The organism is Knoellia koreensis (assembly GCF_013041615.1).
GTDB classification, from domain to species: domain Bacteria; phylum Actinomycetota; class Actinomycetes; order Actinomycetales; family Dermatophilaceae; genus Pedococcus; species Pedococcus koreensis.
Map to the genome: position 1 here is coordinate 56,685 of NZ_JABEPQ010000002.1, position 226,913 is coordinate 283,597.

The 226,913-nt window shown below is 70.9% G+C and carries 212 protein-coding genes, 6 tRNA genes, 1 other RNA gene and 3 pseudogenes (2 of these 222 cut by a window edge); 89 read left to right on the plus strand and 133 right to left on the minus strand.

Annotation, left to right across the window (positions count from 1 at the left end; genetic code table 11):
• A protein-coding gene (locus tag HJG52_RS08615; protein WP_171243223.1) for a lysophospholipid acyltransferase family protein crosses the window boundary here: on the minus strand, positions 1-511 show its 5' portion. 257 nt of this gene lie to the left of the window's left edge; the window shows 511 of its 768 coding nt (coding positions 1-511); its start codon is at positions 509-511; the stop codon falls past the left edge of the window.
• 97 nt (positions 512-608) lie between these two features.
• Between HJG52_RS08615 and valS the strand changes: the two genes are divergently transcribed.
• Positions 609-3,260: a valine--tRNA ligase gene (gene valS, locus HJG52_RS08620; RefSeq protein ID WP_171243224.1), complete on the plus strand. Its 2,652-nt coding sequence runs from the start codon at positions 609-611 to the stop codon at positions 3,258-3,260.
• On the opposite strand, the gene HJG52_RS08625 is transcribed toward valS, so the two are convergent.
• From HJG52_RS08625 to HJG52_RS08635, 3 genes are all read right to left on the minus strand, one after another.
• Positions 3,191-3,892 carry a hypothetical protein gene (locus HJG52_RS08625; RefSeq protein WP_171243225.1) on the minus strand — a complete coding sequence of 234 codons (702 nt, stop codon included), beginning with the start codon at positions 3,890-3,892 and terminating at the stop codon, positions 3,191-3,193. The genes valS and HJG52_RS08625 overlap by 70 nt on opposite strands.
• A gap of 115 nt (positions 3,893-4,007) precedes the next feature.
• Positions 4,008-4,580, minus strand: coding sequence for a TIGR03086 family metal-binding protein (locus HJG52_RS08630; protein ID WP_171243226.1), 573 nt, complete (start codon positions 4,578-4,580; stop codon positions 4,008-4,010).
• Positions 4,581-4,594: 14 nt separating this feature from the next.
• Positions 4,595-5,644, minus strand: coding sequence for a sigma-70 family RNA polymerase sigma factor (locus tag HJG52_RS08635; RefSeq protein WP_171243227.1), 1,050 nt, complete (start codon positions 5,642-5,644; stop codon positions 4,595-4,597).
• A gap of 184 nt (positions 5,645-5,828) precedes the next feature.
• Here HJG52_RS08635 and HJG52_RS08640 point away from each other — a divergent pair, with 184 nt between their 5' ends.
• The 5 genes from HJG52_RS08640 to HJG52_RS08660 are packed head-to-tail and all read left to right on the plus strand — an operon-like array spanning position 5,829 to position 10,162.
• Complete coding sequence (locus tag HJG52_RS08640; RefSeq protein WP_171243228.1) at positions 5,829-6,572, plus strand: DUF4129 domain-containing protein; 744 nt, start codon at positions 5,829-5,831, stop codon at positions 6,570-6,572.
• Positions 6,569-7,078, plus strand: coding sequence for a hypothetical protein (locus HJG52_RS08645; protein ID WP_171243229.1), 510 nt, complete (start codon positions 6,569-6,571; stop codon positions 7,076-7,078). The genes HJG52_RS08640 and HJG52_RS08645 overlap by 4 nt, the downstream gene beginning before the upstream one ends.
• Entirely contained in the window at positions 7,078-8,073 is a 996-nt protein-coding gene (locus tag HJG52_RS08650) for an AAA family ATPase (protein ID WP_171243230.1), read from the plus strand. Before HJG52_RS08645 ends, HJG52_RS08650 begins: the two co-directional genes overlap by 1 nt.
• Entirely contained in the window at positions 8,070-9,638 is a 1,569-nt protein-coding gene (locus HJG52_RS21575) for a DUF58 domain-containing protein (protein ID WP_171243231.1), read from the plus strand. Before HJG52_RS08650 ends, HJG52_RS21575 begins: the two co-directional genes overlap by 4 nt.
• Positions 9,638-10,162 carry a hypothetical protein gene (locus HJG52_RS08660; RefSeq protein ID WP_171243232.1) on the plus strand — a complete coding sequence of 175 codons (525 nt, stop codon included), beginning with the start codon at positions 9,638-9,640 and terminating at the stop codon, positions 10,160-10,162. Before HJG52_RS21575 ends, HJG52_RS08660 begins: the two co-directional genes overlap by 1 nt.
• Before the next feature lie 154 nt (positions 10,163-10,316).
• Here HJG52_RS08660 and clpX read toward each other — a convergent pair whose 3' ends face one another.
• Positions 10,317-11,597, minus strand: coding sequence for an ATP-dependent Clp protease ATP-binding subunit ClpX (clpX, locus tag HJG52_RS08665; protein ID WP_346767642.1), 1,281 nt, complete (start codon positions 11,595-11,597; stop codon positions 10,317-10,319).
• 348 nt (positions 11,598-11,945) lie between these two features.
• Here clpX and HJG52_RS08670 point away from each other — a divergent pair, with 348 nt between their 5' ends.
• Complete coding sequence (locus HJG52_RS08670; RefSeq protein ID WP_171243233.1) at positions 11,946-12,998, plus strand: TerC/Alx family metal homeostasis membrane protein; 1,053 nt, start codon at positions 11,946-11,948, stop codon at positions 12,996-12,998.
• A 163-nt stretch (positions 12,999-13,161) separates the two neighbouring features.
• On the opposite strand, the gene HJG52_RS08675 is transcribed toward HJG52_RS08670, so the two are convergent.
• The 5 genes from HJG52_RS08675 to HJG52_RS08695 form a co-directional block, all read right to left on the minus strand.
• A complete protein-coding gene (locus tag HJG52_RS08675) occupies positions 13,162-13,740 on the minus strand; it encodes a hypothetical protein (RefSeq protein WP_171243234.1) in 579 nt (192 codons plus the stop codon).
• A 23-nt stretch (positions 13,741-13,763) separates the two neighbouring features.
• The gene (locus HJG52_RS08680; protein WP_171243235.1) at positions 13,764-14,387 is read right to left on the minus strand and encodes a hypothetical protein; all 624 of its coding nucleotides are present in this window, start codon (positions 14,385-14,387) and stop codon (positions 13,764-13,766) included.
• Between the two features lie 285 nt (positions 14,388-14,672).
• The gene (locus tag HJG52_RS08685) at positions 14,673-15,338 is read right to left on the minus strand and encodes an ATP-dependent Clp protease proteolytic subunit (RefSeq protein ID WP_277352120.1); all 666 of its coding nucleotides are present in this window, start codon (positions 15,336-15,338) and stop codon (positions 14,673-14,675) included.
• Between the two features lie 12 nt (positions 15,339-15,350).
• Positions 15,351-15,989, minus strand: a complete 639-nt coding sequence (locus tag HJG52_RS08690) for an ATP-dependent Clp protease proteolytic subunit (protein ID WP_346767643.1) — start codon at positions 15,987-15,989, stop codon at positions 15,351-15,353.
• 181 nt (positions 15,990-16,170) lie between these two features.
• Complete coding sequence (locus HJG52_RS08695) at positions 16,171-17,448, minus strand: MFS transporter (protein ID WP_346767644.1); 1,278 nt, start codon at positions 17,446-17,448, stop codon at positions 16,171-16,173.
• A gap of 130 nt (positions 17,449-17,578) precedes the next feature.
• Here HJG52_RS08695 and HJG52_RS08700 point away from each other — a divergent pair, with 130 nt between their 5' ends.
• Positions 17,579-18,664: a LacI family DNA-binding transcriptional regulator gene (locus tag HJG52_RS08700; RefSeq protein ID WP_171243238.1), complete on the plus strand. Its 1,086-nt coding sequence runs from the start codon at positions 17,579-17,581 to the stop codon at positions 18,662-18,664.
• On the opposite strand, the gene HJG52_RS08705 is transcribed toward HJG52_RS08700, so the two are convergent.
• On the minus strand, positions 18,657-19,133 hold the full coding sequence (locus HJG52_RS08705; protein WP_171243239.1) for a hypothetical protein: 477 nt from the start codon (positions 19,131-19,133) through the stop codon (positions 18,657-18,659). The two genes, HJG52_RS08700 and HJG52_RS08705, sit on opposite strands and share 8 nt — an antisense overlap.
• Before the next feature lie 105 nt (positions 19,134-19,238).
• Positions 19,239-20,609, minus strand: a complete 1,371-nt coding sequence (tig, locus tag HJG52_RS08710; RefSeq protein ID WP_171243240.1) for a trigger factor — start codon at positions 20,607-20,609, stop codon at positions 19,239-19,241.
• A gap of 167 nt (positions 20,610-20,776) precedes the next feature.
• Here tig and HJG52_RS08715 point away from each other — a divergent pair, with 167 nt between their 5' ends.
• The 4 genes from HJG52_RS08715 to HJG52_RS08730 all read left to right on the plus strand — a co-directional run bounded on the left by HJG52_RS08715 (position 20,777) and on the right by HJG52_RS08730 (position 24,454).
• The gene (locus HJG52_RS08715; RefSeq protein ID WP_171243241.1) at positions 20,777-21,307 is read left to right on the plus strand and encodes a hypothetical protein; all 531 of its coding nucleotides are present in this window, start codon (positions 20,777-20,779) and stop codon (positions 21,305-21,307) included.
• Positions 21,304-22,728 carry a dihydrolipoyl dehydrogenase family protein gene (locus tag HJG52_RS08720; protein WP_171243242.1) on the plus strand — a complete coding sequence of 475 codons (1,425 nt, stop codon included), beginning with the start codon at positions 21,304-21,306 and terminating at the stop codon, positions 22,726-22,728. Before HJG52_RS08715 ends, HJG52_RS08720 begins: the two co-directional genes overlap by 4 nt.
• Positions 22,729-22,809: 81 nt before the next feature.
• Positions 22,810-23,778, plus strand: a complete 969-nt coding sequence (locus tag HJG52_RS08725) for a zinc metalloprotease (protein WP_171243243.1) — start codon at positions 22,810-22,812, stop codon at positions 23,776-23,778.
• Between the two features lie 106 nt (positions 23,779-23,884).
• The gene (locus HJG52_RS08730; RefSeq protein WP_171243244.1) at positions 23,885-24,454 is read left to right on the plus strand and encodes a GNAT family N-acetyltransferase; all 570 of its coding nucleotides are present in this window, start codon (positions 23,885-23,887) and stop codon (positions 24,452-24,454) included.
• A 116-nt stretch (positions 24,455-24,570) separates the two neighbouring features.
• Here the strand turns inward: HJG52_RS08730 and HJG52_RS08735 are convergent.
• Positions 24,571-24,641: transfer RNA gene (locus tag HJG52_RS08735), tRNA-Gly, on the minus strand.
• A gap of 81 nt (positions 24,642-24,722) precedes the next feature.
• Between HJG52_RS08735 and HJG52_RS08740 the strand changes: the two genes are divergently transcribed.
• Positions 24,723-24,799: transfer RNA gene (locus HJG52_RS08740), tRNA-Pro, on the plus strand.
• A gap of 306 nt (positions 24,800-25,105) precedes the next feature.
• On the opposite strand, the gene HJG52_RS08745 is transcribed toward HJG52_RS08740, so the two are convergent.
• Entirely contained in the window at positions 25,106-25,309 is a 204-nt protein-coding gene (locus tag HJG52_RS08745) for a hypothetical protein (protein WP_171243245.1), read from the minus strand.
• A gap of 347 nt (positions 25,310-25,656) precedes the next feature.
• On the opposite strand from HJG52_RS08745, the gene HJG52_RS08750 reads away from it, so the two are divergent.
• The 4 genes from HJG52_RS08750 to nikE are packed head-to-tail and all read left to right on the plus strand — an operon-like array spanning position 25,657 to position 31,080.
• On the plus strand, positions 25,657-27,480 hold the full coding sequence (locus HJG52_RS08750; RefSeq protein WP_171243246.1) for an ABC transporter substrate-binding protein: 1,824 nt from the start codon (positions 25,657-25,659) through the stop codon (positions 27,478-27,480).
• Entirely contained in the window at positions 27,477-28,514 is a 1,038-nt protein-coding gene (locus HJG52_RS08755; RefSeq protein ID WP_346767645.1) for an ABC transporter permease, read from the plus strand. Before HJG52_RS08750 ends, HJG52_RS08755 begins: the two co-directional genes overlap by 4 nt.
• Positions 28,511-29,422 carry an ABC transporter permease gene (locus tag HJG52_RS08760; RefSeq protein ID WP_171243247.1) on the plus strand — a complete coding sequence of 304 codons (912 nt, stop codon included), beginning with the start codon at positions 28,511-28,513 and terminating at the stop codon, positions 29,420-29,422. Before HJG52_RS08755 ends, HJG52_RS08760 begins: the two co-directional genes overlap by 4 nt.
• The gene (nikE, locus tag HJG52_RS08765; protein WP_171243248.1) at positions 29,422-31,080 is read left to right on the plus strand and encodes a nickel ABC transporter ATP-binding protein NikE; all 1,659 of its coding nucleotides are present in this window, start codon (positions 29,422-29,424) and stop codon (positions 31,078-31,080) included. The genes HJG52_RS08760 and nikE overlap by 1 nt, the downstream gene beginning before the upstream one ends.
• A gap of 116 nt (positions 31,081-31,196) precedes the next feature.
• On the opposite strand, the gene trmB is transcribed toward nikE, so the two are convergent.
• The gene (trmB, locus tag HJG52_RS08770) at positions 31,197-31,871 is read right to left on the minus strand and encodes a tRNA (guanosine(46)-N7)-methyltransferase TrmB (protein WP_346767646.1); all 675 of its coding nucleotides are present in this window, start codon (positions 31,869-31,871) and stop codon (positions 31,197-31,199) included.
• 178 nt (positions 31,872-32,049) lie between these two features.
• On the opposite strand from trmB, the gene HJG52_RS08775 reads away from it, so the two are divergent.
• Both HJG52_RS08775 and HJG52_RS08780 read left to right on the plus strand, forming a co-directional pair.
• On the plus strand, positions 32,050-32,253 hold the full coding sequence (locus HJG52_RS08775) for an antitoxin (RefSeq protein ID WP_171243250.1): 204 nt from the start codon (positions 32,050-32,052) through the stop codon (positions 32,251-32,253).
• Between the two features lie 62 nt (positions 32,254-32,315).
• The gene (locus HJG52_RS08780; protein WP_171243251.1) at positions 32,316-32,819 is read left to right on the plus strand and encodes a DUF4395 domain-containing protein; all 504 of its coding nucleotides are present in this window, start codon (positions 32,316-32,318) and stop codon (positions 32,817-32,819) included.
• Between the two features lie 56 nt (positions 32,820-32,875).
• On the opposite strand, the gene fgd is transcribed toward HJG52_RS08780, so the two are convergent.
• The 4 genes from fgd to HJG52_RS08800 all read right to left on the minus strand — a co-directional run bounded on the left by fgd (position 32,876) and on the right by HJG52_RS08800 (position 36,336).
• A complete protein-coding gene (fgd, locus tag HJG52_RS08785) occupies positions 32,876-33,904 on the minus strand; it encodes a glucose-6-phosphate dehydrogenase (coenzyme-F420) (RefSeq protein WP_171243252.1) in 1,029 nt (342 codons plus the stop codon).
• Positions 33,905-34,041: 137 nt separating this feature from the next.
• Entirely contained in the window at positions 34,042-35,145 is a 1,104-nt protein-coding gene (locus HJG52_RS08790) for a SpoIIE family protein phosphatase (RefSeq protein WP_171243253.1), read from the minus strand.
• A gap of 128 nt (positions 35,146-35,273) precedes the next feature.
• Positions 35,274-35,741: a ribose-5-phosphate isomerase gene (locus HJG52_RS08795; RefSeq protein WP_171243254.1), complete on the minus strand. Its 468-nt coding sequence runs from the start codon at positions 35,739-35,741 to the stop codon at positions 35,274-35,276.
• A 1-nt stretch (position 35,742) separates the two neighbouring features.
• Entirely contained in the window at positions 35,743-36,336 is a 594-nt protein-coding gene (locus HJG52_RS08800; RefSeq protein ID WP_171244064.1) for a mycothiol-dependent nitroreductase Rv2466c family protein, read from the minus strand.
• A gap of 116 nt (positions 36,337-36,452) precedes the next feature.
• Between HJG52_RS08800 and pepN the strand changes: the two genes are divergently transcribed.
• Genes pepN through HJG52_RS08815 form a run of 3 tightly spaced genes read left to right on the plus strand, consistent with a single transcriptional unit; the run spans position 36,453 to position 40,379 of the window.
• Positions 36,453-39,014 carry an aminopeptidase N gene (gene pepN / locus HJG52_RS08805; protein WP_171243255.1) on the plus strand — a complete coding sequence of 854 codons (2,562 nt, stop codon included), beginning with the start codon at positions 36,453-36,455 and terminating at the stop codon, positions 39,012-39,014.
• The gene (locus HJG52_RS08810) at positions 39,007-39,984 is read left to right on the plus strand and encodes a mechanosensitive ion channel family protein (RefSeq protein WP_171243256.1); all 978 of its coding nucleotides are present in this window, start codon (positions 39,007-39,009) and stop codon (positions 39,982-39,984) included. The genes pepN and HJG52_RS08810 overlap by 8 nt, the downstream gene beginning before the upstream one ends.
• Positions 39,985-39,986: 2 nt before the next feature.
• Positions 39,987-40,379: a globin gene (locus tag HJG52_RS08815; protein WP_171244065.1), complete on the plus strand. Its 393-nt coding sequence runs from the start codon at positions 39,987-39,989 to the stop codon at positions 40,377-40,379.
• Positions 40,380-40,526: 147 nt separating this feature from the next.
• On the opposite strand, the gene HJG52_RS08820 is transcribed toward HJG52_RS08815, so the two are convergent.
• Positions 40,527-41,078, minus strand: a complete 552-nt coding sequence (locus HJG52_RS08820; protein WP_171243257.1) for an acyl-CoA thioesterase — start codon at positions 41,076-41,078, stop codon at positions 40,527-40,529.
• A gap of 60 nt (positions 41,079-41,138) precedes the next feature.
• Between HJG52_RS08820 and HJG52_RS08825 the strand changes: the two genes are divergently transcribed.
• The 4 genes from HJG52_RS08825 to HJG52_RS08840 all read left to right on the plus strand — a co-directional run bounded on the left by HJG52_RS08825 (position 41,139) and on the right by HJG52_RS08840 (position 45,860).
• The gene (locus HJG52_RS08825) at positions 41,139-41,768 is read left to right on the plus strand and encodes a TetR/AcrR family transcriptional regulator (protein WP_171243258.1); all 630 of its coding nucleotides are present in this window, start codon (positions 41,139-41,141) and stop codon (positions 41,766-41,768) included.
• Positions 41,769-41,814: 46 nt separating this feature from the next.
• Complete coding sequence (locus tag HJG52_RS08830; protein ID WP_346767647.1) at positions 41,815-43,518, plus strand: glycoside hydrolase family 13 protein; 1,704 nt, start codon at positions 41,815-41,817, stop codon at positions 43,516-43,518.
• Positions 43,519-43,637: 119 nt separating this feature from the next.
• Complete coding sequence (locus HJG52_RS08835) at positions 43,638-44,444, plus strand: glycerophosphodiester phosphodiesterase family protein (protein WP_346767648.1); 807 nt, start codon at positions 43,638-43,640, stop codon at positions 44,442-44,444.
• A gap of 9 nt (positions 44,445-44,453) precedes the next feature.
• Entirely contained in the window at positions 44,454-45,860 is a 1,407-nt protein-coding gene (locus tag HJG52_RS08840; RefSeq protein WP_171243260.1) for an MFS transporter, read from the plus strand.
• Here the strand turns inward: HJG52_RS08840 and HJG52_RS08845 are convergent.
• Both HJG52_RS08845 and HJG52_RS08850 read right to left on the minus strand, forming a co-directional pair.
• Positions 45,842-46,465, minus strand: a complete 624-nt coding sequence (locus HJG52_RS08845; RefSeq protein WP_171243261.1) for a DUF8185 domain-containing protein — start codon at positions 46,463-46,465, stop codon at positions 45,842-45,844. The genes HJG52_RS08840 and HJG52_RS08845 overlap by 19 nt on opposite strands.
• The gene (locus HJG52_RS08850) at positions 46,465-46,935 is read right to left on the minus strand and encodes an acyl-CoA thioesterase (protein WP_171243262.1); all 471 of its coding nucleotides are present in this window, start codon (positions 46,933-46,935) and stop codon (positions 46,465-46,467) included. The genes HJG52_RS08845 and HJG52_RS08850 overlap by 1 nt, the downstream gene beginning before the upstream one ends.
• A gap of 48 nt (positions 46,936-46,983) precedes the next feature.
• Here HJG52_RS08850 and HJG52_RS08855 point away from each other — a divergent pair, with 48 nt between their 5' ends.
• Complete coding sequence (locus HJG52_RS08855) at positions 46,984-49,101, plus strand: RecQ family ATP-dependent DNA helicase (protein ID WP_171243263.1); 2,118 nt, start codon at positions 46,984-46,986, stop codon at positions 49,099-49,101.
• Between the two features lies 1 nt (position 49,102).
• On the opposite strand, the gene HJG52_RS08860 is transcribed toward HJG52_RS08855, so the two are convergent.
• On the minus strand, positions 49,103-49,657 hold the full coding sequence (locus HJG52_RS08860; RefSeq protein ID WP_171243264.1) for an NAD(P)H-dependent oxidoreductase: 555 nt from the start codon (positions 49,655-49,657) through the stop codon (positions 49,103-49,105).
• A gap of 86 nt (positions 49,658-49,743) precedes the next feature.
• Between HJG52_RS08860 and HJG52_RS08865 the strand changes: the two genes are divergently transcribed.
• A complete protein-coding gene (locus HJG52_RS08865; protein WP_171243265.1) occupies positions 49,744-50,373 on the plus strand; it encodes a TetR family transcriptional regulator in 630 nt (209 codons plus the stop codon).
• A gap of 268 nt (positions 50,374-50,641) precedes the next feature.
• A complete protein-coding gene (locus HJG52_RS08870; protein WP_346767735.1) occupies positions 50,642-51,712 on the plus strand; it encodes a magnesium and cobalt transport protein CorA in 1,071 nt (356 codons plus the stop codon).
• Here HJG52_RS08870 and yczE read toward each other — a convergent pair.
• Positions 51,690-52,394, minus strand: a complete 705-nt coding sequence (gene yczE, locus HJG52_RS08875; RefSeq protein ID WP_171243267.1) for a membrane protein YczE — start codon at positions 52,392-52,394, stop codon at positions 51,690-51,692. The genes HJG52_RS08870 and yczE overlap by 23 nt on opposite strands.
• 62 nt (positions 52,395-52,456) lie before the next feature.
• Here yczE and yczR point away from each other — a divergent pair, with 62 nt between their 5' ends.
• Together yczR and HJG52_RS08885 are read left to right on the plus strand one after the other, a co-directional pair.
• A complete protein-coding gene (yczR, locus tag HJG52_RS08880; RefSeq protein WP_171243268.1) occupies positions 52,457-53,917 on the plus strand; it encodes a MocR-like transcription factor YczR in 1,461 nt (486 codons plus the stop codon).
• Between the two features lie 10 nt (positions 53,918-53,927).
• Positions 53,928-54,866, plus strand: coding sequence for an acyl-CoA thioesterase domain-containing protein (locus HJG52_RS08885; RefSeq protein ID WP_171243269.1), 939 nt, complete (start codon positions 53,928-53,930; stop codon positions 54,864-54,866).
• Positions 54,867-54,913: 47 nt separating this feature from the next.
• Here HJG52_RS08885 and treZ read toward each other — a convergent pair whose 3' ends face one another.
• From treZ to glgX (HJG52_RS08900), 3 genes are read right to left on the minus strand one after another with little or no spacing between them, the layout of a single operon-like run.
• Positions 54,914-56,833, minus strand: coding sequence for a malto-oligosyltrehalose trehalohydrolase (gene treZ, locus HJG52_RS08890; protein WP_171243270.1), 1,920 nt, complete (start codon positions 56,831-56,833; stop codon positions 54,914-54,916).
• The gene (gene treY, locus HJG52_RS08895; RefSeq protein WP_171243271.1) at positions 56,820-59,330 is read right to left on the minus strand and encodes a malto-oligosyltrehalose synthase; all 2,511 of its coding nucleotides are present in this window, start codon (positions 59,328-59,330) and stop codon (positions 56,820-56,822) included. The genes treZ and treY overlap by 14 nt, the downstream gene beginning before the upstream one ends.
• Complete coding sequence (glgX, locus tag HJG52_RS08900; RefSeq protein WP_171243272.1) at positions 59,327-61,465, minus strand: glycogen debranching protein GlgX; 2,139 nt, start codon at positions 61,463-61,465, stop codon at positions 59,327-59,329. Before glgX (HJG52_RS08900) ends, treY begins: the two co-directional genes overlap by 4 nt.
• A 207-nt stretch (positions 61,466-61,672) precedes the next feature.
• On the opposite strand from glgX (HJG52_RS08900), the gene fabG reads away from it, so the two are divergent.
• Positions 61,673-62,428: a 3-oxoacyl-ACP reductase FabG gene (fabG, locus tag HJG52_RS08905; RefSeq protein ID WP_171243273.1), complete on the plus strand. Its 756-nt coding sequence runs from the start codon at positions 61,673-61,675 to the stop codon at positions 62,426-62,428.
• Here the strand turns inward: fabG and HJG52_RS08910 are convergent.
• Genes HJG52_RS08910 through HJG52_RS08925 form a run of 4 tightly spaced genes read right to left on the minus strand, consistent with a single transcriptional unit; the run spans position 62,401 to position 65,646 of the window.
• On the minus strand, positions 62,401-62,916 hold the full coding sequence (locus HJG52_RS08910; protein WP_206070475.1) for a nitroreductase family deazaflavin-dependent oxidoreductase: 516 nt from the start codon (positions 62,914-62,916) through the stop codon (positions 62,401-62,403). The genes fabG and HJG52_RS08910 overlap by 28 nt on opposite strands.
• 27 nt (positions 62,917-62,943) lie before the next feature.
• Positions 62,944-63,729 (minus strand): SDR family NAD(P)-dependent oxidoreductase, encoded by a 786-nt coding sequence (locus HJG52_RS08915; RefSeq protein ID WP_171243274.1) that lies wholly within the window; start codon positions 63,727-63,729, stop codon positions 62,944-62,946.
• A gap of 2 nt (positions 63,730-63,731) precedes the next feature.
• Complete coding sequence (locus HJG52_RS08920) at positions 63,732-64,490, minus strand: glucose 1-dehydrogenase (protein ID WP_171243275.1); 759 nt, start codon at positions 64,488-64,490, stop codon at positions 63,732-63,734.
• 1 nt (position 64,491) lies between these two features.
• Complete coding sequence (locus tag HJG52_RS08925; RefSeq protein WP_171243276.1) at positions 64,492-65,646, minus strand: acyl-CoA dehydrogenase family protein; 1,155 nt, start codon at positions 65,644-65,646, stop codon at positions 64,492-64,494.
• 118 nt (positions 65,647-65,764) lie between these two features.
• On the opposite strand from HJG52_RS08925, the gene HJG52_RS08930 reads away from it, so the two are divergent.
• Positions 65,765-66,406 carry a TetR/AcrR family transcriptional regulator gene (locus tag HJG52_RS08930; protein WP_171243277.1) on the plus strand — a complete coding sequence of 214 codons (642 nt, stop codon included), beginning with the start codon at positions 65,765-65,767 and terminating at the stop codon, positions 66,404-66,406.
• 41 nt (positions 66,407-66,447) lie between these two features.
• On the opposite strand, the gene HJG52_RS08935 is transcribed toward HJG52_RS08930, so the two are convergent.
• The 7 genes from HJG52_RS08935 to HJG52_RS08965 all read right to left on the minus strand — a co-directional run bounded on the left by HJG52_RS08935 (position 66,448) and on the right by HJG52_RS08965 (position 74,864).
• Positions 66,448-67,371, minus strand: coding sequence for an LLM class F420-dependent oxidoreductase (locus HJG52_RS08935; protein ID WP_171243278.1), 924 nt, complete (start codon positions 67,369-67,371; stop codon positions 66,448-66,450).
• Between the two features lie 30 nt (positions 67,372-67,401).
• Entirely contained in the window at positions 67,402-68,004 is a 603-nt protein-coding gene (locus tag HJG52_RS08940; RefSeq protein ID WP_171243279.1) for a GNAT family N-acetyltransferase, read from the minus strand.
• Between the two features lie 4 nt (positions 68,005-68,008).
• A complete protein-coding gene (gene ettA, locus HJG52_RS08945; protein WP_171243280.1) occupies positions 68,009-69,691 on the minus strand; it encodes an energy-dependent translational throttle protein EttA in 1,683 nt (560 codons plus the stop codon).
• Between the two features lie 74 nt (positions 69,692-69,765).
• Positions 69,766-70,365, minus strand: coding sequence for a single-stranded DNA-binding protein (gene ssb, locus HJG52_RS08950; protein ID WP_171243281.1), 600 nt, complete (start codon positions 70,363-70,365; stop codon positions 69,766-69,768).
• A gap of 128 nt (positions 70,366-70,493) precedes the next feature.
• Positions 70,494-72,185 carry a YfjP family GTPase gene (locus HJG52_RS08955; RefSeq protein WP_240977764.1) on the minus strand — a complete coding sequence of 564 codons (1,692 nt, stop codon included), beginning with the start codon at positions 72,183-72,185 and terminating at the stop codon, positions 70,494-70,496.
• Positions 72,182-73,897 (minus strand): dynamin family protein, encoded by a 1,716-nt coding sequence (locus HJG52_RS08960; RefSeq protein WP_346767649.1) that lies wholly within the window; start codon positions 73,895-73,897, stop codon positions 72,182-72,184. Before HJG52_RS08960 ends, HJG52_RS08955 begins: the two co-directional genes overlap by 4 nt.
• A 142-nt stretch (positions 73,898-74,039) precedes the next feature.
• On the minus strand, positions 74,040-74,864 hold the full coding sequence (locus tag HJG52_RS08965; protein WP_171243282.1) for a hypothetical protein: 825 nt from the start codon (positions 74,862-74,864) through the stop codon (positions 74,040-74,042).
• 77 nt (positions 74,865-74,941) lie between these two features.
• Here HJG52_RS08965 and thpR point away from each other — a divergent pair, with 77 nt between their 5' ends.
• Complete coding sequence (thpR, locus tag HJG52_RS08970; RefSeq protein ID WP_171243283.1) at positions 74,942-75,517, plus strand: RNA 2',3'-cyclic phosphodiesterase; 576 nt, start codon at positions 74,942-74,944, stop codon at positions 75,515-75,517.
• A 62-nt stretch (positions 75,518-75,579) separates the two neighbouring features.
• Here thpR and HJG52_RS08975 read toward each other — a convergent pair.
• The 3 genes from HJG52_RS08975 to HJG52_RS08985 form a co-directional block, all read right to left on the minus strand.
• Positions 75,580-75,655 (minus strand) — tRNA-Arg (locus tag HJG52_RS08975).
• Between the two features lie 14 nt (positions 75,656-75,669).
• Positions 75,670-76,893, minus strand: coding sequence for an amidohydrolase (locus HJG52_RS08980; protein WP_171243284.1), 1,224 nt, complete (start codon positions 76,891-76,893; stop codon positions 75,670-75,672).
• A gap of 10 nt (positions 76,894-76,903) precedes the next feature.
• Positions 76,904-78,094 (minus strand): PrsW family intramembrane metalloprotease, encoded by a 1,191-nt coding sequence (locus tag HJG52_RS08985; RefSeq protein ID WP_171243285.1) that lies wholly within the window; start codon positions 78,092-78,094, stop codon positions 76,904-76,906.
• A gap of 64 nt (positions 78,095-78,158) precedes the next feature.
• Here HJG52_RS08985 and orn point away from each other — a divergent pair, with 64 nt between their 5' ends.
• From orn to HJG52_RS09005, 4 genes are all read left to right on the plus strand, one after another.
• Positions 78,159-78,788 (plus strand): oligoribonuclease, encoded by a 630-nt coding sequence (gene orn, locus HJG52_RS08990; protein WP_171243286.1) that lies wholly within the window; start codon positions 78,159-78,161, stop codon positions 78,786-78,788.
• 79 nt (positions 78,789-78,867) lie between these two features.
• Positions 78,868-78,943: transfer RNA gene (locus HJG52_RS08995), tRNA-His, on the plus strand.
• A 187-nt stretch (positions 78,944-79,130) separates the two neighbouring features.
• The gene (locus HJG52_RS09000; RefSeq protein ID WP_171243287.1) at positions 79,131-79,757 is read left to right on the plus strand and encodes a copper resistance protein CopC; all 627 of its coding nucleotides are present in this window, start codon (positions 79,131-79,133) and stop codon (positions 79,755-79,757) included.
• Between the two features lie 58 nt (positions 79,758-79,815).
• Positions 79,816-79,891: transfer RNA gene (locus HJG52_RS09005), tRNA-Lys, on the plus strand.
• A gap of 81 nt (positions 79,892-79,972) precedes the next feature.
• On the opposite strand, the gene HJG52_RS09010 is transcribed toward HJG52_RS09005, so the two are convergent.
• On the minus strand, positions 79,973-80,374 hold the full coding sequence (locus HJG52_RS09010; protein ID WP_171243288.1) for a nuclear transport factor 2 family protein: 402 nt from the start codon (positions 80,372-80,374) through the stop codon (positions 79,973-79,975).
• 86 nt (positions 80,375-80,460) lie between these two features.
• Positions 80,461-85,611, minus strand: coding sequence for a GH92 family glycosyl hydrolase (locus HJG52_RS09015; protein WP_346767650.1), 5,151 nt, complete (start codon positions 85,609-85,611; stop codon positions 80,461-80,463).
• 165 nt (positions 85,612-85,776) lie between these two features.
• On the opposite strand from HJG52_RS09015, the gene HJG52_RS09020 reads away from it, so the two are divergent.
• Positions 85,777-86,814 (plus strand): LacI family DNA-binding transcriptional regulator, encoded by a 1,038-nt coding sequence (locus HJG52_RS09020; protein WP_240977848.1) that lies wholly within the window; start codon positions 85,777-85,779, stop codon positions 86,812-86,814.
• On the opposite strand, the gene HJG52_RS09025 is transcribed toward HJG52_RS09020, so the two are convergent.
• Both HJG52_RS09025 and HJG52_RS09030 read right to left on the minus strand, forming a co-directional pair.
• Positions 86,750-87,490, minus strand: coding sequence for a copper homeostasis protein CutC (locus tag HJG52_RS09025; RefSeq protein WP_171243289.1), 741 nt, complete (start codon positions 87,488-87,490; stop codon positions 86,750-86,752). The genes HJG52_RS09020 and HJG52_RS09025 overlap by 65 nt on opposite strands.
• Positions 87,487-89,016 (minus strand): M81 family metallopeptidase, encoded by a 1,530-nt coding sequence (locus HJG52_RS09030; protein WP_346767651.1) that lies wholly within the window; start codon positions 89,014-89,016, stop codon positions 87,487-87,489. The genes HJG52_RS09025 and HJG52_RS09030 overlap by 4 nt, the downstream gene beginning before the upstream one ends.
• Positions 89,017-89,399: 383 nt before the next feature.
• Here HJG52_RS09030 and HJG52_RS09035 point away from each other — a divergent pair, with 383 nt between their 5' ends.
• Positions 89,400-89,882: a cysteine dioxygenase gene (locus HJG52_RS09035; RefSeq protein WP_171243291.1), complete on the plus strand. Its 483-nt coding sequence runs from the start codon at positions 89,400-89,402 to the stop codon at positions 89,880-89,882.
• The gene (locus HJG52_RS09040; protein ID WP_430413339.1) at positions 89,879-90,349 is read left to right on the plus strand and encodes a rhodanese-like domain-containing protein; all 471 of its coding nucleotides are present in this window, start codon (positions 89,879-89,881) and stop codon (positions 90,347-90,349) included. Before HJG52_RS09035 ends, HJG52_RS09040 begins: the two co-directional genes overlap by 4 nt.
• A gap of 24 nt (positions 90,350-90,373) precedes the next feature.
• On the opposite strand, the gene HJG52_RS09045 is transcribed toward HJG52_RS09040, so the two are convergent.
• Genes HJG52_RS09045 through bcp form a run of 3 tightly spaced genes read right to left on the minus strand, consistent with a single transcriptional unit; the run spans position 90,374 to position 91,483 of the window.
• Positions 90,374-90,667 carry a GroES family chaperonin gene (locus HJG52_RS09045; protein ID WP_171244073.1) on the minus strand — a complete coding sequence of 98 codons (294 nt, stop codon included), beginning with the start codon at positions 90,665-90,667 and terminating at the stop codon, positions 90,374-90,376.
• 19 nt (positions 90,668-90,686) lie between these two features.
• Positions 90,687-91,001, minus strand: a complete 315-nt coding sequence (locus HJG52_RS09050; protein WP_171243292.1) for a DUF3618 domain-containing protein — start codon at positions 90,999-91,001, stop codon at positions 90,687-90,689.
• Positions 91,002-91,003: 2 nt separating this feature from the next.
• Positions 91,004-91,483 (minus strand): thioredoxin-dependent thiol peroxidase, encoded by a 480-nt coding sequence (gene bcp, locus HJG52_RS09055; RefSeq protein WP_171243293.1) that lies wholly within the window; start codon positions 91,481-91,483, stop codon positions 91,004-91,006.
• Positions 91,484-91,603: 120 nt separating this feature from the next.
• On the opposite strand from bcp, the gene HJG52_RS09060 reads away from it, so the two are divergent.
• The 4 genes from HJG52_RS09060 to HJG52_RS09075 are packed head-to-tail and all read left to right on the plus strand — an operon-like array spanning position 91,604 to position 94,158.
• The gene (locus HJG52_RS09060; RefSeq protein WP_171243294.1) at positions 91,604-92,293 is read left to right on the plus strand and encodes an energy-coupling factor ABC transporter permease; all 690 of its coding nucleotides are present in this window, start codon (positions 91,604-91,606) and stop codon (positions 92,291-92,293) included.
• A complete protein-coding gene (locus HJG52_RS09065; RefSeq protein WP_171243295.1) occupies positions 92,290-92,649 on the plus strand; it encodes a PDGLE domain-containing protein in 360 nt (119 codons plus the stop codon). Before HJG52_RS09060 ends, HJG52_RS09065 begins: the two co-directional genes overlap by 4 nt.
• A gap of 1 nt (position 92,650) precedes the next feature.
• Positions 92,651-93,412 carry a cobalt ECF transporter T component CbiQ gene (cbiQ, locus tag HJG52_RS09070; protein ID WP_171243296.1) on the plus strand — a complete coding sequence of 254 codons (762 nt, stop codon included), beginning with the start codon at positions 92,651-92,653 and terminating at the stop codon, positions 93,410-93,412.
• The gene (locus tag HJG52_RS09075) at positions 93,409-94,158 is read left to right on the plus strand and encodes an ATP-binding cassette domain-containing protein (protein WP_171243297.1); all 750 of its coding nucleotides are present in this window, start codon (positions 93,409-93,411) and stop codon (positions 94,156-94,158) included. The genes cbiQ and HJG52_RS09075 overlap by 4 nt, the downstream gene beginning before the upstream one ends.
• 33 nt (positions 94,159-94,191) lie before the next feature.
• On the opposite strand, the gene HJG52_RS09080 is transcribed toward HJG52_RS09075, so the two are convergent.
• From HJG52_RS09080 to rph, 6 genes are all read right to left on the minus strand, one after another.
• The gene (locus HJG52_RS09080; protein WP_171243298.1) at positions 94,192-95,529 is read right to left on the minus strand and encodes a CoA transferase; all 1,338 of its coding nucleotides are present in this window, start codon (positions 95,527-95,529) and stop codon (positions 94,192-94,194) included.
• Complete coding sequence (locus tag HJG52_RS09085) at positions 95,526-96,143, minus strand: DUF1684 domain-containing protein (RefSeq protein ID WP_346767652.1); 618 nt, start codon at positions 96,141-96,143, stop codon at positions 95,526-95,528. Before HJG52_RS09085 ends, HJG52_RS09080 begins: the two co-directional genes overlap by 4 nt.
• A 10-nt stretch (positions 96,144-96,153) precedes the next feature.
• Positions 96,154-96,705: a GNAT family N-acetyltransferase gene (locus tag HJG52_RS20710; RefSeq protein ID WP_240977766.1), complete on the minus strand. Its 552-nt coding sequence runs from the start codon at positions 96,703-96,705 to the stop codon at positions 96,154-96,156.
• A gap of 17 nt (positions 96,706-96,722) precedes the next feature.
• Positions 96,723-96,807: transfer RNA gene (locus HJG52_RS09090), tRNA-Leu, on the minus strand.
• Positions 96,808-96,845: 38 nt separating this feature from the next.
• Positions 96,846-97,463 carry an RdgB/HAM1 family non-canonical purine NTP pyrophosphatase gene (gene rdgB / locus HJG52_RS09095; RefSeq protein WP_171243300.1) on the minus strand — a complete coding sequence of 206 codons (618 nt, stop codon included), beginning with the start codon at positions 97,461-97,463 and terminating at the stop codon, positions 96,846-96,848.
• Positions 97,460-98,239 carry a ribonuclease PH gene (gene rph / locus HJG52_RS09100; RefSeq protein WP_171243301.1) on the minus strand — a complete coding sequence of 260 codons (780 nt, stop codon included), beginning with the start codon at positions 98,237-98,239 and terminating at the stop codon, positions 97,460-97,462. Before rph ends, rdgB begins: the two co-directional genes overlap by 4 nt.
• Before the next feature lie 74 nt (positions 98,240-98,313).
• Here rph and HJG52_RS09105 point away from each other — a divergent pair, with 74 nt between their 5' ends.
• Positions 98,314-99,126, plus strand: a complete 813-nt coding sequence (locus HJG52_RS09105) for a deoxyribonuclease IV (RefSeq protein ID WP_171243302.1) — start codon at positions 98,314-98,316, stop codon at positions 99,124-99,126.
• Between the two features lie 5 nt (positions 99,127-99,131).
• Here HJG52_RS09105 and HJG52_RS21580 read toward each other — a convergent pair whose 3' ends face one another.
• The 4 genes and pseudogenes from HJG52_RS21580 to HJG52_RS09120 form a co-directional block, all read right to left on the minus strand.
• Positions 99,132-99,560, minus strand: a complete 429-nt coding sequence (locus tag HJG52_RS21580) for a S66 peptidase family protein (RefSeq protein WP_346767653.1) — start codon at positions 99,558-99,560, stop codon at positions 99,132-99,134.
• 244 nt (positions 99,561-99,804) lie between these two features.
• Positions 99,805-100,155, minus strand: a pseudogene (locus tag HJG52_RS20720) (LD-carboxypeptidase); the annotation flags it as partial.
• 12 nt (positions 100,156-100,167) lie between these two features.
• Complete coding sequence (locus tag HJG52_RS09115) at positions 100,168-100,881, minus strand: MBL fold metallo-hydrolase (RefSeq protein ID WP_171243303.1); 714 nt, start codon at positions 100,879-100,881, stop codon at positions 100,168-100,170.
• A 95-nt stretch (positions 100,882-100,976) separates the two neighbouring features.
• Positions 100,977-101,375 (minus strand): VOC family protein, encoded by a 399-nt coding sequence (locus tag HJG52_RS09120; protein ID WP_171243304.1) that lies wholly within the window; start codon positions 101,373-101,375, stop codon positions 100,977-100,979.
• A gap of 87 nt (positions 101,376-101,462) precedes the next feature.
• Between HJG52_RS09120 and HJG52_RS09125 the strand changes: the two genes are divergently transcribed.
• On the plus strand, positions 101,463-102,269 hold the full coding sequence (locus HJG52_RS09125; RefSeq protein ID WP_171243305.1) for a TetR/AcrR family transcriptional regulator: 807 nt from the start codon (positions 101,463-101,465) through the stop codon (positions 102,267-102,269).
• On the opposite strand, the gene HJG52_RS09130 is transcribed toward HJG52_RS09125, so the two are convergent.
• The 4 genes from HJG52_RS09130 to clpS form a co-directional block, all read right to left on the minus strand.
• A complete protein-coding gene (locus tag HJG52_RS09130; RefSeq protein ID WP_171243306.1) occupies positions 102,257-103,024 on the minus strand; it encodes an MBL fold metallo-hydrolase in 768 nt (255 codons plus the stop codon). The two genes, HJG52_RS09125 and HJG52_RS09130, sit on opposite strands and share 13 nt — an antisense overlap.
• Positions 103,021-103,869, minus strand: coding sequence for a glutamate racemase (gene murI / locus HJG52_RS09135; protein WP_346767654.1), 849 nt, complete (start codon positions 103,867-103,869; stop codon positions 103,021-103,023). The genes HJG52_RS09130 and murI overlap by 4 nt, the downstream gene beginning before the upstream one ends.
• Before the next feature lie 195 nt (positions 103,870-104,064).
• Positions 104,065-104,703, minus strand: coding sequence for a DUF2017 family protein (locus tag HJG52_RS09140; RefSeq protein WP_171243307.1), 639 nt, complete (start codon positions 104,701-104,703; stop codon positions 104,065-104,067).
• Positions 104,704-104,994, minus strand: coding sequence for an ATP-dependent Clp protease adapter ClpS (gene clpS / locus HJG52_RS09145; protein ID WP_171243308.1), 291 nt, complete (start codon positions 104,992-104,994; stop codon positions 104,704-104,706).
• Between the two features lie 22 nt (positions 104,995-105,016).
• Here clpS and HJG52_RS09150 point away from each other — a divergent pair, with 22 nt between their 5' ends.
• Genes HJG52_RS09150 through HJG52_RS09160 form a run of 3 tightly spaced genes read left to right on the plus strand, consistent with a single transcriptional unit; the run spans position 105,017 to position 108,258 of the window.
• Positions 105,017-106,327 (plus strand): nicotinate phosphoribosyltransferase, encoded by a 1,311-nt coding sequence (locus tag HJG52_RS09150; protein ID WP_346767655.1) that lies wholly within the window; start codon positions 105,017-105,019, stop codon positions 106,325-106,327.
• Positions 106,328-106,385: 58 nt separating this feature from the next.
• Entirely contained in the window at positions 106,386-107,627 is a 1,242-nt protein-coding gene (locus HJG52_RS09155) for a kynureninase (RefSeq protein WP_171243309.1), read from the plus strand.
• A 19-nt stretch (positions 107,628-107,646) separates the two neighbouring features.
• A complete protein-coding gene (locus tag HJG52_RS09160; RefSeq protein WP_171243310.1) occupies positions 107,647-108,258 on the plus strand; it encodes an isochorismatase family protein in 612 nt (203 codons plus the stop codon).
• A 21-nt stretch (positions 108,259-108,279) separates the two neighbouring features.
• On the opposite strand, the gene HJG52_RS09165 is transcribed toward HJG52_RS09160, so the two are convergent.
• Both HJG52_RS09165 and HJG52_RS09170 read right to left on the minus strand, forming a co-directional pair.
• The gene (locus HJG52_RS09165) at positions 108,280-110,187 is read right to left on the minus strand and encodes a bifunctional metallophosphatase/5'-nucleotidase (protein WP_171243311.1); all 1,908 of its coding nucleotides are present in this window, start codon (positions 110,185-110,187) and stop codon (positions 108,280-108,282) included.
• Positions 110,188-110,332: 145 nt separating this feature from the next.
• Positions 110,333-111,601, minus strand: a complete 1,269-nt coding sequence (locus HJG52_RS09170; RefSeq protein WP_171243312.1) for a homogentisate 1,2-dioxygenase — start codon at positions 111,599-111,601, stop codon at positions 110,333-110,335.
• 73 nt (positions 111,602-111,674) lie between these two features.
• Between HJG52_RS09170 and HJG52_RS09175 the strand changes: the two genes are divergently transcribed.
• Positions 111,675-112,535: a hypothetical protein gene (locus HJG52_RS09175; RefSeq protein WP_171243313.1), complete on the plus strand. Its 861-nt coding sequence runs from the start codon at positions 111,675-111,677 to the stop codon at positions 112,533-112,535.
• Positions 112,532-113,791, plus strand: coding sequence for a fumarylacetoacetase (fahA, locus tag HJG52_RS09180; RefSeq protein ID WP_171243314.1), 1,260 nt, complete (start codon positions 112,532-112,534; stop codon positions 113,789-113,791). The genes HJG52_RS09175 and fahA overlap by 4 nt, the downstream gene beginning before the upstream one ends.
• Before the next feature lie 9 nt (positions 113,792-113,800).
• Here the strand turns inward: fahA and HJG52_RS09185 are convergent, their stop codons facing one another.
• Positions 113,801-114,700, minus strand: a complete 900-nt coding sequence (locus HJG52_RS09185) for an RDD family protein (protein ID WP_171244076.1) — start codon at positions 114,698-114,700, stop codon at positions 113,801-113,803.
• A 67-nt stretch (positions 114,701-114,767) separates the two neighbouring features.
• Here HJG52_RS09185 and HJG52_RS09190 point away from each other — a divergent pair, with 67 nt between their 5' ends.
• Positions 114,768-116,237: an amino acid permease gene (locus HJG52_RS09190; protein WP_171243315.1), complete on the plus strand. Its 1,470-nt coding sequence runs from the start codon at positions 114,768-114,770 to the stop codon at positions 116,235-116,237.
• Positions 116,238-116,350: 113 nt separating this feature from the next.
• Here the strand turns inward: HJG52_RS09190 and hppD are convergent, their stop codons facing one another.
• The gene (gene hppD / locus HJG52_RS09195) at positions 116,351-117,568 is read right to left on the minus strand and encodes a 4-hydroxyphenylpyruvate dioxygenase (protein ID WP_171243316.1); all 1,218 of its coding nucleotides are present in this window, start codon (positions 117,566-117,568) and stop codon (positions 116,351-116,353) included.
• Between the two features lie 109 nt (positions 117,569-117,677).
• On the opposite strand from hppD, the gene HJG52_RS09200 reads away from it, so the two are divergent.
• Positions 117,678-118,151, plus strand: coding sequence for an Lrp/AsnC family transcriptional regulator (locus HJG52_RS09200; RefSeq protein WP_171243317.1), 474 nt, complete (start codon positions 117,678-117,680; stop codon positions 118,149-118,151).
• A gap of 39 nt (positions 118,152-118,190) precedes the next feature.
• Here the strand turns inward: HJG52_RS09200 and HJG52_RS09205 are convergent, their stop codons facing one another.
• From HJG52_RS09205 to HJG52_RS09250, 10 genes are all read right to left on the minus strand, one after another.
• Entirely contained in the window at positions 118,191-119,942 is a 1,752-nt protein-coding gene (locus tag HJG52_RS09205) for a DEAD/DEAH box helicase (protein WP_171243318.1), read from the minus strand.
• Between the two features lie 152 nt (positions 119,943-120,094).
• Complete coding sequence (locus tag HJG52_RS09210) at positions 120,095-121,069, minus strand: zinc metalloprotease (RefSeq protein ID WP_171243319.1); 975 nt, start codon at positions 121,067-121,069, stop codon at positions 120,095-120,097.
• A 162-nt stretch (positions 121,070-121,231) separates the two neighbouring features.
• Positions 121,232-121,540 carry a DUF3039 domain-containing protein gene (locus HJG52_RS09215; protein ID WP_171243320.1) on the minus strand — a complete coding sequence of 103 codons (309 nt, stop codon included), beginning with the start codon at positions 121,538-121,540 and terminating at the stop codon, positions 121,232-121,234.
• A 139-nt stretch (positions 121,541-121,679) separates the two neighbouring features.
• Positions 121,680-123,320, minus strand: coding sequence for a hypothetical protein (locus HJG52_RS09220; RefSeq protein WP_171243321.1), 1,641 nt, complete (start codon positions 123,318-123,320; stop codon positions 121,680-121,682).
• Positions 123,321-123,339: 19 nt separating this feature from the next.
• Positions 123,340-123,888, minus strand: a complete 549-nt coding sequence (locus HJG52_RS09225; protein WP_171244077.1) for a YqgE/AlgH family protein — start codon at positions 123,886-123,888, stop codon at positions 123,340-123,342.
• A 79-nt stretch (positions 123,889-123,967) separates the two neighbouring features.
• Positions 123,968-126,082, minus strand: a complete 2,115-nt coding sequence (locus HJG52_RS09230; RefSeq protein WP_171243322.1) for a DEAD/DEAH box helicase — start codon at positions 126,080-126,082, stop codon at positions 123,968-123,970.
• Positions 126,083-126,293: 211 nt separating this feature from the next.
• A complete protein-coding gene (locus HJG52_RS09235; RefSeq protein ID WP_240977768.1) occupies positions 126,294-126,683 on the minus strand; it encodes a VanZ family protein in 390 nt (129 codons plus the stop codon).
• A complete protein-coding gene (locus HJG52_RS09240; RefSeq protein ID WP_171243323.1) occupies positions 126,676-128,136 on the minus strand; it encodes an NAD-dependent malic enzyme in 1,461 nt (486 codons plus the stop codon). The genes HJG52_RS09235 and HJG52_RS09240 overlap by 8 nt, the downstream gene beginning before the upstream one ends.
• 16 nt (positions 128,137-128,152) lie before the next feature.
• The gene (locus HJG52_RS09245; protein WP_171243324.1) at positions 128,153-128,596 is read right to left on the minus strand and encodes a hypothetical protein; all 444 of its coding nucleotides are present in this window, start codon (positions 128,594-128,596) and stop codon (positions 128,153-128,155) included.
• Positions 128,597-128,625: 29 nt separating this feature from the next.
• A complete protein-coding gene (locus tag HJG52_RS09250; protein WP_171243325.1) occupies positions 128,626-129,261 on the minus strand; it encodes a class I SAM-dependent methyltransferase in 636 nt (211 codons plus the stop codon).
• Positions 129,262-129,284: 23 nt separating this feature from the next.
• On the opposite strand from HJG52_RS09250, the gene HJG52_RS09255 reads away from it, so the two are divergent.
• Together HJG52_RS09255 and trxA are read left to right on the plus strand one after the other, a co-directional pair.
• Positions 129,285-129,902, plus strand: a complete 618-nt coding sequence (locus tag HJG52_RS09255; protein WP_171243326.1) for an SIMPL domain-containing protein — start codon at positions 129,285-129,287, stop codon at positions 129,900-129,902.
• Position 129,903: 1 nt separating this feature from the next.
• Entirely contained in the window at positions 129,904-130,296 is a 393-nt protein-coding gene (gene trxA, locus HJG52_RS09260) for a thioredoxin (RefSeq protein WP_171243327.1), read from the plus strand.
• Positions 130,297-130,406: 110 nt separating this feature from the next.
• Here trxA and HJG52_RS09265 read toward each other — a convergent pair whose 3' ends face one another.
• The gene (locus HJG52_RS09265; protein WP_346767656.1) at positions 130,407-131,012 is read right to left on the minus strand and encodes a GNAT family N-acetyltransferase; all 606 of its coding nucleotides are present in this window, start codon (positions 131,010-131,012) and stop codon (positions 130,407-130,409) included.
• Positions 131,013-131,070: 58 nt separating this feature from the next.
• On the opposite strand from HJG52_RS09265, the gene HJG52_RS09270 reads away from it, so the two are divergent.
• Entirely contained in the window at positions 131,071-131,709 is a 639-nt protein-coding gene (locus tag HJG52_RS09270; protein WP_240977770.1) for a hypothetical protein, read from the plus strand.
• Here the strand turns inward: HJG52_RS09270 and HJG52_RS09275 are convergent.
• The 3 genes from HJG52_RS09275 to HJG52_RS09285 all read right to left on the minus strand — a co-directional run bounded on the left by HJG52_RS09275 (position 131,673) and on the right by HJG52_RS09285 (position 133,523).
• Complete coding sequence (locus HJG52_RS09275; RefSeq protein ID WP_171243330.1) at positions 131,673-132,506, minus strand: phosphatase PAP2 family protein; 834 nt, start codon at positions 132,504-132,506, stop codon at positions 131,673-131,675. The genes HJG52_RS09270 and HJG52_RS09275 overlap by 37 nt on opposite strands.
• 120 nt (positions 132,507-132,626) lie before the next feature.
• Positions 132,627-132,994, minus strand: a transfer-messenger RNA (tmRNA) gene (gene ssrA, locus HJG52_RS09280).
• 124 nt (positions 132,995-133,118) lie between these two features.
• Complete coding sequence (locus tag HJG52_RS09285) at positions 133,119-133,523, minus strand: winged helix-turn-helix transcriptional regulator (RefSeq protein WP_171243331.1); 405 nt, start codon at positions 133,521-133,523, stop codon at positions 133,119-133,121.
• A gap of 97 nt (positions 133,524-133,620) precedes the next feature.
• Here HJG52_RS09285 and HJG52_RS09290 point away from each other — a divergent pair, with 97 nt between their 5' ends.
• The 3 genes from HJG52_RS09290 to HJG52_RS09300 all read left to right on the plus strand — a co-directional run bounded on the left by HJG52_RS09290 (position 133,621) and on the right by HJG52_RS09300 (position 138,146).
• A complete protein-coding gene (locus HJG52_RS09290) occupies positions 133,621-134,232 on the plus strand; it encodes an NAD(P)-dependent oxidoreductase (protein WP_171243332.1) in 612 nt (203 codons plus the stop codon).
• A 213-nt stretch (positions 134,233-134,445) separates the two neighbouring features.
• A complete protein-coding gene (locus HJG52_RS09295) occupies positions 134,446-137,838 on the plus strand; it encodes a pyruvate carboxylase (protein ID WP_171243333.1) in 3,393 nt (1,130 codons plus the stop codon).
• Positions 137,839-137,972: 134 nt separating this feature from the next.
• Positions 137,973-138,146 (plus strand): CsbD family protein, encoded by a 174-nt coding sequence (locus HJG52_RS09300; protein WP_171243334.1) that lies wholly within the window; start codon positions 137,973-137,975, stop codon positions 138,144-138,146.
• Between the two features lie 93 nt (positions 138,147-138,239).
• On the opposite strand, the gene HJG52_RS09305 is transcribed toward HJG52_RS09300, so the two are convergent.
• From HJG52_RS09305 to ftsE, 5 genes are all read right to left on the minus strand, one after another.
• Positions 138,240-140,159: a DUF2207 domain-containing protein gene (locus HJG52_RS09305; protein WP_206070479.1), complete on the minus strand. Its 1,920-nt coding sequence runs from the start codon at positions 140,157-140,159 to the stop codon at positions 138,240-138,242.
• A gap of 4 nt (positions 140,160-140,163) precedes the next feature.
• Positions 140,164-140,655, minus strand: coding sequence for an SsrA-binding protein SmpB (gene smpB, locus HJG52_RS09310; RefSeq protein ID WP_171243336.1), 492 nt, complete (start codon positions 140,653-140,655; stop codon positions 140,164-140,166).
• Positions 140,656-140,749: 94 nt separating this feature from the next.
• Positions 140,750-142,132, minus strand: a complete 1,383-nt coding sequence (locus HJG52_RS09315) for a M23 family metallopeptidase (RefSeq protein ID WP_171243337.1) — start codon at positions 142,130-142,132, stop codon at positions 140,750-140,752.
• A gap of 125 nt (positions 142,133-142,257) precedes the next feature.
• Complete coding sequence (gene ftsX / locus HJG52_RS09320) at positions 142,258-143,163, minus strand: permease-like cell division protein FtsX (RefSeq protein ID WP_171243338.1); 906 nt, start codon at positions 143,161-143,163, stop codon at positions 142,258-142,260.
• Positions 143,163-143,852 carry a cell division ATP-binding protein FtsE gene (gene ftsE, locus HJG52_RS09325; RefSeq protein WP_171243339.1) on the minus strand — a complete coding sequence of 230 codons (690 nt, stop codon included), beginning with the start codon at positions 143,850-143,852 and terminating at the stop codon, positions 143,163-143,165. The genes ftsX and ftsE overlap by 1 nt, the downstream gene beginning before the upstream one ends.
• Before the next feature lie 412 nt (positions 143,853-144,264).
• On the opposite strand from ftsE, the gene HJG52_RS09330 reads away from it, so the two are divergent.
• Entirely contained in the window at positions 144,265-144,411 is a 147-nt protein-coding gene (locus HJG52_RS09330) for a hypothetical protein (protein ID WP_171243340.1), read from the plus strand.
• Positions 144,412-144,431: 20 nt separating this feature from the next.
• Here the strand turns inward: HJG52_RS09330 and prfB are convergent, their stop codons facing one another.
• From prfB to HJG52_RS09345, 3 genes are all read right to left on the minus strand, one after another.
• The gene (gene prfB / locus HJG52_RS09335) at positions 144,432-145,547 is read right to left on the minus strand and encodes a peptide chain release factor 2 (protein ID WP_171243341.1); all 1,116 of its coding nucleotides are present in this window, start codon (positions 145,545-145,547) and stop codon (positions 144,432-144,434) included.
• A gap of 120 nt (positions 145,548-145,667) precedes the next feature.
• Positions 145,668-147,077, minus strand: coding sequence for a GntP family permease (locus HJG52_RS09340; protein WP_430413340.1), 1,410 nt, complete (start codon positions 147,075-147,077; stop codon positions 145,668-145,670).
• Positions 147,074-147,604 carry a gluconokinase gene (locus HJG52_RS09345; protein ID WP_206070483.1) on the minus strand — a complete coding sequence of 177 codons (531 nt, stop codon included), beginning with the start codon at positions 147,602-147,604 and terminating at the stop codon, positions 147,074-147,076. Before HJG52_RS09345 ends, HJG52_RS09340 begins: the two co-directional genes overlap by 4 nt.
• A 158-nt stretch (positions 147,605-147,762) precedes the next feature.
• Between HJG52_RS09345 and HJG52_RS09350 the strand changes: the two genes are divergently transcribed.
• Positions 147,763-148,518: a FadR/GntR family transcriptional regulator gene (locus HJG52_RS09350; protein ID WP_346767657.1), complete on the plus strand. Its 756-nt coding sequence runs from the start codon at positions 147,763-147,765 to the stop codon at positions 148,516-148,518.
• On the opposite strand, the gene HJG52_RS09355 is transcribed toward HJG52_RS09350, so the two are convergent.
• The 3 genes from HJG52_RS09355 to ligA form a co-directional block, all read right to left on the minus strand.
• Positions 148,515-149,909, minus strand: a complete 1,395-nt coding sequence (locus HJG52_RS09355; protein ID WP_171243342.1) for an alpha/beta hydrolase family protein — start codon at positions 149,907-149,909, stop codon at positions 148,515-148,517. The two genes, HJG52_RS09350 and HJG52_RS09355, sit on opposite strands and share 4 nt — an antisense overlap.
• An 84-nt stretch (positions 149,910-149,993) precedes the next feature.
• Positions 149,994-150,455 (minus strand): mycothiol transferase, encoded by a 462-nt coding sequence (locus HJG52_RS09360; protein ID WP_171243343.1) that lies wholly within the window; start codon positions 150,453-150,455, stop codon positions 149,994-149,996.
• 40 nt (positions 150,456-150,495) lie between these two features.
• A complete protein-coding gene (gene ligA, locus HJG52_RS09365) occupies positions 150,496-152,643 on the minus strand; it encodes an NAD-dependent DNA ligase LigA (protein ID WP_346767658.1) in 2,148 nt (715 codons plus the stop codon).
• A 213-nt stretch (positions 152,644-152,856) separates the two neighbouring features.
• Between ligA and HJG52_RS09370 the strand changes: the two genes are divergently transcribed.
• Positions 152,857-154,350 carry a long-chain-fatty-acid--CoA ligase gene (locus HJG52_RS09370; RefSeq protein WP_171243344.1) on the plus strand — a complete coding sequence of 498 codons (1,494 nt, stop codon included), beginning with the start codon at positions 152,857-152,859 and terminating at the stop codon, positions 154,348-154,350.
• A gap of 39 nt (positions 154,351-154,389) precedes the next feature.
• Here HJG52_RS09370 and HJG52_RS09375 read toward each other — a convergent pair whose 3' ends face one another.
• The 9 genes from HJG52_RS09375 to HJG52_RS09415 form a co-directional block, all read right to left on the minus strand.
• Positions 154,390-155,370 (minus strand): DMT family transporter, encoded by a 981-nt coding sequence (locus tag HJG52_RS09375; RefSeq protein ID WP_206070485.1) that lies wholly within the window; start codon positions 155,368-155,370, stop codon positions 154,390-154,392.
• 7 nt (positions 155,371-155,377) lie between these two features.
• Entirely contained in the window at positions 155,378-156,364 is a 987-nt protein-coding gene (locus HJG52_RS09380; RefSeq protein ID WP_171243345.1) for a uroporphyrinogen decarboxylase/cobalamine-independent methonine synthase family protein, read from the minus strand.
• Positions 156,365-156,514: 150 nt separating this feature from the next.
• Positions 156,515-156,910, minus strand: a complete 396-nt coding sequence (locus HJG52_RS09385) for an MmcQ/YjbR family DNA-binding protein (protein ID WP_171243346.1) — start codon at positions 156,908-156,910, stop codon at positions 156,515-156,517.
• 41 nt (positions 156,911-156,951) lie between these two features.
• Complete coding sequence (locus HJG52_RS09390; protein ID WP_171243347.1) at positions 156,952-157,509, minus strand: hypothetical protein; 558 nt, start codon at positions 157,507-157,509, stop codon at positions 156,952-156,954.
• Positions 157,506-158,135: a DUF6286 domain-containing protein gene (locus HJG52_RS09395; protein ID WP_171243348.1), complete on the minus strand. Its 630-nt coding sequence runs from the start codon at positions 158,133-158,135 to the stop codon at positions 157,506-157,508. The genes HJG52_RS09390 and HJG52_RS09395 overlap by 4 nt, the downstream gene beginning before the upstream one ends.
• The gene (locus HJG52_RS09400; RefSeq protein WP_171243349.1) at positions 158,132-158,488 is read right to left on the minus strand and encodes an Asp23/Gls24 family envelope stress response protein; all 357 of its coding nucleotides are present in this window, start codon (positions 158,486-158,488) and stop codon (positions 158,132-158,134) included. Before HJG52_RS09400 ends, HJG52_RS09395 begins: the two co-directional genes overlap by 4 nt.
• A complete protein-coding gene (locus HJG52_RS09405; RefSeq protein ID WP_206070487.1) occupies positions 158,481-158,666 on the minus strand; it encodes a hypothetical protein in 186 nt (61 codons plus the stop codon). Before HJG52_RS09405 ends, HJG52_RS09400 begins: the two co-directional genes overlap by 8 nt.
• Positions 158,663-158,977 (minus strand): Asp23/Gls24 family envelope stress response protein, encoded by a 315-nt coding sequence (locus HJG52_RS09410; RefSeq protein ID WP_346767659.1) that lies wholly within the window; start codon positions 158,975-158,977, stop codon positions 158,663-158,665. The genes HJG52_RS09405 and HJG52_RS09410 overlap by 4 nt, the downstream gene beginning before the upstream one ends.
• A gap of 104 nt (positions 158,978-159,081) precedes the next feature.
• Positions 159,082-159,606 carry an Asp23/Gls24 family envelope stress response protein gene (locus HJG52_RS09415; RefSeq protein ID WP_171243350.1) on the minus strand — a complete coding sequence of 175 codons (525 nt, stop codon included), beginning with the start codon at positions 159,604-159,606 and terminating at the stop codon, positions 159,082-159,084.
• A gap of 346 nt (positions 159,607-159,952) precedes the next feature.
• Here HJG52_RS09415 and HJG52_RS09420 point away from each other — a divergent pair, with 346 nt between their 5' ends.
• Together HJG52_RS09420 and HJG52_RS09425 are read left to right on the plus strand one after the other, a co-directional pair.
• Complete coding sequence (locus HJG52_RS09420) at positions 159,953-160,540, plus strand: RNA polymerase sigma factor (protein ID WP_171243351.1); 588 nt, start codon at positions 159,953-159,955, stop codon at positions 160,538-160,540.
• Positions 160,541-160,545: 5 nt separating this feature from the next.
• Positions 160,546-161,061 (plus strand): hypothetical protein, encoded by a 516-nt coding sequence (locus tag HJG52_RS09425; protein WP_171243352.1) that lies wholly within the window; start codon positions 160,546-160,548, stop codon positions 161,059-161,061.
• Between the two features lie 55 nt (positions 161,062-161,116).
• Here HJG52_RS09425 and mnmA read toward each other — a convergent pair whose 3' ends face one another.
• Positions 161,117-162,202: a tRNA 2-thiouridine(34) synthase MnmA gene (mnmA, locus tag HJG52_RS09430; RefSeq protein ID WP_171243353.1), complete on the minus strand. Its 1,086-nt coding sequence runs from the start codon at positions 162,200-162,202 to the stop codon at positions 161,117-161,119.
• Positions 162,202-163,389 carry an aminotransferase class V-fold PLP-dependent enzyme gene (locus HJG52_RS09435; protein ID WP_171243354.1) on the minus strand — a complete coding sequence of 396 codons (1,188 nt, stop codon included), beginning with the start codon at positions 163,387-163,389 and terminating at the stop codon, positions 162,202-162,204. Before HJG52_RS09435 ends, mnmA begins: the two co-directional genes overlap by 1 nt.
• A gap of 311 nt (positions 163,390-163,700) precedes the next feature.
• Between HJG52_RS09435 and HJG52_RS09440 the strand changes: the two genes are divergently transcribed.
• Positions 163,701-165,164: a S8 family serine peptidase gene (locus tag HJG52_RS09440; RefSeq protein ID WP_171243355.1), complete on the plus strand. Its 1,464-nt coding sequence runs from the start codon at positions 163,701-163,703 to the stop codon at positions 165,162-165,164.
• Positions 165,165-165,405: 241 nt separating this feature from the next.
• Here the strand turns inward: HJG52_RS09440 and HJG52_RS09445 are convergent, their stop codons facing one another.
• Together HJG52_RS09445 and HJG52_RS09450 are read right to left on the minus strand one after the other, a co-directional pair.
• Positions 165,406-166,365 carry an electron transfer flavoprotein subunit alpha/FixB family protein gene (locus HJG52_RS09445; protein WP_171243356.1) on the minus strand — a complete coding sequence of 320 codons (960 nt, stop codon included), beginning with the start codon at positions 166,363-166,365 and terminating at the stop codon, positions 165,406-165,408.
• A 37-nt stretch (positions 166,366-166,402) separates the two neighbouring features.
• Complete coding sequence (locus tag HJG52_RS09450) at positions 166,403-167,191, minus strand: electron transfer flavoprotein subunit beta/FixA family protein (RefSeq protein ID WP_171243357.1); 789 nt, start codon at positions 167,189-167,191, stop codon at positions 166,403-166,405.
• A gap of 142 nt (positions 167,192-167,333) precedes the next feature.
• Here HJG52_RS09450 and HJG52_RS09455 point away from each other — a divergent pair, with 142 nt between their 5' ends.
• Positions 167,334-168,125, plus strand: coding sequence for a methyltransferase domain-containing protein (locus HJG52_RS09455; RefSeq protein WP_206070491.1), 792 nt, complete (start codon positions 167,334-167,336; stop codon positions 168,123-168,125).
• 454 nt (positions 168,126-168,579) lie between these two features.
• On the opposite strand, the gene HJG52_RS09460 is transcribed toward HJG52_RS09455, so the two are convergent.
• Positions 168,580-169,209: a TetR family transcriptional regulator gene (locus tag HJG52_RS09460; RefSeq protein ID WP_171243359.1), complete on the minus strand. Its 630-nt coding sequence runs from the start codon at positions 169,207-169,209 to the stop codon at positions 168,580-168,582.
• Positions 169,210-169,305: 96 nt separating this feature from the next.
• Between HJG52_RS09460 and HJG52_RS09465 the strand changes: the two genes are divergently transcribed.
• Positions 169,306-170,118, plus strand: coding sequence for an oxidoreductase (locus HJG52_RS09465; RefSeq protein WP_171243360.1), 813 nt, complete (start codon positions 169,306-169,308; stop codon positions 170,116-170,118).
• Between the two features lie 45 nt (positions 170,119-170,163).
• Here HJG52_RS09465 and HJG52_RS09470 read toward each other — a convergent pair whose 3' ends face one another.
• Positions 170,164-170,556: a helix-turn-helix domain-containing protein gene (locus HJG52_RS09470; RefSeq protein WP_346767660.1), complete on the minus strand. Its 393-nt coding sequence runs from the start codon at positions 170,554-170,556 to the stop codon at positions 170,164-170,166.
• A gap of 140 nt (positions 170,557-170,696) precedes the next feature.
• Between HJG52_RS09470 and HJG52_RS09475 the strand changes: the two genes are divergently transcribed.
• The 3 genes from HJG52_RS09475 to HJG52_RS09485 all read left to right on the plus strand — a co-directional run bounded on the left by HJG52_RS09475 (position 170,697) and on the right by HJG52_RS09485 (position 173,167).
• Positions 170,697-171,113 carry a VOC family protein gene (locus HJG52_RS09475; RefSeq protein ID WP_171243362.1) on the plus strand — a complete coding sequence of 139 codons (417 nt, stop codon included), beginning with the start codon at positions 170,697-170,699 and terminating at the stop codon, positions 171,111-171,113.
• A gap of 79 nt (positions 171,114-171,192) precedes the next feature.
• Positions 171,193-171,615 (plus strand): MmcQ/YjbR family DNA-binding protein, encoded by a 423-nt coding sequence (locus tag HJG52_RS09480; protein WP_171243363.1) that lies wholly within the window; start codon positions 171,193-171,195, stop codon positions 171,613-171,615.
• Between the two features lie 31 nt (positions 171,616-171,646).
• On the plus strand, positions 171,647-173,167 hold the full coding sequence (locus HJG52_RS09485; protein ID WP_171243364.1) for a 1,4-alpha-glucan branching protein domain-containing protein: 1,521 nt from the start codon (positions 171,647-171,649) through the stop codon (positions 173,165-173,167).
• Positions 173,168-173,267: 100 nt separating this feature from the next.
• Here HJG52_RS09485 and HJG52_RS09490 read toward each other — a convergent pair whose 3' ends face one another.
• Positions 173,268-175,130 (minus strand): glycoside hydrolase family 3 protein, encoded by a 1,863-nt coding sequence (locus tag HJG52_RS09490; protein ID WP_171243365.1) that lies wholly within the window; start codon positions 175,128-175,130, stop codon positions 173,268-173,270.
• A 118-nt stretch (positions 175,131-175,248) separates the two neighbouring features.
• Here HJG52_RS09490 and HJG52_RS21855 point away from each other — a divergent pair.
• Both HJG52_RS21855 and arr read left to right on the plus strand, forming a co-directional pair.
• A pseudogene (locus HJG52_RS21855) lies at positions 175,249-175,599 on the plus strand (putative immunity protein); the annotation flags it as partial.
• 135 nt (positions 175,600-175,734) lie between these two features.
• Positions 175,735-176,169 (plus strand): NAD(+)--rifampin ADP-ribosyltransferase, encoded by a 435-nt coding sequence (gene arr, locus HJG52_RS21860; protein ID WP_430413347.1) that lies wholly within the window; start codon positions 175,735-175,737, stop codon positions 176,167-176,169.
• A 9-nt stretch (positions 176,170-176,178) separates the two neighbouring features.
• Here arr and HJG52_RS09500 read toward each other — a convergent pair whose 3' ends face one another.
• Positions 176,179-176,790, minus strand: coding sequence for a TetR family transcriptional regulator (locus HJG52_RS09500; protein ID WP_206070493.1), 612 nt, complete (start codon positions 176,788-176,790; stop codon positions 176,179-176,181).
• A 113-nt stretch (positions 176,791-176,903) separates the two neighbouring features.
• On the opposite strand from HJG52_RS09500, the gene HJG52_RS09505 reads away from it, so the two are divergent.
• Both HJG52_RS09505 and HJG52_RS09510 read left to right on the plus strand, forming a co-directional pair.
• Entirely contained in the window at positions 176,904-177,392 is a 489-nt protein-coding gene (locus HJG52_RS09505) for a cupin domain-containing protein (RefSeq protein ID WP_171243367.1), read from the plus strand.
• A gap of 80 nt (positions 177,393-177,472) precedes the next feature.
• Positions 177,473-178,057, plus strand: a complete 585-nt coding sequence (locus HJG52_RS09510; protein WP_346767737.1) for an LOG family protein — start codon at positions 177,473-177,475, stop codon at positions 178,055-178,057.
• 497 nt (positions 178,058-178,554) lie between these two features.
• On the opposite strand, the pseudogene HJG52_RS20725 reads toward HJG52_RS09510, so the two are convergent.
• From HJG52_RS20725 to HJG52_RS09535, 5 genes and pseudogenes are all read right to left on the minus strand, one after another.
• Positions 178,555-179,178 (minus strand): annotated as a pseudogene (locus tag HJG52_RS20725) (aminotransferase class V-fold PLP-dependent enzyme); the annotation flags it as partial.
• 28 nt (positions 179,179-179,206) lie between these two features.
• On the minus strand, positions 179,207-179,863 hold the full coding sequence (locus tag HJG52_RS09520) for an acyltransferase (RefSeq protein WP_240977772.1): 657 nt from the start codon (positions 179,861-179,863) through the stop codon (positions 179,207-179,209).
• Positions 179,864-179,902: 39 nt separating this feature from the next.
• On the minus strand, positions 179,903-180,901 hold the full coding sequence (locus HJG52_RS09525) for a methyltransferase domain-containing protein (RefSeq protein ID WP_171243368.1): 999 nt from the start codon (positions 180,899-180,901) through the stop codon (positions 179,903-179,905).
• Positions 180,902-181,681 carry an enoyl-CoA hydratase/isomerase family protein gene (locus tag HJG52_RS09530; RefSeq protein ID WP_171243369.1) on the minus strand — a complete coding sequence of 260 codons (780 nt, stop codon included), beginning with the start codon at positions 181,679-181,681 and terminating at the stop codon, positions 180,902-180,904. It abuts the gene before it with no gap.
• A 58-nt stretch (positions 181,682-181,739) separates the two neighbouring features.
• Positions 181,740-182,231: a hypothetical protein gene (locus HJG52_RS09535; protein WP_171243370.1), complete on the minus strand. Its 492-nt coding sequence runs from the start codon at positions 182,229-182,231 to the stop codon at positions 181,740-181,742.
• A gap of 35 nt (positions 182,232-182,266) precedes the next feature.
• On the opposite strand from HJG52_RS09535, the gene glgX (HJG52_RS09540) reads away from it, so the two are divergent.
• Both glgX (HJG52_RS09540) and HJG52_RS09545 read left to right on the plus strand, forming a co-directional pair.
• Positions 182,267-184,432 carry a glycogen debranching protein GlgX gene (gene glgX, locus HJG52_RS09540; RefSeq protein ID WP_171243371.1) on the plus strand — a complete coding sequence of 722 codons (2,166 nt, stop codon included), beginning with the start codon at positions 182,267-182,269 and terminating at the stop codon, positions 184,430-184,432.
• Between the two features lie 72 nt (positions 184,433-184,504).
• The gene (locus tag HJG52_RS09545; protein WP_171243372.1) at positions 184,505-184,723 is read left to right on the plus strand and encodes a hypothetical protein; all 219 of its coding nucleotides are present in this window, start codon (positions 184,505-184,507) and stop codon (positions 184,721-184,723) included.
• A 75-nt stretch (positions 184,724-184,798) separates the two neighbouring features.
• Here the strand turns inward: HJG52_RS09545 and HJG52_RS09550 are convergent, their stop codons facing one another.
• A complete protein-coding gene (locus tag HJG52_RS09550) occupies positions 184,799-186,283 on the minus strand; it encodes an HNH endonuclease signature motif containing protein (protein ID WP_171243373.1) in 1,485 nt (494 codons plus the stop codon).
• A gap of 224 nt (positions 186,284-186,507) precedes the next feature.
• On the opposite strand from HJG52_RS09550, the gene HJG52_RS09555 reads away from it, so the two are divergent.
• The 3 genes from HJG52_RS09555 (at position 186,508) to HJG52_RS09565 (ending at position 190,711) form a co-directional block, all read left to right on the plus strand.
• Positions 186,508-188,640 (plus strand): TRAP transporter permease, encoded by a 2,133-nt coding sequence (locus HJG52_RS09555; protein WP_171243374.1) that lies wholly within the window; start codon positions 186,508-186,510, stop codon positions 188,638-188,640.
• A gap of 92 nt (positions 188,641-188,732) precedes the next feature.
• Positions 188,733-189,728 carry a TAXI family TRAP transporter solute-binding subunit gene (locus HJG52_RS09560; RefSeq protein WP_171243375.1) on the plus strand — a complete coding sequence of 332 codons (996 nt, stop codon included), beginning with the start codon at positions 188,733-188,735 and terminating at the stop codon, positions 189,726-189,728.
• Positions 189,729-189,898: 170 nt separating this feature from the next.
• Complete coding sequence (locus HJG52_RS09565; protein ID WP_171243376.1) at positions 189,899-190,711, plus strand: LLM class flavin-dependent oxidoreductase; 813 nt, start codon at positions 189,899-189,901, stop codon at positions 190,709-190,711.
• Positions 190,712-190,796: 85 nt separating this feature from the next.
• Here the strand turns inward: HJG52_RS09565 and glgP are convergent, their stop codons facing one another.
• On the minus strand, positions 190,797-193,391 hold the full coding sequence (gene glgP / locus HJG52_RS09570) for an alpha-glucan family phosphorylase (RefSeq protein ID WP_171243377.1): 2,595 nt from the start codon (positions 193,389-193,391) through the stop codon (positions 190,797-190,799).
• A gap of 315 nt (positions 193,392-193,706) precedes the next feature.
• Here glgP and HJG52_RS09575 point away from each other — a divergent pair, with 315 nt between their 5' ends.
• The 6 genes from HJG52_RS09575 to HJG52_RS09600 all read left to right on the plus strand — a co-directional run bounded on the left by HJG52_RS09575 (position 193,707) and on the right by HJG52_RS09600 (position 203,205).
• Positions 193,707-195,692, plus strand: coding sequence for an alpha-1,4-glucan--maltose-1-phosphate maltosyltransferase (locus HJG52_RS09575; RefSeq protein ID WP_430413348.1), 1,986 nt, complete (start codon positions 193,707-193,709; stop codon positions 195,690-195,692).
• Positions 195,692-197,404 (plus strand): maltose alpha-D-glucosyltransferase, encoded by a 1,713-nt coding sequence (treS, locus tag HJG52_RS09580; RefSeq protein WP_171243379.1) that lies wholly within the window; start codon positions 195,692-195,694, stop codon positions 197,402-197,404. The genes HJG52_RS09575 and treS overlap by 1 nt, the downstream gene beginning before the upstream one ends.
• Positions 197,397-198,836 carry a maltokinase N-terminal cap-like domain-containing protein gene (locus HJG52_RS09585; protein ID WP_171243380.1) on the plus strand — a complete coding sequence of 480 codons (1,440 nt, stop codon included), beginning with the start codon at positions 197,397-197,399 and terminating at the stop codon, positions 198,834-198,836. Before treS ends, HJG52_RS09585 begins: the two co-directional genes overlap by 8 nt.
• A gap of 152 nt (positions 198,837-198,988) precedes the next feature.
• A complete protein-coding gene (gene glgB, locus HJG52_RS09590) occupies positions 198,989-201,211 on the plus strand; it encodes a 1,4-alpha-glucan branching protein GlgB (RefSeq protein WP_346767662.1) in 2,223 nt (740 codons plus the stop codon).
• Entirely contained in the window at positions 201,208-202,851 is a 1,644-nt protein-coding gene (gene pgm / locus HJG52_RS09595) for a phosphoglucomutase (alpha-D-glucose-1,6-bisphosphate-dependent) (RefSeq protein ID WP_171243382.1), read from the plus strand. Before glgB ends, pgm begins: the two co-directional genes overlap by 4 nt.
• Positions 202,852-203,052: 201 nt before the next feature.
• Positions 203,053-203,205, plus strand: a complete 153-nt coding sequence (locus tag HJG52_RS09600) for a hypothetical protein (RefSeq protein WP_171243383.1) — start codon at positions 203,053-203,055, stop codon at positions 203,203-203,205.
• A gap of 21 nt (positions 203,206-203,226) precedes the next feature.
• On the opposite strand, the gene HJG52_RS09605 is transcribed toward HJG52_RS09600, so the two are convergent.
• A complete protein-coding gene (locus HJG52_RS09605) occupies positions 203,227-204,519 on the minus strand; it encodes an AI-2E family transporter (RefSeq protein ID WP_206070495.1) in 1,293 nt (430 codons plus the stop codon).
• Between the two features lie 19 nt (positions 204,520-204,538).
• Positions 204,539-205,798: an ATP-grasp domain-containing protein gene (locus HJG52_RS09610; RefSeq protein WP_171243384.1), complete on the minus strand. Its 1,260-nt coding sequence runs from the start codon at positions 205,796-205,798 to the stop codon at positions 204,539-204,541.
• 152 nt (positions 205,799-205,950) lie between these two features.
• On the opposite strand from HJG52_RS09610, the gene HJG52_RS09615 reads away from it, so the two are divergent.
• Entirely contained in the window at positions 205,951-207,024 is a 1,074-nt protein-coding gene (locus HJG52_RS09615) for a family 43 glycosylhydrolase (protein WP_171243385.1), read from the plus strand.
• A gap of 121 nt (positions 207,025-207,145) precedes the next feature.
• On the opposite strand, the gene HJG52_RS09620 is transcribed toward HJG52_RS09615, so the two are convergent.
• From HJG52_RS09620 to HJG52_RS09630, 3 genes are read right to left on the minus strand one after another with little or no spacing between them, the layout of a single operon-like run.
• Positions 207,146-208,126, minus strand: a complete 981-nt coding sequence (locus HJG52_RS09620) for a tetratricopeptide repeat protein (protein WP_171243386.1) — start codon at positions 208,124-208,126, stop codon at positions 207,146-207,148.
• A gap of 34 nt (positions 208,127-208,160) precedes the next feature.
• A complete protein-coding gene (locus HJG52_RS09625) occupies positions 208,161-209,156 on the minus strand; it encodes a DUF8094 domain-containing protein (RefSeq protein ID WP_171243387.1) in 996 nt (331 codons plus the stop codon).
• Positions 209,153-209,839 (minus strand): hypothetical protein, encoded by a 687-nt coding sequence (locus HJG52_RS09630; protein ID WP_171243388.1) that lies wholly within the window; start codon positions 209,837-209,839, stop codon positions 209,153-209,155. The genes HJG52_RS09625 and HJG52_RS09630 overlap by 4 nt, the downstream gene beginning before the upstream one ends.
• A gap of 150 nt (positions 209,840-209,989) precedes the next feature.
• Here HJG52_RS09630 and HJG52_RS09635 point away from each other — a divergent pair, with 150 nt between their 5' ends.
• Positions 209,990-210,628, plus strand: coding sequence for a TetR/AcrR family transcriptional regulator (locus HJG52_RS09635; RefSeq protein ID WP_171243389.1), 639 nt, complete (start codon positions 209,990-209,992; stop codon positions 210,626-210,628).
• An 83-nt stretch (positions 210,629-210,711) separates the two neighbouring features.
• Here HJG52_RS09635 and icmA read toward each other — a convergent pair whose 3' ends face one another.
• The 10 genes from icmA to HJG52_RS09685 form a co-directional block, all read right to left on the minus strand.
• Complete coding sequence (gene icmA, locus HJG52_RS09640) at positions 210,712-212,493, minus strand: coenzyme B12-dependent isobutyryl-CoA mutase large subunit (protein WP_171243390.1); 1,782 nt, start codon at positions 212,491-212,493, stop codon at positions 210,712-210,714.
• A 193-nt stretch (positions 212,494-212,686) separates the two neighbouring features.
• Positions 212,687-213,202 carry a MarR family transcriptional regulator gene (locus HJG52_RS09645; RefSeq protein ID WP_171243391.1) on the minus strand — a complete coding sequence of 172 codons (516 nt, stop codon included), beginning with the start codon at positions 213,200-213,202 and terminating at the stop codon, positions 212,687-212,689.
• Between the two features lie 287 nt (positions 213,203-213,489).
• Positions 213,490-214,923: an HNH endonuclease signature motif containing protein gene (locus HJG52_RS09650; RefSeq protein WP_171243392.1), complete on the minus strand. Its 1,434-nt coding sequence runs from the start codon at positions 214,921-214,923 to the stop codon at positions 213,490-213,492.
• Positions 214,924-215,098: 175 nt separating this feature from the next.
• Entirely contained in the window at positions 215,099-215,797 is a 699-nt protein-coding gene (locus tag HJG52_RS09655; protein WP_346767663.1) for an ABC transporter ATP-binding protein, read from the minus strand.
• Positions 215,794-216,657: an ABC transporter ATP-binding protein gene (locus HJG52_RS09660; protein WP_346767664.1), complete on the minus strand. Its 864-nt coding sequence runs from the start codon at positions 216,655-216,657 to the stop codon at positions 215,794-215,796. Before HJG52_RS09660 ends, HJG52_RS09655 begins: the two co-directional genes overlap by 4 nt.
• Positions 216,654-219,782 (minus strand): FtsX-like permease family protein, encoded by a 3,129-nt coding sequence (locus HJG52_RS09665; protein ID WP_171243393.1) that lies wholly within the window; start codon positions 219,780-219,782, stop codon positions 216,654-216,656. The genes HJG52_RS09660 and HJG52_RS09665 overlap by 4 nt, the downstream gene beginning before the upstream one ends.
• A gap of 128 nt (positions 219,783-219,910) precedes the next feature.
• The gene (locus HJG52_RS09670) at positions 219,911-220,216 is read right to left on the minus strand and encodes a thiamine-binding protein (RefSeq protein WP_171243394.1); all 306 of its coding nucleotides are present in this window, start codon (positions 220,214-220,216) and stop codon (positions 219,911-219,913) included.
• A gap of 101 nt (positions 220,217-220,317) precedes the next feature.
• The gene (locus tag HJG52_RS09675; RefSeq protein WP_171243395.1) at positions 220,318-221,343 is read right to left on the minus strand and encodes a GNAT family N-acetyltransferase; all 1,026 of its coding nucleotides are present in this window, start codon (positions 221,341-221,343) and stop codon (positions 220,318-220,320) included.
• Positions 221,344-221,391: 48 nt separating this feature from the next.
• Positions 221,392-221,937: a GNAT family N-acetyltransferase gene (locus HJG52_RS09680; protein WP_346767665.1), complete on the minus strand. Its 546-nt coding sequence runs from the start codon at positions 221,935-221,937 to the stop codon at positions 221,392-221,394.
• Positions 221,938-222,073: 136 nt separating this feature from the next.
• On the minus strand, positions 222,074-223,354 hold the full coding sequence (locus HJG52_RS09685) for an MFS transporter (protein WP_171243396.1): 1,281 nt from the start codon (positions 223,352-223,354) through the stop codon (positions 222,074-222,076).
• 105 nt (positions 223,355-223,459) lie between these two features.
• Here HJG52_RS09685 and HJG52_RS09690 point away from each other — a divergent pair, with 105 nt between their 5' ends.
• Positions 223,460-224,338 (plus strand): winged helix-turn-helix transcriptional regulator, encoded by an 879-nt coding sequence (locus HJG52_RS09690; protein WP_171243397.1) that lies wholly within the window; start codon positions 223,460-223,462, stop codon positions 224,336-224,338.
• A 90-nt stretch (positions 224,339-224,428) separates the two neighbouring features.
• Here the strand turns inward: HJG52_RS09690 and HJG52_RS09695 are convergent, their stop codons facing one another.
• The 3 genes from HJG52_RS09695 to meaB form a co-directional block, all read right to left on the minus strand.
• A complete protein-coding gene (locus HJG52_RS09695) occupies positions 224,429-225,985 on the minus strand; it encodes a protein kinase domain-containing protein (protein WP_171243398.1) in 1,557 nt (518 codons plus the stop codon).
• A gap of 137 nt (positions 225,986-226,122) precedes the next feature.
• Complete coding sequence (locus tag HJG52_RS09700; RefSeq protein WP_171243399.1) at positions 226,123-226,686, minus strand: hypothetical protein; 564 nt, start codon at positions 226,684-226,686, stop codon at positions 226,123-226,125.
• Positions 226,687-226,760: 74 nt separating this feature from the next.
• Positions 226,761-226,913 carry the 3' portion of a methylmalonyl Co-A mutase-associated GTPase MeaB gene (meaB, locus tag HJG52_RS09705; protein ID WP_171243400.1) on the minus strand. It continues 810 nt past the right edge of the window, so the window shows 153 of its 963 coding nt (coding positions 811-963); its start codon lies off the right edge, out of view — the gene reads right to left on this strand; its stop codon occupies positions 226,761-226,763.

Here is a 226,913-nt window from a genome sequence, read left to right on the forward strand (position 1 = left end):
ACAGCGGTATGCCGTGCCGGCCCATCCTGCGCGGGTGCCCCTTGGTCCACACTCGCTGCGAGCCCCAGATGGTGACCGGCAGCACCGGCACCCCGGCCTGCTGGGCGAGCCGAACCGCGCCGCTCTTGAACTCCTTGAGCTCGAACGACCGGCTGATCGTCGCCTCCGGGAAGACACCCACGATCTCGCCGTCCTTGAGGGCCCGCAGTGCCCGCTCGAACGACTCCTGACCGGCCTCGCGGTCGACCGGGATGTGGTGCATGCCGTTCATCAGCGGCCCGGCCACCGGGTTCGCCCAGATCGACTTCTTTGCCATGAACCGCACGAGGCGACCGACCTCGACGCCGGCCAACCCGGCATACGTGAAGTCGAAGTAGCCCGTGTGGTTGATGCACATCACCGCGCCACCGGTGCGGGGCACGTGGTCGAGCCCGCGGAGGCGGATCTTCAACCCCTGGAAGGCGAACAGCGTGCGCGCGACGCCGATGACGCCCTGGTAGACCGGCTCCATGGCCACACCCTAGGCGCTCCGGCTGTGACCCGCCCTCGTGTCTGCCACCGGCATACCGATTGGAGTCGCCGCGGCCGCCAATGGGAAGATTCCCCCCATGACCGACGCTCCGTCCACGCCTGCTGCCACTCGCATCCCCGACCGCCCGAGCATCGACGGGCTCGAGGACAAGTGGGCGCAGGTATGGCGTGAGCAGGGCACGTACACCTTCGACCGCGAGGCGGCGGCCGCGGCCGGGCGCGACAAGGTCTTCTCGATCGACACCCCGCCGCCGACCGCGAGCGGCAGCCTGCACATGGGTCACGTGTTCAGCTACACGCACACCGACTGCATGGCGCGCTACAAGCGGATGACCGGCCACCACGTCTTCTACCCCATCGGCTGGGACGACAACGGCCTGCCGACCGAGAAGCGGGTGCAGAACTACTACGGCGTGCGTGGTGACGCGTCGCTGCCGTTCGACCCCGGGTTCGAGCCGCCGCACCGCGGGGATGCCAAGAGCCTCAAGGCTGCCGACGCGACGCCGATCTCGCGGCAGAACTTCATCGACCTGTGCGACGAGCTGACGGTCGAGGACGAGAAGGCGTTCGAGAGCCTGTTCCGCCGCATGGGGTTCAGCCTCGACTGGGACATCAGCTACCGCACCATCGACGACCACTCGCGCGCGACGGCGCAGCAGGCGTTCCTGCGCAACCTCGCCCGCGGCGAGGCCTACCAGGCGGAGGCGCCGGGGCTGTGGGACGTCACCTTCCAGACCGCGGTCGCCCAGGCCGAGCTCGAGGCCAAGGACTACCCGGGCGCGTTCCACCGGGTCGCGTTCCACCGCCCCGACGGGGAGCCGGTCTACATCGAGACGACGCGCCCCGAGCTGATCCCCGCGTGCGTCGCGCTCGTGGCCAACCCCGACGACGAGCGGTATGCCGCGTTGTTCGGCACCACGGTCACCTCACCGTTGTTCGGGGTCGAGGTGCCGGTGCTGCCGCACCGGCTGGTCGAGCAGGACAAGGGTGCGGGCATCGCGATGTGCTGCACCTTCGGTGACCTCACCGACGTCATCTGGTGGCGCGAGCTCCAGCTGCCGACGCGGTCGGTCATCACCCGCTCCGGTCGCATCCAGGCCGAGACGCCGGAGTGGATTGCGGGCGGTCCGGGTGCTGGCCTCTTCGCCGACGGTCTCGCGGGCAAGACGACGTTCTCGGCGCGCGAGGCGGTCGTGGCCGCGCTGCGCGAGTCCGGCGACCTCGACGGCGAGCCGGTGCCGACCCAGCGCAAGGCCAACTTCTACGAGCGCGGCGAGAAGCCGCTCGAGATCGTCACGTCGCGCCAGTGGTACATCCGCAACGGTGGCCGCGACGCCGAGCTCAACGAGCAGCTGCGCGCCCGCGGTCGCGAGATCGACTTCCACCCGGCGTTCATGCGCAGCCGCTACGAGAACTGGGTGGCCGGCCTCAACGGCGACTGGCTCATCTCGCGGCAGCGGTTCTTCGGCGTGCCGATCCCGGTCTGGTACCCCGTCGACGACTCCGGCGACCCCGTGTGGGACAAGCCGCTGGTGCCCACCGAGGACCAGCTGCCGATCGACCCGCGCGCGCAGGCGCCCGACGGCTACGACGAGTCGCAGCGCGACCAGCCGGGCGGGTTCACCGGCGACCCCGACATCATGGACACGTGGGCGACGTCGTCGCTCACCCCCCAGATCGCCGGGCGCTGGCGCGACGACAAGGCGCTGTTCGACCTCGTCTTCCCGATGGACGTCCGCCCGCAGGGTCACGACATCATCCGCACCTGGCTGTTCGCCACGGTCGTCCGCTCGCACTTCGAGTTCGATTCGGTGCCGTGGACGAACGCCGCCATCAGCGGCTGGATCCTCGACCCCGACCGCAAGAAGATGAGCAAGTCCAAGGGCAACGTCGTCACCCCAGAGGACGTCGTCAAGGAGCACTCCACCGATGCCGTGCGCTACTGGGCGGCCAGCGGTCGCCTGGGCGCCGACGCGGCATACGACACCGGTCAGATGAAGGTCGGGCGACGGCTCGCGATCAAGATCCTCAACGCGAGCAAGTTCGCTCTTTCCTTTGGCGGAGCCGAAGCCAATCAGCTCAGCGGTGAGGTCGACGGCGACCTGTCGGCCGCGGTGACCGACCCGCTCGACAAGGCCATGCTCGCCCGCCTGGGCGAGGTCGTCGACGCCGCCACCGCGGGCTTCGAGGCGTGGGACTACACCCGCTCGCTCGAGCTGACCGAGACCTTCTTCTGGGCGTTCTGCGACGACTACCTCGAGCTCGTCAAGGACCGCGCGTACGGCAGCCGGGGTGAGGAGGGCGCGGCGTCCGCGCGGGCCGCGCTGCGGATCGCGCTCGACGTGCTACTGCGGCTGTTCGCGCCGATCCTGCCCTACGCCACCGAGGAGGTCTGGTCGTGGTCGCACGACGGCTCGGTGCACCACGCGACCTGGCCCACGCGCGCCGAGGTGGCGGCCGGTGAGGGCGGCGACCCGGCGCTCCTGGGCGCGGTCGGCGAGGCTCTCGCGGGGGTCCGCAAGACCAAGTCCGAGGCCAAGGTGGGCATGCGCGCCGAGGTCGCCAAGGTGACGCTGGCCGGTCCCGCCGGTTGGGCCGACCTCGTGCGCGTCGGTGAGGACGACCTGCGCGCGGCGGGCCGCATCACCGGCTCGATCGACTACGCCGAGGCCGAGACCCCGGTCGCGCGTGACGCCGAGCTGATCCCGGTGGAGAAGCCGAAGGCCTGAACGGTGCGGGCTCCCGTGGGTTGCACCGCGACCCACGGGACGTCCCAGCCCGCGATGCCGAGTTTCCGTGCGGCAAAACAGTTTTCGTCGAGCAACGTGACCTGCCCGGTGGCCGGGTCGTAGACGTCGAGGATGCGGTCGCCGTCGCCCGGCAGGACGAGCGTGACGTGGCGCGGCAGGAGGCCGTTGCCGATGTAGAGCAGCGCCGGCTCGCCCTCGGCGACGACGTCGACGAGCCGTGAGTGCGCGGCGCGGAGCCGACCGCGGTCGAGGGGGCGCAGCCACCGCTGGTGGTACTGCGTGCCACGCCTCGAGGCGCCGAACTCCAGCTCCTTGCCCGCTCCCCACGGCGGGGTGCCGAGGGCGTGCGGCCACGGCACGTTGAGTCGCCTCCCTGCTCCCAGCAGCCCGTTCGTGCGGCGCATGACGACGCGTTCGTATGCCGCGAACCGCGCCTGCTCGTCACGGCCGGGGGGCGCGTCGGCGCGCGGCCCCTCCCCCGTGGTGATCCAGCGCGCGAACTCGGGGTTCACCAGCATGCGGGCGACGGTGAGGCAGGCCGAGCCACACGTGACCGGGCTCTGCTGCACCGGTCCGATGTCGCCCTGCCGCAACCGGTAACCCGAGGTCATGCCCACATCCTCACCCGCCGCGCCGTCACTTGCGAGTCTTCGGAAGAATTCCGACGTTCCAGCGTGGAAATTGTTCCGAAGACTCGCAAGTGCCGGGGCGCGTGAGGCGCAAGGGTCAGCGGCGGCCGGTGTGGGCGAGCAGGCGGGTCTGGGGGGATGCCGTGTCGGGGACGTCGACCTCTGCGCCGAACCGCGCGGGTCGGTCGAGGTCGGTGACGTGGTCGCGCGCCACCGGCCACAGGTCCATCGCGAGGGCCGGAGGGATGGGTCGCCGCGAGCCGGTGGCCTGCGCGACGTCCCACCCGTGCAGCGTGATCTCCAGCGCCCCGACGGCCCCGAGCAGCTCACGCGGCAGTGCGAGGTCGCCGAGCCCGACCGAGCCGACGGGCTCCGGGTGCCAGTGGCCGAGCAGGGTGCAGGCGCGCCACCGGATCCGGTCGACCACGGCCATTCCCTCCAGGCCCGACGGGGAGGGCGCGAGCGACAGGGCGGGCGCCGACGCGGCCGCCGCGAACGCGTCGAGGGAGTCGTCCATGTGCCGCAGCAGCGCGAGCAGGTCCCACTGTGCGCACGGTGTCGCGCGGTCGAGGTGCTCGGCGCGCACCTCGGCCAGGACCCCGCCGGTGTAGGCGATGGAGCGTTCCAACAGCTCGACGGCTCCCGGTGGTCGCGCCGGACCGGTCGCCATGGACATCACGGCGCTCACCCGAAGCTGACGGGGTGGTCCGCCGGCAGCCGCGCCGGCAGACCGAACTTCTCGAAGAGCTTCTCGTCGAAGAAGGCCGCCACGTGGCTGACCTTGCCGCCCTCGATCGTCAGCACCTGCAGGTGGAACGGCGTGAACGTGCCGTCGTCCTGGCGCATGTAGAGGCCGAACGCCGGCTGCCCGTTCGCGGTCGTCGCGACCATCGGCATGTCGTGCACGCCGCCGGGGCACTGGGAGTCGATGAGGCGCCCGATCGCGTCGGCGCCGGAGTACCAGCCGGTGAACGGCGGCATCTCCCAGATGGCGTCGGCCTTGAGCATGCTCACGATGGCGTTGATGTCCTTGTCCCAGAACGCCTGGACGTAGCGGTCGAGCAGCTCGCGCCGGTCCTCGGCCAGGTCGTCCTCGACGGTGTCGGCCGTGACGTGGGCCTTGGCGATCTGGGCGTGCGCCCGCTGGAGCGCGGAGTTGACCGCCGCCTCGGTCGTGTCGAGCGCCTCGGCCACCTCGGCGGCGCGCCACCGCAGCACGTCGCGCAGGATCAGCACCGCGCGCTGACGGGCCGGCAGGTGCTGGAGGGCCGCCACGAACGCCAGCCGGATCGTGTCACGCTGCGCGACGATCGCCGCCGGGTCGGACTCGTCGGTGCCGACCAACGGGTCGGGCGCGGGCTCGAGCCACGAGATCTCGTTCGACGCCACGACCTGCTCCCCCGGCTCGCTCGCCGGCGCACCCAGCCCGGTCGGCAACGGCCGCCGGTCCTTGCCCTCGAGGGAGGTGAGGCACACGTTCGTGGCGATCCGGTAGAGCCAGGTGCGCACCGACGATCGCCCCTCGAACGCGGCATACGCCCGCCACGCCCGGATGTAGGTCTCCTGGACGAGGTCCTCGGCGTCGTGGATCGACCCGGTCATGCGGTAGCAGTGCGCGGTGAGCTCGCGACGGTAGGTGTCGGTGAGCGACGGGAAGTCCTCGGTGCGCCGTTCGCGCGTCTCCGGCTCTCGCAACTCCGTGTCGCGCAGCTCCGTCTCGCGTACCTCGGTCATGGGTCTCCTCGCGTGGTCCCGGCGTGTCCGTGCGAACTCAGGTCAGCCTCGCACACCCCTACCGACCGGCGCCGCCACGAAAACTCATCGCTCGCGGCACGACTTCCGTGAATTGGTAACGAACCGGACGCAGCGGCCGCAAGGGACTACCGCCGACCTGCGCAGATGCCTAGGGTCGAGGACCGTGACGAGGCGCGGGTGGACCCTGGGGGTGGCGACGGCGGCGACGCTGCTGCTGTCCGCGTGGGTGGCCGCGGCCGGGCCGGTCGGCATCTTCGCCGCGCAGAGCATCTCCGGCAAGGAGTCCAGCGCGCCCGGCGAGGAGTACGCCAGCGGCGCCATCCGGAGCGGAGCGGCGGTCAAGACCCGGGCCGGCACGACGCACACCGACAGCCTGATGACCGCGATCGTGTCGTGGGTGCTCACCATCGTGCTCGTGGCTGTGGTGGTGTTCGTCCTCGTCGCGGTCGTGCGCTCCATCCGCGACACGCTCGCCCGGCACCGGGTCGACCCGACCGAGGAAGGCGCGGGCAGCGAGCTCACCCCCGAGCGCCTGCGCGCCGCCGCGCAGGAGAGCGAGGAGCTGCTCGCCCGCGGCACCCCGAGCAACGGCGTCATCGCCGCCTGGGTCTCGCTCGAGGACGCCATCACCTCCGCGGGCATCCACCAGAACGAGGCACGCACGCCCGCCGAGATCGTGACCGCCGTCATGCGTTCGTATGCCGTGGACGCGGGTGCGCTCGACCGGCTCGCCTCCCTCTACCGCGAGGCCCGTTTCTCGCGGCACGAGGTGGGCGAGGACATGCGCGACCAGGCGCGCACGGCCCTGCGGCAGGTCACGGCCGACCTCGCTCGGGCCGAGGCGCCCAAGGCTGCCCGGCCTGCGCGCGCCGGCGCGGGCGGACCCTCGGCGGGAGGCGTCCGGTGATCGCCCGGATCAGGGGCCTGGCACCCACGAGCCAGCTCGTCCTGGCCCTCGGCGTCGCCGTCGTCATCGGCGCCGTCGTGACGCTCGCACCCGGGACCCTCAACGTCGCCACGCTGCTGGCCTGCCTGGCCGTGCTCGCGGCCGTCGCCGTCCTCACCCAGTGGCTGTGGCAGAACCACCGCGGCACCGACTGGTCCAACGCCTTCACCGACCCCCATCCGCCGCGGGGCACCGACCCCCGCGTGAACCGCCTGGCCGCCCGCGTCGACGCCGCCGTCGCCGGTGATGCCGTCGCCCAGACCGAGCTGCACGACCAGCTCCGCACGCTCGCCGAGGACCGCCTGCGCAGCCGCCACGGCATCGTCCTCGACGGCGGCCCCGACCACACCGAGCGCGCCAGGGCCGCCCTGGGCGCCGACCTCACGGCATACCTCACCAATCCCCCGACCACCCGGCTCGACCACGCCCGCGTCGCCGGGTACCTCACCACCCTGGAGGAGCTCTAGTGAACGACACCCTCGCCCTGAGCGGCGTCTCCGAACGCGCCAACGCGATCCTCACCGAGGTCGAGCGCGCGGTCGTCGGCAAGCGCCGCAGCCTCGAGCTCGTGCTGTCGGGCATCCTCGCCGGTGGGCACGTGCTGATGGAGGACTTCCCGGGGCTCGGGAAGACGCTCGCGGCGCGGTCCTTCGCGCAGGCGCTCGGGCTCGACTTCGCGCGGGCGCAGTTCACGCCCGACCTGCTGCCGAGCGACCTGACCGGGTCCTTCCTCTACGACCAGCGCACCCACGAGTTCACGTTCCGCAAGGGGCCACTGTTCACCGGTCTGCTGCTCGCCGACGAGATCAACCGCACGCCCCCGAAGACGCAGTCCGCGCTGCTCGAGGCGATGCAGGAGGGACAGGCCACCGTCGAGGGCGAGACCTTCCCGCTGCCCAAGCCGTTCCACGTGCTCGCCACGGCGAATCCCGTTGAGTACGAAGGGACTTACCCGCTCCCGGAGGCTCAGCTCGACCGCTTCCTGCTGCGCGTCTCGTTCGGCTACCCCACCGCGAACGAGGAGTGGGAGGTGCTCCAGCGGCGCATGGACCGCCGACAGGAGGAGCAGTCCGTCGCGCAGGTCACGGACGCCGAAGGCCTCATGGCGATGCAGGCCGCGGTCGAGCAGGTCACCGTCGACGAGGGCGTCGGTCAGTACTGCGTCAAGCTCGTCGCCGCGACGCGCAACCACCAGAGCCTGCTCATGGGCTCCTCGCCGCGTGGCTCGCTCGCGCTGCTGCTCACCGCCCGGGCGTATGCCGTCGTGCGCGGTCGCGACTACGTCACCCCCGAGGACGTCAAGGCCGTCGCCCACGCCGCGCTCGACCACCGCGTCACCGCGCGGCCCGAGCTGTGGATGAACGACGTCTCGGCCGCCAGCGTCATCGACTCGCTGCTGACCTCGGTGCCGACGCCGGCCGCCACGGACGGGGGCCAGCGGACCGGTTTCGAGCGGCCGTGAGCCAGAGCCCCACGGCCGCTGGCACCTCGCCGGGCGAGGCGGCCGCTGCCGGTACCGGTGCGGGTACGGCCATCGGCGCCGAGACTGCCGGCGGCGAGGCTCCCGGCGGTGACAAGGCTGTTGGCGGTGACATGGCTGCGGGCGGCACGGAGGCCGTGACCGCGAACCCGCCCCCTGCGGGTTCGCGGCTGACCGCGACCTGGCGCGCCACGCCGGCACAGGTGCGGGCGACGCTGGTCGGGCTGCTGCTGCTCGTCATCGGACTGCTGCTGCGCCGGCCGGACGCGATTGCGTTTGCCGCGCCCCTGCTGGTGATCGCTGCCTGGGCCCTGGCCACCCGACCCGAGCGCGCACCCGTCGTGCATGCCTGGGTGCGCCATACCGTGCTGCGCGAGGGGCAGACCACCGCCTGGACCACGACCGTCGAACGGGGACCAGGCGTCGAAGAACTCGGGGTCAGCCTGTTGCGCACTCCCTTCGTGCGGACCACGCCGACGAGCCGTGCGGTCGCGGCGGCGCTCTCGCCGACGGGCACGACGGCCCGGCTCGACGTCCTCGCCCAGAGCACCCGGTGGGGTCACCGCACCCTCGGACCTGCGAGCACCGCCGTCTCGGGACCGTTCGGCGCCTTCATGTGGCAGCCCGAGCCGGTCCGCTCCGCACCCGTGACCACGGTGCCGCTGCCCGACCACTTCTCCGCCCGCACAGCCGTGCCCCACCCCGACGGTCTCGTCGGCCGCAGCCGGTCCGCCCACCTGGGCGATGGCGGCGAGCTGGCCGACATCCGCCCGTTCCGGTTCGGTGACCGGTTGCGCCGGGTGCACTGGCCGGTGTCGGTCCGCACCGGCACGCTGCACGTCACCGCCACGCACGCCGACCAGGACAGCGAGATCCTCCTGCTCGTCGACGCCATGCACGACCTGGGTGCCGACACCGGTCTCACCGATGCCGGCCTCGCCGACGAGGAGCGCCGCACGGGCACCAGCCTCGACAACTCGGTCCGCGCGGCCGGTGCCATCGCCGAGCACTACCTGCGCACCGGTGACCGCGTCGGCCTCATCGTGCTCGGCACCAAGGACCTCCCGCCGCTCGCCGCCCGGGCCGGCAACAACCACCTGCGCCGGGTCCTCGACGTGCTCGCCCGGGTGCGCCCCGGTGACAACACCGTGAGCGATGAGAAGCGACTCCGCTCCCAGCTGCGACACCGCGTCGGCGCGGGCACCCTCGTCGTGCTGCTGACGCCCGCCGTGTCGACCGACGTCATCGCCCACGCGGTCTCGCTGTCGCGGCGCGGCCTGTCCGTCGTCGTGGTCGACACGCTGCCCGCCGAGTTCGCGACCCCTGACCTGCCGCCCGAACGGCTCGCCGAGCTCACCGCCGTCGACGAGCACGCCAAGGGCGCGCCCCTGGCCTGGCGGCTGCGGCTCATGGAACGCGAACGTGAGCTCACCCGCGCCCGCGAGTCCGGCGTACCGATCGTTCCGTGGATCGGCCCCGGCACCCTCGACCTCGTCCTGCGCGACCTCGGCCGCCGCGCCCGCGCCCCGAGGGTGGTGAGCCGCTGATGCTGTCGCGCTCCCAGGCCGTCCTGCGTGCTCTGGTCGTCGTGGCGACCGTGGGCGCCTGCGCCGTCACCCTGGCCGCGTCCCTGTCACCGCTGTGGATCGCGGCTGCGCTCCTCGTGGGGCTGTCGGTGTGGGTGGCCCTGAACCCCTCGTCCCGGCTGGCGTTCGTGCTGGTCCTCGGGCTCGCGGTCCACTGGCTGGTCACGGTGCCGGTCCCCCACACCACCAGCGCGTGGCTGCTGACGCTCGTCACCGCCGTGCTGCTGCTGGCCGTCCACCTGTGTACGTCACTGGCCGCTGCGCTGCCGCCGCAGGCGCCCCTGCCGGGCCTGACCATCCGGCGCTGGACCCGGCGCGCCGCGCTCGTCGTGCTTGCCTGCTGCCCCGTGTGGGCGGTGTCGGTGGCCGTGTCACGCACCGGTGAGCCCGGCCGAGGCACCTTCACGTATGCCGCGTTGGCCGGCACGGCGCTCCTCGCCCTGGCGCTCTGGCTGGCGTCGCGCGAGCAGCCCCACCCCAGCTGACCCCGCCCGCCCCAGCTTTTCCGCGTCATGCGCGAACCTCGGGTTCGCTCGCCATTGTGAGCCGAGCGAACCTCAAGCTTCCCGAGCGAAGTGGCCGGTATGCCGCGGCGGCGACCACGCGGCATACCCGCGGGTGGTGCAGGCGACCGGACGCTCAGGCGGAGCGCTTGCGGGGCCGCTTGGGCTCCTCGTCGCGACGCACGATCGTCGGCAGGACGTTCTCGAGCACGACCTCGCGGGTGACCACGACCTTGGCGATGCCCTCGTCGCTCGGCACGTCGAACATGACCGGGAGGAGCACCTCCTCCATGATCGCGCGCAGACCGCGGGCGCCGGTGCCGCGCGTGAGCGCCTGGTCGGCGATGGCCTCGAGGGCGTCGTCGCTGAACTCGAGCTCGACGCCGTCGATCTCGAACATCTTCTGGTACTGCTTCACCAGCGCGTTGCGCGGCTCGGTGAGGATCGTGACGAGCGCGCTGCGGTCGAGCGGGCTGACCGTGGTGATGACGGGCAGGCGGCCGATGAACTCGGGGATGAGCCCGAACTTCATGAGGTCCTCGGGCATCACGTCACCGATCGACTCGGCGAGGTCCTTCGGCGTGTGCAGCTCGGAGCCGAAGCCGAGGCCCTTCTTGCCGCTGCGCGACTCGATGAGCTTCTCCAGCCCGGCGAACGCGCCGCCCACGATGAACAGGACGTTCGTCGTGTCGATCTGGATGAACTCCTGGTGCGGGTGCTTGCGGCCACCCTGCGGCGGGACGCTGGCGGTCGTGCCCTCGAGGATCTTCAGCAGCGCCTGCTGCACGCCCTCGCCGGACACGTCCCGAGTGATCGAGGGGTTCTCGGACTTGCGGGCGATCTTGTCGACCTCGTCGATGTAGATGATGCCCGTCTCGGCCTTCTTGACGTCGTAGTCGGCGGCCTGGATCAGCTTGAGCAGGATGTTCTCGACGTCCTCACCGACGTAGCCGGCCTCGGTCAGCGCGGTCGCGTCGGCGATGGCGAACGGGACGTTGAGCATCTTGGCGAGGGTCTGCGCGAGGTAGGTCTTTCCGCAGCCGGTCGGTCCGATGAGCAGGATGTTGGACTTGGCAATGTCGACCGACTCGACGTCCTTCTTGGCCGTGCCGGCCGCCTCGCCCGCCTGGATCCGCTTGTAGTGGTTGTAGACCGCGACGGCGAGCGCCTTCTTGGCGACGTCCTGGCCGACGACGTAGTTCTGGAGGAAGTCGAAGATCTCGCGCGGCTTGGGCAGCTCGTCCAGGCCCAGCTCGGAGGACTCGGCGAGCTCCTCCTCGATGATCTCGTTGCACAGGTCGATGCACTCGTCACAGATGTAGACGCCGGGGCCGGCGATGAGCTTCTTGACCTGCTTCTGGCTCTTCCCACAGAACGAGCACTTGAGCAGGTCGCCGCTCTCTCCCATGCGTGCCACGCGACGATCCTCTCCACCGGGGTGCAACTGGCTTGCTCCGACGCTACCCGCCGGACTACTCCATTTTCACCATTGAATCGCCGTTGGTGCGCCCGGGTCAGCCCTTGTCCGCTCAGGGCGGAAGCCGTCGCCACCGACGCAACCATCCAGTGCGCGCACAGACGTCGCGTATGCCGCGTGGCCGCCGCGGGTTTGCATGTCGCCGCAGGCGTTTCGTAGAATTGGCAACGAGGGGAGTACTTCCCAAGTTCGATCCGGTCATTACGAGAGCCCCATGGCGATCCCGGGTCGGCACCGCCGGTCGGCGGTGAAGGAGACCTCAGACCCATCGTGATCTGAGGTTTTTTGATGCTCTCGTCCCTGCTCGCTGCTGGTGGCTCCGGCGGTTCGGCCGCCGTCTCGTCGATCGGCACCCCCGTGTTGTGGGGTGCCAGCATCGCCGCCGTGCTGGCGCTGGTGCTGCTCGACTTCCTGCTGACCCGCAAGCCGCACGCCGTGTCCATGCGTGAGGCCCTCGGCTGGTCGGCGTTCTACATCGCGCTGCCGGTGGCATTCGGTGTCTTCATCTGGAGCCGGTACGGCAGCCAGATCGGCCTCGAGTACTACACCGGCTACCTCGTCGAGAAGTCATTGTCGGTCGACAACCTGTTCGTCTTCATGTTGGTGCTCGCGGCGTTCGCGGTGCCCAAGGAGCTGCAGCAGCGGGTGCTGCTCATCGGCGTCGTCGGCGCGCTCGTCCTGCGTGGCATCTTCATCGCGCTCGGCGCGCAGATGCTGGCGAACTTCGACTGGACCTTCCTGCTCTTCGGCCTGATCCTGCTCGCCACCGGCGTGAAGCTCCTGCGTGACGCCGTCAAGGGCGACGAGCACGAGGTCGACCCGAGCAAGCTGCGCTCGGTGCGTCTGATCCGCAGGTTCATGCCGGTCACCGACGACTACCGCGGCACGGCGATGACGGTGCGCTCGGCCGGCCGCCGGGCCCTCACCCCCCTGGCCCTGGTGACCGTCGCGATCCTCGGCACCGACATCGTCTTCGCCGTCGACTCGGTGCCCGCCGTCTACGGCATCACCGGCGACCCGTACCTCGTGTTCGCGACCAATGCCTTCGCCCTGCTGGGCCTGCGCGCGCTGTACTTCGTGCTCGAGGGCGCGCTGTCCAAACTCGTGCACCTCGGCTTCGGCCTGGCCGCGATCCTCGGGTTCATTGGCGTCAAGTTGGTGCTGCACTGGGCGCACGGCATCTGGGCCTGGGTGCCCACCGTGCCCACGCTGGCCTCGCTCGGCGTGATCGTCGGCATTCTGGTCGTCGTGACGCTGACGAGCCTGCGCGCCAGCCGCAGGGCCGAACTGGCCGCGGCCGAGGATGAGCTCGTCGGCGCCGGCGAGGCCGAGCAGAGGTAACCCACCTCGCCACGCCGTGTGGCCGGGGCCGAACGACAGCCCCGGTCACCGGTCACCGGCCACCGGTCACCGGCCACCGGCCACCGGCCACCTTCCCGCTTCATGTCCCGCAACATGCCGTCGCGGACGCTCCACCAGCGCATGTTGCGAGACATGAACGCGTTCAACGAGGGTCGCGGCGGCGGCGCTCGTGGCCGCGCACCAGCACCACCACCAGCCCGGCACCGAGCAGCAGCGCCAGAGCCATCCCTCCGAACACCGGCCACAGCCACGTGTTCTCGCCCGGACCGCCGGTGGCACCCACCGGTGCGGCCGTCGGTGGCCCGGTCTGCTGCTCCACCTGCGCGACGATCCCGCTGGCGGCCTGGGTGTTGCCGGCGCAGTCGCTGCTGACCAGCTGGCCGTCCCGGTGGTTGCTGAACACGACGTACTCCCGGCCGGGTTGCAGGACCAGCCCGCAGGAGCCAGGGTCGTCGGCCACCCACGTGGTGGTGGTCGCAGTTGCCTTGTACACCGACCGCACCGCCAGCTCGTACCGCGCCGCTCCCTCGGGCGACCACTTGCTCTCCCCGTGCGCCGACACCACGCCCGCGGTGACCACCGTGTCCGCCTGCGAGACCGCGTCGGGCACCGCGAGCGCGGCGCACGAGCACGCCCACGCCTTCGAGGTGGGCAGCACCAGCAGCGCCAGGAACAGCGTGACCACGACGAGCAACGACCGCCTCATCCGCGCCTCACCCACCGCCCCAGTGTCCCGCTCCCCCGTCACCGCGACCACTGGTTGCGACGGCCGCGAGCCACGGCGACCAGGACGGCACCGAGCAGCAGTCCGAGTGCCACACCCCCGACGACCCAGGCCCGCGACTGCTCCCGCGTCTCCAGGGTCTGGGTGACCGGCTCGACCCGCGGCTGGTCCTTCGTCGCCGGGTCCGGGGCTGCCGGAAGGGCCACCGGCTCGTGGCCCGGTCCGGCAGCAGCCTCCACGTCGGCTACGAACGCAGGAGTGGCCGTAGCGGTCCCGCCGCACAGCTCGGCGAGCGTTCCAGCGCCCTTGGACTCTCCGAACACGACGTACTCGCGGCCCGGCTCCATCCCCTCGAGCCCGCACGAAGCGCCACTGCGCGGTGACTGCACGACCGCCACCCGCTCGACCGAACCCTGGTAAGCCGTGCCGACGGTGAAGGTGTAGTTCACGGGGTCCTTCGACGTCAGCACGGGGCCGGACGGGACATCCTCCACGCCGGTCAGGGTGCCGCGGAACACCACGTCCGCCTTGGCCACCGCCTGCGCGGGCGTGAGGGCTGCACAGGAACACGCCCAGGCCTTGGAGGTGGGCAGCCCCAGCAGTGCCGCGAACAGGGTGAGCACGACGAGCAGCGACCGTTTCATGCCGCTGTGACGCAGCCCGCCCTCGACTCGCTCCGCCGTCCTCAACGAGTCCGACCGCAGCCGGGTCCCGAGTCTTCGGAAGAATTTCGCCGCTCCAACGTAGGGATTCTTCCGAAGACTCGCGGCAACTGGGCCCAGGCACAGGTATGCCGCCCACTCGCGTGAGTGGGCGGCATACCGGATGCGTGTGGTCGGGGCTGGCTCAGTCCTCGGCGCCCTCGGTCGGCCTGAGCGAACCGCCCCTGCGGGCCTCGCTCGTCCCTCGCTCGGGTCCTCGGGGCTGTCTCAGTCCTCGGCGGACGCCTTGCGGGTCTGGAGGACCTCGTCGATGAGGCCGTACTCCTTGGCCTCCGCGGCGGACAGGATCTTGTCGCGCTCGATGTCCTGGCGGACCTGCTCGACCGTGCGGCCCGAGTGGGACGCCCAGGTCTCCTCGAGCCACTCGCGCATGCGCAGCACCTCGTTGGCCTGGATCTCCAGGTCGGACGCCTGGCCGCCCACGCCACCGGCGAGCGCCGGCTGGTGGATGAGGATGCGCGAGTTCGGCAGCGCGAACCGCTTGCCCTTCGCGCCGGCCGACAGGAGCACCGCGGCAGCCGACGCAGCCTGGCCCACCACGAACGTCTGCACGTCCGGGCGGATGTACTGCATCGTGTCGTAGATCGCGGTCATCGCGGTGAACGAGCCGCCCGGGCTGTTGATGTACATGAGGATGTCACGGTCGGGGTCCTGGGACTCCAGCACGATCAGCTGGGCGATCACGTCGTCGGCCGAGGCGTCGTCCACCTGCACACCGAGGAAGATGATGCGGTCCTCGAACAGCTTGGTGTACGGGTCGAGCCGCTTCATGCCGTAGGACGTGCGCTCCTCGAACTGCGGCAGGATGTACCTGCTCGACGGCCCGGGAACGTGCAGCCCACCGTGCATGGCGGGGTTGGTGTTGGCGTTCATGAAGTCAGTTCCTCACTTGTCCCCGGTGACCGGGTTGTCGTCGTCGGACCCGGCGCGGCCGCCCGCCTGCGAGGCGCTGCTGAACACGTGGTCGACGAAGCCGTACTCCTTGGCCTCCTCCGCGCTGAACCAGCGGTCGCGGTCGGAGTCCTTCTCGATCTGCTCGACGCTCTGGCCGGTGTGCTCGGCGATGAGCTGGGCCATCTGCTGCTTGACGAAGAGCATCTGCTCGGCCTGGATCTTGATGTCCGAGGCGGTGCCGCCGATGCCGCCGGAGGGCTGGTGCATCATGACGCGGGCGTGCGGGGTCGCGTAGCGCTTGCCCTTGGTGCCGGCGGAGAGCAGGAACTGGCCCATCGAGGCCGCCATGCCCATGGCGACGGTCGCGACGTCGTTGGGGATCCACTTCATCGTGTCGAAGATGGCCATGCCCGCGGAGATCGACCCACCGGGGCTGTTGATGTACAGCCAGATGTCCTTCTCGGGGTCCTCGGCCGCCAGCAGCAGCAGCTGCGCGGCGATCGCGTTGGCGTTGTCGTCACGCACGTCGGAGCCGAGGAAGATGATCCGCTCCTTGAGCAGACGGTTGTAGATGTGGTCGTCCAGGCCACCCTGCGGGGTCTCACCCGCTGCGACGATCTCGCTGCTCACTCGTGTCTCCATCACTAGAACTCGTGGTGCTGTCAGTGACCCTAACGTGGGGCGCCCACGGCAAACTCCCCGAACCCCGTCCTGTTCGCCCTGAGCGCACAGCGCTCAGGGCCCGGCGCGCGAGCCGGCATACCTCCCCCTCCCGACGCACCCTCATGCCGAGGTATGCCGGGTGGCCGGCTCAGTGTGCGCGCGCGGCGTCCGCGCCGGGCGCCTCGGCGTCGGTCGGCGCCGCTCCCGGGCGCTGACCGGCAGGCTCGCGGGTCGCCGGGATGACGAGCATCGCGAGCGCGACCATCCCGGTCACCACGAGCAGCGCCCGCAGGACGGTGAAGTGGTCGCCGAGGAAGCCCAGCAGCGGCGGCCCGGCGATGAAGGCGGTGTAGCCGATCGTCGCGACGACCGACATGCGGGCACCGGCGCGCTTCGGGTCATCTGCGGAGGCACTCATGCCGACGGGGAAGCCGAGCGAGGCACCCACGCCCCAGATGGCGGTGCCGAGGTAGGCGACCACCGGGTTGCCGAAGATCACCATGATCGACCCGACCGCGGCCATGCCCAGCGTCACCCGCAGCACGGGCACGCGGCCGTACCGGTCGAGCAGGCTGGTGCCGACGATCCGGCCGAGGGTCATGAAGCTGAGGAACACGGCGAACGCCAGCACGCCCGCCCAGTTGGGGACGTGGTGGCCCTCGACGAAGGCGACCGAGATCCAGTCGTTCGCGGTGCCCTCGGTGAACGCCGACGCCAGGACGACGAGGCCGATCATCAGGGTGCGGGGCTCGAGCCAGGCCGAGCGCGGCTTGGCGGGGCGGCCCGAGGAGGTGTCCTCATCGGCGGACGAGTCCTCGTCGGTGCTCACCTCGACCGAGCGCGGCAGGAAGGCACGCACACCCCAGGCGCCCAGACCCGCGGTCAGCGCCACCGCGCCGAGGAAGTGCGGGACGAGCGGCACCGCTGCCCACGACATGAGCGAGCCGGCGAGGGCCGCGAGGACCGTGCCACCGGAGAACGCCGCGTGGAAGTGGGGCATGACGGTCTTGCCGAGGGAGCGCTCGACGGCTGCGCCCTCGAGGTTCATCGCGACGTCCCAGAGCCCGACACCCAGGCCGAGGAAGAACAGGCCGGCGGCCATCAGCGGCCTTGACTCGAACACGTCGACTGCCACGCCGACGAAGACCAGCCCCAGGCAGGAGATGACCATGCCGGTGACGACGGTGCGGGCCGCGCCGATGCGGTCGGCGACCCGACCGGCGAACGGTAGCGCGAGCACCGACCCGCACGACGCGGCGAACAGGGTGAGCCCCAGCTGCCCGGCGCTCAGCCCGAGGGCCGCCTTGGCGTCCGGGATCCGTGACGCGAAGGAGCTGAACACCACGCCGGCGAGCGCGAAGACGACCAGCACCGCCAGCCGGGCGCGGCGGACTCGGGTCAGGTCGGGGGCGATGGTCTGGGTCACGTGCGGGACTTTCGGTCGGTGTGTGCTTGCGTCTGCGGGAGTGGTCGCCATGGCAGCCAGTCCCGCGGACGCCAGGACGGGCGGCGAGGTCGAATCGATTCGATCGAATCGATTCGATAGTGTGTCCCCCATGACCGCTCCCCGTCAACCTCGGGTCACCCTGCGCGCCGTCGCCGACGCCGCCGGAGTCTCGACGTCGACGGCCTCGCTCGCCTTCAGCGGCAAGGGCCCGGTCGCCGCCGAGACGGTCGAGCGGGTGCGCGCCGCCGCCGAGCAGCTCGGGTATGCCGGCCCCGACCCCTTGGCCTCGCAGCTGCGGGCCGGGCGGTCGGGCGTCGTCGGTGTCGTGGTCGAGGGCCGGCTCGGCCACGCGTTCCGCGACCCGTTCGCGGTGAGCGTCCTCGACGGCCTGTCCCAGGTGCTCGATGAGGTGCCAGCCGGCATCCTGCTCATCGCGCAGCAGGCCGGCGAGCCCGAGCGGGCCATCACCCACCTGCAGTCGGCCGCCCTCGACGCGGTCGTCTTCTCCCTGTGCGGACCCGACCACAACCCGGCCGTCGACCACCTGGCCGCACGCGGCATACCCATGATCGGTGACGGGTCGCCCGCCGACCCCCGCGTCACCCAGCTCGGCCTCGACAACCGTGGCGCCAGCGCCGCGATGAGCCGCCACCTGCACGACCTCGGCCACCGCCGCGTCGCCCACGTCCTCATGCCGCTCGGCCCCGACTCCCCCACCGGCCCGGTCGACGAGGCCGACCTCGCCGCCGGGCTCTTCGTCGACACCCGCGACCGGGCCCACGGCTTCCTCGACGTCTTCGGCGACCAGCCCGACGGTGGCCGCCCACCACTCGTCCAGACGTCGATGCCCGACGTCGAGCAGGCGGCGCTGGCGGTGCGACCGTTGCTGGAGCTGCCCGCAAGTCTGCGACCGACGGCCGTCGTCGCACAGTCCGACCTGTTGGCGCTGGGCGTGATCCGCGCCGCCGATAACCTCGGGCTGCGCGTGCCGGAGGACCTGAGCGTCACCGGCTTCGACGGGGTCGAGCTGCCGTGGTTCGCCGGAAAGCTGACGACGGTGGACCAGCAGGGCGAGGCCAAGGGCCGCACCCTGGGTGAGATGGTGCGCACCCTGCTCGAGGGCGAGACACCGACCGATGCCGTGCACCCCACCACGGTGCGCCTCGGCACCACCACCGCGCCACCGGTCAGCTGATCGGCTGCCGCTCCCCGGCCTCCCGCGACGCCAGCTCGGCCGGCATCGCCGGTTCGGCACTGGGCGCCGGCTGGGGCTCCGGCTCCGGCACGGTCGCCGGCTCGGCCACGACGTGCACCGTGACGTAGTGCCCGGTCTCGTCGAACGTCACCGCGCCCTCGAACTCCATCAGGCTGTCGGTGCACGCGACCGCGTGCGACTCCCAGTGCGCGTCGAGCACGGCCGTCCGCCAGATCTGCTCGACGCCCGTGCCGGCCTCCCAGGGCAGCACCCCGTCGGCGCACCGGCACACGCCGATCACCATCCGGTCGAGGTCGTCGGTACGGCCCAGCTCGAACTCGGAGAACAGCCCGGCGCGCTCGAACGCCCCCTCCATCGCGCGCTGCACCCGGCGCGCGTACCAGGACTCGGCCGGTCGGCCGGCCTCCTGCACCGCCAGCCGCAGCTTGCGGAACCCCGTGGTGTCCATGCGCTCATGGTCGGGCCGGGCGTGCCCACGAACCATCGCGCAAATGACGTATGCCGTGCGCCCGGGTCGGGCGCACGGCATACGTTTGCGTTCTGGTGGGGCCGGTCAGGCGCGGTCCGCGCCCTCCTCGGCAGCGGCCTCGTCGGTCTCCTCCGCCGCAGCAGCCTCGGTGGCTGCGTCGTCCTCGACCAGCTCGGAGACCATGTCGGTCGGCGTGAGCTCGTTGAGGTCGACCTCGGCACCCGCGGTGTCGACGACCTTGGCCTTCTCCAGCACCGATGCGAGCGCCTTGCGGCGCGCGACCTCGGCGACCATGGCCGGGACCTGGCCCTGCTGGTCGATGGCCTGGGCGAACTGGTTCGGGTCCATGCCGTACTGCTGGGCCGACATCATGAGGTACTCGATGAGCTCGGGCTGCTCGACCTTGACGTCCTCGCGCTCGGCGATGGCGTCGAGGAGGAACTGGGCCTTGAGCGCCTGCCGGGTGTTGGTGTCGACCTCGGCGCGGTGCTCGTCGTCCTCGAGCCGGTTCTCGCCCTCGAGGTGGTTGTGCACCTCGGCCTCGACGACGCCCTCCGGCACCGGGATGTCGATGGTCTCGAGCAGGTGGTCGAGCACCTTGTCGCGGGCCTGCACACCCTGCTCGAACTTCTTGGCGCGCTCGGCCTGCTTGGTGAGGTCCTCGCGCAGCTCGGCGAGGGTGTCGAACTCCGACGCCAGCTGGGCGAAGTCGTCGTCGAGGGCGGGCAGCTCGCGCTCCTTGACCGACTGCACGGTCACGGTGACCTCGGCGTCCTCACCCTCGCGGTCGCCGCCGGCGAGCGGGGCGGTGAAGGTCTTGGTCTCGCCGGCCTCCATGCCGACCAGCGCCTCGTCGAGGCCGTCGAGCATGTTCTTGGAGCCGACCTCGTAGGAGATGCCGGTGACCGAGTCGATCTCGTCGTCGCCGATGGTGGCCTTGAGGTCGATGGAGACGAAGTCGCCGTCCTTGACCGCGCGCTCGACGCCCTTGAGGGTGCCGAACCGCTCCTGCAGCGACACGAGCCGCTCCTCGACGTCCTCCGGGGACGCCTTGGCCTCGTCGACCTCGACGGTGATGCCGCTCCAGTCCTCGGGCAGCTTCACCTCGGGGCGCACGTCGACCTCGACGGTGAACTTGAGCTCCTGGCCGTCCTCGGCCGGCACCTCGGTGACGTCGACCTCGGGCTGGCCGATCGGGCGGACGTCGTTCTCCTCCACGGCCTGGCCGTAGAACTGCGGGAGCGCCTCGTTGACGGCCTCCTGGAGGACGGCGCCGCGGCCGACGCGCTGGTCGATGATGCGGCTGGGGACCTTGCCCTTGCGGAAGCCCGGCACCTGGATCTGGCTGCCGATCGTCGCGTATGCCGCGTCGAGGCTCGGCTTGAGCTCCTCGAACGGGACCTCGACGGTCAGCTTGACCCGGGTCGGGTTGAGGTTCTCGACGGCGCTCTTCACTTCGGGGTACTCCGGTGGTCGGTGGCGATGGGGCTGTATGGGCCGGCGTCGGCGCGGCACGCGGGCACGCGGCATACGCAGAGAATGGCCGGTCAGCCATGGTAGCCGCACGGGCGCGCCCGGCCGAACTCGACCGGTGGGCGCCCCTGCCTGCCTAGGGTTGCCCCATGACGACAGCACAGCCCGCGGCGGCACCCCTGCGCACGACCCAGATCCTCGTCGGGTCCGTCATGGTCGCCCTGGTGGTGATCACCGCCGTCATGTCCGGCGTGCTCGCCACGGACGTCTACCCGCCGACCTGGGTGCCGTGGGCGCTCGGGGTCTTGGCGGTCGCCTCGTTCCTGCTGAGCAACGCGATCGGCTACAACGTCCCGGCGATCGCGCCCAGCACACCGCCTGACGAGGCGGCGGTCGCAGGGCGGCTGGCCTTCCAGTCCTCGCTCTTCCTGCGGCTCGCGCTGAGCGAGGCCGTGGCGGTGATCGGGCTGGTGCTGGCGTTCGTCGTCCAGCCGCAGACGGTCATGACGGTCGTGATCGGGACCGTGCTGGCGCTGGCACTGCTCGCCTGGCACGTCTGGCCCAGCGCGCGGGTCATCTCCAAGGTCGAGCAGCGGCTCGACCGGGACGGCGGGCGCTCCCACCTGTCCGACACGCTCCACGGCCGCCCGGCGGGGCAGGGCGGGGCGCTGCTGTCATGAACGAGCGCGAGTACGACGTCGTCGTCATCGGGGCGGGCCCGGTGGGCGAGAACGCCGCGGACCGGGCCCACAAGGCGGGGCTGACCGTCGCCATCGTCGAGAAGCACCTCGTCGGTGGCGAGTGCAGCTTCTACGCCTGCTCCCCCAGCAAGGCGCTGCTGCGGCCGATCCATGCGACCCGCGCATCGCAGCGCGTGCAGGGATCCGTTGGGGCACAAGTGGATCCGACTGGTGTGCTGGCCCGGCGCGACGAGTGGGTCAACCGGGTCGGGACGAGCGATGAGCTCGACGACAGCGGCCAGGTCGGCTGGCTCGACCACGCCGGCATCGACCTGGTGCGCGGCGAGGCGAAGGTCGTCGGTGAGCGGCTGGTCGAGGTCGACGGGACGACGCGGCTGCGGGCGCGGCACGCGGTCGTGGTGGCGACGGGCACGGACCCTGCCGTGCCGGATCTTCCCGGCCTGCGCGACGCAAAGCCGTGGACCAACCGGGAGGCGACGACGTCGCGCCGGGTGCCGGATCGGCTTGTCGTCCTCGGTGGCGGTGTCGTCGCGTGCGAGCTGGCGCAGGTGTATGCCGCGCTGGGCTCCACCGTGACCGTCCTCGAGCAGGCGGACCGGCTGCTCGGGCGGGTGGAGGAGTTCGCGGCCACGGCGGTGCGCGAGGCGCTGGACCGCGACGGCGTCGACGTACGTCTCGGGACCAAGGCCGTCTCCGTGTCGCGGCCAGGCGTGTCGGGCGAGGTCACCGTCGAGCTCGACTCCGGTGACACCGTCGTCGGTGACGAGCTGCTGGTGGCCGTGGGCCGTCGACCGGTGAGCGACCGTCTCGGACTGGATTCCGTTGGGGCACAGTCGAATGACGCCGGCTACCTCGACGTGGACGAGCGCATGCGGGTCAAGGGCGTTGAAGGTGAGTGGCTGTATGCCGTCGGCGACGCGAACGGGCTCGCCCTCCTCACGCACATGGGCAAGTACCAGGCGCGGGCGGCCGGTGACCTGATCGGCGCCGTGGCCACCGGACGCGACCCTGACCCGGACAAGACGGTGCCGTTCGCCACCGGGCTCGGCTCACCGCAGGTGGTCTTCACCGACCCCGAGGTCTCCGCAACGGGATTCACCGCCGACGAGGCGGAGGCACGCGGCATACACACTCGTGTCGTGGACGTGCCCATGGACTCGGCCGCGGGTTCCGGCCTGGAGGCCGAGGGGTACCAGGGGCAGGCGAGGTTCGTCGTCGACGAGGCGCGCGGGGTCCTCGTGGGCGCGACGTTCGTCGGGCAGGACGTCGCCGAGCTGGTGCACGCGGCGACCGTCGCGATCGTGGGCGAGGTGCCGCTGGCGCGGCTGTGGCACGCGGTGCCGTCGTACCCGACGATGAGCGAGATCTACCTGCGGCTGCTGGAGGAGTACGGCTTGTGACGGTTTCGCCGCGCGGCCTGCGGCGATAGGTTCGCCGGGAGGCCCCGCCACCGATGTCGGGGCGCCACGGAAGGGAACAGCATGCGCGTTCGCACCACGCTGCGGCTGGGTGTACTCACCTCGGCCGCAGCCCTCCTCCTCGCCGTCACCGGCAGCGCCGCGGTCACCACCGCAGCCGCCGCTCCGGCACCGTCACCCGCGGTCGCAGCCTGCGCCGACTCGGGGTCGGCGTCGTCCGGCGCCCGGGCGGCCGAGGGCGCAACGGCCAAGGAGCCTGCGCTCTACCCCAAGAACGAGGCCAACGCCTACGGCGTCCTCAATGACCTGCCGACGTTGCCCGCGGGCTCGGTCACGATCCCCGTGGTGTTCCACATGATCGGCGCGGACGAGTTCACGGCCGCCGAGAAGGCCCGCTGGGAGGGCATGATCGCGGCGCAGATGAAGGTGCTCAACGACTCCTACTCGGGCGCGACGGCAGCGGACGCGGCGAACACGCCATTCCGGTTCGAGCTCACCGACACGACCTGGACCGTGAACCCCACGTGGTACACCGTCGAGCCGGGCAAGAACGAGCGGGACATGAAGAAGGCGCTCTACACCGGTGATGCACGCACCCTCAACGTCTACGCCGGAAACATCGGCGGCGGGCTGCTCGGCTGGGCCTACTTCCCCAAGGGCTACAACAACGGGCGCGACTACATCGACGGCGTCGTCATGCTCGACGAGTCGATGCCCGGTGGCACCGCCGGCAAGTACGCCGAGGGCGACACCCTCACCCACGAGGTCGGTCACTGGATGATGCTCGAGCACACCTTCGCCGGCGCCTGCTCGGCGCGGGGCGACTGGGTGGCGGACACGCCGTCGGAGGCCATGCCGCAGTTCAACTGCCCGGTCGGCGCCGACACCTGCGCGGCCCCGGGGCTCGACCCGATCCACAACTTCATGGACTACACGCAGGACTCGTGCATGAACATGTTCACCGCCGGGCAGGCGGCCCGCATGAGTGACGCCTGGCAGCAGTTCCGGGCTGGCGGCGGCAAGGGCAGCTGACCCTCGCCCCACCTGCCACAGCTTTTCCGCGTCATGCGGGAAGTGCGGCTTCGCTCGGGATTATTTCCCGTGCGAAGCCGCACTTTCGCGTGTGAGGGTCTGAGGTATGCCGCTTCCCGCGCCGACCGTGACCACCTCGCGACTGCGGTTGCGGCCGTTCGAGGACAGCGATGCCGGGGCGCTCTTCGCGCTGATGTCGGATGCGGAGGTGCTGCGCTACTGGGACTCTCCACCATGGTCGGATCCGGCTCGAGCGCAGCGGTTCATCAACGCCTGCCGGACCATGGCCGACCAGGGCACGGGCGCCCGGCTGGCGGTGGAGCTGGCCTCGGACGGGGCGTTCATCGGGTGGATCGTGCTGGGCGACTGGGACCCGGGATACCGCAGCGCCAACCTGGGCTACGTGTTCGCGAAACCGGCGTGGGGCCAGGGGTTTGCGACCGAGGCGGCGCGGGCCCTGCTCGGCTGGGCGTATGCCGCGCTCGACCTCAACCGGGTCCAGTCCGAGGCCGACACCCGCAACGTGGCCTCGGCCCGGGTTCTCGAGAAGTGCGGCTTCCAGCTCGAGGGAACGCTGCGCGAGGACTGCATCGTGAACGGGGAAGTCTCGGACTCGTGGGTCTACGGCCTCCTGCGCCGCGACTGGGAGCCGTACGAGCAAGGGTGGAGCGGGTGACGAGAGCCGTCGCGAGGGGCGCTTCGCGCCGGGGCTCCTCCCGATTCTCGACATGCTCACAAGAGATGCGAGGAGCCCCCGAACGGAAAGACATGTTCGGGGGCTCCTCGCATCTGAGCGGGTGACGAGAATCGAACTCGCGTAGCCAGTTTGGAAGACTGGGGCTCTACCATTGAGCTACACCCGCGCGGACCCAGCGGCGGGCGCTGGAACCGAGGCGTTAGCCTAATGCCCGCGCTCGCCAGGGCTGAAATCGACTCGCGAGCGACGGGGTATGGCGCAGGTTGGTAGCGCGTCCGCTTTGGGAGCGGAAGGCCGCCGGTTCAAATCCGGCTACCCCGACCAACGGCCAAGCTTGCGCAGGCCGTGGGCGGGGAAGCCGGATGCAGGGAGACCGAGCGGGGGCGCCGAGGAACGAGGCGCGACCGTGAGGTCGGCTCCGGCTACCCCGACACGAGCACGGAGCTTGCGACGTGCTGTGGCGGGGAAGCCGGATGCAGGGAGCCGGAGCGCACGGGCGACGAAGGAGCCCGGTCGCGACGGCGGCTCCGGCTACCCCGTAACCCGACCCAGCGCTGTCAGCGTTGCGGGCTGCCAAAGGCGCAGTATGCCGCGCCCTTGGCATCCCGCGAGTGTGGACTTCGTGAGCGGTCACCTGTCGGAGCGGCGCCGCCCACCGACAAGAGCTCCAACGGCCGCTCCCAGGACGAGCAGCGGAATCCCCATGACCACGAGCGGGTCGGTGATCTCGTAGAAGTCCCCTTGCAGGGCGGCGGGCAGCAGGATGAGCAGGACGACCAGGACCGCACCCACCGCCAACCCGATCAGCGCACCCCGCTCCGGACCACCTCGCATGGCCCCAGGGTGACCGATCCGGTGGGCATTCATGCCGGAACTGGCAGGAATGCACCTCGGGCGCGACGCGTCAGGTGCATTTCTGACCGAACCGGCAGACATCGCCGCCACCTCGAGGCTGACGCAGCCGAGGTCGACGAGACGCCCACCCGGCACCAACGCGACGACGCCACGGGCGGCGAGCACGCGGCATACCTGCTGCTCTGCCTGGTCCGACACCAAAACGTAACTTTCCACCACTCTGGCGCGTCGCGGCGCAATCCATTGACATGCCCGGTTTGCGGTGGTTGTTTTGTCGCCAACTTCCCGAGCCCCAGGAAACCGCTGACGAGAGGCGCTGACCCACCGTGCGAGCCATCCGAAACCTGGTCGCGACCCTGAGCGTGGGGGCCCTCGCCGGCGCCCTGGCCGTCGCCGCCCCTGCCACCTCCGCCGACGCTGCGAAGTCGCCCACCATCTTCAAGGTGGCAGCGAGCAGCACGATCGACACGTTCAACCCGTTCATCTCGATCTACCTGCTGCCGACGGGCCTCAACCGGCTCGTCTACGAGAACCTCGTGCAGTACAGCGTCAAGGACGGCTCCCCCACCGAGGGCCTGGCCACCAAGTGGGAGACGAGCGCCGACGCCAAGACGTGGACCTTCACGATCCGCGAGGGCATGAAGTGGTCCGACGGCCAGCCGATCACCTCGGCCGACCCGCAGTGGACCTACCAGCAGATGATGACCGACTCCGACATGGGCACCGCCAACGGCTCGCTCGTGAGCAACTTCGCGAAGGTCGAGGCGCCCGACCCGCAGACCCTCGTCATCACGATGAAGGAGCCGCAGGCGTCCAACCCCGGCCTCGAGATCCCCGTCGTCCCCAAGCACGTCTGGGAGAAGATCGGCGACAAGGTGAAGTACGCCAACGACACCAACGTCGTCGGCTCCGGTCCGTTCGTGCTCGAGAAGTTCACGCCGAGCCAGTCGGTCGTCCTCAAGGCGAACCCCAACTTCTGGCAGGGCAAGCCCAAGCTGGACGGCGTCACCTACGTCATCTACAAGAACACCGACGCGTCCGTGCAGGCACTCAAGGCCGGTGAGGTCGACATGGTCGGCCAGCCGACGCTGACGGTGCCGCAGTTCGACTCGCTCAAGAACGCCGACGGCATCACGACCAACGCCGGCAAGGGTCGCCGTTTCGTCGGCCTCAGCCTCAACCCGGGCGCCAAGACCCGTGACGGCAAGAAGGTCGGCGACGGCAACCCGGTGTTGCAGGACAAGGCAGTTCGTCAGGCGATCCGCCAGGCGATCAACATCCCCGAGCTGCTCGACAAGACCTTCCAGGGCCATGGCACGCTTGCCACGTCGTTCATCCCGTCGGTCTACCCGCAGTGGCAGTGGAAGGACGAGTCCAAGCTCGCCAAGTACGACCCCGCGGCCGCCAACGCCAAGCTCGACGCAGCCGGCTACAAGAAGGGCCCCGACGGCGTCCGCCTCGACAAGAGCGGCAAGCCGATCAACCTGCGCCTCTTCGTCGACAACTCCGACTCGGTCGACCAGTCGCGCGCCGACTTCATCGTCCCGTGGCTCAAGGCCGTCGGCATCGGCGTGACCGTCAAGCCCACCGACGGCGACACCATCTCCGCCGACACCACGGCCGGCAAGTACGACATGTACTTCACCGCGTGGAGTCTCGGTGCCGACCCCGACTACCAGCTCGGCATCAACACCTGCAACGCCCTGCCCACCAAGACCAACGGTGAGGGCTCGACGTCCATGGACTACTGGTGCGACCCGGAGTTCGACAAGCTCTACGCCCAGCAGCATGCCGAGCTCGACCCGGCCAAGCGGCAGGAGATCGTCAAGCAGATGCAGGCGATCCACTACGACGCCGCCCCGTCGATCGACTTCTGGTACCCCGAGAACCTCGAGGCCTACCGCTCCGACAAGTTCAAGGACCTGACGAAGATGCCCGAGGACGGCGGCGTCCTCAACGGCCAGTCGGGCTACTACGCGCTGCTCAAGGCGCAGCCCGTGGGCGCCGACAGCAAGAACGCGAGCGACAGCTCCGGTGGCGGCATGGGCGCGGGCGGCTGGGTCGCCATCGCCGTGGCTCTGCTGGCGGCCCTCGGCGGCGGCGCGTGGCTCGCGCGGCGCCGCGGCTCGACCGCTGACGACCGCGAGTGACCAGCGCACTCCTCGAGCAGGACGTCGAGGCCACCGACGCCGACCGGGACGTCCGTGGCGGCACGTCGTTCTGGCGGTATGCCGGTCGCAAGGCCGGCGGGGCCGCGTTCAGCCTCGTGATGGTGGTGGTCCTCGGGTTCTTCGCGTTCCGCATCCTCCCCGGGGACCCCACCCGCTCGATGACCCGTGGGCGGATCATGTCGCCCGAGCAGCTGGAGACTCTCAAGCGCCAGTTCGGGCTCGACGAGCCACTGCACACGCAGTTCTGGATCTACCTGAAGAACCTGCCGCGTCTCGACTTCGGTGAGTCCTACGTCTACCGGCGCCCCGTCTCCGACCTCATCGCAGAGCACCTGGGCGCCACGCTGCTGCTCACCGGCGTCTCGGCCGCCATCGCCATCGCTCTCGGGCTGTGGATCGGGCAGCGCGCCGCGTGGCGTCGGGGCAGCTGGTTCGACCGGCTCAACACCGGCAGCGCGCTGGTGCTGTGGTCGGTGCCGACGTTCTGGCTCGGCCTGATCCTGCTGCTCGTCTTCGGCGGCATGCTGCACTGGCTGCCGACCGGTGGACTCAAGACCGCCGGCACGACCGCGACGGGAATTCCGTTGGTGTGGGACGTGATTCGCCACATGATCATGCCTGTCGTCACGCTCGTGGCCGTCACCTACGCCCAGTACCTCCTCGTCATGCGCGCCTCCCTGCTCGAGGAGATGCACGCCGACTACCTCACGACCGCGCGCGCCAAGGGCCTGCGCGAGGACCTCGTGCGCCGGCGCCACGCCGTGCCCAACGCGCTGCTGCCGACCGTCACCCTGGTCTTCCTCCACCTGGGCGGACTCATCGCGGGCGCCGTGACCGTGGAGGCCATCTTCTCGTGGCCCGGGCTGGGATATCTCACGTATGCCGCGTTGTCCGGCCCCGACCTGCCCCTCCTCCAGGGCACGTTCGTCGTCTTCTCCAGCATCGTCATCCTGATGAACCTCGCCGCCGACCTCCTCTACCGCTTCCTCGACCCACGGGTGCGTGCCGCATGACAAGCGCCCCACGAAGTTCGTCCAGGGCCACCAGCGCCACCAGCGCCCGGCGACGGGCGGCAGCCGGGCGGGTCTGGCGCGAGTTCCGTTCCAGCAGAAGCGGACTCGTCGGGCTGGTCGTGCTACTCGTCATCGTGCTGCTCGCGATCCTCGCACCCGTCCTCGCCCCGGCGCGGCTGCTCGACGTCACGCAGATCGACAACCCCATCAACCACCCGCCGACGTGGTCGCTGCCCCTCGGCACCGACCCGTCCGGTCGCTCTGTCCTGGTCACGCTCCTGTGGGGTGCTCGCGTCTCCCTGCTCGTCGGGGTGGTCGCAACGCTGCTGTCCATGGTGATCGGCACCGTCGTCGGCATGGCGGTCGGCCACTACAGCGGCTGGGGTGCGGCCGTGCTCATGCGGGTCGTCGACTTCTTCCTGGTGCTGCCCTCGCTCGTGCTGGCCATCGTCCTGTCGGCCGTGCTCGCACGGGGCGTGTGGACGATCATCCTGGCGATCGGCGTCACCTCCTGGGCCAGCACGGCCCGGCTGGTGCGATCGCAGACCCTGACAATCGAGTCCCGCCCATACATCGAACGAGCCTGGGCGCTCGGTGCCGGTCACCGCACCGTCATCGGCCGGCACGTCCTCCCGGCGGTCCTCCCCCTGGTGCTGGCCAACACGACCCTGACCGTGGGTTCGGCCATCATCGCCGAGTCGACCCTGTCCTTCCTCGGGCTCGGTGACACGACCAAGCCGTCCTGGGGCTCGATGCTCAAGGTGGCCCTCGACTCCGGCGCCGCCACCGGTGGCTTCTGGTGGTTCGTCCTGCCGCCAGGGCTGGCCATCGTCGTCGTCGTGCTGTGCTTCACCCTCGTGGGCCGCGCACTCGAGTCCGTCATCAACCCCACCCTGCGAGGCCGCTGATGGCAGAGCTCGTGTTCGACGACGTCACGATCACCTACCACCCCCCGGGCCGCGACCCGGTCGAGGCGGTCAAGGGCGTCTCGCTCACCGTCCCCGCCGGCGGATCCCTCGGCGTGGCAGGCGAATCCGGCTCGGGAAAGTCGACGCTCGCCATGGCGGTGCTGCGGCTGCTCCCCCGCTCGGCCACCCTCACCGGCCGGGTCAGCGTGGGCGGCCACGACGTGCAGGACCTGTCGTGGGGCAAGCTGCGGGCGTTGCGCTGGAGCGAGGCCTCGATCGTCTTTCAGGGCGCCATGCACTCTCTCAACCCCGTCCGTCGCGTCGGTGAGCAGATCGTCGAGGCGCTCGAGCTGCACGTGAAGGACGACTACGCCACAGAGAAGGCCCGCGAGCAGCGGATGCGTGACTTGCTCGCCCAGGTCGACCTCGACCGGTCCAAGGAGACCTCCTTCCCCCACGAGCTCTCCGGTGGGCAGCGGCAGCGCGTCATGATCGCCATGGCCCTGGCGTGCGACCCCGACCTCGTCATCGCGGACGAGCCGACGACGGCGCTCGACGTCATCGTCCAGGACCAGGTGCTGCGCATCCTGCGCAAGCTCGTCGCCGAACGCGGGATCGCCCTGCTGTTCATCAGCCACGACCTGTCCGTCCTCGCCTCGACGTGCGACCGGATCGCGGTCATGCGCGACGGAGTCGTGGTCGAGGAAGGCCCGAGCCACGAGGTCGTCACCAACCCGACCCACGACTACACCGCCACCCTCGCGCGGGCCTTTCCCACCATCGGCGACCCGACCTCGCGGCTGCGACCGGCCACCCGCGTCGTCGAGGAGGCGGCGCCCGCCGACGATCCGGCGCAGGGCGGCATACCTGTTGCGCCGCAGGCCAATCCGGATGAGCGCCCCATTCTGGCCGCCGACAACGTGACCGTCCGGTTCCACACGCGAGCGGGCACGGTGACAGCCGTCGACGACGTCTCGCTCCAGTGCCGCACCGGTGAGATCGTCGCCCTCGTGGGGCAGTCGGGGTCGGGCAAGACCACGCTGGCGCGCACCCTGCTCGGGCTGCACCGGGCCGACAGCGGAAGGGTGCTCTTCGACGGCGCGCCGCTGCCCGCGTCACCCAAGGAGCTGCGGCCGTTCCGGCGCAGCGTGCAGCTCGTGCTCCAGGACCCGAGCAGCGCGCTCAACCCGCGCCACAGCATCTACGAGGCCGTGGCCGAGGGCATCCGCATCCACCATCTGCCCGGTGACGAGCGCGAACGCGTCGAACGCGCACTCGACCAGGCCGAGCTGCGACCGGCCGCCCAGTTCACCAGCGCCCTCCCCCACGAGCTGTCCGGCGGTCAGCGCCAGCGCGTCGTCATCGCCGGCGCGCTGGCGCTGGAGCCGAGGTTCCTCGTTGCCGACGAACCGGTCGCGTCGCTCGACGCCTCGGTGCGCGGCGAGATCCTCGGCCTCATGTTGCGGCTCAAGCGTCGGCTTGGCCTCGGGGCACTCGTCATCACCCACGACCTCGGTCTCGCGTGGAACATCGCCGACCGCGTGCTCGTGATGTACCGCGGCGCCATCGTGGAGGAGGGCACCGTCGAGCAGGTGCTGCTCGACCCGCAGCACGACTACACCAAGAAGCTCCTCGCCGCTGTTCCCCAGCTCGCCTGAGCCGCAAGCGAACCCTTCCGCACCTGTTGCCGGTCACTCGGCACCGAGCCGGATCTCAGGGGCCGTATGCCGCGTGACCGGCAACGAGTCGCCGGCACCTTCAGTGGGTGCTGGGCCTAGTCGGCGAGGGTGGCGCGGAACTCGGTGATGGAGCGGCCTGCCGCGAGCCCCTTGGCCTCGAACCCGTCGGTCGGTCGCCAGGGCGGCCGCTCCCCCTCGGTGACGACGAACCGGGGGTGCGCCGCGAGCACGTCACGCGCGTGCGCGGCATACAGGGCGTGGTCGGTGGCGACGAGGAGGTGACCACCCGGCACAAGCCGCGAGGCCAGCAGGTCGAGGGTGTAGGCAGAGACGAACCGGCGCTTGGCGTGCTTCGCCTTGGGCCACGGGTCGGGGAAGAAGAGGTGCACCGCGGCGAAGGTCGACGGCGCGACGCGGTCGCGCAGCAGGGCAACCGCGTCGCCCTGGTGCAGCCACAGGTTCGTGACGCCACGCCGGTCGGCCGCGGCGAGCATCCGCGCGAGCGCGGGCGTGAAGACGTCGACGGCGAGCAGGTCGTGGTCGGGGTGCTCCTCGGCATACGCGAGGGCGGCGGCACCGTGCCCACACCCGATCTCGAGCACGACCGGCGCCTCCCGGCCGAACGCCTCGACCGGCACCAGTGGCCCCTGTGGGATCTCGTGCCGCGGGAAGTACTCGGCAATCCGCTCGCGGGTCAGCGGCGACACGCGGCCCCGCCGTGCGGCGAAGCTGCGCACGTGGCCGCTGTCGTTGACCCCTGCCGCTCTCACGGGCCCAGCGTAGGGGGCGCGTTGCAGGTGCCTGACGCCGGTGGCCGGGTCCGGGCGCAAATGTGAAGGTACGACAAACCATGACATTCATCGCTCGACGGTCGCCGTGCCTGCCCCTACTGTGGGCGGCGGCGGGCCGTCCGGCCCGTGCACCTTCAGAGGAGAGGACGCTTCTTCGATGAGCATGTTCGACAACATGAAGGACAAGGCGACGGACGCCGTCGACAGCCAGGGGGACAAGATCGGCGACGGCGTCGACAAGGCTGGCGACTTCGTCGACGAGAAGACCGGCGGCAAGTACGCCGACCAGATCGACCAGGGCCAGGACCGGGCCAAGGACGGGCTCGACGGCCTCGACGGCCAGGACGACGACATCAACTGACGTCCCCCGTCCACGAAGGACATCACTACTTAATCTCGCGTTATGTGATCCATAATCGGTCCATGCACATCTCGCGGTTCCCCACCATCGTCGACGACGTCACCGTGCGCCTCATCGCCGCAGTCGTCCTGGTCGTGGGCGTGGTCGCCCTGGTGACCCAGCAGTGGTGGCTGTATGCCGTGTTGGCGGTGGACTTCGTCCTGCGGACCGGGTGGGGGCCGTCGGCCAGCCCGGTGGCCCGGTTCGTCGGGCGGTTCGTGCGGCCACGGGTCGGAGCCGCGCCGAGGTACACCGCCGGTCCCCCGAAACGCTTCGCCGCGGCCATCGGCGCCGTGCTGACGGTCGCCGCTACTGTGCTCTGGCTGGCCGGAGCCACCCTGCCGGTGGTCCTGATCGGGGTCGTGATGGTGGTCTTCCCGGCGCTCGAGGCGGTCTTCGGGCTGTGCGTGGGGTGCCAGGTTTTCAGCCTGCTGATGCGTCTCGGCGTCATCCCTGAGTCGGTCTGTGTCGAGTGCGCCGACATCAGCCGGCGCGCCAAGGCCCGCAACGAGGGCATCCCCGCCTAACAGGGTCCGGTTTCCGACCGGTTCGAGGTAGTCGAGTACCACTTCCCGGTCGCGGACTACCTCGAACCAGCGGGCACCCCTGGCTCCAGCTCCCGCAGCCGCGGCAGCAGGTCGGCCGAGAACTGCTCGAGGAACCTGCGCTGGTCGGCGCCGGGACCGTGGAACACCAGGTGGTTGAGACCCGCATCGACGTACTGCTTGATCTGCTCGACGGCGTCGTCCGGGTCGGAGGCGACGATCCAGCGCTTGGCCACCTGCTCGATGGGCAGCTCGTCGGCGAGCGCCTCCATCTCCTCGGCGGAGTCGACGCTGTGCTTCTGCTCGGGGGTCAGCGACAGGGGCGCCCAGAACCGGCAGTTCTCGAGGGCAGCCTTCGGGTCGCGGTCGTACGAGAGCTTGACCTCGATCATGCGGTCGACGGTGCCGGGCGCGCGGCCCCGCGCCTCCTCCCCCTCCACCACGGCGGGCATGAGCTTGTCGGTGTAGAGGTCCATGCCCTTGCCCGAGGTGCAGATGACCCCGTCACCCATGCGGCCGGCATACTTGGCGACCTGCGGTCCGCCGGCGGCGATGTAGATCGGCACGGGCTCGGCCGGCCGGTCGTAGATGTTGGCACCGACCAGCGTGTAGTAGTCGCCCTCGAAGTCGACCGAGTCCTCGGTCCACAGCTTGCGGATCAGGCGCACCGACTCGCGCAGCCGGGCGAAGCGCTCCTTGAAGTCCGGCCACTCCCGGCCCGACACGGCCACCTCGTTGAGCGCCTCACCCGTGCCGGCCCCGAGGATGACGCGGCCACCGGTGAGCAGCGCGTTCGTGGCGAACGCCTGCGCGACCACGGCCGGGTTGTAGCGGAAGGTCGGGGTGAGGACGCTCGTGCCGATCTTCACCCGCGAGGTGTGCTCGCCCACCGCGGTCATCCAGGACAGGGCGAACGGGGCGTGACCACCCTGGTGGCGCCACGGGAGGAAGTGGTCCGAGGTCCAGACGCTGTCGAGGCCGAGCTCCTCGGCCAGCACCGCGTAGTCGACGAGGTCACGCGGACCGAACTGCTCCGCGGACGCCTTGTACCCGATCGTCAGTGGCATGGGCCCAGCCTTGCACGGATGCCGGACGCCGACGCCGACGCTGGTGCATCCGTGGCTCAGCCACCGCGGCGCAGCCACCGCAGCACACGCTCGGGCGCACGCGCGCGCTCACACCCGCGAGCCCGGGCCCCAGGGGCTCAGCGGCGCCAGACGAGGACGGCGGCGCGGTCGTCGGTCTCGCCCGCGCGCGCGGCGGCGCACATCTTGGCGGCCATGCCGACGAAGCCGCGGGAGATCTCGCGCTCGGCCGTGCCGAGCATCCGGTCGATGCCGTCGCGCAGGTCGCGGTTGCGCACCTCGATGACACCGTCGGTGTACAGCAGCAGCGCGTCGCCGCGCCCGAGCCGGCCACGCAGGCGCGGGAACGGGACGCCGTCGGCGACGCCGAGCACGGGTCCCTCCTCGCCCTCGAGCACCTCCCACCGGCCGGACCCGGCGTTGAACCGCACCGCCGGCGGGTGGCCGGCCGACCCCACGCTGAACTCGCCCGTCGCGAGGTTGATCATCGCGTGCGCGGCGGTGGCGAAGCCCTCGTCCCATGCCTGGCGCAGCAGGTAGGAGTTCGCGGCGGGGAGGAAGTCGTTCACGGGCATCGAACCGAGCAGCCCACCGAATGCCCCCGACAGCAGCAGCGACCGGGTGCCGGCGCCGATGCCCTTGCCGGACACGTCGACCAGCGCCAGCTCGAGCCGGTCGCCGGTGCGCGAGGTGACGAGGAAGTCACCGGAGAAGGAGTCGCCGTAGGCCGACATGACCGCCTGCTCGGCTCCCCAGTCCGGGGGCAGCTCGGGCAGCTCGCCCTGGGTGCGGAGCCGGTCGCGCAGGTCGACGAGCATCGTCTCCCCGAGGTTTCCCTGCACCCCGAGCCGGGCGCGCGACGCGGCGACCCAGAACATCAGGACCATCGTCACGACCAGGATGCCGTAGGCCACCCACAGCGTCGCGGGAGCCGTCTGCGTCTCCATCCGGCTCACCATGGTCACGGCCGCCGTGGCCAGGACCGCCACGTCGGCGACGACGAGCAGCCGCGGTGACAGGAACAGTCCCGCCACGACGCCCAGCAGCAGGTAGCTCGAGAACGACACCGACGCCCACAGCAGGGTCGCCCAGCACAGCAGCCCTGCCGCGGCCAGCACGAGCAGGAACGTCTGCACGTTCCCCCACCGGGCATACCGACCGCGCAGTCGGCTGAGACCGGACACGGCGGAGCTGCGTACGAGCACCGTCTTGTCGACGTCCACGGAAAACCAGGTCCTTCGGCAAGGCGGGCCCGCCAGGCGCCCGCGCTGTGTCGGCGGCGGGTCGGCCCTCTCCAACCCGCGGTCAGCCTAGTGCCGCGCCATCCCGGTGCGCGGCGATTTCCACAGAATCAGGGCACGTCGGGCAGCGACCCGTCCTGCTCGAACGCCTCGACCATGGCGATCCGCCGGGCGTGCCGCGGAGCCTGCGAGAACGGCGTCGCGAGGAACGTGCGCACGATCTCCTTGGCCAGCTCGGTGGCGGTGAAGCGGGCACCGATCGAGACGACCTGGGCGTTGTTGTGCTCGCGGGCCAGCTGGGCGAGCTCGGTGTCGTAGGCGAGGGCGGCGCGGATGCCGGCAACCTTGTTGGCCGCCATCTGCTCGCCGTTGCCCGACCCCCCGAGCACCACGCCGAGCGACTGGGGGTCGGCCGCCACCGCCTGCGCGGCGCGCAGCACGAAGACCGGGTAGTCGTCCTCGGCGTCGTAGGCGTGCGGCCCGTGGTTGGTCACTTCGTGCCCCTCCGCCTCGAGGAACGTGACCAGCTCACCGAGGAGCTCGTATGCCGCGTGGTCGCCGCCGATGTGGACGCGCATCTCAGTCTTCCTCGTCGAAGATGGGGCCCTGGGTGCGGGTGCGCTTGAGCTCGTAGAAGCCCGGCGTGCCCGCGACGAGCAGGCACCCGTCCCAGAGCTTGCCCGCCGCCTCACCCTTGGGTGCGGGGGTCACGACCGGACCGAAGAAGGCGACGCCCTCGACGGCCACGACGGGGGTGCCGACCTCGTCACCGACCAGGTCGATGGCGCGCTGGTGGCTGGCTCGGAGCAGGTCGTCGACCTCGTCGGAGTCGGCGTAGCGCGCGAGGTCGAGCGGCAGCCCGACCTCCTCCAGCGCCGGCTCGATGACCTTGGCGTAGTCCTTCTCACCACCGAGGTGGATCCGCGTGCCCATGGCGTCGTAGAGCGGCTTGATGACCTCGTCGCCGTGCTCGCGCGCGGCTGCGGTGATGACCCGGACGGGCCCCCATCCGCGGTCCATCATCGCCCGATAGTCCTCGGGCAGGTCGCGTCCCTCGTTGAGGACGGACAGGCTCATCACCGACCACGTGACGTCGACGGGGCGGACCTTCTCCACCTCCATCAGCCACCGGGACGTCATCCAGGCCCAGGGGCACAGGGGGTCGAACCACATCTCGGCGTGGCTGCGGGGGGCTCCTGACTGCTCGCTCACGGGCCCATCCTTGCATGCGAGGATGGACGCCGATCCCCGCCCACCAGGCACCCCACGACACGAGCAGGAGCACCCCCTTGCCCGGCACCAACCTGACGCGTGACGAGGCCGCCGCGCGCGCCACCCTCGTGACCGTCGACCACTACGACGTCGCCCTCGACCTGACGACCTCGGACACGACGTTCCGCACCACCACGACGGTGACCTTCGACAGCGCACGTCCGGGCGAGGCCACGTTCATCGACCTGATCGCACCGTCGGTCGAGGCGATCACCCTCAACGGCGAGCCGCTCGACCCGGCCGCGCATGTCGCCGACGGGCGCATAACCCTCCCGACCACCGCCGAGCGCAACACGCTCACGGTCGACGCGACCGCGGCATACATGAACACCGGCGAGGGGCTGCACCGGTTCGTCGACCCGGTCGACCAGGAGGTCTACCTCTACTCCCAGTTCGAGGTCGCGGACGCGCGGCGCATGTTCGCCGTCTTCGAGCAGCCCGACCTCAAGGCGACGTTCTCGTTCACCGTGACCGCGCCCGACCACTGGCAGGTCGTCTCCAACTCCCCCACCCCGGAGCCGGTGCCGGTGCGCGAGGGCGTCGCCCGCTGGGAGTTCGCCCCGACACCGACGATGTCGTGCTACATCACCGCGCTCGTCGCCGGCCCGTATGCCGTGGTGCGCGACGAGGTGCAGACGCGCAAGGGTGTCGTGCCGCTCGGCATCTTCTGCCGCAAGTCGCTGCTCGACCACCTCGACGCCGACAACGTGTTCGACTGCACCAAAAGGGGATTCGCGTTCTTCGAGGAGGAGTTCGACAGCGAGTACCCGTTCGAGAAGTACGACCAGCTGTTCACGCCCGAGTACAACATGGGCGCGATGGAGAACGCCGGCGCCGTCACCATCAACGAGATCTACATCTTCCGCGCCAAGGTGACCGAGGCGTTGGTCGAGCGGCGGGCCCTGACCCTGCTGCACGAGCTGGCGCACATGTGGTTCGGCAACCTCGTGACGATGAAGTGGTGGAACGACCTGTGGCTCAACGAGTCGTTCGCCGAGTGGTCGTCCTCGACCTGCCAGGCCGAGGCCACCCAGTGGACCGACGCGTGGACCACCTTCGGCATCTCGGAGAAGGCCTGGGCCTACCGCCAGGACCAGCTCTCCTCGACCCACCCGATCGTCGCGCCGATCCGTGACCTGCAGGACGTCGAGGTCAACTTCGACGGCATCACGTACGCCAAGGGCGCCTCGGTGCTCAAGCAGCTCGTCGCCTACGTCGGCCGCGACGCGTTCCGGGACGGGCTGCGGGCCTACTTCCGCAAGCACGCCTGGGGCAACACGACCCTGGGCGACCTGCTGTCCGAGCTGGAGCAGACCTCGGGCCGCGACCTGGGCACGTGGTCCAAGCTCTGGCTCGAGACAGCCGGCGTCAACACGTTGCGTCCCGTCGTCGAGACCGACGACCAGGGCCTCGTCTCCTCCGCAGTGATCGAGCAGACCCACGCCGAGGACTACCCGACGCTGCGACCGCACCGGCTCGCGGTGGGGCTCTACGACGTGCAGGACGTCGACGGCGCCGACCGCCTCGTGCGCACCGACCGGTTCGAGCTCGACGCCGACGGGGAGTCCACCGACCTCCCGCAGCTCATCGGCCGACCGGCGCCGGACCTGGTGCTCGTCAACGACGACGACCTGGCCTACGCCAAGATCCGGCTCGACCAGCGCTCGCTGGCCACCGCGCTGGACCACCCGCGCGGTTTCGTCGACAGCCTGCCGCGAGCGCTGGTGCTCGGCGCCGCGTGGGACATGACCCGCGACGCCGAGATGCGGTCCCGCGACTACGTCGACCTGGTGCTGGCGTCGCTGCCGGGCGAGGACAACTCGACGATGCTGCGTACCGTCCTGGTCCAGCTGCGCACGACCCTGGAGATGTACGTCGCACCCGATGCCCGCGCCGAGGTCACCGCCGACGCGACCACGCGGCTGCGGGCGCTCGTCGAGTCCGCCGCGCCGGGCAGTGACGCCCAGTTCCAGCTGCTGACGGCGTATGCCGCGTTGCAGCCCGGCGGCGACCACGCCACCTGGCTGCGTGGCCTGCTCGAGGGCACCGAGAAGCTCGACGGGCTCGAGGTCGACACCGAGCTGCGGTGGACCCTGCTCATCGCCCTCGCCCGGGTCGGGGCGGCCACGGTCGCCGAGGTCGATGCCGAGCACGAGCGCGACGCCACCGCCACGGGTCGCGAGCGCGCCGCCCAGGCCAAGGCGTCGATGCCCACCGCCGAGGCGAAGGCCGACGCGTGGCGGGCGGGCGTCGAGGAGGACGGCCTGCCGAACTCGGTGCTCCAGGCCGTCGCGACCGGCTTCGGCACGGCCCTCGACCGCACGCTGCTCGAGCCCTATGTCGAGAAGTACCACGCGATGCTGGACACGGTGCAGGACAAGGGATCCCACGCGCTGGTGGAGATCATCGTCACCGGCTTCTACCCCATGCCCCTCGCCGACCAGCGGTTGCTCGACGCCACCCAGCAGTGGCTCGACAGCCACCCGGACGCACCGGCCGCGCTGCGCCGCCTCGTCGTGGAGAACCGTGACCCGGTCGCGCGCGCCCTGCGGGCCCAGGCCAGGGATGCCGATGCCTGACCGGCTCACCAGCGTGCTCGCCGACCTGAGCCCGGAGAAGGTCTGGGACTGGTTCAACGGCGCGCCGCTCAAGATCGTCATCACCCTCGTGGTGGCCTTCGCGCTGCGCTTCGTCCTGCAGCGGCTCATCGGGCGCATGGTCAAGGTGACGCTCGCGCGGGCCGACGCGCGGCGGGCGCAGGAGCCCGGTCGGGCGCGGCGCGCGCTCGCGCAGGCGGCCGGCATACTCCACGAACGTCACCGTCAGCGCACGCTCACCATGGCCTCGCTGCTGCGCAGCATCACCACGGTCGTCATTGCGCTGATCACGATCCTCACGATCATGGCGATCCTCGGCATCCCGCTCGCGCCGCTGCTGGCGTCGGCGGGTGTCGGTGGTGTCGCGCTCGGTTTCGGCGCGCAGAGCCTCGTCAAGGACTTCCTCTCCGGCATCTTCATGATCCTCGAGGACCAGTACGGCGTGGGCGACATCATCGACACCGGCGAGGCGACCGGCACGGTCGAGGAGGTGACCCTGCGGGTGACCCGGCTGCGCGACGCCCAGGGCGTGGTCTGGTACATCCGCAACGGTGAGATCATCCGGATCGGCAACAAGAGCCAGGGCTGGTCGACCGCGATCGTCGACATCCCGGTCGCCTACAGCGAGAACCTCGAGAAGGTCATCCCGCTCATCCGCGAGGTGGTCCACGACATCGACGAGGAACCGCAGTGGCAGGACAAGCTGCTCGAGGAGCCGCAGGTGATGGGCGTCGAGTCGATGACCGGCAACGTCGTGACCATCCGGGTGCTGGCCAAGACCGCACCCGAGCAGCAGTACGGCGTCTCGCGTGAGATCCGCGAGCGGGTCAAGGCGGCGTTCGACGAGCACGGGATCAAGGCGCCGGTGGTGAGCCCGTTCGGGCCGATGCCGGGCGCGAGTGGGTCGAGTGGCGCGAGCGGGGCGGGCGCCCCGGGAGGGACAAAGCCGTGAGTATGCCGGGTGGCGGCCAGAGCTTCTACGACCAGGTCGGCGGGCACGAGACGTTCGTCAAGCTGGTGCACGAGTTCTACGTCGGCGTGGCGGGCGACCCCGCGCTGCGGGCGCTCTACCCCGAGGATGACCTCGGCCCGGCCGAGGTGCGACTGCGGATGTTCCTCGAGCAGTACTGGGGTGGCCCGACGACGTACTCGCAGGAGCGCGGGCACCCGCGACTGCGGATGCGGCACCACCCGTTCAAGGTGACGCCGGCGCAGCGCGACCGGTGGCTGCACCACATGATGGCGGCGGTCGACACGCTCGGGCTGGCGCCCGCCGACGACCTCATTCTGCGTGACTACCTCGAGCGGGCCGCGCACTCGCTGGTCAACTCCCTCGAGGACGAGTAGCCCGCGCCCGCTGCTCACGGTGCAGGCGTCGGCGGCACGTGCATTCCTGTCCGTTTCGGCACGAATGCACGTTCGGCGGCCCACCCGAGGTGCATTCGTGACAGGTACGCCACGTCTCCACGTGCGCGCCGTCGGCCGCGGCCTTGGTCAGGACCAGGTGCTGGGGGCGGTGGCCTTCGCGGACGGGAGGCGACTGCCCTGAGCCCAGTCGTCGAACCACGCCGGCAGCTCACCTGCAGGCTCCCCGTCCACGCCGAGCAGCTCGCGCAGCTCGTCGGTGCCGACTCCTCCGCCGCTGCGCCGCAGGAACCGGGCCCGCACCCAGGCCCGCGCGTAGATCTCGCCGCCGACGACGAACCGCTGCTCCATGACGGCGGTGTTGTCGTCGTAGCCGGCGATGCGGGTCTCCAGGTCGTAGCGCTGCCCGAGCTCGAGGGACTTGCGGTAGGTGATGGTCTGCTGGACGACCACCGGGTAGAGACCGGCCCGCGTGATGAGCGGAGCCATCCCGCTGCGCAGCATGAAGTCGACGCGACCGAGGTCCATGAGGGAGAGGTAGACGCCGTTGTTCATGTGCCGTAGCACGTCGAGGTCGCTGAGCCGCACCCGCATCGGGGTCACGCACACGTCGGTGACCTCGAGTCGGCTGCGCCGCGACACGGTGAGCCGGAGCCAGAGCAGCCGCAGCAGGTGGTTCATCGCACGTCCTCGGGGTTGTTACCTAACAGTTGTTAGGTAACAGATGTTAGGCTGCCGGGTATGCCGCGGTCAACCACCCGCACGAACGTCGCCTCCGCGCCCCGCGGCGTCGGTCCGGCGCTGCGCGACCACCTCGTCGACACCACCATCACGCTCATCGACGAGTCGGAGGACGAGTCGCGAATCTCGTTGCGCGCCATGGCCAGAGCGGCCGGTGTAGCCGCACCTTCGATCTACCCGCACTTCCCCGACCGGGATGCCCTGCTCGCCGCTGCGATGGACCGCAGCTGGGAGCAGCTGCTCGACGAGATCGTGGCCGCGGCCACCGCCGCCCGAACCCCGCGCAGCCGGCTGCTGCGCGGCTGCCGGGCCTACGTCGCCTTCGCCCAGCGGCACCCGTTGCGCTACTCGCTCATGACACGCAGCACCACTGCCTCCCCCGCGGCCCGCCGCGCCCTCGAGCTCCTGACCACGAGCCTCACCCTCACCTGCGACGACAAGGCTCCACGCGGCATACCCATCAGTCGGGGCGCCGCCGCGCTCTCCACCGCCCTCCACGGCCTGGCCAGCATGCACAGGTCGGACGCCCCGTCGCTGTGGCTCGGCGGGTTCACCCAGGCGCAGGTGCTCGAGACCGTCGTCGACGCCGCCATCACCGCAACCGCCAAGGTCCATCTACCAAGACGGTGACTTCCGGGTTTCGCGCAGGCAGCCTCATGGGGAACGATGGGTCCTCGTGACTGCTCCGCTCACCACCCACCTCATCCACCCCGCCGACTCCGCCGACGCCGCCTGGTGGCGCCACGCGGTGATCTACCAGATCTACCCGCGCTCGTGGTCCGACGCGTCCGGCGACGGCATCGGCGACCTGCCCGGCATCACCGCCCGGCTCCAGCACCTGAAGGACCTGGGCGTCGACGCCGTGTGGTTCTCGCCCTTCTACACCTCGCCGCAGGCCGACGCGGGCTACGACGTCGCCGACTACCGCGACATCGACCACCTCTTCGGCAGCCTCGCGGACGCCGACGCGATGGTCGCGAAGATCCACGAGCTCGGCCTCAAGGTGATCGTCGACCTCGTGCCCAACCACACCTCCGACGAGCACGCGTGGTTCAAGGCGGCGCTCGCGGCCGGCCCCGGCTCCCCCGAGCGCGACCGCTACATGTTCCGCGACGGCAAGGGCGCCGATGGTAGCGAGCCGCCGAACGACTGGAACTCCGTCTTCGGCGGCCCCGGCTGGACCCGCGTAACCGAGGCAGACGGCAGCCTCGGCCAGTGGTACCTCCACCTCTTCGACACCAAGCAGCCGGACCTCAACTGGGACAACGAGGAGGTGCGCGCCGAGTTCGAGGCGATCCTGCGCTTCTGGCTCGACCGCGGCATCGACGGGTTCCGGGTCGACGTGGCCCACGGCCTCGTCAAGGAGCCCGGCCTGCCCGACTACGACGCCGAGCTGCACATCCTCGACGGCGAGATCAAGGACGGCTCGCCGCGCCCGCCCATGTGGGACCAGGACGGTGTCCACGAGGTCTACCGCGCCTGGCGCAAGGTGCTCGACAGCTACGGCCAGCCCGACCGCATCCTGTGCGCCGAGGCGTGGGTGCGTCCGCAGGAGCGCGCGGTCCGCTACGTGCGCCCCGACGAGATGCACCAGGCGTTCAACTTCGACTTCCTCCAGACGCAGTGGCGCGCCGCCGACCTGCGCGAGGTCATCCAGTCCTCGCTCGAGGCGGCCGACTCGGTGGGCGCGCCCTCGACCTGGGTGCTGTCCAACCACGACGTCGTGCGGCACGCGTCGCGGCTCGGCCTGCCGGTCGGCGAGCGCCGCCCCAACGGCATCGGCCCGGACGACCCGCAGCCCGACCGCGAGCTCGGCCTGCGCCGGGCCCGCGCCGCGACGACGCTGATGCTGTCCCTGCCGGGTGGCGCCTACCTCTACCAGGGTGAGGAGCTCGGCCTGCCGGACTCGACCGACATGCCGGCGAAGTACCGCCAGGACCCGACGTTCATCCGCACCAAGGGCAAGGAGATCGGCCGCGACGGCTGCCGTGTGCCGATCCCGTGGGAGAAGGACGCTCCGTCGTTCGGGTTCGGGCCGGGCGCCGAGACGTGGCTGCCCCAGCCGGAGGTCTACGGCGAGTATGCCGTCGACCAGCAGGTGGGCGTCGAGGGTTCGACGCTCGAGCTCTACCGGACGGTGCTGCGGTTGCGCCACGAGCGCCAGCTCGGCACCGGCGGGCTCCAGGAGTTCGAGGGCCTCGGCGACGACGTCGTCGCGCTCGTCAACACCGGTCAGGGCGAGGACACCCTCGTCGTCGCCAACCTCGGTGCCGAGCCGGTTGCCCTGCCCGAGGGTGCCGAGGTGCTGGTGGCGTCTGGTGAGCTGACCGACGACGGCCAGGTGCCGACCGACACGACCGTCTGGGCGCGCCTGGCCTGACGCGGGGCCTCCGCAGCGAAACGGGGGTTGCGTGCATGAAACGGGCAGTATTTCCCCCCGTTTCATGTGAGCAACCCCCGTTTTGCGTTCTCGGCACGGACACGCGGCAGACTGGCCCGGTGCGCGCCGCCGACTTCCCGTACTTCGACGCCCCCACGCCGGTCGGCCTCGCCCACCGCGGCGGGGCCAAGCTCGAGGCCAACCTCGGTCTCGAGAACACCATGGCGGCCTTCCGCCAGGCGGTGGCCATGGGTTACCGCTATCTCGAGACCGATGTCCACGGCACCGCCGACGGGCACCTGTTGGCCTTCCACGACCTGCGCCTCGACCGGGTCACCGACGGCACCGGCCGCATCGCCGAGCTCACCCTCGCCGACGTGCAGCGGGCCCGGATCAACGGCTCCGAGCCGGTGCCGCTGCTGTCGGACCTGCTCGAGGAGTTCCCGGACGTCCGGCTCAACATCGACGTCAAGGCGCCCGGTGCGATCGAGCCCCTCGCCCGGGTGCTGCGCGAGCATGACGCCGTCGACCGCGTCTGCGTCGCGTCGTTCTCGACCAAACGCCTGCGCGCCGTGCGCCGCCTCGTCGGGCCACGGCTGGCGACGTCGGCCGGTCCGTCCGAGGTGGGACTGCTCCGCCTGACCCCGCAGCGCCTGGTCGGCATGCTGCGCTCCCCCGCCGTCGCCGTGCAGGTGCCCACCGGCGCCGTCGTGGGCGGGCGTCGGGTCGACCTCGTCACCGAGTCGTTCGTGCAGCGCGCCCACGACCTCGGCAAGCACGTGCACGTCTGGACCATCGACGACGCGGCCGAGATGAACCGGCTCTTCGACCTCGGTGTCGATGGCATCGTCTCCGACCGCATCGACACCCTTGCCGAGGTGCTGGCCGCGCGGGGCCGCCCGCTGGTGCCGCACACCCCGCGTTAGCGTGGGCGGGTGACCCGACCCGACACGACCGCCGCGACACCGAGCGACACCCGCGGCGGGGTCTTCGGGTCGGAGCACCTGCTGCTGTCCCTGGCGCTGGTCGCCCTGATCACGGTGATCGCGTTCGAGGGCATGGCCGTCTCCACCGCGATGCCGGAGGCCGCGCGCGAGCTCGACGCCGTGCGGTCCTACGGCCTGGCGTTCTCGGTGATGCTCACCGCGCAGCTGCTCGGCATCGTCCTCGCCGGCGTCTGGTGCGACCGCTCGGGCGCGCTGCCGTCCCTGTATGCCGGACAGGTCCTCTTCGCGGTCGGCTGCGGCCTGTGCGGATCGGCCGGGTCGTTCGGTCCCTTCCTGCTCGGGCGCGGCGTCGCCGGCCTCGGGGCCGGCCTCATCATCGTGGCGGGCTATGTCGTCATCGGGCGCGCGTACCCGGAGTCGTTGCGCCCCAAGGTTTTCAGTGTCATCAGTGCGGCCTGGGTGCTGCCGTCGCTCATCGGTCCGCCCATCGCCGCATGGGTGACGACCACGTGGTCATGGCGCTGGGTCTTCTGGCTCGTCGTGGTGCCGGTGGTCGTCGCCCTGGTCGCGATCGTCGCGCGCCGCGGCCAGATCAGCGGCGCGGATGCCGGCGTCGACGCGTCGGGGCGCGACCACCGCGCGCACCGGCGGGCAGCGTGGTTCGGCCTGGCCATCGCGCTGTCGGCGGGGGCCCTCCAGTGGGGCACGCACGAGTTCGAGCCGACGTGGTCGACCAAGACGGCGCTGGCTCTCGTCGGCGTTGCCGGGCTGGCCATCGCGGCGCCCGCGCTCCTGCCCTCCGGCACGTGGGTCATGCGCCGCGGCCTGCCGTCGGTGATGCTCGCGCGGTTCCTCTTCACCTGCTCCTTCTTCGGCACCATCACCTACATCCCGCTCATGCTCGTCAACGAGCGCGGACTGTCCCTCGGCGCCGCCGGTGCCGTCCTCGCGGTCGGGTCGCTGGGCTGGTCGACGGGCTCGTGGATCCAGGGGCGTGACCGGTTCGCGGGCCGTCGTGCGCACCTCGTCTCGGTCGGGGCCGGGTGCTTGTGCACGGGGCTGCTGGCCGTCGTGGCCGTCACCCACTTCGGCTGGTGGCCCTACCTCATCGCCCCCGCCCTGGTGCTGTGCGGCATCGGCATGGGACTCGGCACCGCGAGCATCTCGGTGCTGGCGCTGTCGCTGACTCCGGCGTCCGAGCACGGAGCCACCTCGTCCTCACTCCAGCTGTCGGACGTGCTCGGCTCGGTCGTCGGCGTCGCCGCCGCGGGTGCGGTCTTCGCCGCCCTGCACACCGAGGCGGGTCGCGACGTGCCCGTCTTCGTCGGCAGCTGGCTGGGGCTCGCGGGCGTGGCTGCGCTCGGGATCCTGGCGGGTCAGCGGATCAGGACGTGACCGTGCGGCGTCGACAGCCGGGTCCACCGGCCGTGCGCCCACACCGTCATCTCGGTGCCCGGCAGCGAGAAGCCGAGCACGTATGCCGCGAACGCGCCGCCCGCCGGCACCGGCGGTGTCGTGGGGGTGGGCCGTCCCCACACCTGTCGACGCAGCGCGGTCACCGCGTGCCCGCCGGCATCAGCAGGAGCACCTTCGGCGATCTCTGCGATCCCTTGGCGGGCAACGGCATTCACATCTTCGCTGTCGATCGACCCGACCCGCTCCCAACCGCCACGCGGCGGCGAGAGGGCAGCCCACGGCATACGGACCGTCGTGGGGGGCACGGACAGCGAGTCGCCCGCGTCCCGGGCCACGCGGTCGAGGATGGCGGCCAAGGGGACGGTGACGTCGAGGTCGGCCGGTGCCGCGAGCGCCATCGCCCGCAGGCCGAGGACGGTGCCCTCACCGAGCAGGCCACTGCCGGACAGGACCGCGACGTAGGCCGCCAGGGTCGCACCGGACGCCTGCAGCCGGATGGCGCCGTCGTCGTCGGCCTGCTTGGCCCGGCGGACGAAGGCGGCCAGGTCTGCCAGGCCCTGGGGGTCGGGGAAACGCAGCTCCATCAGCGGCGACGCCACCGGAAGGCCACGGGCTCGCCGGAGTGCTGCTCGAGCACGTCCCGCAGCGAGGCATCCATGCGCCGTGGCTTGGACGCCTCGAAGTCGTAGAGCACGAGGGTGGTCTCGGCGCGGGCGTAGACGGTCGAGTCGGGGTCGCCGGAGTCGCGCACCTCGTAGGCGAGGTCGAAGCCCGCTCCCCCGAGCCGGGTCGCCCACATCTCCACGACGATCGGGGCGATGCGGAACAGCAGCGGCGCGACGTACTCGATCTCGTGTCGTGCCACCAGGATTCCCTCGGACAGCACCGACCGGTCCTGGCCGAACCACTGCTCGAAGCCGATGACGCGGGCGTCCTCGAGCAGCCGGAGGAACTGCACGTTGTTGACGTGGCCGTAGGCGTCCATGTCGGACCAGCGCAGCGGCACGTCGACGCGGTAGCGGGATGGCGCCTCGGCGGCGGCGGGCTCGGGCATGTGGACAGTGTGGCAGGGCTGTCGGGCGCGCGGCATACGGTGTCAGGCATGGAGACGACGACCGCCAGCGACCTGCGTACGCAGGCCACGACCGTGCTGCGGCGCCTCGTCGGGCGCGATGACGCCGACTTCCGCGAGGGCCAGTTCGAGGCGGTCGAGGCGATCGTCGGGGCGCGCCAGCGCGCGCTGGTGGTGCAGCGCACGGGGTGGGGGAAGTCGGCGGTCTACTTCGTGTCGACGGCGCTGCGGCGGGCCGAAGGGGCCGGACCGACGGTGATCGTCTCGCCGCTGCTGGCGCTGATGCGCGACCAGGTCGCGGCCGCCGAGCGTGCCGGCATCCACGCGGTGACGATGAACTCCGCCAACGCCGACGAGTGGGGGCGGGTGTCCGCGGCACTGGCGGCCGACGAGGTCGACGTGCTGCTGGTCAGCCCCGAACGACTCAACAACCCACGCTTTCGCGACGAGCAGCTGCCCGACCTCGCCCGTCGGTGCGGGCTGCTCGTCGTCGACGAGGCGCACTGCGTCTCCGACTGGGGCCACGACTTCCGGCCCGACTACCGGCGCATCCGCGACCTGCTGACCACGTTGCCCGCCGACACCCCGGTGCTCGCCACGACGGCGACCGCGAACGCCCGCGTGGTCACCGACGTCGTCGAGCAGCTGGGAGCCGGCGGCCACGAGGTGCTGACCCTGCGCGGCGGTCTGGCTCGTGACTCGCTGCGGCTGGGCGTGCTTCCGCTGACGTCACCGGAGCAGCGGCTGGCCTGGCTCATCGCCCACCTGGGCGACCTGCCGGGCTCGGGCATCGTCTACGCCCTCACCGTGTCGGGCGCCGAGGACGTCGCGGCCGCCTTGCGCGAGGCGGGGTATGCCGTGCGCGCCTACACCGGGCGCACCGACCCGGCCGACCGCGAGGAGCTCGAGCGCATGCTGCGCGACAACGAGGTCAAGGCGCTGGTGGCCACCTCGGCGCTGGGCATGGGTTTCGACAAGCCCGACCTGGGGTTCGTCCTCCACCTGGGTGCGCCGTCGTCGCCGGTCGCCTACTACCAACAGGTGGGGCGTGCGGGTCGCGCCACCGAGCGGGCCGACGTGCTGCTGCTGCCCGGCCCGGAGGACAAGGACATCTGGGCCTACTTCGCCTCGGCGTCGATGCCCCGGCAGGAGCAGGCCGACGCGGTCCTGCGCGCACTCGCCGAAAGCGGCAAGGCGTTGTCGACGGTAGCCCTGGAGTCGATCGTCGACATCCGGCGCACCCGCCTCGACCTGCTGCTCAAGGTCCTCGACGTCGACGGAGCCGTGCAGCGGGTGCCCGGCGGGTGGACCTCGACCGGTCAGCCGTGGACCTATGACGCCGAACGCTACGGGCGGGTGACGCAGGCGCGGGTGCGCGAGCAGGAGCTGATGCTGGCCTACGAGCGCACGTCGGAGTGCCGCATGGCTTTCCTCCAGGAGTCGCTCGACGACGAGACCGCCGCACCGTGCGGGCGATGCGACAACTGCGCCGGGCCATGGTTCCCGACCGACGTGCCGGACGTGGCCGTCACGACGGCCAGGGGACGGTTGGAGCGGGCCGGCGTCGAGCTCGAGCCGCGGGCCCAGTGGCCAACCGGCATGGACCGGCTCGGGGTGCCGGTCAAGGGGAAGATCCCGGCCGACGAGGCGATGTCGCCGGGTTACGCCCTGGCGCGGCTCACGGACCTCGGCTGGGGTCAGGCGTTGCGCGACCGGCTGCGTGGCGACGACGCACCGGTCGACGAGTCGTTGCTGCGGGCGTGTGTGCCGGTGCTGCGCGACTGGGGCTGGTCGCAGCGGCCCGTGGCCGTCATGGCCGTGCCGTCCCGGCGCCGTCCCCAGTTGGTGGAGTCCTTCGGTGCTGGTCTGGCCCAGATGGGCCGGTTGCAGTGGCTGGGCTCGTTGGAGCCGGTCGATGGTGGACCGGTCGGTGAGGCGGGCGGAAACAGCGCCTTCCGGCTGGCCGGGGTGTGGGAGCGCTTCGTCCTCACCCCCGACCAGCAGGCCGCGGTGGCCGGGCTCACCGGCCCGGTGCTGCTCGTCGACGACCTCGCCTCGTCCCGATGGACCCTGACGGTGGCCGCCCGCGCGCTGCGCCGGGCCGGTGCGCCGGCCGTGCTGCCGTTCGTCCTCGCCCTCGAGGCCTGACTCAGGCTGCGGCGGTGGCCGGCTGGGCGGCGACGAGGGCCTCGACCGCACCGAGGAGGCGCGCGACGACCTGCTCGTCGGTGAGCACGTCCACGTCGATGGAGGTCTGGCTGAACGCGATCTCCTCGGGGACGACCGCGCCGGCGATGGTGGCCGAGCGGCGGGCGTGGTCGTGCGCCCACTGGCCGCCGTAGGGGGTCGGCGTGACACCCACGGCCGCGAACGGCTTGCCCGTCAAGGCGCCCTGGCCGTACGGCCGAGACAGCCAGTCGATGGCGTTGTTGAGCACGGCCGGCATGGTGCCGTTGTACTCGGGGGTCACGGCGAGGACCCGGTCGGCTCGCGCGACGAGGTCGCGCAGGGCCTGGGCGGCTGCCGGGGCACCGGCCGCGTCGACGTCCTCGTTGTAGAAGGGCACGTCACCGAGCCCCTCGGCGATCACGACCTCGACTCCCTCAGGTGCGCGCTCGGCCACGAGCTCGGCGAGCCGGCGGTTGACGGAGTCGGCGCGCAGCGAGCCGAGGAGGACGGCGACACGGGTGGTCTGCTCGGACATGGGAAGCCTTTCGAGTGGTGGGTGTACTTCCGCCAGACCCTAACCGGACCACGGTCCGGTTAATTCCCGCCCCGTAGGGTGGACCCGTGACCGAGCGCCCGCTGCAGCTGCTGTCCGGGCCCACGCCCGAGCGGCGCGATGCCGCCCGCAACCGCGAGGCGCTGCTCGAGGCCGCCCGCGCCATGGTCGAGCAGTGCGGGGTCGACGCGGTGACCATGGACGCCGTCGCCGCAGCGGCCGGCGTGGGCAAGGGCACCGTCTTCCGCCGGTTCGAGAGCCGCGCCGGGCTCATGGCGGCCCTGCTCGACTTCCGCGAGCGCGAGTTCCAGACGAGCGTCCTGCGCGGCCCCCCACCCCTCGGACCCGGCGCGCCGCCCCTCGACCGGTTGCTCGCCTTCGGCGAGGGCCGGCTGCGGTACAACCTCGAGGCGGCGCAGCTGATCGGTGCGGCCGGCCGGGCCGGCCGACGCTCGGCAGGGGTGGCGTCCTTCAGCGCCCAGCACATCGCCTTCCTGCTGCGCAGCCTCGACGTCGGCGGCGACGTCGGCTACCTCGCTGCGGCACTGCTGGCGCCACTGGAGAACGTCGTGCTCGACGACCCGGCAACGCTGGCCGACTACCCCCTCGAGCGATCGATCTCCGGCTGGGCCGACCTCGTCCGGCGCGTGGTCGGGCGCGTCGGCGACGCCGACACCGGGTCCCTCGCGCGCGACTGACCTCTCTGGGATAGCCTCGGGCCGCGCATGGCGCGCTCCGCGCCGGCCGCAGCACGCGGCATACCGCGCAAGGGAAAATCGGACGGTCGTGGCGGACAGCCACGCCTGAGGGCAAGGGAGGTGGTCGCCGTGAGTCACGGCCCTGACAGTCGCCAGCACCCCTCCCACCCCGCCCGAACGGAGCCATGCCGTGTCCGACCGCATTCCCACGCCCCTGCGCCCGATCCGTCGCCTCGCCGGTAAGGTCAACCGCCGCCCGGCACCCCGCATCGACGGCCTGACCGAGCGCCCCACCGCGCCCGAGCCGACCACGAAGCGGCCGAGCATCGTCGACAGCGCCCTCTACGTCGACGGGGACCGCACCAGCTCACCCACCTCGCTCGCCGAGACCTACCGCGAGCTGGAGAACACCCCGGACGCCCTCGCCTGGATCGGCCTCTACCGGCCGACCAACGACGAGCTCGCCTCCCTCGCCGACGAGTTCGACCTGCACGAGCTCGCCGTGGAGGACGCGATCGTCGCGCACCAGCGACCCAAGCTGGAGCGCTACGACAAGACGCTGTTCGTCGTGCTGCGCGCGGCCCGCTACCTCGACGACGTCGAGGAGGTGGAGTTCGGCGAGCTGCACCTCTTCGTCGGCCCGAACTTCGTGATCACGTTGCGGCACAGCGAGTCTCCCGACCTGTCGGCCGTGCGCCGGCGGCTCGAGAGCAACCCCGACCTGCTGAAGCTCGGTACCGAGGCGATCCTCTACGCGATCCTCGACCGGGTCGTCGACGGTTACGCCCCGGTCGTCGCCGGGCTCGAGAACGACATCGACGAGATCGAGACCGAGGTCTTCAGCGGGGACCCCGCGGTGTCGCGGCGCATCTACGAGCTGTCACGTGAGGTGATCGAGTTCGAGCGGGCCACGCGGCCGCTGTCCGCGGTCATCGACGCGCTCTCCGCCGGGTTCGAGAAGTACGGCACCGACGAGGAGCTCCAGCGCTACCTGCGCGACGTCGAGGACCACCTCACCCAGGTGATCGAGCAGGTCGACGCGTTCCGGCACCTGCTGCGCGACATCCTCACGGTCAACGCCACCCTCGTCGCGCAGAAGCAGAACGAGGAGATGAAGACGCTCAGCGAGACGAGCAACGCCCAGAACGAGGAGGTCAAGAAGATCTCGGCCTGGGCAGCGATCCTGTTCGCGCCTACCCTCGTCGGCACGGTTTACGGCATGAACTTCGAGTCGATGCCCGAGCTGTCGTGGCGGTTCGGCTACCCGTTCGCCGTGCTGCTCATGCTGGGCGTCAGCGTCACGCTCTACCTGGTCTTCAAGCGCCGCAGCTGGATCTGACCGCGTCCTCCTCGCCGGCGTCGGTCACCGGCGCGGTGGCCGGCTGGCCGGGCAGGGCCACGGTGAACAGCGGCAGGAACACGTGCACGAGCGGGCCGATCGACACGGCATACAGGACCGTCCCCACGCCCACGACTCCCCCGAGCAGCCATCCCACGGCGAGGACAGCGACCTCGATCGTGGTGCGCACCAGGCGGATGCTGCGGCCGGTGCGCCCAACCAGCCCGGTCATCAGCCCGTCGCGTGGACCTGGGCCGAACTGGCTGCCGATGTAGAGGGCGCCCGCGAGCGCGTTGAGGACGATGCCGCCGAGCAGCAGGGCGATGCGCGCCGGCAGCGGGTCGGGGCGGTCGAGCAGTGCGAGCGTCGCGTCGGTCGCCAGGCCGATGACGACGACGTTGGCGATGGTGCCGAGCCCCGGCCACTGCCGCAGCGGGATCCACGCGAGCAGCACGAGGGCACCGACGATGATGACGATGGTGCCGAAGCTGAGCGGCAGGTGCTGCGCGACGCCGTAGTGGAAGACGTCCCACGGGTCGAGGCCGAGGCCGGAGCGCACCATCATCGCCATGGAGACGCCGTAGAGCGTCAGCCCGACGGCGAGCTGGACGAGCCGACGCGTGGTGCGCCCGGCCCGCAGCTGCTCCAGCGGGGTCATCGCGGCGAGGGGGGTGCGGGTCATGGCTCGATCATTGGCCCCGATTGGCCTGTTGTTCCATGGCCAGTCGTGGAAAAGTGGCCCGCATGGCTCCCCCCGCCGTCCCCGCCCACCGCCTCGTGCCCCTCCTCGGCAGCGCCCTGGAGACGACCCCCGCCTACCGCGGTCTCGCCGACGCGCTGCGGCTCCTCATCGCCGACGGCCGGTTGCCCGTCGGCACCCGGCTGCCGAGCGAGCGGGACCTCACCGCCGCGCTGGGCGTGAGTCGCACGACGGTGTCGAGCGCGTATGCCGCGTTGCGCGACAGCGGGTACCTCCAGTCGCGTCGTGGCTCGGGCAGCGTCACCTCGCTTCCCGGTGACGCGACCGGGAGCCGGGCCCGCGTGGCGGGGTCCGCCCTGCGGCCCGGGCAGGACCTCGACGACGCGGACGTCATCGACCTCACCTGCGCAGCCATGCCCGCTCCCGTCGGCACCATCGCAGCCTACGAGGCGGCCGTCGCCGCGCTGCCACACCACCTGGGCGGCACCGGCTACCACCCGCTCGGGCTGCCGGAGCTGCGCGAGGCGGTGGCGGCGCGGTACACCGAGCGAGGGCTCGCCACCACGCCGGACCAGGTCATGGTCACCAGCGGCGCCCTGGCTGGGATCGCGGTCGCGACCCGGGCCCTGCTGGGCGCCGGCGACCGGGTGCTCGTCGAGAACCCGACCTACCCCAACGCCATCGAGGCGTTCCGCCGGGCGGGAGCACGAACGGTGCCGCTGTCCGTCACAGCCGAGGGCTGGGACGTGCCCACCGCGGAGGCGACCCTGCGGCAGACGGCGCCGCGGGCGGCATACCTCGTGCCTGACTTCCACAACCCCACCGGTGCCCTCATGCCCGAGGAACAGCGAGCCCAGCTGGGCGCCGCACTGGCCGCCAGCCACACGGTCGCCATCGTCGACGAGACGATGGTCGACCTGGCCCACGACGCCAGGCTCGACCTGCCGCGACCGTTCGGTGCGTTCCACGCGCGGACGGTGACGGCCGGCGGGGCGAGCAAGTCGTTCTGGGGAGGCCTGCGGGTCGGGTGGGTGCGCGCCCCTCGCGACGTCGTCGCCTCACTGCTCGCTGCCCGGCTCACGCTCGACCTGGGCGCCCCGGTGCTCGAACAGCTCGCGATGCTGCACCTCCTCGACCACCGCGACGAGGTGCTCGCCCACCGCCGGGAGGTCATCGTCACCAACCGGGACGCCTTCGTCGGTGAGCTGCGAAAACAGTTGCCGCAGTGGCGTTTTCACGTCCCCTCTGGCGGGCTGTGCCTCTGGGTCGAGCTGCCCGAGGCCCTGTCCACTGCCCTGTGCGTGGCGGCCGACCGCCGCGGCCTGGTGCTGGCGGCCGGCCCGCAGTTCGGGTCCGACGGGGCGTTCGAACGGTTCATCCGGCTGCCGTTCACGGGGCTGCCGAGCGAGCGGGTGGCGGACGCGGTGGAGCGGCTGGCGGCGGCGTGGGACGAGGCGACGACGCGGCGCAGCACCCGCGGCACACGACCGCCGCTGGTGGCCTAGGGTCGTCGCTGTGACCGCCGACCTTGATCCCGTCGCAGACCTGCTCGACCTCCTCGACCTCAAGGAGCTCGGAAGCGCCCGCATCACCGTCGAAGGTGTCGGCAGCGGCACCAGCGACCTCGGCGAGTCCGGCGCAACGGTCTTCGAGGGACGCAGCCAGAAGATGCCGCACGGCCGTGTGTACGGCGGCCAGGTGCTGGCGCAGTGCGTGATCGCCGCCGGTCGCACGGTCGCCGACGTCGACGACGGTGACGGCCCGCGGCACATCCACTCGTTGCACGGCTACTTCATGCGGCCCGGCGACGACACCAAGCCGATCCAGTTCGCGGTCGAGCGGATGCGTGACGGCAACTCGTTCTCGACCCGACGGGTGCACGCCCTCCAAGGCGGCGTGCCGATCCTGTCGATGATCACGTCGTTCCAGGAGGAGGCCGGCGGCCTCGACCACCAGGAGACGATCCCCGAGGTCGGCTCGCCAGAGCAGTTCCCTTCTCTCGCAGACCAGTTCGGCGGCATCGACCACCCCGGCGCAAAGCACCTGGTGCGTCGCCCGATCGAGCTCCGCCACGTCCAGGGCAACCTCTTCATCGCACCCGGCGGCGAGGAGGTCGCCGAACAGCAGGTCTGGATGCGGGCGGCCGGCCCCCTGCCCGACGACCCGCTCATCCACGCGGCCGTCCTGGCCTACGCCTCGGACTACACCCTGCTCGAGCCGGTGCTGCGCAAGCACGGCCTCGCGTGGACCGACCCACGGCTGCGGCCGGCGAGCCTCGACCACGCGATGTGGTTCCACCGCCCGGTGCGCGCCGACGAGTGGATCCTCTACGACGAGGAGTCGCCCTCGGCCTCCGGTGGGCGCGGCCTCGGCATCGGCCGCATGTTCGCCCAGGACGGCACCCTCGTGGCCACGGTGGCCCAGGAGGGCATGGTCCGCGTCAAGCAGTCCTGAGCCCGAGCCGCATACCTCCCATCCCCCGCCTGCCCCGCTGCGCTCCCCTAGGTGGAACCGAGGCGGACCACGGCTGCGGTGCCAGGTGGCAGGTGCAGGCCGTTCGGACGGATCTTCGTCTGTTCGGGGTCCCAGGCGAGCAGCACCTCGCGCGGGGTGCCGTCGAGCGGGACGGTCCAGCGCGAGTGTGTCAGGTTGACCACGGTCGCCACCGAGCCGCGGCGCATCACGAGCCACCCGTCCTTGTCGTCGAACTGCACGTCCACGAGGTCCAGCCGACCGTCGCCGAGCTCGAACTCCTTGCGCCGCAACGCGATCAGGTCCCGGTAGTAGGTCAGGAGCCGTGCGTGCTCGCCCTCGTGCGGTTCGGCCCAGTCGAGCTGGGACCGGCGCATCGTCTGCTCGTCCTGCGGGTCGGGGACGTCGGCGGCGTCCCACCCGTGGTCGGCGAACTCTGACCGCCGCCCCTCGGTGACCGCCTTGCCCAGCTCCGGGTCCTCGAAGTCGGTGAAGAACTGGAACGGCGTGCTCGCACCCCACTCCTCCCCCATGAAGACCATGGGCGTGAAGGCTGAGGTGAGGTAGAGCGTCGCGCCAACGGCCTGCCGTGACAACGGGATCGTGGCACTGATGCGGTCGCCGACCGCGCGGTTTCCCACTTGGTCGTGGTTCTGCAGGTAAGCGAGGAACCGCCTGCCGTCGGTGTGCTCGCGGTCTACGGGCGCACCCCAGTCCGAGCCCCGGAAGCTCGACCACGACCCGTCGTGCAGGAACGCCCCGGTCAGCACCTTGGCCAGCACAGCCAGCGGACCCCCGTCGGGCATGGCCCTGCTGTCGCCGGCGAAGTCGCGGTAGTAGCCCTGCGTCTCCCCCGTCAGCGTGACGTGGAGCGCGTGGTGCACGTCGTCGTCCCACTGCGCGTCCATGCCGCGCCCACCATCGGCCGTGGGCGCGACCATCCTTGGCTGGTTGAGGTCGCTCTCGGCGACGAGCGCCAGCGGGCGGCCGAGCCGGGCCGCCAGGGCACCGACCTCATCGGACAGCTGGGCCAGCACGTGCTGGTCGGAGTCGTCGTGCAGCTCGTGCACGGCGTCGAGGCGCAGCGCGTCGAGGTGGAAGTCGGCGAACCAGCGCAGCGCGCTGTCGACGATCCAGCGGCGCACGTGGAAGCTGCCGTCCCCGTCGAGGTTGAGGCCCGGCCCCCACGGCGTCGGGTGCCGGTCACTGAAGTAGGGACCGAACGTCGGCAGGTAGTTCCCGGCGGGTCCGAGGTGGTTGTAGACGACGTCGAGGCACACGCCGAGTCCGACCTGGTGGCAGGCGTCGACGAACCGCTGCAGCGCCGCCGGCCCCTCGTAGGCGTCGTGGACCGACCACGGACCGACGCCGTCGTAGCCCCAGTTCCACCTGCCGGCGAAGCTCGCCACCGGCATGAGCTCGACGACGTCGACGCCGAGCTCGACGAGGTGCCCGAGGCGACGCTGAGCGGCGTCGAGCGTGCCCTCGGGCGTGAAAGTGCCGACGTGCAGCTCGTAGAAAACCGCACCGAGAACGCCTTCACCCTGTTGGGGTCCGGCCCACGTCGCGTCGTGCCAGGAGTATGCCGCCGCGTCGAACCACCGGCTGCGACCGTCGACACCGTGCGGCTGCCAGGCCGAGCGCGGGTCGGGCAGCGCAGGTCCACCGTCGAGCCGGAAGGCGTAGTCCAGCCGGTCATCAGCGGCGAGGTCGGGGGCCTGCCAGCGCCACCAGCCGTCACCCTTGGGTTGCATGTCGCCGACACCCTGGGTCGTCTCGACACCATCGCCGCCGGCCCGCGACCAGTCGACCCGGACGTAGGACCGGTCGGGCGCCCACAGGGTCAGCTCGGGCCCATTGGGGGGCTGCGATGACTCGGCCTGCGGCCCGGTCTGCGCGGAGGGTGACGCGGTGTGCGCGGACGCGTCAGTGCTCTCAGGAGTGCTCATCGCCGCCAAGGCTGCCATGTGCGACCAGCAACGCCACCGGAAGCTCGCCGAGGACACGCTCGAGCGAAGCCCCTCCCGACCCGTCGACCCGGACACGGTGACCGGTGAGGACGTCCTCCCACTCTCCGGGCGGTAGGGCCACAGTCGCGTCCCCCCAGCCGCCGTCCGCCTCGAGACCCGCGGCAAGCCTGGTGACCACGGTGACGACCTTCGGCCCGTCCACATCCCCACGCGCGAACGCGAGGGCGCGGTCGCTGGTCGTGGCGACTGGGGCGTAGGTCGAGTCCTGCCCGACGAACCATCCCGGCCGGTCGCGACGCAGCCTCAGGGCGGCGCTGGTGACGCGCAGCTTCTCGTCGCCGAGGTCGCGCGGGGTCTCACCCCCGTCGAGCCGCGCGAGCCGCTTCGACCGCTCGCCGTAGTCGACGAGCCGGCGGTTGTCCGGGTCGACGAGGGACAGGTCGACCAGCTCGGTGCCCTGGTAGACGTCCGGCACGCCCGGCATCGTCAGCTGCACCAGCTTCTGGCCGAGGACATTGGCTCGGGTGGCCTGCGCCGTGCGCGCCAGCCAGTCCTCGACGTGGCGTCCGGTGGCGGGGTCCGTCACCAGGGCGTCGACGAAGGTCAGCACCGCTTCCTCGTATGCCGCGTCCGGCTCGCTCCACGTGGTGTGCAGCTTGGCCTCGCGAATCGCCTTGGTGGCGTAGGCCTTCAGGCGCTCTGCCGTGATGGGCCATGCGCCGACCACCGTCTGCCAGAGGAAGTACTCCGTCGCCGGGTCGAGCCGCGGTGACCGGTGCGCCGCGGACAGCTCGTGCGCGGTTGCCACCCACCGGGCCCACTCGTCCGGCAGCTCGGACAGCACGGCGAGACGCGCACGGACGTCTTCGGACCGCTTGGTGTCATGGGTCGACAAGGTGGTCATGGTGAGCGGCCACGTGCGGTGACGCTGCGCGGCATACTCGTGGAAGTCGTTCACGGACAAGCCGATTCGTCCCGGGTCGCCGCCAACCTCGTTGAGCCCGGTGAGGCGCACGTAGCGGTAGAAGGCGGTGTCCTCGATGCCCTTGGCCATCACCGGCCCGGTGGTCTGCTGGAAACGCCGCACGAACTCCTGTTGGGCCGTCGCCGAATCGGCCTGCGCCTGCGGCAGACGTCCGCCTCGTGCGAGCTCGGCGACGACCTGCACGGCTTCGCGGTCACCGGGGTCGGAGTCGTGCATGGCCCGCGCCTCGGCGGCGTCGAGGATGGTGCCATCGCCCCGGCCCGGCGGCACGGAGCCACCCAGGTACGCCCGGTACCGGTCGAAGGCCACCAGCAGGGTCTCGAGTGCTCTCCGCAGCGCGCCCTGGTCGTCATGGGGAAGCACGCGAGCGACGAGACGCATGAGCCGGTTGACCTCGGCGGCCTGGACCTCGGACACGACCTGGCGCTTCGCCGCCACGACCAGGTCGTCGAGGTCCTGCTCCTCCCCGAGGAACTGCGCGGCCGTGCTCGTCAGCGCCGCGGACCCGGCTGAATCGTGGAAGACCTGCTGCACCCGCAGCAGCGCGTCGTACCCCGTCGTCCCGGCACAGCGCCAGTAGTCGGGCAGGTCCTCGTGCCCCTCGAGGATCTTCTCGGCGACGACCCAGGCGTCGTCCGTCGCATCGGCGAGCCGGGCGAGGTATCCCGTCGGGTCGGCCAGGCCGTCCGGGTGGTCGATCCGGAAGCCGTCGATGACCCCGGAGTCGAAGGCATCAAGGAGGAGGCGGTGCGTCGCGTCGAAGACGTCGGGATCCTCCACCCGGACCGCCGCGAGTGTGGTGACGTCGAAGAAGCGCCGGTAGTTGAGCCGGGTCCCGCCCTCGCGCCAGTCGACGAGCCGATAGTGCTGTGCCGCAAGAAGTTCCGGCAGTTCGCGGTCCTCGGTTCCCGCTCGCACGGGGAAGGCGTGGTCGTAGTAGCGCACGACCCACTCGTCGCCATCCGGGCCGCCGTCACGCGCCACGGTGACCTCGCTCTTGGCGACGACCTCGTCCAGGGAGGCACCGAGCACCGGCACCAGCACGCGGTCGTCCTCCGCCGCCCAGTCCACGTCGAACCACGCGGCATACGGCGACTCGCGTCCGTCGCGCAGCAGCGACCACCACGGCTGGTTGAGCCAGGCCGGGGTCGGCGTCGCCACGTGGTTGGGCACGATGTCGACGATGAGCCCGAGCCCTTGGTCCGCAAGGGCGCGGCCCAGCCCCTCGAATCCTGTGCCGCCACCGGCTTCCTCGTTGAAGCGGCTGTGGTCCACGACGTCATATCCGTGCGTCGAGCCCGGCTCGGGCTGGAGCACCGGCGACACGTACGCGTGCGAAACGCCCAGCGCCGCAAGGTAATCGGTCTGGTCTGCGGCTTGGTCAAAGGTGAATGCCGGCTGGACCTGGAACCGGTACGTCGCGGTCGGGACCGCGCGGCCGGGCCCGGGCCGGTGCGCCGCCCCCGCGGTGGTCGCCGGGGACTGACTCATGACCGTGCGCACCTCAGCACCACGACGCTGCGTCCGATCGCGGTCACCTTCGCGCCGGGAGCGTATGCCGCGGGCTGCTGCGCGGGGTCCGGCGCTCCTTCGGTGGCCGTGTCGATCTCGACCACCCAGCTGTCGCCGTAGTCCGCCGTGGGGATGGTGAACTCGATGTCACCGTCCGAGCCGTTGAACAGCACGAGGAAGTGGTCGTCGACGATCTTCTGGCCCCGGGTGTCCGGCTCGGGGATGGTCTGGCCGTTGAGGAACACCATGACCGCCCGCGCGTAGCCGTTGGCCCACGCCGCCTCGTCCATGTGCGAGCCACCCGGCTCGAACCACGCGATGTCGCCGACCTCGCTCTCGCCGCCGTGGTCGGCCGAGCCGGCGAAGAACCGGCGCCGCCGGAAGACCGGGTGCTCGCTGCGCAGGCGCACGAGGCGCTGGGTGAAGGCCAGCAGGCCGCGCTCGGTGTCATCGAGGTCCCAGTCGACCCAGCTGAGCTCGTTGTCCTGGCAGTAGGTGTTGTTGTTGCCCTGTTGGGTACGCCCCAGCTCGTCGCCGTGCAGCAGCATGGGCACCCCCTGCGACAGCAGCACCGTGGTGAGGATGTTGCGCTGCTGACGCCGCCGGAGCGCGTTGATCTGCGGGTCGTCGGTGGGGCCCTCGACACCGCAGTTCCACGAGCGGTTGTGGCTCTCGCCGTCCTGGTTGCCCTCGCCGTTGGCCTCGTTGTGCTTTTCGTTGTAGGACACCAGGTCTCGCAGAGTGAAGCCGTCGTGGGCCGTCGCGAAGTTGATCGACGCGATCGGCTTGCGGCCGTCCTCCTGGTAGAGGTCGCTGGACCCGGTGATCCGCGACGCGAACTCCCCCAGCGTGGCCGGCTGGCCGCGCCAGAAGTCGCGCACGGTGTCGCGGTACTTGCCGTTCCACTCGGTCCACAGCGGCGGGAAGTTGCCGACCTGGTAGCCACCGTCACCCACGTCCCACGGCTCGGCGATGAGCTTGACCTGGCTGACCACGGGGTCCTGCTGCACCAGGTCGAAGAAGGCCGACAGCTTGTCGACCTCGTGGAACTGCCGGGCCAGTGTCGCCGCAAGGTCGAACCGGAACCCGTCGACGTGCATCTCGAGCACCCAGTAGCGCAGCGAGTCCATGATGAGCTGCAGCACGTGCGGGCTGCGCATCAGCAGGCTGTTCCCCGTGCCGGTCGTGTCGTAGTAGTGCGACTTGTCCTCGTCGACGAGCCGGTAGTAGGCCGCGTTGTCGATGCCCCGGAAGCACAGGGTGGGGCCCAGGTGGTTGCCCTCGGCCGTGTGGTTGTAGACGACGTCGAGGATGACCTCGATGCCGGCCGCGTGCAGGGCCTTGACCATGCCCTTGAACTCCGCGACCTGCTCACCACGCGTGCCGTATGCCGCGTAGCCGTTGTGCGGGGCGAGGAACCCGATCGTGTTGTAGCCCCAGTAGTTGTGCAGGCCGCGCTCACGCAGGGTGAAGTCGTCGACGAACTGGTGCACGGGCATCAGCTCGACGGCGGTGACGCCGAGGTCCTTGAGGTGCTGGATGGTCACGGGGTGGGCCATCGCGGCATACGTGCCCCGAATCTCCTCGGGGATGTCCGGGTGCTGCTCGGTGAGCCCCTTCACGTGTGCCTCGTAGATGACCGTGTCGTGGTACTCGTGCCCCGGCGCGCGGTCCTGTCCCCAGTCGAAGAACGGGTTGATGACCACGGAGTACATCGTGTGCCCGAGGCTGTCCTCGATGTTCGCCTTGCCGGGGTCCTCGCTGGGGTCGGCGAAGTCGTAGGAGAACAGCGCCTGGTCGCCGTCGGCCATCCCGTCGATCGCCTTTGCGTAGGGGTCGAGCAGCAGCTTGTGCGGGTTGCACCGGTGCCCGTTCGCGGGGTCGTACGGGCCGTGCACGCGGTAGCCGTAGCGCTGACCGGGCTGGACGCCGGGGAGGTAGCCGTGCCAGACGAAGCCGTCGACCTCGGGCAGGTCGACCCGCCGCTCGCTGCCGTCGTCGTCGACGAGGCACAGCTCCACGCGCGTGGCGACCTCGGAGAAGACGGCGAAGTTGACGCCGGTGCCGTCGTAGGTTGCCCCCAGGGGGTAGGCCTTGCCGGGCCAGGTCTCCATCTGCCGCCTTCAAGTGTCGGTGTGGCCCGTGCCGGGCCGTCATGCGATCGCGCGGCTCGAAACCGCACGCACCGACCCTAACGGCCCGGTGTGCGCGGCTTCACGCTCGCCCACCCTCCCCGCACTAAGCGCTTGCTCAGTAAGGTGGCCACACGGCATACGCACCCCGCACGTCAACCCGCTCCCCACGCAGCCCCGGAGGCCCACATGCCCAACACCCACGTCGCCATCGTCACCGGAGCCGCCCGCGGCATCGGGGCCGCCACCGCCCGCCGGCTCGCCGCCGACGGCAATGCGGTGGCCGTGCTCGACCTGGACGAGGCGGCCTGCCAGGGCACGGTCGACGACATCACCGCGGCCGGCGGCAAGGCGATCGGCGTCGGCGTCGACGTGAGCAAGGGCGACCAGGTCGAGGCCGCGGTCGCGCGCGTCGCCGACGAGCTCGGGGCGCCGGTCATCCTGGTCAACAACGCCGGCATCATCCGCGACAACCTCATCTTCAAGATGACCGAGGACGACTGGGATGCCGTCCTGGGCGTGCACCTGCGCGGCGCGTTCCTCATGACCAAGGCGGCGCAGGGGTACATGACGCAGGAGAAGTACGGCCGGATCATCAACCTCTCCTCGTCGTCCGCGCAGGGCAACCGCGGGCAGGCGAACTACTCGGCGGCCAAGGCCGGCATGCAGGGCTTCACCAAGACGCTCGCGATCGAGCTCGGCAAGTTCGGTGTCACCGCGAATGCCGTTGCGCCCGGCTTCATCCAGACGGACATGACCGCTGCGACGGCCGAGCGGATCGGGGTGTCGTTCGAGGACTTCATCAAGCACTCGGCCGCGCAGATCCCCGTCGCCCGCGTGGGCCAGCCGGAGGACATCGCGGCCACGATCGCGTTCCTCGCCAGCGAGGAGGCCGGCTTCGTGTCCGGCCAGGTCATCTACGTCGCCGGCGGTCCGCTCGACTGAGGGCCGGCGGGCATCAGGGCGACCATCGGCAGCTGCTGGGCCATGCGTCGTCGGGCTGCCGGTGAGCCGTCGTAGCGCCACCCGAGCAGTGCCGTGAGGGTGGGTCGGATGACCGGCGCAAGCAGGGAGTTGCGCCGCTCGTAGGCGGCATAGGTCGCCACGGCCTCGTCGACGGGGAGCACCCGGTATGCCGCTGGGCGCGGCCCGCGGCCGAAGTCCACCGTGAGAGCCCCGCCGGACCGGAGGTTGCGCAGCCAGTCGGCACCCTCACCGAAGCCCGACACCACGACTGCCTCCCCCGTGCGCCGGTCATAGCGGACGACTTCGAGGACGACGTGGAACCGGCGACCGCTGCGGCGGCCGGTGTGCCCAAGCTGCAGGAAGCGGCGACCGAGTAGCCGCCCAAAACCCTTGTCGTACAGAGTGTTCGGCGCACGGAACGCGGCCTTGAGCCAGCCGGGGAGGTCTTTGCTGGATGGTGCGCCCACACCATCACGGTAGACCCGGGCGATCGCTCAGTCGGTGCCCATGGTGACGGCCGGCAGGCCCGCGGCCATCCGGCGCATCCCGGCGAGCCAGCGGTCGGGGTCCGCGGCCCGGCCGGCATACATCTGCGCGACCTCGGGGTGTGGCAGCACGAGGAACCGCTCCTGCTCCATGGCGACGAGCAGGTCTTCGGCGACCTGCTCGGGCGTGACGGCTGAGGGCTCCATGAGTGCCCGCCCGGCGGCGCCGCTGTTCCACAGCATGTCGGTCTTCACGCCCTGCGGGCAGACCGCGTGGACGCGAATCCCCTTGTCGCCGTACGTCATCGACAACCACTCGGCGAACGCCAACGCCGCGTGCTTGGTCACGGCATACGGAGCCGCGCCCGGGATGGACAGCAGGCCCGCAGCGCTCACGGTGGCGACGAACGTGCCGCTTCCCCGCTCGACCCAGCCGGGCACGAGGAGCCGGGCAGCACGGACATGCGCCATGACGTTGACGTTCCACGAGACGTCCCATGCCCTCTCGTCGACGGCCTCGGTTCCGCCACGGGCGACACCGGCGTTCGCGCAGAAGACGTCGACCTCACCGAGGCGGTCGCGAGCCGCCGCGACCAGCGCCTCGACACCCTCCTCGCTCGAGGCGTCACCGGGGACGGCGTGCGCTCCGAGCTCGGCGGCAGTCGTCTCGAGCGCCCCCGCGTCCAGGTCGTTGACCACCACATCCGCACCGGCCGCCGTGAACGCCCGGGCGTAGGCGGCGCCGATGCCACGCGCGGCACCGGTCACGACGACGCCGCGACCGGCGAGGGCCACGGTCACATCGCCCCGCCGAGGGTGACGCCGCCGTCGACGACGAGGGTCTGGCCGGTCATCCAGCCGGCGTCGTCCGACAGGAGGAACGAGACCGCTCCCGCGATGTCCTCGGGCATCCCGAGCCGCTTCATGGGGTATGCCGCGGAGACCTTGTCCTCGCGACCCTCGTACAGCGCCTCCGCGAACTGGGTCTTGACGATGGCGGGGGCGACCGCGTTGACCCGCACCGCCGGCGCGAGCTGGAAGCCGAGCTCGGTGGTGAGGTGGATGAGCGCAGCCTTGGAGACGCCGTACCAGCCGATCGTGCCGGTCGCACCGAGGCCGGCGATCGAGGCGACGTTGACGACAGCTCCGGTTTTGCCGTCGGCGCCGAGACCGGCCGCCACCGCCTTCTTCACCCAGCTGAACGCCGCGACGACGTTGGTGTCGAAGATCTTGCGCACTGCCTCCGCGGGGGCGTCGAGCAGCGGTCCGTAGACCGGGTTGATGCCGGTGTTGTTGACCAGCAGGTCGAGCCCACCGAACCGCTCCTTGGCGGTGGCGATCACCTCGTCCTGATGGGTCTCGTCGGCTGCATTTCCCGCAACCGCAACGGCTTTCGACTCACCGCCGAGCTTCTCGACCGCCTCAGCGAGCGCCTCGGGCTTTCGCGCCGTGATGACGACGCGGGCGCCTTCCGCGACGAGCTTCTCGGCGATGCCCCGGCCGATGCCACGGGAGGCACCGGTGACGATGGCGACCTTCCCGTCGTGGACCCCCACGTCAGAGGCCCAGGTCCCGGCCGATGAGCTCCTTCATGATCTCGTTGGAGCCGGCCCAGATCTTCGACACGCGGGCGTCACGCCAGGCGCGGGCCACGCGGTACTCGTTCATGAAGCCGTAGCCACCGTAGAGCTGGACACACTCGTCGAGAACGTCGTTCTGGGTCTGGGCCGAGAACCACTTGGCCTTGGCCGCGTCGACCGGCGTGAGCTTGCCCTCGGCGTGCGCGGCGACGCAGTCGTCGACGTAGGCCTGGGTGACCTCGAGGCGGGTCTGCAGCTCGGCGATCTTGAACTTGTTGTGCTGGAACGAGCCGATCGGCTGCCCGAATGCCTTGCGCTCCTTGGTGTACTCGATCGTCTCGCGCAGGATCTGGAAGGCATGCGCGGTGTTGGCCACCGCCGCACCGATCCGCTCCTGCGGCAGGCGCTGCATCATCGCGATGAAGCCCATGCCCTCCTCACCCAGCCGGTTGGCGTCGGGCACGCGCACGTCCGCGAAGAACAGCTCGGCCGTGTCGGACTCCTCCTGACCCACCTTGTCGAGCTTGCGACCACGGTTGAAGCCCTCCATGCCCGCCTCGACCATGAACAACGTGATGCCCTTGGCGCCCTTGCTCGGGTCGGTGCGCGCCGCCACGATGACGAGGTCGGCCTGGTAGCCGTTGGTGATGAAGGTCTTGGAACCATTGAGGATCCAGTCGCCGGAGCCGTCGTCGGCCTTCACCGCAGTCGTCTTGAGCGCCGCCAGGTCGGAGCCTCCGCTGGGCTCGGTCATGGCGATCGCGGCGATGAGGTCGCCGTTGGCCATGCCCGGGAGCCAGCGCTGCTTCTGCTCGTCCGTGCCGAGGTCGACGATGTAGGGCGGGCAGACATCGGAATGAATGCCGAAACAGCTCGACACGGCGAAGTTGAACCCGGCGATCACCTCGGCGGCGATCGCGTTGAAGCGGTAGTCCTCGGCGCCCGCGCCGCCGAACTCCTCGGGGATGTCGAGGCCGAAGAGCCCCTGCTTGCCGGCTTCCTTCCAGATGTCCCGGTCGATCGACTTGACCTCGAGCATCTGCTCGGCGCGCGGCCGGAGCGTGCGCTCGACGAACTCCTGGACCGAGCTGCGGAAGGACTCGTGGTCGGGACCGTAGAGGTTGCGGGGCATGACTCTCCTTGCGGGTTCTGGCGCGGGTCCAGCGGCCTGACGTCCGTGGGGCCCGAGGCGCCATCGGCAGTGACTAAGCGCTTGCTTAGTCTCCGACGACTGAGGCATGCTGTCAACCATGTCCAGTGCCGCGCAGACCTCACCGTCGACCGCGCCCACCCCCAGTGCCGCGGGTAGCCCGGCCCTCGCCGGCACGAGCGACACCCAGGGCCGCCTGCTCGAGGCTGCCGCCGAGGCGTTCGCCGACCGCGGCTTCCACGCCACAACCACGCGCGACATCGCAGCCCGGGCCGGCCTGTCCCCCGCCGGCGTCTACGTGCACTTCAAGACCAAGGAGGAGCTGCTCTACCAGCTCTCCCTGGCCGGGCACCTCGCTGCGCTGGAGCTGCTGCGCAGCGCCGTCGCCGACCATGACTCCCCCGCCGACGAGCTCCGGGCGATCATGACGACGTTCTCGCGCTGGCACGCCGAGCACTACCGGGTCGGCCGGATCGTGCAGTACGAGTTCGGCAACCTCACCGACGAGCACCGTGACGAGGTGCTTCGGCTGCGCAAGGAGATCGACGCGGTCGCCCGGGACGTGGTGACCCGTGGGGTCGCCAGTGGCGAATTCGTCGTCGGTGACGTCGCCGACACCACCCTCGCCCTGCTGTCGATGGCGATCGACGTCGCCCGCTGGTACGACCCGGAGATCCGGCGCACGCCCGAGGCCATCGGCGCGGCATACGGAGAGCTCGGCCTGCGCCTCGTCGGCGCCTGACGGCCCCGCCCGACGACGCGCGCCCAAGACCCGCCCGGGCGTCAGCGGCCGGGTGCCCGGAGTGGCTCGACCTGGCGCACCACCTCGGCGACGAGGGGGTATGCCGCGTCGTCACTGTCGTTCGCCATGCCCATGATGACCGTGTCGATCCCGGCGTCGGACAGCCGCCCGAACCGCTCGACGGTCTCGTCGACCGACGCATACGGCTCACCGGACGGCGCCGTCTCGCCTGCCGGGCCGAGCGTCACGCGCGCAAGACACGTCTTCTCGATCGAGGCGTAGTCGCGGCCGACTGCCTCGCAGTGCTCGCGCAGAATGTCGAGCTTGCGTGGGATCCCCTCCGGCCCGAGCCCGGTGTCGAAGAGGTTGCACGCGTCGGCGTACTCGGCGACCAACCGCAGCGTCTTCTTCTCGCCACCACCCCCGATGAGGATCGGCGGGTGCGGGCGGCGCAGGCTCTGCGGCACGTTGAGGGGACGTTCCAGCTGGTAGTGCCGCCCGGCATACGGACTCTCGTCACCGGCCCACATCTGCAGGCAGATCTGCAACGTCTCCTCGAGCCGCTCGAACCGTTCCTTCGTCGACGGGTAGGGGACGCCGAGGCCCCGGTGCTCCTCCTCGTTCCAGGCGGCACCGATCCCCAGCCACGCCCGCCCGCCGGACAGCACGTCGAGGCTCGTGACGGTCTTGGCGAGCAGCCCGGGATGCCGGTAGGTCACCCCGGTGACGAGCGTGCCGAGCTCGATCCGGCTGGTCTGCCCGCCCGCGAACGCCAGCGCCGTGTAGCCCTCGACCATGTCGAGCTCGGGCGGCCCGATCATCGCGATCTGGAAGAAGTGGTCCATCACCCACAGCGACGACAGACCGGCGTCCTCGGCATTGCGGGCGATCCGCCCGAAGGTCGGGCCGATGGAGGCCGGGGCGTCCGGCCAGGAGAAGTAGGAGACCTGGAGTCCTAGGCGCATGACCGCATCGTGCGCACAAAATGTGTTAATTCACAACGTCTTTCGCATGACGGGTCGGGTTGGGCCCGTCCTCCCGACCTCCGTGAACCCGGCGTCGGCGAAGGTGCTGGCGACGCCGTGGTAGAGGTCGGAGCCCGGCGCCTTGCCACCACTGCGCGCGGCCACGTCCACAGGGTGCCCTTCGAGCACCGAGGCTCCCTGCTCGCGCGCGAAGTCGACCGCTGCCGCGAGCAGCGCCCGCGCGACGCCCTTGCGGCGTCTCCCCACCCGCACGACGAAACAGGTCACCGACCACACGTCGCGGTCCGCAAGGTCGTCGCCGGTCGCCTCCGCGAGCGCGGCTCGCCCGCGGTTGGTGGTGATGCGGGGGTATGCCGTGCGCGGCCCGAGCTGGACCCACCCCACCGGCTCGTCCCCGGCATACGCCACGAGGCCGCGCGAGCGCTCCTTGGCCCGCGACGCGAGCTGACTGCGCAGCGCCTCACGGTTGGTGTCGGTGTTCTGGAAGTAGCCCTCCCCCGTCGTCAGGAAGAACTGGCACCAGCACCACGACGGCGCACCTCGGGTGCCGAACAGGTCGACGACGTCGTCCCACCGGCCGGGGCCGGCGGGACGTATCGTCAGCTCGGACATGACCTCAGTCGCGGGTCAGCTTGCGGTAGGTGACGCGGTGCGGGCGGGCCGCCTCAGCGCCGAGCCGCTCGACCTTGTTGGCCTCGTAGGCCTCGAAGTTGCCCTCGAACCAGTACCACTTGGCGGGGTTCTCCTCGTCACCCTCGTAGGCGAGGATGTGCGTCGCGACGCGGTCGAGGAACCACCGGTCGTGGCTGATGACCACGGCGCAGCCCGGGAAGTCGAGCAGCGCGTTCTCGAGGGAACCCAGCGTCTCGACATCGAGGTCGTTGGTGGGCTCGTCGAGGAGCAGCAGGTTGCCGCCCTCCTTGAGGGTGAGCGCGAGGTTGAGCCGGTTGCGCTCCCCACCGGAGAGGACAGCGGCCTTCTTCTGCTGGTCCGGGCCCTTGAAGCCGAACTGCGACACGTAGGCGCGCGACGGGATCTCGACCTGACCGACGTTGATGTAGTCGTGCCCGCCGGAGACGACCTCCCAGAGGTTCTTGTCGCCGTCGAGACCACCGCGGCTCTGGTCGACGTAGGAGATCTTGACGGTCTCACCCACGTCGACGGTGCCGCCGTCGGCCTGCTCGAGCCCGACGATGGTCTTGAAGAGGGTCGTCTTGCCGACTCCGTTCGGGCCGATCACGCCGACGATCCCGTTGCGGGGCAACGTGAACGTCAGGTCATCGATGAGGACGCGCTCGCCGAAGCCCTTGCGCAGGTTCTTGACCTCGATGACCTTGCTGCCGAGGCGCGGGCCCGGCGGGATCTGGATCTCCTCGAAGTCGAGCTTGCGGGTGCGCTCGGCCTCGGCAGCCATCTCCTCATAGCGGGCCAGGCGCGCCTTGGACTTGGTCTGGCGGGCCTTGGCGTTGGACCGCACCCACTGGAGCTCATCGGCGAGCCGCTTGGCGAGCTTGGCGTCCTTCTTGCCCTGCACCTCCAGACGAGCGGCCTTCTTCTCGAGGTAGGTCGAGTAGTTGCCCTCGTACGGGTAGGCGCGGCCGCGGTCGAGCTCGAGGATCCAGCCCGCGACGTTGTCCATGAAGTAGCGGTCGTGCGTGACGGCGACGACGGCGCCGGGGTAGCTCGCGAGGTGCTGCTCCAGCCACAGCACCGACTCGGCGTCGAGGTGGTTGGTGGGCTCGTCGAGCAGCAGCAGGTCGGGCTTCTGGAGCAGCAGCTTGCACAGGGCGACGCGGCGGCGCTCGCCACCGGAGAGGACCTTGACGTCGGCGTCACCCGGCGGGCAGCGCAGCGCGTCCATCGCCTGCTCCAGCTGGGAGTCGAGGTCCCACGCGTCGGCGGCGTCGATCGCCTCCTGGAGCTTGCCCATCTCCTCCATCAGGGCATCGAAGTCGGCGTCCGGCTCGGCCATCTCGGCCGAGATCTCGTTGTACCGGTCGAGCTTGGCCTTGATCTCGCCCGCACCCTCGGCGACGTTCTCCAGGACCGTCTTGGAGTCGTCGAGCTCGGGCTCCTGCATGAGGATGCCAACCGAGTAGCCGGGCGTCAGTCGCGCCTCGCCGTTGGACGGCTGGTCGAGTCCGGCCATGATCTTCAGGACCGTCGACTTGCCCGCACCGTTGGGGCCGACGACGCCGATCTTGGCGCCGGGGTAGAACGAGATGGTGACGTCATCGAGGATGACCTTGTCGCCGTGGGCCTTGCGGGCCTTCGACATGACGTAGATGAACTCGGGCATGAGGGCAAGGCTATCTGCCGCTGCCCCCACGCCCGAATCCGCGTCGGGCCCCTCGCCGCGGCCCGGTCAGCGCCTCACACCCCGGCCCGCAGCGCCGTCACCTCCGCCGGCGCGTCGTCGTCGGCCGTGCCCGGGTCGTCGTCCTCGTCACCGCCACCGAACCGGTGGATCTCCCCCGTGACCGGGTCGACCACGTCGTATGGCGCCTGGTCGGCCGACTCGGGGCCGTACCCCTCGAGCTCGGCGCGCGCCTCCTGCACGGCGGGGTCGTCCATGCGGTCGTCACCGGTGGAGAAGCTGGCCCGGCTCACCTTGGTGTACTTCGTCGTGCCCCAGGTGAGGTCGTGCCCCACCGCGTTGGCGTCGATGTCGACCGAGGTCACCCCGACCTCGAGCTCACCGAGCTTGCGGGTCCACTGGGCCACCTTGAGCCGGCCCGTCACGACGACGGGGTCGCCGCGGTGCAGCGAGCTGGCGATGTTGGCGCCGAGCGAGCGCCAGGCGGTCACGTTGACGAAGTTGGTGTTCGCGTCCTCGAACTCGTTCGTCTTGCTGTTCCACCGGCGCACGGTGGACGCGACCCGGAAGGTCGTGAACGGCTGGCCGCTGCCGGTGTTGCGGACCATGGGGTCGGCCACCAGCCGGCCAGCCACGGTCACGTGGGTCTCGTTCATCTGAGCTCACCTGTCTGTTGTCCGAATAGGTGAGGCCAGCGTGCGGCGACGGTCCGACGGCGGGCCAGCCCCGCGGCATACCCCTGTGGACAACGCCCGCGGGCGACCCCGCCTGTGGACAGCCCGGGTCAGGAGGCCGCGCGGATCAATGCCTCGCGCGTCGCGCGGTGTCGCTCCAGCACCTGCTGGACGGGCGCAAGGATCCGCTCGCGAGCCACCTCGGACACCGCCTCGGTGAGCCGCTTGCGCACCGACGCACCTCGTCGGCGTGCGCCCACACGCGCGAACCACCGGGCCAGCCCGGCGAGCACGAGGCCGAGCACGAGCCCGCCCACGAACATGAGGAACGGCCACGGCAGTCCCCACAGCTTGGGCGTCTCGAGCTGCGGCAGCTGCAACCAGCCCATGACCGCGAGCAGCACCAGCCACAGCAGCCCGAGCACCGTCACGACCGCCAGCACCAGCTGCGCCAGGCCGAACACGCGCCACCACACCGGCGGCCGCATGCGCAACGACGTCGACACGACGGCCTGGTCGAGGGCGTCGGCGAGATCGGGCCCGGGCGGTGTCGCAGCGTCGGAGACCGCCTGGGACCAACGCACCGGCAGCCCCACCGAGGCCTCGTCACCGACCCGTCGCGTCGCCAGCTCGACGGCCGACCGGGCGGCCGGGGTGGGCGGCGGCAGCGAGGAACGGCCGAGCACGGTGCGCACGTCGCCGGCGGTCACCGCCAGCTTCTGGTCGGTCTCGTCAGTCGCGTTCAACCGCAGGCGTTTCAGCGGGTCGGGACGCAGCGCGCGCACCCAGCGGGTGAAGGGCCACCCAGTGCGTCCCCACGCCTGGTTGCGGTAGTCGCGCTCGACGGCCGAAACGACGACGGGTATGCCGGCCGCGCGGCCAAGTGCCTCGACCAGGTCCTTGTCCTTGTCCTTGACCGAGGCCTCCTTGTCGCCGACGTCGGCGCGCAGCTTGTCCGCGGTGGAACGGATGTCGGCCGCCAGCCGGTGCCGGGCGGCGTTCTGCGCGGCGACCGCGGTGGCCAGTCGGTGGCGCAGCTCGTCGACGCCGTCGCCTGAGGTCGCCGACGTCGCAACCACCTGGACCTTGCCGATGCCGTCGGCCTCCGCGAGCCGGCTGAGGTCCTGACGGACCTGCGCGAGCGCGTCGCCGCGCAGCCGGTCGGCCTGGTTGAGCACGACCACGGTCACGGCGTCGTGGGTGGCCAGAGCGCTCAGGAAGTCGTGGTGCAGGCGCGCGTCGGCGTACTTCTGCGGGTCGGTGACCCACACGAACACGTCGACGAGCTCGAGCACCCGCTCGGACTCCTCACGGTGCTCCACGACCCGGGAGTCGAAGTCGGGCAGGTCGAGCAGGACGAGCCCGTCGAGGTTGGGCGCGCCGTCACCACGACGCGCGGAGCCACCAGACGCGCCGACGCCCGTTTCGACGTGGTGCCGCTGCGGCACCTGCAACCAGTCGAGAAGTGGTCCGGCATCCTCCGAACCCCACACTGCCGCAACGGGTTTCGACGTCGTGGGGCGTCGCGCCCCAACGGTGGCGACCTGCTCACCCACGAGGGCGTTGAAGAGGCTGGACTTGCCGGAGCCGGTGGCGCCGGCCAGCGCGACGACCGTGTGGTTGCCGGCCTTGGACGTGCGCTCGTCGACCTTGGTCACCAGCGTCTCGGCCGCGGCCCGGCGGCCCGGGTCGAGCTCGGCCCCGCCGGAGTCGAGGGCAGACTGCAGCGCCCCAGCCTTGTCGGACAGCTCGTTCGCCGAGATCGCCTTGACCTTGGCTCCGCCCATCAACAGGGGGCTCATCGCACCGCCTTCACCGCTGCTGCGGCATCCGCCAGGCGCTCGGCCCGGTCCTTCGTCACGTCCACGCCCGCAAGGGCCTCGTCATAACGCGCCTGCTCCTCGGCATACAGGGTCTGCACGTGCCCGATGAGCGCGAGCCGCGCCTTGCGCGCCATCTCGCGCACCGCCTGGTCGCCGAAGATCGCCTCGAGCACCTTCTGCGCGAGCACCGCCGTGCCGCCAGCGATGCCGACCTCGGCACCCACCAGACCACCGGTGTGCGCGAACGCCACGAGCATGAGGATCACGCCAATTCCGTTGAGGCCGTAAGCCGCAACCCGTGCAGTCGTGCGGCGGTCCTTGCCCTCGTTGCGCACCAGGTCGAGCACCTCGCCCTGCCAGTCACGCACCATGCGCTCGATCCGCTGGGGCAGGTCGGCGCTCGGCTTGGCCAGGTCGGGGTGCGCCGCGACGAGTGCGTCACCGCCGGGCAGCTGGCGCCAGCGGCGGACCGTGGTCGCGGCGGCGCCCTGGGCCTGCGCGGTGATGAGCGCGGCCACCCCGGACTGGAGCGCCTCGCCGAGGTCGCCGGACGGGGCCGGCTGCCCCTTGATGGCGGCCGTGATCCGGTCGCGCACCCGCGAGACGGTCGACTCGACCTGCTTGAAGAACTCGCCGGTGCCGACGAACTCCTGCCAGCGCGCGAGGACCTCACCGCGCAGCAGGGTCCCGTCGCTCACGCCTTGCTCGACGTCCTCGAGGGCGTCGTCGTATGCCGTGTGGGCGGCATCGCCCAGCTCGGTCACCGCGTCGGCCTGCGCCGTCGCCGCGTCGACGACGACGGTGGTGCGGTCGTCGAGCGAGGCGAGCGCGCCGGCGAGGGTCTGGCGCACGATGACCGCCCTGGCGCGGGCGTCGCTGGCGAGCGCCGTGAGCCACGAGCGCAGCCGCGCGACGTCGTTCTCGGGCAGGCGCCCCTCGGGGTTGAGCTCTGCCTCGGGGATGCCGAAGATCGGCGCGGTCGCGAGACCCTGCTCGCGCAGCATCGAGGCGAGGTGGCTGCGGATGTCGGCCATCGCCTCTGGCGGCACCCGGTCGAGGACGATCGCGATGGCGGTGCCGCGGTCGGATGCCTGGCGCAGCAGGTCCCACGGCACGGCATCGGCATACCGCGCCGCGGTGGTGACGAACAGCCACAGGTCAGCCGCGGCGAGCAGCTGACCGGCCAGCGCCCGGTTGGCGCTGACGACCGAGTCGATGTCCGGTGCGTCCAGCAGCGCCATGCCCGGCGGCAGCGACCGTGAGGTGATGAGCCGCAGGGTGGTCGACCCGGACTCCCCCTCGTCGGTGGCGCGGGCACCGCGGGTGCGGCTCAGTCCCGGCAGGATGCGGTCGTCCAGGAACCACTTCTCGTCGTCCGGGTGGTGGACCAGGACGGGGATGGTGGTGGTGGGGCGCAGGACACCGGACTGGGAGACCTCGGCGTCGACGATCGAGTTCACCAGCGTGGACTTGCCCGCACCGGTGGACCCGCCGACCACGGCCAGCAGCGGCGCGTCGAGTGAACGCAGCCGCGGCAGCACGTAGTCGTCGAGCTGGTGGAGGAGCGCGTCGCGAGTCGTGCGAGCGGACTCCACCCCGGGCAGGTCGAGCGTCAGCTGGGCCTCGTCGACCCGCTCACGGAGGGTCGAGACGGCGCCCACCATGCGTTCGGCGTCGTCGTGGGAGAGCACGTCGCAAAGCCTAGTAGGAGCAACGCCACGCAGCCGCGCCGACAGACCGGCGCTGAGCAGGGGAACTGTCACAAATCGACCCGAACGGCCGAGACGACGGCGCGTGGGCTGGGTGAGTCGCGTGGCGGGCAGAAATCCCCGGTCAGAAACGGCGGAAGTAGTCGTCGTACCCGCTGCTCGTTCCGCCGTCGCCGGCGCGCCCACCGTCATCGCGGGGCGAGAGCCGTTCGACCGGTGCGATCTGCTCGACCCCGTCGAGGCTGATGTCGTCGTCGTTCGCGCCGGGGGTGGCTCCGACCCGCCGACCCCGGCCGCCACGCTCGTCGTCGGCCGCCTCACCGCCCGCACCGGCAGCGGTCGACCCTCGCCCGACGTCAGCATCGTCCGCGTCGAGGGACGTGTCGTCGAACGTCGGCAGCCGCAACCACCACAGCCCCGCCACGACCAGCACCAGGACCGCGGTGACGGGCACCCCGAGGTTGGCGAACATGATCGACACCGGCCCCGGCCCCTGGTCGCCGTACACGACATTCGGGTCGTCACCCCGCTGGTTGTAGGGGTCGTCGACGATGCCCGACACGGCCCACCAGCCGACGACCACCAGCGCCCACAGGGCGGCCAGCACTCCGACGCCGAGCACCTCCCAGCGCACCAGCCGCGCCTGGCTCACGCGCGCCAGGTGCAGGATCGCCACCGATGCCACGACCAGAGCCGCGGCCAGGAGAGTGGACAGGTCGGTTCCCGCTCCCCCGAACCACCCGTTGGCGGAAGCAGCGACGTGGCGCCAGAAGGTGAGAACGACTGGCGTGCCGTCCGCTGACGGCGGGCCGTAGATCCCGGCCTGGACCCATGCCATCCGGCGGCCGAGCGCGCTCGTCACGACCAGCACCAGCACCGCGACCTCGAGCAGGCGCACGGTGACGAACCACGTCCGCGCTTCTGACCACGACGGGCGCCACTGCGGCATACCTGCCCCCTCTCCCGGCGGAGGTCACGACAACCTGTGTGGCCAATCTAGGCCAGCCCGCGCGTCAGAATGCGGGGATGCGACTCTTTGCCGCGCTGTATCCGCCCGCCGCCGCCGTCGAGCACCTCGACGACTTCCTCGCCCCACGCCGGGAGGCGGGCACGGACCTGAGGTGGACCGACACCGAGCAGTTCCACGTGACGCTGGCGTTCATGCCCGAGGTGGCCGAGCACCTGGTCGAGCCGCTGGCCGACGCACTCGCCGCGTCCCTGTCGGAGCGTCGACCGCTCGACCTGCGCGTCATCGGCGGCGGAGCCTTCCCCAATGCCGCCGAGGCCAAGGTGATCTGGGGCGGCCTCGAGGTCGGGGACGACGACCCCGCCGGCGATTCGCTCACCTCGCTCGCGCGAACGGTCCGGCTCACCGCCAGCCACGCGGGCGCCGCCCCGCAGGGTGGGCCCTTTCGCGCCCACCTCACGGTGGCTCGGTCGCGACGCGCGTTCGAGGCGACGCGCTGGCTGCGGATCCTCGAGGCGTATGCCGGGCCGGCCTGGATCGCGGACGAAGTCACCCTCGTCGCGTCGCACCTCGGCGAGTCGCGCGGTCGGCGACCGCGCTACGAGGTGATGGCGCAGGTCGCGCTCGGCGGCTGACCGCTGCGTTCGGCCGTCTCCCGTCGTCCTGCCTGGGTTCGCCAACCTCACTTCGTTCGGTTTGGCGCCCCCGGCAGGACTCGAACCTGCAACCTACGGATTAGAAGGCCGTTGCGCTATCCATTGCGCCACGGGGGCTGACTCCCCGAAGTCTAGGCGTCGCCGCCGGCCAGCTGCGCACACCGGCGCAACGCCAGCTCGGCCAGCAGCGCCGCCCCGTCCGGCACCACCGCGTCGTCGAAGTCGGCGCGCGGTGAGTGGTTGTCGGGAGCGTTCTCGTAGTCGTCCACCGGGCACGCGCTGAGGTTGACGTAGGCGCTCGGCACCAGCTCCCCCACGAACGAGAAGTCCTCCGAGCCCATCTCCGGGTCCCGTTGGTGCACATACCGATCCGCGCCGAACAGGTCCTCGATCGTCGCCTTCGCGAACGCGTACTCCGCCTCGTCGTTCATCGTCACCGGGTAGCCCGGCAGCTGCGTCACCTCGGCCCGCAGCCCGTGCCCCTCGGCGATCCCCGTCGCCAGCTGCTCGATCCGCCGCATCACCTCGGCCCGGCTCTGCGGCGAGAGGCTGCGCACCGTCGCCTCGAAGACGGCGTCGTCGGGGATGATGTTGTCCTTGGTTCCACCGACGAACTTGCCGACCGTGATGACAACCGGGTCGAACACGGAGAACCCCCGCGTCACCAACGTCTGCAGGGCGAGCACGATCTCGCAGGCCACGGGGATCGGGTCCTTGGCCCGCGACGGCGCGGAGCCGTGGCCGCCCTCGCCGACGACTCGCACCACGACCTCGTCAGCCGCCGCCATCAGCGGGCCCGGCCGTCCGAACCACGTGCCCCGCGGGTGCTCCGAGGAGTAGACGTGCAGGGCGTATGCCGCGTCGACCCGTCGGCCGGCCGCATCGAGGAGGCCCTCGTCGACCATCGGCTTCGCACCGCCGGGTCCCTCCTCCGCCGGCTGGAACATGAACACGACGTCACCCTCGAGCTCGTCGCGCAGCTCGTGCAGGATCCGCGCCGCGCCCACCAACCCTGCGACGTGGAGGTCGTGCCCGCACGCGTGCATCTGCCCCGGGTGTTGGGACACATAGTCCAGCGGCAGGTCCTCGCTCACCCGCAGCCCGTCCATGTCGCCGCGCAGCAGCACGACCGGACGATCCGTCCCACTCCGGGACCCGCCGCCCCCGCGCAGGACGGCGACCACGGAGGACAGGCCCTGGCCCACCGTCACTTCGAGGTCCAGGCCGGCAAGGGCGTCCAGCACCTTCTTCTGTGTCTTGGGCAGCTCGAGCCCCAGCTCGGGCATCTGGTGCAGCTCGCGCCGCAGCGCGATGAGGTCGGGGCCGATGGACGAGGCGAGGTCGGTGGTGCGCACGACCGGCACGCTAGCCGAGCCGAGCGGGCTGGCCCATGAACCCCTGCCGGGCCGCGGTCAGGGCGTCGAGCAGCTCGCGCTCGGTCTGCAGGGCCTGGGCGTCCGCGGCACTGTGCTGCATCCGCGCCCGCAGCAGCGCCAGCTCGGACGCGTTGTCCTGGAAGGAGCGCATCGCACCCAGGGCGGGGCCGCCGCCGATCGACTTGGCCCACACGCGGGCCGCGCGCCGACCGCCCATCGTGGCGAGCATCTGCACCTCACCCGGCGCGAGCCACCCGGCGTCGGCGTACTGGCTGAGGTAGTGCCCGATGAGCCGCCCCTCGCGCCGCCGGGCCCACACGACGAGGCCGACGAAGGCGAGGAAGATCGGGAGCTCGACGAGCAGGTAGACCGCAACCATCCCGGATCCGCCCGTCACCGCCGCGAGGTTCCACATGGCGTGGGCCGACACCGCCAGGAGGTACCCGCCGATCGGCGCCAGGACCCTGACCGCCCGGCTGCGTGCGGTCGCCGCGATGCCGACACCGATGCCGGTGAGGACGGTGAACATCGGGTGGGCGAACGGCGTGAACAGCCCTCGGGCGATGAATGTGCCGGTCAGCGCTTGGTCGCCGCCGTCGGCATACGCCATCCCGAGGTACTGGATGTTCTCGGTGAAGGCGAAACCGGCGGCGACCAGCCCGGCATACACCATGCCGTCGATGATCCCGTCGAACTCGCGCTTGCGGATCCACCACACCAACAGCACGAGGAGCCCCTTGGACGCCTCCTCGACGAGCGGCGCGGAGAAGATCGCCGTCGCGAGCAGCGCGTCGTCGGTGCGCCCGGTCGCCGACTGGAAGGCGATGTTGGCCCCGGTGTTGAAGACCCCGGACACGAGCGCGGCCACGAGGGCGCCCCAGAGGAAGGCCACCACGAGGTACTTCGTGGGCTCTGCCTCGAACCGGTCGAGCCACAGGAAGGTGGGGATGACGATGCCGAGCGGGATCGCGGCCAGCAGGATCGCGAGCAGTGTCGTCACCGGGCCGAGGGTGGCGCCGTAGTAGACCGCGAGCACGACTGCCGCCAACAGGAACCCGACCACGATGACCCCGCCGAGCAGCCACCGGCGCACGGTCGCGCGGCTGCTCGCCCGGTGCCGACCGGAGCCGGCAGGCACGGGCGCCGGCACGGCATACCGCTGGTCGTGTCCCCATGTCATGGCCCGAAGGCTAGTCCAGTGAAAGCGCTCCCCACCTGTCCGGCGGGGGCCCTAGGGTGGACCGGTGAGCCAGAGTCCCACCGAACGTTCCGTCAACGACCGCATCGTCTGGATCGACTGCGAGATGACCGGCCTGTCCCTCGAGCACGACGCGCTCATCGAGGTGGCGGCGCTGGTGACCGACTTCGAGCTCAACCAGCTCGGCGACGGCGTCGACCTCGTCATCGCGCCGCCGGCGCAGGCGCTGGAGCAGATGGACGAGTTCGTCCGCACGATGCACACGACGTCGGGGCTGCTCGAGGAGCTCGCGGGGGGCACGACCATGGCCGACGCGCAGGAGCAGGTGCTCGCCTACGTGCGCGAGTGGGTGCCGGAGCCGCGCAAGGCCCCGCTCGGTGGCAACACGGTCGCGACCGACCGCGGCTTCCTCGCGCGCGACATGCCGCAGCTCGAGGAGTGGCTGCACTACCGCATCATCGACGTCTCCTCGATCAAGGAGCTGTCGCGCCGCTGGTACCCACGCATCTACTTCAACGCACCCAGGAAGCACGGCGGCCACCGCGCGCTCGCCGACATCCGCGAGTCGATCGCCGAGCTGCGCTACTACCGCGAGGCAGCCTTCGTGCCGCCGCCCGGGCCCGACTCCGACACGGCCAAGAAGATCGCCGCGAAGTACGAGATCACCGGCGACTGAAGGGTGGTCACGAGCACCCCTTCAGACCCGGTACGATGGTCGTCGCTTCGCGGCCGGCACTGACCGGCCGCTGCGCATGGTGGGTGTAGCTCAGCTGGTAGAGCATCGCGTTGTGGTCGCGAGGGTCGCGGGTTCAAGTCCCGTCACTCACCCCAGCGCGAAGGCCCCGACTCCGGTCGGGGCCTTCGCCATGTCAGGGGGTATGCCGCGTGCTCACCCGCGCCTCCCGCGTCGCCCCCGCACTCCCCAGGGTGCCAGGGGCGCAGCATGGCGCGCAGCTGGCATCCCCGGACGCTCTGGACGGCTGGCCGCTGACCGCAGCTGGTGCGCGAGGATGGGCGCGTGTTCCTCCAGGGCAAGAACCACCAGCGGGTGATCCGCATCGGCGTCTGGGTCGCCGTCATCGGCCTGCTGCTCGGCGTGCTCAGCTCGATCATCATGGCCACCGCGGCCGACGCGCACACGGCACTGAAGTCCAGCGACCCCAAGGACGGCGCGACGCTCACCACCCCGCCGGCCCGGGTGGTCCTCACCTTCAGCGAGCCGGTCAGCACCAGCTTCGCCACCGTCACCGTGACGGGCCCGGACGGGCCCATCACCGAGGGCAAGGCCGGCGTCGAGGGCGACGTCGTCACCCAGGCCCTCGCCAGCGGCATACCCGATGGCACGTATGCCGTGTCCTTCCGCGTGGTGAGCGAGGACGGGCACCCGGTCTCGGACCGCCTGTCGTTCACGGTTGCGGCGGGCACCTCGGCGACGTCGACGGGCACGGCCACGACGTCCGGCGGGCCTGCCAGCAGTCCCCCGGCGACGGCCGTATCCCCCACGGGCGCGGCGGAATCCGCCAGCGACCAGGTCGCCGACAGCGGGCGCACGACCCGGGTCGGACTGGCTGTTGCGGTGGCTGCCCTGGCCGTCGCAGCCGGCACTGCGGTCATCGCCCTGACCCGGCGTCGGGGCGCCGAATGACACCGCAGTTCAGCCGATTTCACTCCGGCGGCACCCGGCTGCTACTGTCTCTCCTCGCGCGCCATTAGCTCAATTGGCAGAGCAGCTGACTCTTAATCAGCGGGTTCGGGGTTCGAGTCCCTGATGGCGCACCACCTCTGGCGGATGACCGAAGCCCCCGTGTGCACCTGCACCGGGGGTTTTGTCGTTGGCGCACGCGGGTCCGAAGGCTGCGGTCAGACCCGCGGGTTCTCCTGGGGCTCCGAGCCGCCCCAGTAGACCCAGTGCCATCCGTCGGGCTCCAGGGTGAAGACACCGGTGGTCCAGTAGGGCACGCGGACGGGCTCACCGTCCTCGACGACCTCGACGTGACCGAGGACCTGGGCCCAGGCGACGTCTCCGCGGCGCCAGACCTTCACGTCCTCCGGGACCCACGGCAGGCCGTGCGCCGCGATGCTCTCGGCGACTGCGATGACCTGGTCGGGGCCCTGCATCAGCTCGCCCTGGCCGGACCCGGCGACCGCGATGTCCTCGTGGTCGAAGGCGGTTGCGACGTCACCGCCGGGCGTGGACATCGCCCGGTAGGTGCGCTCGATGAGCTCGCCGATCTCGGCGCGGGTCTGCGGGTCCGCTTCCACGGGTCAAGGCTAGGACCGCCCCTCCCCGTCCGGCGGCGTTTTCGCGAAGGCCAGCCGCAGGGCAGACCCCAGCCCGCCGGCCCCGTCTAGGTCACGGTCACGCTCACGGTGACCAGGGTGTCGTTGCGGCTGTCACCGACGAGCACCCGCACGGCAAACGTGCCGGGGACCGCCCACTGGTGCGTGCCCCGCAGGGTTGCGGTGCCATCGGCCGCCACGACCACGGTCACGTCCTGGGTCGGGGTGCCGTCGCCCCACGCGACCCGGCCCGTGTAACCGCCCGGTGCGGGCACGCCGCCACTCACCGTGCCCAGCGTGACGCTGGTGGATGTGCCCGCCTTCGCGGTCACGCCCGTCGCGGCGCGTGCGGTGACGGGGGTGCCGTTGTCGGCGACCGCGAACACGTGGATCCGCCCGTCCGCGTGCGGGTCACCGGTCTGGGCGGGCAGCGTCACGGACTTCACGGTCTTGCCGGACGGGATGGTCAGCGGCGCGGTGGCGAACAGGGTGAGCTGGCAACCGTCGGTGCCGGTCCCGTTGAGCCGCGTGGTCATCTTGAGCGCCACGAGGTTGCCGAACTGCGGCGAACCGCACCAGTCGCCGTACTGAATCGGGTAGGGCACGCTCGTGCCGTCGGTGAAGTGCACCGTGCCGACCGTGTCCTGGTTCTTCTGCGTGGCGGTGCCGATGAGGCTCAGCTTCGTCGCCCCCGGCGCGAGTGTCACAGGGAGCGTCTGCCCGGCACCGGTCGCGTTGTCGTTCTTGCCAGCCGGGATGGCGGGCATCGAGAACGACAGGTCCGACCCGGCCACGGTGAGGAGGCGTCCGGGAGTGCCGCCCGCGGCATACAGGGCAGGCCGGGAGATGCCCGCCTGGTCTCCGTCGCACGGCACGAGCTGGCCCGGGTCGCCGATGCACACGAGGTCGAAGCCGCTGGCGTAGGACGGCACGACGGCCTGGTGGACCACCGCCTGGCCGACGGCACTCGACTGCGCCTTGAGCCCGCTGACCGTCACCACCGGCTCGTACGGCCCCGGCTTGGCGTAGGTGTGCTCGCCGCGGACGGTGTAGGAGCCGAGGTCGCCGGCCGAGATGGTGCCCTGCGAGGTGGTGCCGTCACCCCACGCGATCGTCGCGGAGTAGTCGCTCGCCGTCGACTGCTTCTCACCGGAGAACGTGGCGACCGTGCCCGACACCGGTGTGCCCTCGACCCCCTCGAGCGCGTCGCCGGCGGTCACGCGCAGCCCTGCGTTCTCGGCCTTCGTGCCGTCGGTGAGGAACTCCACCTCGGCGAGGCGAGGTATGCCGCTGCTGGCGGTGACGACGAGCCGGTAGGTCGTGTACGTGCCCGGCATGGCGACCTTGAACGGACGCGTCTGCGTGGCCCAGCGCCACTCCTCGCCGCTGCGCTGGTCGAGGACGGTCCACGAACGCCCGTCCTTGCTGCCCTCGAGGCGCCAGGCGGAGGCGGCGCCACCCGACGACCCGTTGGTCAGCGTGTAGAACGTCGCACGCTGACCCGCGCCGGAGAGGGTGTAGCTCACCGTGGGCGTGGCCGTGCCGAACGTCACCGAGGTGGCGGAAGTGTTGTCGAACAACGCCTTCGCGTTTGTGGTCCCGGTCGCGGATGCGGTGCCGCGCTGGGGTCCGGTGGCGTCACGCAGGGGCAGCGGCTGCGCGTCACCCTTGGTCAGCGACGGTGGGGTCGCGTTGTTCTGGGTGCCGTAGTCCGACGGGCTCGAACCCATCGTGAAGTCGAGCGTCGTCGCACCCGAGATCATCGAGTTCGGGATCGACACCGGCATGTAGCCGTCACCGTTGATCTTGAGCTTCTGCACGTAGATGTTGCGCTCGGAGTTGGCCGGTGCGTTGACGACGAGGTCACCACCGCGACGGTGCACGGTCGCCTTGGTGAACTTCGGGGAGCCCACGGCCCACTGGTCCGAGCCCACCTGCAGCGGGTAGATGCCGAGCGAGGAGAGGATGTACCAGGAGGACATCTCGCCGTTGTCCTCGTCACCCGGGTAGCCCTGGCCGATCTCGTCGCCGACGTAGAGGCGACGCAGGATCTCGCGGACCTTCTCGGCCGTCTTCCACTGCTGGCCCGTCCAGTCGTACATGTACGGAATGTGGTGCGACACCTGGTTGCTCATGCCGAGCTGGCCCATCCGCACATCGCGCGCCTCGATCATCTCGTGGATCGTGCCGCCGTAGGAGCCGGGCTTGGTCGCGGTCTCCGGAGTGGCGAAGAACGTGTCGAGCTTCTTCGCCAGCGCGGCCTTGCCGCCAAGGAGGTTGGCCAGGCCGTTGCCGTCCTGCGGCACGTGGAACGCGAAGTTCCAGCCGTCGGTCTCGGTGTAGTCACCGCCCCAGACCTCCGGGTCGAAGGTCGCCGCGAAGCTCCCGTCGTCGGCCCGGCCCTGGAAGAACCCGGTCTTGGGGTTGAAGAGGTTCACGTATGCCGTGGCGCGCTTGAGGAAGTACTCGGACTCCTCACCCAGCTGGGTCCGGCGCGCCTCCGGCACGCTGGGGTCCTTGGCGAGCGCCGCGGCCTGGTTGCCGATGCCGAAGTCGTTGATGAGTCCCTCGAGTCCCCACGAGACGCTCTCGCCCGTGCTGTTGGGCGTGTAGCCGAGGAACGTCGAGGTGGCGAGGCCCTTGCGCCCGACGCCGGACGTCGTCGGCAGGGTCGTGGCGTTCTTGAGCGCGGCGTCGTAGGTGCCGAGCTTGTCCGGCAGCGGCACGCCCCTGACGAAGGCGTCGGCAAACGCGACATCGGAGCTCGTGCCGGTCATGAGGTCGGCGTAGCCCGGCGAGGACCAGCGGGCCACCCAGCCGCCGTCGCGGTACTGCTGGACGAAGCCGTCGACGAGCTCGGCCGCGAAGTCCGGGTAGAGCAGCGAGTAGGCCGGCCACACGGTGCGGTAGGTGTCCCAGAAACCGTTGTTGACGTAGATCTTCCCAGACACGACAACGGCATTCGTGGTGGTCGCCGTCGCGGCGCCGGACTTGGCCCGCACCGGGCTGGCGTACTTGTAGTCCGGTGACGTGGCGGTGCCTGTGTTCTCGAACTGGCTGTTGGGGTAGAGGTTGAGCCGGTACAGGTTGGCGTAGAGGGTGCGCGCGTCGGAGTCCGAGGCGCCCTCGACCGACACGACCCCGAGCCGCTTGTCCCAGGCCGAGGTGGCGGCGCCACGGACCTGCTCGAAGCTGCGTCCCTGGAGCTCGAGCGTGAGGTTCTTCCGGGCCTGGTCGAGGGAGATGAAGGATGTCGCCAGGCGCAGCTCGACCCGCTTGGTCCTGGAGGTGTCGAACGAGACGTAGCGGGTGCCGCTGTGGCTGCCCGCGGCCGGTCCGGTGGCTGTGGCGGGACGGTCGAACGCGCCGTAGACGAACATGCGGCTGCGACCGACCGACAGGCCGCTGCCGTTGTCGACCCAGCCCGTCATGGTCCCTGCGGTCGCATCGACGGTGAAGGTGCCGTTGTCGTCGACCGTGTCGAGGACGAGGCTGCCCTTGGCTGCGGCGTCCGGGAAGGTGAAGCGGTACGCACCACCGTGGTCGGCCGGTGCGGTCTCGGCGACGATGCCGCCGTCGAGCGCGACCCGGTAGTAGTCGGGGCGAGCGACCTCGTCCTTGTGGTCGAAGGGAATCGCACGCGAGGTCGTGCTGCCGCTGGGCACCCCCGTGGCCGCGGACGGCAAGACGGACATCTGGTTGCGGTCACCCATCCAGGGAGACGGTTCGTGGGAGATGCCGAGCCCCTCCAGCACCGGACGGTTGGCAGCGTTGTTGTCGGCCTGGTACGAGTACTCCCACGACTTGGAGTTCGCGTCGGTGAGCGGCGTGAAGAACGTGAAACCGTTGGGCAGCGCGCTGATCGGCAGGTTGTTGCCGCGCGAGAACGACCCGGATGCGTTGGTGCCGCGGCGCACGTCGACGAGGTTGGTCGGGCTGGAGCGGTCGGCGCTGACCGGCGCCGGGTCGATCCGCAGGTCGTCGACCCAGCCGCCGAACCTCGTGCCCCCCTTGGCGGAGGTGTTGTCGTAGCCGAGCAGGACGGCGTCGATGGTCTTGCCGGCCGCCGCCGGGCCGAGGTCGACGACCACCGAGTTCCACTGCGCGGCATACAGGATCTTGCCCTTGCCCTGCCCGCTCGGCGAGAACGCCGTCTGGTGGCTGTCCGTCGCGCCCAGGTCGGAGAGGTAGGTGCCGTCGGTGAACTTCAGGTCGACGGCGACGTTGGTCGAGGGGTAGGTCAGGTCGCCCTTGACCATGTCCGGGATGACCTTGTAGCTGAGCTGGGTGCGGTCACCGACGGGGACGTCGACGTCGTAGAGACGGTTCCAGGCGTAACCGCGACCGTCGGCGGTGTGCCGGCCGGCGTAGTGGAGCGCGCGGATGCCGGCCCAGCCCACGAGGGACTTGATGTTGTAGCCGGACCGCGGGCCCTGTCCGACCTCGGTCACCATGGGAGCGGCCACCGGCGGGTTGGTGGTCGGGTCCTCGTTCAGCCCCCAGTCGGCAAGCTGGACGATGCCGCCGGAGTGGTTCGCGGTCACATCCAGCCGGTAGTAGGCGTACGACCCGGGCGTGGCCACGGTGAAGGTCTTGGTCTGGAAGCGCTCACTGAAGTCGAGGCCCGTCTGCCGGTCCAGGTCGGTCCAGGTCGTCCCGTCGGCCGACCCCTGGAGGGTCACGTCCTTGGGGTCGCGCTCGGGTGCGTCGTTCGCCGAGGTGAGCGACCACGTCACCGCCCTGCGGGCGCCGGACAGCTGGTAGCGGACCCAGCCGGTGGACTGGAAGGCGAGCCACTTCGTGTCGGGGTTGTCGTCCGACAGGTTGGCCGCGACCTCTCCGGGCGGGTTCTCCGCGCTGGCGGTGATGCCCACGACCGCACCGAGGAGGCTGCCGTCGGCTCCCTGGCTCCCGGTGACGTTCGACTGCCGCGGGCCGTCCGGCCCGGCCTCCACGGTGGATGCCAGGGGTGCCGGCTGGCCGTCCTCGAACGACGTCTCGAACCCACCCGCGGCCACGCCCGCCGCGCGGGACGACGCACCCGAGCTCGAGGACGCAGACGGTGCGGGTTTCGCGGTCGGGGCGGCGCCGGCCGCCGACGCCCACCCGAGTGCAGCCGCGAGGACGCCGACGACAACCGCCCTGGGAAGTGCCGTGCGGGTCAGGGCAGAAGTCGAGCGCATGAGTCCTCCGAGCCACGTCGTTGTGTGCACCACCACGCGCTGTGGGGTGTTGGCATCCTTTGGCCGCGCCCCGCCGACGGCAACTGCGGACGTCCGCCTTGTCCGGAGCGGACAGGCCAACCGGACAACCACCGCACCGTGCTGGCCAGCGACCTGTTGCCGGCACCGGTGGCGTCTGGTGGGATCGGGCGCGTGACGACGATGTCTGGCCACCGGACAACCGCGGTACCGACGATGTCCGACGTGGCGGCCGAGGCGCACGTGTCGGTCAAGACGGTGTCGCGCGTGGTCAACCGCGCCCCCGGGGTGCGGCCGGACACCGAGGCCCGAGTGCGCGCCGTCATCGAGCGCATCGGCTTCGGCCGGCACGGTGCTCCCCACACCCAGCTGAGCCGTACCCAGACCATCGGGCTGGTCATCGAGGACCTGGCCAACCCGTTTTACTCCCAGCTGGGCGCGGCGGTGGAGCGCGAGGCCCGCATCCGCCAGTACCAGCTCATCACCGCGTCTGCCGAGGGCTCACCGACCCGGCAGCGCGGCATACTGCGCGGGCTCGTCGCCCGACGTGTCGACGGTGTCGTCATCGTGCCGGCCGACGACACCCCGGCCGGTGACCTGGCGCTCGGCGCGGACGACATCCCGATCGTCTACATCGACCGGCCCGTGCGCGGCGACGCGGCCGACACCATCGTGAGCGACAACGCCGGTGGTGTCCGCAGCGCGGTGGAGCACCTCGTCGCCCACGGCCACCACCAGATCGGCTTCCTCGGCGACCACGCCGAGTACTGGACGGCCCGTCGGCGGCGGGAGGCCTTCCTTGACGTCCACACCTCGCTGACGCTGCCCGGCGAGCCCCGCGTGGCCATGGGTCCGCACACGACGGAGTCAGCCGTGGCTGCCCTGACGCAGTGGGGCCGGGGCCGCGAACCGGTCACCGCCGTGATCACCGGCAACAACCGGGTCACCCTCACGGTGCTCCACGCACTGCGTCAGCTGGACCTTCGGTTGGCACTCGTGGGCTACGACGACTTCGAGCTCGCGGACCTCGTAGAGCCTCCCGTCACCGTGGTGCATGCCGATCCAGCAGCGTTGGGGCAGAAGGCAGCCCAGCAGCTGTTCGCCCGCCTGCTCGGTGATGAGTCCCCGCCGCAGACGGTCGTGATGCCCACGCGGCTCATCGTCCGGGCGTCGGGCGGCCCACCTGCGCGACCACGGCGGCGGCCAAATCCCGGTCGGTGACGTCGTGCGTGCCGTCATCCTGGGCGCCGAGGGGTATGCCGTGTGCGGCCACCGGGCGCCGCGCCGAGAAGTGCACGGCGTCGACACCGGTGTCGAGCACCCGCCCGACCGTCCGAGCGCTGATGCCTCCACCGGCCATGACCTGGATGCGCCCGCCGGCAACCTCCACCATGCGACGAAGCCTCTCGCGGCCCTCAGGTGCGCTGACCGCGCCACCCGACGTCAACACCCGAGTAGCACCTGACCCGATCGCAACCTCTACGGCCGCAACGGGATCCGCACACACGTCGATGACCCGGTGGATGGTCACCTCGCGGCCACCGGAGCGCTCCACCACCTGCGCGACGAAGTCGCCGTCCAGCTGCCCGCCAGCCACCTGTGCGCCGACGACGACACCGGCCGCGCCGGCGTCCAGCGCACGCTCGACGTCGGCGTACGTCACGGCGAGCTCGTCCGCCGTGTACCGGAAGCCACCGGGCCTCGGGCGCACGAGGACGTGGACCCCTACGGCACCTTGGGTTGCGGCAACGGCTGCCTCGATCGTGGCGATCGACGGCGTCACTCCCCCGAGGGCCAGCGCCGAGCACAGCTCGACCCGGTCGACGTCCAGCCCGACGGCGATCCGCACGCCCGCAGCATCCTGGACGGCGAGCTCGAGCTGCGGCTGGGCCGTCATCGCCGCGCCTTCGGTGGCTTTGCCGGGCCGCTGAGGACCTCCGCCCTCAGGTCCGGCGCCCAGCCGCCGCCGACGCGAGTCTCCGGGTCGAACGGGTGAACCGGGCGCCGAATCTCCTTGTGTCCCAACCGCTCAAGGTCCTGGTCGACGCCGCCGGGCGTCAGCGCCAACGTCCACCCGCGGGCGAGGTCGTGCAGCGTCGGCTCGAGGTAGCCGATCTTCGTGACGACGATGTCGGCACCCCCCGGGTCGAGCCCGATGGCGGTGAAGTCGGCGACGTCGTGGAAGGCCTTGCGGTGCTCGGTGACGACGGCGTGCAGACCGCCGACCCGGATGACGGCGATGCCACCCGCGTCGGGATCACCCTCGTGCAGCGAGTGGAGTATGCCGCGCAGTCGCGCCGGCGGGGCGGGTGACGGTGTCGTCCGCGCACCAACCTCGATCTCGACGAAGTCGCCGATCTCCCTGTGCCGCAATGCCTCCAGGGCCTCGGCATCGAACACCGACGCAACGAGGGTGGTGGGCGAGTCATCGGCGGTGAGGTCCGGTCGCTCCAGCAGCCGCGCGAGCGTCCAGGTGACGTCGCCGGTTCCCCCAGCACCGGGGTTGTCGCCGGAGTCGGAGATGACGTGGGGCCGGGTGCGGCCGGCCAGGGCGCGGTCGACCGCCTCGTCGAGGGTCGCGGTCGGGCCGACGAACTCGAAGTCGTCCCGTACCCGCCACAGCTCGCGTGCGAGCTCCTCCGCCCCTCTCGCACAGGCCTGGGGGTCGGTTCCCTGCACCACCACGGTGGCGTGGCAGCGTGGCTCGTCGGCCCACGCGTAGCCCACCCAGATCGCCGCGTCGACGACGCCGTCGCGGCTGGCGACCTCGGGCAAGCGAGCGTAGAGACTCCGGGCCGGCTCGACGCGGGTACTGGTCTTCTCCCCCGGCAGCAGGATCGGCACGGCCACGCGCGCACGGACCGGGTCGGCCCCCGAGAGCAGTACGTCCACCAGGTTGCGACCGGCGCGGTCTCGGGTCTCGTCGGCGTCCTCGTGCGGAGCCATGCGAAAACAGGTGAGCAGGTCGACCTGCTCGGCCAGCTCGCGGGAGACGTTGCCGTGCAGGTCCATCGCGGCCGAGATCATCACGCCCGGTCCGACCACCTCCCGAACCGCCCGCACGAGGTCGGCCTCCGCATCCCGCAGGCCGTCCACCGACATGGCCCCGTGGATGTCGAGCAGGATGCCGTCGAGCGGTCCGTACGCCAGCGCCGCCCGCAGCCCGGAGCAGATCCGCGCCCGGTGGTCGGCATAGGTGTCGGCCAGCACGGCCCCGCCCGGGATCGACCGCGCGAAGTGCACCCCCACCCACTCGACCTCCGGCGCGGTCTCGCGCGTCACGGCATACCGGTCGAGGAGCTCCTGTCCGGCAAGGACCCGGAAGTCGCGCGCCCCCGCGCGGTGCGGCGAGAAGGTCGAGGACTCGATCCACATGCCGGCCACGGCGATCCGCAAGCGGCGGTCGGCATCGGTCGGCGGCACGGCGCCCAACCTATCGGTGCGTCCGCTCCGCGAGACGGGGACCGCTGCCCGTGGACGCAGCCGCGTCGCCCGTGCTGCACTTGTCCCATGTCTTCGTCCACCGCACGGCTCTGCGCGCTCATGGGTTCCATGTGCCGCTGCACCATGCGGTGTTGCTGCCACTGCGCCTGACCAGCCCGCAGCAGCCACGTCCTCCCCCACCGGGGTCGAGGACCCAGACCCGGAGACGAGACCCATGCCTACACCGGCACCCAGCCACACGGCATACCGCCGCATCCATCTCGACCTGTTCCTCGTGCAGGGCTCGATGTGTCCCCGAATGTGTTGCGCCGCAATGCATTCGCAGACCACCAGCCATCACCGACCTGCACAGGAGACAACCCATGACCGCCGTCACCACCGGCACCCCCGGAGTCAACCGCTTCACCCGTAACCAGCTGCTGCGCACCGCGCGGCTTTTCGCCAGCGACCCAGACCTGCACCGACTCGTCGACCTCGACTCGAGCGAGCGCACCTGGCACCGCCTCGACGCCACCGACCACCTCGAGATCTGGGTCATCGGCTGGCCCGTCGGGTCACGGACCGGCTGGCACGACCACCTGCGGTCCGAGGGGGCGTTCCTCACCGTCACCGGCGAGCTGCTCGAGCAGACCTTCTCCGGCGGCGAGGTCCACGACCGGCTCCTCTGGGAGTCGGAGGGGCGCTCGTTCGGCCCGCGGCACGTCCACAACGTCGCCAACCTCGGCGACCGTCCAGCCCTGTCGGTCCACGTCTACTCCCCCGCGCTGCGCGGAATGACGCGGTACGCCCTGGTCGACGGGGCCCTGCGCGAGACCAGCGTCGAGCGGGCGGGGGTGCAGTGGTGACCGCCATCGCACCCGCCGCAACCGCACCGGCGAGCACCCACGACCCGCTCTGGGAGACGCGGCTGTTCAGCGCGCCGCACTACGACGGCATCGACCACCAGCTCGCCGACGCCCGGAGCCGGCTGCGCAGGGTGAGCGTCCGCGCGGCATACCAGGAGGTCCTGCACCACCGCGCGGTCCTCGTCGACATCCGGCCGGCCGCCCAACGCGCCGCCGAGGGCGAGGTGGCCGCCCACCTGGTCCCGCTCGTCGTGGAGCGCAACGTCCTGGAGTGGCGGTTCGACCCGCGCCATGACGCGCGCCTCCCGGTAGCGGGTTTCGACACCCGGGTGCTCGTGCTGTGCCAGGAGGGCTACACCTCGTCGCTGGCCGCAGATGCCTTGGTGCGCTTGGGAGTTCGTCGGGCCAGCGATGTGGTCGGCGGGTTCCGGGCGTGGCGCGAGGCGGGGCTCCCCGTCGCGCGCTAGCGCCACCGGGCCGAGGGCACCGCGCTAGAGGTAGAGGCCGGTCTGGCCGTCGCTCACCCGGGCGGCGGCCACGGCGTGGATGTCGCGCTCACGCAGCACGACGTAGTCCTTGGCCTGCACCTCGACCTCGGCGCGCTCCTCGGGGTCGAACAGGACTCGGTCGTCGACCTCGACCTGCCGCACGTTGTGGCCGACCGCCACGACCGTGCCCCACGCCAGCCGGCGCCCGACGCTGGCGGTGGCCGGGATGACGATGCCGCCACCGGACCGGCGCTCGCCCTCGCCCTCGAGCGCGACGAGCACCCGGTCGTGCAGCATCCGGACCGGAAGGCGTCCCTCAGCCACGTCGGCGGCGCAGCGCCCCGAGACCGATCAGTGCGACCGCCGCGGCCGCCAGCGCGGCGACCCGCTCGGTGCGCAGGTCACCCGACGGCGTGCGGGTGGCCTCGGTGAACTTGGTCTTGGCACTCTCGACCTCGCGACGCACGATCTCCTTGGGTGCCGTGCGGACGTGCAGCTCGTCGACCGTGCCGGCGAGGCGAGCCCGCGCCGCGTCGATGTCCGCCTGGAGCTCGGCAACCGACTTGCTCGACTCGGCCCTGGCGGGGGCGCTGCCGTTCTGCTGGGGCTTGGGGGTGGTGGTGTCGCTCATGATCAGTCCTTCCCATCCAGGCCGAGGTCGCGCCGCAGCTTGGCGACGTGACCCGTGGCCTTGACGTTGTACCAGGCGTCGGAGACGGTGCCGTCCTCGTCGACGACGACGGTGCTGCGGATGACGCCCTCGACGGTCTTGCCGTACAGCTTCTTCTCGCCGAAGGCGCCGTACTCGTCCATGACCTTCTTGTCGGGGTCGGACAGCAAGGTGATGGACAGGCCGTCCCGGTCGCGGAACTTCGCCAGCTTCTCCGGCTTGTCCGGCGAGATGCCGAGGACCTCGTACCCCTCACCGCGCAGCGTGCCCAGGTTGTCGCTGAAGTCGCACGCCTGCTTGGTGCAGCCCGGGGTCATCGCGGCGGGGTAGAAGTAGACGATCACCTTGCGCCCGCGCAGGTCGGACAGCGTCACGCTGCCGCCCTGGTCGTCCGACAGCGTGAAGTCGGGGGCCTTGTCCCCCTTGGTCAGCCGGTCAGCCACGCTCGCCTCGCTCCTCGCGCCCAGCGTCGGTGAACCCTGGGGTAGTTGTTGCAATCCATTTGCAATAACGTGGGGTCGAGCCCCGATCATTCGACCTCCAACCTATCCCAGGAGCGCCGCGTGCACGTCCCCGACGGATTCCTCGACGTACCCACCTCCGTGGCGACGGGCGTCGTCGCGGTGGCCGGTGTCGGCTTGGCCCTGCGCGGTGCCCGGCGCGAGCTCGACGACCGCACGGCGCCTCTCGCCGGGCTCGTCGCGCTGTTCGTCTTCGCCGCGCAGATGCTCAACTTCCCCATCGGCGCGGGCACATCGGGACACCTCCTCGGGGGCGCGTTGGCCGCCGTGCTGGTCGGGCCGTGGACGGCGACCCTGGCGATCACGGTGGTGCTGCTCGTCCAGGGCACGCTCATGGCCGACGGCGGACTCACCGCGCTCGGCACCAACATCTCCCTCATGGCCCTCGTCGGCGTCTGGGTCGGCTGGGGCGTGTTCACCCTCGCCCGCCGCCTGCTGCCCAAGCAGCTCTCGTCGGTGCCCCTCGCAGCCGCCGTTGGCGCCTTCGTGTCCGTGCCGGTCACGGCCGGGACGTTCGCGCTGCTGTTCGCGGTCGGCGGGGCCGTCGACATCCCGCTCGGCACGCTGGTCGGCGCCATGGTCGGAGTCCACCTGCTCATCGGCATCGGCGAGGCGATCATCACCGCCCTGGCCGTCTCCGCCATCATCGCCACCCGACCCGACCTCGTGTACGGCGCCAAGCCCCTCGTCACCGCACGCACCCTGACCATCCGTGAGGAGCAGACCGCATGACCGGGTCCACCGACACCACCGAGCGCACCGACCCGGCGCCGACCCCGCGCCGACGGGTCTCGACCCGCGCACTCGTGCTCACCGGCATACTCGTCTCGCTCGTCCTGGCGGGCATCGTCTCCTTCTACGCCTCGTCGAGCCCCGACGGACTCGAGTCAGTGGCCGAGAAACAGGGCTTCGCCACCACGGCCGGGCAGCACGCCACGGACGAATCGCCGTTCGCCGGCTACGGCGTCGCCGGTATCGAGAACGCGCGCCTCTCCGGGGGCCTCGCCGGCGTCATCGGCGTGCTCGTCGTGGCGGCCGTGGCCTTCCTCCTGTTCCGTCTGCTGGCACGCCGCAAGAGCCAGGACTGACGTGGGCGCGGGTCACGGACACGGACTGCACTACCACGGGCACAGCGTCGTCCACCGGCTCCCGGCGCACGTGAAGCTCGTCGCCATCCTCACGTTCGTCATCGTCGTCGTGGCGACCCCCAACCGGTGGGTCTGGGCCTTTGCCGGGTATGCCGTGCTGGTGCTTGCCGCTGCGGGCGCCACCAGGGTGCCCGTCGGATACTTCGTGAAGCGAATGGTGGTCGAGGTGCCGTTCGTGGTCTTCGCCCTGCTCATGCCGTTCGTCGCCAGGGGGCCGCGGGTCGAGGTGGGCCCGTTCTCGGTGTCGGAGCACGGGCTCGTGGGGGCGTTCGGGTTGCTGGCCAAGGCGACGATCGGCGTCGTGGCCGCGTTGACCCTCGCGACGACGACGGAGCCGCGGGACCTCGTGGCCGGCCTGGAGCGGCTGCGACTGCCGCGGCAGCTGGTGGAGATCATGGGGTTCATGGTCCGCTACCTCGAGGTCGTCACCGACGACCTGCGCCGCATGAAGGTCGCGCGCGAGTCGCGCGGCTTCACTGCCCGCACCGTGTCGGCGTGGCCCGTGCTGGCCTCGAGCGCGGGCGCGCTGTTCATCAAGTCCTACGAGCGGGGTGAGCGGGTGCACCTGGCGATGCTGTCGCGCGGCTACCAGGGTCGTATGCCGGTGACGCGCCAGCTGCACGCGACGGCCGCCGACTGGCGGTTGGCTTCGCTGCTCCCCGTCACTGCCGCGCTCGTCCTCGCGGCGGGGGTGCTCCTGTGACCACACCGGTACTCGACGTCCGCGGGCTCGCCTACGCCTACCCCGACGGGCACCAGGCGCTCTACGGCGTCAACCTGCACGTCCACCGCGGCGAGCGGGTGGCGCTGCTCGGCCCCAACGGTGCCGGCAAGACCACGCTCGTGTTGCACCTCAACGGAATCCTGCTCGCCGGGGCAGGCTCGGTGGCCGTGTCAGGGATGCCCGTGGAGAAGGACAACCTGCTCGAGGTCCGGCGTCGCGTGGGGGTGGTGTTCCAGGACCCTGACGACCAGCTCTTCATGCCGTCGGTACGTCAGGACGTCGAGTTCGGTCCCGCCAACCTCGGGCTGCGTGGTGCCGAGCTCGACGCGCGGGTGACGCGGGCGCTCGACCAGGTGGGCATGCTCGACTTCATCGACCGGCCCCCGCACCACCTGTCGTTCGGGCAGCGGCGCCGCGTTGCGGTGGCCACGGTGCTCGCAATGGAGCCCGAGATCCTCGTGCTCGACGAGCCGTCGTCGAACCTCGACCCGGCGTCCCGGCGCGAGCTGGCCGACATCCTGCGCTCGCTCGACGTCACCGTGCTGATGGTGACGCACGACCTGCCCTACGCGCTGGAGCTGTGCCCGCGCTCGGTGGTGCTGTCCGACGGCGTGGTGGTGGCCGACGGGTCGACGCGTGACATCCTGACGGATGAGGCGCTCATGAAGGCGCATCGGCTCGAGCTGCCATTCGGGTTCGACCCGCGCTCGGTGCCGTCGACCTGACGGCGGCATCCCGTCTGGTGGGGTCTTCCGGTGTTATGCCCACTCTGGCTGATCGGCGCCGAAAAGTCTTCCGCTCCAGGCAAACTCGCGTGGACCACCGTCGAGCTGGAAGGCGGGCCGGGCCTGCCTGATCCGGCCCGACTCGGTGTCGGCGGTCCAGGTCCACGGCTCGACGTCGTCGACGGGTCCGCCGGGCAGGTCGAGGGCGTCGCTGCGCAGCAGCCAGTGGGCGGTGCGGGCCAGGTGTGCGCTGACCCGCCAGGTGCCACCCTCCTCGGCACGACGGCGCAGGGCGGTCGCGATGCCGGCCGCCAGCAGGTAGCCGGTGGCGTGGTCGAGGGCCTGAGCCGGCAGCGAACCGAGCTTCTCGCCGTCGGTCGACTCGATCATCGCGATGCCAGTGGCGGCCTGGACGATCGAGTCGAAGCCACGCCGACTCCCCCACGGGCCGCTCGGCGTCCAGGCGGAGAGGCTGGCGTGGATGACGTGGGCATGCTGTGCCGCAACACTTTCCGCGTCGAGGTGGTACGCCGACAGAGCGCCGGGGCGGTAGCCCGTCACGACGACGTCGGCCTCGGCGAGCAGCTCGTGCACCCGCTCGCGAGCGTGCTGATCGGTGAGGTCGACGATCGTCGTGCGCTTGCCGGAGTCGGTGTCGAGGTGCTGCGCCTCCAGCTCGGGCAGGTGGGGGTTGTCGATGCGCAGGACGTCGGCGCCCATGAAGGCGAGGGTCCTCGTCGCCACTGGGCCCGCGATGACGCGAGTGAGGTCGAGGATGCGTGGGCGACGTTGCAGGGCAACGGGTTCCGGACCGCCAGCGGCGTCCACCCTTTCGACGGCGAGCACCGGGTGCTGGTCGACTGCTGCCGCCTGCTCGCTCCCCATCCACTCCCCCAGCTCGCGCACCCGAACCGCGATGCCCTGGTCGGCGGTGACGACGTCCTCCACCTCCTGCGCCGGGCGGGACGCGATGGCAGCGCCGGCGTCCTCGCGAGTGGCGCCCTCGGACAACCCCAGCGCGCGCAGCAGCCGAGCCCGGTGGTGCGGGTAGTTGGCGTGGGTGCGCACCCAGCCGTCGGCCGCGCGGAAGAACCCGGACATCGGTGCGAATCCCTGCTGCTGCTCACCGTCGACGGTGAGCACCTGGTCACCGCGGAACGACACCGCGACCTGTCGCGGCTCGACGTGCACCCGGGCCGCGCCCGTCAGTGCGGCACCCGCAAGTCCAGCAGCCGCAACGGATCCCGCCGCCAAGGTGGCCACCGGCAAGGCGGCCGGCAGGGGCCCGCCGGCCGGGAGGTCGAGGTGCGACGCGGCATACCCCTCCTCGAGGCCCAGGACGGGGAGCAGGTCGCGCAGCAGCGGGTTCATCCGTCGTAACCCTTGGGGAGCAGCTCTCCGACAGGAACCGGCGCGTCGACCCGGTTGGCGGGTGGGGCGAGGGGGCAGACCCAGCGGTAGTCGTAGACGCACGAGGGGTTGTAGGCGAAGTTGAGGTCGAGCACCCAGGCGTCGCCGTCGCGGCCGAGGTCACTGCCCTTGACCGTGTCGAGGACGTAGCGGCCGGCGCCGTAGGTCTCGCGTCCGGCAGTGCCGTCGCGCAGCGGCAGGAACACGCCGCCGCCGTACGAGTCGAGCCACCACACCGCCACCGAGCCGAGGTCGCCGAGGGTCACCCGACCGATGCCGCTGAACGGCACCGCGCCGTCGGTGCCCGACTGGAACTGCCACGGCTCGAGGTCGGCCGGCTCGATGGGCACGGTGAAGCGAAAGGCCGGGTCGTATGCCGCGTGGCGGAGCTGCTGGCCCGGTCGCCTGGGGCTCGCGGGGTGGTGGTCGAAGAGCTCGGTCCGACCGGCGACCCACAGCGCGTGCGCGGCGGCCGGGCCAGGCTCGGCCCGCACCGCGGCATACAACGCATGCACCTCGCGCCGCCACGACGCGACCTCGAGCGGCGGCGGATAGGTGAGCTCGTCGTCGTCCACGGCATCGACGCTACCCGCGCGTCCGGCTCCCACGCCGCTCCGGGGCGTCTGCCCGCCGCCAACCCATGACAACCGTGCCGTCGGAGGCGCCGGGCCCGAGCACCCCCCATCCCTCGGACTCGTACAGGCGGCGGGCCGGGTCGTCCTCATCGTCTGTCGTCTGCAGCAGGAGGCGGTCGCTCGGAGCAGCATCCTGGATGCGCCGCAAAAGCCGGCGGCCCACACCGTGGCGCCGCACCGCCGGGACAACGCCAAGGCTCACGATCTCGAAGTGCGCACCCACCCAGGCATCCACGGCGGGCTGCGCCAGGGTCTCGCTGATCCGGTCGGTCCACCACTGGCCGCGTTCGCCGAGATACCCCCACCCGAAGGCGACAGGTCGCCCGCCGATCGAAGCAAGGCCTAGCCGAAAACTGTCCCGACGGGCATGCCTGTCCCACGTCTGCTCGAGCCAAGCACCGGCATCCGGCTGGTCACCGAACACCTCGTCGTAGACCGGCCACAGCCGCTCGCCATCCGCGCGCGAGACCTGCGTCTGCACCGCGTAGGAGACCTCGACCATGGCGTGATCATCTCAGCTGGTGCGCAAGGCGGGACTCGAACCCGCACGCCCGAAGGCACTTGGACCTAAACCAAGCACGTCTGCCAATTCCGCCACTTGCGCGCGCTGGCGAGTCTAGGTGACTCGTCGGGACTGTTGGGTCAGCCCAGCAGCTCGCGCAGGTGCGGCTCCATCGCGCGGAACGCCTTGCCGCGGTGAGAGATCGCGTTCTTCTCGGCCGGGGTGAGCTCGGCGGCCGTGCGGGTGTCGCCCTCGACGACGAGGATCGGGTCGTAGCCGAACCCGTTCTCGCCGCGCGGTTCGCGCGCGAGGGTGCCCCGGAAGTGACCCGCGGCCGAGCGCACCGTGCCGTCGGGCAGAGCCAGCACCGCCGCGCACACGAAGCCCGCGGCGCGGTGCTCGTCCTTGACGTCCGCGAGCTGGGCGAGCAGCAGGTTGAGGTTGGCGCGGTCGTCACCATGACGTCCGGACCAGCGGGCCGAGAAGATCCCCGGCGCCCCGCCGAGCACGTCCACCGCGAGCCCCGAGTCGTCAGCGAGCGCCGGAAGACCGGTATGCCGCGCGAGCGCCTCCGCCTTGAGCCTTGCGTTGCCCTCGAAGGTCACCTCGTCCTCGGTGACGTCTGGCGCATCCGGCCACTCCGAAGCCCCCACGATCTCGAGCCCCAGCTCGGCACAGACGTCGCCGAGGATCTCGCGCAGCTCGACGACCTTGTGGTCGTTGCGGGTCGCCAGGACGACGCGGCGGGCGTCGCTCACAGCGTGCGCTCCCGCGGCGTCCCGGCGAGCGCCGCCTGCTGAGCCTGGGTCAGCGCCGCGCAGCCGGCAGTCGCCTTGTCGAGCAGCGCGTCGAGCATGGCCCGGTCGAACGCGCCGTTCTCCGCGGTGCCCTGCACCTCGACGAACCGCCCGTCCCCGGTCATGACGACGTTCATGTCGGTCTCGGCGGTCGAGTCCTCGGGGTAGTCCAGGTCGATGACCGGCTGTCCCTCGACGATGCCCACCGACACCGCGGCGACCGACCCGGTCAGCGGCTGGGCATCGCGCCCGATGAGCCCCTTGGCCCGCGCGTCCTCGATCGCGTCGACGAGAGCCACATAGGCACCTGTGATCGACGCCGTGCGCGTGCCACCATCAGCCTGGAGCACGTCGCAGTCGAGCACGATCGTGTTCTCCCCCAACGCCTTCGTGTCAATGATGGCCCGCAGCGAGCGTCCGATCAGGCGGCTGATCTCGTGGGTGCGGCCGCCCACCTTCCCCTTGCGCGACTCGCGGTCCGAGCGGGTGTTGGTCGACCGCGGCAGCATCTCGTACTCCGCCGTGACCCAGCCCGTCCCCTTCCCCTTGAGCCAGCGCGGCACACCCTCGGTGAACGATGCCGCGCACAGCACGCGGGTGCGCCCGAACTCCACGAGCACGCTCCCCTCGGCGTGGTCGAGCCAGTTGCGGGTGATCCGCACCTCGCGGGTCTGGTCAGGGGTGCGGCCGTCGTGGCGCGGCTTGGCGGTCGGCTGGTTCGCAGTCGTGTCGGTCACGCGCCAAGGCTAACCGTGGGCACCCGGGCGGCCACGCGGCATACCCCGTCGGTCGTGCGTCCTAGGGTGGACCCATGGCAGCCAACCTCCCCCGCCTCGGTGCCCACGTCGACTCCGCCGACCCCGTCGGCGAGGCGCAGGCGCGCGGCGCCGGGCTCAGCCAGTTCTTCCTCGGCAACCCACAGAGCTACAAGGGGCCGGTCGTGGAGTATGCCGCGGGGCCGGCGGCGCTGAAGGAGTCCGCCGAGGCGGCCGACGTCGACCTGTACGTCCACGCGCCGTACCTCATCAACGTCGCGTCGACGAACAACCGGATCCGCATCCCGAGCCGAAAGCTGTTGCAGCAGTTCGTCGATGCAGCTGCGGAGATCGGGGCCAAGGGGCTCATCGTCCACGGCGGACACGTCGAGAACACCGCGGACGTCGACAAGGGGTTCGACAACTGGCGCAAGGCGATCGAGGCGACCGACCTCAAGGTGCCCGTCTTCCTCGAGAACACAGCGGGTGGCGACAACGCGATGGCCCGCACCCTCGAGCGGATCGCGCGTACGTGGGAGGCGATCCAGGCCGCCCCCGGCGGTGACAACGTCGGGTTCTGTCTCGACACCTGTCACGCGTGGGCGGGTGGCATCCCGCTCGCGACCGCGCCCGAGCAGATCCGCGCGATCACCGGGCGCATCGACCTGGTGCACTGCAACGACAGCCGCGACGAGTTCGACTCCGGCGCCGACCGGCACACCAACCTCGGCCAGGGCCTCATCCCCTCCGACGAGCTGGTCGCGGCGGTCAAGGCCGCCGACGCCCCCGTCGTGATCGAGACCCGCGGTGGCCTCGAGGGCCAGATCGAGGACCTCGACTGGCTCCGCGAGCGCCTCGCGGGCGCGTAGCCCGGTCAGCCCAGCCGCTGCACGATCTCACGAGTGTCGCCGTCGACGGTGACCGTCGCGAGGGCACCGTTGACCAGCGGCAGGTGGGGTGGCACGTGCCCGATCTCGAGGTCGAACACGATCGGCAGGTCGAGCCGCCCCAGCGCGTCGAGCACGGCCTCGCGCTGCGTCAGCTTCGGGGCGTCCGGTGCGTTGGTGCGCCCGACGAGCACGGCGTTCGCGCGCTCGAACCAACCGGCCAGCCGCAGCCCGTGCAGGTTGCGGCAGATCGTCGCAGCATCGTCTCCGGCCGCCTCGACGTAGACGATGAGCTCCGTCGTCGGCGTGCCCTGCGCCGAAGGCGGGAACGTCGCCGTATGGCGTTCCGGCCAGGTTGCACAGGGTCTCCACGCATCCCCCGATGAGCCGCCCCGTGACGTGCAGGCATTCGGCACCGTGCAGGCTCCATCTCCCCTCACCGACGCGCTTCCACGCCGTGGCCCGCGCGTCCTCCTCGAACCGCCACCACGTGGCGACGAGCCCGCTGTCCCGCTGCCGCACGACGTCCACCCCGGACGCGACCTCCAGCCAGCTCGCCAGACCGTCGGGGACCTCGTAGGGGGTGTCCGCGAGGTTGTCGCCGTGCAGCGTGGCCCAGCCGAGCCGGGTCGTAATGGGGAGCAGGACGGTGGACAGGTCCGAGTAGCCCACGAGCCACGTCGGGTCCGCCCGGCTGAGCGCGTCCCAGTCGAGCAGGTCGACGAGGTCGATCGCGGTCTCCCCGCCCCAGGGCGGTACGACACAGCGGATGTCCGGATCGCACAGCATCGCCGTCAGCTCGGCCGCGCGCACCTCTGCGGGCGCCGAAGTGACGCCCGCCCCGTCCATGGCCTCGCCCACGACGACGTCGTAGCCGCGGTCACGCAGCCACTGGACGCAGAAGTCGATCCGCTCCGCCTCGATCCCACTCACACCCGCTGACGGTGCGGTCACACCGATGCGGTCGCCCGGACGCAGCGGTGCAGGAATCGCGATCGTCATGGGCGCCATCCTGCCAGCGGCTCAGATGACGCCCTGCCGGGTGAGGAAGCGGCGGATGTGCTCGCGCGGGTTGACCCGCAGCTCGGTGCCGTGGGTGAACGCGGCGGTCGTGTAGTCGAGCTCGACGAGCCGCTGCGCCGTCTGCTCGTTGAGCCGGAAGTCGGTGCAGAAGGCCTTGACCGGCCACCGGAGCTGGCGCACGTTGAAGATCGAGTCGCCCGTGATGAGCACGCCGGTGGGCAGGTGCAGGTATGCCGCGTGGCCGGGAGTGTGCCCGGGCGTGTGCACCACCTGGAGGCCACCGGCCACGGGCACGACCTGGCCGTCGGTGAAGGTCTCTCCGACAGCAACCGCCTCGAACTTCGACGGGCTGAGCCGTTCCATGAGGCGACCCAGGCGCAAGCTGTGGTCGCGCGGCGGCCCCTGCCCCGCGGCGGCATACCCGGCGTCGTCCTCGTGCAGCCCGAAGTCGCGCCCGGTCACGCGGGCGACGTGCGCCGCGCCGCCCGCGTGGTCGGGGTGGGCGTGCGTGAGCAGGAGTCGGGTGACGTCGGACGGGGCGGCGCCGATGGTCTCGAGCGCGGCGATCACCTTGGGGCCGGACTTCTTCACGCCCATGTCGACGAGGGTGACCTGACCGTCGTCGTCGCGGAACATGAACCCGTTGACGAAGTCGCGGATCAGCGGGATCCGCCAGACGTTCGGGGCGAGGGGCACCACCGGCTGCCGGCTCATGCTCGCCACTGTAGGCGGGCAAGCCCACCGGTGCCGAGTGGCCGACGACGCGCCGGGAAATGCGGGCGCGTCGTCGGCCATTGAATCGGCGCGGGTCAGGCGTACTGCGGGTCGGTCGGTTCGACCCAGCTGACGAGCTGGTAGATCACGCCGTTCGGGTCGGTGAACTGGGCGTATCGCTCACCCCACGGCTCGGTCTCGATCGGCGTCACGACCGTCGCGCCGCCGCCGACGAGCTTCTCGTACTCGATGTCGACGTCCTCGACGGTGAACACGACCAGCAGGCCGTCGGCGGGCCCTGCCGCCGACGCAGGCTTGAACGTCGGCAGGCCGGTGGCGAGGTAGATCAGGTTGAAGCCGGCGTCCGGGTGGCTGAGCGACACGAACCCCTCGGCGGCCATGGCCACCTCGAATCCGAGATGCCGCTGCACCCATGACGACGACGCCTCCACATCGGCGACGTTGAGCGAAATTGCTGACTGGGTGATCTGCATGCGGATCCTCCTGTGGCTGCGGACGACACTAACTCCGTACGGTGTAAGGTAAAGGCGTCCAACGTCACGGCTGCGAGGATTGTTCCCATGCCGGAAAAGCCGGGTACCGACCCCAGCCGCGCCATGGCCCTGCTGTGGCGCAACCACCCTGCCGACCCGGCATACGCCGGACCTGACGCCGGGGCACGGAGCGCGCAACGCGGGCCAGGTCGCACCCACACCGTCGACCAGGTCGTCGACGCCGCCCTGGCGCTCGCCGACTCCGACGGTCTCGACGCGTTGAGCATGCGAGCCCTCGCGAAGCGAATCGGCCTGTCCCCCATGGCCCTCTACACCTACGTCCCTGCGAAGGCGGAGCTGGTCGACCTGCTCGTCGACACGGCATACCTGCGCATGCCACGTCCACGCTGGCGGCGCGGCACCGGCTGGCGCACCCGCCTCGCCCGCGTCGCCGAGGCGAACCGCGACCTGCTGGCCGAGCACCCGTGGCTCATCGACGCCACCGCCCTCAACCGGCCACCGCTCGGCCCTGGCGTCATGGCCAAGTACGAGCACGAGCTCGCCGCCTTCGACGACACCGGGCTCGACGACGTGACCACCGACGCCGCCCTCGCCCACCTGCTCGGGTTCGTCCAGGCCCACGCGCTCGCCACCCGCCAGGCTGCCCGTGCGACGGCTGATGCGGACGCCTCCGACGACCAGTGGTGGGCCACCAACGCGCCCCTCCTGGCCCGTGCGTTCGACCCGGCGACCTACCCGCGGGCCGTCCGCATCGGCGCAACGGCCGGAGCCGCCCAGGGCAGTGCGTGGTCACCGGACCGCGCCTGGAAGTTCGGCCTGGCCCGCACCCTCGACGGCCTGGGAGCCCTCATCGAGCGGCGTCAGATGTCGTAGGACCGACCCGCGACGGCGACGTCCAGCGGACCGGACCAGACCGCGGCAGCCTGCGCACGGCATACCTCGGGGTCGTTCCACGCGGGGATGTGCGTGAGCAACAACCGGCCCACTCCACCGGCGTCGACGGCGGCCTGCGCCGCTCGGCTCCCCGACAGGTGGATGCCCGTGGTGTCGTCGCGGCCGTCGACGAAGGCGCTGTCGGCGAGCACGAGGTCGGCGCCGGTCATCAGCGGACGCAGGTTGGGGCATGCGTCAGTGTCGCCGGTGTAGGCGAGGACCGCGCCGTCGGCCTCGACCCGGAAGCCATACGCCTCGACGGGGTGGTTGACGCGGTATGCCGTGACCACGAGCGGGCCGACCTTGGTCACCTGGGCGTCGGCGAGCTCGTCGAACCGGAACTCATGGGTCATCGTGGCGTGCTCAAGCCCGTGGTACATCAGGGCGAACCGCTGCTCGGCGTCGCGCGGCGCGTGGATCGGGAGCTGCCCTTCGACGGGGCCGCCAGGGCGGTACTTGCGGGTGACGTAGAGGCCGCACACGTCGACGCAGTGGTCGGGGTGCAGGTGGCTGATGAAGACGGCGTCGAGGTCGGCGAGGTCGAGATGGCGCTGGAGCGGCCCGAGGGCACCGTTGCCGAGGTCGAGCACGATCGACCAGGTGCGGCCGTTCTGCTCGGCCTGCACGAGGTAGGACGACGCGGGCGAGTCCGGCCCGGCGAACGACCCCGAACACCCGATGATGGTGAGCTTCACGCGACCTCCCCTGCCGTCGTGGTCGCCTCGACGACCTGGGTATGCCGCACGGTCGAGTTGCCGTAGACGTCACCGACCTCCGGTCCGAGGAAGCGGCGCGCCAGGGCGCGGAACTCCTCGGCGTCGCCGGTCGTGGTGAACCCGTGGCTGGGCGGCGGCAGGTCGGCCGGGCGCAGCGCGTCGTGGTCGGCGAGCACGCGGTAGACGTCCTTGGCCGTCTCGTCCGCGCTGCTCACGAGGGTGACTCGATCGCCCATGACGTAGGAGATCGCGCCGGTGAGCAGCGGGTAGTGGGTGCAGCCGAGGACGAGGGTGTCGACGTCGTGCTCGACCAGCGGCGTGAGGTAGTCGCGCGCCGTCGCGATCACCTCGGGGCCGCTCGTGACGCCCGCCTCGACGAGCTCGACGAACCGCGGGCACGGGACGCTCGTGACGTCGAGGTGGGGCGCCGCGGCGAAGGCGTCGACATAGGCACCGGACTGGTGGGTGCCCTTGGTGGAGATGACGCCGACCCGGCCGTTGCGGGTGGCGGCCGCGGCCCGGCGGACGGCAGGGCGAATCACCTCGACGACGGGGACGTCGTAGCGCTCGCGGGCGTCGTGCAGGACGGCGGCGCTGGCGGTGTTGCACGCGATGACCAGCGCCTTGACGCCGTGGTCGACGAGCCGGTCGAGACACTCGAGCGCGAACTCGCGGGTCTGGGCGATGGGACGCGGGCCGTAGGGAGCGCGGGCGGTGTCGCCGAAGTAGGCGACCGACTCGTGCGGCAGCTGGTCGAGCACGGCCCGGGCGACGGTCAGGCCCCCGTAGCCCGAGTCGAAGATCCCGATCGGTGCGTCACCCACGCCCCCAAGGCTAAGCGGCATACGCACGATCACCCCCACCGACGCCCCGTCTGGTGCGTCACACCGGTCACCCCGCGGCGGCGCCGCGCAACTTTCGGCCACCCGCCCGAAACCTCGGGGCTGGCCGCGACGACCGGCCGGAACTTTCGGCCACCAGCCCGAAAGCTCGGCTCCGGCCCCGCCACGGCGGCTCGGTCAGGGGCGCAGGGCGTGGGCCAAGGTCTCCTGGAGCCAGGTGAGGAAGTCGTAGACCGCCAGCGCGTACACCGCCGGGTCGTCGTCGGGGAGGCTGCTCGCCTGCTCCTCGAGCAGCTCGACGTCGTCGTCGTGCTTGAGCCCGAGCCGCTCCCCCAGCACCAGCCGCACGTCGGTCAGCGAGATGAGCACCGCCAGTGCCTGCTCCTGGTCGAGGCTGACCTTGTCGTCCTTGCCACCGGCAGGCGCCGACAGCGCGGCGATCGCGGTCGAGAGGTTCGCCGCCTTGCGCGATCGCAGCCCGTCCTCGGTCAGCCGCCGGAACTCGGCTGCCATCTGCTCGTCTTGCCGGTTCGCGGTCGGCAGCAGCCGGTCGAGGGCCGGGTCACGCGGCGCCGGCACGTCGCCCGACAGGTCGGGCACCTGGTCGTCCGCCGACAGCGACACCCCCTGCCCGATACCACCCAGCCCGGCCACGATCCGGTCGAACTCGTCGCCGCCCTCGGCGACCGACGCCGACAGCGTCTCCGGCGCGACCAGCTCGAGCACCTGCTCCATCAGCCCCACGACGAGGCCACGTTCGACGGCATCGAGCTTCGCGGCATACCGACCGTCACGTCTCTTGAACCCGCGCGCCACTCAGTCGTCCTTCTGGAAGGTGGCCCACAGGCCATAGCCCTGGAGCGCCTCGGTGTCGGTCTCCATCTGCTCGCGGCTGCCGTTGGAGACGACCGCGCGGCCCTTGACGTGGACGTCCATCATCAGCTTCTCGGCCTTGGACTTGGGGTAGCCGAAGTAGCTCTGGAAGACGAACGTCACGTAGGACATGAGGTTGACGGGGTCGTTCCAGACGAGGGTGATCCAGGGGGTGTCCGCCTCGGTCACCTCGTCCGGCGACACCGTCTCCTGCTCGGTGGGGGCGATGGACACGGCTCCACCATAGGCTGCCTGCGTGCCCGCTCTCACGCCCAGCACCGCCCTGCTCACCGACCACTACGAGCTGACCATGGTCGAGGCCGCCCTGCGCAGCGGGGCCGCATCGCGTCGGTGCGTCTTCGAGGTGTTCGCCCGCCGCCTGCCCGAGGGGAGGCGCTACGGCGTGGTCGCCGGGACGGGGCGGCTCCTCGAGGCCATCGAGGCATTCCGGTTCGGCGAGGCGGAGCTCGAGGCGCTGCGCGGGGTCGTCGACGAGGCCACCTTGTCGTTCCTCGCTGGCTACCGCTTCGAGGGAGACATCTGGGGGTATGCCGAGGGCGAGGCCTTCTTTCCCGGCTCACCGGTGCTCGTGGTCGAGTCCGACTTCGCTCACGGCGTCGTGCTGGAGACGCTGGTGCTCTCGATTCTCAACCACGACAGTGCAATTGCGTCGGCGGCGTCGCGAATGACCTCGGCCGCTGGCGATCGGCCATGCATCGAGATGGGGTCTCGCCGCACGCACGAGGAGGCGGCCGTCGCAGCCGCGCGGGCGGCATACATCGCGGGTTTCGGCACGACCTCGAACCTCGAGGCGGGCCGACGCTGGGACGTGCCGACGGCGGGGACGGCGGCGCACGCGTTCACCTTGCTGCACGACGACGAGCGGGCGGCGTTCAAGGCGCAGATCGAGACGCTCGGCAAGGGCACCACGCTGCTGGTGGACACCTACGACGTGCCGAAGGCCGTGGAGACGGCGGTCGAGCTGGCGGGGCCTGAGCTGGGCGCCGTGCGGATCGACTCCGGTGACCTGCTCGTACAGGCGCGCGAGGTGCGCGAGCAGCTCGACCGGCTGGGGGCGACGAAGACCAAGATCGTCGTGACCTCCGACCTCGATGAGTACGCCATCGCCGCCCTGGCCGCCGCTCCCGTGGACATCTACGGCGTCGGGACGTCCCTAGTGACGGGGTCGGGCGCGCCCACCGCCGGGATGGTCTACAAGTTGGTGGCCCGCGAGGACGCCTCCGGTTCGTTGGTGGGCGTGGAGAAGAAGAGCAAGGACAAGCAGTCGGTGGGTGGTCGCAAGTACGCGTTGCGGCGGCGCAACGCCCGCGGTGTCGGCGAGGCTGAGGTCATCGGCATCGGCGAGCCACCGGTCGACGACGGTGACGACCGGTCGCTGCTCGTTCCGCTGATGCGGGCCGGTGAGGTGGTCGACCGCGAGGCGCTTTCGCTGGAGAAGGCGCGCACGCGGCATACCGAGTCTCGAGCCGAGCTGCCGGCGGCGGCCCGCCGGCTGCAACGCGGCGAACCCGCCATCCCCACCATCTACGACGCCGGTTCGAGGTAAAAACGCCGGGAATCCTCGGCGTGTTTACCTCGAATCGCGCGGCAATAGGATCCACAGCATGACCGACTTCGCCGCCGAGGCCGCCGAGCTCGACGCCGCCGACCCGCTGGCCGCCTACCGCGACCGGTTCCTCGCCCCCGAGAGCAGCGACCTCGTCGCCTACTTCGACGGCAACTCGCTGGGCCGACCCGTCGCTGACGTCCCGGAGCGGATGGCCGAGTTCGTCGACGGGCCGTGGGGTGACCGGCTCATCCGGTCGTGGGACGAGCAGTGGCTCGACCTGCCGCTGGAGCTCGGGGACCGACTCGGCCGCGTCTGCCTCGGTGCGGCACCCGGCCAGACCTTCGTCGGTGACTCGACGACGGTCCTGCTCTACAAGCTGTGCCGAGCGGCCGTCGACCACCAAGCCCACCAGGGGCGCACCGAGGTCGTCCTCGACACCGACAACTTCCCCACCGACCGCTACATCCTCGAGGGCATCGCCGCCGAGCGCGGCCTCACCCTGCGCTGGATCGAGACAGACCAGCGCACGGGCGTCACCGTCGACCAGGTCCGTGAGGCTGTCGGTCCGCAGACCGCGCTCGCCGTGTTCAGCCACGTCGCCTACCGCTCAGGCTTCATCGCCGACGCCCCGGCCATCACCGAGGCCGTCCACGACGCCGGCGGCCTCGTGCTCTGGGACCTGTGCCACACCGGCGGCTCAGTCCCGGCGCATCTCGACGACTGGGGCGCCGACCTCGCCGTCGGCTGCTCGTACAAGTACCTGAACGGCGGCCCGGGATCGCCCGCGTGGGCGTACGTCGCGAGCCGGCACCACGGCATACTGCGCCAGCCCATCCAGGGGTGGCTCGGACGCAAGGACGCGTTCACGATGGGCCCGGGCTACGAGCCGGCCGACGGCATCCGCGCCTTCGTCTCGGGCACTCCACCGATCCTCGCGATGGTGCCGCTCCAGGCCAGCCTCGACCTCGTCGAGGAGGCAGGCATCGACGCCATCCGCGACAAGTCAGTCAAGCTCACCGACTTCGTCATCCGCTACGTCGACGAGGAGCTCTCCGACCTCGGCGTCGAGGTCGTCAGCCCGCGCGATCCGAACCTTCGCGGCGGCCATGTCACGTTGCGGCGCAACGGTTTTCGCGCAGTCAACCAAGCCCTCTGGGACGAGGGTGTCATCCCCGACTACCGCGAGCCGGACGGCATCCGCATCGGGCTGTCACCGCTCTCCACGAGCTTCGCCGAGGTGGTCGACGGACTCGACGCGCTGCGCGACGCGATCGAACGGCTCGACGCCTTCCAGTGAGCCGCCGTAGCGTGGAGCCATGATCACCGCACCCCGGGCACTGGTCATCGTCGACGTGCAGAACGACTTCTGCGAGGGCGGCTCGCTCGCCGTCGCGGGCGGCGCCGAGGTCGCGCGCCGCATCAGCGCGCACGTGGAGGAGAACACGCGAGGGTATGCCGCGATCGTCGCCACCGCGGACTGGCACGAGGACCCCGGCGAGCACTGGTCCGACCACCCCGACTTCAAGGGCACCTGGCCGGTGCACTGCAAGGTCGGCACCGACGGGGCGCTCTTCCACCCCGGAGCCGAGCCTGCGTTCGAGCGGGTCGAGGCGATCTTCCGCAAAGGCCTGCACGAGGCCGCCTACAGCGGGTTCGAGGGCTTCACGGTTGAGGGCGACCGGCGCATCCCCCTCGCCGACTGGCTGCGCGAACGCGCCATCGAGGAGGTCGACGTCGTCGGCATCGCCACCGACCACTGCGTGCGGGCCACTGCCCTCGACGCCGCCGAGGAGGGCTTCGCCACCACCGTGCTGCTCGACCTCACGGCCGGGGTCGCCCCCGACACCACCGCCGCAGCCCTCGACGAGCTGGCTCGCGCCGGGGTCACTCTCGACGGCCGCGTCGCGGACGGTGACGCCCCGTCCTGACCACGCGGCATACCACCGTCGTCAGTGGCGCCCGCCCTCGGCGGCACCCTCGATGACGACCGGCTGCCCGTTGGAGACGAGCTTCCAGTCGTAGGTCGTGAACGTCGTCGGGTCGATGACACCCTGCTCGGTCACCCAGTCGATGAGCAGCTGCCGAATCTCGATCTGCGCGTTCCACAGCACCGGAGCCGTCTTGACGCCGGGGAAGTTGCCGCCGCCGCTCTGCCGGTAGTTGTTGATGGCGATCACGAACTGCCCGGCCGGGTCGATCGGCTTGCCGTCGTAGGTGAGGTTGGTGATGCGCTGGCCAGCCGGCTTGGCGATGTCGATGTCGTAGGCGAGCGATGCGTCGAGGCCACCCATGACGTCGTAGTTGTAGTCCGGTGTGCCGTTCGGGGCCGTTGCCGTGGGTGCGTTCGTCACCTGGTCCGGGTTGTACGGCCCCGTGCCCGTGACCTGCTGGAAGTACGTGGCGGAGAACTCGAGATAGTCCTTGACCTGCTGGCCGGTGAACCGGATGCCGAGCAGGGTGTTGTCGTAGATGTAGAGGCCGGCCACGTCGCGCACGGTGACGTTGCCTGCGGGGATCGCCGCGTCGCGGTTGAACGGCGCCGCGATCGACAGCACCGGCAGCGACTCGTCGGCGGTTCCCACGAGGGCGTCCTTGACTGCCTGCGCCTGCACGTGGTTGATGAAGTCGAGTGCCGCCGTGTCCTCGAACCGAGCGGTCGCCGCCGACATGGCCATGGTGCAGGTGCCGATCACCGAGTTGACGTAGGTGCGGACCACCGCGTGGTCCTGCGCGACGAGCCCGGCGACCTCCTTGTCCTCAGCGACGGTGTTGGCGTTCAGCAGCGTCGAGCGGCTGGTCGCCAGGTGCCAGCGGCCCTTGCGCTGCTCCAGCTCGAACTCCATGACCGTCAGGCGCATGCCCCACTTGAGGGGCTCGCTCAGCAGGACCTGCTTGCCCGGCGTCACCTTGCTCGCCACGAACCGCTGCGGGATCTCCACGTGCGCGTGCCCCACGAGCACCGCGTCGACGTCGGCGACCTCCTCGGCCAGCTGGGTGGACGCGTTCTCGGGGAACGGCAGCGCGTCACCGTACGACGAACCGGGCGTGGCACCTGAGTGGCACGACACGATGACCAGGTCGCACCCGGCCGCCTTGAGCCGCGGCACCATGACCTTGGCCTGCTCGACGATGCCGGGGAACTTCACCTGGCCCTCGACGTTGGCCTTGTCCCAGATGGCCACACCGGGGGTCACCAGCCCGAGGATGCCGACCTTGACGTCGCGGCCGCCGCGGGCCTTGAACGACTTGATGACGTAGGGCTTGAAGATCGGCGCGCCGGTGTTCCAGTCGACCGAGTTGGCCGACAGCAGCGGGAAGTCGCACTGCGACTCGAAGGCCCGCAACGTGTCGAGGCCGTAGTTGTACTCGTGGTTGCCGAGCGCTGCCGCGTCGTAGCCGATGGCGTTCATGGCCTTGGCCATCGGGTGCACCGAGTCGCCTGTGATCGGATCGATCTTGGCGTAGTAGTAGGCAAGCGGGGTGCCCTGGATGGTGTCGCCCGCGTCGAGCAGCAGGGTCGGACCGCCCTTGGCCTCGGCGCGGACACCCTTGACCAGGGTCGCGATCTTGGCCAGGCCGATGTCGTTGTGCGCCGAGTCGTCGTACTCGGTGTCCTTGAAGTAGTCCCAGTTGAGGGTGTTCCCGTGGGTGTCGGTCGTGCCCATCACCGTGAGCCGGAATGGCCCGGGGCCGTGGGCCGGGGCGCCCGCGCCCTCCGGCGCGGCCTCGGCGGTTCCGGGGTGGGCCAGGAACGCAAGACCGGCGCCGCCCACGACGGCCATGCCCAGCATCTCGCGACGCGACCGCTCGACCTCGCTCAGCTTGGCGACGGCAGCGGTGGCACGGGGGCGGGACATGGCAACCTCCAGGGGTTTTTCAGGCGCGAGTCGCAGCCTCGTCCACGATGACGAGGGCGAACAACCAGCCTAACCACCCGACCGGGCCCCCGGGTAGGGGGTCGCGGGCACCTGTGGAGGAGCAGCCCCCGGGTGGCGCCCGGCCTCAGCCGATGGAGGAGTCCGACCCGTCCGCCGCGCCCGACCCCTTCAGCCAGCTCGCGGCATACTTGCCGTCGTCGACCGCCCGGCCGCCCTCGCCGAGCTCCAACGGGCGGAAGGTGTCGACCATGACGGCGAGCTCGTCGAAGTACTGGACCCCGATCGACGCCTCCGACGCCCCCGGCTGCGGCCCGTGGGCGTGGCCGCCGGGGTGCACCGAGATCGAGCCCTTGCCGATGCCGGAGCCCTTGCGTGCCTCGTAGTCGCCGTCGACGTAGAACATGATCTCGTCGCTGTCGACGTTGGAGTGGTAGTACGGCACCGGGATCGACAGCGGGTGGTAGTCGACCTTGCGCGGCACGAAGTTGCAGATGACGAAGTTCCAGCCCTCGAAGACCTGGTGCACCGGCGGCGGTTGGTGCACCCGCCCGGTGATCGGCTCGAAGTCGCGCACGTTGAACGCGTAGGGGTACAGGCAGCCGTCCCAGCCGACGACGTCGAGCGGGTGGAAGGGCAGCTCGTGGATGGTGCCGACGATGCCCGACGGCCCGTTGCCGCGGTGCTTGATGTAGACCTCGCTCGCGTCGGTGGCCTTGGCGCCCACGTCCTCCGCGAGGAGGGGCCCGGTCGGCGGCCGCAGGTCGCGCTCGCAGTAGGGGGCGTGCTCGAGCAGCTGGCCGTACTTCGACAGGTACCGCTTCGGCGGCGCGATGTGGCTGTTGCCCTCGATGCAGTAGGCGCGCAGGGGGTCCTTGGAGGACCGCTTGGGGATCCATCGGTGGGTCGTCGCGCGCGGGATGACGAGGTAGTCACCCTCGGCGACGTCGAAGGCACCGAAGACCGTCTCGACGCGCGCCTTCCCGCGCTCGACGTAGACGACTTCGTCGCCAATTCCGTTGCGGTACCACGGACTTGGCGCGCCGGCGACGACGTAGGAGATGCGCACGTCGCCGTTGCCGAGGACGAGCCGGCGCCCGGTCACGACGTCGGTGTTCTTGACGTCCTTGGCGTCGAAGAGGTCGTGCAGCTTGAGGTGCCGCGGCTTCAGCGGGTGGTTCGGGGTGGTCGAGAGGTCCCCGATGGTCCACTCGCGGGCGCCGGCGATGGTCGACGGGATGTTCCGGTGGTAGAGCAGCGAGGAGTCCGAGGAGAAGCCCTCCTCCCCCATCAGCTCCTCGTAGTAGAGCTCGCCGGTCTTGCCGCGTCCGGCCGGTCGCCGGTGCTGCGTGTGCCGCTTGGGCGGGATGCTGCCCATCGCCTGGTAGTGCGCCATCACTCGCTCTCTCTCGTCGCCGGAGGATCCTGCCCCGAGCATGGCACGTCGGGGCGCTAGTAACGTCGGCGGCATGACGTCCAGGCCACCCCTTGCCGACCGTCCCGCCGAGCCCGCACTCTTCGCGCGCCTCATCGACGACGCGGCCGTCTTCCCACCCGGGAACGCGCCGTTGTGGGAAGCGCTCACCGCGCATCGGGAGCACCGCCAGGCCTGGTATGCCGCGTGCGTGGGCCCGTTGCTCGTGCCGGCTTCGGGCGTGGCTGAGCTGGTGCACCTCACCGATGACGGTGGCGAGCCGGTCCAGGTGTCGGTGGTCGGCCGGCCAGAGGTCGGGGCCGAGGAGGTTCGTGGTGCGGCGGCCACCCTGCGCGAGACGCCGGGCGTCATCGTCGTGGGCGTGGAGCTGGGCTGGTTCGAGGGCTGGCGCGACCTGTCGTGGGACCGCGACCCGCTCTCGTTGGAGGTGCCACGCGGCGACGCCCAGGCGGATGCCATCGCGGACATCGCTGGCGACGCCAACGACACCGTCGCCGTGCAGGCCAAGTTCCGCACCGGAGCGACGCCGACGTGGCCGTGGCCGGACGAACGCGAGCTTGCCACCTTCTTCCGCACGAGCATCGACCACGACCTGGGCTTCAAGCTGACCGGTGGACTCCACCACGCGGTGCGTGGCAGCTACGACGGCGAGGAGCAGCACGGCATACTCAACGTGCTCGTAGCGGTGCGGTGGGCACTCAACGGCGAGGACGTCGACGAGCTGGTTCCCCTTCTGGCAGAACGTGATCCGGAGGTGCTGGTCGCACACGTCACCCGCATGAGCGCTGCTGACGCCTCGATCGTCCGAGCCTTCTTCACCGCCTACGGCTGCTGTGGCGTGACCGATCCCATCAACGAGCTGGCCGCGCTCGGCCTGCTGGAAGGACCCGCATGACGACCTGGGTGGATGTGCCCGCCGACTCCGAGTTCGGACTGTCCAACCTGCCGTACGGCGTCTTCTCGCGCGCGGGTCATGCTCCGCGCGTGGGAGTGCGCATCGGCGACCACGTGCTCGACGTGAGCGAGGTGACCCGCATCGGGCGTGACGAGGTGGGCGTCGGGGACGGCCCCGACCTGACCGCCGCGTGGGAGCAGCCGAGTCTGAACGCGTTCCTGCAGCTGGGTCGCCCGGCATGGACGACGGCGCGCGAGTGGCTCACCGAGGTGCTGTCGAACCCGGTGCACGAGAAGCGAACTCGCCCCCACCTCGTGCCCTTGGCGGACGTGGCGATGCACCTGCCGATCGAGGTCGCCGACTATGTCGACTTCTATGCCAGTGAGCACCACGCCAGCAACATCGGCCGCATCTTCCGACCGGACTCCGAGCCCCTGACGCCGAACTGGAAGCATCTGCCGATCGGCTACCACGGGCGGTCGGGCACGGTCGTCGTGTCGGGCACCGACGTGGTGCGTCCGAGCGGCCAGCGCAAGGCACCGAGCGAGGCTGAGCCGACGTTCGGACCGAGCGTCAAGCTCGACATCGAGGCCGAGCTCGGGTTCGTCGTCGGCGGCTCGTCGCAGATCGGGGCGCCCGTCTCGGTGCGCCAGGCAGCCGATGAGCACCTATTCGGTGTTGTTCTGCTCAACGACTGGAGCGCCCGCGACATCCAGGCTTGGGAGTACGTGCCACTCGGGCCGTTCCTCGGCAAGTCATTCGCCACGTCGATCTCACCGTGGGTCGTGACGACGGATGCCCTTGCGGCAGCGCGGGTTTCGCTTCCCGGGCAGGATCCCGAGCCACTCCCCTACTTGCGCGGGGGCGCCGGGTCCGCTGACGGCGACGACCCGGCATACGGGCTCGACATCCACTATGAGGTGGTCTGGAACGGCACCGTGGTGTCGCGGCCTGAGTACCGCGACATGTACTGGTCACCCGCGCAGATGCTCGCGCACCTCACGGTCAACGGGGCATCGATCCGCAGCGGCGACCTGTTCGGGTCGGGCACCATCTCCGGCGCCGACCCGGCCACGCGCGGCAGCTTCCTGGAGCTCACGTGGAACGGCACCGAGCCGCTCACGCTCGACGATGGCAGCTCCCGCACGTTCATCGAGGACGGCGACACCCTGGTCCTGCGCGCCTGGGCACCCGGTGCCGACGGTGAGCGCATCGGGCTCGGCGAGGTGACTGGGACGGTGGCTCCCGCCCGGTGAGGGCGCAGGTCAGTCGCGGCGCTGCTTGCCGACGACCACCACGGTGCCGCCTGCCTTGTCGTGCAACGCCTGTCGCTGCTGGTCCCAGGACGGCCACAGCAGGTCGAGCACGCGGCCGATGAAGCCCAAGAAGCCAAGCAGCGGCAACGCCTGGAGCACGAAGAGGGCCACGGCCGCACCGACTCGCCGCAGCACGGCACCGCTCGACGGCACCCCCGGACGCTCCAGCTCACGCACGCTGATGTTGCAGACGGCCTTGCCGGGTGTCTGACCGCTCCGCTTGAGGAAGCACCACTGGTAGAGGAAGAAGACCGCGATCCCGATGATGCTGTAGACCATCAGCGCGCCCGCATCCACGCGCTGGATGAGGCTCTGGATGTCGGGTTGGGTGCCGGTCTCCACCTGGTTCGCCATGTCAATGGCACCGCGCATGTAGTCGGCCATCGCCGTCCACAGGAAGTAGCCCCCGAAGACGAGCCCGAGGACGAACTGCAGGATCCAGTCGATGATGAAGGCGCCGACCCGCTGGCCGTAGCTCGCGAGCGGCTGCCCGTCCGGCGTCGCGGGTGCACCCCACTGCTGGCCGAACTGCGAGCCGCCGTACTGCGGGGCCTGCTGCCACTGCTGTTGCGGCTGGCCGGGCTGCTGCCCCCACTGCTGTTGGGGCGGCGTGGGGGTGTTCCACGTGTTGGGGGTCGGCGTGCCGGGGAACTGCGGGTTCGCCTGCGGGCTCGCACCGTGCTGCGTCGACTGCGCCCCATGGCCCGGCTGGTTCGCGTCGGCGACCGGCTGCGCGCGGCGCGTCGTGCGCGGCTGCTTGTGTGCGGTCCACACCACCCCGTCGAAGTACCGCAGCTGCTCGGCGTCCTCGGGGTCGTCGTACCAGCCCGGGCTGGTGGGCGTCTCCATGGGCCAAGCCTCTCACGCACTGGCTCTGCCGAGCGTCACGGGTCGCCCGCTCGTAGGGTGATTTGCCATGAGCAGCAACGACTCCGTCCTGCGGACCAAACCCGTCGAGGACGTCCTCGCCCAGCAGGGTGATGCCGGCAGTGAGGGCGATGGCCGCCACCTCAGCCGCCGTCTCGGAGCCAAGGACCTCATGGGCTTCGGCATCGGGATCGTCATCGGCACCGGCATCTTCACCCTCACCGGCATCGAGGCCAAGGGCCACGCAGGCCCCGGAGTGGTGCTGTCGTTCGCCATCGCCGGTGTCGTCAGCCTGCTCGCGGCACTCTGCTATGCCGAGCTCGCCTCGGCCGTGCCGACGGCCGGCAGCGCCTACACCTATGCCTACGCCACGATCGGTGAGATCTTCGCCTGGATCATCGGCTGGGACCTCATCCTCGAGTTCGCGCTCGGAGCGGCGGTGGTCGCGCGTGGCTGGTCGGGCTACCTCCAGGAGCTGTTCGACCTGCCGAAGACGCTCTTCGGCGAGGCAGCGCCGGTCAATGTCGGCGCGGTCGCCATCGTGCTCGTCCTCGGCATCGTCGCCGTCATCGGCATCCGCGAGAGCGCCCGCGTGACGAACACCCTGGTCGTCATCAAGGTCGCCATCTGCGCGTTCGTCATCGTCCTCGGCGCTACCTTCGTCAAGTCCGCCAACCTCACGCCGTTCATCCCGCCGTCCCAGCCCGCCAAATCCGAGTCAGGGCTCAGCCAACCCCTCAGCCAGGCGCTGTTCGGCATCGAACCGTCCGCGTTCGGCATGGCCGGCGTCCTCACCGCCGCGGCCGTGGTGTTCTTCTCCTACACCGGTTTCGAGGCGGTCGCGAACCTCGGCGAGGAGACCCGCAAGCCCAGCCGCGACCTGCCGCTCGGCCTGCTCGGCACCCTCGGCATCTGCACCGTGCTGTACGTCGGCGTCTCGCTCGTCCTCACTGGCATGGTCGACTACCGCCAGATCAACGTGGGCGCACCGATCGCGAGCGCGTTCGAGTCGGTCGGCGCGCACTGGGCCGCCAACCTCATCTCGGTCGCCGCCGTCGCAGGACTGACCTCGGTGATCCTCGTCGACATCGTCGCCATGGGCCGCATCGGCTTCTCCATGGGCCGCGACCGGCTGCTCCCGCCGGCGGTCGCGAAGGTCCACCCGAAGTGGGGCACGCCGTACCGGATCACCACCGGCACAGCGCTTTTCGTCATGGTGCTGGCCGCCCTGGTGCCCCTCGACGAGCTCGCCAACCTGGTCAGCATAGGCACGCTCTTCGCCTTCGTCGTGGTCTCGATCGCGGTGCCGATCCTGCGCCGCACCAAGCCGGACATGAAGCGCCCCTTCCGCGTGCCGCTCTCCCCCGTCATCCCGATCCTGTCGGCCCTGGCGTGCCTCTACCTCATGACGAACCTGTCGCTCGAGACGTGGTGGCGCTTCGCCGTCTGGATGCTGCTGGGGTTCCTCGTCTACTTCGTCTACGGTCGCCGCAACGCGCGGCTCGCCCGCCAGGGCTGACCGCAACCACACGCACAAGGCGGGTATGCCGCGTGGTCACCCACGCGGCATACGCCTCTGCTTGTCGTTCAGGTGGCGCGAAAAGCCTTGCGACCCTGTGGTTTTCGGAAAACTCAGAGGTTTCCGCGCGCGTCCTGCTCGCGCTCGATCGCCTCGAACAGGGCCTTGAAGTTGCCCTTGCCGAAGCCGAGCGACCCGTGCCGCTCGATGATCTCGAAGAACACCGTGGGACGGTCGCCGAGCGGCTTGGTGAAGATCTGGAGCAGGTAGCCGTCCTCGTCGCGGTCCACGAGGATCTTGCGCGACTGGAGCTCCTCGATCGGCACGCGCACCTCGCCGATGCGGGCGCGCAGCTCGGGGTCCTCGTAGTAGGAGTCCGGGGTGTCGAGGAACTCGATTCCGTTGGCGCGCAGCTCGTCCACGGTCCGCAGGATGTCGCCCGTGGCGAGCGCAAGGTGCTGGGCGCCCGGGCCGTTGTAGAACTCGAGGTACTCGTCGATCTGCGACTTCTTCTTGGCGATGGCCGGCTCGTTGAGCGGGAACTTCACGCGGTGGTTGCCGTTGGCGACGACCTTGGACATGAGCGCGGAGTAGTCGGTGGCGATGTCGTCGCCGATGAACTCGGCCATGTTCACGAAGCCCATGACGCGGTTGTAGAACGCGACCCACTCGTCCATCTTGCCGAGCTCGACGTTGCCGACGATGTGGTCGAGCGCCTGGAAGAGACGCTTCGGTGCACCCTCGCGCTTCTCGTAGGTGGAGGACTTGGCGACGTACCCGGGAAGGTACGGGCCGGCATACGTCTGGCCGTCGACGACCCGCTGGACCAAGGTGTGCACGGTCTCGCCGTAGGTGCCGATCGAGGCCATGCGGACGGTGCCGAACTCGTCAGTGAGGTTCTCGGGCTCGCGGACCACGCGCGCGCCGGCGGCCTTGGCCTGGGCGACGCACTTGTCGACGTCCGGCACCTCGAGCGAGATGTCGACGACGCCGTCGCCATGCTTCGCGTGGTGCTCGATGAGCGGGCTGTCGGGGCTCACGGCGCCGTTGAGGACGAACCGGATCGAGCCCGACTTCAGGACGAATGACTTGTGGTCGCGCTGGCCGTTCTCCGGGCCGGAGTAGGCGACGAGCTCCATGCCCCACGCCGACTGGTAGTAGTGCGCGGCCTGCGTGGCGTTGCCGACGACGAAGACGATCGCGTCCCACCCGGTCACGGGGAACGGGTCCTTGGTCTCGTCGTACTCCACGAGGCCGACGAGCTGCTTGAGCTGCTCGATGTCGAGGTCGGCCTCGCGCTCCTGCGGGGTCAGGTCCAGGGTGTCGGTCATGGTGCGCAGCGTGCCGGGTGGGCGTGTGGGTGTGCAACAGTATGCCGCCGCGCTGCACAGACTGTGCACAATGGTCGCCTAGAGTGCCGCTTGAGTGGACAATATGCCCATGCCTGTGCACGACACCCTCGACGACCTGGACCGCCGGATCCTCGCGCTGTTCACCGAGCAGCCGCAGATCGGGGTGCTCGGCGCCTCGCGCGAGCTGGCCGTGGCGCGCGGCACCGTGCAGGCGCGGCTCGACCGGCTCGTGTCGCGCGGGGTGATCCGGTCGTGGGCGCCGCAGCTCGACCCGGCCGCGATGGGCTACCCGGTGTCGGCCTTCTGCACCCTCGAGATCCGCCAGGGACGTGGGCACACGCCGGTCGTCGAGCACCTCTCGGCCATCCCCGAGGTGCTCGAGGCGCACACCATCACCGGCTCGGGCGACCTGTTCGTCCACGTCGTCGCCCGCGACAACGCCGACCTCCAGCGCGTCATCGACGCTGTCGTCGACGACACCCACGTGGTGCGCGCCAGCACCGCGATCTCGCTGGCCACCCGCATCCCGTTGCGCACCCTCCCTCTCGTCACCGCAACCTGAGCGCCCCATAGGGGGCTCACAATGCAGGGCGCCCGAGAGTCAGCGGCGGCCGACGAGCCAGTTGCGGATCTTGTCGATGCGAGCGGCCACCTGGTCTGAGGTGGCCGCGTCCAGGGCCGGCCCGCCGCATGCCCGCCGCAGGTCGTTGTGCACGACGCCGTGGGGCACGGACTGCTTGCGGGCGTAGGCCGCGACGAGCTTGTTGAGCTCCTTGCGCTGCGCGGCCAGCGCGCGGTGCGCCGACACGGGCGCGGCAGCCGCCTTCGGCCGCCGGCTGCTCTGGGCGGTCTGCCGCTCGTGCAGCAGCATTGCCACCTGGTCGGGCTCGAGCAGCCCGGGCAGTCCGAGGTACTCCTGCTCGTCCTCCGACCCAACCGCCGCGCCGAGCCCGAACTGCTTGGCGTCGAAGAGCACGTGGTCGAACTCGGCATCGGACTCCAACGCCTCGAACGCCGGCTGGTCGATGTCCGGCGTGCTGGCGGTGCGGTTGGCCGCCGCGACCAGCGCGTCCTCCTCGGCCCACATCGACGCCTCGGTGTCGGCCGCCGTCACCCGGTCGAGGGCGTGGTCGCGCTCCTCCTCCAGCCGGGCGGCGTGCTCCAGGATGACGGGCACGGACGGCAGGAACACCGACGCCGTCTCCCCACGCCGCCGCGCCCGCACGAACCGCCCCACCGCCTGGGCGAAGAACAGCGGCGTCGACGTCGAGGTCGCATAGACCCCGACGCACAGCCGCGGCACGTCCACGCCCTCGGACACCATGCGCACGGCGACCATCCAGCGCGACTGCGACGCGGCATACTCCTCGATCCGCGCCGACGAGCCGGCGTCGTCCGACAGCACCAGCGTCGGCTTCTCCCCCGTGATCGACTCGAGGATCCGGGCGTAGGCGCGCGCGGCCGTCTGGTTGGACGCGATGACCAGGCCCCCCGCGTCGGGCACTCCTCGCCGCACCTCGGTCAGCCGCTTGTCCGCCGCGGCGAGCACCGCGGGGATCCATTCTCCCTTGGGGTCCAAGGCCGTTCGCCACGCCTGGGCGGTCGCGTCCTTGGTCAGCGGCTCCCCCAGCCGCGCCGCCACCTCGTCGCCCGCGCGCGTCCGCCACCGCATCGCCCCGCCATAGGCCATGAACAGCACCGGCCGCACGACCCCGTCGCGCAACGCCTCGGCATACCCGTAGGTGTAGTCGGCGGCCGACCGACGGATGCCGTCGACGCCCTCGGCGTAGGTGACGAACGGGATCGGCGAGGTGTCGGACCGAAAGGGCGTGCCCGTGAGCGCGAGCCGACGCACCGCCGGCTCGAACGCCTCACGGATGGCGTCACCCCACGACTTGTTGTCGCCGCCGTGGTGGATCTCGTCGAGGATCACCAGCGTCGGCGCAGCCTCCGTGCGCGTGCGGTGCAGAGCCGGCCGGCTCGCGACCTGGGCATACGTCAGCGCGACGCCGTCGTACTCGCTGGAGTGGACGGCCGAGGAGTTGGAGAACTTCGGGTCGATGTGGATGCCGACCCGCGCCGCCGCCTCCGCCCACTGCACCTTGAGGTGCTCGGTGGGCGCGACGATGGTGACCGCCGAGATGGTGCCGCGACCGAGGAGCTCGGTGGCGAGCCGCAGCGCGTACGTCGTCTTGCCGGCTCCCGGCGTCGCGACCGCGAGGAAGTCGCGCGGGGTCGCCCGCAGGTATGCCGTGAGCGCGGCCTGTTGCCAGGCGCGCAGCTTCGACGCCGTCCCCCAGGCCGCCCGCTCCGGGAACGCTGGTGACAGGTGCTCGGCGGCCGACGTACTCATAGGCGAGCCACGATAACCGTTGCGCCGCAATGACATGCCGAGGCCCCGGCCTGCGAGCCGGGGCCTCGGTGGTGTGCTAGGACGCGACCGGTTCGGGTCACGCCGTTGCCGCGCAGGCCACGCGCAGGTCAGCCGCGCAGCTCACGCGCAGGTCAGCCGCGATAGGTCGCCCACTGGTTCTGCATGCGGGTGATCTGGCCCGCGCTGAAGGTGTTCATGCACGAGTCGTCGGTGTAGTCCATGAAGTTCTTGATCGGGTCCAAGCCAGTGGCGGTGCAGGTGTCGCGACCGGTCGGGCAGCCAAACGCCGGGGATGCCTCGGCCGGGGTGTCGGACACGTAGTCACCGGGAGCAGCGCAGCCGCCCTGGAACGTGTGGTACAGCCCCATCCAGTGGCCGACCTCGTGCGTGCCGGTGTCGCCCTGGTTGTAGGGCGACAGCGAGCCACCCGGCAGCGTGCGGTAGTCGAGGACCACACCATCGAGGGTGAGGTTCCCGCCCGGGAACTGTGCGTAGCCGAGGGTGCCATCGCTGAACGTCGTCGAGTACATGTTGAGCACGTTGGTGCTGCCCTTGTGCAGTGCCGTCTTCATCGCCTTGGCGTCACTCGGCTCGCTGCCGTTCTGCGGCATCGCGATGCTGAACCAGTCGCTGTTCGTGGTGGTCTCGGTGCCGGCCAGGGTGAACGAGAAGCCCGCCGACGCGTAGGCGTTGTTGAGCACGCTCAGCTGGCTGTTGATCTGGGTGGTCGTGAGCTTGCCCGCAGTGCCGTTGGTGATGACGTGCCAGTAGACGGGGATCGACGTGGCCACCGTCCGCTTGGCGAGGCGACCGTCCTTGGTGACGAGGCGACCCTGCGAGTCCTGGCTCAGGCCCTTGGCCTTGGCCGCCTTGGCGAACGCGGCCTCCATCGCCTTGGTCTGGGCGTCGGTGAACTGGTGCGGGTCGGTGCGGTTGCCACCCTTGGCCGCACGGGCGGCATTGGTGGCGTCGTCGTTGGTGACGCACGTCGCAGCAGCGCCGGTGGCGGCCGCGAGGGGCTGGGCCTGGGCCGTCGAGCTGCCGAGGGCCAGGGCGAGGCCGGTCAGGGCCAGGGCCGACAGGGCGAGTCGGGGACGAAGCTTCATGAGCATCCTTTCGCGAGGGCCTACGGTCGGGGTCGACCGTGGCACCCGCGCAACGCTAGGTCGCTGACCTGCAGGAACGCGACTGCGGTTCCTCTACTCGCGGTAAAGAAGTCCTCCGGAAAGGGTTGGGTTGGTCAGCATCGCGCCAGCGTGGCGGCCGACCTACTCCTCGCCATCCTGCGGCGCCCGCAGCCCTTCGTAGATCTCCTTGCAGGTAGGGCAGACCGGGAACTTCTTCGGGTCGCGCCCCGGCACCCAGACCTTGCCGCACAGCGCCACGACGGGTTCGCCGGACAGCGCGCTCTCGAGGATCTTCTCCTTGCGCACGTAGTGCGAGAACCGCTCGTGGTCGCCCGGCTCCTGCACCTGCTCCTCGACCTGCTCGCGCTCGAGCACGGCGGTGCTGGTCTGGCGCTGCGGCTCGGCCGAAGGGGCCAGCGGGTCGTCCAGCGGGATCTGGGGCTCGCTCATCCCCCGAGTGTATGCCGCGTGCCCACCACCGCGACCGCCTCACCTCGGCGTCGGCGCCAGTCGAGGGGTCACGGCGCGCTGAACGAGTCGGGGCGCCTTCAGCGCGCCGTGACCCCTCGACGGCCGGTATGCCGAGTGCTCACCTGTCGGACGCGTGCCGGCCGGGTCGCTGGCGCCTGAGGAACCAGGGCGCGGCCAGCTGCCCGGCGCCCCAGCCGCCGATGCCCAGCCCCATGGCCACCGTGAACAGCGACCCGACCAGGCCGCTCCAGCCGGGTGCGAACACCGCGTCGGCGGATGGGTCGTCGCTCTCGGCGTAGGCGCGCAACCGCGTCCCGACGTCGCCGCCCCCACCGACGATGTTCACGTCCGTCAGCCGGCGTCTGCCGTCGTCGCTGGTCCAGTCGCCGTAGTGGTCGCACCCGCCCCTGCCACAGCTCTGCGACAGGACGACGACCGTGCCGGGCTCACCACGCCCTTGGGCCGCCTGCCAGCTGGGGCCGGTCTCACTGAGGCCCCACCACGCCAGCCCGCCGCCTAGGACGAGACCCCCGATGGCCACAAGGACGACCCCGACCTCTCGCGCGCGCTGCCACGGACGGCGGCCCCTCGCGGCCACCCGGTCCACCAGCCGGCCGGCTCCACTGTGCGCGCCGGGCACGGCCCAGCCAGACCAGCCCATCACCGGCCCGACGACTCGCAGGAAGCCGTCCTCGGTCGCCACCGCGACCCAGGACCCGTGGGCCAGCCGCCCGTGGACCACGCCGGGTCCGGCCGGGCGCCGACGGTGAGGGGCCGCGTCACCCACCGGCACCCGTGCCAGCGGTCGGGAGGGTCGTTCCTGGGCGAGGACGATGTCGCCGCCGCTGCGGTGCGCCACGAGCAGCACCCCGGTGGCGGACCCGACCCGGGCGACCCGCCGGGGTGAGACCGCCAGCCTCCTGACCTCCCGACCCACTGCCCAGCCGAGCACGAGGAGCCCGAGCAGGCCCCACCCGAACCAGTACGTGAGGTCGGCCGGGTTGCCCACGAGCCGCGCCCAGTCCTTGTCCTGCGGGTCGACGAGCACCGGCCACCGGGTGCCCCGGTCGAGGTCCTCCTCGGTGGTGACACGCACCTGCCTGCCGGCCAGCGGCCCGTCCTGGATGCGCACCACCTGCCGGTAGTCGTCGTCGGTGCCGGTCTCGACCACGCCGACGGTGCGGTACGCCCGGTCCAGGTGCTCTTGCTCGGCGGCGGTTCCCCGCAGGTACAGCGCGGCCGACAGCACCACCACCAGGAGCCCGACGGCACCCATCACCCGGGGCACCAATCCCCACCAGCTACCGCCACCGGCTGGTGGCCGAGTCGCCTGACGGTGGGGCACCTGCGCGGCACCGGTGGGAAATGCCTCCACTGCGACCGCCGCCTGCCGCGAGCGGAGCGAGGTGAGGAACCCCGCCAGGCCCAGGGCGACCAACGCGGCCAGCGCACCGGCATACCGGCCGGGGATGCTCGGGTCACCGTAGGCACTGACCAGGCCGAAGGCCGCCCCGGCCAGCAGCGCGGACACCGGCAGCCACCAGAGCGCGACCGCGGAGAACCCGGCGAGCGCCACCACGAGCGGGAAGAGCAGGTCCGGCTCGCACGGCTCGGCGACCGTGCAGGCGCCACCGGGGTCGCCGACCATGCTGGCGACGATCGTCGCCACGAGGGACGCCCACCACACGAAGGGCACCCAGACAGGGGGTTGCAGCGCGAGCCAGCGGTCGGTGCCGTCGCCGGCGGGGGTGGGCATCACGAAGTGGCCGCCGAGCCGCTCAGTTCATCTCGGGGTCGGGCGGGAACGTCGACACGAACGCGAGGTGGTCGCGCTGGCGACGCAGCACCCGCACCCACATGGTCTCGGGATCGTCGTCGAAGGCGTCACGGCTCTCGGACTCCACGACGTACCACGACCCCGTGCGCACCTCATCCTCGAGCTGCCCGGGCGACCACCCGGCATACCCGGCGAAGATCCGCAGGCCCGCGACCTCGGGGATGACCAGCTCGGGCGGGGTGTCGAGGTCGACGAGGGCGACGCCGCCGAACAGGCGCTTGACGCCCATCGGCTCGGCTTCGCCGGGCACGGTGACGATGCCGAGGGCGCTGTCGAGCCCGACCGGCCCGCCCTCGAAGAGCACCGACGGTGACGTCACGTGGGGCTGCCAGTCGGGCAGCACCGCGTCGACGCGAGCGCCGAGCGGCCGGTTGAGCACGACCCCCTGAGCGCCCTCGGCATCGTGGTGGAGAAGCATCACGACACTGCGCGCGAACACGCCCTCAGTGATCTGCGGCGTGGCGACGAGCAGGCTGCCGGAAAGATCCATCGACTCCACGATTCCATTGTGCCTGCAAGGCCGCAGCCCCGGTCGGGTGACGACCGGGGCTGTGGCTGAACGGGTGAGGTCAGGCTCGCGCGGACCGCGGAGCCCGGCCGCGCGGGCCGCCCTGGCGGGCGCCGTCACGACCGTCGCGACCGCGCCGGCCGGGGCCACCGGCCCGCGGACCGCCGCGACGCGGACGCTTGTCGCCCTCGAGGAGGCGACGGAACTTCTCCTCCGGGACGGGTATGCCGCTCGGCGGGGTCGCGCCGGCGGCCGCGAGGACCGCGTCGCCCGGGACGGCCTTGGTCGGCATCGCGTCGACGCCGGCCTCACGGGCCATGCGCTCCATCGTCTTGCGCTGGTGCGGCAGGGCCAGGGTCACGACCGTGCCCTTGTCACCGGCGCGGGCGGTGCGACCCGAGCGGTGCAGGTAGTCCTTGTGGTCGGCCGGTGGGTCGACCTGGAGGACGACCGAGACGTCGTCGACGTGGATACCGCGGGCTGCGACGTCCGTGGCGACGAGGACCGGCAGGCTGCCGTCGCGGAAGGCCCCGAGCACGCGGTTGCGCGCGCCCTGGCCGAGGCCGCCGTGCAGCGCTGCCGCGTAGACACCGGAGTCGCGCAGCTGCTGGGCCACACGGTCGGCGCCGAGCTTGGTGCGCACGAAGACGACGGTGCGCCCCGAGCGGTTGGCGATCTCGGCGGTGATGACCTTCTTGTGCACCGGCTCGATGAGCAGGATGTGGTGGTCCATCGTCGTGACCGAGGCCTTGGCCTCGTCGGTCGAGTGCGTCACCGGGTCGGACAGGTAACGGGCGACGAGCTCGTCGATCCCCTTGTCGAGGGTGGCCGAGAACAGCAGCCGCTGACCCCCGGCCGGCATGCGGTCGAGGATCGCGGTGACCTCGGGCATGAAGCCCATGTCGGCCATGTGGTCGGCCTCGTCGAGGACGGCGATCTCGACCGATGACAGGTCGACGGCCTCGCGCTCGAGCAGGTCCTTGAGCCGGCCAGGCGTGGCGATGAGCACCTCGACGCCACGGTTGAGCGCGGCGATCTGGGTGGTGTACGACAGGCCGCCTGCGACCAGCTTGTGGCGCAGGCCGAGGACGTGCACGAGCGGCTCGAGCGCGTCGGACACCTGCATGGCGAGCTCGCGCGTCGGCACGAGGACGAGCGCGCGCGGGTGGCGCGGCTGGGCCTTGGTGCCGTCGGCGAGGCGGGCCAGCATCGGCAGGCCGAAGGCCAGCGTCTTGCCGGAGCCGGTCTGGCCGCGGCCGAGCACGTCGCGCCCGGCCAGCGCGTCCGGGATGGTCGCGGCCTGGATCGGGAACGGCTCGGTGATGCCGTCACGGGCGAGGCGCTCGACGATGCGCTCGGGCAGGCCGAGGGCGGCGAAGCCGTTGTCCTCCGACACTGTCACCGGGCCCTCGACGCTCTTGCGGGTCGCCTTGACCCAGGTGTCGGCCTCGAGACGCTGCGCCTCGGGGTCGACCTGCTCCTCGAACCGGGGGGCACGATCGTCGCGGTCGAACCGGCGGGCCGGGCGCTCGCCCCGCTCGAACCGGCGCTCCTCGCGGTCGAACCGGCGCACGGGTCGCTGGGTGTGGCCGGCCCGCTCGGTGCGGCGGGCGCGCTCGCTGCGCTCCCAGTGCTCCTGGCGGGCATCGTCGCGGGTGTCGCGGCGCTCGAAGCGGTCGTCCCGACGCTCGTAGCGACGGTCCTGACGGCGGTCGTCACGGCGGTCGCGGCGCTCGAAGCCCCCGCCACCACCGGACCGGCGGTCGTCGCGGCGGTCGTAGCCGCGGTCGTCACGACGGTCGTACCGGCTGTCGCGACGCTCGTAGCCACGGTCGTCACGACGGTCGTACCGGCTGTCGCGACGCTCGTAGCCACGGTCGTCGCGGCGCTCGTAGCCGCGGGTGGGGCGCTCGTCGCGGCGGGCGCCACGCTCGCCGCGGGGACGCTCGGTCCGCGCGTCGTCGCGGTCACGCCAGCGAGGTGAGCGCTCCTCGCGCGGCGCCTTGCCGGCATACCCCTTGGCGCCCTTGGCGCCGGGGGTCGTGGCGGGGCCGTTCTTGGCGGCGGAAACCGACTGTCCGCGGTGCGCCTTCTTGGGGCCCTTCTTCGCGGCAGCCTTCTGGGAGGCAGTCCAACGCGCCTTCTTGGGCGCGCCGGAGCGCAGGTTCTTCGACACAGGTATTCAACTCACTTCAGGTGACTCGAGTAGACACGTCTCGAGCCACCTGGCGAGGGCAACCGGGAAAGACGAGCCTCAGGCCGCTGTGGGCCCGCTGGACCGGATCGACGGTCGTCATCCGGTGGGCATCAGTCGGGATCGGGGACATCTGGTGGCTGCTTCGCCACCCGTTGGCGCTGCCAGCACCGCCGAACTGAGCCCGTCCAGTCTACCAGCACCGGCGAGCCCGCCCGACCACGAAGACGCCCACGGCGAGGGCAACTCCTGTGAGGTCGAGCACTGCGTCCCACGCGTCGCCGGAGCGGTTCGGCAGCAGGAAGTGCTGCACGAGCTCGCTCACCGGGGCGTGCACCGCCATGGCGGTGACGAGGTATGCCGGCCGGATGCCGGCGAGCAGTCCGCTCACCGTGGGCACGAGGAACAGCAGGAGGTGGACGACCTTGTCGGTCCAGGTCACCGGGCCCTGCACGGTCACGCGCGGCCAGTAGAGCGCGAGCAGCTGCACGACGACGAGGACCGCGAAGACCAGGAGAGCGGTGCGGTGCGGACGGGTCGTTCCGGTCGCGCCGGACCCGCGGTGACGGGTGCGGTCAGCCAATGAACTGTGCGTCTTCGGCGTCGATCGACGGCAGGCTCTCGGCCTCCTCGACCGTGGTGCCGAGGACGGCCGCCTTGACCGCGGCAGCCACCACCTTCGACACGTCCGGGTGGAAGACGGAGGGGATGATGTATGCCGCGTTGAGCTCGTCGGGGTGCACGACCTCGGCGAGCGCCTTGGCAGCGGCCAGCATGACGTCCTCGTCGATCGAGGTGGACGCGGCGTCGAGCAGGCCTCGGAAGACGCCTGGAAACACCAGCACGTTGTTGATCTGGTTGGCGAAGTCGGACCGGCCGGTCGCCACGACGGCGGCGTGCTGGGCGGCTGCGGTCGGGTCGACCTCGGGCTCGGGGTTGGCCATGGCGAAGACGATCGAGTCCGGCGCCATGGTGGCGATGTCGTCGCCGGTGAGGATGTTGGGGGCCGAGACGCCGATGAAGACGTCGGCGTCCTTGACCGCGTCCTTGAGGGTGCCGCTGACGCGGCGCGGGTTGGAGTGCTCGGCCGACCACGCGAGCGCCGGGAAGCTGCCGCTGGCGATGTCGTCGCGGTCGGGGTGCACGACGCCGAGCGCGTCGGCGACCACCACGTCGCGCGCGCCGGCCTTGAGCAGCAGCTTGAGGATCGCGGTGCCGGCCGCGCCGGCACCGGACAGGACGACACGGCAGTTCTCGAGCTCCTTGCCGACCACGCGCAGGGCGTTGCGCAGGGCGGCCAGCGTGACGATGGCGGTGCCGTGCTGGTCGTCGTGGAAGACGGGGATGTCGAGTGCCTCGCGCAGCCGCTCCTCGATCTCGAACGCTCGCGGCGCGGAGATGTCCTCGAGGTTGATGCCGGCGAACACGGGGGCGATGGCCTTGACCGTGCGGATGATCTCTTCGGTGTCCTGGGTGTCGAGGCAGATCGGGAACGCGTCGATGTCGGCGAACCGCTTGAACAGCGCCGCCTTGCCCTCCATGACCGGGAGCGCGCCGAGCGGGCCGATGTTGCCGAGGCCGAGCACGGCCGTGCCGTCGGTGACGACCGCGACGGTGTTGCGCTTAATCGTGAGTCGCCTTGCGTCGTCAGGGTTTTCGGCGATCGCCATGCACACGCGCGCCACGCCGGGCGTGTAGATGAGCGAGAGGTCGTCGCGGTTGCGGATCGGGACCTTCGACTCGATCTTGAGCTTGCCGCCGAGGTGCACGAGGAAGGTGCGGTCGGAGACCTTGCCGATCTCCACGCCGTGGACGCCGCGCATCGCCTCGACCAGCTCGTCGGCGTGGACGCTGTCGCGGGCAGCGGCCGTGACGTCGACGCGCAGCCGGTCCGGCCCGGAGGCCGTGACGTCGAGTCCGGTGACCAGGCCACCGTTCTCCTCGATGACGCCGGTGAGCTCGGAGACCGCGGTGGCGCGGGCCGGGAGCGTGAGCCGGACGGTGATGGAGTTGGAGACGGACGGCACGGCGGTCATGGGCGCATTCTTCCCATTACTGCCGCGTAGGCCGAACCGGGGCCTCGCCGGCGACCGCGGCGGACCGGCCCAGGCCTCGGCGCAGCAGGTGCTGACCGGTCACGGCGAGCCACAGGCACACGCCAGCCAGGGGCAGCTCGACCAGCGCCGCCATGGCGAGCGCGATCCAGCGCTCGTCAGGCGTCGGCGCGGTGACCACGTCGAACCACGCGTCGACGACGAGCATCGTGCCGGTGACGGCGGCGGCGACCGGCAGCCACGCACCGACCCGCAACGCGGCATACGAGGTGGCGGCCAGGGCGGCGACGAGCCCGAGGTCGAAGCCCGCCCACGCGAGGTCGTAGTGCGTGGCGGCGCGGTCGCTCGGCAGGCGGATCGCGAGGAACACCACCCATGGCGCGGTCAGCAGCGCCAGGACGGCGAAGACCCACCCGAGCCGGCGCACCGGCTTCTCGGTCATCGAGCCCTCATCGGGCGCTCACCGGGCGCTCATCGGGCGAGGTCGGCGACGAGGAGATAGCGCTCGTGCTCGATCTCCTTGCCCCAGTAGACGGCGTCGGACAGCTGCACGACGGTCGGGTCGCCGCCGAGGTCGCGGACGGCGGCGGCCAGCTCGTCCGACGGGACGCCCGCGCTCCACGGCAGGTCGGGCTTGTCCTTGGCGGACTCCAACCCCCACCGGCCCTCGATGAGGACGATGCGACCGCCCGGCCGCAGCAGGTCGGCCCACCGCTTCAGCGCCGTCTGCGGGTCGGGCAGGGTCCACAGGATGTGCCGGGCGAAGACGACGTCGAGGCTCCCGGGCTCCCACCCCGGGTCGGCCGCGTCACCCTGCTCGATGGTGACGGCGGCCCCGAACGGCGCGGTCTTGGCCCGCGCCAGCGCGACCATCTCGCCGGAGAGGTCGACGCCCTTGACCTGGTGGTCGAGCTCGGCGATGAGCACGCTCATCGTGCCGGTGCCGCAGGCCAGGTCGCCGACGACGCCGGGGCGCGTCGGCAGCCACGTGCGGACGAGGTCCTTCCACGCGGCCCGCACGTCGGAGTCGAGCAGCCCGTGGTCGGGGTAGCTGTCGTACTCGGCGGCGAAGTCGTCCCAGTACGCCCTGATCTGTTCGGTGCCCATCGGGACCACCATAGGCTGCCGTCATGACCGACCACCTCGAGACCAGCGGCCGCGGTCGCGCCACCGGTGTGCCCGACGTCGTGCGCCTCCAAGCCGGTGTGCGCTGCGACGCGGACGACGTCTCCGGCGCCCTCGCCGACGCCGGGCAGCGGGCCTCCGCCCTGGCCCAGGCGGCACGCGACCACGGCGTCGCCGACCGTGACCTGCGCACCACCGGCACCGGTGTCCAGCCGCGCTACGACAAGGACGGGACCGCGGTCGCCGGCTACACGGCATACCAGTCGCTGTCGGTGACGGTCCGCGACCGCGAGCGCGTCGGCGCACTCATCGAGGCGTTCGCGGGCGCAGCCGGCAACGCCCTCACGATCGAGGGCATCAGTCTCGACGTCGCCGACCCCGAGCCGTTGCTGACGGCCGCGCGGGAGGCAGCCTTCGCGGACGCCCGCACCAAGGCGGAGCAGTATGCCGCGCTGGCCGGGCGCGAGCTGGGGAAGGTTGTCGAGCTGTCGGACGTTGAGGCGGGTGCACCCCAGCCGAGGTTCGCCAGGATGGCGTTCGCGTCCGGCGCGGCAGACATGTCGGTCGAGGCAGGGGAACACACGGTGACCGCGACCGTCGCGGTCCGATGGGAGCTGAGCTGACATGGCGAGCGTTGCGCTGACCGCCGACAACTTCGAGAAGACCGTCCTCGAGGGCGGCACCGTCCTCGTGGACTTCTGGGCCGAGTGGTGCGGGCCGTGCAAGCGGTTCGGGCCCGTCTTCGAGGCCGCGTCCGATGAGCACCCCGACATCGTCTTCGGCAAGGTCGACACCGAGGCCGAGCAGGCCCTGGCCGCCGCCGCCAACATCACCTCGATCCCGACGCTGATGGCGTTCCGGGACGGCATCCTCGTCTTCGCCCAGCCGGGCGCGCTGCCCGCGCAGGCGCTGACCCAGGTCATCGACCAGGTGCAGGCCCTCGACATGGACGACGTGCGCAAGCAGGTGGCCGAGCAGCAGTCGCAGGACGACGACGGCCACACCCACACCCACTGACACCCCGACCCCGCCGCGCTGGCGAGTCTTCGGAAGATTACCTACGTTCCAGCGTGCAAATTCCTCCGAAGACTCGCAGGTCCCGGGGGGTCGGCGGGCAGAGCCGGCGGCTAGGGCACCTGGCGGCGCATGACCCAGCGCCACTTGGCGATCTGCCGGTCGCGCTCGAACCCCAGGTCGGCGAAGAGCGTCTCCGGTCCGGTGTGGAAGTACGCGCCCCGCTGGGGTTTGCGGCCCTCCACTTGTTCCGGGTACGCCTCGACGAGCCCACCGCCCGCCTCGGCGATCTGCTCCAACACGCCCTGCACCGCGGCGCGCGCCACGCCCTGCCCCCGGTGCCCCTTGCCGGCGAAGATGCAGCCGATCCGCCAGTCCGGCAGCCGGTCGAGGTCCTTCTCGTACGCCTTGGGGTTCTTGATCCGGGCGACCTCGGTGGGCGGGCCGAACTGGCACCACCCGACGGCCTCGTCGCCGGCGTAGACGAGGACCTGGTGCACCGTGCCCGCGTCGACGTGGGCGCGCTTGGCGTCCCGGTTGCCGGCGGGGCTGCCCGTGAACCCGTCTGGGTGGAAGCCGATGCACCAGCACCCACCCCACACGCCGTTGTTGGCCTCGACGAGTGCGGCGAAGTCGTCCCACGTGTCCGGGGCGAGCAACCGCGTCGTGTATGCCGCGCCCTCACCTCTGGCGCCGCCGCGTCCCTTCGTCGTGCTCACCTTCGGCACCCTACGACGCGTTCCGGACGATCCGCGTCCGCTGCGCCACACTGTCGCCATGAACTCGTGGTCCATCCAGCTCCTCGGCTGGGCAGGGTCGGCCCTGCTGGTCTTCTCGCTGCTCCAGCAACGCGTGCTGCGCTTCCGGCTGCTCAACCTCACCGCGAGCCTGACCCTCACGGTCTTCAACGCGCTGGTGCACGTGTGGCCGATGGTCGCGATGAACCTCGTCACCGGCTCGATCAACATCTGGATGATCACCCGACTGGTCCGCGAGCGCGGTGACTCCAGCGTCTACGAGGTGATCCCGGTCGGCCCGGACGAGGCCTACCTGCGCCACTTCCTCAAGGTGCAGGCCGCCGACATCGCCAAGTACTTCCCGCAGTTCGACCCTGCCGAGGGCCTGGGGCCGGGCCGCAGCGCCTACCTCGTCGAGCGCGGCAACGAGACGGTCGGCGTCGTCGTGGTCCGTGACGCCGGCGAGGGCGTGGCCCAGGTCGAGCTCGACTACGTGACCCCGCGGTTCCGCGACTTCTCCCCCGGCGAGTTCGTCTACCGCAGCAGCGGCCTGTTCCGCGGCAAGGGGTTCCGGCAGATCAAGACTCCCCCGGGCATGCTCGACCCCTACTACCGGCGCCTCGGCTTCCGCGAGGAGGGCGATCACTGGGTGGTGGACCTGCCCGCAGCCTCGCTCTGAGTCACGGTCCGGTTCCTGCGCACGGTGAGGTAGAGCCGGTGCGCGGTGATGATGACGCCGAGCCAGGCCAGGCCCAGCAGCCACCCCATGATCACGTCGGACAGCCAGTGGTGGCCGAGGAACACCCGGCTCAGCCCCATGGTCAGCACCACGACGACCCCGGCCACCAGCACCGCCACCCGCGCCCAGGCCCGGTGCAGCTTGGTCAGCAACAGGTAGACGACCACCCCGATGACCACCGTGGCGTTGAGGGTGTGCCCGCTGGGGAAGGACGGCGAGCTCTCGAACGGCGGGACCGCCAGCGACCGCGGCGGTCGGGCCCGCCCGACGAAGTCCTTGCCGACCACCGTCATGGCGAGGGACCCGACGGCGGCGATCACCATGAGCACCACCGGTGTTCGTGACCGCCAGAAGACCACCATGAGGACGACCGCGATGACGGCGATGATCGGCATCCCGATCGGTCCGCCGAGGTCGGTGTAGGCGGTGACGGCGTCGTCGACCCCCGGTGAGCGCCAGGCGACGGCCTGGTCCAGCACCGGTTGGTCGACCACGGTGAGCCCGTTCTGGTCCGCGACCCCCTCGTAGACGTCCTCGGCGACGGAGGTGATGCCGGCCACGATCGCCAGGCCCACCGCCGCCGTGACCACGAGCACCCAGGTGGCGGCCTGCACGGCACCCAGCCGCGCGGCATACCTCTGCGCGGTGTCGGCGAGCAGGCGCCCGAGGCGCGTCTCCCAGTGAGTGAGGTCGCGGGTGCCGATCCGTTCCTCGTCCGGGGTCTCGTCGCGCAGCATGCGCGCCAGTCTTCCCCACGCGACGCAGCACCGCCGCAGAGCGCGCCCGGACGTGCCGCAGGCCCGGGCACCTGTGGGGGTGGCCGGGCCTGCGTCTGTCGTGTGGGCGAGCGCCATGAGTGGTGGAGGTGGCGGGAATCGAACCCGCGTCCACTGACGGGAAACCAGGGCTTCTCCGGGTGCAGCTCGCTGAGGATTTTCTCGGCCCCAGGGCTCGCACGAGCACGTTCCCTGACAGGCCCAGTCGGATTGGAGTCCCGCGCCACCCCCCGACAAGGGTGACGCAGCAAGTTCCCTAGCTGACGCCAGGCACTGAGTCGAGAACTAGCTCAGGCTGACGGACTTCGAGGCTCGCTCAGGCGGCGAGGGCGAAGTCGGTGCGCTTGGAGTTGGCACCTGTTGTTTTGCACGGAGCGTTGACGAGATGACCGTGCATCCTCGACCCGCTTCCCCTGGAAAACCGACCAATGTCGAAACCGATCACCCCCATGGGGGGCTCACCCACACGCTGTTCACTTGTTCACATCAGCCTACCGTCCAACGCGGACAGGCCCCCAATCATTTCGTATGCCGCGTGCTCGCCTCCCGTCGTCGGCCCGCCCCGGCGCGGACTCACTGCTCGGGGGCGTACTCCTCGCGGGAGGCCATGATCTGGCCGACGTGTTCTTCGGCCCAGTCGGTCAGGACGGCGAGGGGTGCGCTGAGCGAGCGGCCGAGCGGGGTGATCTCGTAGTCGACCCGCGGCGGCACCTGCGCGTGCACGGTGCGGGTGAGCAGGCCGTCGCGCTCGAGGGCCCGCAGGGTCTGGGTGAGCACCTTCGGCGCGACGGCTCCGATGCGCGCCCGCAGCTCGGTGAACCGGAGCGGACCGTCGGCGAGGGCGCCGATCACGAGCACCGTCCATTTGTCGCCCAGCCGGTCGAGCACGACGCGGGTGGGGCACTCGGGGTCGAAGGCGTTGCCACGCGCCAGGTCCGGTGCCAGCGCCGGCTCGGGCGCAGCCTGCTTGGTAACCATGAGGTACTTATAGCACGTTGAAGTACTCGGTAACCAACGGTTACTGTCGGCGACGTCATCCAGACCCCACCCACCGCAAGTCCCAAGGAGACTCCCCATGAAGATCGCCCTGTTCGGCGCCAGCGGCATGATCGGTTCGCGCATCGCCCGCGAGGCCCTGTCCCGCGGTCACGAGGTCACTGGCTACACCCGCAGCGGCGCAGCGGTGCCGGAAGGCGTCACCCCCGCCACCGGTGACCTCGCCGACGGCGCCAGCGTCAAGGCTGCAGCTGCCGACCACGACGTGGTCGTCTCGGCCACCGGCCCCAGCCGCACCGGCGGATCGCACCAGGACTGGCTCGACGCCGTGCAGACCCTCATCGACCAGGTCGGCTCCACCCGGGTCGCCTTCGTCGGCGGCGCGGGCTCGCTGCTCACGCCCGACGGCACCCGGCTGCTCGACACCGAGGGTTTCCCCGCGGCATACCTGCCCGAGGCGCGCAGCGGCGCCGCGGCGCTCGACGCGTTCCGGGCCGCGCCCGAGTCGGTCGACTGGACCTTCCTGTCCCCCGCACCCGAGATCGCACCGGGCGAGCGCACGGGCACCTACCGCACGAGCCTGGACACCCCGGCCGGGGACCGCATCAGCGCCGAGGACTACGCCGTCGCACTCGTCGACGAGCTGGAGCAGCCGGCCCACCGCCGCGCCCGCTTCACCGCGGCGAACTGACCGAGGCGGTGCGAGCCGGGGGTACTTCGCACCTGAAGGTTGAGCTTCGCTCGCCCTGGTGAGGCGAGCGAAGCTCATTTTCCCGCATGACGCGGAAAAGCTGGGGCGTCCGGATGGCGGGCGCGGTGTCTCAACCACCGGGATCTCATTACGCTGGTCGGGACGCTGCCCGTCCACCACCGGCCGCCACCGCGGCCACGCCCTGGAGGTCCCGTGTTCAGCAAGGTCCTGGTCGCCAACCGTGGTGAGATCGCCGTCCGCGCCTTCCGCGCCGCCACCGAGCTGGGCGCCAAGACGGTGGCCGTCTTCCCGTACGAGGACCGCAAGTCCGAGCACGTGCTCAAGGCCGACGAGGCGTACCAGATCGGCGAGGAGGGCCACCCGGTCCGGGCCTACCTCGACCCGCAGGAGATCGTGCGGGTCGCGCGGGAGGCCGGCGCGGACGCCGTCTACCCGGGCTACGGCTTCCTCTCCGAGAACCCCGACCTGGCCCAGGCCTGCGCCGACGCCGGGATCACCTTCGTCGGGCCACCCGCAGACGTGCTGCACCTGACCGGCAACAAGGCGCGCGCCATCGCCGCCGCCCGCCGCGCCGGGCTGCCGACGCTCAAGGGCGCGGAGCCGAGCACGGACGTCGACGCCCTCGTGACCGCGGCCGAGGGGATCGGCTTTCCCGTCTTCGTCAAGGCCGTCGCCGGCGGCGGCGGGCGCGGCATGCGCCGGGTCGAGCGCGCGGAGGACCTGCGCGAGTCGATCGAGGCGTGCATGCGCGAGGCCGAGTCGGCCTTCGGCGACCCGACCGTGTTCCTCGAGGAGGCGGTCGTCAGCCCGCGGCACATCGAGGTGCAGGTGCTCAGCGACGGCACCGGCGAGGGCGCCGACGGCGGTGTGATCCACCTCTTCGAGCGCGACTGCTCGGTGCAGCGGCGGCACCAGAAGGTCGTCGAGATCGCCCCCGCCCCGAACCTCGACCCGGAGCTGCGCGAGGCGATGTGCAACCACGCCGTCGCGTTCGCCCGGGAGATCGGCTACGTCAACGCCGGCACCGTCGAGTTCCTTCTCGCGCCGGACGGCCGCTACGTCTTCATCGAGATGAACCCCCGCATCCAGGTCGAGCACACGGTCACCGAGGAGATCACCGACGTCGACCTCGTCTCGAGCCAGCTGCGGATCGCCTCCGGCGAGACCCTCGAGGACCTCGGGCTGCGCCAGGAGGACCTGAGGATCCGTGGCGCCGCGCTCCAGTGCCGCATCACCACCGAAGACCCGGCCAACGAGTTCCGACCCGACACCGGCCGGGTCACGACCTACCGCTCGGCCGGTGGCGCGGGGGTGCGGCTCGACGGCGGCACCGTCTTCGTCGGCGCCGAGATCGGCGCCCACTTCGACTCGATGCTGGTCAAGCTCACCTGCCGCGGACGCGACTTCCCCACTGCCGTCCGCCGCGCCCGCCGGGCCCTCGCCGAGTTCCGCATCCGCGGCGTCTCGACCAACATCCCGTTCCTCCAGGCTCTGCTCGAGGAGCCCGACTTCCAGGCCGGCCGCCTCAGCACGGCCTTCATCGACGAGCGCCCCTACCTGCGCACCGCACGCACCCCGGCCGACCGTGGCACGAAGCTGCTCACCTACCTCGCCGACGTCACGGTCAACCAGCCGCACGGCCCGGCCCGCACCACGGTCTCGCCGCGCGCCAAGCTCCCAGCCATCGACCTCTCGACGCCGCCCCCGCCCGGCGCCCGTGACCGCCTGCTGCGGCTCGGCCCGGACGCCTTCGCCCGCGAGCTGCGCGAGCAGACCGCGGTCGGCGTCACCGACACGACCTTCCGCGACGCCCACCAGTCGCTGCTCGCCACTCGGGTGCGCACCCGCGACCTGCTCGCCGTCGCGCCCTACGTCGCCCGCATGACACCGCAGCTGCTGTCGGTCGAGGCGTGGGGAGGCGCGACCTACGACGTGGCGCTGCGGTTCCTCTCCGAGGACCCGTGGGAGCGGCTGACCCGGCTGCGCCAGGCCATGCCGGGCCTGCCGATCCAGATGCTGCTGCGCGGCCGCAACACCGTCGGCTACACCCCCTACCCCACCGAGGTCACCGACGCCTTCGTCACCGAGGCGGCCGCGACGGGCATCGACATCTTCCGCATCTTCGACGCCCTCAACGACATCGACCAGATGCGCCCGGCCATCGACGCCGTCCGCTCCACCGGCACCGCCGTCGCCGAGGTCGCGCTCTGCTACACCGGCGACCTCACCAGCCCCGACGAGAAGCTCTACACCCTCGACTACTACCTGCGGCTCGCCGAGCAGATCGTCGACGCCGGCGCCCACGTCATCGCCATCAAGGACATGGCCGGCCTGCTGCGCGCACCCGCCGCGCGCACCCTCGTGACGGCGCTGCGCGAGCGGTTCGACCAGCCGGTCCACCTGCACACCCACGACACCGCCGGAGGCCAGCTCGGCACCCTCCTCGCCGCGATCGACGCGGGCGTCGACGCCGTCGACACCGCCAACGCCGCGATGGCGGGCACGACCAGCCAGCCGCCGATGTCGAGCCTCGTCGCCGCCACCGACGGCACCGACCGGGCCACCGGCCTCGACCTCACCGCCGTCAATGACCTCGAGCCCTACTGGGAGGCGGTGCGTGCCCTCTACGGCCCGTTCGAGTCGGGTCTGCCCGCGCCCACGGGCCGCGTCTACACCCACGAGATCCCCGGCGGGCAGCTGTCCAACCTGCGCCAGCAGGCGATCGCCCTCGGCCTCGGTGACCACTTCGAGGCCATCGAGGACATGTACGCCGCGGCCAACCGCATCCTCGGCAACATCGTCAAGGTGACGCCCAGCAGCAAGGTGGTCGGCGACCTCGCCCTCGCCCTGGTCGGCGCCAAGGCCGACCCGGACGACTTCGAGGCCAACCCCACGGCATACGACATCCCGGACTCGGTCATCGGCTTCCTGTCCGGCGAGCTCGGCGACCCACCCGGCGGGTGGCCCGAGCCGTTCCGCACCAAGGCGCTCGAGGGCCGCGCGCCCAAGCCGCGCGTGACCGAGCTGAGCGACGACGACCGCGAGGCGCTGCGCACCGAGCCCCGCCGCACCCTCAACCGGCTGCTGTTCCCCGGGCCGACCGAGACGTTCGAGCGCTCCCGCGACGCCTACTCAGACCTCGGGGTGCTCGGCACCCGCGAGTTCCTCCACGGTGTCGGCGTCGGCGACGAGCACGAGATCGACCTCGAGCCCGGCAAGCGGCTGCTCATCGGCCTCCAGTCGGTCTCCGACGCCGACGAGCGCGGCATGCGCACCGTCATGTTCACGATGGGTGGGCAGCTGCGGCCCGTGCAGGTGCGCGACGAGTCGGTCTCGGTCGACGTCAAGGCAGCCGAGAAGGCCGACCCCAAGGAGAAGGGCCAGGTGGCCGCGCCGTTCGCCGGCGTCGTCAGCCTGGCGGTCGAGGAGGGCGCCACCGTCGCGGTCGGAGACGTCGTCGCCACAATCGAGGCGATGAAGATGGAGGCGAACATCACCGCACCCGTCGCGGGCACCGTCACGCGCCTCGCCATCGGGTCGCAGCAGCAGGTCGAGGGCGGCGACCTGCTGGTTGTCATTGCCTGAGAGTTTCCTGCAATTTTGCCCGGCCCACCCCTTTTGACCTGCGCGTTTGCCGGTTTCGGGTTACGGTCGAGGGACAGGGGTCAAGAAGCGGCTCGTGTTTTCTGCAACCGAGAAATGCACCGAAGGAGCACGCCATGGGCATGGGCGACAAGCTGAAGAACGCTGCGGAGCAGGCCGAGGGCAAGATCAAGGAAGCCACCGGCAAGACCACCGACAACGAGCGCCTCGAGGCCGAGGGTCGCACCGACCAGTCGAAGGCCGACGCCAAGCAGGCCGGCGAGAAGGTCAAGGACGCCTTCAAGCGCTGAGACCGACGCTCCGGTATGCCGTCCGCTCACCCGAGCGGGCGGCATACCTGCGTCTGGGGCGGTGGGCCGACGGGCCCGACGAAGCGGCGGCGGTCACCAGGAGCCGCCGCCACCTCCGCCGCCGCCCCCGCCGGAGAATCCGCCGCCACCGGAGAACCCGGACGAGCCCGACCCACCCGGCGTGCTGGTGAACGTGCCCCCGGCCGTCGTCGCGAACGAGTCCATCGAGCTGGCGATGCCGCCGAACGAGCCGAAGTCGCCACTGCCGACGTACCAGATGGGCAGCATGACGTTGTGGCCGGCAGCGGCCGCGGCCTCCGCGACCTTCTGGAACGTCGCCGCCCACTGCGAGGCCACGCCGAACACGATGGCATAGGGCAGGTAGCGGCTGAAGATGTCCTGTGCCTCCTCCCACTTGATCTGGGAGGCCTCGGCGGTGACGAGGTACTGCTTGAACCCCTCGGCCTGGGCGAGGACGGCGCTGCCATCGGCGGTGCGGGCGGCCATCTTGCGGCCGAGGAACATGACGATGCCGCCCGCGAGGATCAGCCCGAAGGACAACGCGAACGACGGCGAGAAGGGCAGCCCTGCACCGGAGGCGATGTCCGAGAGGAACCCGTGGAGCCACACCAGCGAGATGACGCCGAGCACGACCAGCGTGAAGCCCAGGCCGAACCACGTCGCGCGCTGGGACTGGGGTGAGCGGCGGAACCACCCGCGGGTGACCACCTCGTCGTAGAGCAGGTTCTGGACGCTGGTGAGGGTCGGCTTGAACTTGTTCTTCAGGCTGGACAACGCGACCGGGCCCGGCCCGGAGGCGAACACGCCGTCAAGGAGCACCTGCTCGTACGGCCGCAACGGGATCGCCGCCTGCTGGGCGGTCGGCTGGGTGCGGGTCAGCTCCCAGTCCTTCCCGGACAGGAAGCCCCTGCCGCCGACCTCCGCGATGGTGAGGTAGCCGCGCGCGGCCAGGTCGACCAGCGTCGCCGCGACGTCGATCGTGTTGGCCGTCTCGTCGATGAGCGTGCCGACCAGGCCGGGCGTGACACCCTCGGGCGGGGCGAACTGCACAGCGACGGTGGGGGCGGACCCGCGCACGATCCGGGTCTCCTGCCCCGTGCCGGGGGTGAGCCCCGGCGTGATACCGGCGTACTGCTCGTCACGGCCGCGGGTGTAGACGAGCACGCCCATGAGCCCAGCGGCCAGCAAGGGCAACGTGATTCCGGTGCCGAGCGCCAGCGCGCCGAGCGCACGTGAGCCCGTCTGGGTCATGACGCTGCCGTCGTCCGAGACCGCTCCCTGGTGCAGCTCGGGCTGAAGCGTGCCGAACCCCGTGATCGGCATCGAGGCCAGGACGGTGACGCCCTCCCCCGGCTGGACGGTGCCCGCCGAGAACGTCGCGGTCGGCCCGGGCTTGGCGTCGCAGCGGGTGTCGGAGCCGAGCTCCCCGCGGTAGCAGACGGCCCGGTCGATCGGGCCGGTCGGGCCGGTCACCGACGCGGTGACGTTCTCGTAGCGGAAGTTGTTCGACGACATGAGGGTGTTCCAGTAGAACTCCGCGTGGTCCTCGAAACCGTTGACGACATTGGCGATTCGGTAGCTCACGACGTACTTCTGCGTGCCGCTGACCGTCTCGTTCGGGTCGCCGACTCGAATCTTCGCGATCGCCCCACCATCGTCGGACACACTCGTCTCTGCGGGCGCACCGCTCGGCGAGCTGGCCGTCACGTCGCTCAGCGTGTACTGCCGGTAGGTGTCGGCACTGTCCTGCCAGCCGGTGCGGATGCCGACGTAGCGCTCGATGCCGTGCCGCTGCTCACCGGCCGGGAAGTGCCAGGTGATGTTCTCGGTGACGTCGACCGAGCCGTCGGTGTTGACCTTGTAGACGACGTCGTAGGCAGCCGCGGAGTCATCGGACGGCGCCGCCGTCGCAACGCCCGGCAGGAGCAGCAGGAGGAGCAGACCGAGGAGTGCCCCCGCGGCATACCGGCGTCGTCGTCCCCCAACCAGCATCGGCTCAGCGCCCCCGCGAGTGCAGCGCGCGCTCGGTGTCGCGCCGGTCCTGGCGCTCACGCAGGGCCTGCCGCTTGTCGTACTGGCGCTTGCCCTTCGCAATCGCGATCTCGACCTTGGCGCGACCTTCCTTGAAGTACAACGACAACGGCACGATCGTGTGCCCGGTCTCGCTGGACTTGCGGGCGATCTTGGCGAGCTCGTCGCGATGCAGCAGCAGCTTGCGGCGCCGACGCGGCGTGTGGTTGGTCCACGTGCCCTCGACGTACTCGGGGATGTGCACGCCCTCGAGCCACAGCTCGTCACCGCGCCACGCGGCATACCCGTCGACGAGCGAGGCGCGCCCCTGGCGCAACGACTTCACCTCGGTGCCCATCAGCACGAGGCCGGCCTCGTAGGTGTCCTCGATGAGGTAGTCGTGGCGCGCCTTGCGGTTGCTCGCGACGACCTTGCGGCCGTCCTTCGCATCCTTCGCGCCCTTGCCCTGCTTGCTCACGGGCCAACGCTACCGGTCGTCGGCGCGTTGACCGCACCGGGTTTTGGTCCGGTATGCCGCGTGGTCACCTCGCGCGCGCCTCCGTCGCTGGCGCTCACATCCAGCGACGCGGGTCCTTCGGCACGCCGTCCTCGTAGGTCTCGAAGTGCAGGTGGCAGCCCGTCGACGAGCCCGTCGTGCCGACGTACCCGATGACCTGGCCGCGGGAGACCTTGCCGCCGCGGACGGCATACCCCGACATGTGGTTGTAGGCGGTGACGAGGTTGACGCCGCGCACGATGCCGTGGTCGATCTCGATGCGGTTGCCGTAGCCACCGGCCCAGCCGGCGGAGATGATCGTGCCGCTCGCGGCCGCGCGGATCGGGGTGCCGCAGTTGGCAGCGAAGTCGCGGCCGGCGTGCAGGCGCCAGTAGTGCAGGATCGGGTGGAACCGCATGCCGAACTCGGACGACACCGGTGCGTTGACCGGGAAGGAGAGGAACCCGCCACTGCTCGGCGCCGACTGCGGGCGCGGAGCCGGCTTGCCGGCCTTGCGGGCGGCAACTGCGGCCCGGGCCGCGGCCAGCTTGGCCTTGCGGGCGCGCTCCTTGAGGACCGCCTGGAGCCGGGCCTGCTCCTTCTGGGCGGTGTCGAGCTTGCGCTTCTCGGCGGCCTTCTTGTCCTCCAGCGCCTTGGACTGGGCGGTCTGCTGGGCGGCCAGCTGGTCGAGCTTGGCTTTGGCGGCCGCCGCCTTGGTGCGCGCGGTCTGCGCCGAGGCGAGCGCGACCTCGGCCGCCTTCTTGGCGTCGGCCACCTGCTGGCGCAGGGCGCGGATGTGGGCTTCCTGGGCGGTGGCCGCGGCCTGGGCCGTCGCCAGCTTGGAGAGCGTCTGCTGCTGGACGTCCATGACGGTGTCGTTCATGGCCATCCGGCTCGCGAAGTCGTCGGGGGTGGTCGCGTTGAGGGCGACCGACAGCTGGCCCATCCCCTGGTCCTGGTAGAGCTGGGAGGCGAACTGGGCCACCCGGTTGCGGCTGTCGACCGCGTCCTTCTTGGCGCTGGCGAGCTCGTCGACCGCCTTGGCCTCGTTGGCCTGCGCGACCTGGAGCTTGATCGCCATCTCGTCGTTGTAGGCGTCGGCCTTGGCCACCGCGGCCTGCGCCTTGTCGAGGTTCGCCTGGGCCCCGGGCAGCGCGGCCTGGGTCTTGCGCAGCGCGACGTAGGCGTTCTTCAGGTCGGCCGAGGTGTCCTCGAGCTCGTCCTTGAGGTCCTGGATCTGCTGGTCGACCTTCTTCTTGGCCTTGTCCGGGTCGTCGGCGCCGGGGAGCTTGGCGACATTGGCGACCGGAGCGTTGGCGACGGTCGCGGGCCGGGCCGGGGTGGCGGCGACCGCTGCCACCGCTGGTGCGGCCAGACCCACCGTGCACGCCGCGGCCAGGCCAAAGGCGGACACGCGCAGGCGTCGCGGGACGCGCGAACTCGGGGGGAAGCCGCTCATGAGTCACATTGGTAACACAAACCACACGCGCATCGGGGGAGGTTGCGGCCCAGGAACCTGTGAATCTGCCAGCGGCACAACGGAAGTCGTGCCGGGTGGGACGGCGGTGGTGCGGGCGGCTCCGGTCAGACGCGCAGGTAGCGGCGCAGGGTCAGCCAGCTGGTCAACACGGCGATGACCAGCATGAACACCGCCAGCCACGGCGCGACGTACCAGATGTCGCTCTGCCCCACGAGCGGCGCATCGGGCAGCACGATCGCGATCTTGGGCGTGAGGAAGTGCGTCGTCGCCCACAGCCCAGCCACCGCGAGCCCGGTTCCGGCGAGGGCCGCCAGGACGGTCTCGAGCACGAACGGCAGGCGGATGGTGAAGTTCGAGGCCCCGACGAGCTTCATGATCCCGGTCTCGCGGCGTCTGCTGAACGCCGCCTGTCTGATCGTCGTGGCCATCAGCAGCACCGAACACAGCACCATGAGTGCCGCCAGGAACAACGACCCCCACGTGACGACCCGGATGATCGAGAACAGCTTCTCCAGCGTCTTCTGCTGGTCCTGCACCTGGCCCACGCCCGGCGCACCCTCGAAGGCGGAGGCGATGACGTCGTACTTCTGCGGGTCCGACAACTGCACGCGGAAGCTCTGCGGGATGTCACCGAGCTCGAGGTAGTCCGACAGCGAGGAGTTGCGGTACTGGTCCTTGAACCGGTCGTAGGCCTGCTGCTCGGTCTCGTAGTAGACGTTCTTGACCAGCGGCTTCATCGACTCCAGCTGGGTCTTGAGCGCGTCCCGCTGCTCCGCCGTGACGGCCTTGCCGGCGCAGTTCGGCTCCGGGGAGTTCTTGCCGCACATGAAGATCGAGACCTGGATGCGGTCGTACCAGTAGCCCTTGAGGGTGTCGACCTGGCTCTGGGCGAGGAACGCGATCCCCATGAGGTAGACCGACACCATCGTCACGAGCATCACCGAGACAGCGATGGAGGCGTTGCGGCGCAAGCCGATCCAGATCTCGCTGAGCATGAACTGCAGACGCATCAGCGACCACCCCCGTAGACACCCTTGTTCTCATCACGCACCACGTGACCGTTGTCGAGCTCGACCACCCGCTTGCGGAGCTGGTCGACGATGTCGTCGTCGTGGGTCGCCATGACGATCGTCGTGCCCGTGCGGTTGATGCGGTCGAGCAGGCGCACGATGTCGAGGCTCGTGGTGGGGTCGAGGTTTCCGGTCGGCTCGTCGCACAACAGGATCGGCGGCTTGTTGACGAACGCCCGGGCGATCGCCACGCGCTGCTGCTCACCACCGGACAGCTCGTGCGGCAGCCGCTTCTCCTTGCCCTCGAGGCCGACCATCTCCAAGGTCTCGGGCACCACCTGGCGGATCGCGTGCCGCGAGCGCCCGAGCACCTGCAGCGCGAACGCGACGTTCTGGTGGACCGTCTTGTTCGGCAGCAGCCGGAAGTCCTGGAACACCGTGCCGATCTCGCGCCGCAGCCGCGGCACCTTGCGCTGCGGCAGCCGCCCGACGTCCTGTCCCGCCACGAGGACCGTGCCCTGGGTGACGTTCTCCTCCTTGAGCACCAGCCGCAGGAGAGTCGACTTGCCCGAGCCCGAGGCGCCGACGACGAAGACGAACTCGCCCCGCTCGACGTCGAGGCTGATGTCCGAAAGGGCCGGTCTGTTCGACCGGGGATAGACCTTGCTGACGTTCTCGAACCGGATCATGCGCGGGGGGTGAGCCTTACGGGCTAGGTGACGGGACGGCATACCTCGTCGCGCGTGGCGGTGCCCACGCGACGTCCCGAGGATAGGTGCGCAACCTTGGTATGCCGCGCAGCCGCCGGTCCTCGGCGTTGCGGGCCCAGCGCGCTCACCAGACCATCACGTCAACGGCTGTCACCGGCCGAGGCTACGCTCGCGTCACGCGACAGTGAGGAGATTTCGTGGACTGGGAGCTGCTCCGACTCTCAGCGGGAGCGTTCCTCACCTCTTCCGGCTTCGGAGGCGTCGCCGCGTTGGGTGCGGCAGCACTGGCCTACCGCGGGATCCGCGCTCGTATCGAGTACGACCAAGCAGCCGCCCGCGATGTTGGACCTGCTGCTCGCCAGCATCGAGACGGAAATGGAGGAGGGCGACGATGAAGGAACCCCGCGCTAAGGCGGACGCGACCGCGCCCTCGGGCACGCGCCACAACAAGACCGCAACGGCGGCGAGTATCCAGCGCATCAAGAAGATGCGCTCGGACCTGACCCAAAAGGCCAAGACCCTGCCTGCTGGGATCTGACCGGTCCGACCGCTACCTGGTCAGGCCTCCGCCTTCTCCTGCTCCTTGCGCCAGCGGACGCCCGCCTCGATGAAGCCGTCGATGTCACCGTCGAAGACCGCGGCCGGGTTGCCCACCTCGAACTCGGTCCGCAGATCCTTGACCATCTGGTACGGCTGCAGGACGTAGGACCGCATCTGGTCACCCCAGCTGGCCTTGACGTCGCCGGCCATCTCCTTCTTGGCGGCGGCCTCCTCGGCCTGCTTCTGCAGCAGCAGCCGCGACTGGAGGACACGCAGCGCGGCGGCGCGGTTCTGGATCTGGCTCTTCTCGTTCTGCATCGACACCACGATGCCGGTCGGGATGTGCGTCATCCGCACCGCCGAGTCGGTGGTGTTGACCGACTGCCCGCCGGGACCGGAGGACCGGAAGACGTCGACCTTGATCTCGTTCTCGGGGATCTCGATCGAGTCGGTGCTCTCGATGAGCGGGATCACCTCGACCGCGGCGAAGCTCGTCTGGCGCCGCCCCTGGTTGTCGAACGGGCTGATCCGCACCAGCCGGTGCGTGCCACCCTCGACCGACAGGTTGCCGAACGCGTACGGCACGTTGACCTCGAAGGTCGCCGACTTCAGCCCCGCCTCCTCGGCGTAGGACGTGTCCATGACCTTGGTCGGGTAGCCGTGCCGTTCAGCCCAGCGCAGGTACATCCGCATGAGCATCTCGGCGAAGTCGGCGGCATCCACGCCACCGGCACCGGCGCGGATCGTCACGACGGCCTCGCGCTCGTCGTACTCCCCCGACAGCAGCGTCCGGACCTCGAGCTCGGCGACGGCCTTCTTCACGGCCGCCAGCTCGGTCTCGGCCTCGGCCATCGTGGCCGCGTCGCCTCCGTCTTCGGTGCCCATCTCGACGAGGACCTCGAGGTCGTCGATGCGGGCGTCCATGCCGGTGACGCGCTCGTACTCGGCGTTGGCCCGCGACAGCGCCGACGTCACCTGCTGCGCCGCCTCGGGGTCGTCCCAGAGGTCGGGCGCGGCGGACTTGCCCTCGAGGTCCTTGATCTGCGCCTGCAGTGCCTCTAGGTCGGTCACCTCGCGCACCGAGTCCATGGTGCTGCGCAGGTCCTTGATCTCCTGGGTGAAGTCCGTTGCCACGAGGGTCAAGCCTAGGCCACCCCCAGACATGGGTATGCCGCGTGGCCCGGATGCGAGTCTTCGGAAGAACTCCGACGTTCCAGTGGAGGTGTTCTTCCGAAGACTCGCAGGCGCCAGGGGCTAGACGACCAGGCCGAGGATGAGGACGAAGACCAGGCCGGACACTGACAGCACGGTCTCCATGAGCGACCACGACTTGATGGTCTGGCCGACGGACAGGCCGAAGTACTCCTTGACGAGCCAGAACCCGGCGTCGTTGACGTGGGAGAAGAACACCGACCCTGCGCCGATCGCCAGGACCAGCAGGGACACCTCGGCCGGCGCCATGCCGCTGGCGAGCGGGGCGAGGATGCCGGAGGCGGTGACCGTGGCGACGGTGGCGGACCCCGTCGCGAGCCGGATGAGGACGGCCACGACCCAGGCGAGCAGGAGCACCGAGATGCCGCTGTTCTGCACCCAGTCGGCGACGAGGTTGCCGATGCCGGTGTCGACGAGGGTCTGCTTGAAACCACCACCGGCGGCGACGATGAGGATGATGCCCGCGATCGGGCCGAGCGAGGACTCGAGCGACTTCGCCTGCGCCTTGAGGTCCATGCCGGCACCCCGGCCGAGGGTGGCCATTCCGACGAGGACCGCGATGAGCAGCGCGATGAGCGGCGTGCCGAGGAAGTCGAGCGCGGACCGCAGGACGTGGCCCTCGGCGAGGAAGATGTCGGCGAGCGCCTTGCCCATCATCAGGACGACCGGCGTCAGCACCGCGAAGAGCGTGGTGCCGAAGCTGGGGCGCTTGGCCCGCTCCTCACCCGTGGTGTCCTCGCTCGTCTCGAAGAGGGCGGGCGGCGGCACGTCGACCCAGCGACCGGCAAAGCGCGCGAACAGCGGCCCGGAGACGGCGACCGTCGGGATGGCCACGAGTACACCGAGCGCGAGGGTGAGGCCGAGGTTGGCCTTGAGCGCGTCGATGGCGACCAGCGGTCCCGGGTGCGGCGGCACCAGGCCGTGCATCGCCGAGAGACCGGCAAGGGCCGGGATGCCGACCTTGACGATAGACAGCCCCGAGCGCCGTGCCACGAGGAAGATCACCGGCATCAGCAGCACGAGGCCGATCTCGAAGAACATCGGCAGGCCGATGAGGGCACCCACTCCGGCCATCGCCCACGGCAGGGTCCGTGCGGACGAGCGCCCGACGATGGTGTCGACGATCTCGTCGGCGCCGCCGGAGTCGGCGAGCAGCTTGCCGAACATCGCTCCGAGTGCGATCAGGGTGCCGACGCCCGCTGCGGTCGAGCCGAAGCCCTTGGTGAACGAGTCGACGACGGCTGCCATCTCCACTCCGGCCACGGCCCCCACGGTCAGCGACCCGAGGGTCAGCCCGAGGAACGGGTGGAACTTGAACTTCGTGATGAGCACGACGATCACGGCGATGCCGAGCAGGGCAGCCGGGATGAGCCGGGCTGCGGGGATGTCCGGCACCTCGGGGGTGTCAGCGCCGGCCCACTGGTGCAGGGCGGAGAAGAGGTCGGTGGTCACGAGGGAGTGCTTTCTGTGCGAGCGAGCAGGGCGAGGGCACGGTCGACGAGCTCGTCGACCGGGAGGGAGACATCGAGGACCGCTCCGAGCTCGTCGTCCTCGAGGGGCTCGAGGGTGGCGAACTGGCTGTCGATGAGGGCGGCGGGCATGAAGTGCGCCGGCCGGGCGGCGACGCGTCGGGCGAGGACGTCACGCTCACCGTGGAGGTGCAGGAAGAAGGTGCGCGTCGAGCCGGTCCGCAGAATGTCGCGGTAGGACCGCTTGAGGGCCGAGCAGCTGGCCACGCCGCCCGTGGGGTCGTGCGCGAGGAGCCAGGCGGCGATCGCCTCGAGCCAGGGTCGCCGGTCGTCGTCGTCGAGTGGTATGCCGGCGGACATCTTGGCGATGTTGGCCGCCGGGTGGAAGTCGTCGGCGTCGGCGAACGGGACGCGCAGCCGCTGGGCCAGAGCTGCCCCGACGGTGGTCTTGCCGGAGCCGGAGACTCCCATGACGACGACCAGGGGTGGTGCTGTGCTGTTCGGGCTCATCCGCGGGACTCCTTCGTCCGGCTCGGCGTGGGCGGCTCGTCCTCGGGCCGCCGCGCCCACTGTGCCACTCTAGAACCGCCTTATCAAGACTTCTGAGCAAATAACTCGGTTTTAAAGAACGGGTGACGGCGTCAAGACTGGTCTGGCAGGGTGGTGCCGTGCGCACCGAGGCCGGCTCCGACGGCATACCCACCGATGCCCTCTCCCATGGGCCACTGCACGCCGGCGTGCTCGACGCCCTCGGCCAGGAGATCGTGTCGGGCACCGTGGCACCCGGCGACGTGTTGCGCATCGACCAGCTCGACGCGCGGTTCGGCGTCTCCCGCTCGGTCGTGCGTGAGGCCGTGCGGGTGCTCGACTCGATGGGGCTGGTGGAGACGCGGCGCCGGCTCGGGGTGCGGGTGCGGCCCCGCGAGCAGTGGAACCTCTTCGACCCGCGCGTGATCCGCTGGCGGCTCGCCGGACCGGGCCGCGAGGACCAGCTGGTATCACTCGGTGAGCTGCGGCGCGGGTTCGAGCCGGTGGCGGCCGAGCTGGCCGCCCAGCGCGCGACCCCCGACCAGTGCCGCGCCATGGCGGCGGCCGTCATGGAGATGACGGTGCACGCCAAGGCCGGCGACCTCGAGGCCTACCTGCGCGCGGACCAGGAGTTCCACGCCACGATGCTGCGGGCCTCGGGCAACGAGATGCTCGGGGCGCTCTCGACCGTGGTCGACGAGGTGCTCGCCGGCCGCACTCACCACGACCTCATGCCGCACTCCCCCAACCCGGCCGCGATCCGGCTGCACTCCGACGTGGCCAACGCAATCGGCGAGGGCGACGCCGCCACCGCCCACCGCAAGATGACCGAGATCATCGACGAGGCGAGCGACGCGGTCCGCGCCGCCAAGCAGGCGACCGACGACGCGGGCTAGACCCCGCAGGTGTTGACGAGGTCACCGCTCGTCGGCCGCGGGTAGGTGCGGTCGGCGGGTGGTGTCGCGCCCTGCTCCACCCAGGCGGTCAGCGTGTCGAATCCCGCACGGGCACAAGGCAACAGCGGCCGCAGCTTGTCGGGGAACAGCGCGTAGAGGCCGTCGGTGTGGGTGCCGCCCTCGAACGTGTAGTAGCGGTGCAGGGTGCCCTTGCCGGCGTCGTCGATCAGCCGGTCGTAGACGTCGCTGTCGGTGCGTGGCGGCAACAGGGTGTCGAGCGACCCCTGCACGGTGATGAGCGGCTTGCCGATGTTGCCGGTGAGCTGCACCCGGGCGACGGCGTCCTTCACCGACTGGGGCCGCGAGGCGTAGTCGTAGTCGGCGTCGCAGTTCGGGGTTCCACTGGCGCAGTAGGGGATTCCCGCCTTCAGGTCACCGTCGTAGGTCGGGTCGAACTCCTCGCGGTAGATGCGCTGCGTGAGGTCCCAGTACACCTGGTAGTGGAACGGCCACAGGAACTCCGACCCGGGCGCGAAACCCGCCGCGATCATCGCGTCGTGCGCCGCAGGGTCGCCGGTCGCGGCATACGCGGGGTAGTTCTTCAGGGCCGTGGGCAGATAGGTGAGCAGGTTCGGGCCGTCCGCGCGGAAGAGCGTGCCCTCCCAGTCGAGCCCGCCGTCGTAGAGGTCGGGGCGGTTCTCCAGCTGCCAGCGCACGAGGTAGCCGCCGTTGGAGATTCCGGCCATGTAGGTCTGGCTCGGCGCCTTGGCGCGCACCTGCTTGACGACGCGTTTGGCGGCGATGGTCAGCTCGGTGACGCGGGTGTTCCACTCCGCCACCGAACCGCCGGGCGCCGAGCCGTCGTCCCAGAAGTTGAGCCCGACGTTGCCCTTGTCGGTCGAGGCGAACGCGTACCCCTGCGCCAGGACGTGGTCGCTGATGATGAAGTCGTTGGCGTACTGCGCGCGGTTGCCGGGGGCGCCGCTGACGACGAGCCCGCCGTTCCAGTTGTCGGGGATGCGGATGACGAACTGGCTGTCGTGCTTCCATCCGTTGTTGGTGTTGCCGGTCGAGGTGTCCGGGAAGTAGCCGTCGACCTGGATGCCCGGCACGCCGCTGGGGTTGACCGTGCCTGCCGCGTGCAGCCCGGCGTAGTCGGCCGGGTTCGTGTGCCCCGACGCGACCGTGCCCGCGGTCGTGAGGTCGGCGAGGCACGCGGTCTTCTGCATCTCGGCGCCCGGCACGCGCACCTTCGACTCGCGGGCGCAGTGGCTGCCCCCGGGCTTGTCGGCGCTGGCAGGCCCGGCAGTCGCGAGGGCGCCGGTGGCGGCGAGCGCAGCAGTGGCCAGGACGGCGGCGAGGCGGTGGCGGGACGTCGTTGTCGGGCGCATGGGGTCATGGTTCGCCTCGCGGGCGCGCCGACCAATGTGGGTGCGGCACACAAACAAGGTATGCCGCGTGTGCGTCTTTGCAGGTCAGGACGCCTGCGCGCGCAGCACGTCGCGGGTGATCTCGACCTGGCCGCGGTGCTGGGCGAGCTCCTCGTAGACGTGCAGGAGTACCTCACCCTGCGTGGCGTAGGTGTCGTGGTGGTGACGGCCCCGCGGAGGGTTCGCCGGCGGCATACCCGCGTCTGCCTCGCCCACCCACCCGGCGAAGTCCGCGCGCAAGCGGTCAGTTGCGGCGGCGAGGTCCGCGACCGGACCGGTCGCGCTGAACTCGGCATCGCGGTCGCGCGGGACCTCGCGGCCGAGGTTGACGGTCGAGCCCCAGTAGGCGCACACGCCGAGGCAGTGGGTCAGGATCGCGTACGGGCTGTTGGCTCCGGGCAGGTCCGGGCGACGGTCGGCGAGACCGTCGCCGAGGTCGGTGACGGTGTCGCGCATGGCGACCAGCGCCTCGTCGCAGAACCGGAGGTAGGTGTCCTTGTCGATCACGGAGCGAGACTACGAGACCGCACCGTCAGGCCACACTGCGTCAGTCGGCGGAGCCGGTCTCGAGGAGGCGCACGAAGGCAGCCTCGTCGAGGATGGGGCGGCCGAGCTCGCGCGCCTTGTCCTCCTTGGAGCCGGCGTTCTGGCCGACGACGACGTAGTCGGTCTTCTTCGACACCGAGCTCGACGCCTTGCCACCGCGGGCGAGGATGGCCTCCTTGGCCGAGTCGCGTGAGAAGCCCTCGAGCGATCCGGTCACGACGACGGTGAGCCCGGCGAGGGTCTGCTCGATCGACTCGTCGCGCTCATCCTCCATCCGCACCCCGTCGGCGGCCCACCGCTGCACGATGTTGCGGTGCCAGTCGTTGCCCCCGCCATCGAACCACTCGCGCACTGCGTCGGCGATCACTCCCCCGACGCCCTCGACCCCGGCGAGCTCGTCGCGCGACGCGTCGCGGATGGCCTGCATGGAGCCGAAGTGCTGCGCGAGGGCGCGTGACGCCGTGGGGCCGACGTGCCGGATCGAGAGCGCGACGAGCACCCGCCAGAGCGGCTGCTCCTTGGCCGCGGCCAGGTTGTCGACGAGCCGTCGGCCGTTGGCAGAGAGCACGCGGCCGTCGACCACAGCCTCCTCGGGGTCGGTCTTCTTCGCGGCCCGCGTGAACAGCGGTACCTGCGCGATCTCCTTCTCCCCCAACGCAAACAGGCCACTCTCGTCCTCGATGACCCCGGACTCGAGCAGGGCACCGGCGCCCTCCCACCCGAGCGCCTCGATGTCGAACGCACCGCGCCCCGCGAGCCCGGCGAGCCGCTCGCGCAGCTGCTGCGGGCAGGTGCGGGCGTTGGGGCAGCGGATGTCCTTGTCGCCCTCCTTCTCCGGGCGCAGTTCGGTGTTGCACGACGGGCAGTGGGTCGGCATGACGAACTCGCGCTCGCTGCCGTCACGCAGGTCGACGACCGGGCCGAGGATCTCGGGGATCACGTCACCGGCCTTGCGCAGCACCACCGTGTCGCCGATGAGCACGCCCTTGCGCTTGACCTCGTCGGCGTTGTGCAGGGTCGCCCGCTCCACCGTCGAGCCGGCGACCACGACCGGCTCCATCACGCCGAACGGCGTCACCCGGCCCGTGCGCCCGACGCCCACCTGGATGTCGAGCAGCTTGGTGTTCACCTCTTCCGGCGGGTACTTGTACGCGATCGCCCAGCGCGGCGCCCGCGACGTCGACCCCAGCTGGCGCTGCACCGCGACCTCGTCGATCTTGATGACGATGCCGTCGAGCTCGTGCTCCACGTCGTGCCGGTGCTCGCCGTAGTAGGAGACGTAGTCCTGCACCTCCTCGATCGTGTCAACGACCTTGGAGTGCGTGGACACCGGCAGGCCCCACTCCTTGAACAGGTCGTAGGCCTGCGACTGCCGCGTCAGCTCCAGCCCCTCGCGGTAGCCGATGCCGTGCACCAGCATCCGCAGCCCGCGGCTGGCGGTGACGCGAGGGTCCTTCTGCCGCAACGATCCCGCGGCGGTGTTGCGCGGGTTGGCATAGGGCGGCTTGCCCGCCGCGACCAGCTGGGCGTTGAGCTCGCCGAACGCCTCGACGGGGAAGAACACCTCGCCCCTGATCTCGACCTTGGCTGGGTGCCCCTTGCCCTTGAGCTGGTGGGGTATGCCGTCGATCGTGCGGACGTTGTTGGTCACGTCCTCGCCCGTGCGGCCGTCGCCGCGGGTCAGTGCGCGCGTGAGCTTTCCGTTCTCGTACAACAGGTTGACGGCCAACCCGTCGATCTTCAGCTCGCACAGATAGTGGTATGCCGCGGTGCTCGCGTCGCGCGCGACGCGCGCCGCCCAGGCGGCGAGCTCCTCGGGCGAGAAGCAGTTGTCGAGGGAGAGCATCCGTTCGAGGTGGTCGACCGCGGTGAAGTCAGTCGAGAACACCGCGCCACCCACCTGCTGGGTCGGGCTCTCGGGGGTGCGCAGCTGCGGGTACTCGTCCTCGATCTGGTTCAGCCGCTTGATCAGGGCGTCGTACTGGCCGTCGCTGATCGTCGGGGCGTCCTTGACGTGGTAGGCGAACTGGGCCGCGCTCGCCTGCTCGGCCAGCTCGGTCCACTCGTGGCGGACGTCCTCGGGGACATCGCTCTCGATCGGGCTCGCGGTGGTGCTGGCGGTGGTGCTGGCGGCGCTGCTGTCGGTCACGCCCCCATCCTGCCGCAGCCCACCGACTCCAGAGCCGGATCCGCGGCGCGCGCCCCCGCCCACGTGTGTGGTGGCGGTGGCAACCGTTCACGCAGACGCGGGCACGCGGCATACGGCAGGGAACTCACGAAGCGGCCGAACCGTAGCCAAAGCACAGGTCTACCGGAGAGTATGAGGGCCTGGTCCCGACCCCACGACGCAATGGAGCGCCCGATGACCAACATCGCCACCGACCTCACGACCACGGCCGCCAAGGACCCCGAGCAGTCCGCGGTCCGGATCAACGGCCAGAGCATGAGCTACGCGCAGCTGCACGCCGCCGCGGCGAAGGTCGCCGGCTCGCTGCGCGCCGCGGGCATCGAGCCCGGCGACCGGGTCGCGATCATCCTGCCGAACGTCCCGGCCTTCCCGGTCGTCTTCTACGGCATCCTGCTCGCGGGCGGCGTGGTCGTGCCGATGAACCCGCTGCTCAAGTCCGGCGAGATCGACTACTTCTTCACCAACTCCGGGGCGAAGGTTGCGTTCGTGTGGCCGGATTTCGTCGCCGAGGCAACCAAGGGCGCCCAGAACAGCGGCACCACGATCGTCGAGTGCAGCCCGACGGGTCCCGTCGAGGGCGTGCTGCCCGAGGGCGACCCCATCGTCGAGCCGGTCGAGCGGGCCGATGACGACGACGCGCTGATCCTCTACACCTCGGGCACCACGGGCCGGCCCAAGGGCGCCGAGCTCACCCACTCCAACATCCACCTCAACGCCCGGCGCAGCTCGGTCGACATCCAGCACACGACCTCCGAGGACGTCGTCATGGGCTGCCTGCCGCTGTTCCACGTGTTCGGCCTCGTCGTGGGTATGCACGCGGCCGTTCTGGCCGGCGCGTCGCTCGCGCTCATCCCGCGCTTCGACCCCGAGCAGGCCATCGAGGTGATCGAGAAGGAGCGCGTCACGATCATGCTGGGCGTGCCGACGATGTATGCCGCGATCCTCAACCACCCGAAGTCCGACGGCATGGACGCGTCGTCGCTGCGCACCTGCTGCTCGGGCGGCTCGGCGATGCCGCACGAGGTGCAGAAGGCGTTCGAGGACAAGTTCGGCTGCATCATCCTCGAGGGTTACGGGCTGTCGGAGACCTCGCCCGTCGCGTCGTTCAACATGCCCGACCGCGAGCGCAAGCCCGGCACGATCGGGGTTGCGATCCCCGGCTGCGAGATGAAGCTGGTCGGTGCCGACGGCCAGGACGTCGGCGCCGGGGAGGGCGTCGGCGAGATCGCGATCCGCGGCGACAACGTCATGAAGGGCTACTGGCAGAACCCGGAAGCCACCGCCGAGGCCATCCCCGACGGCTGGTTCCGCACCGGCGACCTCGCCACGGTCGACGAGGACGGCTACTACACGATCGTCGACCGCAAGAAGGACATGATCCTGCGCGGTGGCATGAACGTGTACCCGCGCGAGGTCGAGGAGACGCTCTACCAGCACCCAGACGTGCTCGAGGCCGCCGTGGTCGCGGTGCCCGACGACCTGCTCGGTGAGGAGGTCGGCGCCGCCGTGGCGCTCAAGCCGGACGCCAAGGCCTCGCTCGAGGACATCAAGCAGTTCGTCAAGGACAACCTCGCCGCCTACAAGTACCCGCGCCACATCTGGCAGGTCGAGGAGCTGCCCAAGACCGCCACCGGCAAGATCCTGCGCCGTGAGGTCAGCAAACCCTGACATCGAGTCGAGTGCCTGAGACCGACCCTTGGGTAGGCCTCAGGCACTCGACTTGGGTCGGCGCGCGGGCAGGCCGATGACGATCGCGCTGACGAGCACGATGGCGGCCCCGACGAGCTGCGGCCAGGCGAGGTGCTCGCCGAGCACGAGGACGCCGAGCAGCACCGACACGACCGGGATGAGGTAGGTGACGGTCGTCGAGACCGTCGCGCCCGCGGCCCGCACGACGTCGAACTGCAGCATGTACGCAAGCCCGGTGCCGACGATGCCCAGCGCGAGCACCGCCAGCAGCGGCAGCCACACGCCACCACCCGAGGCGTCGGCGTGCCCCGACCACGGCGCGGCATACGCGTCGCGGTGCAGCAGCCACCAGACACCCAGCACGGGCACCATCAGCACCGACCCCACGAGGAGCAACGCGGTCGGCATCGACAGGCCACCCAGGTCGGCGTGCCCGAGGAACCGCCGGTTGTAGGTCCACCCCAGGCCGTAGCACGCACCTGCGACGAGGGTCATGCCGAAGCCCAGCAGGTCGGGGCGCCCGGCCGACTCCCACGGCTGCATGATGACGACCACGCCGACGAACCCGATGAGCACCGCCGCCAGCTTGCGCGGCGACAACCGGTCGCTCGGCAGCAGCACGAGCGCGAAGAACACCGCGGCCAGGGGCGTCGTCGCGTTGCCGATGCCCGCGAGCGCCGAGGAGACGCGCTCCTCCCCCGCCGCGAACAGGCTGAACGGCAACGCGGTCAGGAACACGCCCGACACCGCGAGGTGGGCCCACGTGCGGCGTTCGCGCGGGAGCCGTCCACCCGTCAACGACAGCAGCACGAGGAGCGTCGCGGTGCCGGCGAAGATGCGCAGCCCCGAGATCTGCAGCGGCGCCATCGTGCGCAGACCGACCTTCATCAACAGGAAGCTCGAGCCCCAGATCACTGCCAGCGCAAGGTATTTCGCCTGCCAGGGCACTCGCACGCTCGTCGTCACCGGTGCCGTACCGGCCTGCGCCACACTGCTCATGGGCGGGTCAACCCTCCGCTCGTTCGGACCATTCCGCGGCCACGTCGACCGCTGCCCGTTGAACGCGCCAGGCCCCATCCGGTGTGAGCCCCGCCAGCCCGCACGCCGGGGTGGCGACGAGGGCATCCAGCCCGGCTCGCGGCATACCGGCGTCGGCCCAGCCGCGCTCGACCTCCTCGACGGCGGCGCGCACCGACCCCGACCCGTCGGTCGGCAGGCATCCTGGCCACACCGCGACGCCGTCCTCGACGGTCGCGGCCACGGACTCCCACCGCTGCGGTGACAGGCCGGTCGTGTCGAGCGCGATGGCGGCGGTGCCGCTCTGGCGGAGCAGGGGCAGGGGTATGCCGCGGTCGCAGCAGTGCACGACCGTCGCGTCCGCGTCGGGGGCGGCGGCGAGGACGTCGCGCAGGCCGCCGGCGACGACCTGGGGGTCGACCGCACGCAGGTGACCGTAGCCGCTGGCCGTGGACAGCCGTCCCTCGAGGACGGCCGGCAGCGACGGCTCGTCGAGCTGGAGCCAGAGCCGCGCACCGGGCACCAGTGCCTGCACCCGACCGAGGTGTTCGCGCAGCCCCTCGGCCAGCGACCCGACGATGTCGCGGACGGCGCCCTCGTCGGCGACGGCCTTCTCGCCGCGGTTCAGCTCGATGGTGGCCGCGAGCGTCCACGGGCCGGTGGACTGCACCTTGAGGTCGCCCTCGTAGCCGTCGAACGCCTCGGCGAGCTCGTCGAGGTCCTGGCGCCACAGGGCGGCGGTGCGCTCGGCGTCGCGTCCGGGCCGCTCGACGAAGCGCCAGCCGCTGGGCTGGAGGTCGACGTGCAGGTCGACCAGCAGGCCGGCCGCGCGGCCGACCATGTCCGAGCCGGGGCCGCGGGCGGGCAGCTCGGGCAGGTAGGGCAGCTGCCCGTCACCGAGGATGTCGCGCACCCCCTTGAGGGCCTCGCGGATGTCGGTGCCGGGAAGGGAGCCGATGCCGGATGCGCGCGCCACGTCAGCGAGGTTAGACCCCGCCACCGACGGCGCAGACGCCGCCCGACGACCACGGTCGGCCCCGGTGTGCCATGCGCCCGCACGCATCCGGGCTCCGCCCGGTGACCGTGGTCGCCCGTCCGCCATGGGGCGAGGGTGGGGACGGGGTGGCTAGGTGGCCACCCCGCCCGAGCTCTCGTATGCCGCGAGCAGCCGCTTGGGCGCGACCAGTCGCCATGCGTCCTCGACGACCTCGTCCACGCGGTCCCAGTCGACCTCACGGTCGAGCCAGACTCCGACCCAGCCGCGGTGGCCGACGTAGGGCGGGCGGAAGTAGCCGTCCGGGTCGTCGTCGACCAGCCGCTCCTGGACGCCTTCGGGCGCCGCCGCCCAGAAGGCGACCCGCTCGTCATGGTGGTGGTCGGCGGCCATGACGAACAGCTTCTTCCCACCCGCGAACCAGCACTCCTCGCCGTGCGAGAGGCGTTGCTCGGTCTGCGGGAAGGCCAGGCACAGGTCACGCACCCGCGCCAGAGGTGAGCCGGGACGGATCTCTCGCTGCCGCATACCCGCCAGCCTTGCCACGGCCGGGGCCACGGTCAACAGGCTCAGCGGCGGCGGCCGACCTTCACCTGGTAGCGCGCGGGCACGGTGCCGTCGGTCGCGAGCTGGAGCTGCTCGGCCACGGCCTGCACCGCGGCGCCCGCGGTCGACAGTGGCGTGAGCGGATCGATCGTCGCCGTGAGCTCGACCGCGCCGTCATGCGGCGGGCCGAGGATGCGGCCCTTGGCCTTCTCCACGCCCGGCTGCGCCGCGAGGGCGTCCGCAGCGGTCCCGGCGAGCGCGCCGAGGTCGAGCACGAGCCGGCCGTTCGGAGCCGAGCCCGGCAGCGGGCGGTTGGAGCGGCCCCGGGTGACCCGGTGCCCGACGATCCAGCGCAGCACCAGCAGCGCCAGCAGCACGCCGACGAGACCCGTGGCCCAGGGCCACCAGGCCTGCTTCGGGAGGTCGGCGACGACCGGCAGGTTGAGGGGGCCCACGAGCGGGTCACGGAACCACTGGCTGGTGTCGAGCCGCCACACGAGCAGGGCGGCGCCGGCGGCGATCAGCAGTAGGCCGAGGACGATCGAGGCGAACCGGTCCAGGGCAGCCGTGGCACGGCTCATGACACATCCTCCTGTCCACCCGACTGGCGGGTCGACCGCACGCTGACACTGACACTGGGCTGGGGGTCGAGGCCTTCGAGCTGCTCGGTCACTGCCCGGGTGACGTCGTCGCGCAGCTCGCCCTTGTCGCGGTCGGCGCCGCGGACCTTCACCGACACGCGCCCGGGACGGGCGGAGACCCGAGCGTCCAGCACCCCGTCGATCGACTGGGCGGCCGAGCGGGCCAGACGGTCCACGTCCTGCGCGGGGAGCCAGGCCCGGACGGGGCCACCTACTGCGAGGAACCGGCGGGGACGGCGGCGCAGCGCCTGCACGAGGCACCACAGGCCAACCAGCACGAGGACGACACCCACGGGGAGCATCCAGTCCGCCGGCTGGACGGCGCGGAACCACTCGAGCACCGGGGTGGACCAAGGCTGGCCCGAGGCCCACCCGGCCAGCACGACGGTGTCGCGGATCAGCACGACCGCCAGGGCGGTCAGGAGCAGCATCACGAGGACGGCGGGCACCACGGCCGGCAGCCCGCCGAGGGCCGGGCCCAGGGTACGGGCACGCTGCTGCGGTGCGGCCTGGCTGGGCAGCGCCTCGGTGTGGCGCTCACCCCGGGTCGGTGCGGCGGTGCTCATCGCACGGTCCTCTCGCTCTCCTGGGGCTGGACGGGCACGACGGTGACGTCGCACGCGGCGACGTCCAACCCGGCATACCGGTGCAGCACGTCGGTCACGGCGGTCCGGACGCCGCCGGCGGCGGTGGCCACGCCGTGCGGCCACTCGACGCCCACGTCGAGGGCGACGCGCACGCGGTCGTCGCTCAGCGAGGTGTCGATGCGGGGCAGGTCGCGTCCGGTGAGGGCGTCGAGGCCCGACCGGTGGGCGACGACGCCGTCGACGTCCAGCACGGCCCGGCGCACGAGGTGCTGCACGGCCGCGTCACGGATCCGCAGCGTCCCCCGGTCGGCGCGGATGACGGCGTCAGCCACGTCCGCGACCCCTCAGCACCGAGTCGAGGTCGACGTCACCGTCGAGCCAGCGGCCGACGACGAAGCCGGCGCCACCCAGCACGAGGGCCACGAGGAACCCGGTGAATCCGCCGGCAGCGGCGGCGACGCCGAGCAGGAGGCCCGCGAGCATCCAGATGATCGAAGAGTTGATGGTCATGACGTCCTCCCGGAGGGGTGGTCGGTCGGGGATGGTGGTTCGGCGTCGGGCCGCGTCGACGTGGCGCCGGGGGCGGCCACGTCCTCGACGGTCACGTCGACGGGGGTGTCGACGAGCGGCGCGACCGCGTCACGCACGGCGGCCGCGACGTCGGGCACGCGGGTGCCGTACTCGACGACGACGTGCACCTGCGCGGTCTCGCCGAGTCGGACCCCCGCGATGCGCCCGCCGGGTCGGTAGGTCGCGACCTCGCCGAACCGGCCACCGTGCAGCCCCACCACACCGGGCGTGCGCTCCACGGCCTGTGCCACGCGCGCGGCCAGAGGCGGGTCCTCAGGCGCCGCAGAGGGGGGCGCCGGGGCCTGAGGACCCGCGGTCTGGGGTGACGCGGTGTGGTCGGTCACGGGGTGGTCGGTCACTGGACTCGGGGGGTGCTGTCCGTCTGCTCGCGCGAGTCGTCGGACCCGCCCTCGATGTGGACGTCGTGCACCGTGATGTTGACCTCGGTGACCTCCAGGCCGGTCATCCGCTCGATCGCGTCGATGACGTTGCGGCGGATGGCCGAGGCGAGGTCGACCAGCGAGACGCCGTAGTCGGCGACGAGGTCGATGTCGACGGCCGCCTGGGTCTCGCCAACCTCGACGGACACGCCCTGCGACTGGTTCACCGAGCCGCCGGCGATGCGCTCGCGGATCGCGCCGACCGCGCGGGCGGCGCCGCCACCCAGGTCGTACACGCCGTTGATCTCCCGCGTGGCGATGCCGGCGATGGTGGAGACCACGACGTCGGCGATGACGGTCTTGCCCTGGCTCGTGGTGAGGTCCGAGGAGCCGCTGCGCCCGCCGCTGGTGCGGGTCGGCGACGTCGAGCTCGACGAGCCCGTGCTGGAGGTCCCGCTGGACGAGGTGCCGCTGGCGGAGCCGGTGGTCTGGTCGGTCATGAGTGGTTCCTCTCGTTTCGGCAGCGCGGTGCGCCGGGTGACAGGTGCTGTCAGTGGGGTAGTCGCGCAGGGTGGCGAATGCGCACGCGACATCGGGTGTGACCTGCATCACATCCCTGTCTTCGGGTGCTGTCCCCCGCCCTGGGTGGCCCCGTGGTCGCCCTGAGGTGACGCGGTATGCCGCGGGCTCGCCGCGGCATACCGCGTCACCATCGCGCCCCAGGCGCGTCATCCCCGTGACAGCCGCGTGGCGTGGGTGCCTCGGGGGCACCTCGGTTCCCGCCGCATGGTGCCGCGCCCAGGCATGCGAGCGCAGTTGCGCGGTGCGAGGATCGCCGGGAGAGCAATGACGAGCGGAGTGGGGGCAGTGGAGGGTCGGGCGCTGGACGGCGAGCTCGTGCGGGCTGCACGACTCGGCGACCGGCTGGCCTTCGAGGAGCTGCTGAGTCGCCACGGCCCGGGTCTGTACCGGTACGCCGTGCGCAGCACCCGCAACGTTGCTGACGCCCAGGACGTCGTCCAGGAGGCGTTCGTCGGGGCCTGGCGCGGGCTCGACGGGTTCGACGGGCGGTCGTCCGTGCGGACATGGCTGTTCGCGATCCTGCACCGCAAGATCGTCGACCAGCATCGCCGGCGGCCCCCCGAGGATCCCGTCGCCGAGCTGCCGGACGACGACCCGCACGCGAGACCGTCGGTCGGGTCGTCGCCGGGACCCTTCGAGACCACCAGCTCGGCCGAGCTGGTGCGCGCGCTGGACGTGGCGCTGCGCAAGCTCCCCTACCGCCAGCGGGCCTGCTGGATCCTCGTCGAGGTCGACGGGCTGACCCAGCCCGAGGTGGCACGCGTGCTGGGGATGACACCCGACGCCGTGCGCGGCCAGCTGTTCCGGGGCCGACGAGCACTGGCCGAACTCATGCGAGAGTGGCAAGGATGAAGCCCGTGAGTGCGACGACGCCGGGTGGCCAGCCCCCCACGGACCCCGGTCCGCAGGGCGCGTCCGACCTGCTCGCCCGCTCGGCCCGCGCCCTGGCCGAGCACGAGGAGTCGACCTGGACCCAGACGCGGTCGCGGGTGCTCGGCGCGGTCCGGCTCGCGTCCCGCGGACGGGTGCTGCTCGAGGCGGCCATGCCCGTCCGCCCGGACCGGCTATCGGACCGGCTCCAGGTGAGCGACCAGGTCCTGGTGTCGGCCATGGCCGTCGCGGTCGAGCACGCCTCCGAGGCGCGACCGCTGCGCATCGAGGTCCACGACCGCGACGGGGTCTGTACCGGTGCGTCCGTCCACGTGTCGGCGCCCTACGGCGCACGCCTCGACGAGCTGGCCGAGGAGGTCCGCGCGGCGGCGTTGGCGACCATCACCGAAGTCCTCGGCGACGTCGACAGTGGGCGCAAGGTCGACGTCCACGTCGACGAGGTCCACATCGACGAGGCGCACGTGGCCGGGGACGACCGTTAGCCCGGGACGACTGCCAGCCCGCGGACGACGTGGTGGCCCGCGGGCGGCGCAGGTGTCAGCGGTCGAGCCAGCTCTGCGCGATCGTCGCTGACCCGACGACCCGGGTGCCCTCGTAGAGCACGACCGACTGGCCGGGTGCCACGCCGCGCAGCCGCGACGACAGCCGCACCTGCACGTCGTCACCGTCGGCCCACGCTTGGGCGGGGACCTCCTCGCCGTGCGCCCGCACCTGGGCACCGACTGCGACGACCCCCTCGGGCGGGGGTCCGCACCAGCGCGCGTGGTCGCCGCGAATCGCGTTGACTCCCAACAGGTCTGCCGTGCCGATGGTCACCCGGTTGGCTCGGGTGTCGACCCCGACGACGTAGCGGGGCGCGCCGTCGAGGGTGGACCGGTCGAGGCCGAGGCCGCGGCGCTGGCCGACCGTGTACGAGTAGGCACCGGCGTGCGCGCCGACGACCTCCCCCGAGTCGGCGTCGACGATCTCGCCCGGCTGCTCGCCGAGGCGGGAGGTCAACCAGCCGCGGGTGTCGCCGTCGGCGATGAAGCAGATGTCGTGGGAGTCGGGCTTGTTCGCCACGTAGAAGCCTCGCTCGCGAGCCTCCTCGCGGATCTGCGGCTTCGTGGTGTCACCGAGCGGGAAGAAGGCGCGGGCCAGCTGGTCGGCGTCCAGCACACCGAGGACGTACGACTGGTCCTTGCCGGAGTCGACCGCGCGATGCAGCTCCCGCCCCCCGTCGGCCCGCTCGACGACCTGCGCGTAGTGGCCCGTCGCGACCGCGTCGAACCCCAGCGCGAGCGCCTTGTCGAGCAGCGCCGCGAACTTGATCTTCTCGTTGCAGCGCAGGCACGGGTTGGGGGTGCGCCCGGCGGCATACTCCGCGACGAAGTCCTCGACCACGTCCTCGCGGAAGCGCGACGCCATGTCCCACACGTAGAACGGGATCCCAAGGACGTCCGCCACCCGGCGCGCGTCACCGGCGTCCTCGATCGTGCAGCAGCCACGGGCCGACTCGCGCAGCGTGGCAGCCGACTGCGAGAGGGCGAGGTGCACCCCGACGACCTCGTGGCCGGCGTCGAGCATGCGGGCGGCGGCGACGGCGGAGTCGACCCCGCCGGACATCGCGGCGACGACGCGCATCAGCCGGTCCAGCCGCTCGCGCGCCGGGCGCGGTCGATTGCCGACGGCAGCGCAGCGAGGACCGCGTCCACGTCGGCCCCGGTGGAGGTGTGGCCGAGCGAGAGCCGCAGGGCCCCCTTCGCCTGCTCCTCGGGGACCCCCATGGCCAGCAGGACGTGGGACGGCTGCGGCACCCCGGCCTGGCACGCCGAACCGGTGGAGCACTCGATGCCCGCCGCGTCCAACAGGTAGAGGAGCGAGTCACCCTCCGTGCCCGGCACCAGCAGGTGCGCGTTGCCCGGCAGCCGGCGCTCGCCGTCACCCTCCTGCCAGGAACCGGTCACCTCGATGCCGTAGCCCAAGCCGAGCGCCTCGCGAATCAGCCTGTCGCGCAAGGCAATCAGCTTCTCCTGCTCCTGCGCCTGCGAGCGGACGGCCTCCTCCGCGGCAACCGCGAACGCACGGATCGCGGGCACGTCGAGGGTGCCGCTGCGCAGCTGCCGCTCCTGCCCACCGCCGTGCGACTGCGGCTTCAGGACGGCGTCGCGGCGGGCGACGAGCGCGCCGACGCCGACCGGGCCGCCGAGCTTGTGGGCGGTGACCGTCATGAGGTCGACGCCGCTGGCCGTGAAGTCCACCGGGACGTGCCCGACCGCCTGCACGGCGTCGGTGTGCACCGGTATGCCGTGGGCGTGCGCGAGCGCGGCCACCTCGGCGACGGGCTGGATGGTGCCGACCTCGTTGTTGGCCCACATGAGCGTGACGAGGGCGACGGACTGGGGGTCCTCGTCGATGGCGGCCAGCACCGCTTCTGCGGTGACGACGCCGGAGGGGTCGGGGTCGACCCAGGTGACCTTGGCGCCCTCGTCGGCGACGAGGTGGTCGATGCAGTCCAGGACGGCGTGGTGCTCGATCGTGCTGGAGATGATCCGGACCCGGGCCGGGTCGGTCTCCCGCCGGGCGGCGAAGGTGCCCGCGATGGCGAGGTTGTCGGCCTCGGTGCCACCGGAGGTGAACACGACTTCTGACGGGCGTGCGCCCAAGGCCTTGGCCAGCCGCTCGCGCGACTCCTCCACGACCCGCCGCGCCTGGCGACCGGCCGTGTGCAGCGAGGACGCGTTGCCCGTGGTGGCCAGCTGCTCGGTCATCGCGGCGATCGCCGAGGGATGCATCGGCGTGGTGGCAGCGTGGTCGAGGTAGGCGGGCACCTGCAAAGTTTACGCGTCAACCGCCGGTGCGCCCGCCCACGCCCACCAGCGCTCTGCGCCCTTCCCGGCCCCTTCGTGTCCCATCGCACACCCCGCCTCGAGTCTTGTCTCATGTCCCGCAACATGCGGTGGCGGTCGCCCCGCGACGGCATGTTGCGGGATGTGAGAAGTCGGCGGGGACTTTGCCAAGTCTTTGCCTACTCGCGCGTAACCGAGCCCCGGACCCTTCGTTGAGCACCGCATAGGACGGACCGGCACCGGCGCCGGTCCAGGCAGGGACGGCGCACCCGCCCGTCCCGGGAAGGGATTCCATGCTCCCCCTGAAACGCACCCGCGTCGCCGTGGTCGCCGCCGCAGCGACCGCAGCCATCGCCAGCGTGGGCCTCTCGAGCCCCGCCTCTGCGGGACTGCTCCCCAGCGGCCAGTCGCTCGCACCGCTGCAGCCGTGGCTCAAGTCGCAGCTCGGTGTGCTCAGCTCGGCCACGCCGACGACGGTCCTCGTCCACGGCACCGACACCGCTGCCGCCACCAGGGCGGTCCAGGCGACCGGCCTGCGCAAGGTCACCAGCTTCGACAAGATCGGCGTCGTGGTCGCCACCGGAATGCCGGCCCAGGTGCAGGCCGTGCGCAGCCAGCCCGGCGTCACCTACGTCGAGGGCAACCAGCCGATCGAGATGAAGCTCAGCACCGCCAACAAGGCGACCCGTGGCGACGAGGCCCGCAACACCCTGACCGGCGCCGACGGCACGGCCTTGGACGGCAAGGGCGTCTCGGTGGCCGTCATCGACTCCGGTGTCGACCCGACCCACCCGTTCCTCAAGAACGCCGACGGCAGCTCGGCCGTCGTCAAGAACCTCAAGATGGTCTGCGACCCGCTCAGCGAGAGCGTCTGCGCGCCGGTCGACGCGGGCCCGGTCAACACCGACCTGCTCGCCGTCGGCGGCCACGGCATGCACGTCAACGGCATCGTCGCAGGCCGCGACGTGACCCTCACCGACGGCACCAAGATGCACGGTGCGGCGCCCGGGGCCAGCCTCGTCTCGATCAGCACCGGCGCGGTCCTGTTCATCATCGGCGCCGACGCGGCACTCAACTGGGTGCTCGAGAACCACGACGCCCCCTGTGGCGCCGGCGTTCCCGCCAGCACCTGCCCGCCGATCAAGGTGACGTCGAACTCCTACGGCCCCAGCGGCGGCGGTGACTTCGACCCGAACTCGGCCACGGCCAAGCTCCAGCGCGCACTCGTCAAGGAGGGCGTCGTGACGGTGTGGGCCAACGGCAACGACGGCGGCGACGGGTCGCAGGACCTGTCCAACCCGCCCGGCAAGGACCCGACCCCCGGCATCATCTCGGTTGCGTCCTACTTCGACCAGGACAACGGCACCCGTGACGGCACCGTGTCCGACTTCTCGAGCCGCGGCAAGGCCGGCGACCAGTCGACCTACCCCGACATCTCGGCGCCCGGCGAGAACATCACGTCGTCGTGCCGCATCTACCTGCCGATCTGCACCACGGGTCTGGACCCCAAGGACGGCGGCGACTACAACACGATCTCCGGCACCTCGATGGCCACGCCCATGATCTCGGGCATCGTGGCGCAGCTGTTCCAGGCCAATCCGGGCGCCACCCCGGCGCAGGTCGAGGCGGCCCTGGAGACGACGGCCTACAAGTACACCAACGGCGCACCGTACGAGGCCGGGAGCAACGGCACGACGAGCTTCGACAAGGGCCACGGCCTCGTCGACGCCGTCGCCGCCGCAAACGCCATCCGCTGAGCGCGCAGCGGATGGCCGAGGCCCCTGGACCCACCCCGTCGGGTCCAGGGGCCTTCCCCTGTCCGCCCTGTCCATCAGCGGGTCGGCGCCGCTGACCCCACCCACCAACGACGAACGCCCCGGACCATGTGTGGTCCGGGGCGTTCACTCGGTATGCCGGCCGGCCGGCATACCGAATCGCGTTGCCTCCGTGCGCCTTTCGGCGCGTGCTCGGTGACCTGTCAGTCAGCGACCGGGTGGGTCAGCCCTTGGCGGCCTTGACCGCCTCGGTGGCCTGCGGCAGCACCTGGAAGAGGTCGCCGACGACACCGAAGTCGACGAGCTCGAAGATCGGCGCCTCCTCGTCCTTGTTGACGGCGATGATCGTCTTCGACGTCTGCATGCCGGCGCGGTGCTGGATGGCACCGGAGATGCCGGCCGCGACGTAGAGCTGCGGCGACACCTGCTTGCCGGTCTGGCCGACCTGCGACGTGTGCGGGTACCAGCCGGCGTCGACCGCGGCGCGCGAGGCACCCACGGCGGCGCCGAGGCTGTCGGCGAACGCCTCGACCGGACCGAAGTCACCACCGGTGCCACGGCCACCGGAGACGACGATCGCGGCCTCGGTGAGCTCGGGGCGGCCGCTGGCCTCCTTGGCCTTGGACTCGGTGATCTTCGCGCCCTTGGCGGCGTCGGAGATCGTCACGTCGACGACCTCGTCGGCGGCCGCGCCCGCGGCCTCCTCGGGGGCGGCCGAGTTGGGCTTGACCGTGACGATCGGGGTGCCCTTGGTGACGGACGCCTTGACCGTGTAGGACCCGGCGAAGACCGACTGGGTGGTGGACACGCCACCGCCCTCGCCGGCCTGGACGTCGACGGCGTCGGTGATCAGGCCGGAGTCGGTCTTGACCGCCAGCCGCGCCGCGATCTCCTTGCCCGCGCTGTTGCTCGGGATGAGCACCGCGGCGGGCGACTTGTCGGCGACGAGCTGGGCCAGCACCTCGGCCTGCGGGGCCACGAGGTAGTCGGTCACGTCGGCCGACTCGACGCGGTAGACCTTCTCCGCGCCGAACTTGGCCAGCGTCTCCTTCGCGGCGTCGAAACCGTCGCCGACGAAGACGGCCGACGGCTCGCCGAGGCGGCGGGCGATGGTGAGCAGCTCAGCAGTGGTCTTGCGGACCGTGCCGTTCGCGTGGTCGACCAGTACGAGAACTTCAGACATGAGGAATCTCCTTGCGGTTCTTGGCGATCCGGCCGGCTCAGACGAACTTCTGCGCGGTCAGGAACTCGGCGAGCTTGGTGCCACCGTCACCCTCGTCGGTGACGATCTGGCCCTGCTCGCGCGGCGGGCGCTTGGTGAACGACTCGACCTTGGTCCAGGCGGCGTCGAGGCCGACCTGCGAGGCGTCGACGCCGAGGTCGGCCAGGCTCCACTCCTCGACCGGCTTCTTCTTGGCGGCCATGATCCCCTTGAACGAGGGGTAGCGCGGCTCGTTGATCTGGTCGGTGACCGACACGAGCGCGGGCAGCGTGGCGACGATGGTCTCGGAGGCGGCGTCGCCGTCACGGCGGATCGTCACCTGCTGGCCGTCGACGGTCAGCTCGGACGCGAACGTCACCTGCGGCAGACCGAGGCGCTCGGCGAGCATCGCCGGGACGACGCTCATCGTGCCGTCGGTGGAAGCCATGCCGGTGAGGACCAGCTCGGGCGTTCCGCCCGCGGCCTTCTTCACGGCCTCGGCGAGGACCAGCGAGGTCGCGATCGCGTCGGAGCCGTGGATGGCGTCGTCCTTGACGTGGACGGCCTTGTCGGCGCCCATCTGCAGCGCCTTCTTCAGCGCGTCGGCGGCCTCGTCGGGGCCGATGGTCACGACGGTGACCTCGCCCTCGCCGGCCTCGACCAGCTTGAGGGCCTCCTCGACGGCGTACTCGTCGAGCTCGGACAGCAGCCCGTCGACACCGACCCGGTCGGTCGTGTTGTCGGACTCGTTGAACGTGCGGTCGGACTGTGCGTCCGGCACGTACTTCACGCAGACGACGATGTTCATGCGGTGATCGTCCTCTTCCAGGTGGGAGTTGAACTGTGGTCAGGTGTCATCCTGTCAGCACCCGCTGCGAATCCCCATGCCAAGGCCGCGTGACGCTCACCACGGGGTGACGCGCACCGCATTCGCACCCGCCGGAGGCTTCGTGACCACACCGCTCACGCTCACCGGCGAGCGCACGGGGCCGGGGATCTGGCACGAGAACTACTGGTTCCGGCGGCACGAGGTCGCGTATGCCGCCGTGCCCGGCTTCGTCGCAGCGCTCACCTCGCGCGCGCCGTCGACCGTGCTCGACGCCGGCAGTGGTGAGGGGTATGCCGCGGAGCTCCTCGGGCGCGCCTGGCCGGGTTCGCGCGTGGTCGGCGTCGACTACGACGCGGCGGCGACGGCACACGCCGCGCGGGCCCACGCAGGTGAGCACGCGGCATACCTGCGGGGTGCCCTGACGGCGCTGCCGGTCGCGGACGCGATGTTCGACGTGACCGTCTCGATGCAGGTGCTGGAGCACATCTGGACACCGGAGGAGTTCGTGCGCGAGCTGGCGCGGGTGACGCGCCCCGGTGGCGCGCTGGTGCTGTCGACGCCGAACCGGCTGACGTTCTCGCCGGGGCTCGGCCGCAGGGAGGTGCCGGCGAACGCGTACCACTGCCGGGAGTACGACGCGACGGAGCTGGCCGGCGAGCTGGCGCGGTGGCTGCCCGGTGCGCAGGTGACGCTGCACGGCGTCCACCACGGCGGGCGGCTGACCGACTGGGCGCAGGCGCACGGGCCGGTGGAGGAGGCCCTGGCGGCGGCGCAGCCCGCGGGCTGGCCTGCGGTGGTGCGCGCGCTCGTGGAGTCGGTGACCGCGCAGGATTTCGCGCTCGGGGAGGCGTCGGACGACTGCCTCGACCTGGTCGCGGTGGTCGCGAACCCGGCCCGCACTGTCAGGGGGTAGTGCGGGCCGGGCCGCGGTGGTCCGGCGAGACCCGGGGTTGCAGGGGGTTTTCCGGGTCCGCCGGACCCTGGAGGGCCCGACCCGCGCGCTGGAGGGGGTTCGCGTGCGAGCCGGACCGGTCGGTGAGGTCGCCGCGCTCGTGTGGCGTGAGGCAACCGTGAAAGAAGAAGAAGTGTGGCTGATGCCCAACGACGACGGAGGCACCGGTGACGGCGCGTCACCTCGTGTGTCGAGGTCCCCTGAGGCGCCGTGGCGTGGTCAGGACGACCGTTTCCGGTCGCTCCCGGTGTTGCATTCCCGAACCCGGTAGAGGGCCGGTCACTAGTTGGCAACGGCTGGCCTGCCGGCATGATTCCCCGATCGGCAGATTGTTTCGGGTGTCCTGGGTCACTGCGGGACGCCGCTACTGGGGGTCACTACTGGACGTCGCCACTGGACCAGGGCTGGAACGCCATCAACGCGCAGCGACGAGCCGGGCGACGGCGTCGGTGACGAAGCCGCGGCGCACCTCCTCGGAGTACGTGTCATCGTCGCCCGCGAACTCCGGCGGCAGCGCGACCCACGCCATCGCGAGGGTGATGACGAGCCCGAGGAGCACGTCCGGCGGGAAGGCGTCGGTGACGACGCCGGCGGCCTGGGCGTCCCTAATGGCCGACACCTTGGCGGCGTTGGCCTCGATGATCGGGGCGATCGAGCGGGGGCTGCCGGTTCGCTCGAGCCGATACCAGGTGGCCAGCCGGGCCAGGTCGGGGCGGCCGGAAAGCTGGTCGTAGAGGCGCCCCGCCGTGCCGGGCAGGTCCCTGGCGTCGAAGTACTCCGCCTGCGCAGCCTGGGTGGCGTACGCACCGAACACGGCGTCGAAGAGGCCGTCCTTGCTGCCGAAGTAGTGGTAGATCTGCGCCTTGTTGGAGCGGGCTGCGGCGGCGATGCGGTCGACCCTCGCCCCGGCGATCCCGTGCTCGGCGAACTCGGCCGTGGCGGCCTCGAGCAACCGCCGGCGGGTCGCGTCGGCGTCGCGCTCCGGGCGAGAGGCTCGCGCCTGTCGGGAGTCGCGCGGTCGGGTGGCGGGCTGGGAGTCGGGCACGGCGGCATACTATCAACTAACCGTCCAGTTGACAGCGCCGGCAGGGCGGCGCACACTGATGTCAACCAAATGGTTAGTTCTCACGAAGGAGCACCCATGACCACCAAGGTCGCCATCGTCACCGGCGCCTCGTCCGGCATCGGCGAGGCCGCGGCCCGCCGGCTCGCCCGGGCCGGGTTCACCGTCTACGGCGCCGCACGGCGCACCGACCGCCTCGCCGCGCTCGCGTCCGACGGCGTCCGCGCCCTCCCCCTCGACCTCACCGACGACGCGTCCGTCGTCGCCGCCGTCGACCAGGTGCTCGCCGAGCAGGGCCGCATCGACGTCCTCGTCAACAACGCCGGCTACGGCTCGTACGGCGCGGTCGAGGACGTGCCGATGGACGAGGCCCGGCGCCAGTTCGAGGTCAACGTGTTCGGGCTCGCGCGGCTCGCGCAGCTGGTCATGCCGACGATGCGCGCGCAGCGCTCGGGCCGCATCATCAACATCACCTCGATGGGCGGGAAGTTCGCGATGGCGTTCGGGGGCTGGTACCACGCAACGAAGTTCGCGGTCGAGGGCCTGAGCGACGCGATGCGCCAGGAGCTCTCGCCGTTCGGTGTCGACGTCGTCGTCATCGAGCCCGGCGCGATCAAGACGGAGTGGGCCGGCATCGCGATGGGTTCGGCCGTGGAGGTCTCCGGGTCCGGCGCTTACGGCGACCGCGTCACCCAGGGCATCGGACGGATGGACACCGGCCGGTTCGGGTCGCAGCCGGAGGTGGTCGCCAAGGCGATCGAGCGCGCCGCGACGGCGCGCCGTCCGAGGACGCGGTATGCCGTGGGCATGGGCGCCAAGCCCGCGATCGCCGCCCGCAAGGTGCTGCCCGACCGTGTGCTCGACGCCGTCATCGCGCGCGGGCTCGGCTGACGCGGCTCGACTGCCTCGGGGCGCCTCGGGGCGGCTCAGCGAGGCTCAGCGGGGCCTGCGCCAGCGCATCGTGAACAGCTCGGGCACGTAACCGGTGGGGCGGTCGGTCGAAGCGCGGTACTCGGTCGGAGTCTGGCCGACGATGTCGGTGAAGGTGCGGCTGAAGGTGCCGAGGCTGCTGAAACCCACCTCCATGCAGATGTCGGTGACGCTGCGCTCCGACCAGCGCAGCATCTGCATGGCGCGCTCGACGCGACGGCGCTGGAGGTACCGGTAGGGCGTCTCGCCGTAGGCCTTCTTGAACTCGCGGATGAAGTGCTCGCGGGACATCAACGCGACGGCGGCCAGTCCCGGCACGTCGAGGTCGTCGCGGTAGCAGCGGTCGATCGTGTCGCGGGCGCGCAGGAGGCGGCGGTTGCGATCCTCGCGTTCGTCCACGACGGTCACCCTAGACGGCACTTTCGGAGAAGCACCCGGGTGGACACGCGGCATACCGTCGTCACGACGGGCCGGATGGCCCATCAGGACAGAGCCCGTCACGTGCACCCAACTTGCTTCTCACGAAAGAGGATTCAGCCATGCTCAAGCGCAACAACATCTCGTCCATCTATGTCCTTGACCAGGACGAGGCACTGCGGTTCTACACCGAGGTCGTCGGGCTGGAGGTGGCCCAGGACCTCGACTTCGGACCGATGCGGTGGCTCGCGGTACGTGTGCCCGGTGACCCCAAGACGATCCTGCTGGAGAAGCCCGGCGAGCCCGGCATGGACGAGGCGACGGCAGCGCAGGTGCGTGACCTCGTGACCAAGGGCGCCGGCGGCGGATGGCTGGCGTTCGACACCGACGACCTCGACAGCCTGTACGCCTCGATGAAGGAGGCCGGGGTCGAGTTCACCCAGGACATCGTCGAGCAACCGTACGGGCGGGACTTCGCCATCCGCGACCCCTTCGGCAACCACCTGCGTTTCGGCGACGTCAAGAGCGAACGCCTCTGAGCGAGCGGTCGGCTCCCACCGCCCCACGAGCCGCACGAGCCACGGTCGGTCGTCGGTGGTCCCGCCTAGTCTTCTGAGCATGGGCGCGTCCACCGAGGCCGACGACCTCTCTCCGGCCGTCGTCGCGCGGCTCGGCGAGATCTGCCTGGCGCTGCCCCAGGCGGTCGAGCAGGACGCGTGGCGAGGCGTGCGCTGGCGGATCCGGCAGCGGACCTTCGCCCACGTGGCCCATGTCGACCCGGCCGACGGATCGGTCTTCAGCCAAGCGGCTCCGGTCCCCCACGCGGTCGACGTGGTGACCTTCCGGTCCTCCGGCGAGGAGCTCGAGTCGCTGGTGCGCAGCGGCTACCCGTTCTACAAGCCGCAGTGGAGCCCCACCGTCGTCGGGCTGGCGATCGAGCACGACGTCGACTGGGCCGAGGTGGCCGAGCTGCTGACCGAGAGCTACTGCCTCATGGCGCCGCGCAGGCTGGCGCGGTTGGTGGCGCCGCCCTCGGGGTGACCACGCCCGCCGTGGGGCAGACTGCTCCCTCGTGACTGCCGTACCGGGCGCGTTCTGCCTCGTCCTGCACTCCCACCTGCCGTGGGTGCCGGGACACGGCGTGTGGCCGCTCGGTGAGGAGTGGCTGTTCCAGGCGTGGGCCGAGTCCTACGTTCCCCTCGTGGCGGAGCTGGATTCGCTTGCGGCCGAAGGCTTTCGCGACGTGCTGACGCTCGGGGTGACGCCAGTGCTGGCTGCGCAGCTCGACCACCCGAGGATGCGACGCGAGGTCGGCACGTGGGTGGGGTTGTGGGAGCAGCGGGCGCGTGAGCTGGGCTTCTCGCCCGCCCAGTCGCGCCGGGAGGCCGCGGAGCGTGAGTATGCCGCTGCCGCCAGGACTGCTTCGCAGCTCGAGTCACGCTGGTCGGCCGGAGGCTCACCGGTCTGGGCGTCGTTGCGGGACAACGGGATCGTCGAGCTGCTTGGTGGCCCCGCCGCGCACCCGCTGCTGCCGCTGCTGCAGCCGTCGTTCGTCGACGTGCCGCTGCGGGCCGGGATCGACGATGCGGTGTGGCGGCTCGGCGCGCGGCCGCGCGGGGTGTGGCTGCCCGAGTGTGCGTGGGCTCCAGCGCTGGCCGCTCCCCTGTCGGCGGCGGGTGTCGGACACTTCGTGGTCGACGAGCAGACGGTGCGCGACTCCGGCGGTCACCCGCATGCTGCGTGGCAGGTGGCGGGCACGGATCTCGTTGCGGTGCCACGGGATCTGGACGTCACCAACCTCATCTGGTCGTCGCGAACGGGCTACCCCGCTGCCGGTGCGTACCGGGACTTCCATGCACGCGAGGAGTACACGGGCGTCCGGCTCTGGGCCATCACCGAGCCCGACGTGGGCGAGCACCGCAAGCGCCCCTACGACCCCGCCGCGGCCGATCGCCAGCTGGAGCACGATGTCGAGCACTTCGTCGGCGCGGTGCGCGAGCGGCTCCTCGGCCTGCACGAGGCGCACGGACGACCGGGACTGGTGACCGCGGCATACGACACCGAGCTCTTCGGCCACTGGTGGCACGAGGGGCCCGACTTCCTGGGGCGGGCGATCCGGGCCCTCGCAGCCGCGGGCGTGAGGGTCACGACGCTCACCGGCGCGATCGACCAAGGCCTCGTCGCGGGCGAGCTGGACCTGCAGAGCGGGTCGTGGGGAGCAGGCAAGGACTTCTCGGTCTGGGAGGGCCCGGCGGTCGCCGACCTCGCCCACGAGAACGAGTGGCTACAGCGCCGCTGGCTCGACCTCATGGCAGCCGAACGCGCCGCGGGACGGCTGCAGACGCGCCGACGCGACCTCGACCAGCTCCTCACCTCGCTGTTCCACGCCCTGTCGAGCGACTGGGCGTTCCTCGTCACCCGCGGCCAGTCGGTCGACTACGCCCGCGACCGTGCCGAGCTGCACCGTCGCGAGTTCCATGCCCTGGCACAGCTGGTGGAGGACGGCCGCTCCGACGACGCAGCGCTCACGGCCGCACGAATGGGCCTGCGCGACAACGCCTTCCCCGAGCTCGACGCACGAATCCACGGCTGAAGCTCGCACGGCTGACGGGCAGGTGCGGCGCCGGATGTCCCCGGTGTGGCGCGCACCTGCCCGTCGTCGATGGGTGTGCTGGTCGGGTCAAGACCCCAGATCAGTACCCCAGTCCGTGACCGAACGGGAAGAGCTCGCCAGACCCGTCGGCCTTGGGGATCGAGACGGGGAGCTTGCCCGTCGGGTTCACCTCGCCGTACATCACCTTGACCAACGCCTCGATCTGGTGCGAGGTGTAGCCGTAGGAGTCGAGCACGGTCGGCGCCTCGGGGAAGGAGGCCACGTCGTACGGGTTGCGCATGGCCGTCACCACGACTGGCTTGCCGGTGGCGAGCAGCGCCTTGACGAGCCGGGTCTGGGCCGCGGCGGCAGCCGTCGGCTGACCGGTCGCCGCGCTGATGGCATACGCGTTGTTGGTCGACACCACCACGAGGTCGGAGGCCTGTGCAGCTGCCACTGCACTGTCGATGGCGGCGGCCGACGGGGTGGTGCCTGACTCCCGGACGGTCGTGGTGGCGCCACGCTTGGCGAATGCCGCCGCCATCGTCTGCGTCGTGGTGACACCCCAGCCCGCCACGAGCACCTTGCGCGGGCCAGCGGCCAGCGGCAGGACCGAGTCGTCGTTCTTGACGAGCGTCGTCGTGCGGTCGGTGATCGCCTGCGCGTCGGCGAGGTGCTGCGGCGCACCCATGATCTGCGGCGCCGCAGCGACGTCGACGAACGGGTCGGCGAAGATGCCTCGCTTGTACTTGTGCATCAGCACCCGGTAGACGGACTCGTCGAGACGCTGCTGGCTGATCGTGCCGTCCTTGACGGCGTCGAGCACCGCACCGTAGGCCGTGTCCATCTGCGGCGGGATCAGCAGCTGGTCGGCGCCCGCGAGCAGGGCCTGGACCGGGGCCACGTTCGGCGGGTAGGTCGCGGTTGCCCCCGCCATGTCGAGTGCGTCGGTGACGATGAGTCCGTCGAAGCCGAGCTGCTCGCGCAGCACCCCGGTGAGGATCTTCTTGCTCATCGTGGCGGGCGCGCCGGACGGGTCGACGGCCGGGAAGACCACGTGGGCGGTCATGATCGTGTCGACGCCCGCGGCGATGGCAGCCTTGAACGGCGGCAGGTCGATCGCGTTGAACTGCTCCAGCGTGTGGGTCACCTGGGGCAGGCCGTAGTGGCTGTCGGTGCCGGTGTCACCGTGGCCCGGGAAGTGCTTGGCCACCGCGGAGACCCCGCCCGCGTGGTAGCCGTTGATCTGGGCCACCGCGAGCTTGGACACCAGCGCCGGGTCGCTGCCGATCGAGCGGATGCCGATGACGGGGTTGTTCGGGTTGATGTTGACGTCGGCGACCGGGGCGTAGTCCTGGGTCAGACCCACGGCCGCGAGCTCGGTGCCGATGACCTGCGCCGAGCGGGTCGCGTCCGCCTCGGAGCGACCGGCGCCGAGGGCCATGTTGCCGGGCATCTGGGTCGCGGGCGGGCCGAAGCGGGCGACCAGTGCGCCACCTTCCTGGTCCACCGCGATCTGCAGCGGGATCTTCGCCTTCTGCGCGAGCGCCGCGGACTGCAGCCCGTTGGACAGCGTGGCGACCTGTGCCGGGTCGCCGATGTTGTCGTCGTTGTTGCGGGTCGTGAAGTAGATGACGCCGCCAGGCTGGTACTTGGCGATGGCCTGGGCGGGCGTGTCGACGCCGTAGAGCCTCTGGTTGGTCGCCTTGGCCGTGTCGCTCACCGTGTTGGCGTCACGGCCCGCCACCTCGATCACGAAGAGCTGTCCGACCTTCTGCTCCACCGACATGTGGCGCATGAGCGAGATGACCTTGCCACGGTACGGTGCGTCACCCGAGTGCCCGGGGCCGTCTGCGACGGCCGCGGTCTGGCCGGCGCCGGCCACCAACCCCAGGGACACGAGGGCGACCAGGGGCCGGAGCAGTCTTCGGCTCGGCCGGGTCGAGGCTGATCGTGCGGACATTTGTTTCCTCCAGAGCTCTACTCACGGAAAAAAGACACAAAGCGACACTAGGCCCGGCGGCCCGGGTTGGGAAGAGGATGAGGACGTGAAGACGACGTCGGGTGACTTCGAGCTGACGATGGACGAGCTGAGAGCCGTTGCCGCGTATGCCGCATCGTGCGCCGAGCCGTCGCTCGTCATCTTCCGGACGGCCCTCCCCCGCGACCCCCGACCCGCGGCCGCGATCGAGGCCGCACGGGCCTTCGCCGAAGGCGCGCCGCGCTCCCGGCTCCAGCGGACTGCCGCCGCGGATGCCCTCAGGGCGGCCAAGGACGCACCGACCGATGCCGCCTCGCACGCCGCCCACGCGGCCGCGGGAGCCGCGTCCGCGGCATACCTGCACCCGCTGGCGAAGGCCACCCAGGTCAAGCACGTCCTCGGGCCGGCCGCCCACGCGGCACGGGCGGCCGAGCTCGCCCGAGGCGACGACCCCGTGGTGGCCGAGTACGTCCTCGACGCCGCCGCCAAGCGCGCAACACCAGTGGTCCTGGACGTGCTGTCGCGCTACCCGCGAGCTCCCAAGGGGCGCACCAGGATCGCCGAGCTCACGACCCGCCTCGACAGCCTGCTGCGCGACCCCAAACCTGAGCCCCGGGTCGTGGACGACCCCGGCCCGTTCTTCCACGGCACCCGCGCCGACGTGGCCGTCGGGGACCTGCTCACGCCCGGCTGGAAGTCCAACTACGGGTCGGGGCGGCAGTCCAAGCACATCTACGTCACCGCCCTGCCCGCCGGGGCCCCGCTCGCCGCCGAGTTGGCCCGCGGCGACGGGCCTGCGCGGGTCTACCGGGTCGAGCCGCTGGGCCGGCTCGAGGACGACCCCAACGTCACCGACAAGCGGTTCCCCGGCAACCCGACCCGCTCCTACCGCACGACCGAGCCGATCCGAGTGGTCGAGGAGGTCGTCGGGTGGGAGCCGCCGCCGGCAGAGCAGGTCCGACACATCAGGGAGCAGATGGGCAAGCTGGCCGAGCTCGGCATCGAGGCCATGGACGACTGAGCCAGGCGGTCAGTCGCGCCGCACCGCGTCGGTCATCATGGCGGCGAGCCAGGTGGTGAAATCCTTTTCACGCCAACCGCATTCGTGCACCAGGGTGTCGTAGTGGACCGGATCGTTGAAGAACCAGATCGCGTCGACCGTGCGGCCGTCGGACGCACGCCGTGACCGTGACCCAGCAACCTTGCGGACCTGGTCGACGACCATCTGCGCGCCAGCGCGGCGGTTGCGCTGGGTGCGTTCCCAGAGCTCAGCCACTTCAGGCCCGGCGTCGGAGGCCCGACGCACCACCTCGAACAACCGCCCAGCACGCCGACCGATGACGGTGCAGACCTCGGCATACGCGGCGACCACGCCCTCCGGGCTGTCGGCGTCCCACACGGGCCGGAACCACGGGCGTTCCGCCACGGGCACGGGCTCGTCGTCCCCGGCGAGAGCCTCGTCCAGCACTGCGCTCAGCAGGGCGGGCTTGGACCCGAAGACCGTGGTGACGGTCGGTCGCGACACCCCTGCCGCGGTCGCCACCTGCGCCAGCGACGTCGGCCCGTAGCCCTGCTGCTCGAAAAGCCGGGTCGCCGCCACCACGATTGCGTGCCGCGTCCGCCGGGCACCTTCCTCACGCACCGCCGAACGGTAGGGGCGTGTGCCCTGGTCGGAACTCTTGACGACTGCCACAGCTTGAGCATACCTTTCGCATATTCAACATACTCATGTGCTAGTGAAAGTAGGCGGCCACCATGGAGACGACCACCGCGAGCCCCTACCTCCTGCGGCCCGACGAGGGCGAGGCACTCTGGTTCCTCGGAAACCTCGTCACCCTCAAGGTGACCGGCGCCCAGACACGTGGCGCACTCACCGTCGCCGAGTTCCTCAACCCGCCGGGCTTCGCTCCGCCACTGCACCGTCACGTCATCGAGGACGAGATGTTCTACGTGCTCTCGGGAACGGCCGAGTTCCGTTGTGCGGGAATGTCGCTCGCGGCCGAGCCCGGCGACTTCGTGCTGCTGCCTGTGGGTCTCCCGCACACCTTCCTCGTGGGTTCTGACGAGCCGCTCAGGGTCCTGCAGATCACGAACCCGGCGGGCTTCGAAGGATTCGCGGCGGCGGTCGGCGAGACCGCCACCCGACGGGAGCTGCCAGACCCCGGGCCCATCGACCCCGCCGCACTCGGACACGCGGCCGCCCAGCACGGGATCGAGCTCCTCGGACCTCCACCAGCCGCCTGACCGCCCCCGTCGCCGACGGAGGGGCCTGGCGTCTGCCTCCCTAGACTCTCGACGTGAGCCGAACTATCCGTCGTGTGGCCGTGTTCTGTGGTTCGAGCCCGGGCGTCGACCCGGACTGGACCAAGCAGTCCTACGAAGTGGGGCGAGGCCTGGCCGAGAAGGGCATCGGGCTCGTCTACGGTGGTGGCGGCTCGGGGCTGATGCGCGAGGTGTCGCAAGGAGCGCTCGACGCCGGGGGCGAGGTGATCGGGGTGATGCCGCGGTCGATGATCGAGCGCGAGTGGGGCCGCGCCGACCTCACCGCACTGCACGTCGTCGACACGATGCACGAGCGCAAGGCCCTGATGGCCGCGCTCGCCGACGCGTTCCTCACCCTGCCGGGCGGGCTCGGCACGCTCGAGGAGGTCATCGAGGTCTGGAGCTGGCGACACATCGGCTTCAACGACGACCCCGTCGCGTTCCTCAACCTGGGTGGGGTCTGGACCACGCTGCTGAAGGCCCTCGAAGGGCTGGTCGACGCCGGGTTCATCCAGCCTGCGGTGCTCGACGACGTCGTGGTCGCCGAGGACCTCGACAGCGCCCTGGCCGGTCTGACCGCGCGGCTGTGCGACGAGTCGGGCGACGAGCCAGGTGGCGGGCGGAATGGCGGGTCAGGGCAGCGCTGACGCAAGCCGCTCGACGGTGCCGTCGACATCGGTGAGCTTGTCGAGACCGAAGAGGCCGACCCGGAACGTCGAGAACCCCTCGGCTCACCGACCATGAGGGGAACGCCCGCAGCCACCTGCAGCCCGCGCTGCTTGAGCGCCGCGCCGCTCTTGATCTCGGGGTCGTCGGTGTAGGACACGACGACGCTGGGGGCCGCGAACTCCGGCGCGGCCACGGACGGGTAGCCGCGGTCGGCGAGCAGCGCGCGGACCTTGGTGCCCAGGTCGAGCTGCGCGTCGCGCAACCGGTCGAGCCCCGCGTCGCGCGTCTCGAGCATGAGCGCCGCGTCGCGCGCGAGCGTGTCGGTCGGCATGGTGGCGTGGTAGGGCGTCTGGCCCTGGGTGTAGGCCTCGCTGATCGTCAGCCACTTGCGCAGGTCGAGGGCGAAGCTTGTCGACGTCGTGGCCATCACCTGCTCGCGGGCCGCCTCGCCGAGCATCACGAACCCCGCGCCCGGTGAGCCGCTCCAGCCCTTCTGCGGGGCGCTGAGCAACACGTCGACCCCGAGCGACTTCATGTCCACCCACATCGCACCCGAGGCGATGCAGTCCAGGACGAAGAGGCCGCCGACACGGTGGGTGGCCTCGGCGACGGCCCGGACGTAGTCGTCGGGCAGCAGCATCCCCGCCGCCGTCTCCACGTGTGCCGCGAAAACCACCTCGGGCCGCTGCTCCTCGATTGCCGCGACCACCTCCTCGACCGGCGCCGGCGTCCATGGGGCGCGCGGTTCGTCGGAGACGGGACGTGCGCGGCATACCGTGCTGTCACTGGGGATCGACCCGGCCTCGAAGATCTGCGACCAGCGGGCCGAGAACAGTCCGTTGCGGACCACGAGGGTGCGGCGACCCGTCGCGAGCTGGCGCGCGACGGCCTCCATGGCGTAGGTGCCGCCGCCGGGCACGACCGCAACCGTGTCGGCGCTGTACGTCGTGCGCAGGACGTCGATGATGTCCTGCATCACGCCGACGAAGCGCTGCGACATGTGGTTGAGCGAGCGGTCGGTGAAGACGACGGAGTACTCGAGCAGTCCGTCTGGGTCGATCTCGGGGCGCGGCAGGGTCACCTCAGCAGGTTGCCACATGGGGTGCGGCACGCGCAGGCGTGAACGCTCAGCGGCGGGTCTTGACGACCCTGCCGGGTATGCCGGCGACGACGGCCTTGGCGGGGTAGGTCCCGCGGGCGACCGCCGAGGCCGCGACGACCGTGTGGTCCCCGATGCGGGTGCCGCGCGTGACGACCACCTTGGTGCCGAGCCAGACGTCGTTGCCGATGCGCACGGGGGTCTTGACGATGCCCTGGTCCTTGACGGGGATGTCGAGGCGCTCGGTCACGTGGTCGAAGTCGCAGATGTAGACGTCGTCACCGAAGAGGCAGGCTCGCCCGACGGAGAGGTCGATCCAGCAGTTGAGGGTGTTGCGGATGCCGATGACCGACTTCTCGCCGATGCGCAGAGTGCCTTCGTGGGCGCGAACCCGGGCGTGTGCGCCGAAGTGGGTGTAGGCGCCGATCACCATGCGCCCGTAGCCTTCCCGCACCTCGAACCGCACGTCCGGGCCGATGAAGCACGGCCCCTCGAACCGCAGCGACGGGTAGCGCGCGCTCGCCCGGGCCATGCGCAGGTAGGACGCGAGGTGGTGCCGGGTGAACGCTCCGTTGGCCAGCGCCCAGCCGACCCAGCGCAGCCATGCGAGCGGTCGTGGCAGCCCCCACGGTGCGTGTTCGCCGTGCTCGGCCGGCGACATGTCGGCGTCGGCTGCGCTGCTCATGCTGCGTCCTCGTGGAAGCCCTCGGCTGACCCGGCCGGATCAGCCGGGCTTCACCCCGGTGATGCCGACGTTGTAGAAGAACTGAGCGGGCACCACCTTGGCCAGCACCCCGTCGAGCGCGGAGAGACGGCGCCACGACCCGTAGGCAAACATCGCCCAGTTCCAGCCGAGGGCTCCGGGCTTGACGGCCGCCTCGAAGGTGCGGACCGGCCAGCCGAGGAGCGCCGCCGTGAGCTCCTCGGTGCGCGTCTGCACGTCGACGGCACCGGCTCGCTCGGCCATCGCGGCGAGCTCGGTCGGGTCGAACGTGTGCAGGTCGACGATGGCCTCGAGCGCCGCGGCGCGCGACGACTCGTCGAGCTCCTCCTGCGCCTTGGCCCACTTCTCGCGCAGCGGCGGGAGCTTGGTGAGGGCGGTTGCTGCCTTCCACGTGACTCGTCCGAGTCGGCGCGCGTACCAGTCCCCGATCGTCGTCGGCTCGCCCGCGATGACGAACCGGCCGCCGGGCTTGAGCACCCGCAGCATCTCGCGAAAGGCAGCTTCCACGTCAGGGATGTGGTGAATCACCGCGTGACCGACGACGACGTCGAACGTGTTGTCGTCGTATGGAATTCGCTCGGCGTCGGCGACCCGCCCCGAGACGCTGAAGCCCAGCATCTCGGCGTTGCGCTTGGCCGCCTCGACCATGCCCGGCGACAGGTCGGTGACGTGGACCTCGTCGAGCACCCCGGCCTGCTTGAGGTTGAGTGAGAAGAAGCCGGTGCCGGCACCGAGCTCGAGCGCCCTGGCGTAAGGCCACGGCTCGGGACGACCGGTGATGGCGACGAACCGGTCACGGGCGTAGTCGATGCAGCGGCGGTCGAAGGAGATCGACCACTTGTCGTCGTAGGTCTGCGCCTCCCAGTCGTGGTAGAGCACCTGGGCCAGCTTGGTGTCCTCATAGGCCGCAGCGACCTCGTCCGCGGTCGCGATGGGGTGCGGCGCGGGATCCTTTGCGTCCGAACGCGATCCGGGTGAGGCCTTCGTCTTCGCCGCCACTCAGCGACCCTCGAACTTCGCCTTGCCGGGGCCGTTCTCGACGAACGACTTCATGCCGATCTCCCGGTCCTCGGTCGCGAACAGGCTGTGGAACAGCATCCGCTCGATCTCCAGCCCGGTCTCGAGGTCGACCTCGAGACCGCGGTCGATCGCGTCCTTGGCCGCACGGATCGCGACGCTCGCACCGCCCACGTACGGCTCGAGCCGAGCCCGCGACGCGGCATACACCTCGTCCGCCTCGACGACCTCGTCGACGAGCCCGATCGCCAGGGCTTCGTCGGCGCTGACGAAGCGACCGGAGAAGACGAGGTCCTTCGCCTTGGCGGGGCCGATGAGACGCGAAAGTCGTTGCGTGCCACCGGCACCCGGGATGACTCCGAGCAAGATCTCGGGCTGGCCGACCTTGGCGTTCTTGGCAGCCACCCGGAAGTCGCACGCGAGCGCGAGCTCGAGCCCACCGCCCAGGGCGTAACCGGTGATGGCCGCCACGGTCGGCTTGGGGATGCGTGCGACGGCCCGCGTGAAGTCCTGGAGCAGCTGGCTGTAGTCCGCCATCTCCGCGTAGGACTTGGTGGCCATCTCCTTGACGTCGGCGCCGGCGGCGAAGACCTTCTCGCCGCCGTAGACCACGACGCCGTAGACGTCGGCGCGCTCGCTCACCTCACGAGAGAGCTCCATGAGCCGCTGCCCCACCTCGGCGCTCAGCGCGTTCATCGGGGGACGGTTGAGGCGCAGTGTGGCGATGCCGCCCTCGACCTCGAGGGTCACCAGGTCGCTCATGCGGGGCCCCCGCGAAGTATCTGGAGGAGCGCAGCGGGGGAAGAACTTCGTGGGGTGCTCATGCGGGGTCCCCGTCGGGGGCGGGCTGGCCGGCGCCGGGGCCGGTGGGGCCGCCCTCGCCGCCCATGATGCGCTCGTGCCACAGCTGCACCGCGGCCAGGACGAGCTGGATCGAGACGTTGACGAGCACCGGCACGTCGCTGCCGGGCGTGACCACGTGCTCGCTGGTCACGACGAGGGTGTCGTTGGCGAGACCGGCCTTGACGCAGTTCATCTGCAGCGAGATCTCGTTGCAGGTCGACAGCCGCGTCAGGGGGTCGCTCGGAACCGCGTCGCTGATCGCCCACTGCCCGAAGACACGCATGATCTGGACGTCGCCCTCGGTGCAGCGAACGAAGATCTGCTGGTCCTGCACGGTGAACGCCACGTCGCCGTCACCGTCCACGTTGGGCGCGAGCCCCGCGTCGATCAGGGCGTCGAGGACGCGCCCGCGCAGCGGGTGCTCATCCGGCGGGGGCGGGAAGTTCGGGAGGGCCGTGGGGTCGCTCATGGGGTCAACCGTAACCAGTGCCTAGGCTGAGGGCCATGCCGCCCGCCACGCGCACGCGTGACCTTCCTCCCACCCCGGGAATGACCCTCGTCGAGGGCGGCGCCGACTTCGCGGTGTATGCCGGTCACGCCGAGTCGGTGGACGTGTGCCTGTTCGAGCCGGGAGACGTCGACGGCCGCACGGAGCGCCGGATCCCCCTCGTCCAGCGCACCCATGGCACGTGGTTCGGGTTCCTGCCGGGTGTCGGGCCGGGTCAGCGGTATGCCGTGCGCGCAACGGGGCCGTGGCGTCCCGCCGAGGGCTTGCGCTACAACGGTTCCAAGTTGCTGCTCGACCCGTATGCCCGCGCCATCGAGGGCGAGGTGACGTGGGGGCCGTCGCTGTTCGGGCACCGGGTCGACGACCGGCTGCGCGGTGACGACACCGTTCCGTCGTCGCTGGACAGTGCCGGGTCGATGCCGCGCTGCGTGGTCGTCGACGGCTCGTTCGACTGGGGTGACGACGCACCACCACAGGTGCCGCTCGCCGACTCGGTCATCTACGAGGCGCACGTGCGCAACCTCACCAGGCTCCACCCCGAGGTGCCCGAGCACCTGCGTGGCACGTATGCCGGCGTGTGCCACCCGGCCGTCATCGCGCACCTCAAGGCGCTGGGCGTGACGACCATCGAGCTGCTGCCCGTGCACTCCTTCACCTCCGAGCCCGAGGTGGTGCAGCGTGGACTCACCAACCACTGGGGCTACAACACGTTGGGCTTCTTCGCCCCCCACGCGGCATACGCCTCCACGACCGACCCGCAGGGTGCGCTCGATGAGTTCAAGGGAATGGTGAAGCTCCTGCATAAGGCGGGCATCGAGGTGGTGCTCGACGTCGTCTTCAACCACACTGCCGAGCAGTCGGCGCGCGACGGGGCGACCCTGTCGTGGCGGGGGCTCGACAACCGCGCCTACTACCGGATCGACGACCGCGGGCAGGACATCGACGTGACGGGGTGCGGCAACACCGTCGACCTGCGCCACGCGATGGTCTGCCGGATGGTGCTGGACTCGCTGCGCTACTGGGTGAGCGAGTGCCACGTCGACGGGTTCCGGTTCGACCTCGCCGTGGCGCTCGGGCGCGGTCGCGCCGACGAGTACGACCCGAACCACCCGTTCCTCGTGGCGTTGCGGACGGACCCGGTGCTGTCGCGGGTCAAGCTCATCGCCGAGCCGTGGGACGTCGGCATCCACGGGTGGCGGACGGGTCAGTTCCCGCCGCCGTTCTCGGAGTGGAACGACCGGTTCCGTGACACCGTGCGGACGTTCTGGCTCCAGGACCTGGGGGCGGCCAGCGCAGGGCAGGCCGGTCACGGTGTGCGCGAGCTCGGGACCCGGCTGGCCGGCTCGCAGGACCTCTTCGGGGCGCGCGACCGCAGGCCGGTGGCGTCGGTCAACTTCGTCGCCGCCCACGACGGCTTCACCGTCGCGGACCTAACGCGCTACGACACCAAGCACAACGGCGCGAACGGTGAGGGCAACCGCGACGGATCCGACGGCAACCGGTCCTGGAACCACGGCATCGAGGGCGGTGTCGACTCGGGGGTGCCCGCGGCTGAGCTGGAGGCTGTGGAGGTCCGGCGGCGCCGGTCGATGCGCAACCTGCTGGCCACGAACCTGCTCGCCACCGGCGTCCCGATGCTCAACGCCGGCGACGAGTTCGGGCGCACCCAGGGCGGCAACAACAACCCCTACTGCCAGGACAACGAGACGTCGTGGTTCGACTGGAATCTCTTTGCGTGGCAACAGGATCTGCTCGCCACCACGCAGTTCCTCACCCGGTTGCGGGCCGAGCAGCCGGTCCTGCGCCAACGCACCTTCTTCACCGGCCGGCCGGTGCACGACGACGGCTCGACCGACCTGGCGTGGTTCGACGCCTCCGGTGAGCTGATGGCCAACGGGCGGTGGGAGGACCCTGGCACCCGCACGCTGCAGATGTTCCTGAACGGCGCCTACCTCGGCCACCCGTCCCTGCTCGTCGTCCTCCACGGCGGCGCCGACGACGCGACGGTCACCCTGCCCTCCCCACCCGGCCTCGCGGCATACCAGCTGCTCTGGGACTCCGCCCTCGAGGTGCCGAACGAACCCGGGCCATCGACCCCGCCCGGCCCGGTGGAGGTGAGCGCCGCGAGCCTGCGCGTCTACCGCGCGATCGACGAGACCTGAAACCCTGTCCGCGGGCGTCCCCGCAGGACTACCCTTGGTCCACGGGAACACTTCCCGCTCAAGGGGGTCGGCATGTTCGACATCAACATCTTCGAGATCTTCCTCTTCGGTGTGTTCGCGCTCGGGGCGATGGCTGCACTCGTGGGTCTCGGGTATGCCGTGGGCCGCAGGGTGCGCGACCACCGAACCCCCGAGCAGAGGTGGGCCGACGAGCACGGGGACGGCGACGACACGCAATTGCGCAACGGCAGCCGCATGGTGGGCGGCATCACCTTCGGCAACCACCGCTGACTACGGTCACCGGCGCCGCCGGCTGTGGCCACGGCATGACTGAGGCCCCGCCGGCCAGCGGGGTGTGGGGCGAGGTCATGGGTGCCACGGTGGTGGCGGCTCGTCGGGAGTGCCGGGGTCGAGCTGGCCCCACACGTCGTAGCTGCGGGCTTCTGGTCGGTCGTACGGAACCAGGCCCTTGGCATCGCCGTCCCCGCGCACGTGGTTCTGGGCAGGCGTCGAGTCGATGAAGGGCGAGCCGTCGTCGCGCTGCCGGGCTGGCGCCTGACCGGCCGCGAGGTCACCCGCGGCGGCGAGTCGTTGCCGTAACCAGTGGTCGTAGGAGCCTGGCGTGAGGTCCCAGACGACCTTGCCGTCGACCACCTGACCGTGCAGTCCCTTGCGGTGGATGACGGTGTGGTGCGCGTCGCAGGCGAGTGCGGCGAAGTCGAGGTCCGTGGGTCCGCCGTCAACCCAGTGCCACAGGTGGTGGGCGTCGCACCAGGCCGCGGGCACGGTGCAGCCGGGGAAGGTGCAGTGCTGGTCCCGCAACCAGAGGGCGCGGATCTGCGCAGCGGAGAACAGTCGCTGGGTGCGGCCGAGGTCGAGGATCTCGCCCTTGCCGCCGAGGACCACCGGGGTGACGCCGGCACCACACGCGATCCGCCTGATCGTCTCGGGGCCGATCAGGTCGCCGGTCATGGATGACCCGAGCACCGTGCCGGCCCCGGTCCGGGCGACCAGGTCGGGCAGGTCCATCGTGACCATCAGCTGCGCCTTCGGCGTGCTCGGCACGCCATCCGCAGACGCCACCCCGCGCCGGACGACCTCGAGGAGTGCCTCGAACCGGCGCTGGCGCGACGGGCGCTGGTCGGGCTCGCCGTCGGCCGGCCGCGGGGCGGACAGAGCCTGGATCGCCGCCTCGAGCGCGGCCTTTGCCTCACCGTCGGCAACCATGCGGTACTCGAACAGCCCGGAACCGTCACCGTGCGGTTGGGACAACGAGGTCGCCTGGTGCAGGTGGTCCTGGTCGCACTGGAACTCCCCGTCGACCCCGTAGCGCGCGATCAACGCAGGCCGCAGCCTGCGGATCTCGGTCCGGGTTCCCACCTTGGCGCGCTCGAGCAGCTCGGTCAGGACGGGCTCCTTGGCTGCGGGCTTGAGTCGGTGGGCAATCCGCCGGTACTCCTCGACCACGCATGCCGCGTTGCCCACCGGCACCACCGCGTCGGCGACTGCCTCCTTGACGGCAGCGAATCGCGGATGCTGCGCAGCCTCGACCACCGTCACCACTGCGGCGGACCCGCCTGCGCGCAACGAGGGTGCGTGGTCGCGCACCCAGCGCTGGAGTCCCGCAGTCCCGCCGCCGGTGCTGCCGCCGACATCGCCGCGCTCCACGCCCTCATTGACCACGGCGAATCGACTCGCCGCAGCCAGCTCCTCGACCCGGTCGAAGAGCTCCATCAGGGGGGCGAGCTCTTCACCCTGGGCGTTCCACAGCTCAGCGGCCAACCCCTCCATCGCGGCGCACGCGGCCTCCACCGCCTGTCGTCGCTGTGGGAGGGTCGGCGTCCTTGCCATGCATCAAACCTAGACCCGGCCACCGACAACGACTCGCGCCAAAACCGCTGACTGCCAACGCAATTCGCCGTGCACCTTACGGGATGCCAGAGGCGCAACAGGCCGCGCGGTTGGCAGCCCTGAGCGCCCATCGACGCCCAGACGTGGCGTAGCACCCGGACGGCGACAACACGGCATACCGCGCATCCGTCCCGCAACGCCCAAACCGGCATAGGTTGGACACCATGACGGGACCAACGGAGGTCACGCAGCCCGGCCCTGCGCGGACGCCTGACGCATCGGTGGAGGAGCTGGTCGCCGAGTACGACGAGGAGCGACCGGCCCGGCGGCTGTCGCCGCGGCTCGACCAGGTGCTCACGGCGGTCTGCTTCCTCGTGTCGCTGTTCGTGCTCTACCAGGTGTTCCGCCCGTTGCGGCAGGGCGGCCAGTACTACCTGATCCTGTTCCTCGCGTTCATCCTGCCGATGGTGTTCGTCTGCTACCGCGCGGGCCGTCGCCGATCCCGCCTCACCAAGGACGGCACCGACAAGGCCACTCCCACAACGACTTCCGACAACCCCGGGCCACTCGACTGGGCGCTGGCCGTCTTCGCCTTCGTGGTGTGCATCTACCCCGTGCAGCCCTTCGTGATCGGCGACGGCGGCGGCGGGTTCGACGCGTTCCTCGACCGGCAGGGTGAGCTCGGCACCGTCGACCTCGTGATGGGCACGATCCTCACGGTGCTCGTCCTCGAGGCCACGCGGCGCACCACCGGCCTCGTCCTGCCAGCCGTGTGCGTCGTCGCGTTCCTCTACGCCTACTACGGCGGATTCCTCCCGGTGTCGTGGTCGATCAGCCACGCGGGCATCGACTTCACCGGCATCATCAACGGCTTCTACAACGACGCGTCCGGCTTCTTCGGCGTCCCCCTCGACGTCGCCGCGTCCTACATCGTCCTGTTCACCATCTACGGCGCGGTCCTCGAGGCCACGGGCGCCAGCCGGTTCTTCATCGACATCTCGTTTGCGGCCTTCCGCAAGTCGACCTCCGCCCCAGGCCGCACGGTCGCCCTCTCCGGCTTCCTCCTCGGCACCGTCTCCGGTTCGGGCACGGCCACCGCCGTCAGCCTCGGCTCGGTTGCCTGGCCGATCCTGCGCAAGGCGGGTTACCCCAAGGAAAACGCCGGCGGCATGCTCGCCGCGGCCGGCATCGGCGCCATCCTCTCTCCGCCGACCTTGGGAGCCGCGGCGTTCATCATCGCGGAGTACCTCGGCCAGAACTACCTCAACGTCCTGCTCTGGGCCACGATCCCAACGATCCTCTACTACCTCGGCATCATCCTCGCCGTCGAGATCGACGCCCGCCGGTTCGGCGCCCGCGAGGTCACCGTCAACACGCACAGCCCCCGTCACCTGTTGCTGCGCTTCGGCTACCACTTCCTGTCGCTGTTCGTCATCATCATCTTCCTCGCGCTCGACATCCCGCCGTTCAAGGCCGTCGTCTACGCGACCCTCGTCGCAGCCGGGTTCGGCCTCGTCGAACGCGTTGTCTCCCACCGCGATCCGCTTGACCCCGATGACGAGGCACGTCCCCTTCCAGAGGCGTTGCGCCGGTATGCCGCACAGCTCTACCGAGGGTTGGCCGCCGGTGTCCGTTCGGTGCTGCCGGTCGCGTCGGTCTGTGCCGCAGCCGGAATCATCACCTCGGTCATCGTCAAGACCGGAATCGGGCAGAGCCTCGCGACGATCCTGGTCAGCGTGGCGAAGGCGGTCACGGACAACCCCACCGGTGTCCTCGTCATCACCGCGGTCCTCGCCGCCATCGCCATCGCCATCCTCGGCCTGGCCGTGCCAGTGACGGCGTCCTTCATCATCAGCTGGGTCGTGATCGGGCCGGCCCTGCAGAGTCTCGGCGTCAGCGCCCCCGAGACCGCGATGTTCATCTTCTACTACGCCGTGCTCTCCGAGGTGTCTCCCCCGACAGCCCTTGCGGCAGTAGCCGCTTCAGCCATCACCGGTGGCGACACGATCAAGACGATGTGGCAGGCGTGGAAGTACACCCTGCCCGCCTTCCTCGCACCTTTGGCGTTCGTCATCACCGAGAACGGATCGCACCTGCTCATGCAGGGCGACGTCCTCTCGATCATCTGGACGACCGTGGTGTCGATGCTCGCGGTCGCGGCCCTCGCGGTGGTCACGGGCGGCTGGCTCTTCGGTCCGGCCTCCCCGATCGTCCGTGCGCTGTGCGTGCCCGCCGCCGCACTCCTGCTCTACCTCCAGCCCTTCTCCATCAGCGTCGGGCTCGCATTCCTCGCGGCCGCCGTCGCCCTCGCCTACGTCACCCGCAACAGATCCCGCACCCAGGAGGAAACAGCATGAACACCCCACGAAGTCTCGCCCACGCAGAGCGTGGGACCCACCCCGCTTCGCTCCTCCGAGTACTTCGCGAGGACCCCGCAACAGCGCGCACCATGATTCGCCGACCGGTCACCACGCTCGCCGCCGTCACGGCACTCGTCCTCGCGGTCGCCGGCTGCGGCGGCAAGCAGGACCGCACCGGCGCCGACGCCGGCGGCGACACGTCGTCGTGCGAGGCCAGCCCGGCGCAGATGACCATCGCCACCGGCAACAGCACCGGGGTCTACTACGCGCTCGGTGGCGGCCTCGCCTCGGTCATCTCCGCCAACACGAAGATCAAGGCGACCGCCGCCGAGACCGGCGCCTCCGTGCAGAACATCCAGCAGCTCGTCGACAAGAAGTACGACATCGCCTTCTCGCTGGCCGATACGGCTGCCGACGCCGTCCAGGGCAAGGGCGCGTTCGACGGCAAGAAGGCCGACGTCAAGGCACTCGCCCGGATCTACTCCAACTACACCCAGGTCGTCGTCAGCACGAAGTCCGGCATCAACTCCGTCGAGGACTTCAAGGGCAAGCGGATCTCCACCGGCTCCCCCAAGTCGGGTACCGAGGTGATCGCCAACCGCCTCATCGAGACGGCCGGCCTGCAGCCCGGCGACGTCAAGGCGCAGCGGCTCGACCTGGCCAAGACGGTCGACGGCATGAAGGACGGCAGCATCGACGGGCTCGTCTGGTCCGGAGGCCTGCCCACCGGTGGCATCACCGACCTGGTCAGCTCGATGAAGGGGCAGGTCAAGTTCGTCGACATCACGCCCCTGCTGCCGAAGATGCAGGAGATCAACTCCGTCTACGCCGAGGGCACCATCCCGGCCGCGACCTACGGCACCGACGCCGACGCCAAGACGATCGTCGTGCCCAACGACCTGCTGGTCCGCTCGGACTTCGCCGACAACAACGCCTGTGCCCTCACCAAGCTGCTCTTCGACAAGAAGGCCGACCTCGTCAAGGTGCACGTCGCCGCCAAGGAGCTCGACCCCAAGACTGCAGCCGAGACGGCACCGGTCGAGCTGCACCCGGGCTCCAAGCGAGCCCTCGACCAGCTCGGCTGACCGCTCCTCGACCCCGCTCGCCGGCGGCTCGGACCTTCAGGGTCCGGGCCGCCGCCTTTTCGGCCATGCACCCAAGGGAGTAGGACCGAAGCCTTCTCGAAGGGGATTCGCGTGTCCCACGCGTGGGACAACAGTGGTGGATGTTCGATGGACGACCCCAGGAGACAGCCATGACAACGCCCTTCCGCTTCGGTCTCGTCGCGCTCCCCTACCCGGGCGCCGACTGGTCCGGCACCGCCCGCCAGGTCGAGGAGCTCGGCTTCGACAGCCTGCTCGTGCCCGACAACCTGCACGCCACCCCCGCGGCCCTCGCCTGCGCGTCCGCCGCGGGCGTCACCGAGCGCATCGCGGTCGGCCCCTACGTCGTCGCCACGCCCTTGCGCAACCCCGGGCTCGTGGCCGCGGATGCCGCTGGGCTGCACCAGCTCTCGGGTGGTCGGGTCGAGTTCGGCCTGGGCGCCGGGCGGCCTGATGCCGAGGACGAGGCACGCCAGCTCGGCGTCGAGTTCGGGACCCCCGGCGAGCGGATGGCCCACCTCGAGGCGACCATCGACGCGGTTCGCGTGCGAACGCCTGACGTGCACATCACGGTCGCCGCAGCGGGCCCGCGCATGCTCGCCCTCGGCGGTCGCCTCGCCGACGTCGTCGCCCTCGGGGCCTCACCGTTCGCGACCGCGGACGACCTCGCGCGGATGGCCGACACAGTCCGCGCCGGGGCGGGCGACCGGGCCGATGACGTGCAGCTCAACGTCAACCTGTCAGCCGTCGGTGACGAGGTGCCGCCCTGGCTCGCCGAGAAGATGGGCCTGACCATGGAGCGCCTCGTCGAGGCGCGCACCGCGACCTACCTGCGCGGCACCCCGGACGACATGGCCGAGACGCTGGTCGAACGTCGCGAGCCCACCGGCATCTCCTACGTCTGCGCCGGCGCCAACCACGCGCAGGACCTCGCCCCCGTCGTGGCGCTCCTGCGCGGCGCCTGAGCCGCGTCCCTCACCGGGGCCCAGGCGCAGGTATGCCGCGTGCGCGAGGCGCGCACGCGGCATACCTATTGCGTCACAAGCCTTTTCAGGCGTTGGCGACCAGCCCGAGCTCGCTCTCGCTGGCCAGCCCGGGGTGCTTCGGGAGGATGCGCACGGTGTAGCCGAACGACCCGGTGCGCGACAGCGCGAAGTCGCCGGCGTACTGGTGCCGTCCGCCCTCGTAGGACTCGACGTGGTGCAGTGACTCGGCCTCGACATCCGTGAGCTCGTCGCTCTCGTTCGCGGTGCCGTGGACAACCTGCACGTCGACCTCGTCGGGTGACAGCGAACCGAGGGACACGTAGGCGCGCACGTGCAGGGTCTCACCGATCTGCGGGCTGTCGCCGACACCGGCCGACTCGACGTGGTCGACGCGCACCTGCGGCCACGCCGCCTCGACCTTCTCCTTGTAGGCCGCGAGCTCCTTGGCGCCCGGGTAGCCGGGACCGTTCATCGCCCACCCCGCGCGGGCGGCCGGGGCGTAGAGCTTGATGACGTAGTCGCGGACCATGCGGCTCGCGAGCACCTTGGGGCTGAGCGTCTGCAGCGTGTGGACCATCATCGACAGCCAGTTCTGCGGCAGGCCGTCGGCGTCACGGTCGTAGAACCGCGGCGCGACCTGGGTCTCGATGAGGTCGTAGAGGGCAGCCGCCTCGATGTCGTCACGGCGCTGCTCGTCCTCGACACCGTCGGCGGTCGGGATGGCCCAACCGTTCTCGCCGTCGTACCACTCGTCCCACCAGCCGTCGAGGATCGAGAGGTTCAGCCCACCGTTGAGCGCGGCCTTCATGCCGCTGGTGCCACACGCCTCGAACGGGCGCAGCGGGTTGTTGAGCCAGACGTCGCAGCCCGGGTAGAGGTGCTGCGCCATGGCGATGTCGTAGTTGGGCAGGAAGACGATCCGGTGGCGCACCTCGGGGTCGTCGGCGAACCGCACCATCTGTTGGATGAGCTGCTTGCCGGTCTCGTCGGCCGGGTGCGACTTGCCCGCGATGACGAGCTGGATCGGGCGCTCCGGGTCGAGCAGGAGGCGCTTGAGCCGCTCGGGATCGCGCAGCATCAGGGTGAGCCGCTTGTAGGTCGGCACGCGACGGGCGAACCCGATCGTGAGCACGGCGGGGTCGAGGATGTCGTCGGTCCAGCCGAGCTCGGCCGGGCTGGCGCCGCGCTTCTTCCACGACGCCTTGGTGCGACGGCGGGCCTCGTCGACGAGCTGGGCGCGCATCTCGCGCTTGGTCTCCCAGATCGCCTGGCGCGGCACGTCGGGGATGCGGTCCCAGGCGTCCTCGCGCTCGATGTCGGTCGTGCCGAGGTGCTTGGCGGCGAGCTCGTAGACGCGACGGTCGACCCACGTCGGGGCGTGGACACCGTTGGTGATGCTGGTGATCGGCACCTCGGCGTCGTCGAAGCCCGGCCACAGCCCGTCGAACATCTCGCGGCTCACGACACCGTGCAGCTGCGAGACGCCGTTGGCGCGCTGGCCCAGGCGCAGGCCCATCACGGCCATGTTGAAGATGCCGGGCTGCCCGCCGGGGTAGGTCTCGGCGCCCAGCTCGAGCAGCTGCTCGACCGGCACCCCGGCGACCGCGTTGTCGCCGCCGAAGTGCAGGGTGATGAGGTCGGCGCCGAACCGGTCGATGCCTGCGGGCACGGGGGTGTGCGTCGTGAAGACCGTTGCGGCACGGACCGCTTCGAGCGCCTCGTCGAAGGAGAGGCCCTCGGTCTGGGTCAGCTCGTGGATGCGCTCCACGCCGAGGAAGCCGGCGTGGCCCTCGTTGGTGTGGTAGACGTCCGGCGCCGGCGCGCCCGTGAGCCGCGACCACAGCCGCAGCGCGCGCACGCCGCCGATGCCCAGCAGCATCTCCTGCTGGAGCCGCTGCTCACCGCCACCGCCGTAGAGCCGGTTGGTGATGTTGCGGGCCGCCTCGTCGTTGTCGGGCACGTCGGAGTCCAGCAGCAGCAACGGAACTCGACCGACCTGGGCGCGCCACACGTGGGCATGCAGCGTGCGGCCACCGGGCAGGGCGAGGGTGACGACGCTCGGGCTGCCGTCCTCTTCGCGCAGCAGGCTGAGCGGCAGGCCGTCCGGGTCGAGGACCGGGTAGGTCTCCTGCTGCCAGCCGTCGCGGTTGAGGCTCTGCTTGAAGTAGCCGGTCTTGTAGAACAGGCCGACGCCGACGATCGGCACACCGAGGTCCGACGCGGTCTTGAGGTGGTCGCCGGCGAGGATGCCGAGGCCGCCGGAGTACTGCGGCAGCACCTCGGTGATGCCGAACTCGGGGCTGAAGTAGGCGATCGACGCGGGTGCGCGGCGGCCGTCGTGGTCGGCGTCCTGGCCGTCCGCCCACGCCTGGTACCACTGCGGCTGGGTGAGGTAGGCGTCGAGGTCGGCCTTGGCCGCACCCACCGCGGCCGTGAACTCGTGGTTGGCCGCGAGGTCCGCGAGCTCCTGCGGCGAGAGCGCCGAGAGCAGCCGCACGGGGTCGTGGCGCACCTGCTCCCACTTGGCGGGGTCGATGCGCTGGAACAGGTCGCGCGTCGGCGGGTGCCAGGACCAGCGCAGGTTGCTCGCGAGCTCGCCGAGGGCCGTGAGGGGCTCGGGCAGGACAGTGCGGACGCTGAAGCGTCGGATCGCCTTCACGAGGGGTCATCCTAAGGCCTCGCCCGACCGCGCCTGACGGGTTCTTGCAAACCTTTCAAACACTTTTCAGTCGGCAGTCCGGGTCGTGCCCGCGGGAGGTATGCCGCGGCCGAACCGAGTAGCGTCGCCTGCGTGACTGCACGCCCCCCTGCAACCACGCCCACCAGCCGCGCCTCCAAGCGGGAGGCCAAACGCGACGCCAAGCGGGAGTCGAAGCGCAGCCGCCAGGAGGCGGCCGCGGACGGCATACCTGCCCAGCCCGGATCGGCCCCGAGCCCGACCCAGCCGCCGCGCAGCCATCCGCCGCAGACGCCGATCGGTCGCATCCCCGTGCAGGACGTGCAGCCGTGTGTCGACGACGGGCTGCGGCCCGCGAAGTCCGTGGTGGACGAGGCGTTCACGATCCGCGCGACCGTGTTCCGCGAGGGCCACGACGCCGTCAACGCCACCGTCGTGCTCACGGCCCCCGACGGCACCGAGCAGCACGTGCCCATGACCTGCACGAACGCCGGGCTCAACACGTGGGAGACCACCGTCAGCGCCGACCGCCTCGGCTGGTGGACCTACCGGGTCGAGGGCTGGTCCGACCCCTACGCCACGTGGGAGCACGACGCGGGCATCAAGGTGGCCGCCGACATCGACACCCAGCTGATGCTCGACGAGGGCATCCGCGTGCTCGAGCGCGCCCTCGCCGAGGTGAGCCGCCCGGCGGACGGTGTGGCCGTCCTGGAGGACGCCGTCACGGCCCTGCGGGACACGTCCCGGCCGCCGGCCGCGCGCCTCCAGGCCGCGCTCGACCCGGCGGTCCACGCAGAGCTGGCGCAACGGCCCCTGCGCGACCACGTCAGCCCCTCGCGTGACCTGCCACTGCTCGTCGAGCGCGACCGCGCCCTCTACGGCGCGTGGTACGAGATCTTCCCGCGCTCCGAGGGCGCCGTCCGGGACCCCAAGACCGGTCAGTGGCAGTCGGGAACGCTGCGCACGGCAGCCGACCGGCTGCCCGCCGTCGCCGACATGGGCTTCGACGTCGTCTACCTCACGCCCATCCACCCGATCGGCACCACCGCGCGCAAGGGCCCCAACAACACCCTCGACGCGGGCCCGGACGACCCGGGCAGCCCCTACGCCATCGGCTCCCCCGACGGCGGGCACGACGCCATCCACCCGGACCTCGGCACCTTCGAGGACTTCGACGCGTTCGTCGCGCGGGCCTCCGAGCTCGGGCTCGAGGTGGCCATGGACATCGCCCTCCAGTGCTCACCGGACCACCCCTACGTCACCGAGCACCCGGAGTGGTTCACCACCCGCGCCGACGGCACCATCGCCTACGCCGAGAACCCGCCCAAGAAGTACCAGGACATCTACCCGCTCAACTTCGACAACGACCCGGCCGGGGCGTATGCCGAGATGCGACGGATGATCCAGGTGTGGATCGACCACGGGGTCAAGATCTTCCGCGTCGACAACCCGCACACCAAGCCGGTCGAGTTCTGGCAGTGGCTGATCCAGGACGTCGCCGCCTCGCACCCCGACGTGATCTGGCTGGCGGAGGCGTTCACCAAGCCGGCGATGATGCACACGCTCGCCAAGGTCGGCTTCCAGCAGAGCTACACCTACTACGCGTGGCGCAACGCCAAGTGGGAGCTCGAGGAGTACGTCCGCGAGCTCGCCGGCGACGCGGCGGCATACATGCGTCCGTCGTTCTGGCCGACCACGCACGACATCCTCACGCCCTACATGCAGTTCGGCGGCCCCGCGGCGTGGAAGCTGCGTGCGGCGCTCGCCGCGACCCTCGTGCCGACCTACGGCATCTATGCCGGGTACGAGCTCACCGAGCACGTCGCCCGCCCCGGCGCGGAGGAGCAGATCGACAACGAGAAGTACGAGTACAAGGACCGCGAGTGGTACCGGTACGAGAAAGGGGGTGACCTCGAGGGACAGTCGCTCGCCGGCTATCTCAAGCGGCTCAACGAGATTCGTCGCGACCACCCCTCGCTGCACTGGCTGCGCAACATCACGTTCCACCCGGTCGACGACGAGAACATCATGGCGTTCTCCAAACGGCGCACCCTGCCCGACGGCACCGACGACATCGTCCTCGTCGTCGCCAACCTCGACCCACACAGCACCCGCGAGTCCGTGATCCACCTGGACATGCCGGCGCTCGGGCTGGGCTGGCACGACCAGCTCGCCGCGCACGACCTCATCACCGACCAGTCGTGGCAGTGGGGCGAGAACGTCTACGTGCGGCTCGGGCCCGAGACCGAACCGGTCCACATCGTCGAGGCGAGGAGGCTCTAGTGCAGGGACTCAACCTCAACCAGCCCGGTCTGCGGCACGACCCGGAGTGGTTCAAGACGGCGGTGTTCTACGAGGTGCTGGTGCGCGGCTTCGGCGACTCCAACGGGTCGGGCGCCGGCGACTTCACCGGGCTCATCGCGCGGCTCGACTACCTCCAGTGGCTCGGCGTCGACTGCCTGTGGCTCCCGCCGTTCTACGCCTCTCCTTTGCGCGACGGCGGCTACGACATCGCCGACTACACCCAGGTGCTGCCGGAGTTCGGGACGCTTCCCGACTTCCAGGAGCTCATCACGCAGGCGCACGCCCGCGGCATACGCATCATCACCGACTTCGTCATGAACCACACGAGCGACCAGCACCCGTGGTTCCAGGCGTCGCGCTCGGACCCCGACGGCCCGTTCGGCGACTTCTACGTGTGGTCCGACACCGACGAGAAGTACACCGACGCGCGCATCATCTTCATCGACACCGAGGTCTCCAACTGGACCTTCGACCCGGTGCGCCGGCAGTTCTTCTGGCACCGCTTCTTCAGCCACCAGCCCGACCTCAACTTCGAGAACGAGGCCGTGCACGAGGCGATGTTCGACGTCGTGCGGTTCTGGATGGACATGGGCATCGACGGGTTCCGGCTCGACGCCGTCCCCTACCTCTACGAGGAGGAGGGCCACAACGGCGAGAACCACCCGAAGACCCACGAGTTCCTCGCCAAGCTGCGCCGCATGGTCGACGAGGAGTACCCGGGGCGGATCCTGTTGGCGGAGGCCAACCAGCCGCCGGCCGACGTGGTCGACTACTTCGGCACCGAGGAGTCGCCGGAGTGCCAGATGTGCTTCCACTTCCCCGTGATGCCGATGCTCTACTACTCGCTGCGCGAGGAGAAGGCCGCGCCGATCATCGACGTCCTCGCCGACACCCCGCCGATCCCCAAGGGCACGCAGTGGGGCACGTTCCTGCGCAACCACGACGAGCTCACCCTCGAGATGGTGACACCGGAGCAGCGGGCGGCGATGTACGGCTGGTACGCGCCCGACCCGCGGATGCGCGCGAACGTCGGCATCCGGCGCCGGCTGGCGCCCCTGCTCGACAACTCACGCGCAGAGATCGAGCTGATCCACGCACTGCTGTTGTCACTGCCCGGCTCGCCCTGCCTCTACTACGGCGACGAGATCGGCATGGGCGACAACATCTGGCTCAACGACCGCGACGCGGTGCGCACCCCGATGCAGTGGACGCCGGACCGCAATGCGGGCTTCTCGGTCGCCGACCCGGGCAAGCTCTACCTGCCGGTGATCTCCTCGCTCGTCTACCACTACAACAACGTCAACGTCGAAGCGCAGATGGCGCACAGCTCCTCGCTGCTGCACTGGGTCAAGGCGATGCTCGAGGTCCGGCGCAGGCACCCCGTCTTCGGCCGGGGCGCCTTCGAGGTGTGCCCGTCCGACAACGAGGGCGTGCTGTCGTTCCTGCGCGTCGAGTGGCCCGAGGACGGTGAGGCACAGGACAGCGAGGCAATCCTGTGTGTCAACAACCTCACCGGCCGGCCGCAGGCGACGACGGTGCAGGTGCCGGCGCAGTTCAAGGGCGCCCAGGCGGATGACCTGTTCGGCGGCCAGGGCTTCCCGAAGGTCTCCGACGACGGCACCATCACCCTGACCCTCGGCTCGCGTGACTTCTACTGGCTGCGACTGGCACCGGCGGCTGCTCGTGGCTGAGATCCACACTGGCGCAACACTTTCGCCCGGCAAGAAGGAGCTCGTCGAGGCGTGGCTCGGCCGACAGCGGTGGTATGCCGCGAAGGGCAGCGTGCCGCGCGTCCGTCGCGTCTGGTCGTGGCGGCTCGACGACCCGGCCGGCCACGTGGGCATCGAGACGATGCTCGTCCTCGACGAGAGCGAGGCCGTGCCGGTGCTCTACCAGGTGCCCCTCACCTATCGCGGGGCGCCGCTCGAGGGCGGGGACAGTGCGCTGGTCGGCATCACCGAGCACAGCGTGCTCGGGCGCCGCTGGGTCTACGACGCCCCGCACGACCCCGTGTATGCCGCGCAGCTGCTCGCCTTGGTGCTCGGCCGGGTCGGTGCGGTGTCGGGCAGCGAGTCGGACAAGGGCGAGCCGGCGGTCGTGGCCGGACCGCATGCGTCGTGGCACGGTGACGTGACGTTGCGCGGGTCGCGCGTCTTGTCCGGCGAGCAGTCGAACACCTCGATCATCTTCGACTGCGTCGACTCGACCGGGGAGTCCAAACCGTTGATCTGCAAGGTGTTCCGCATGCTCCAGCCGGGCGAGAACCCCGACATCACGCTGCAGGGAGCCCTGTCCGAGGCTGGGTCGACACGGGTGCCGGGGATGGTCGGCACCGTGGCGGCCACCTGGCCGTCGCCGTTCGTGGAGGGCGACACCGCCCAGGGGCACCTGGCGTTCGCGCAGGAGTTCTTCCCCGGCACCGAGGACGCCTGGCGAGTCGCCCTCAAGGCGATCGCGGCCGGTGACGACTTCACCGAACCAGCGCGCGACCTCGGCGCGGCGACGGCCGAGGTGCACGCCCTGCTGCGCACCGTCCTCCCGACGGAGCCGGTGACCGTCGAGGCGATCGCCGACGTCGTCGCCGGCATGCGCGGCCGCTACGTCGCCGCAGCCTCGGAAGTCCCCGCGCTCGCGGCATACGAGCACCAGATCGCTGCGGTCTTCGACCGGGCCGTCAACGCGAACTGGCCCGCGCTGCAACGTATCCACGGTGACTACCACCTCGGGCAGGTGCTCCAGGTGAGCGGGCGCGGCTGGGTGCTGCTCGACTTCGAGGGTGAGCCACTGCGCCCGCTCGCCGAACGCAGCCGGCCCGACCTCGCCGTCCGCGACGTGGCCGGGATGCTGCGCTCCTTCGACTACGCCGGCGGATCGTGGGAGCACTCCCACCCCGGCCGCTCCGCCCGCGACTGGGTGGCGGCCGCGCAGACCGCCTTCCTCGACGGGTATGCCGCGAGTGCGGACGACGACCCCCGCGCGAACTCGGCACTGCTGATCGCCTTCCAGCTCGACAAGGCGCTCTACGAGGTCGTGTACGAAGCCCGCAACCGGCCGACCTGGCTGTCGATCCCGACGGCCGCGGTCGCCCGCCTGCTCGACGACGCACGAAGGGACCTGACATGAGCCCCGACCACCCCGACCGCCCGACCACCCCCGAGTCTTCGGAACTTTCTGGACGTTCCAACGCACAAATTCCTCCGAAGACTGCCGCTGCGGCGCCGGATGGACCACGCGAGGCGGGGCGGGAGCCGGCGCTGGTCCGGGAGCCGGTCACCGTGCCGGTGCCCACCTCCCCTGCCGAGGCCATCCGGGCGCTCGTCGACGGGCGCCACCAGCAGCCGCACGACCTGCTCGGCCACCACCTCGAGCCCGAGGGCCTGGTCATCCGCGCCTACCGGCCGTTCGCCCGGTCGGTCGCGGCACGGCTCGCCGACGGTGAGCGGGTCGAGCTCGAGCACCAGAGCGACGGCGTGTGGGCGGGGTTGCTGCCGGGTGCCGCGCAGACCCAGGACTACCGCCTGCTCGTCACCTACGCCGACGGCTACGAGCACGTGCAGGACGACCCCTACCGGTTTGCGCCGACGCTGGGCGAGATCGACCTGCACCTCATCGGCGAGGGCCGACACGAGCAGCTGTGGACCGTCCTGGGCGCCCATGTCCACGAGTACGACGGCCCCATGGGCACCGTGCGCGGGACGTCGTTCGCCGTGTGGGCGCCCCGGGCCCAGTCCGTGCACGTCACCGGCGACTTCAACCGCTGGGACAACCGCAGCCACCCGATGCGCCTGCTCGGGGAGTCCGGCGTGTGGGAGCTGTTCGTCCCCGAGGTGGGCGAGGACACGCTCTACAAGTTCCTCGTCCGCGGCGCCGACGGCCGGGTGCAGGAGAAGGCCGACCCGATGGCCCGCGCCACGGAGCTGCCGCCGGGCCGCGCCTCGAAGGTCGAACGCTCCCACTACGAGTGGTCCGACGGCGACTGGATGCGGCAGCGGGCCGAGACCAACCCGCACACGGCACCGATGAGCGTGTACGAGGTGCACCTCGGCTCGTGGCGCCAGGGCCAGAGCTACCGCGAGCTGGCCGAGCACCTCGTCAACTACGTGAGCGACATCGGGTTCACGCACGTCGAGTTCATGCCGGTGATGGAGCACCCGTACCCGCCGTCGTGGGGTTACCACGTCACCGGCTACTACGCCCCCACCTCGCGCTACGGCTCCCCCGACGACTTCCGCTACCTCGTCGACCGGCTGCACCAGGCCGGCATCGGCGTGATCCTCGACTGGGTGCCCGGACACTTCGCCACCGACCCGTGGGCGCTGGCGCGGTTCGACGGGCTGCCCCTCTACGAGCACGCCGACCCGCGTCGCGGCTGGCACCCCGAATGGGGTTCGTACATCTTCGACTTCGGCCGCCGCCAGGTCCGCAACTTCCTCGTCGCCAACGCGGTCTACTGGCTCGAGGAGTTCCACGTCGACGGCCTGCGCGTGGATGGTGTCGCGTCGATGCTCTACCTCGACTACGCCCGCCGGGACGGCGAGTGGGTGCCGAACATCCACGGCGGCCGCGAGAACCTCGAAGCCGTGGCGCTCCTCCAGGAAGCCAACGCCACGGCATACAAGCGCGTCCCGGGGATCGTCACGATCGCCGAGGAGTCGACCTCGTGGCCGGGCGTCACCAAGCCGACCCACCAGGGCGGTCTCGGCTTCGGGCTGAAGTGGAACATGGGCTGGATGAACGACTCCTTGCGCTACCTCAAGGAGGACCCGGTCCACCGGCAGTACCACCACAACCTGCTGACGTTCTCGCTCATGTACGCCTACAGCGAGAACTACCTGCTGCCGATCAGCCACGACGAGGTCGTCCACGGCAAGGGCTCGCTGCTGCGCAAGATCCCCGGCAGCCGTTACGACCAGCTCGCGACCGTGCGCGCGTTCCTCGCGTACCTGTGGAGCCACCCGGGCAAGCAGCTGCTGTTCATGGGCAGCGAGTTCGCGCAGGAGGCGGAGTGGGCCGACGGGCGCTCGCTCGACTGGTGGCTGCTCGACCACCCATCGCACTACCGCGTGCACAACCTCGTCAAGGAGCTCAACCGCGTCTACCGGTCCAACCCGGCGATGTGGGCACTCGACTCCGACCCGGCCGGCTTCGAGTGGCTCAACGCCAACGACAATGCCGGAAACACTTACTCCTACTTGCGATTTGGCACGCCCGACCGTGAGGGTCCGGTGGTCGCCGTGGTCGTCAACTTCGGCGGTATGCCGCGTGACCCGATGCGGGTGGGCGTGCCCCGACCGGGGCGTTGGGAGGTCGCGCTGGACACCAGCGGCTTCGACGAGTTCGGCACGCCGAGCCAGGCCGGCCGCATCCTCGAGGCCCAGCCCGTACCGGCCGACGGCCAGCCCTGGTCGGTCGAGGTCACCGTCGCCAAGCTCTCCGCCATCTACCTCACCTCGGTCGACGAGGCCGCGGCCCAGCCACACCAGGAGGATGCGTCATGAACGACCCGCGTGCCGGCCAGCCGGCCCAGCCGTCCGACCTCGTCGACGTCGCACACCTGGTGACGGCCTACTACACCGATGTGCCCGACCCCGAGAACCCTGACCAGCAGGTCGTGTTCGGCACGTCGGGCCACCGAGGGTCCAGCCTCAAGACGGCCTTCAACGAGACCCACATCCTCGCCACGACCCAGGCGATCTGCGAGTACCGCAAGGCCCAGGGCTACGACGGTCCGCTGTTCATGGGCCGCGACACCCACGGCCTGTCCGAGCCGGCCTGGGCCTCCGCGCTGGAGGTGCTGGCCGCCAACGACGTGGCCGTCCTCGTCGACGACCACGACGGCTACACGCCCACCCCGGCCGTCAGCCACGCCATCCTGCGCGCGAACGACGGTCGCACCACGGGCAGCGGCCTCGCCGACGGCATCGTCGTCACCCCTTCGCACAACCCGCCGACCGACGGCGGCTTCAAGTACAACCCGCCGTCGGGTGGTCCGGCCGACACCGATGCCACGAAGTGGATTGCCGACCGCGCCAACGCGCTCATCGCGGCGGGTCTGGAGGGCGTGCAGCGTATGCCGTTCGGCCGGGCCCGCGCGCAGGCGCAGCCATACGACTTCATGGGCACCTATGTCGACGACCTGCCGAACGTCGTTGACCTGCAACGGATCAAGGACGCCGGGGTTCGGATCGGCGCTGACCCGCTGGGTGGCGCGTCCGTCGAGTACTGGCAGGCGATCGCCGACCGCCACGGACTCGACCTCACCGTGGTCAACCCGCTGGTCGATCCGACGTGGCGGTTCATGACCCTGGACTGGGACGGCAAGATCCGCATGGACTGCTCCTCCCCCTACGCCATGGCCTCGCTCATCGACCGTCGCAACGACTACGACATCGCCACCGGAAACGACGCCGACTCCGACCGCCACGGCATCGTCACCCCCGACGCCGGGCTCATGAACCCCAACCACTTCCTGTCGGTCGCGATCCAGTACCTCTTCGGCGGCGCCCGCCCCGACTGGCCGGGCAGTGCCGCCATCGGCAAGACCCTGGTCTCCAGCTCGATGATCGACCGGGTCGCCGAGGACCTCGGGGCCCAGCTGGTGGAGGTGCCCGTCGGGTTCAAGTGGTTCGTCACCGGACTCATCGACGGCAGCTTCGGCTTCGGCGGGGAGGAGTCGGCTGGTGCGTCGTTCCTGCGCCGCGACGGCCGGGTGTGGACCACCGACAAGGACGGCATGATCCTTGCGCTGCTCGCCTCGGAGATCCTGGCCGCCACGGGCAAGACCCCGAGCCAGCACTACGGCGAGCTGACCGCGAAGCACGGCGACCCGGCATACGCGCGCATCGACGCCGCCGCGAACCGCGAGCAGAAGGCCAAGCTCGCCGCCCTCTCCCCCGACGACGTCACCGCCGACACCCTCGGCGGCGAGCCGATCACGGGCAAGCTCACCCGCGCCCCCGGCAACGACGCCCCCATCGGCGGGCTCAAGGTCGTGACCGAGGACGCCTGGTTCGCCGCGCGCCCGTCGGGCACCGAGGACGTCTACAAGATCTACGCCGAGTCGTTCCGCGGGCCCGAGCACCTGGCGCAGGTGCAGGCCGAGGCCAAGCAGGTCGTCGACGCCGCACTCAGCGACTGATCAGAGCTCCGCGCCAAGCCAAGGGGCTGCCAGGGGCGCAGAATGCCGCGCGGCCGGCATCCCCGGAGTGCACACGCCACCTGGGCGCCGGCTAGGCCCCGGCTGTCAGGGTCGAGCGAATTCGCGTGACCGGGAACACTTCGTCGACTCATGCAGTTGCATACAACATGACCGACAGCCAGAGCCCCCGACGCAGCACCCGTGACGACCTGCGCCCCACCGCGTTCCCCCGCACCGGCGACCACGGCCCCCAACCTCGCCACGCTCGACCGGTTCCGCGGCCTGCGCCGTCCCCGGCTGATGCAGCCCGAGGCCCGGCGCCACCAGATCGCGCAGGAGTGCCGCGCCTGCTGACGCAGCAGCTGCACGAATGAACTACGCCCGACGCGGCGTCGCCTTCTCCGGCGGCGCCGCGTCGTCGCGTCCGGCGAGGTGCTTGACGATGGTGTTGGTGGTCGCCGCCAGGGGCACCGCGACGAGGGCGCCGACGATCCCGGCGACCACAACCCCGGTGGCGATGGCGAGGATCACCGCGAGCGGGTGCACGCTGACCGCCCGCCCGAGCAGGAACGGCTGGAGCACGTGCGACTCGAGCTGCTGCACCCCGACCACCACCGCCAGCATGATGAGCGCCGCGACCCACCCCTTGGCCACGAACGCGATGATCACCGCGACGAACCCGCTGACCAGCGCACCCACGATCGGCACGAACGCGCCGACGAAGACCAGCACACCGATCGCCGGCCACGCCGGCAGCTGGAGGGCCACGGCGCCGATGGTGATGCCGATCGCGTCGGTGGCCGCCACGAGGATCGTCGCTCGCACGTATGCCGTGAGCGTCACCCAGGCCTGCCGCGCGGAGGAGTCGACCCGCTCGCGCGCGACCCGGGGGAACAGCCGCACCAACCACGACCAGATCTGGCCGCCCTGGTAGAGGAAGAAGAACGTCGCGAACAGCGTGATGAACAGGCCCGCGACCACGTGCGACGCCGTGGTGCCGAACTCCGCTGCGCGCGCCCCGATGCCCGAACCGCTCGTCACCCACTGGCGGGCGTTGTCGAGGTAGTTCTGCAGGTCTGCGTCGGTGATGTTGAGGTTGACCTTGGCCATGTCCCGCAGCTCCTGCAGACCGGCCGTCACCTGGCTCGACAGCTCGGTGAAGCTCGACTGGATCGTCGCACCCACGAGGGTGAGCAGCCCGGCGACCAGCACGATGGTCCCGACCACGCTGATGCCCGCGGACGGCCCGGCGCCCAGGCCGGCCTTGCGCAGGGCCCGCGTGGGGGCGGCCAGCAGCGCGGTGAGCAGGATGGCCACGATGACCGGGATCACGACCTGCGACAGGTACGACAGCACGAAGCCGAGCACCGCCGCCGCCAGCACGATGACCACGACCCGCCACGACCACGCGGCCGCCACCTCGACGCCGGGCGGCACGCCGGTGTCGACCGTCCGGCGTACACCGCCCGCGTCGGCTGCTACCGCCCCGACGGTCGTCGGCACGCTGTCGGCCCGGCCGTCGACCACGTGGGAGTCCGACACGGCGCTCCCGTCGTCACGAGCATCGTCGCGGGTGTCGCCCTCCGGGACCTCCTCCCGCTCCTGCGCGCCTGTCTCCCTGGGTCCGGTGCTGTCCGACATTTCCTGCTCTGTGTCCTTCTCGCTCACGCCTTAGACCCTGCCGGAATCACCCGACACCCGCGAGCCGTGCAGTTTCGTCCTTGACCCACATCCCGGTGAGACCCCCGAAGTGCCCCTCGAACCGGTCCCACTCCTGCGGCGGGTAGGTCTGCTGGATGGTGCTCGTCAGCATCGCTCGAAAGTCGTCGGAGTCCACCCATTCGAGCACCATCTCGTCGAGGTGCGGCAGCGCGGTGTCACAGAACTCGCGGTAGCGCTCGGTCTCGAAGTGGTCGTTCGCAAGCGCCTGGTATGCCGCGAGCTTGCCTCCGTAGTCCAGCGCCGGGTCGTCGGCGACCGCGAACCACGGGTCGGTGTCGACCTGGGTGCGCGCCTTGCGGTCGGTCGCGACGCAGAAGACCGACCACTTGAGCAGCGCCTTCATCGCCCACGGGAAGTAGTAGTGCAGCGACGTCACCGCCACGTCGGGGCAGGCGTTGGCGTAGTCGATGGGATAGACGACTCCGTCCTTCACGAGCATCTCGCAGGAGTTGAACTCCCAGCGGAAGAACGCGTTCACCGTCTGGGCAATGGTGACCGCCTCGGTGCCCACGCCCTCGGAGAGGAAGCCGTGCTCCACGGCATACCTGTCGTGCATCGGCTCGTCGGGCTGGAACTTCATCACCATCGTCTCGGGCCCGATGGTGAGTGCCCGCGCGAAGACCTCGAAGCCGTCGACGGCCTTCTGGAGGTGCATGAGCATCTCGCCGGAGTCGTTGTATGCCGCGTGCAGGTCGGTGGGGTCCTTGATCATCGAGACGCCGCGCCAGGCGCCACCGTCGAACGGCTTCATGAACATCGGGTACCCGATGCCGTCAGCCACCTGGTCGAGGTCGAAGGACTTGTTGTACTTCTCCGACGTGTAGGCCCAGCGCACGTTGTCGACGGGGTTCTTGTACGGCACGAGAACCGTTTCCGGCACGTGCATGCCCAGGCGCAGCAGTGCGCAGTAGGCCGAGTGCTTCTCCATCGACTGGAACGTGAACGGGCTGTTGAGCAGGTAGACGTCGTCCATCAGCGCGACCTTCTTGAGCCATTCGCGCGGGTGGTAGTACCAGTGCGCGAGCCGGTCGATGACGAGGTCCTGGCGCGGCTTGTCGCGCAGGTTGAACGGCTCGATCGTGACGCGCTCGGTGCTGATGCGGTGCTGCGTGCTGGCGCCGTCGGTGATGACCCCCATCCGCGCGGCCAGCGTCTCGAAGGCCCGGGGCCAGTCGGTCTCGGCACCGAGCAGCAGGCCGATGAGGTGTTCGCGCGAGTTCGCCATGGACCCCATCCTTGCGAAACGAGAGCGCCACCGAAAGTGGGAACCGCACCGCACCACCGTGCCCGGCACGGGGAGTCCTCCCCATGGCCTCCTCCCCCGGCGCCGCCCCAGACTGGCGACGCACGAGAGACGCTCGGAAGGGGAGCCGAACCATGAACCGCAGCATCCGCACCGCCCTGGCCGTGACCGGGGCGCTGGCCGTGACGGCGGGGGTCGTCGCCGTCACACCTTCGCTGGCCGCGGGCCCGTACAAGCCCGTGTATGCCGCGAACTTCGCCGACCCGGCGATCGCGCCGGTCCCTAGCGCCGACGGCTTCGACTTCGTCGGTGTCGCGACCGGGGCCAGGGTCAAGGTGGCCAGTGCCGACACGGCCGCCGGCACCTGGCGTGGCAGGGCTCCCGCGCTCGTCGAGGGACGCGCGCCGTGGGCGTCCGGCTCGGTGATGTGGGCACCGGACCTGCACCGCGCCAAGGACGGCACATGGGTCCTCTACTTCGCCGCACCGGTGAGCCGGCTCGCGCAGAACCAGCGCTGCATCGGCGCCGCGACCTCGAGCAGGCCGACCGGCCCGTTCCGCTACCAGTCGCGGCCGGTCGTCTGCCCCGGTAGCCGCGACCCGAGGGTCGACAACGTGCCGGGCCGCCCACTGGCCGGTGCCGGCGTGATCGACCCGTCGGTGTTCGTGGACAAGGCGGGCCGCAGCTTCCTGCTCTACAAGACCCAGAAGCTGCCCGCGACCCTGCGGATCGTGCGCCTCAACGACAAGGCGACGAGGGTCGCCGACGGCGCGACGAGCCGGGAGCTGGTGCGCTCACGCAGCACGATCCTGGAGAACCCCGCCCTGGTCCAGCGCGGCAAGTCCTACGTCATGTTCGCGTCGTACAAGACCTACAACACCTGCCGCTACGAGACCGTGTGGATGCGCTCGAACAGCCTCGGCAAGGGCGCCTTCCAGAACGCGCGCAAGAACGTGCTCATGACGTCGCGCTCGACCGGCTTGTGCGGCCCCGGCGGAGCGGACATCGCCACGACGCCGACCACGAGCCGCATCTTCTTCCACGGCTGGACCTGCAAGGGCACCAACCCGTGCCCGGCCGACCTCGACGTGACGAAGAAGTACCGCAAGGGCGACATCCGCAGCCAGGCCAAGCGCTCGCTCTACGCCCGCAACCTCTCCTGGAACGGCGCTACCCCTGTGCTCGGCAGCTGGCTCACCCCACGCTGACGCGTCCGCCCGGTCGGTCGGCACGGTCGACCGCCACACGCGATGGGCCGCGACACCGGTTGGTGTCGCGGCCGGGCGCGTCGTGCACTGTCGTGTGGCGGTATGCCGGGTTGGGCGGCTCTCAGAAGAGCGCGGACATCAGCGCGGTGCGGCCCTTGCGCACCCGCTCGTCGGCATTGCCGACCACGGCGAACAGCTCGAGCAGGTGGGCGCGGGCGCGCTCGCGCTCCTCGCCCCCGGTCGCGCGGACAAGGTCGATCAGCCGGGTGAAGGCGTCCTCGACGTGACCGCCGAGCAGGTCGAGGTCGGCCACCATGATCTGGGCGTCGACGTCGAGCGGTGCGGCGGCAGCCTTCTCGCGAGCGGCCTGGAGGTCGACGCCCTGGGTGCGCTGCATCAGGCCGACCTGGGCGAGGCCGATCTCGGCGTCGTTGTCGTTCGGGTCCTGCTTGAGCGCAGTCTTGTAGGCACGCGCGGCTGCGTCGAGGTCACCCTTCTCGATGGCGTCGAACGCCTCCTGGTGCAGCGGCGGCAGCGGCTTCTCCTCGTCCTCACCGGCGCCGTCCCCGTCACCGAGCTGCACCCGGTCGACGACACCCTGCTGCACCGCGATGGCGAGGAACTCGTCGAGCACCTGCTTGACCGTCTGCTCCGGCTGCACGCCGGCGAACATCGGCACCGGCTGCCCCTGCACGAGACCGATCGTGACCGGCACGGACTGCACCTGGAAGGCGCGCATGAGGCCGGGGTTGGCCTCAACGTTGATGCTGACGACCTGGAAGCGCCCTTCCGAGCCGACCGCGACCTTGACCACGGTGTCGAGGTAGTCACGCGACTCGGGCAGCTGGGCCGCCCACAGCACCGCGACCAGCGGCACCTTGAGCGAGGCGTTCGCGATCTCCTGGAAGTTGGCGTCGGTGCCCTCGACGACGGCACCGGAACGCCCGGGCACACCGGTCGCGCCCCCAGCACCACCGACGGCGGACGCACCGCCGGCACCACCCGGCATACCAGCGCCTGCGCCGGCGCCAGCGGCACCCTGCAGACCCGAGAGGTCGACGGCGCCCCGCAAACCGGCGCCGGTGTTCGGCTGTTCAGTCATGGGGACGATTCTGTCGCACCGACGCGGCAGCCGCTCACGCGCCCTTCGCGGAGTACAACGTCTGGTCCACGGCCACGACGCTCGCCTCCCCCTTCGGCGGGACGGTGAGCACCACGGTCTCGTAGGTGCGCAGCTCGGCGTCCTTGGTGAGGGTCTTCTTCTTGACCAGCTTCTGGAACTCGGCGCTCGGCGTCAGCGACTTGCCACCCGACGCGAGCTTGATCGCGTCCGTGCGCGAGAGCAGGCCGAAGACCAGCAGGCCGCCGTCCTTGAGCCGGATCGCGACCGGGTCGGGCTGCGGCGTGTGCACCTGGGTCAGCGTGGCCAGCTTGCCGAACGACTTGGCCTGCGCGGCGGCGTTGGCCTTCACCGCCGTGGAGAACGGGTCCGTGGTGTCGACCGCCTTGGTGGCTGTGGGCTTGGGGTAGGCGAGCGCACCGGCATACGCCTTGAGCAGCTCCGCGGGCGCGACCGGGTCCTTGGTGTCCTCCGCGACCAGCGGCGAGCCGGCCGTCACGGCGTCGAGTGCCGCGACGCTGGCGCCGGACTGCATGGTCGCCGACGAGCTCAGCCGGAACGGCGTGGCGGCGTCCGGGGAGGTGAGCAGGTTGAGCACGAGGCGGCCGTCGGGCTCGGTGGTCTGGGCAAGGATGACCCGCGGCCACGCGGTGCCGCGCGAGATGGCGAGCACCTTGGGCTGCTCGGTGCGCTCCACCGGTGCGGTGGCCGTCGAGGAGTCGGCCGGCTCGACCTTCGCGGCAGCCGTGGCGACGGCGAGCGCGGTGCCGGTGAGGGCCTCCTTGCGCAGCGTGTCGGCGGCGTCGCCCTTGGCGTCACGCGCCTCCTGCGCCTTGCCGAGGACCCGGCTCGCGATCTGCTGCGCGCTGTCGGCCGTGATGGGTGCGGTGGTCGTGGTCTGGGACGGCGCCTCGCGCACGCCGACGACGGACGAGCCACAGCCGGAGAGCGCGAACGCAGCCACCGCGGCGACCCCCACAAGGCGGCGGGCGGAACGGCTGGGGCGGCTCATGCGGAGACCTCCGTGGGAGTCGGGTCGGGTTCGGTGTCGGTGTTCTTCTTCTCGGCGGCGCGCCAGCGGCGGGCCATGCCGGTGAGGCCGACGATGCCGACCACGGTCGCGATCAGGCCGATGAGCGCGATGAGCAGCGCCTGCCAGAACCACGTCTTGCGTTCCACCGTCAGGGTGACGCGCTCGACGGAGCCGCCGGGCGCGGCGACCACGAGTGACTCGGGCGCGTTGGCCTGGCTCACCGTCAGCCGCGCCTGTCCCTTGCCGGAGACGGCCTGACGCCACACGTCCGCGGCCGCGAGGGTCGCGGGTGCGTCGCCCGTGCCGGACGCCTTGGTCGTGAGGCTCCAGTCGCGCACGTGCGCGCCGTCGACCGTCACCCGAGTCGCCTTGCCGACGACGGCGTCCGCGTCGGACGGGGTGGTGCGCCCCACCCAGACCTGGCCGTCGCCCTTGGCGCGACCGGTCACCGTCACGTCGTCGTTCACCCGGTTGAGCACCTCGGGTGTGAGGACGACGACGCCGCGAGTGTTCGGCGTCGTCTCGAAGGTTGCACTACCCGACGATCCGAGGTTGATGGTGAACCACGATCCGACGATGAGCAGCGCGAGCCCCAGCACCGTCAGGACGGGTGGGAGGATGCGCCTGCTCAGGACCGACGCGCGCTTGGCCAGGTCCGACACAGCACAGCTTCCTTACGTGAGACGGCCGTCACGAGGGGTCTCCCCGTGGCGGCATTCCCTCCACCATGACCCACGGACCGCTGCTTCGACAAATCCCCAGCGCGTTTCAAACGGCTCTCGCAGGTGCGGAAATGGCATGATCGGGCCCTGATGACCCTGCGTTCCAAGCACTCCCGACACCGCCGTCCGGGCCGCCCCCGCGAGGAGGCGACGGAGCAGGCGATCGCCGAGGCCGCGCGCGAGGTGCTGGCCGCCAAGGGCGTCTCGCGGATGTCGATGGAGCACGTCGCCGCGAAGGCCGGTGTAGCCAAGAGCACGCTCTACCGGCGCTGGCCGTCGAAGGTCGAGCTCGCCGTTCACGCCGTCGCCGCCCGCTTCGACCAGATCGAGGTCGGCGACCACGGGTCGCTCGCGGCAGACATGCGGGCCGGCATCGAGGAGGCGGCGCGGCTCCTGCGCGACCCCTCGACGGGCGGGGCGTATGCCGCGTTGCTGGCCGAGTCGGCCCGTGACCCCGAGGGCGTGGGCACCAAGGTGCGCGAGTCCCTGTCGATCCGGCTGCACGACGTGGTCGCCACCTCGGTGCAGCGGGCCATCGACCGGGGCGAGATCGCACCGGACATGGTCGACGTCGACCTGCTCGCCGACGTGGTGGTGGGGTCGGTCATGCACCGGGCGCTGGTGACCGGCGAGCCCGACGACGCGTTCGTCGACGGGCTGATCCAGATGCTCGCCGACGCGGCGTACGCCCGGTGGTTGCGCGCGCAGAAGGCGACCGGCGACACCTGAGCCGGCCCCGCGGCATACCCGCCCCGCCGGCGCCAACCCCACACAAGGCAGGTTGGCGCCGACGAACCAGCGGACAGGCGGGCTCAGAAGCGGGCGGGCTCGCGGTAGATGCCCCACTCGTCGCGCAGCGCGTTGCAGATCTCGCCGAGGGTGGCCTCGGCGCGGACGGCGTCGAGCATGGCGGGCACCATGTTGTCGCTGGTGCGCGCAACCTCGACCATGCGCTGCACGGCCGCGGTCACGGCGGCCTCGTCGCGACCGGCCTTGCGCTCCTTGACCAGCGCCACCTGCTCGCGCTCGACCTCGTGGCTCACGCGCAGGATCTCCAGCTCGTGGCTGACCGACCCGGTGTGGGTGTTGACGCCGACGACCTTCTTGTCGCCCTTCTCCAGGGCCACCTGGTACTGGAAGGCGGCCTCGGCGATCTCCGACATGAACCAGCCCTCCTCGATGCCGCGCAGGATGCCCTTGGTCATCGGCCAGCTGGCGCCGTCGGCCTTGCCGGTGTTCTCGCGCATGAGGGCGGCGAGCTGCTCGGTGTCGGCGGAGGTGAGGTCGCTGCCACCGAGGGCGAGGATGCGGTCGAAGATCTTGGTAGCCTCGGCCTCGATCTTGTCGGTGAGGGCCTCGACGTACCACGAGCCACCGAGCGGGTCGGCGACGTTGACGACGCCGGTCTCGTCCATGATCACCTGCTGGGTGCGCAGCGCGATCTCGGCGGCCTGCTCGGTCGGCAGGGCGAGCGTCTCGTCAAGAGCGTTGGTGTGCAACGAGTTCGTGCCACCGAGGACGGCGGCGAGCGCCTCGACGGCGGTGCGCACGACGTTGTTGTAGGGCTGCTGCGCGGTAAGGCTGACGCCGGCGGTCTGGGTGTGGAACCGCAGCCACTGCGCCTTGTCGGTCTTGGCGCCGTAGACGTCGCGCATCCAGCGAGCCCAGATGCGGCGGGCGGCGCGGAACTTCGCGATCTCCTCGAAGAAGTCGACGTGGCTGTCGAAGAAGAACGACAGGCCGGGCGCGAACTTCTCGATGTCGAGGCCACGGGACAGGCCCAGCTCGACGTAGCCAAACCCGTCGGCGAGCGTGAACGCCAGCTCCTGCGCGGCCGTCGAACCGGCCTCGCGGATGTGGTAGCCGGACACCGACAGCGGCTTGTAGGCCGGGATGTTCTCGGCGCAGTACTCCATGAGGTCGCCGATCAGGCGCAGGTGCGGCTCGGGCGCGAACAGCCACTCCTTCTGGGCGATGTACTCCTTGAAGATGTCGGTCTGCAGGGTGCCGTTGAGGACACCGAGGTCGACACCCTGGCGCTCGGCGGCGACGAGGTACATGCAGAACACCGGGACGGCCGGGCCGCTGATCGTCATCGAGGTGGTGGTGTCCCCGAGCGGGATGTCCTTGAACAGGATGTCCATGTCGTCGGCCGAGTCGATGGCGACACCGCAGTGGCCGACCTCGCCGAGGCTCATGGGGTCGTCGGAGTCGCGGCCCATCAGGGTCGGCATGTCGAACGCCACCGACAGCCCGCCGCCACCGCGCTCGAGGATCATCTTGTAGCGCTCGTTGGTCTGCACCGCGTTGCCGAAGCCGGCGAACTGCCGGATCGTCCAGGTGCGACCGCGGTAGCCCGTCGGGTAGAGGCCGCGGGTGAAGGGGAACTCCCCCGGCCAGCCGATCGCCTCGGGCACCTCAGCGCCGTCGACGGGGCCGTAGACCGGGTCGACCTCGAGCCCGGACAGCGTCGTGAAGTCGGCGTCGCGCACCTGCCCCTTGGCCTGCGCCGCGTCGAACCTGGCCTGCCAGCGCGCGGCGCCCGTCTCCACCGGCTGCTCGGGCTGGGTCTGCGGGGCTGCGCTCTGGGTCATGACGGCCAATTTACTAGGACGTCCTAGTAAATGTCACGCCGAGCTCCCGGGGCCCTCCCGCAAAACCCTCGTTGCTGACATGAAACGGGGCGTCTGGAGCCCCGTTTCATGTCAGCAACCCCCGTTTTGCCAAAGCAACCGCGAGGGGTATGCCGCGAGGCCGGGCTGGGTGCCCGAGGCTCGGTCGGGCGCGTCAGGCGTCGAAGTCGGCGGCGCCGACGCGGACCTTGCGCAACAGCTCGAACAGCTGCTCGTGCTCGGCGGCGGTGAGCATGCCGAGACCGAACTTCGCCCCGACGAGGTCGCGCGTGGCCGCCTCCATGGCGTCGCGCCCGGCCGGCGTGATGATGGCGAGCGTGCCGCGACCGTCGTCGGGGTTGGGCACGCGCTCGACGAAGCCTTGCGCGTCGAGGCGCTGGACGATGTTGGTCGCGCTCGTCGGGTGCACCATCAGCCGCTGCCCGATCTTGGTCATGCCGAGCCGACCGTCGCGGCTGAACGCCAGCAGCACCAAGGCTTCATAGCGAGCGAACGACAGCCCGTGCCGGGCGCAGATCGCGTCGTAGTCGGTGATGAGCAGCTGCTGCACCCGCATGACCGACGTCGCACTGGCCATCGCCAGGGGCTGCGAGGTCCGGCCCCACCGCTTGGTCCACAACTGCGCGGCGCGGGTGATCGGGTCGAACGGCAGCTTGATCGGCTTGGGCACCTACCGAAGGGTAGTGGCGCCCGAACCACGCGCGCCGGGGCGCTCACCCGCCGGATGCCACGCACAGACCCCGGCCCTGCGCCGACCTCCGTCCTGAAGCCGATCTCCGTACCGGCGCCGACCTCCCTCGCACGCCGACCTCCGTCCCGCGCCGTCTCCGTCCCGCGCCGTCTCCGTCCCGCGCCGTCTCCGTCCCGCGCCGTCTCCGTCCCGGGTCGACGGCGTCGGACAGGCCCGTCCACCAGCCAGAGCCAGTGACACAAAGTTCAGCTTCACCCCGCGGGCGTTCATGGTCGTCGGTGGAAGGTGACGTGTTTGCGGCCTTGGGTGTCGGTGGTGATGGTGTGGCTGTAGTTGGGGTCGTGAGCCCGGGTGTGGTCGGAACCGCACAGGGGGATGAGTTTGTCGAGGTTGGTGTCGCCACCCAGTGCCCACGGGTCCTCGTGGTGGAGCTCGGCCCAGGCGGACGGGCGGTCGCAGCCTTCGGCGGCGCAGGTGTCGTAGGTGACGGCGGTTGCAACGCGTTGGGCTTCGGTGAAGAAGCGGGTGGCGCGGCCGAGGTCGAGTACCTGTGACTGACCGTTCAGGACGGCCGGCAGGATCCCGGCGCCGCAGGCCAGGCGTCGGGCGGCCGAGGCGGAGATGTCGTGCCCGGTGTCGAGCCCGGCCGCGCGCACGTCGTGGGTGAGCTGGTCGTGGTCGAGCTTGACGACGATGGTGGCGGCGACCTTGCCGGACAGGTGGTCGGTGGGCAGGTGCTCGAGCAGCTCGACGAATGCCTGCCCGTACTTCTGCTCCCACGTAAGGTCCTCGGCCCGGAACGCGGCCCACACTTCCCGCTGTACCGCTTCCCGCTGAGCGGTTGCGGCGGCGGCGGTCACCTCGTTCGCGCCGCCACCACCACGATCCCGGCCGCCGCCTGGTGCGGCGGTCGCGTCGATCGTGGTTGCGGCGGCTGTGGTTGCGGCGAGCTCGGCCTTGGCGTCTTTGGCTGCCTTCTGCGCGAACCGGCGCGGTGAAGCCATCTGCTGGACCACCTTGCGCAGGATCGTGCCGGCCAGCACCGGGACCGTGAAGTGGCCGGTGACGGTGCCGTCGTGGTTGTCGCTCATGACCAGCCGGGTGGCACGCATCGCCGCCTTCTCCTGCGCACGCAGGACACCGTCCTCGTGGGCGTCGACCTCGGCCTGGGTGCGCCCGGCAGCCTCGAGCTCACGCCGCCCTTCCCTGGCGAGCCGGCCCGGGTCCACGTGGGCGGCCTTGGCCACCATCGACGCCTCGATCCGCGCGCGTTCGCTGGCGGTGATGCAGGGCGGGAGCTGTTCGGCGGTGCGGGCGATGACCGTGGCGTGCTGGGTTGTCAGGTCGCCGCGCGCGAGAGCGTCCTTGGTAGCCGGCAGCTCGGCCTCCAGCGCGGTCGCCAGCTCGAGGTCCCGCGCGGCCCCGGCGCCACCGCCGGTGCCACGGTGTGCCAGCCACGCCGCCGTGCCCGTGTGGCCTGTGCGGTCGGCCACCCGGGCCCGGTCGACGACCGCGATTGCGGCGAGCTTGAGCGCCTGCAACCGGGCCACCGCCCGCTCCGCGTCGCGAATGACCGAGGCGGCGTCAGCCACCCCGAGATCGCCGGCCGACCCGGCCCGGTCCAGCACCGCATGCACCTCGCGCACGGCCGCGTCCGCACCCAGAACGGGTGCCACAGGGAGCGCCGGTGCGAGAGCCATACCCAACTATAACCGAACAACAGTTCGAATGTCAAGCTTCATTTGCTCGTGACTGAACCCGGTTGCCGCGAGCGACCCAGCGTGAGCCTCCTACGTCCGCACCCTGAGGACCGACTGCAGCTGGGCCCGCGAGGAGCAGTCCGGAGCGTGGTGCCACCTGTGGAAACAGCCAGCGTCAGGGCAGGCGGACCGTCTCAGCGCGTCCGTCGTCGAGCCGGATCTCGCCATCCGCGTGCGCCGCCGCGTCCGGGTCGTGGGTGGCCATGATGACGATGGCGCCACGGTCGGCCTCGGCCCGCAGCAGGGCCAGCACGCGCTCCCGGTTGTCATGGTCGAGCTCGCTGGTCGGCTCGTCGGCGAGCAGCACCCGGGCGTGCTGCGCCAGGCCGCGAGCGACCGCAACCCGTTGCTGCTGGCCGCCGCTCAGCTCCTCGGCGAGGTGGCTGCCCGACTCCTCCAGGCCCACCGAGCGCAACGCGTCGTGCGCCCGTCGTCGCGCCTCCTGCGCCTTCGCACCCACCGCGATCAGCGGCAGCTCGACGTTCTCCTGCGCCGTGAGCAGCAACGCCAAGGCACTCCCCTGCGGGATGACCGCGATGCCCAGCTTCGTCGCCCGGGTCCGGTCACCCACCGACTCCTCACCGAGCCGGATCGACCCCTGCGAGGGCACGGCACCGGCGATGGCCCACAACAACGACGACTTACCCGCCCCACTGTGTCCGGTCACGGCGATGAACTCACCGGCATACGCCTGCAACGACACGGCATTGACCGCGACGGCCTCGCCGTAGCGAACGGTCACGTCGGTCAGCTCCAGCGGCGGCGACTCCTGGTCCTCGTCCCGCACATCGGCGAACCGCACGGCCTCGCTCACTCCTGACCACCGCCTTGCGGGATGATCGTCCAGACATCGTCGACCCGGTGCACGCGCACGAGCGAGCCGGGCGGCAAGTCCTCGACCACGACGGCCGGCAACGGCAACGACCCATCGGCCGACACCACGGCATACTCCTCGCCCTGGCGGCCCTCGCCGCCGACCCGGCCGTCGCGGATGGTGACCGTTCGAGGCAGCCGCGCGGCCACCTCAGGGTCATGGGTGACTACGACGATCGTGGTGCCCCACTCCTCGTTGACCCGGTGGAGCGCGTCGAGCACGACGTCGCGTGAGGTGTGGTGCAGCTGGCTCGTCGGCTCGTCACCGAGCAGCAGGCCCGGCCGGCTCGCCAGCGCCACCGCGAGGGCGGCGAGCTGGAGCTTTCCGGGCGGCAACGAGTCGAGGGGGGCCGACACCGAGTCGCTCAACCCGACGAGCTCGAGCACCTCACCAGGGCCCGGCACGGAGCGTCCGGCCTTGCGCGCCGACCGCTGCGCGAACTCGACGTTCTGGCGAGCGGTCAAGTAGGGCAGCAGGTTTCGCGCCGCACCCTGGAGGATGAGACCGACGTCGGCGGCCCGGAACCGGTCGAGCTCTGCCTCCGTCATCGTCGACAACTCGTGGTCCCCCACGGTCACCCGACCGGCGCTGGGACGCATCAACCCACCGAACAGCGTCAGCAACGTCGACTTGCCCGCACCCGACGGCCCGAGCAACCCCACGATCTCCCCGGGCGCGACGGTCAGGTCGACCCCCGACAACGCCGCCACGTCGTGGCCCTCCGCGCGGTAGATGTGCACCAAGCCACGGGTGCGCACCCCCAGCCCGGTCGTCACCGGCACCGCCAGATCAACGCTCACAGGGCCTCCCTCACCCGGCGCAACGCGATCCGCCGGCCCGAGGCCATCGCGCACAACACCGCCACCGCGACCAGCACCACCACGGACGCCAGTGCAGCTCCCACCACGGCCAGGATCGAGGGCTGGATCTGCAACGCCGGCACCGGCGTCGCGGGGTCGTCGAACAACGGCAGCAACGGCATGGCCACCTGCGCCGCCACCGCTCCACAGACCGCACCGACCACGGCACCGACCACCACGACGATCACCTGTTCCCGGATGATCGCCCGCCGGAGCGTGCCCAGCCCAACGCCCGCCATGTGCAACGCGGCCAGGTCCCGAGCCACCGTGCGCCACCCCGTGACCGTCATGACGACGACGACCAGTGCCGCGAGCAACAGGGCCATCACGCCCGTGAACGCCGCCAGGCGCATGCCCCACCCGGACCCTGACGTGTCCAGCCGGTCCTTCGCCTCGGCGTAGGTGCGGGTGTCGACGACCGAGATGCCGCCCTTGGCCAGCGCCGCACGCACCTCGCCGGCACGCGCCGGGTCCTTGACCCAGACCGACAGTTTTCCGGAGGTGGACAGCGTTCCACCCAGTCGCTCGAGGGTCCCCATGTCGACCATGACGCCGCGGTCACCCACGACGGGCAGCGCGTCGGGCCGTTGGGCTGCCCTGACCTGGATCGGCACACCGTTGAGGCCCGCGACCTGGAAGGACTCGGCCGTCCCACCGGCGGGCACGCGACCGGCCAGGAGGCCGGGCACGACGGCCGGCACGTCGGCATACGAGAGCCCGACCGTCACCCCACTCGACACCAGGTCGAACTGCATCGTGTCGGCCTTGGGGACCGTGAGCTTGAGCGAGTCCGTCGTGCCGGAGGCGACCGGTACGAACGGGTTCCAGCGGTTCACGTCGGCGACGTCGAGCCGTTGGCCGTCGAGCGCGAGTCCACTGATCGTGACGGAGCCCGAGAGCTTGGTCGTGAACTGGTCCGGGGTGAAGAGGAGCCCGTCGAAGCGGCATCCGTCGGGGCACAGGACCTTGGCGTTGATCTTCGCCGAACCCGTCCCCAGGTCGGGCACCGTGAAGAGGTCGCGCGTCAGCCGCTCGCCCTTGGGGGACGTCACCGAGATGCGCACGCGGATGGGCGCAGCGCCGGCCCCGGCCGCCGGTGGCGTGCCCGGACTCGACCCCGGTGGCAGGCCGGGCACCTGGGCCGGTCCGTCACCCGCGCCCTGACCGCCGGCTAGGTTCCACGCGATCCGCCCCGTGAGGGTGGTCCCCTGGAGGTTGACGGTGCGCACGTCAGGAACCTGCAGGGAGTCCAGCCGCAGCTCCTGGCCGCCCGGCGTGTACGCCACCTTCTCGAACTGGGTCCGGATGACAGCCATCGTGGATGTCGAGTCCGCTGCGGCCTGACGAATCACCGCCACCGGAGTCGCCTTGGCGCCGTCGGGGTCGTAGGCGCGCAGTGCCTGGGTGAGCACCTTCGGGTTCGTGCCGTCCGTGTCGAGGACGAGCGGCGCACCGACCTCGAGCTGCGCGCGCGCCTCCCAGTTGCGGTTGGCGACGACCAGCGCGTTCGTCGCGAAGACGGTGAGGGCCACCGCGATGCTCACGACGGTGACGACCTTGCGCAGGGCGGGACGGCGTTCGAGCCCGTATGCCGTGAGGGCGGGTCCGACCTTCCCTCGCCCGAGCTGGGTGCGCCCGACCGCGCGGGCCACAGGCACGGCGACGCGGGAGGCGAGCAGACCTCCGGCAAGGGCGATGAGGGTCGGGGTCAGCAGTGCGAGCGGTCCCTTGAGGGTGCCCGTGGCGAGGCCGATGAGACCGAAGATGGCGAGCGCGACGGCCAGGATGTCGACGACGCCGAGGCCGCCTCGACGCTGGGGCGCGACCCGGCGCAGGAGCGCCGAGATCGACTGGCGCTGCAGGGGACGCACGGCTACACCGATGGCGAGGAGACAGACCAGCGCCGCGACCACGAGCCCGACGACCGCCAGCCAGGGGAACTCGAACGGGACACCGCCCGCCAGCAGGCTGCGCCGGACGACCTCCGACAACCCGATCGCGAGTGCCACGCCGAGCGGCAGACCCAGCAGCACGGTCAACCCGAGCTCGCCCATCACGAGTCGGCCCGCTCCCTCACGGCTGCGCCCGCGCAGCCGCGCCAGGGCCGACTCGGGGCGGCGCTGCTCGACGGCAGCCTGGGCGACGAGGATGAGGATGGCCGCCGCCAGCAGGGCGAGCTGTGCCATGAGCAGGGGCACGATGACGCGCAGCTTGTCCTGCCCGCCCTTGACCGCGGCGATCGTCCTCGGCAGCTGTGACTCGATGACGGCGCTGGGCTGCGAGTAACCGGGGGGCGACTGTGCGATGGCAGCCATGTCGTCGAGGTTGTCGACGGAGATCAGGTCCGTGCGCAGTGGATAGGTCAGCCTCGATGCGGCCTGGACCCAGCGCACGTCGAAGGTGTCGACCGGGGTGACGAAGTCATCGACGCCCGGCACCTGCTCGAGGCCGACCGTGATCGGGATTCCGGACTTGCCGTCGAGCTGGGTGCGAAGCCAGTAGTCGGGGTCCGGATTGACCGTGTACGCGCCGGTCACGGTCAGAACCTGGAAGGGGTTCATCGAGGCGTCGAACTTGCCTTCCGAGATGCCCGGGATGCCGACTTCGAACTTCTGGCCGACCTTCCACTTCCACGCGGCCATGTCCTTGGCGGCGACCAGCACCTGCCCCGCGTCCCTCGGACAGGTACCCGTCGTCAGGGTCAGGTGCTCACAGGCGTCCGGCCGCGCGACCAAGCGCACGGGGGATGGCTTGAGCCCGTCGCGGGGCACGACGTTGATCTGGTCGGTCATCTCCTCGATGGGCGGCCCGTAGATGCGCAGCAAGCCACCGGGAACCGACCCCTTGAGGCTGCCCGGCGTCATCTCGGGGTCGGCTTCGCTGCGTCCACCGCGCACGATGAGCGCCGTGTCGGCCACCGGAGCCTCGTCGACGGCCGAACGCAGCAGGGACTGCTCGAGCGCTCGCTCGTAAAGGGGCGCGAAGACGGCGCACGTCGCGATCAGGGCCGACAGGAGCACGAGCACCAGCGCCTGCGCGCGCCGGTAGCGGATCGCAGCCCACATGCCCGCGTGACCTCCCGCGCTCGCCCGTCGTCCCCTGTGCGCTCGACCCTAGGGCGGATTCCTGCGGCGGGCGGCTACATTCCGGCAACGATTCACGCACCCGGGGCACGCGCCCGCAAGGTTGGCGGTCAGCGCCGCTCGATGGCCTCCTCCAGGCGCTCGAGCTTGGCGGTCATCTCGCCCCTGTAGCCCTCGCGGATGTCGGCCTTGAGCACCAGGCTCACGCGCGGGCCGAACTCCGCGACGGCGTCGACCGCACCCTTGACGACGGCCATCACCTCGTCCCAGTCGCCCTCGATCTCGGTGAACATCGACGAAGTCCGGTGGGGCAGACCGGATTCGCGCACGACGGCGATGGCGGCAGCGACGGCGTCACTGACCGAACCGGTGTCGTCAGCAGCGACGGACGGGGCAACGGAGAACGCGATGAGCATGCCCCCAACCTACGTCGCCGCGCGCTTGCTTGCGTCTGCGTGGTTGCCCACCAGCGGGGCAAGTTCGCAGACGCAAGCGGGAGGTATGCCGCGTGGTCGCCTCAGGCGTCGAGCTTGCGCTGGTAGGCGAGCAGCGCCTCGACCCTGCGGAAGCCCAGGTCCTCGTTGACGCCGACCATGTGCGCGTTCTGCTCGGCGTTGCAGGTCTGGACCCGCTTGGCGTCCGGGGCTATGCGCGCGAGCTCCTGCAGGCCGCGTGCCTTGACCGCCATGCCGAGCCGGTGCCCCCGGTGCTCGCGCCGCACCAGCGTGCCCCACTGCATGACCTCCGCGGGCTCCTCGGCCCTCGTCACGAGGTCGTTGTACGCGACCACCGCACCGCTGGGGTCGATGGCCACCGTCGTGATCGGCGTCCGCCCCTGCTCGGCCATGCGGCCCAGCTCCTCGGCGTACGTCTGTGGCGTCAGCGACTCCTCCTCGAAGTCGATCTCTCCTGTGGGCGCATCGACGGCGAGCTGGTTGAAGCAGTCGCAGTAGGACTGGCGCAGCTCCTCGGGCAGGCCACCGACGTGCGTCTCGATGCGGTAGCCCTCGTGGCGCTCAGCGGCTTCGTCGGCAAACCCTTGCAGCAGTGCGGGATCGACCGGCAGGTCGAGTATGCGACGGATCTCCGTGTTGGCATAGGTGAAGCCGTGCCGCCTGGCGAACCGCGCGTACTCGTGGTCCTCCCGGTTGTCGTCCGGCACGTGGAACTCGACCAGAGCCGTCGTGCGCCCGTCCGCCCGCGTGCGCTCGACCGCCTTCTCGGCCAAGGCGCTCCCGACCCCGCGCTGCCGCAGCAGCGGGTCGACGTGCAGGTCGAACCAGGTGAACTTCGTGTTGTCGTGCAAGGGAAACCACATCAGCAGCAGCCCAGCGACCTGACCCTCCAGAACGGCGACGTAGGGCTCGAGTCGTTCGCTGCTGCTCGGCTTGCGCATGTCGATCGTGAACTCGCGCAGCGAGGGAACCTTCCCCCACGGCCGGCCGAGCAGCGCGGAGTCCCGCATCACCCGCTGGGCCTCGGCCAGCTCCTCGTCGTCGTCGACGGCAAGGGGCCGCACCGTCACCGTTTCCGTGATCGTCATGCTCACGAGTGTGTCGCCGCGCCGCATCCGGCGACAACGGGATTTCGGTCAGCTCCCGGGACGGCCGCGATGGTCAGCCCACTCGTCCTCGAGGATGGACATGAGGATCGAGTCCACCCACTCGCCGTCGAACCGCAGCGCATCGCGTCGCACGCCCTCGCGGACGAAGCCGACCTTCTCGTAGGCCCGTTGCGCGCGTGGGTTGAACGCGAACACCTCCAGGCTGACGCGGTGCAGGCCGAGCGCCTCGAAGGCGTGCCCGACGACGAGCCGCGTCGCCTCGGTGCCGAGCCCGCGGTCGCGACCGGCTGGCCCGATGAGGATGCGGAAGTTGCACGCCCGGTCCTCGGGGTCCCACTCGTTGAGCACGACCTCACCGACGACCTGCCCGCTGGCGTGGTCGACGACGGCGAGGTCGAGCCGGTCGTTCTGCTCGCTCCGCGTGGAGTACCACTGCTGCAGCAGCTCGACGTCCGGCTCCTCCCCCGCCTCCTCGCTGGTGTGGAACGAGCCAGTCAGCCGCCCCACCTCCGGGTCGCGCAGGATTTGTGTCATCACCTCGACGTCATCCGCCACGAAGGGGCGAAGGGTCACCAAATCCCCTGTCAGCGTTGGCTTTTCGGCAAAGGTGGCGGTCGCGTCAGGGGAGGTCACGAGCTCAGTCTGGCGCACGCGGCATACCCGCAGCGACGCCTTTGGCGTCGACTCGGCAGCGAGGTATGCCGCGTGGTTACGGCTCCTCGGGAAAGTCCCGCAGGTGCCGCACGGGACTGGCCAGCAGGATCGCCGGGGAGGCGAGGCTCAGCACGGCCAGCACGACGAGAGCCTCGCGCAGGCCGATCCAGCCGCCCAGGGCTCCGAACACGAGGCCGCCGACCGGGATCGCGCCCCACGACACGAACCGCACCGTCGCCATGACACGCGACAGCAGCTCCGGCGGGGTGGCCAGCTGGCGGTAGGTGCGGGTGGTCGTCGACAGCAGCACCACGCCACCGGCGAACACCACGTTGCCGAGGGCGAAGGCGAACCAGCCCACGGCGCCCGAACCCACCGGGATGAGGAACGCGCCAACGACCGACACGAACCCGCCGACCAGCGCCAGCCGCGCCGAGCCGAACCGACGCGACAGCCGCGGCACCAGTGCCGCCCCGACGAGCGACCCGATCCCCTCGGCCGCCAGCAGGAAGCCCACAAGACCGGCCGGCGCATCCAGCTCGCGCACGAGGTAGATCGCGAACAGCGCCATCTGTCCGCCGCAGACGAAGTTCGTCGCGGTCGCGTCCCACATGCACGGGCCCATCACCGGGTGACGGCTGACGAAGTGCCAGCCCTCGCGGATGCGGTCGCGCATGGGCGTGGTGTCAGTCGACGGCTCGTGCACGTCGGGCAGGCGGCCGAGGAGCACCGCCGAGATGAGGTAGCTGACCGTGTCGACGAGGAAGGTGGGCACGGCGCCCAGCAGCTGTACCGCTAGACCACCGATCGACGGGCCGCCCATCTGGGTGACGGCGTAGGTGCCGCTCACGAGGCTGTTGCGCGACTGGAGCTCGGCTTTGGGAACGACCCGTGGCAGGAACGTCATGTTGGCCACCCCGAAGATGACGTCGGCGAAGGAGATCACCAGGGCGACGACGACGAGGTGCGCCAGGGTCAGGCGGTCGCTCCACCACGCCACTGGCAGCGACAGCACGGCCACCGCCCGCACGAGGTCCATGCTCACCTGCACCCGGCGCAGCGGGTAGCGCTGCACGAGGGCGCCGGCGGGAAGCCCGATCACGAGCCACGCGACGTAGCCGGCGGCGGCGAGCAGACCCATCTGGAACGGCGTGGCGTGCAGGACCAGGACCGCGGTGAGCGGGAGCGCAACACCCGTGACAGCCGTGCCGAGGTTGCTCGTCGTCAGCGCGCCCCAGTACTGCCAGAACATGCGGGCCGCCTGGGGCGACCCGACCGCCGGTGGCTCACCCGTCGCAGTGGTGGCGCCCGCCCCGCTCGCGTCCGCGTCCGTCATCGCCAGCCAGCTCCGTTCGATGGTTCCGTTCGATGGTGAGTGCGTTCCATTTTGGAATGTACCCTAGTCGTGGCACCACCACCTCGCGACAGGCAGGATCGACCCGTGCGCCACGCCGACCTCAGCGACTCCGACTGCGGGATCGCCCAGACGCTGGGTGTCGTCGCGGACTGGTGGACGTGGCTGGTCGTGCGCGACGTCGCCGGGGGCACGACGCGGTTCGACGCGCTCCAGGAGAGCCTCGGCATCAGCCGGCGCGCGCTGGCCGAGCGGCTGTCGCGCATGGTGGACGACGGGCTACTCGAGCGAGTCCCTTACTCACACAAGCCTGTTCGTCACGACTACGTCCTGACCGACCGCGGGCGCGCGCTGCTACCCGTGCTCGTGGCGATGCAGGAGTTCGGTGACCGGCACCTGCTGGGCGACGGCAGCATCACCGCCACCGCCGGGGCCGACTCCAGCGAGGCCGAACGCGTCCACGCCCTCGTCGGCCGCCCCCTCCCCCGGCTCACGCTGCCGACCCACGACGGCGGCACGCTCGACCTGCCGCCCGACCGGTGGCAGGTCCTCTACTTCTTCCCGGGCGCCGCAGCGCCCGGCAGCACGGCATACCCACCGGGGTGGGGTGACCTCCCCGGGGCCGCCGGGTGCACGCTCGAGTCGACGACGTATGCCGCGCACCACGCCGAGTTCGTGGCCGCCGGTGCGCACGTGGCCGGCATCAGCACCCAACGCAGCGACGAGCAGGCCGCGTTCGCGGCGCACGCGAGGCTGCCCTTCCCGCTGGCGAGCGACCAGGACGCCCGGCTGGCTGCGGCCCTGCGGCTGCCGGCGTTCCGGGTGGCGGGCGTCGACCGGTTCAAGCGCCAGTCACTGCTCGTGGACCCCGACGGGGTGGTGCGCCACGTGCAGATGCCCGTGACCGACCCCGCCGGATCGGTCACCGAGATGCTCGAGGTCGTGCGCGAGCTCGTCACGGCCTGACCGAGCCCGCGCACTTGCGAGTCTTCGGAGGAATACCTCCGTTGGAGCGTACGAATTCTTCCGAAGACTCGGGGTTCAGGGCCTTGGGGTTCAGCCGATCGTGCGCTCGGCGGCGATGAGGTACTTGTCTCCGGAGCGCTGCACGGTGAACTGCTTGACCTCGCGCCCCCCGTCGCCACCCTTGTCCTTGGGCACGAACGTCAGCTGGGCGATGACCTGGTCACCGTTGACCTGCATCTCACCGACATCGACGGACTTGTAGTTCTCCCAGAACGACTCGTACGCGTTGCGGCCACCGGACTGCTGCTGCATGGCCGGCGTCAGCATCGCCCAGGTCGAGTCGCGCTCGCCCTTCTTGGTGACGTTGGCGTAGTAGCCGCGCAGGAAGTCCTGGATCGCCTGCGGGTCGGCGGTCGGCTGCGTCGTGGTGGTCGTGCTCGACGTCGTCGAGGACGGGGTCTGCGACGTCGTGCTGCTCGACGAGGTCGTCGAGGACGGCGTCGTCGAGCTGGTCGTCGACGGCGTCACGGTCTGGGTGTTGGTCGCCGTCACGGTCTGCGTTCCGCTCGGCTGCGGCTTGTTGCTGCCGAACCCGTCGGTGAGCTGGTAGGCCAGCAGCGCCACGATCCCCAACAGCAGCAACGCAATAAGGGCCCACAGCCAGCCACGCCCACCGCCGCGACGGTCCTCGTCCTCGTCGTCCGGGTACCCCGGCCCACCGGCATACCCGTCATCGGCCAAAGGCACGGGCGGCGTGACACGCTGGGTGGCCTCGACGGGCGCCGCGATGACCTCAGTCGGCGCCGCCGCGCCCGGGATGGCACCGGGGGCGAGGGCGAGGGTGGTGTCGCCCGCGGCGATGGCGCGCAACCGGTCGGCCGCGGTGGCCATGTCCCAGCGACGCGCCGGGTCGGGGTCCATCATCGCGCTGATGGCACCGGCAAGGGGGCCGGCCTTCTCCATGGGTTCGGCCTCGCCGTGCGCGATCTGCTGGAGGATCGCCAGCGGGTTGGCCTGCGCTTCGTAGGGCGGGTGGCCCTCGACCGCGTAGTAGAGGGTCGCGCCCAGCGCCCACACGTCGGAGGCCGCGGTGGGATTGCCGCCGCGGGCGAGCTCGGGAGAGAGGTAGCCCGGGGTACCGGTCATGTACCCGGTCTGGGTCAGCTGGTCGTCGGCCTGGGCGCGGGCGATGCCGAAGTCGCTGATCTTGGGCTTGCCGGCGCGGTCGATGAGGATGTTGCCGGGCTTGATGTCGCGGTGCACGATACCGCGGTCGTGGGCGCGGGCGAGCGCATCGGCCACGGCGGCACCGATCGCGGCGACCTTGGTGGGCGGCAGCGCCCCGTGGTCGCGGATCTGCTCGGCGAGGCTCTCCCCGTCGACGTACTCCATGACCAGCCAGTGCGCGGCGTCCTGGTCGACGACGTCGAACACCCCGACGGCGTTGGGGTGGTTGAGCGAGGCGGCGATGCGCGCCTCGCGCATGGCGCGGGCCGCTGCGGCCGGCTCACCGGGCAGGGCGCCGATCTGCTTGACGGCCACCTCGCGGCCCAGCACGGTGTCGCGGCACAGCCAGACCGTGCCCATGCCGCCACTGCCGATCGGCCGGATCACCTCGTATCGTCCGGCGATGACCTTCGGGTCCACACGGCTCCTTCGGGTTGCAGGGAGTGCCGACGCTCACCCTAGTGCGCGGGCCTGTCCCGCGAACTTTGGGCCAAACTTCGCCAGCGCCCGGAAGGTTCCACGCCCTGGCGAACTGTGGGCCAAAGTTCAGTCGGCGCTCAGGGGAACGGGTCGGCCCTGTCGCCGGGCAGGACCAGCTCGGGGACCTGCGTGAACGAGTACCCACCGCCCGGCACGGACTCGAGCAGGAACACCATGTCGAACCGGTCCCACGGCCACGTCGTCGGCGCCGGCGGCGTCGTGGCTCCCAGCGCGCGCACGAGGAGCGGGATGCGCACGTGCTCCCACGCCACGAGCACCGGGCCGTCCTCCTGACGCAGCAGCACGGCCAGCTCATCTTCCTGCCCGACGGCGCATGGCATCTGCACCTCGACGCCGAGCTGGGCCGCGACGAGGCTGACCGTCTCGGACTCCCGCAGGTGCAGCCCGTCCACCGGCCGCGCGGCATACACCGTGTGTGGTCGCACCAGCGGCGGGCGAGGCGACCCGACCGTGGGCGCGAACAACCCCACTAGTGCGCCCGCGCGCGCCCACCCGAACGGGACCAGTGCCTGCGAGTCCGGCAGCCCGTCCCGGGTGATGCCGTGCGGCGCACCGTCGCCCTCGGGCGGCTTCTCGCCATGGCGGATGATCATGATCACACGCGCGTGGTCACCACTCACTCGGCACTCCTTCGCCCGCCCGGTCGCTCCGGATGGTGCGCCCAGTCCCACCGCATCGCCGAGCCGGCCACCGCTCAGGCGAGCGCGTCCACGACGCGGTCGGCCGCGGCATACGGGTCAGTCCTGCCGTCCACGACCTCGGAGGCGAGCTCCTCGACGCCCTGGCCCTGGCGCAGGTCGCCCATGCGCTCGCGCAGCGCCTTGATGGCGATGGCCTCGATCTCGTC

What these genes read in the sequence shown, in the direction of transcription:
- HJG52_RS09065 (WP_171243295.1), top strand. Translation starts at nt 92,290, where the DNA reads ATGACCGGGTCCACCGACACCACCGAGCGCACCGACCCGGCGCCGACC.
- HJG52_RS09530 (WP_171243369.1), bottom strand. Translation starts at nt 181,681, where the DNA reads ATGAGCGACCTGGTGACCCTCGAGGTCGAGGGCGGCATCGCCACACTG.
- HJG52_RS08780 (WP_171243251.1), top strand. Translation starts at nt 32,316, where the DNA reads ATGCACATCTCGCGGTTCCCCACCATCGTCGACGACGTCACCGTGCGC.
- HJG52_RS09345 (WP_206070483.1), bottom strand. Translation starts at nt 147,604, where the DNA reads ATGAGCCCGAACAGCACAGCACCACCCCTGGTCGTCGTCATGGGAGTC.
- HJG52_RS09170 (WP_171243312.1), bottom strand. Translation starts at nt 111,601, where the DNA reads ATGGCGCACTACCAGGCGATGGGCAGCATCCCGCCCAAGCGGCACACG.
- HJG52_RS09250 (WP_171243325.1), bottom strand. Translation starts at nt 129,261, where the DNA reads ATGGGCACCGAACAGATCAGGGCGTACTGGGACGACTTCGCCGCCGAG.
- HJG52_RS08730 (WP_171243244.1), top strand. Translation starts at nt 23,885, where the DNA reads ATGCCGCTTCCCGCGCCGACCGTGACCACCTCGCGACTGCGGTTGCGG.
- HJG52_RS09670 (WP_171243394.1), bottom strand. Translation starts at nt 220,216, where the DNA reads ATGCTCATCGCGTTCTCCGTTGCCCCGTCCGTCGCTGCTGACGACACC.
- treZ (WP_171243270.1), bottom strand. Translation starts at nt 56,833, where the DNA reads ATGAGCACTCCTGAGAGCACTGACGCGTCCGCGCACACCGCGTCACCC.
- HJG52_RS09105 (WP_171243302.1), top strand. Translation starts at nt 98,314, where the DNA reads ATGGCAGCCAACCTCCCCCGCCTCGGTGCCCACGTCGACTCCGCCGAC.
- HJG52_RS09550 (WP_171243373.1), bottom strand. Translation starts at nt 186,283, where the DNA reads ATGGCAAGGACGCCGACCCTCCCACAGCGACGACAGGCGGTGGAGGCC.
- mnmA (WP_171243353.1), bottom strand. Translation starts at nt 162,202, where the DNA reads ATGCGCGTCGTCGCCGCGATGTCCGGCGGGGTCGACTCCGCCGTCGCC.
- HJG52_RS08775 (WP_171243250.1), top strand. Translation starts at nt 32,050, where the DNA reads ATGAGCATGTTCGACAACATGAAGGACAAGGCGACGGACGCCGTCGAC.
- fabG (WP_171243273.1), top strand. Translation starts at nt 61,673, where the DNA reads ATGCCCAACACCCACGTCGCCATCGTCACCGGAGCCGCCCGCGGCATC.
- HJG52_RS08625 (WP_171243225.1), bottom strand. Translation starts at nt 3,892, where the DNA reads ATGACCTCGGGTTACCGGTTGCGGCAGGGCGACATCGGACCGGTGCAG.
- HJG52_RS09370 (WP_171243344.1), top strand. Translation starts at nt 152,857, where the DNA reads ATGACCAACATCGCCACCGACCTCACGACCACGGCCGCCAAGGACCCC.
- fgd (WP_171243252.1), bottom strand. Translation starts at nt 33,904, where the DNA reads ATGCCACTGACGATCGGGTACAAGGCGTCCGCGGAGCAGTTCGGTCCG.
- HJG52_RS09190 (WP_171243315.1), top strand. Translation starts at nt 114,768, where the DNA reads ATGAGCAGCAACGACTCCGTCCTGCGGACCAAACCCGTCGAGGACGTC.
- HJG52_RS09270 (WP_240977770.1), top strand. Translation starts at nt 131,071, where the DNA reads ATGAACTCGTGGTCCATCCAGCTCCTCGGCTGGGCAGGGTCGGCCCTG.
- HJG52_RS08860 (WP_171243264.1), bottom strand. Translation starts at nt 49,657, where the DNA reads ATGTCCGAGCAGACCACCCGTGTCGCCGTCCTCCTCGGCTCGCTGCGC.
- ettA (WP_171243280.1), bottom strand. Translation starts at nt 69,691, where the DNA reads ATGCCCGAGTTCATCTACGTCATGTCGAAGGCCCGCAAGGCCCACGGC.
- HJG52_RS09560 (WP_171243375.1), top strand. Translation starts at nt 188,733, where the DNA reads ATGATTCGCCGACCGGTCACCACGCTCGCCGCCGTCACGGCACTCGTC.
- HJG52_RS08820 (WP_171243257.1), bottom strand. Translation starts at nt 41,078, where the DNA reads ATGAACCACCTGCTGCGGCTGCTCTGGCTCCGGCTCACCGTGTCGCGG.
- HJG52_RS09375 (WP_206070485.1), bottom strand. Translation starts at nt 155,370, where the DNA reads ATGAGCAGTGTGGCGCAGGCCGGTACGGCACCGGTGACGACGAGCGTG.
- HJG52_RS09475 (WP_171243362.1), top strand. Translation starts at nt 170,697, where the DNA reads ATGCTCAAGCGCAACAACATCTCGTCCATCTATGTCCTTGACCAGGAC.
- HJG52_RS08795 (WP_171243254.1), bottom strand. Translation starts at nt 35,741, where the DNA reads ATGCGCGTCCACATCGGCGGCGACCACGCGGCATACGAGCTCCTCGGT.
- HJG52_RS08940 (WP_171243279.1), bottom strand. Translation starts at nt 68,004, where the DNA reads ATGTCCGAGCTGACGATACGTCCCGCCGGCCCCGGCCGGTGGGACGAC.
- yczR (WP_171243268.1), top strand. Translation starts at nt 52,457, where the DNA reads ATGGCTCCCCCCGCCGTCCCCGCCCACCGCCTCGTGCCCCTCCTCGGC.
- HJG52_RS08680 (WP_171243235.1), bottom strand. Translation starts at nt 14,387, where the DNA reads ATGAAACGGTCGCTGCTCGTCGTGCTCACCCTGTTCGCGGCACTGCTG.
- HJG52_RS08930 (WP_171243277.1), top strand. Translation starts at nt 65,765, where the DNA reads ATGTCCAGTGCCGCGCAGACCTCACCGTCGACCGCGCCCACCCCCAGT.
- ftsE (WP_171243339.1), bottom strand. Translation starts at nt 143,852, where the DNA reads ATGATCCGGTTCGAGAACGTCAGCAAGGTCTATCCCCGGTCGAACAGA.
- pgm (WP_171243382.1), top strand. Translation starts at nt 201,208, where the DNA reads ATGAACGACCCGCGTGCCGGCCAGCCGGCCCAGCCGTCCGACCTCGTC.
- HJG52_RS08715 (WP_171243241.1), top strand. Translation starts at nt 20,777, where the DNA reads ATGACGACAGCACAGCCCGCGGCGGCACCCCTGCGCACGACCCAGATC.
- HJG52_RS09355 (WP_171243342.1), bottom strand. Translation starts at nt 149,909, where the DNA reads ATGCGCCCGACAACGACGTCCCGCCACCGCCTCGCCGCCGTCCTGGCC.
- HJG52_RS09565 (WP_171243376.1), top strand. Translation starts at nt 189,899, where the DNA reads ATGACAACGCCCTTCCGCTTCGGTCTCGTCGCGCTCCCCTACCCGGGC.
- HJG52_RS09115 (WP_171243303.1), bottom strand. Translation starts at nt 100,881, where the DNA reads ATGAGCCGGCAGCCGGTGGTGCCCCTCGCCCCGAACGTCTGGCGGATC.
- HJG52_RS08965 (WP_171243282.1), bottom strand. Translation starts at nt 74,864, where the DNA reads ATGCCGCAGTGGCGCCCGTCGTGGTCAGAAGCGCGGACGTGGTTCGTC.
- HJG52_RS09480 (WP_171243363.1), top strand. Translation starts at nt 171,193, where the DNA reads ATGGGCGCGTCCACCGAGGCCGACGACCTCTCTCCGGCCGTCGTCGCG.
- HJG52_RS08720 (WP_171243242.1), top strand. Translation starts at nt 21,304, where the DNA reads ATGAACGAGCGCGAGTACGACGTCGTCGTCATCGGGGCGGGCCCGGTG.
- HJG52_RS09200 (WP_171243317.1), top strand. Translation starts at nt 117,678, where the DNA reads ATGCCTGTGCACGACACCCTCGACGACCTGGACCGCCGGATCCTCGCG.
- HJG52_RS09045 (WP_171244073.1), bottom strand. Translation starts at nt 90,667, where the DNA reads ATGCTGCACGACCGGGTGCTCGTCGCGCTCGAGGGCGAGGGCGAGCGC.
- HJG52_RS08850 (WP_171243262.1), bottom strand. Translation starts at nt 46,935, where the DNA reads ATGCCCGAGCCCGCCGCCGCCGAGGCGCCATCCCGCTACCGCGTCGAC.
- HJG52_RS09300 (WP_171243334.1), top strand. Translation starts at nt 137,973, where the DNA reads ATGGGCATGGGCGACAAGCTGAAGAACGCTGCGGAGCAGGCCGAGGGC.
- HJG52_RS09420 (WP_171243351.1), top strand. Translation starts at nt 159,953, where the DNA reads ATGACGAGCGGAGTGGGGGCAGTGGAGGGTCGGGCGCTGGACGGCGAG.
- HJG52_RS08725 (WP_171243243.1), top strand. Translation starts at nt 22,810, where the DNA reads ATGCGCGTTCGCACCACGCTGCGGCTGGGTGTACTCACCTCGGCCGCA.
- HJG52_RS09290 (WP_171243332.1), top strand. Translation starts at nt 133,621, where the DNA reads ATGAAGATCGCCCTGTTCGGCGCCAGCGGCATGATCGGTTCGCGCATC.
- HJG52_RS08630 (WP_171243226.1), bottom strand. Translation starts at nt 4,580, where the DNA reads ATGGCGACCGGTCCGGCGCGACCACCGGGAGCCGTCGAGCTGTTGGAA.
- trxA (WP_171243327.1), top strand. Translation starts at nt 129,904, where the DNA reads ATGGCGAGCGTTGCGCTGACCGCCGACAACTTCGAGAAGACCGTCCTC.
- HJG52_RS08635 (WP_171243227.1), bottom strand. Translation starts at nt 5,644, where the DNA reads ATGACCGAGGTACGCGAGACGGAGCTGCGCGACACGGAGTTGCGAGAG.
- HJG52_RS09205 (WP_171243318.1), bottom strand. Translation starts at nt 119,942, where the DNA reads ATGAGTACGTCGGCCGCCGAGCACCTGTCACCAGCGTTCCCGGAGCGG.
- HJG52_RS09625 (WP_171243387.1), bottom strand. Translation starts at nt 209,156, where the DNA reads ATGAGCCGCCCCAGCCGTTCCGCCCGCCGCCTTGTGGGGGTCGCCGCG.
- HJG52_RS08815 (WP_171244065.1), top strand. Translation starts at nt 39,987, where the DNA reads ATGCCGGGTGGCGGCCAGAGCTTCTACGACCAGGTCGGCGGGCACGAG.
- HJG52_RS08810 (WP_171243256.1), top strand. Translation starts at nt 39,007, where the DNA reads ATGCCTGACCGGCTCACCAGCGTGCTCGCCGACCTGAGCCCGGAGAAG.
- HJG52_RS09620 (WP_171243386.1), bottom strand. Translation starts at nt 208,126, where the DNA reads ATGACTGAACAGCCGAACACCGGCGCCGGTTTGCGGGGCGCCGTCGAC.
- HJG52_RS09315 (WP_171243337.1), bottom strand. Translation starts at nt 142,132, where the DNA reads ATGAGCGGCTTCCCCCCGAGTTCGCGCGTCCCGCGACGCCTGCGCGTG.
- ftsX (WP_171243338.1), bottom strand. Translation starts at nt 143,163, where the DNA reads ATGCGTCTGCAGTTCATGCTCAGCGAGATCTGGATCGGCTTGCGCCGC.
- HJG52_RS09025 (WP_171243289.1), bottom strand. Translation starts at nt 87,490, where the DNA reads ATGACGGCCCAGCCGCAGCTCGAGCTCGCCGTCCAGGATGCTGCGGGC.
- HJG52_RS09185 (WP_171244076.1), bottom strand. Translation starts at nt 114,700, where the DNA reads ATGGAGACGCCCACCAGCCCGGGCTGGTACGACGACCCCGAGGACGCC.
- HJG52_RS08955 (WP_240977764.1), bottom strand. Translation starts at nt 72,185, where the DNA reads ATGAGCCCCCTGTTGATGGGCGGAGCCAAGGTCAAGGCGATCTCGGCG.
- HJG52_RS09175 (WP_171243313.1), top strand. Translation starts at nt 111,675, where the DNA reads ATGACGTCCAGGCCACCCCTTGCCGACCGTCCCGCCGAGCCCGCACTC.
- HJG52_RS08845 (WP_171243261.1), bottom strand. Translation starts at nt 46,465, where the DNA reads ATGGAGCTGCGTTTCCCCGACCCCCAGGGCCTGGCAGACCTGGCCGCC.
- HJG52_RS08670 (WP_171243233.1), top strand. Translation starts at nt 11,946, where the DNA reads ATGCTCTCGTCCCTGCTCGCTGCTGGTGGCTCCGGCGGTTCGGCCGCC.
- HJG52_RS09125 (WP_171243305.1), top strand. Translation starts at nt 101,463, where the DNA reads ATGCCGGAAAAGCCGGGTACCGACCCCAGCCGCGCCATGGCCCTGCTG.
- HJG52_RS09165 (WP_171243311.1), bottom strand. Translation starts at nt 110,187, where the DNA reads ATGTCCCGCCCCCGTGCCACCGCTGCCGTCGCCAAGCTGAGCGAGGTC.
- treY (WP_171243271.1), bottom strand. Translation starts at nt 59,330, where the DNA reads ATGAGTCAGTCCCCGGCGACCACCGCGGGGGCGGCGCACCGGCCCGGG.
- HJG52_RS09405 (WP_206070487.1), bottom strand. Translation starts at nt 158,666, where the DNA reads ATGACCATCAACTCTTCGATCATCTGGATGCTCGCGGGCCTCCTGCTC.
- icmA (WP_171243390.1), bottom strand. Translation starts at nt 212,493, where the DNA reads ATGACCCAGAGCGCAGCCCCGCAGACCCAGCCCGAGCAGCCGGTGGAG.
- glgX (WP_171243371.1), top strand. Translation starts at nt 182,267, where the DNA reads ATGCCGCCCGCCACGCGCACGCGTGACCTTCCTCCCACCCCGGGAATG.
- HJG52_RS09610 (WP_171243384.1), bottom strand. Translation starts at nt 205,798, where the DNA reads ATGGCGAACTCGCGCGAACACCTCATCGGCCTGCTGCTCGGTGCCGAG.
- yczE (WP_171243267.1), bottom strand. Translation starts at nt 52,394, where the DNA reads ATGACCCGCACCCCCCTCGCCGCGATGACCCCGCTGGAGCAGCTGCGG.
- HJG52_RS09035 (WP_171243291.1), top strand. Translation starts at nt 89,400, where the DNA reads ATGACCGCCGTCACCACCGGCACCCCCGGAGTCAACCGCTTCACCCGT.
- thpR (WP_171243283.1), top strand. Translation starts at nt 74,942, where the DNA reads ATGCGACTCTTTGCCGCGCTGTATCCGCCCGCCGCCGCCGTCGAGCAC.
- ssb (WP_171243281.1), bottom strand. Translation starts at nt 70,365, where the DNA reads ATGAACGAGACCCACGTGACCGTGGCTGGCCGGCTGGTGGCCGACCCC.
- HJG52_RS09285 (WP_171243331.1), bottom strand. Translation starts at nt 133,523, where the DNA reads ATGGTTACCAAGCAGGCTGCGCCCGAGCCGGCGCTGGCACCGGACCTG.
- HJG52_RS08700 (WP_171243238.1), top strand. Translation starts at nt 17,579, where the DNA reads ATGACCGCTCCCCGTCAACCTCGGGTCACCCTGCGCGCCGTCGCCGAC.
- HJG52_RS09225 (WP_171244077.1), bottom strand. Translation starts at nt 123,888, where the DNA reads ATGGATCTTTCCGGCAGCCTGCTCGTCGCCACGCCGCAGATCACTGAG.
- HJG52_RS09120 (WP_171243304.1), bottom strand. Translation starts at nt 101,375, where the DNA reads ATGCAGATCACCCAGTCAGCAATTTCGCTCAACGTCGCCGATGTGGAG.
- HJG52_RS09050 (WP_171243292.1), bottom strand. Translation starts at nt 91,001, where the DNA reads ATGAGCGACACCACCACCCCCAAGCCCCAGCAGAACGGCAGCGCCCCC.
- HJG52_RS09020 (WP_240977848.1), top strand. Translation starts at nt 85,777, where the DNA reads ATGTCTGGCCACCGGACAACCGCGGTACCGACGATGTCCGACGTGGCG.
- HJG52_RS09450 (WP_171243357.1), bottom strand. Translation starts at nt 167,191, where the DNA reads ATGAACATCGTCGTCTGCGTGAAGTACGTGCCGGACGCACAGTCCGAC.
- HJG52_RS09535 (WP_171243370.1), bottom strand. Translation starts at nt 182,231, where the DNA reads ATGAGCGACCCCACGGCCCTCCCGAACTTCCCGCCCCCGCCGGATGAG.
- HJG52_RS09445 (WP_171243356.1), bottom strand. Translation starts at nt 166,365, where the DNA reads ATGTCTGAAGTTCTCGTACTGGTCGACCACGCGAACGGCACGGTCCGC.
- HJG52_RS08705 (WP_171243239.1), bottom strand. Translation starts at nt 19,133, where the DNA reads ATGGACACCACGGGGTTCCGCAAGCTGCGGCTGGCGGTGCAGGAGGCC.
- HJG52_RS09520 (WP_240977772.1), bottom strand. Translation starts at nt 179,863, where the DNA reads ATGAGCAGCGCAGCCGACGCCGACATGTCGCCGGCCGAGCACGGCGAA.
- fahA (WP_171243314.1), top strand. Translation starts at nt 112,532, where the DNA reads ATGACGACCTGGGTGGATGTGCCCGCCGACTCCGAGTTCGGACTGTCC.
- HJG52_RS09675 (WP_171243395.1), bottom strand. Translation starts at nt 221,343, where the DNA reads ATGACGATCACGGAAACGGTGACGGTGCGGCCCCTTGCCGTCGACGAC.
- HJG52_RS09305 (WP_206070479.1), bottom strand. Translation starts at nt 140,159, where the DNA reads ATGCTGGTTGGGGGACGACGACGCCGGTATGCCGCGGGGGCACTCCTC.
- HJG52_RS08660 (WP_171243232.1), top strand. Translation starts at nt 9,638, where the DNA reads ATGCTGTCGCGCTCCCAGGCCGTCCTGCGTGCTCTGGTCGTCGTGGCG.
- HJG52_RS09395 (WP_171243348.1), bottom strand. Translation starts at nt 158,135, where the DNA reads ATGAGCACCGCCGCACCGACCCGGGGTGAGCGCCACACCGAGGCGCTG.
- HJG52_RS09650 (WP_171243392.1), bottom strand. Translation starts at nt 214,923, where the DNA reads ATGGCTCTCGCACCGGCGCTCCCTGTGGCACCCGTTCTGGGTGCGGAC.
- HJG52_RS09080 (WP_171243298.1), bottom strand. Translation starts at nt 95,529, where the DNA reads ATGAACCCGCTGCTGCGCGACCTGCTCCCCGTCCTGGGCCTCGAGGAG.
- HJG52_RS09545 (WP_171243372.1), top strand. Translation starts at nt 184,505, where the DNA reads ATGTTCGACATCAACATCTTCGAGATCTTCCTCTTCGGTGTGTTCGCG.
- HJG52_RS08745 (WP_171243245.1), bottom strand. Translation starts at nt 25,309, where the DNA reads ATGCGAGGTGGTCCGGAGCGGGGTGCGCTGATCGGGTTGGCGGTGGGT.
- HJG52_RS09555 (WP_171243374.1), top strand. Translation starts at nt 186,508, where the DNA reads ATGACGGGACCAACGGAGGTCACGCAGCCCGGCCCTGCGCGGACGCCT.
- HJG52_RS08825 (WP_171243258.1), top strand. Translation starts at nt 41,139, where the DNA reads ATGCCGCGGTCAACCACCCGCACGAACGTCGCCTCCGCGCCCCGCGGC.
- HJG52_RS09440 (WP_171243355.1), top strand. Translation starts at nt 163,701, where the DNA reads ATGCTCCCCCTGAAACGCACCCGCGTCGCCGTGGTCGCCGCCGCAGCG.
- HJG52_RS08760 (WP_171243247.1), top strand. Translation starts at nt 28,511, where the DNA reads ATGACAAGCGCCCCACGAAGTTCGTCCAGGGCCACCAGCGCCACCAGC.
- HJG52_RS09505 (WP_171243367.1), top strand. Translation starts at nt 176,904, where the DNA reads ATGGAGACGACCACCGCGAGCCCCTACCTCCTGCGGCCCGACGAGGGC.
- HJG52_RS09465 (WP_171243360.1), top strand. Translation starts at nt 169,306, where the DNA reads ATGACCACCAAGGTCGCCATCGTCACCGGCGCCTCGTCCGGCATCGGC.
- HJG52_RS08935 (WP_171243278.1), bottom strand. Translation starts at nt 67,371, where the DNA reads ATGCGCCTAGGACTCCAGGTCTCCTACTTCTCCTGGCCGGACGCCCCG.
- hppD (WP_171243316.1), bottom strand. Translation starts at nt 117,568, where the DNA reads ATGACCGACACCCTGGACCTGACCCCGCAGGAGCGCGAGGCCGACCTC.
- HJG52_RS09255 (WP_171243326.1), top strand. Translation starts at nt 129,285, where the DNA reads ATGACCGACCACCTCGAGACCAGCGGCCGCGGTCGCGCCACCGGTGTG.
- HJG52_RS08855 (WP_171243263.1), top strand. Translation starts at nt 46,984, where the DNA reads ATGGAGACGACGACCGCCAGCGACCTGCGTACGCAGGCCACGACCGTG.
- HJG52_RS09160 (WP_171243310.1), top strand. Translation starts at nt 107,647, where the DNA reads ATGATCACCGCACCCCGGGCACTGGTCATCGTCGACGTGCAGAACGAC.
- HJG52_RS09240 (WP_171243323.1), bottom strand. Translation starts at nt 128,136, where the DNA reads ATGACCGCCGTGCCGTCCGTCTCCAACTCCATCACCGTCCGGCTCACG.
- HJG52_RS09415 (WP_171243350.1), bottom strand. Translation starts at nt 159,606, where the DNA reads ATGACCGACCAGACCACCGGCTCCGCCAGCGGCACCTCGTCCAGCGGG.
- HJG52_RS09385 (WP_171243346.1), bottom strand. Translation starts at nt 156,910, where the DNA reads ATGCGGCAGCGAGAGATCCGTCCCGGCTCACCTCTGGCGCGGGTGCGT.
- HJG52_RS09390 (WP_171243347.1), bottom strand. Translation starts at nt 157,509, where the DNA reads ATGAGCCGTGCCACGGCTGCCCTGGACCGGTTCGCCTCGATCGTCCTC.
- HJG52_RS09615 (WP_171243385.1), top strand. Translation starts at nt 205,951, where the DNA reads ATGAACCGCAGCATCCGCACCGCCCTGGCCGTGACCGGGGCGCTGGCC.
- HJG52_RS09665 (WP_171243393.1), bottom strand. Translation starts at nt 219,782, where the DNA reads ATGTGGGCTGCGATCCGCTACCGGCGCGCGCAGGCGCTGGTGCTCGTG.
- HJG52_RS09275 (WP_171243330.1), bottom strand. Translation starts at nt 132,506, where the DNA reads ATGCTGCGCGACGAGACCCCGGACGAGGAACGGATCGGCACCCGCGAC.
- HJG52_RS09155 (WP_171243309.1), top strand. Translation starts at nt 106,386, where the DNA reads ATGACCGACTTCGCCGCCGAGGCCGCCGAGCTCGACGCCGCCGACCCG.
- valS (WP_171243224.1), top strand. Translation starts at nt 609, where the DNA reads ATGACCGACGCTCCGTCCACGCCTGCTGCCACTCGCATCCCCGACCGC.
- HJG52_RS08685 (WP_277352120.1), bottom strand. Translation starts at nt 15,338, where the DNA reads ATGAACGCCAACACCAACCCCGCCATGCACGGTGGGCTGCACGTTCCC.
- HJG52_RS09635 (WP_171243389.1), top strand. Translation starts at nt 209,990, where the DNA reads ATGACCCTGCGTTCCAAGCACTCCCGACACCGCCGTCCGGGCCGCCCC.
- HJG52_RS09330 (WP_171243340.1), top strand. Translation starts at nt 144,265, where the DNA reads ATGAAGGAACCCCGCGCTAAGGCGGACGCGACCGCGCCCTCGGGCACG.
- nikE (WP_171243248.1), top strand. Translation starts at nt 29,422, where the DNA reads ATGGCAGAGCTCGTGTTCGACGACGTCACGATCACCTACCACCCCCCG.
- glgX (WP_171243272.1), bottom strand. Translation starts at nt 61,465, where the DNA reads ATGGAGACCTGGCCCGGCAAGGCCTACCCCCTGGGGGCAACCTACGAC.
- HJG52_RS09215 (WP_171243320.1), bottom strand. Translation starts at nt 121,540, where the DNA reads ATGAGCGAGCCCCAGATCCCGCTGGACGACCCGCTGGCCCCTTCGGCC.
- HJG52_RS09245 (WP_171243324.1), bottom strand. Translation starts at nt 128,596, where the DNA reads ATGACCGAGAAGCCGGTGCGCCGGCTCGGGTGGGTCTTCGCCGTCCTG.
- HJG52_RS08925 (WP_171243276.1), bottom strand. Translation starts at nt 65,646, where the DNA reads ATGCCCCGCAACCTCTACGGTCCCGACCACGAGTCCTTCCGCAGCTCG.
- HJG52_RS09685 (WP_171243396.1), bottom strand. Translation starts at nt 223,354, where the DNA reads ATGACGGACGCGGACGCGAGCGGGGCGGGCGCCACCACTGCGACGGGT.
- HJG52_RS09210 (WP_171243319.1), bottom strand. Translation starts at nt 121,069, where the DNA reads ATGAAGCTTCGTCCCCGACTCGCCCTGTCGGCCCTGGCCCTGACCGGC.
- HJG52_RS08800 (WP_171244064.1), bottom strand. Translation starts at nt 36,336, where the DNA reads ATGTGGTTCGACCCCCTGTGCCCCTGGGCCTGGATGACGTCCCGGTGG.
- HJG52_RS09490 (WP_171243365.1), bottom strand. Translation starts at nt 175,130, where the DNA reads ATGTCCGCACGATCAGCCTCGACCCGGCCGAGCCGAAGACTGCTCCGG.
- HJG52_RS20710 (WP_240977766.1), bottom strand. Translation starts at nt 96,705, where the DNA reads ATGGTCGAGGTCTCCTACGCGGTGCAGACGCAGGTCTCGCGCGCGGAT.
- HJG52_RS08985 (WP_171243285.1), bottom strand. Translation starts at nt 78,094, where the DNA reads ATGACATGGGGACACGACCAGCGGTATGCCGTGCCGGCGCCCGTGCCT.